General features: G+C 65.6%; 207 protein-coding genes, 3 tRNA genes and 1 pseudogene (2 of these 211 running past the window's edge). 110 read left to right on the top strand and 101 right to left on the bottom strand.

All coding sequences use genetic code 11. From position 1 onward, the window contains the following. On the top strand, positions 1-390 hold the 3' end of the coding sequence (gene dinG / locus C1924_RS19220; RefSeq protein WP_108766743.1) for an ATP-dependent DNA helicase DinG. 1,713 nt of this gene lie to the left of the window's left edge; 390 of the gene's 2,103 nt are visible here — the last part of the coding sequence; its start codon lies off the left edge, out of view; it ends in the stop codon at positions 388-390. Positions 391-447: 57 nt separating this feature from the next. Here the strand turns inward: dinG and C1924_RS19215 are convergent, their stop codons facing one another. Continuing rightward, positions 448-1,059 (bottom strand): hypothetical protein, encoded by a 612-nt coding sequence (locus C1924_RS19215; protein WP_108766742.1) that lies wholly within the window; start codon positions 1,057-1,059, stop codon positions 448-450. 145 nt (positions 1,060-1,204) lie between these two features. Then, entirely contained in the window at positions 1,205-3,043 is a 1,839-nt protein-coding gene (gene ilvD / locus C1924_RS19210) for a dihydroxy-acid dehydratase (RefSeq protein ID WP_108766741.1), read from the bottom strand. A 452-nt stretch (positions 3,044-3,495) separates the two neighbouring features. Between ilvD and C1924_RS19200 the strand changes: the two genes are divergently transcribed. The 3 genes from C1924_RS19200 to C1924_RS19190 are packed head-to-tail and all read left to right on the top strand — an operon-like array spanning position 3,496 to position 5,907. Continuing rightward, positions 3,496-4,065, top strand: coding sequence for a DUF1190 domain-containing protein (locus C1924_RS19200; protein WP_108766739.1), 570 nt, complete (start codon positions 3,496-3,498; stop codon positions 4,063-4,065). Between the two features lie 7 nt (positions 4,066-4,072). After that, on the top strand, positions 4,073-5,251 hold the full coding sequence (locus C1924_RS19195) for a glutathionylspermidine synthase family protein (RefSeq protein WP_108766738.1): 1,179 nt from the start codon (positions 4,073-4,075) through the stop codon (positions 5,249-5,251). Continuing rightward, positions 5,251-5,907 carry a hypothetical protein gene (locus C1924_RS19190; protein WP_108766737.1) on the top strand — a complete coding sequence of 219 codons (657 nt, stop codon included), beginning with the start codon at positions 5,251-5,253 and terminating at the stop codon, positions 5,905-5,907. The genes C1924_RS19195 and C1924_RS19190 overlap by 1 nt, the downstream gene beginning before the upstream one ends. Before the next feature lie 219 nt (positions 5,908-6,126). Here the strand turns inward: C1924_RS19190 and C1924_RS19185 are convergent, their stop codons facing one another. The 9 genes from C1924_RS19185 to C1924_RS19140 form a co-directional block, all read right to left on the bottom strand. Then, entirely contained in the window at positions 6,127-7,425 is a 1,299-nt protein-coding gene (locus tag C1924_RS19185; protein WP_108766736.1) for a DUF58 domain-containing protein, read from the bottom strand. Continuing rightward, the gene (locus C1924_RS19180; protein ID WP_108766735.1) at positions 7,422-8,408 is read right to left on the bottom strand and encodes a MoxR family ATPase; all 987 of its coding nucleotides are present in this window, start codon (positions 8,406-8,408) and stop codon (positions 7,422-7,424) included. Before C1924_RS19180 ends, C1924_RS19185 begins: the two co-directional genes overlap by 4 nt. After that, entirely contained in the window at positions 8,405-9,598 is a 1,194-nt protein-coding gene (locus C1924_RS19175) for a DUF4350 domain-containing protein (protein WP_108766734.1), read from the bottom strand. The genes C1924_RS19180 and C1924_RS19175 overlap by 4 nt, the downstream gene beginning before the upstream one ends. Beyond that, on the bottom strand, positions 9,595-11,178 hold the full coding sequence (locus C1924_RS19170; protein WP_108767127.1) for a DUF4129 domain-containing protein: 1,584 nt from the start codon (positions 11,176-11,178) through the stop codon (positions 9,595-9,597). Before C1924_RS19170 ends, C1924_RS19175 begins: the two co-directional genes overlap by 4 nt. After that, a complete protein-coding gene (locus C1924_RS19165) occupies positions 11,168-12,160 on the bottom strand; it encodes a stage II sporulation protein M (protein ID WP_108766733.1) in 993 nt (330 codons plus the stop codon). The genes C1924_RS19170 and C1924_RS19165 overlap by 11 nt, the downstream gene beginning before the upstream one ends. Then, positions 12,157-12,846 carry an RDD family protein gene (locus tag C1924_RS19160; RefSeq protein ID WP_108766732.1) on the bottom strand — a complete coding sequence of 230 codons (690 nt, stop codon included), beginning with the start codon at positions 12,844-12,846 and terminating at the stop codon, positions 12,157-12,159. The genes C1924_RS19165 and C1924_RS19160 overlap by 4 nt, the downstream gene beginning before the upstream one ends. 123 nt (positions 12,847-12,969) lie before the next feature. Further along, positions 12,970-13,500, bottom strand: coding sequence for a gamma carbonic anhydrase family protein (locus C1924_RS19155; protein WP_108766731.1), 531 nt, complete (start codon positions 13,498-13,500; stop codon positions 12,970-12,972). Positions 13,501-13,659: 159 nt separating this feature from the next. Beyond that, entirely contained in the window at positions 13,660-15,549 is a 1,890-nt protein-coding gene (mnmG, locus tag C1924_RS19150; RefSeq protein WP_108766730.1) for a tRNA uridine-5-carboxymethylaminomethyl(34) synthesis enzyme MnmG, read from the bottom strand. 638 nt (positions 15,550-16,187) lie between these two features. Beyond that, a complete protein-coding gene (locus C1924_RS19140) occupies positions 16,188-16,697 on the bottom strand; it encodes a hypothetical protein (protein WP_108766729.1) in 510 nt (169 codons plus the stop codon). A 158-nt stretch (positions 16,698-16,855) separates the two neighbouring features. Between C1924_RS19140 and C1924_RS19135 the strand changes: the two genes are divergently transcribed. Then, the gene (locus tag C1924_RS19135) at positions 16,856-17,818 is read left to right on the top strand and encodes a pyridoxal-phosphate dependent enzyme (protein WP_108766728.1); all 963 of its coding nucleotides are present in this window, start codon (positions 16,856-16,858) and stop codon (positions 17,816-17,818) included. Continuing rightward, positions 17,803-18,447 carry a YdcF family protein gene (locus C1924_RS19130; protein WP_174209001.1) on the top strand — a complete coding sequence of 215 codons (645 nt, stop codon included), beginning with the start codon at positions 17,803-17,805 and terminating at the stop codon, positions 18,445-18,447. Before C1924_RS19135 ends, C1924_RS19130 begins: the two co-directional genes overlap by 16 nt. A 91-nt stretch (positions 18,448-18,538) precedes the next feature. Here C1924_RS19130 and bioC read toward each other — a convergent pair whose 3' ends face one another. From bioC to bioB, 5 genes are all read right to left on the bottom strand, one after another. Beyond that, positions 18,539-19,423: a malonyl-ACP O-methyltransferase BioC gene (bioC, locus tag C1924_RS19125; RefSeq protein ID WP_108766726.1), complete on the bottom strand. Its 885-nt coding sequence runs from the start codon at positions 19,421-19,423 to the stop codon at positions 18,539-18,541. Positions 19,424-19,435: 12 nt separating this feature from the next. After that, positions 19,436-20,215: an SDR family oxidoreductase gene (locus C1924_RS19120; protein ID WP_108766725.1), complete on the bottom strand. Its 780-nt coding sequence runs from the start codon at positions 20,213-20,215 to the stop codon at positions 19,436-19,438. 29 nt (positions 20,216-20,244) lie between these two features. After that, a complete protein-coding gene (gene bioH / locus C1924_RS19115) occupies positions 20,245-21,024 on the bottom strand; it encodes a pimeloyl-ACP methyl ester esterase BioH (RefSeq protein ID WP_108766724.1) in 780 nt (259 codons plus the stop codon). Positions 21,025-21,043: 19 nt separating this feature from the next. Then, entirely contained in the window at positions 21,044-22,267 is a 1,224-nt protein-coding gene (bioF, locus tag C1924_RS19110) for an 8-amino-7-oxononanoate synthase (protein WP_108766723.1), read from the bottom strand. A gap of 67 nt (positions 22,268-22,334) precedes the next feature. After that, complete coding sequence (gene bioB, locus C1924_RS19105; RefSeq protein ID WP_108766722.1) at positions 22,335-23,378, bottom strand: biotin synthase BioB; 1,044 nt, start codon at positions 23,376-23,378, stop codon at positions 22,335-22,337. Positions 23,379-23,519: 141 nt separating this feature from the next. On the opposite strand from bioB, the gene C1924_RS19100 reads away from it, so the two are divergent. Beyond that, complete coding sequence (locus C1924_RS19100) at positions 23,520-24,065, top strand: CbrC family protein (RefSeq protein WP_108766721.1); 546 nt, start codon at positions 23,520-23,522, stop codon at positions 24,063-24,065. Positions 24,066-24,144: 79 nt separating this feature from the next. Here the strand turns inward: C1924_RS19100 and C1924_RS19095 are convergent, their stop codons facing one another. Next, entirely contained in the window at positions 24,145-24,894 is a 750-nt protein-coding gene (locus C1924_RS19095) for a glucose 1-dehydrogenase (RefSeq protein WP_108766720.1), read from the bottom strand. A gap of 127 nt (positions 24,895-25,021) precedes the next feature. On the opposite strand from C1924_RS19095, the gene C1924_RS19090 reads away from it, so the two are divergent. Beyond that, positions 25,022-25,933, top strand: coding sequence for a LysR family transcriptional regulator (locus tag C1924_RS19090; protein WP_108767125.1), 912 nt, complete (start codon positions 25,022-25,024; stop codon positions 25,931-25,933). On the opposite strand, the gene C1924_RS19085 is transcribed toward C1924_RS19090, so the two are convergent. Together C1924_RS19085 and C1924_RS20400 are read right to left on the bottom strand one after the other, a co-directional pair. Beyond that, positions 25,930-26,514, bottom strand: coding sequence for a DNA-3-methyladenine glycosylase (locus tag C1924_RS19085; RefSeq protein WP_254051180.1), 585 nt, complete (start codon positions 26,512-26,514; stop codon positions 25,930-25,932). The two genes, C1924_RS19090 and C1924_RS19085, sit on opposite strands and share 4 nt — an antisense overlap. Before the next feature lie 61 nt (positions 26,515-26,575). After that, positions 26,576-26,734, bottom strand: coding sequence for a hypothetical protein (locus C1924_RS20400; protein ID WP_159094847.1), 159 nt, complete (start codon positions 26,732-26,734; stop codon positions 26,576-26,578). Positions 26,735-26,893: 159 nt separating this feature from the next. On the opposite strand from C1924_RS20400, the gene C1924_RS19080 reads away from it, so the two are divergent. Next, a complete protein-coding gene (locus C1924_RS19080; RefSeq protein WP_108766718.1) occupies positions 26,894-27,592 on the top strand; it encodes a ComF family protein in 699 nt (232 codons plus the stop codon). A 344-nt stretch (positions 27,593-27,936) separates the two neighbouring features. Continuing rightward, positions 27,937-28,497: a DUF308 domain-containing protein gene (locus tag C1924_RS19075; protein WP_108767124.1), complete on the top strand. Its 561-nt coding sequence runs from the start codon at positions 27,937-27,939 to the stop codon at positions 28,495-28,497. Between the two features lie 247 nt (positions 28,498-28,744). Here C1924_RS19075 and C1924_RS19070 read toward each other — a convergent pair whose 3' ends face one another. From C1924_RS19070 to C1924_RS19045, 6 genes are all read right to left on the bottom strand, one after another. Continuing rightward, on the bottom strand, positions 28,745-30,523 hold the full coding sequence (locus C1924_RS19070) for an MFS transporter (protein ID WP_108766717.1): 1,779 nt from the start codon (positions 30,521-30,523) through the stop codon (positions 28,745-28,747). A 143-nt stretch (positions 30,524-30,666) separates the two neighbouring features. Continuing rightward, a complete protein-coding gene (gene nagA, locus C1924_RS19065) occupies positions 30,667-31,794 on the bottom strand; it encodes an N-acetylglucosamine-6-phosphate deacetylase (protein ID WP_108766716.1) in 1,128 nt (375 codons plus the stop codon). Beyond that, positions 31,791-32,567 carry a DeoR family transcriptional regulator gene (locus C1924_RS19060; RefSeq protein ID WP_108767123.1) on the bottom strand — a complete coding sequence of 259 codons (777 nt, stop codon included), beginning with the start codon at positions 32,565-32,567 and terminating at the stop codon, positions 31,791-31,793. The genes nagA and C1924_RS19060 overlap by 4 nt, the downstream gene beginning before the upstream one ends. 34 nt (positions 32,568-32,601) lie before the next feature. After that, positions 32,602-33,936 carry a D-tagatose-bisphosphate aldolase, class II, non-catalytic subunit gene (locus C1924_RS19055; RefSeq protein WP_108766715.1) on the bottom strand — a complete coding sequence of 445 codons (1,335 nt, stop codon included), beginning with the start codon at positions 33,934-33,936 and terminating at the stop codon, positions 32,602-32,604. A 17-nt stretch (positions 33,937-33,953) separates the two neighbouring features. Next, positions 33,954-34,892 (bottom strand): ROK family protein, encoded by a 939-nt coding sequence (locus C1924_RS19050; RefSeq protein ID WP_108766714.1) that lies wholly within the window; start codon positions 34,890-34,892, stop codon positions 33,954-33,956. Further along, a complete protein-coding gene (locus tag C1924_RS19045; protein WP_108766713.1) occupies positions 34,885-36,051 on the bottom strand; it encodes an SIS domain-containing protein in 1,167 nt (388 codons plus the stop codon). The genes C1924_RS19050 and C1924_RS19045 overlap by 8 nt, the downstream gene beginning before the upstream one ends. Positions 36,052-36,374: 323 nt before the next feature. Here C1924_RS19045 and C1924_RS19040 point away from each other — a divergent pair, with 323 nt between their 5' ends. The 4 genes from C1924_RS19040 to C1924_RS19025 all read left to right on the top strand — a co-directional run bounded on the left by C1924_RS19040 (position 36,375) and on the right by C1924_RS19025 (position 45,433). Then, positions 36,375-39,734, top strand: a complete 3,360-nt coding sequence (locus tag C1924_RS19040) for a TIM-barrel domain-containing protein (protein ID WP_108766712.1) — start codon at positions 36,375-36,377, stop codon at positions 39,732-39,734. 131 nt (positions 39,735-39,865) lie between these two features. Next, a complete protein-coding gene (locus C1924_RS19035) occupies positions 39,866-42,841 on the top strand; it encodes a TonB-dependent receptor (RefSeq protein WP_108766711.1) in 2,976 nt (991 codons plus the stop codon). A 65-nt stretch (positions 42,842-42,906) separates the two neighbouring features. Further along, positions 42,907-44,262, top strand: a complete 1,356-nt coding sequence (locus C1924_RS19030) for a Gfo/Idh/MocA family oxidoreductase (RefSeq protein WP_108766710.1) — start codon at positions 42,907-42,909, stop codon at positions 44,260-44,262. A 475-nt stretch (positions 44,263-44,737) separates the two neighbouring features. After that, positions 44,738-45,433 carry a DKNYY domain-containing protein gene (locus C1924_RS19025; RefSeq protein ID WP_108766709.1) on the top strand — a complete coding sequence of 232 codons (696 nt, stop codon included), beginning with the start codon at positions 44,738-44,740 and terminating at the stop codon, positions 45,431-45,433. Positions 45,434-45,551: 118 nt separating this feature from the next. Here C1924_RS19025 and C1924_RS19020 read toward each other — a convergent pair. From C1924_RS19020 to C1924_RS18975, 11 genes are all read right to left on the bottom strand, one after another. Next, a tRNA-Arg gene (locus tag C1924_RS19020) sits at positions 45,552-45,628 on the bottom strand. Between the two features lie 254 nt (positions 45,629-45,882). Continuing rightward, positions 45,883-46,773: an alginate lyase family protein gene (locus C1924_RS19015; RefSeq protein WP_159094846.1), complete on the bottom strand. Its 891-nt coding sequence runs from the start codon at positions 46,771-46,773 to the stop codon at positions 45,883-45,885. Between the two features lie 295 nt (positions 46,774-47,068). Further along, on the bottom strand, positions 47,069-47,494 hold the full coding sequence (locus C1924_RS19010; protein WP_254051179.1) for a glycosyltransferase: 426 nt from the start codon (positions 47,492-47,494) through the stop codon (positions 47,069-47,071). 50 nt (positions 47,495-47,544) lie between these two features. After that, positions 47,545-47,907 carry a hypothetical protein gene (locus C1924_RS19005; protein WP_159094845.1) on the bottom strand — a complete coding sequence of 121 codons (363 nt, stop codon included), beginning with the start codon at positions 47,905-47,907 and terminating at the stop codon, positions 47,545-47,547. Positions 47,908-47,993: 86 nt separating this feature from the next. Further along, a complete protein-coding gene (locus tag C1924_RS19000) occupies positions 47,994-49,052 on the bottom strand; it encodes an acyltransferase (RefSeq protein ID WP_108766705.1) in 1,059 nt (352 codons plus the stop codon). Positions 49,053-49,056: 4 nt separating this feature from the next. After that, the gene (locus C1924_RS18995) at positions 49,057-50,010 is read right to left on the bottom strand and encodes a glycosyltransferase family 2 protein (RefSeq protein WP_108766704.1); all 954 of its coding nucleotides are present in this window, start codon (positions 50,008-50,010) and stop codon (positions 49,057-49,059) included. Next, positions 50,010-51,233, bottom strand: coding sequence for an O-antigen ligase family protein (locus C1924_RS18990; protein WP_108766703.1), 1,224 nt, complete (start codon positions 51,231-51,233; stop codon positions 50,010-50,012). The genes C1924_RS18995 and C1924_RS18990 overlap by 1 nt, the downstream gene beginning before the upstream one ends. After that, positions 51,230-52,276 carry a polysaccharide pyruvyl transferase family protein gene (locus C1924_RS18985; protein ID WP_159094844.1) on the bottom strand — a complete coding sequence of 349 codons (1,047 nt, stop codon included), beginning with the start codon at positions 52,274-52,276 and terminating at the stop codon, positions 51,230-51,232. The genes C1924_RS18990 and C1924_RS18985 overlap by 4 nt, the downstream gene beginning before the upstream one ends. 53 nt (positions 52,277-52,329) lie before the next feature. Further along, the gene (locus tag C1924_RS18980; protein ID WP_108766701.1) at positions 52,330-53,649 is read right to left on the bottom strand and encodes an oligosaccharide flippase family protein; all 1,320 of its coding nucleotides are present in this window, start codon (positions 53,647-53,649) and stop codon (positions 52,330-52,332) included. Then, positions 53,649-54,968 (bottom strand): hypothetical protein, encoded by a 1,320-nt coding sequence (locus tag C1924_RS20395; protein WP_159094843.1) that lies wholly within the window; start codon positions 54,966-54,968, stop codon positions 53,649-53,651. The genes C1924_RS18980 and C1924_RS20395 overlap by 1 nt, the downstream gene beginning before the upstream one ends. A 64-nt stretch (positions 54,969-55,032) precedes the next feature. After that, positions 55,033-56,202: a nucleotide sugar dehydrogenase gene (locus tag C1924_RS18975; RefSeq protein ID WP_108766700.1), complete on the bottom strand. Its 1,170-nt coding sequence runs from the start codon at positions 56,200-56,202 to the stop codon at positions 55,033-55,035. Positions 56,203-56,852: 650 nt separating this feature from the next. Here C1924_RS18975 and C1924_RS18970 point away from each other — a divergent pair. The 3 genes from C1924_RS18970 (at position 56,853) to C1924_RS18960 (ending at position 61,672) form a co-directional block, all read left to right on the top strand. Next, the gene (locus C1924_RS18970) at positions 56,853-59,078 is read left to right on the top strand and encodes a polysaccharide biosynthesis tyrosine autokinase (protein WP_108767122.1); all 2,226 of its coding nucleotides are present in this window, start codon (positions 56,853-56,855) and stop codon (positions 59,076-59,078) included. Between the two features lie 107 nt (positions 59,079-59,185). Continuing rightward, positions 59,186-60,079 carry a 4-hydroxybenzoate octaprenyltransferase gene (gene ubiA, locus C1924_RS18965; protein WP_108766699.1) on the top strand — a complete coding sequence of 298 codons (894 nt, stop codon included), beginning with the start codon at positions 59,186-59,188 and terminating at the stop codon, positions 60,077-60,079. A gap of 168 nt (positions 60,080-60,247) precedes the next feature. Continuing rightward, the gene (locus C1924_RS18960) at positions 60,248-61,672 is read left to right on the top strand and encodes a TIGR00366 family protein (RefSeq protein ID WP_174208974.1); all 1,425 of its coding nucleotides are present in this window, start codon (positions 60,248-60,250) and stop codon (positions 61,670-61,672) included. Between the two features lie 111 nt (positions 61,673-61,783). Here the strand turns inward: C1924_RS18960 and C1924_RS18955 are convergent, their stop codons facing one another. Next, positions 61,784-63,448 (bottom strand): AMP-binding protein, encoded by a 1,665-nt coding sequence (locus tag C1924_RS18955; protein WP_108766697.1) that lies wholly within the window; start codon positions 63,446-63,448, stop codon positions 61,784-61,786. A 307-nt stretch (positions 63,449-63,755) separates the two neighbouring features. Between C1924_RS18955 and C1924_RS20440 the strand changes: the two genes are divergently transcribed. Beyond that, positions 63,756-63,923, top strand: coding sequence for a hypothetical protein (locus C1924_RS20440; RefSeq protein ID WP_174208973.1), 168 nt, complete (start codon positions 63,756-63,758; stop codon positions 63,921-63,923). Positions 63,924-63,981: 58 nt separating this feature from the next. Here C1924_RS20440 and C1924_RS18950 read toward each other — a convergent pair whose 3' ends face one another. Then, complete coding sequence (locus C1924_RS18950; protein ID WP_108766696.1) at positions 63,982-64,605, bottom strand: YiiX/YebB-like N1pC/P60 family cysteine hydrolase; 624 nt, start codon at positions 64,603-64,605, stop codon at positions 63,982-63,984. Between the two features lie 153 nt (positions 64,606-64,758). Between C1924_RS18950 and C1924_RS18945 the strand changes: the two genes are divergently transcribed. From C1924_RS18945 to C1924_RS18930, 4 genes are all read left to right on the top strand, one after another. Next, positions 64,759-66,594 (top strand): M3 family metallopeptidase, encoded by a 1,836-nt coding sequence (locus C1924_RS18945; RefSeq protein WP_108766695.1) that lies wholly within the window; start codon positions 64,759-64,761, stop codon positions 66,592-66,594. Positions 66,595-66,808: 214 nt separating this feature from the next. Then, positions 66,809-68,185, top strand: coding sequence for a TPM domain-containing protein (locus C1924_RS18940; protein WP_108767121.1), 1,377 nt, complete (start codon positions 66,809-66,811; stop codon positions 68,183-68,185). 55 nt (positions 68,186-68,240) lie between these two features. Next, positions 68,241-68,879 carry a TetR/AcrR family transcriptional regulator gene (locus C1924_RS18935; protein WP_108766694.1) on the top strand — a complete coding sequence of 213 codons (639 nt, stop codon included), beginning with the start codon at positions 68,241-68,243 and terminating at the stop codon, positions 68,877-68,879. Between the two features lie 36 nt (positions 68,880-68,915). After that, complete coding sequence (locus C1924_RS18930) at positions 68,916-69,905, top strand: MDR family oxidoreductase (protein WP_108766693.1); 990 nt, start codon at positions 68,916-68,918, stop codon at positions 69,903-69,905. Between the two features lie 28 nt (positions 69,906-69,933). Here C1924_RS18930 and C1924_RS18925 read toward each other — a convergent pair whose 3' ends face one another. Further along, positions 69,934-70,602 carry a VOC family protein gene (locus C1924_RS18925; RefSeq protein WP_108766692.1) on the bottom strand — a complete coding sequence of 223 codons (669 nt, stop codon included), beginning with the start codon at positions 70,600-70,602 and terminating at the stop codon, positions 69,934-69,936. A gap of 199 nt (positions 70,603-70,801) precedes the next feature. On the opposite strand from C1924_RS18925, the pseudogene C1924_RS18920 reads away from it, so the two are divergent. The 5 genes and pseudogenes from C1924_RS18920 (at position 70,802) to C1924_RS18900 (ending at position 76,966) form a co-directional block, all read left to right on the top strand. Continuing rightward, a pseudogene (locus C1924_RS18920) lies at positions 70,802-73,207 on the top strand (TonB-dependent receptor). Beyond that, positions 73,207-74,508, top strand: a complete 1,302-nt coding sequence (locus C1924_RS18915) for an aminotransferase class V-fold PLP-dependent enzyme (protein ID WP_108766691.1) — start codon at positions 73,207-73,209, stop codon at positions 74,506-74,508. The pseudogene C1924_RS18920 and the gene C1924_RS18915 overlap by 1 nt, the downstream one beginning before the upstream one ends. 181 nt (positions 74,509-74,689) lie before the next feature. Continuing rightward, entirely contained in the window at positions 74,690-75,049 is a 360-nt protein-coding gene (locus C1924_RS18910) for a hypothetical protein (RefSeq protein ID WP_108766690.1), read from the top strand. Between the two features lie 173 nt (positions 75,050-75,222). Further along, complete coding sequence (locus C1924_RS18905; protein ID WP_108766689.1) at positions 75,223-75,663, top strand: DUF2231 domain-containing protein; 441 nt, start codon at positions 75,223-75,225, stop codon at positions 75,661-75,663. Continuing rightward, positions 75,656-76,966, top strand: a complete 1,311-nt coding sequence (locus C1924_RS18900; protein ID WP_108766688.1) for a sorbosone dehydrogenase family protein — start codon at positions 75,656-75,658, stop codon at positions 76,964-76,966. Before C1924_RS18905 ends, C1924_RS18900 begins: the two co-directional genes overlap by 8 nt. A gap of 281 nt (positions 76,967-77,247) precedes the next feature. On the opposite strand, the gene C1924_RS18895 is transcribed toward C1924_RS18900, so the two are convergent. Then, the gene (locus tag C1924_RS18895) at positions 77,248-77,898 is read right to left on the bottom strand and encodes an exopolysaccharide biosynthesis protein (RefSeq protein WP_108766687.1); all 651 of its coding nucleotides are present in this window, start codon (positions 77,896-77,898) and stop codon (positions 77,248-77,250) included. A gap of 167 nt (positions 77,899-78,065) precedes the next feature. On the opposite strand from C1924_RS18895, the gene yidA reads away from it, so the two are divergent. Then, positions 78,066-78,899: a sugar-phosphatase gene (gene yidA, locus C1924_RS18890; protein ID WP_108766686.1), complete on the top strand. Its 834-nt coding sequence runs from the start codon at positions 78,066-78,068 to the stop codon at positions 78,897-78,899. 191 nt (positions 78,900-79,090) lie between these two features. Beyond that, positions 79,091-79,399 (top strand): hypothetical protein, encoded by a 309-nt coding sequence (locus tag C1924_RS18885; RefSeq protein ID WP_254051178.1) that lies wholly within the window; start codon positions 79,091-79,093, stop codon positions 79,397-79,399. Positions 79,400-79,417: 18 nt separating this feature from the next. Here the strand turns inward: C1924_RS18885 and C1924_RS18880 are convergent, their stop codons facing one another. The 3 genes from C1924_RS18880 to arsH form a co-directional block, all read right to left on the bottom strand. Beyond that, positions 79,418-79,885 carry a cold-shock protein gene (locus tag C1924_RS18880; RefSeq protein WP_159094842.1) on the bottom strand — a complete coding sequence of 156 codons (468 nt, stop codon included), beginning with the start codon at positions 79,883-79,885 and terminating at the stop codon, positions 79,418-79,420. A 165-nt stretch (positions 79,886-80,050) separates the two neighbouring features. Next, a complete protein-coding gene (locus C1924_RS18875) occupies positions 80,051-80,407 on the bottom strand; it encodes a hypothetical protein (RefSeq protein WP_108766683.1) in 357 nt (118 codons plus the stop codon). Between the two features lie 493 nt (positions 80,408-80,900). Beyond that, the gene (gene arsH / locus C1924_RS18870; RefSeq protein ID WP_108766682.1) at positions 80,901-81,629 is read right to left on the bottom strand and encodes an arsenical resistance protein ArsH; all 729 of its coding nucleotides are present in this window, start codon (positions 81,627-81,629) and stop codon (positions 80,901-80,903) included. Positions 81,630-81,646: 17 nt separating this feature from the next. Between arsH and C1924_RS18865 the strand changes: the two genes are divergently transcribed. From C1924_RS18865 to C1924_RS18840, 6 genes are all read left to right on the top strand, one after another. Then, entirely contained in the window at positions 81,647-81,976 is a 330-nt protein-coding gene (locus C1924_RS18865) for a winged helix-turn-helix domain-containing protein (protein WP_108766681.1), read from the top strand. A 38-nt stretch (positions 81,977-82,014) separates the two neighbouring features. Beyond that, on the top strand, positions 82,015-82,518 hold the full coding sequence (locus tag C1924_RS18860; protein ID WP_108766680.1) for an arsenate reductase ArsC: 504 nt from the start codon (positions 82,015-82,017) through the stop codon (positions 82,516-82,518). A gap of 14 nt (positions 82,519-82,532) precedes the next feature. Further along, on the top strand, positions 82,533-83,564 hold the full coding sequence (gene arsB, locus C1924_RS18855) for an ACR3 family arsenite efflux transporter (protein WP_108766679.1): 1,032 nt from the start codon (positions 82,533-82,535) through the stop codon (positions 83,562-83,564). A 625-nt stretch (positions 83,565-84,189) separates the two neighbouring features. Then, positions 84,190-84,543, top strand: a complete 354-nt coding sequence (locus tag C1924_RS18850; protein WP_108766678.1) for a hypothetical protein — start codon at positions 84,190-84,192, stop codon at positions 84,541-84,543. A gap of 632 nt (positions 84,544-85,175) precedes the next feature. Further along, on the top strand, positions 85,176-85,745 hold the full coding sequence (locus tag C1924_RS18845) for a TetR family transcriptional regulator (protein ID WP_108766677.1): 570 nt from the start codon (positions 85,176-85,178) through the stop codon (positions 85,743-85,745). A gap of 63 nt (positions 85,746-85,808) precedes the next feature. Further along, positions 85,809-86,285: a nuclear transport factor 2 family protein gene (locus C1924_RS18840; protein WP_108766676.1), complete on the top strand. Its 477-nt coding sequence runs from the start codon at positions 85,809-85,811 to the stop codon at positions 86,283-86,285. A gap of 318 nt (positions 86,286-86,603) precedes the next feature. On the opposite strand, the gene C1924_RS18835 is transcribed toward C1924_RS18840, so the two are convergent. The 3 genes from C1924_RS18835 to C1924_RS18825 form a co-directional block, all read right to left on the bottom strand. After that, entirely contained in the window at positions 86,604-86,936 is a 333-nt protein-coding gene (locus C1924_RS18835; RefSeq protein ID WP_108766675.1) for a carboxymuconolactone decarboxylase family protein, read from the bottom strand. Between the two features lie 85 nt (positions 86,937-87,021). Beyond that, complete coding sequence (locus C1924_RS18830; protein WP_108766674.1) at positions 87,022-87,783, bottom strand: SDR family NAD(P)-dependent oxidoreductase; 762 nt, start codon at positions 87,781-87,783, stop codon at positions 87,022-87,024. Between the two features lie 38 nt (positions 87,784-87,821). Next, on the bottom strand, positions 87,822-88,628 hold the full coding sequence (locus tag C1924_RS18825) for an SDR family oxidoreductase (RefSeq protein ID WP_108766673.1): 807 nt from the start codon (positions 88,626-88,628) through the stop codon (positions 87,822-87,824). A gap of 49 nt (positions 88,629-88,677) precedes the next feature. Between C1924_RS18825 and C1924_RS18820 the strand changes: the two genes are divergently transcribed. Continuing rightward, complete coding sequence (locus C1924_RS18820) at positions 88,678-89,685, top strand: GlxA family transcriptional regulator (protein WP_254051176.1); 1,008 nt, start codon at positions 88,678-88,680, stop codon at positions 89,683-89,685. Positions 89,686-90,099: 414 nt separating this feature from the next. On the opposite strand, the gene C1924_RS18815 is transcribed toward C1924_RS18820, so the two are convergent. The 3 genes from C1924_RS18815 to C1924_RS18800 form a co-directional block, all read right to left on the bottom strand. Beyond that, entirely contained in the window at positions 90,100-90,327 is a 228-nt protein-coding gene (locus C1924_RS18815) for an alpha-hydroxy-acid oxidizing protein (protein ID WP_108766671.1), read from the bottom strand. Positions 90,328-90,482: 155 nt separating this feature from the next. Further along, positions 90,483-90,896 (bottom strand): ester cyclase, encoded by a 414-nt coding sequence (locus C1924_RS18810; RefSeq protein ID WP_108766670.1) that lies wholly within the window; start codon positions 90,894-90,896, stop codon positions 90,483-90,485. A gap of 686 nt (positions 90,897-91,582) precedes the next feature. Continuing rightward, positions 91,583-92,515: a LysR family transcriptional regulator gene (locus C1924_RS18800; RefSeq protein ID WP_108766668.1), complete on the bottom strand. Its 933-nt coding sequence runs from the start codon at positions 92,513-92,515 to the stop codon at positions 91,583-91,585. Positions 92,516-92,618: 103 nt separating this feature from the next. Between C1924_RS18800 and C1924_RS18795 the strand changes: the two genes are divergently transcribed. From C1924_RS18795 to C1924_RS18750, 10 genes are all read left to right on the top strand, one after another. After that, complete coding sequence (locus C1924_RS18795) at positions 92,619-93,371, top strand: SDR family oxidoreductase (protein ID WP_108766667.1); 753 nt, start codon at positions 92,619-92,621, stop codon at positions 93,369-93,371. A 20-nt stretch (positions 93,372-93,391) separates the two neighbouring features. Then, a complete protein-coding gene (locus tag C1924_RS18790; RefSeq protein WP_108766666.1) occupies positions 93,392-94,144 on the top strand; it encodes a pirin family protein in 753 nt (250 codons plus the stop codon). A gap of 153 nt (positions 94,145-94,297) precedes the next feature. Continuing rightward, positions 94,298-95,290, top strand: a complete 993-nt coding sequence (locus C1924_RS18785; protein WP_108766665.1) for a VOC family protein — start codon at positions 94,298-94,300, stop codon at positions 95,288-95,290. Positions 95,291-95,310: 20 nt separating this feature from the next. Then, entirely contained in the window at positions 95,311-95,661 is a 351-nt protein-coding gene (locus C1924_RS18780) for an antibiotic biosynthesis monooxygenase (RefSeq protein WP_108766664.1), read from the top strand. Positions 95,662-95,903: 242 nt separating this feature from the next. Next, on the top strand, positions 95,904-97,118 hold the full coding sequence (locus C1924_RS18775) for an MFS transporter (protein ID WP_108766663.1): 1,215 nt from the start codon (positions 95,904-95,906) through the stop codon (positions 97,116-97,118). A 10-nt stretch (positions 97,119-97,128) separates the two neighbouring features. Next, a complete protein-coding gene (locus tag C1924_RS18770; RefSeq protein WP_108767120.1) occupies positions 97,129-98,112 on the top strand; it encodes an alpha/beta hydrolase in 984 nt (327 codons plus the stop codon). A gap of 11 nt (positions 98,113-98,123) precedes the next feature. Further along, positions 98,124-99,422 (top strand): alpha/beta fold hydrolase, encoded by a 1,299-nt coding sequence (locus tag C1924_RS18765; RefSeq protein ID WP_108766662.1) that lies wholly within the window; start codon positions 98,124-98,126, stop codon positions 99,420-99,422. A 75-nt stretch (positions 99,423-99,497) separates the two neighbouring features. Continuing rightward, a complete protein-coding gene (locus tag C1924_RS18760; protein WP_108766661.1) occupies positions 99,498-99,854 on the top strand; it encodes an antibiotic biosynthesis monooxygenase family protein in 357 nt (118 codons plus the stop codon). A gap of 266 nt (positions 99,855-100,120) precedes the next feature. After that, positions 100,121-103,075, top strand: a complete 2,955-nt coding sequence (locus C1924_RS18755; RefSeq protein ID WP_159094840.1) for a sensor histidine kinase — start codon at positions 100,121-100,123, stop codon at positions 103,073-103,075. Positions 103,076-103,162: 87 nt separating this feature from the next. Then, positions 103,163-103,786, top strand: coding sequence for a response regulator transcription factor (locus C1924_RS18750; protein ID WP_108766659.1), 624 nt, complete (start codon positions 103,163-103,165; stop codon positions 103,784-103,786). Between the two features lie 688 nt (positions 103,787-104,474). Here the strand turns inward: C1924_RS18750 and C1924_RS18745 are convergent. From C1924_RS18745 to C1924_RS18735, 3 genes are all read right to left on the bottom strand, one after another. Beyond that, the gene (locus tag C1924_RS18745; RefSeq protein ID WP_108766658.1) at positions 104,475-104,873 is read right to left on the bottom strand and encodes a hypothetical protein; all 399 of its coding nucleotides are present in this window, start codon (positions 104,871-104,873) and stop codon (positions 104,475-104,477) included. Positions 104,874-104,958: 85 nt separating this feature from the next. Beyond that, on the bottom strand, positions 104,959-105,609 hold the full coding sequence (locus tag C1924_RS18740; RefSeq protein WP_108766657.1) for a response regulator transcription factor: 651 nt from the start codon (positions 105,607-105,609) through the stop codon (positions 104,959-104,961). A 1-nt stretch (position 105,610) separates the two neighbouring features. Continuing rightward, entirely contained in the window at positions 105,611-108,640 is a 3,030-nt protein-coding gene (locus C1924_RS18735; protein WP_108766656.1) for a sensor histidine kinase, read from the bottom strand. Positions 108,641-108,875: 235 nt separating this feature from the next. Between C1924_RS18735 and C1924_RS18730 the strand changes: the two genes are divergently transcribed. From C1924_RS18730 to C1924_RS18680, 11 genes are all read left to right on the top strand, one after another. Further along, positions 108,876-109,199: a hypothetical protein gene (locus C1924_RS18730; protein WP_343125670.1), complete on the top strand. Its 324-nt coding sequence runs from the start codon at positions 108,876-108,878 to the stop codon at positions 109,197-109,199. Between the two features lie 96 nt (positions 109,200-109,295). Then, positions 109,296-109,667: an AraC family transcriptional regulator gene (locus tag C1924_RS18725; RefSeq protein WP_108766654.1), complete on the top strand. Its 372-nt coding sequence runs from the start codon at positions 109,296-109,298 to the stop codon at positions 109,665-109,667. A gap of 20 nt (positions 109,668-109,687) precedes the next feature. Further along, positions 109,688-110,344, top strand: coding sequence for a hydrolase (locus tag C1924_RS18720; RefSeq protein ID WP_108766653.1), 657 nt, complete (start codon positions 109,688-109,690; stop codon positions 110,342-110,344). After that, the gene (locus tag C1924_RS18715) at positions 110,344-110,787 is read left to right on the top strand and encodes a DoxX family protein (RefSeq protein WP_108766652.1); all 444 of its coding nucleotides are present in this window, start codon (positions 110,344-110,346) and stop codon (positions 110,785-110,787) included. Before C1924_RS18720 ends, C1924_RS18715 begins: the two co-directional genes overlap by 1 nt. A gap of 119 nt (positions 110,788-110,906) precedes the next feature. Continuing rightward, entirely contained in the window at positions 110,907-112,754 is a 1,848-nt protein-coding gene (locus C1924_RS18710) for an amidohydrolase (RefSeq protein ID WP_174209000.1), read from the top strand. Continuing rightward, entirely contained in the window at positions 112,733-114,016 is a 1,284-nt protein-coding gene (locus tag C1924_RS18705) for an alginate export family protein (protein ID WP_108766650.1), read from the top strand. The genes C1924_RS18710 and C1924_RS18705 overlap by 22 nt, the downstream gene beginning before the upstream one ends. Continuing rightward, a complete protein-coding gene (locus C1924_RS18700) occupies positions 114,010-115,656 on the top strand; it encodes an MFS transporter (RefSeq protein WP_108766649.1) in 1,647 nt (548 codons plus the stop codon). Before C1924_RS18705 ends, C1924_RS18700 begins: the two co-directional genes overlap by 7 nt. 71 nt (positions 115,657-115,727) lie before the next feature. After that, complete coding sequence (locus C1924_RS18695) at positions 115,728-116,489, top strand: malate:quinone oxidoreductase (RefSeq protein WP_108766648.1); 762 nt, start codon at positions 115,728-115,730, stop codon at positions 116,487-116,489. Positions 116,490-116,638: 149 nt separating this feature from the next. Continuing rightward, the gene (locus C1924_RS18690; protein ID WP_108766647.1) at positions 116,639-117,145 is read left to right on the top strand and encodes a peroxiredoxin; all 507 of its coding nucleotides are present in this window, start codon (positions 116,639-116,641) and stop codon (positions 117,143-117,145) included. After that, complete coding sequence (locus tag C1924_RS18685; RefSeq protein WP_108766646.1) at positions 117,142-117,660, top strand: DsbA family protein; 519 nt, start codon at positions 117,142-117,144, stop codon at positions 117,658-117,660. The genes C1924_RS18690 and C1924_RS18685 overlap by 4 nt, the downstream gene beginning before the upstream one ends. Positions 117,661-117,728: 68 nt before the next feature. Beyond that, positions 117,729-118,889: a hypothetical protein gene (locus C1924_RS18680; protein ID WP_254051174.1), complete on the top strand. Its 1,161-nt coding sequence runs from the start codon at positions 117,729-117,731 to the stop codon at positions 118,887-118,889. Positions 118,890-119,315: 426 nt separating this feature from the next. On the opposite strand, the gene C1924_RS20640 is transcribed toward C1924_RS18680, so the two are convergent. Next, positions 119,316-119,714, bottom strand: a complete 399-nt coding sequence (locus C1924_RS20640; RefSeq protein ID WP_254051173.1) for a hypothetical protein — start codon at positions 119,712-119,714, stop codon at positions 119,316-119,318. A gap of 15 nt (positions 119,715-119,729) precedes the next feature. Continuing rightward, entirely contained in the window at positions 119,730-121,235 is a 1,506-nt protein-coding gene (locus C1924_RS18670; RefSeq protein WP_108766644.1) for a YifB family Mg chelatase-like AAA ATPase, read from the bottom strand. Between the two features lie 365 nt (positions 121,236-121,600). Between C1924_RS18670 and C1924_RS18665 the strand changes: the two genes are divergently transcribed. Both C1924_RS18665 and C1924_RS18660 read left to right on the top strand, forming a co-directional pair. Beyond that, positions 121,601-122,377 carry a type II CAAX endopeptidase family protein gene (locus tag C1924_RS18665; RefSeq protein ID WP_159094839.1) on the top strand — a complete coding sequence of 259 codons (777 nt, stop codon included), beginning with the start codon at positions 121,601-121,603 and terminating at the stop codon, positions 122,375-122,377. 175 nt (positions 122,378-122,552) lie between these two features. Continuing rightward, positions 122,553-123,107 carry a hypothetical protein gene (locus C1924_RS18660; protein ID WP_159094838.1) on the top strand — a complete coding sequence of 185 codons (555 nt, stop codon included), beginning with the start codon at positions 122,553-122,555 and terminating at the stop codon, positions 123,105-123,107. 84 nt (positions 123,108-123,191) lie between these two features. Here the strand turns inward: C1924_RS18660 and C1924_RS18655 are convergent, their stop codons facing one another. Further along, positions 123,192-123,446: an accessory factor UbiK family protein gene (locus C1924_RS18655; RefSeq protein WP_108766641.1), complete on the bottom strand. Its 255-nt coding sequence runs from the start codon at positions 123,444-123,446 to the stop codon at positions 123,192-123,194. Between the two features lie 134 nt (positions 123,447-123,580). Here C1924_RS18655 and C1924_RS18650 point away from each other — a divergent pair, with 134 nt between their 5' ends. Next, entirely contained in the window at positions 123,581-123,919 is a 339-nt protein-coding gene (locus C1924_RS18650) for a P-II family nitrogen regulator (protein WP_108766640.1), read from the top strand. A gap of 569 nt (positions 123,920-124,488) precedes the next feature. Here C1924_RS18650 and C1924_RS18645 read toward each other — a convergent pair. After that, positions 124,489-125,148, bottom strand: a complete 660-nt coding sequence (locus tag C1924_RS18645; RefSeq protein WP_108766639.1) for an RIO1 family regulatory kinase/ATPase — start codon at positions 125,146-125,148, stop codon at positions 124,489-124,491. A 442-nt stretch (positions 125,149-125,590) separates the two neighbouring features. Here C1924_RS18645 and C1924_RS18640 point away from each other — a divergent pair, with 442 nt between their 5' ends. Then, the gene (locus C1924_RS18640; protein ID WP_174208738.1) at positions 125,591-126,496 is read left to right on the top strand and encodes an aspartyl/asparaginyl beta-hydroxylase domain-containing protein; all 906 of its coding nucleotides are present in this window, start codon (positions 125,591-125,593) and stop codon (positions 126,494-126,496) included. Positions 126,497-126,622: 126 nt separating this feature from the next. On the opposite strand, the gene speE is transcribed toward C1924_RS18640, so the two are convergent. Then, on the bottom strand, positions 126,623-127,474 hold the full coding sequence (gene speE, locus C1924_RS18635; protein WP_108766638.1) for a polyamine aminopropyltransferase: 852 nt from the start codon (positions 127,472-127,474) through the stop codon (positions 126,623-126,625). A 191-nt stretch (positions 127,475-127,665) separates the two neighbouring features. On the opposite strand from speE, the gene speA reads away from it, so the two are divergent. Beyond that, positions 127,666-129,555: an arginine decarboxylase gene (gene speA / locus C1924_RS18630; protein WP_108766637.1), complete on the top strand. Its 1,890-nt coding sequence runs from the start codon at positions 127,666-127,668 to the stop codon at positions 129,553-129,555. Between the two features lie 57 nt (positions 129,556-129,612). Continuing rightward, complete coding sequence (locus tag C1924_RS18625; RefSeq protein WP_108766636.1) at positions 129,613-129,933, top strand: DUF6122 family protein; 321 nt, start codon at positions 129,613-129,615, stop codon at positions 129,931-129,933. A 241-nt stretch (positions 129,934-130,174) separates the two neighbouring features. Here C1924_RS18625 and C1924_RS18620 read toward each other — a convergent pair whose 3' ends face one another. The 3 genes from C1924_RS18620 to C1924_RS18610 are packed head-to-tail and all read right to left on the bottom strand — an operon-like array spanning position 130,175 to position 132,452. Further along, positions 130,175-131,500, bottom strand: coding sequence for a sensor histidine kinase (locus C1924_RS18620; RefSeq protein ID WP_108766635.1), 1,326 nt, complete (start codon positions 131,498-131,500; stop codon positions 130,175-130,177). Further along, entirely contained in the window at positions 131,497-132,156 is a 660-nt protein-coding gene (locus C1924_RS18615) for a response regulator transcription factor (protein WP_108766634.1), read from the bottom strand. The genes C1924_RS18620 and C1924_RS18615 overlap by 4 nt, the downstream gene beginning before the upstream one ends. Further along, on the bottom strand, positions 132,156-132,452 hold the full coding sequence (locus C1924_RS18610; RefSeq protein WP_254051172.1) for a PepSY domain-containing protein: 297 nt from the start codon (positions 132,450-132,452) through the stop codon (positions 132,156-132,158). Before C1924_RS18610 ends, C1924_RS18615 begins: the two co-directional genes overlap by 1 nt. A gap of 144 nt (positions 132,453-132,596) precedes the next feature. On the opposite strand from C1924_RS18610, the gene C1924_RS18605 reads away from it, so the two are divergent. Then, positions 132,597-133,031 carry a PepSY domain-containing protein gene (locus C1924_RS18605; protein WP_108767119.1) on the top strand — a complete coding sequence of 145 codons (435 nt, stop codon included), beginning with the start codon at positions 132,597-132,599 and terminating at the stop codon, positions 133,029-133,031. Positions 133,032-133,145: 114 nt separating this feature from the next. On the opposite strand, the gene C1924_RS18600 is transcribed toward C1924_RS18605, so the two are convergent. The 3 genes from C1924_RS18600 to C1924_RS18590 form a co-directional block, all read right to left on the bottom strand. Continuing rightward, positions 133,146-133,634, bottom strand: a complete 489-nt coding sequence (locus C1924_RS18600) for a hypothetical protein (RefSeq protein ID WP_108766632.1) — start codon at positions 133,632-133,634, stop codon at positions 133,146-133,148. Between the two features lie 137 nt (positions 133,635-133,771). Continuing rightward, entirely contained in the window at positions 133,772-134,983 is a 1,212-nt protein-coding gene (locus tag C1924_RS18595) for an FAD-dependent oxidoreductase (protein ID WP_108766631.1), read from the bottom strand. A gap of 15 nt (positions 134,984-134,998) precedes the next feature. Beyond that, positions 134,999-135,493 carry a lipocalin family protein gene (locus C1924_RS18590; protein WP_108766630.1) on the bottom strand — a complete coding sequence of 165 codons (495 nt, stop codon included), beginning with the start codon at positions 135,491-135,493 and terminating at the stop codon, positions 134,999-135,001. 194 nt (positions 135,494-135,687) lie between these two features. Between C1924_RS18590 and C1924_RS18585 the strand changes: the two genes are divergently transcribed. Further along, positions 135,688-135,936, top strand: coding sequence for a hypothetical protein (locus tag C1924_RS18585; RefSeq protein WP_108766629.1), 249 nt, complete (start codon positions 135,688-135,690; stop codon positions 135,934-135,936). 206 nt (positions 135,937-136,142) lie between these two features. Continuing rightward, positions 136,143-138,572, top strand: coding sequence for a DUF3772 domain-containing protein (locus C1924_RS18580; RefSeq protein ID WP_174208972.1), 2,430 nt, complete (start codon positions 136,143-136,145; stop codon positions 138,570-138,572). Between the two features lie 576 nt (positions 138,573-139,148). Here C1924_RS18580 and C1924_RS18575 read toward each other — a convergent pair. After that, positions 139,149-141,254, bottom strand: coding sequence for a phosphoglycerol transferase I (locus C1924_RS18575; RefSeq protein WP_108766627.1), 2,106 nt, complete (start codon positions 141,252-141,254; stop codon positions 139,149-139,151). A 232-nt stretch (positions 141,255-141,486) separates the two neighbouring features. Continuing rightward, positions 141,487-143,130, bottom strand: a complete 1,644-nt coding sequence (locus tag C1924_RS18570) for an AarF/UbiB family protein (RefSeq protein ID WP_254051292.1) — start codon at positions 143,128-143,130, stop codon at positions 141,487-141,489. Between the two features lie 251 nt (positions 143,131-143,381). On the opposite strand from C1924_RS18570, the gene C1924_RS18565 reads away from it, so the two are divergent. Next, positions 143,382-144,308 (top strand): DUF808 domain-containing protein, encoded by a 927-nt coding sequence (locus C1924_RS18565; protein WP_108766625.1) that lies wholly within the window; start codon positions 143,382-143,384, stop codon positions 144,306-144,308. A 74-nt stretch (positions 144,309-144,382) separates the two neighbouring features. Here the strand turns inward: C1924_RS18565 and C1924_RS18560 are convergent, their stop codons facing one another. Beyond that, positions 144,383-145,921 carry a GGDEF domain-containing protein gene (locus C1924_RS18560; RefSeq protein WP_108766624.1) on the bottom strand — a complete coding sequence of 513 codons (1,539 nt, stop codon included), beginning with the start codon at positions 145,919-145,921 and terminating at the stop codon, positions 144,383-144,385. Positions 145,922-146,027: 106 nt separating this feature from the next. Between C1924_RS18560 and C1924_RS18555 the strand changes: the two genes are divergently transcribed. Then, on the top strand, positions 146,028-146,663 hold the full coding sequence (locus C1924_RS18555) for an NAD-dependent dehydratase (protein ID WP_108766623.1): 636 nt from the start codon (positions 146,028-146,030) through the stop codon (positions 146,661-146,663). A 157-nt stretch (positions 146,664-146,820) separates the two neighbouring features. Here C1924_RS18555 and C1924_RS18550 read toward each other — a convergent pair whose 3' ends face one another. From C1924_RS18550 to pdhA, 4 genes are read right to left on the bottom strand one after another with little or no spacing between them, the layout of a single operon-like run. After that, positions 146,821-148,209, bottom strand: a complete 1,389-nt coding sequence (locus tag C1924_RS18550; protein WP_108766622.1) for a dihydrolipoamide acetyltransferase family protein — start codon at positions 148,207-148,209, stop codon at positions 146,821-146,823. Beyond that, the gene (locus C1924_RS18545; protein ID WP_108766621.1) at positions 148,206-148,559 is read right to left on the bottom strand and encodes an SH3 domain-containing protein; all 354 of its coding nucleotides are present in this window, start codon (positions 148,557-148,559) and stop codon (positions 148,206-148,208) included. Before C1924_RS18545 ends, C1924_RS18550 begins: the two co-directional genes overlap by 4 nt. 1 nt (position 148,560) lies before the next feature. Continuing rightward, positions 148,561-149,628: an alpha-ketoacid dehydrogenase subunit beta gene (locus tag C1924_RS18540; protein WP_079223931.1), complete on the bottom strand. Its 1,068-nt coding sequence runs from the start codon at positions 149,626-149,628 to the stop codon at positions 148,561-148,563. After that, positions 149,621-150,703, bottom strand: a complete 1,083-nt coding sequence (gene pdhA / locus C1924_RS18535) for a pyruvate dehydrogenase (acetyl-transferring) E1 component subunit alpha (protein WP_108766620.1) — start codon at positions 150,701-150,703, stop codon at positions 149,621-149,623. Before pdhA ends, C1924_RS18540 begins: the two co-directional genes overlap by 8 nt. 324 nt (positions 150,704-151,027) lie before the next feature. On the opposite strand from pdhA, the gene C1924_RS18530 reads away from it, so the two are divergent. The 3 genes from C1924_RS18530 to C1924_RS18520 all read left to right on the top strand — a co-directional run bounded on the left by C1924_RS18530 (position 151,028) and on the right by C1924_RS18520 (position 154,211). Then, on the top strand, positions 151,028-151,903 hold the full coding sequence (locus tag C1924_RS18530) for a tryptophan 2,3-dioxygenase family protein (protein ID WP_108766619.1): 876 nt from the start codon (positions 151,028-151,030) through the stop codon (positions 151,901-151,903). 180 nt (positions 151,904-152,083) lie between these two features. Then, entirely contained in the window at positions 152,084-153,583 is a 1,500-nt protein-coding gene (locus tag C1924_RS18525; protein ID WP_108766618.1) for an oligopeptide:H+ symporter, read from the top strand. 16 nt (positions 153,584-153,599) lie between these two features. After that, positions 153,600-154,211 (top strand): thioredoxin family protein, encoded by a 612-nt coding sequence (locus C1924_RS18520; RefSeq protein WP_108766617.1) that lies wholly within the window; start codon positions 153,600-153,602, stop codon positions 154,209-154,211. Between the two features lie 94 nt (positions 154,212-154,305). On the opposite strand, the gene C1924_RS18515 is transcribed toward C1924_RS18520, so the two are convergent. Next, on the bottom strand, positions 154,306-155,268 hold the full coding sequence (locus C1924_RS18515; protein WP_108766616.1) for an IS110 family transposase: 963 nt from the start codon (positions 155,266-155,268) through the stop codon (positions 154,306-154,308). 335 nt (positions 155,269-155,603) lie between these two features. On the opposite strand from C1924_RS18515, the gene C1924_RS18510 reads away from it, so the two are divergent. Further along, positions 155,604-156,734 (top strand): hypothetical protein, encoded by a 1,131-nt coding sequence (locus C1924_RS18510; RefSeq protein WP_108766615.1) that lies wholly within the window; start codon positions 155,604-155,606, stop codon positions 156,732-156,734. Positions 156,735-157,349: 615 nt separating this feature from the next. Here the strand turns inward: C1924_RS18510 and C1924_RS18505 are convergent. Both C1924_RS18505 and C1924_RS18500 read right to left on the bottom strand, forming a co-directional pair. Beyond that, entirely contained in the window at positions 157,350-157,586 is a 237-nt protein-coding gene (locus C1924_RS18505; RefSeq protein WP_108766614.1) for a hypothetical protein, read from the bottom strand. 548 nt (positions 157,587-158,134) lie between these two features. Continuing rightward, a complete protein-coding gene (locus tag C1924_RS18500; RefSeq protein ID WP_108766613.1) occupies positions 158,135-158,629 on the bottom strand; it encodes a MarR family transcriptional regulator in 495 nt (164 codons plus the stop codon). Between the two features lie 129 nt (positions 158,630-158,758). Here C1924_RS18500 and hppD point away from each other — a divergent pair, with 129 nt between their 5' ends. Next, positions 158,759-159,871, top strand: a complete 1,113-nt coding sequence (gene hppD, locus C1924_RS18495) for a 4-hydroxyphenylpyruvate dioxygenase (RefSeq protein ID WP_174208704.1) — start codon at positions 158,759-158,761, stop codon at positions 159,869-159,871. A gap of 101 nt (positions 159,872-159,972) precedes the next feature. Further along, positions 159,973-161,277 carry a homogentisate 1,2-dioxygenase gene (gene hmgA / locus C1924_RS18490; RefSeq protein WP_108766612.1) on the top strand — a complete coding sequence of 435 codons (1,305 nt, stop codon included), beginning with the start codon at positions 159,973-159,975 and terminating at the stop codon, positions 161,275-161,277. A 152-nt stretch (positions 161,278-161,429) separates the two neighbouring features. Here the strand turns inward: hmgA and C1924_RS18485 are convergent, their stop codons facing one another. Continuing rightward, a complete protein-coding gene (locus C1924_RS18485) occupies positions 161,430-161,945 on the bottom strand; it encodes a hypothetical protein (protein WP_108766611.1) in 516 nt (171 codons plus the stop codon). 123 nt (positions 161,946-162,068) lie between these two features. Between C1924_RS18485 and C1924_RS18480 the strand changes: the two genes are divergently transcribed. Both C1924_RS18480 and C1924_RS18475 read left to right on the top strand, forming a co-directional pair. Further along, on the top strand, positions 162,069-162,707 hold the full coding sequence (locus C1924_RS18480) for a hypothetical protein (protein ID WP_108766610.1): 639 nt from the start codon (positions 162,069-162,071) through the stop codon (positions 162,705-162,707). Positions 162,708-162,780: 73 nt separating this feature from the next. Further along, positions 162,781-163,734 carry a sodium:calcium antiporter gene (locus C1924_RS18475; RefSeq protein WP_108766609.1) on the top strand — a complete coding sequence of 318 codons (954 nt, stop codon included), beginning with the start codon at positions 162,781-162,783 and terminating at the stop codon, positions 163,732-163,734. Positions 163,735-163,825: 91 nt separating this feature from the next. On the opposite strand, the gene C1924_RS18470 is transcribed toward C1924_RS18475, so the two are convergent. The 8 genes from C1924_RS18470 to C1924_RS18435 form a co-directional block, all read right to left on the bottom strand. Beyond that, entirely contained in the window at positions 163,826-164,194 is a 369-nt protein-coding gene (locus C1924_RS18470) for a Na+/H+ antiporter subunit G (RefSeq protein WP_108766608.1), read from the bottom strand. Then, entirely contained in the window at positions 164,191-164,475 is a 285-nt protein-coding gene (locus C1924_RS18465) for a K+/H+ antiporter subunit F (protein ID WP_006399171.1), read from the bottom strand. The genes C1924_RS18470 and C1924_RS18465 overlap by 4 nt, the downstream gene beginning before the upstream one ends. Continuing rightward, positions 164,472-164,978, bottom strand: coding sequence for a Na+/H+ antiporter subunit E (locus C1924_RS18460; RefSeq protein WP_108766607.1), 507 nt, complete (start codon positions 164,976-164,978; stop codon positions 164,472-164,474). The genes C1924_RS18465 and C1924_RS18460 overlap by 4 nt, the downstream gene beginning before the upstream one ends. Then, positions 164,975-166,510, bottom strand: a complete 1,536-nt coding sequence (locus C1924_RS18455) for a monovalent cation/H+ antiporter subunit D (RefSeq protein WP_108766606.1) — start codon at positions 166,508-166,510, stop codon at positions 164,975-164,977. The genes C1924_RS18460 and C1924_RS18455 overlap by 4 nt, the downstream gene beginning before the upstream one ends. Further along, entirely contained in the window at positions 166,507-166,884 is a 378-nt protein-coding gene (locus C1924_RS18450; RefSeq protein WP_108766605.1) for a Na+/H+ antiporter subunit C, read from the bottom strand. The genes C1924_RS18455 and C1924_RS18450 overlap by 4 nt, the downstream gene beginning before the upstream one ends. Further along, the gene (locus tag C1924_RS18445; RefSeq protein ID WP_108766604.1) at positions 166,884-169,712 is read right to left on the bottom strand and encodes a monovalent cation/H+ antiporter subunit A; all 2,829 of its coding nucleotides are present in this window, start codon (positions 169,710-169,712) and stop codon (positions 166,884-166,886) included. Before C1924_RS18445 ends, C1924_RS18450 begins: the two co-directional genes overlap by 1 nt. Positions 169,713-170,065: 353 nt before the next feature. Then, positions 170,066-170,551: an Mpo1-like protein gene (locus C1924_RS18440; RefSeq protein ID WP_079225412.1), complete on the bottom strand. Its 486-nt coding sequence runs from the start codon at positions 170,549-170,551 to the stop codon at positions 170,066-170,068. A 391-nt stretch (positions 170,552-170,942) separates the two neighbouring features. Next, positions 170,943-171,869, bottom strand: coding sequence for a phosphoribosylaminoimidazolesuccinocarboxamide synthase (locus C1924_RS18435; protein WP_029379835.1), 927 nt, complete (start codon positions 171,867-171,869; stop codon positions 170,943-170,945). 144 nt (positions 171,870-172,013) lie between these two features. Between C1924_RS18435 and C1924_RS18430 the strand changes: the two genes are divergently transcribed. The 10 genes from C1924_RS18430 (at position 172,014) to C1924_RS18385 (ending at position 180,620) form a co-directional block, all read left to right on the top strand. Further along, positions 172,014-172,343, top strand: coding sequence for a DnaJ domain-containing protein (locus C1924_RS18430; RefSeq protein WP_006399039.1), 330 nt, complete (start codon positions 172,014-172,016; stop codon positions 172,341-172,343). A 30-nt stretch (positions 172,344-172,373) separates the two neighbouring features. Continuing rightward, positions 172,374-173,048, top strand: coding sequence for a ribulose-phosphate 3-epimerase (gene rpe, locus C1924_RS18425; RefSeq protein ID WP_108766603.1), 675 nt, complete (start codon positions 172,374-172,376; stop codon positions 173,046-173,048). A 61-nt stretch (positions 173,049-173,109) separates the two neighbouring features. Further along, positions 173,110-173,592, top strand: a complete 483-nt coding sequence (locus tag C1924_RS18420; RefSeq protein WP_108766602.1) for a GNAT family N-acetyltransferase — start codon at positions 173,110-173,112, stop codon at positions 173,590-173,592. Positions 173,593-173,856: 264 nt separating this feature from the next. Further along, positions 173,857-174,792, top strand: coding sequence for a lipid kinase YegS (gene yegS / locus C1924_RS18415; RefSeq protein WP_108766601.1), 936 nt, complete (start codon positions 173,857-173,859; stop codon positions 174,790-174,792). Positions 174,793-175,083: 291 nt separating this feature from the next. Further along, positions 175,084-176,559 carry an anthranilate synthase component I gene (gene trpE / locus C1924_RS18410; RefSeq protein ID WP_108766600.1) on the top strand — a complete coding sequence of 492 codons (1,476 nt, stop codon included), beginning with the start codon at positions 175,084-175,086 and terminating at the stop codon, positions 176,557-176,559. Between the two features lie 67 nt (positions 176,560-176,626). After that, positions 176,627-177,400 (top strand): SIMPL domain-containing protein, encoded by a 774-nt coding sequence (locus C1924_RS18405; RefSeq protein ID WP_108766599.1) that lies wholly within the window; start codon positions 176,627-176,629, stop codon positions 177,398-177,400. A gap of 2 nt (positions 177,401-177,402) precedes the next feature. Next, positions 177,403-177,990 (top strand): aminodeoxychorismate/anthranilate synthase component II, encoded by a 588-nt coding sequence (locus tag C1924_RS18400; RefSeq protein ID WP_108766598.1) that lies wholly within the window; start codon positions 177,403-177,405, stop codon positions 177,988-177,990. A gap of 16 nt (positions 177,991-178,006) precedes the next feature. Beyond that, positions 178,007-179,038 carry an anthranilate phosphoribosyltransferase gene (gene trpD / locus C1924_RS18395; RefSeq protein ID WP_108766597.1) on the top strand — a complete coding sequence of 344 codons (1,032 nt, stop codon included), beginning with the start codon at positions 178,007-178,009 and terminating at the stop codon, positions 179,036-179,038. A gap of 74 nt (positions 179,039-179,112) precedes the next feature. Then, positions 179,113-179,907: an indole-3-glycerol phosphate synthase TrpC gene (gene trpC, locus C1924_RS18390; RefSeq protein WP_108766596.1), complete on the top strand. Its 795-nt coding sequence runs from the start codon at positions 179,113-179,115 to the stop codon at positions 179,905-179,907. Next, positions 179,904-180,620 carry a haloacid dehalogenase-like hydrolase gene (locus C1924_RS18385; protein WP_108766595.1) on the top strand — a complete coding sequence of 239 codons (717 nt, stop codon included), beginning with the start codon at positions 179,904-179,906 and terminating at the stop codon, positions 180,618-180,620. Before trpC ends, C1924_RS18385 begins: the two co-directional genes overlap by 4 nt. 116 nt (positions 180,621-180,736) lie before the next feature. Here C1924_RS18385 and C1924_RS18380 read toward each other — a convergent pair whose 3' ends face one another. Continuing rightward, complete coding sequence (locus C1924_RS18380; protein WP_108766594.1) at positions 180,737-181,498, bottom strand: sulfite exporter TauE/SafE family protein; 762 nt, start codon at positions 181,496-181,498, stop codon at positions 180,737-180,739. A 94-nt stretch (positions 181,499-181,592) separates the two neighbouring features. Continuing rightward, positions 181,593-182,282, bottom strand: a complete 690-nt coding sequence (crp, locus tag C1924_RS18375; RefSeq protein WP_108767118.1) for a cAMP-activated global transcriptional regulator CRP — start codon at positions 182,280-182,282, stop codon at positions 181,593-181,595. 149 nt (positions 182,283-182,431) lie between these two features. Here crp and speD point away from each other — a divergent pair, with 149 nt between their 5' ends. Both speD and sugE read left to right on the top strand, forming a co-directional pair. After that, on the top strand, positions 182,432-183,226 hold the full coding sequence (gene speD, locus C1924_RS18370; protein WP_006473908.1) for an adenosylmethionine decarboxylase: 795 nt from the start codon (positions 182,432-182,434) through the stop codon (positions 183,224-183,226). Between the two features lie 165 nt (positions 183,227-183,391). Then, on the top strand, positions 183,392-183,712 hold the full coding sequence (sugE, locus tag C1924_RS18365) for a quaternary ammonium compound efflux SMR transporter SugE (protein WP_108766593.1): 321 nt from the start codon (positions 183,392-183,394) through the stop codon (positions 183,710-183,712). A gap of 160 nt (positions 183,713-183,872) precedes the next feature. Here sugE and coq7 read toward each other — a convergent pair whose 3' ends face one another. Continuing rightward, positions 183,873-184,517, bottom strand: coding sequence for a 2-polyprenyl-3-methyl-6-methoxy-1,4-benzoquinone monooxygenase (gene coq7 / locus C1924_RS18360; RefSeq protein WP_108766592.1), 645 nt, complete (start codon positions 184,515-184,517; stop codon positions 183,873-183,875). A gap of 195 nt (positions 184,518-184,712) precedes the next feature. On the opposite strand from coq7, the gene rplM reads away from it, so the two are divergent. Then, entirely contained in the window at positions 184,713-185,141 is a 429-nt protein-coding gene (gene rplM, locus C1924_RS18355) for a 50S ribosomal protein L13 (RefSeq protein WP_005414692.1), read from the top strand. A gap of 2 nt (positions 185,142-185,143) precedes the next feature. After that, on the top strand, positions 185,144-185,536 hold the full coding sequence (gene rpsI / locus C1924_RS18350; protein ID WP_005411311.1) for a 30S ribosomal protein S9: 393 nt from the start codon (positions 185,144-185,146) through the stop codon (positions 185,534-185,536). A 284-nt stretch (positions 185,537-185,820) separates the two neighbouring features. On the opposite strand, the gene C1924_RS18345 is transcribed toward rpsI, so the two are convergent. Then, a tRNA-Gln gene (locus C1924_RS18345) sits at positions 185,821-185,894 on the bottom strand. 58 nt (positions 185,895-185,952) lie between these two features. Further along, positions 185,953-186,029: transfer RNA gene (locus C1924_RS18340), tRNA-Met, on the bottom strand. Positions 186,030-186,150: 121 nt separating this feature from the next. Between C1924_RS18340 and C1924_RS18335 the strand changes: the two genes are divergently transcribed. From C1924_RS18335 to bfr, 3 genes are all read left to right on the top strand, one after another. Beyond that, positions 186,151-186,771 (top strand): RNA pyrophosphohydrolase, encoded by a 621-nt coding sequence (locus C1924_RS18335; RefSeq protein ID WP_108766591.1) that lies wholly within the window; start codon positions 186,151-186,153, stop codon positions 186,769-186,771. A 108-nt stretch (positions 186,772-186,879) separates the two neighbouring features. Further along, complete coding sequence (locus tag C1924_RS18330; RefSeq protein WP_108766590.1) at positions 186,880-187,086, top strand: (2Fe-2S)-binding protein; 207 nt, start codon at positions 186,880-186,882, stop codon at positions 187,084-187,086. A 125-nt stretch (positions 187,087-187,211) separates the two neighbouring features. After that, positions 187,212-187,682 carry a bacterioferritin gene (bfr, locus tag C1924_RS18325; RefSeq protein WP_079223868.1) on the top strand — a complete coding sequence of 157 codons (471 nt, stop codon included), beginning with the start codon at positions 187,212-187,214 and terminating at the stop codon, positions 187,680-187,682. A gap of 74 nt (positions 187,683-187,756) precedes the next feature. Here bfr and C1924_RS18320 read toward each other — a convergent pair whose 3' ends face one another. The 3 genes from C1924_RS18320 to C1924_RS18310 are packed head-to-tail and all read right to left on the bottom strand — an operon-like array spanning position 187,757 to position 192,483. Beyond that, entirely contained in the window at positions 187,757-189,949 is a 2,193-nt protein-coding gene (locus C1924_RS18320; protein ID WP_108766589.1) for an ATP-binding protein, read from the bottom strand. Next, positions 189,950-191,821 (bottom strand): EAL domain-containing protein, encoded by a 1,872-nt coding sequence (locus C1924_RS18315; RefSeq protein WP_108766588.1) that lies wholly within the window; start codon positions 191,819-191,821, stop codon positions 189,950-189,952. 44 nt (positions 191,822-191,865) lie between these two features. Beyond that, positions 191,866-192,483 (bottom strand): DUF4126 domain-containing protein, encoded by a 618-nt coding sequence (locus C1924_RS18310; RefSeq protein ID WP_108766587.1) that lies wholly within the window; start codon positions 192,481-192,483, stop codon positions 191,866-191,868. Positions 192,484-192,662: 179 nt separating this feature from the next. On the opposite strand from C1924_RS18310, the gene C1924_RS18305 reads away from it, so the two are divergent. The 5 genes from C1924_RS18305 to ampE all read left to right on the top strand — a co-directional run bounded on the left by C1924_RS18305 (position 192,663) and on the right by ampE (position 196,347). Next, positions 192,663-193,406, top strand: coding sequence for a DUF6776 family protein (locus tag C1924_RS18305; RefSeq protein WP_108766586.1), 744 nt, complete (start codon positions 192,663-192,665; stop codon positions 193,404-193,406). 4 nt (positions 193,407-193,410) lie between these two features. Next, positions 193,411-193,878 (top strand): polymer-forming cytoskeletal protein, encoded by a 468-nt coding sequence (locus tag C1924_RS18300; protein ID WP_108766585.1) that lies wholly within the window; start codon positions 193,411-193,413, stop codon positions 193,876-193,878. 31 nt (positions 193,879-193,909) lie between these two features. After that, on the top strand, positions 193,910-194,302 hold the full coding sequence (gene erpA, locus C1924_RS18295; RefSeq protein WP_108766584.1) for an iron-sulfur cluster insertion protein ErpA: 393 nt from the start codon (positions 193,910-193,912) through the stop codon (positions 194,300-194,302). 107 nt (positions 194,303-194,409) lie between these two features. Continuing rightward, positions 194,410-195,315: an NAD(+) diphosphatase gene (gene nudC / locus C1924_RS18290; protein ID WP_108766583.1), complete on the top strand. Its 906-nt coding sequence runs from the start codon at positions 194,410-194,412 to the stop codon at positions 195,313-195,315. A 144-nt stretch (positions 195,316-195,459) separates the two neighbouring features. Further along, positions 195,460-196,347: a regulatory signaling modulator protein AmpE gene (gene ampE / locus C1924_RS18285; protein ID WP_108766582.1), complete on the top strand. Its 888-nt coding sequence runs from the start codon at positions 195,460-195,462 to the stop codon at positions 196,345-196,347. A 179-nt stretch (positions 196,348-196,526) separates the two neighbouring features. On the opposite strand, the gene C1924_RS18280 is transcribed toward ampE, so the two are convergent. The 10 genes from C1924_RS18280 to C1924_RS18235 form a co-directional block, all read right to left on the bottom strand. Continuing rightward, positions 196,527-196,967 (bottom strand): hypothetical protein, encoded by a 441-nt coding sequence (locus C1924_RS18280; protein ID WP_216821563.1) that lies wholly within the window; start codon positions 196,965-196,967, stop codon positions 196,527-196,529. 50 nt (positions 196,968-197,017) lie between these two features. After that, positions 197,018-197,443, bottom strand: coding sequence for a DUF2752 domain-containing protein (locus C1924_RS18275; RefSeq protein WP_108766580.1), 426 nt, complete (start codon positions 197,441-197,443; stop codon positions 197,018-197,020). A 43-nt stretch (positions 197,444-197,486) separates the two neighbouring features. Beyond that, the gene (locus C1924_RS18270) at positions 197,487-197,765 is read right to left on the bottom strand and encodes a CD225/dispanin family protein (RefSeq protein WP_108766579.1); all 279 of its coding nucleotides are present in this window, start codon (positions 197,763-197,765) and stop codon (positions 197,487-197,489) included. Between the two features lie 33 nt (positions 197,766-197,798). Beyond that, positions 197,799-198,086, bottom strand: a complete 288-nt coding sequence (locus tag C1924_RS18265; protein ID WP_108766578.1) for a CD225/dispanin family protein — start codon at positions 198,084-198,086, stop codon at positions 197,799-197,801. Between the two features lie 175 nt (positions 198,087-198,261). Then, positions 198,262-200,148, bottom strand: coding sequence for an MFS transporter (locus C1924_RS18260; RefSeq protein WP_108766577.1), 1,887 nt, complete (start codon positions 200,146-200,148; stop codon positions 198,262-198,264). Positions 200,149-200,369: 221 nt separating this feature from the next. Next, positions 200,370-202,550 (bottom strand): YccS family putative transporter, encoded by a 2,181-nt coding sequence (gene yccS / locus C1924_RS18255; protein WP_108766576.1) that lies wholly within the window; start codon positions 202,548-202,550, stop codon positions 200,370-200,372. Positions 202,551-202,689: 139 nt separating this feature from the next. Then, positions 202,690-204,747, bottom strand: a complete 2,058-nt coding sequence (locus C1924_RS18250) for a TonB-dependent receptor (protein WP_108766575.1) — start codon at positions 204,745-204,747, stop codon at positions 202,690-202,692. A 292-nt stretch (positions 204,748-205,039) separates the two neighbouring features. Beyond that, positions 205,040-208,162 carry an efflux RND transporter permease subunit gene (locus C1924_RS18245; RefSeq protein WP_108766574.1) on the bottom strand — a complete coding sequence of 1,041 codons (3,123 nt, stop codon included), beginning with the start codon at positions 208,160-208,162 and terminating at the stop codon, positions 205,040-205,042. Positions 208,163-208,193: 31 nt separating this feature from the next. Further along, positions 208,194-211,427, bottom strand: coding sequence for an efflux RND transporter permease subunit (locus C1924_RS18240; RefSeq protein ID WP_108766573.1), 3,234 nt, complete (start codon positions 211,425-211,427; stop codon positions 208,194-208,196). Positions 211,428-211,501: 74 nt separating this feature from the next. Beyond that, a complete protein-coding gene (locus C1924_RS18235) occupies positions 211,502-212,743 on the bottom strand; it encodes an efflux RND transporter periplasmic adaptor subunit (RefSeq protein WP_108766572.1) in 1,242 nt (413 codons plus the stop codon). Positions 212,744-212,930: 187 nt separating this feature from the next. On the opposite strand from C1924_RS18235, the gene C1924_RS18230 reads away from it, so the two are divergent. The 12 genes from C1924_RS18230 (at position 212,931) to C1924_RS18170 (ending at position 225,677) form a co-directional block, all read left to right on the top strand. Then, positions 212,931-214,250: a M20 family metallopeptidase gene (locus C1924_RS18230; protein ID WP_108766571.1), complete on the top strand. Its 1,320-nt coding sequence runs from the start codon at positions 212,931-212,933 to the stop codon at positions 214,248-214,250. A 527-nt stretch (positions 214,251-214,777) separates the two neighbouring features. Then, a complete protein-coding gene (gene queF, locus C1924_RS18220) occupies positions 214,778-215,596 on the top strand; it encodes an NADPH-dependent 7-cyano-7-deazaguanine reductase QueF (RefSeq protein ID WP_108766570.1) in 819 nt (272 codons plus the stop codon). Positions 215,597-215,888: 292 nt separating this feature from the next. After that, positions 215,889-216,179, top strand: coding sequence for a LysM peptidoglycan-binding domain-containing protein (locus C1924_RS18215; protein WP_108766569.1), 291 nt, complete (start codon positions 215,889-215,891; stop codon positions 216,177-216,179). A 60-nt stretch (positions 216,180-216,239) separates the two neighbouring features. Further along, on the top strand, positions 216,240-216,749 hold the full coding sequence (locus C1924_RS18210; protein ID WP_108766568.1) for a hypothetical protein: 510 nt from the start codon (positions 216,240-216,242) through the stop codon (positions 216,747-216,749). A gap of 317 nt (positions 216,750-217,066) precedes the next feature. Beyond that, positions 217,067-219,289: an NADP-dependent isocitrate dehydrogenase gene (locus tag C1924_RS18205; RefSeq protein ID WP_108766567.1), complete on the top strand. Its 2,223-nt coding sequence runs from the start codon at positions 217,067-217,069 to the stop codon at positions 219,287-219,289. A 314-nt stretch (positions 219,290-219,603) separates the two neighbouring features. Beyond that, positions 219,604-220,548, top strand: a complete 945-nt coding sequence (locus C1924_RS18200) for a hypothetical protein (RefSeq protein WP_108766566.1) — start codon at positions 219,604-219,606, stop codon at positions 220,546-220,548. Beyond that, complete coding sequence (locus C1924_RS18195) at positions 220,541-221,089, top strand: ATP/GTP-binding protein (RefSeq protein ID WP_108766565.1); 549 nt, start codon at positions 220,541-220,543, stop codon at positions 221,087-221,089. The genes C1924_RS18200 and C1924_RS18195 overlap by 8 nt, the downstream gene beginning before the upstream one ends. After that, the gene (locus C1924_RS18190; protein ID WP_108766564.1) at positions 221,082-221,498 is read left to right on the top strand and encodes a roadblock/LC7 domain-containing protein; all 417 of its coding nucleotides are present in this window, start codon (positions 221,082-221,084) and stop codon (positions 221,496-221,498) included. The genes C1924_RS18195 and C1924_RS18190 overlap by 8 nt, the downstream gene beginning before the upstream one ends. Positions 221,499-221,552: 54 nt before the next feature. Next, entirely contained in the window at positions 221,553-221,912 is a 360-nt protein-coding gene (locus C1924_RS18185) for a hypothetical protein (protein ID WP_108766563.1), read from the top strand. A 146-nt stretch (positions 221,913-222,058) separates the two neighbouring features. After that, positions 222,059-223,789 (top strand): bifunctional isocitrate dehydrogenase kinase/phosphatase, encoded by a 1,731-nt coding sequence (gene aceK, locus C1924_RS18180; RefSeq protein ID WP_108766562.1) that lies wholly within the window; start codon positions 222,059-222,061, stop codon positions 223,787-223,789. 66 nt (positions 223,790-223,855) lie between these two features. After that, positions 223,856-224,743 carry an energy transducer TonB gene (locus tag C1924_RS18175; protein ID WP_108766561.1) on the top strand — a complete coding sequence of 296 codons (888 nt, stop codon included), beginning with the start codon at positions 223,856-223,858 and terminating at the stop codon, positions 224,741-224,743. A 61-nt stretch (positions 224,744-224,804) separates the two neighbouring features. Continuing rightward, positions 224,805-225,677: a TonB-dependent receptor gene (locus C1924_RS18170; RefSeq protein WP_108766560.1), complete on the top strand. Its 873-nt coding sequence runs from the start codon at positions 224,805-224,807 to the stop codon at positions 225,675-225,677. Positions 225,678-225,723: 46 nt separating this feature from the next. Here C1924_RS18170 and C1924_RS18165 read toward each other — a convergent pair whose 3' ends face one another. After that, on the bottom strand, positions 225,724-226,193 hold the 3' end of the coding sequence (locus C1924_RS18165; protein ID WP_108766559.1) for a sensor domain-containing diguanylate cyclase. Its footprint extends 1,105 nt past the window's final position; only the last 470 of its 1,575 coding nucleotides appear in the window; the start codon falls outside the window, past its right edge — the gene reads right to left on this strand; its stop codon occupies positions 225,724-225,726.

Genomic DNA, 226,193 nt, shown 5'->3' with positions numbered 1-226,193 from the left:
ATGTCCAAGACCCGGCTGATCGACGAACACCTGCGCCGCGTCGCCGCCGGCGAGGGTTCGGTGCTGTTCGGCCTGAACTCCTTCGGCGAAGGCCTGGACCTGCCCGGCGAAGCCTGTACCACCGTGGTCATCACCCAGGTACCGTTCGCGGTACCGACCGACCCGCAGACCGCGACCTTGAGCGAATGGGTGGAGGCGCGCGGCATGAACGCCTTCAACCTGATCGCCATCCCGCACGCGCTGCGCACGCTCACCCAGTTCGCCGGCCGCCTGATCCGCACGTCCACCGACACCGGCCGCGTGGTCATCCTCGATTCGCGGCTGCTGACCCGCCGCTACGGCAAGCGCATCATCGACGCGCTGCCGCCGTTCAAGCGCGTGATCGGCTGAGGCGGGGTCGGATCCCTTCCGCAGGAAGGGCTCTGACCCCAGCACGCACTCGGTCACTCAACCGCCTTGCGGCTTCCGGCATGCGGTATCACCCAGCGCGCCGTGGTAATCGCGGTCGAAGCAGCGCAGGAAGCCATCGAGCACATCCAGGTTCGGTGGCCAGGCCACATCCACCTTCTGCCCGCCTGCCGTCGTAAAGTGGTAGCGCCCATCCTTCAACGCCCCCGCGAATTCCTCCGGTGTGGGAATCGCGACCAGCGCCGCGCGGGCCTTCTCCAGTGCCGCACGATCGTGCTGCAGGAAGGCAACCGTGCCGTCCACGTAGGCATTCCAGTAACCGGGATCCTTGTCCTTCGGCTTGTAGGTGCGCTGCATCAGAGCAATCGCCTGGGCCGTCTGCCCGAGCTCGGCGCGCAGCTGCCCCTCATGCCAGATGATGGTGGTGTTGCCCGCCGCCTTGGGCAATGCAGCGTAGGCGGCGAGCAGATCAGCGGCTTCGCGCTGGCAACCGCGCTCGGCCAGCGGGCGCCAGCCGCCCTCCAGATCCTGGTCGAACGCATCCGGTTCCATCGCCAGCATCGCATCGCGGTCGTAGCTGCAGTCCGGCGCCTTCGACGGTTCGGGTGCGGCGCCCAACGCAGCGGCCAGGGCAAGCGAAAGCAACGTCATCACAACCTCCGTGTCGGTGTTTCGTCCTACCTTACCGCTGATGGCTGGAACGGGGTCAGAGCCCTTTCTGCGAAAGGGATCCGACCCCTTGCCGCGATCCGGGGTCAGATCCCTTCCGCAGGAAGGGCTCTGACCCCAGCATCCTTCAATCGCTCAGCAGGGCGGTGTTGCGCACCGCGCCCTTGTCGGCGCTGGTGGCCAGCAGGGCGTAGGCCTTCAGTGCGCTGGTTACCTTGCGCGGGCGCGCTTCACGCGGCTTCCAGCCACGCGCGTCGGCGTCGGCGCGGCGCTGGGCCAGGGTGGCGTCGTCCAGCAGCAGGTCGATGCGGCGGGCGGGGATGTCGATGCGGATGCGGTCGCCGTCTTCCACCAGGCCGATCGTGCCGCCGCTGGCGGCTTCCGGCGAGACGTGGCCGATCGACAGGCCCGAGGTGCCGCCGGAGAAACGACCGTCGGTCAGCAGCGCGCACTGCTTGCCCAGCCCCTTCGATTTCAGGTAGCTGGTGGGGTAGAGCATTTCCTGCATGCCGGGGCCGCCCTTCGGGCCTTCGTAGCGGATGACCACCACGTCGCCAGGCTTCACTTCATCGGCCAGGATGCCGGCCACGGCCGCGTCCTGGCTTTCGAACACGCGCGCGCTGCCCTCGAACACGTGGATGGACTCGTCCACGCCGGCGGTCTTCACCACGCAGCCATCAACGGCCAGGTTGCCGCGCAGCACGGCCAGGCCGCCTTCGGCGGAGTAGGCGTGCTCGACGCTGCGGATGCAGCCTTCGGCGCGGTCCACGTCCAGCGTGGGCCAGCGCGTGGCCTGGCTGAAAGCCACCTGGGTGGGAATGCCGGCCGGACCTGCACGGAAGAAGTCGTGCACGCTGGGTTCGTCGCTGACCGCCACGTCCCAGCGTTCGATGGCATCGGCCAGGGTGCGGCTGTGCACGGTGGGCACGGAGGTATCCAGCAGGCCGCCACGCGCCAGTTCGCCGAGGATGCCGTACACGCCGCCGGCGCGGTGCACGTCTTCCATGTGGTACTTGGGCGTGTTCGGCGCCACCTTGCACAGCTGCGGCACGCGCCGCGACAGCGCATCGATGTGGGTCAGGTCGAAGTCCACTTCGGCTTCCTGCGCCGCGGCCAGCAGGTGCAGGATGGTGTTGGTGGAGCCGCCCATGGCGATGTCCAGGGTCATCGCGTTGGCGAACGCGGCCTGGGTGGCGATGCCACGCGGCAGCGCGCTTGCTTCCTCGCCGCCATACCAGCGATGGCACAGTTCGACGATCAGGCGGCCGGCGCGCAGGAACAGCTGCTCGCGGTCGGCATGGGTGGCCAGGGTCGAGCCGTTGCCGGGCAGCGACAGGCCCAGCGCTTCGGTCAGGCAGTTCATCGAATTGGCGGTGAACATGCCCGAGCAGGAACCGCAGGTGGGGCACGCGCTGCGCTCGAACTCGGCGACCTTCTCGTCGCTGGCGCTTTCGTCAGCGGCGATGACCATGGCATCGACCAGGTCCAGCTTGTGTTCGGACAGCTTGGTCTTGCCCGCTTCCATCGGGCCACCAGAGACGAACACCACCGGGATGTTGAGGCGCAGTGCGGCCATCAGCATGCCGGGGGTGATCTTGTCGCAGTTGGAAATGCACACCAGTGCGTCGGCGCAGTGCGCGTTGACCATGTACTCGACCGAGTCGGCGATGATCTCGCGGCTGGGCAGCGAGTACAGCATGCCGTCGTGACCCATGGCGATGCCGTCGTCGACGGCGATCGTGTTGAACTCCTTGGCGACGCCGCCGACCTTTTCGATCTCGCGCGCGACCAGCTGGCCGAGGTCCTTCAGGTGCACGTGGCCGGGCACGAACTGGGTGAAGGAGTTGGCGATGGCGATGATCGGCTTGTGGAAGTCGCCGTCCTTCATGCCGGTGGCGCGCCACAGGGCGCGGGCGCCGGCCATGTTGCGGCCAGCGGTGGAGGTGCGGGAGCGGTATTCAGGCATGGCTGGCGGAACGGGCGGGCCGTACAACGTGGGGGTCGCCCGATCATGGACAATTTTTTCGGTTGCTGCTGCAACCACCGAAGGTGGTGCGGCAGGGCTGCGCCCTGCACCCGCAGAGGCCAAGGCCAAGGCAACGTCAACGGCAAAAGCGGGCATTCCGTGGGATGGCGGGGCACTGTGGGTGTGCGGGGACGCCTTAAACCCGTCCATGGGGGGCTTGGTCGCCGCATCCATGCGGCTCACACCCCGCACACCCACAGTGCCCCGCCTTCGACAGTTGGCCGCGATCTGACGGGGTCGGATCCCGTTGCTGCGCAACGGGCTCTGACCCCGGGTTCGCGATCAGGCCGGTGAAAATGAAATTCCGTTCATCTTTCCCACTTTGCCGATTCCGGTTGTTGGCGTGGATTTGGCATCATTGGGGAATTGATCCGACTCCGAGGCATGACGCCATGAAGCGTTCCCGCACCACCGCGCTGCTGTTGATGAGCGCTGCACCCCTGCTGTTCACCGCCTGCCAGAAGGACGAACAGGTGCAGGTGCAGGAAGGCCTGTACACCTCGGTGGAGGCCTGCACCGAGGCGACGGGCGATCCTTCCTCGTGCCGCAATGCGTTTGCCGAGGCCCAGCAGAAGGCCGCCGATGCGGCGCCGAAGTACGCCAGCAAGGAAGCCTGCGAGCAGGACTACAAGCCCGAGCAGTGCGTGCAGCAGCACACCTCGGCCGGTACCTCGTTCATCGGCCCGATGATGATGGGCTTCTTCATGTCGCAGATGCTGAGCAACCGCGGCGGTCTGGCCCCGCAGGCACCGGCGTCGGCCCCGGCTTACCAGGACAAGAACGCCGGCTGGGCGCGCCCGGCCCCGGGCGGCACCGGTGGCATGAACACCGCCAGCGGCATCGGTGCGGGCAAGGCCGGCCTGGCCCCGGTCAGCAGCGAACCGAACCGCGCCGTCACCGCCAGCCGCAGCGGCTTTGGCAGCACCAGCGCCCGCCGCAGCGGCGGCAGCTTCGGCGGCTGATCGACCCATGCAGCGAATCCGCATTGCCGAGCGCGCCCAGTGGCGGGCGCGCGCGGAGGAAGCCGGTTTCCGCTTCCACACCATCGATGGCCAGCCGTACTGGGATGAAAGCGCGTACTACGCCTTCACCCTGCGCCAGATCGAGGTGGACATCGAGGACCCCAGCGCCGAACTGCACCAGATGGCGCTGGATCTGGTGGGGGACGTCATCGCCAGCGAGCGCCTGATGGACCAGCTGGCGATTCCTGCCCATTACCGCGACTGGATCGCCGAGAGCTGGCGCCAGCGGCAGCCTCATCTGTATGGGCGCCTGGACCTGGCCTACGACGGCACCGGCCCGGCCAAGCTGTACGAACTGAACTACGACACGCCGACCTCGCTGTTCGAGGCCAGCTTCTTCCAGTGGCAGTGGCTGGAGGACCAGCGCAACGCCGGCCGCCTGCCGCAGCACGCCGACCAGTTCAACGGCATGCACGAGGCCCTGGTCGAGCGCTTCGGCGAGCTCGCCGCGCGCCTGCCGCCGCCGCTGTACTTCAGCGCCGTGGGCAGTTCGGACGAGGACCGTGGCACGGTCGACTACCTGCGTGACTGCGCGGCCCAGGCCGGCCTGCAGGGCGAGGCCATCGCCATCGAGGATATCGGCCTGTCCGAGGACGGTCGCTTCACCGCGCTGGACGACACAGTGATCGGCACGCTGTTCAAGCTGTACCCGCTGGAAGACCTGATGGCCGAGGAATTCGGTCGCGCGCTGCCCGGTTCGGGCATCCAGCTGCTGGAGCCGGCGTGGAAGGCGGTGCTGAGCAACAAGGGCATCCTGCCGCTGCTGTGGCAGCGCAACGTGGGCCACCCGAACCTGCTGGAAGCCCACTTCGATGACGGCAGCGCGCTGGCCTCGGGCTGGGTACGCAAGCCGCTGTTCTCGCGCGAAGGGGCCAACATCGAGATGCATCTGGCCGATGGCAGCACCCAGCGCAGCGATGGCCCCTACGAAGGCCCGGCCATCATCCAGCGTGCGCACCCGCTGACCCGCTTCGAGGGTGGCTACCCGTTGATCGGCAGCTGGGTGATCGGTGACCACGCCTGTGGCATCGGCATCCGCGAGGACGACAGCGCGATCACCCGCGACAGTGCGCGATTCGTGCCGCACGCGATCGTGGACGAGGCGCCGACGCGGATCTACGTCTGATGGCGGTGCGGCGGCCCTTGGGCCGGCGCGGGCGAACGACGCCGGTGTCGGGGCGGCACTTCGACGATGGCCGCACGCTGCACGCCTTCGCCGGGCGCGTGGCGGTGCGCTGCCATCGCTGTGATACGCCAGGCTGGGTGGTTGCCAGCTGGCAGCCTCACCGCTGGACGGCGCGCTTCCGTTGCACCGGCTGCAGCGTGGCGCTGGACAGCGGTGCCTGGGTGGGCGCGGTACGCATCGATGGCCGCCGACCGTGCGGTTACTGCGGTCACCAGTGGGTGTGCGTGCACCAGCATCGGCCGTCGGCCTCCACGGCCGTGCCCGAGGTGCTGCCGGCCAAGTGCGCGCAATGCGGGCGCACCAGCGAGGTGAAGGTCAGCGTCTGCCCGTTGCGCGATGCCGAGCCGGCAGATCCGCATTTCGGCCTGCCGTTGCGATTGGTCGAGCCCACCCGTGCGGGCCTGCTGTGGGCCTACAACGCCGAGCACCTGCAGGTGCTGCATGACTACGCGACGTCGGCACTGCGTGAGCATGGTGGCGTGCACAACGCCTCGATGTTCTCGCGCCTGCCGCAGTGGATGAAGCTGGCCCGCAACCGGGTGCTGCTGCAGCGTGCGGTGGAGCGGTTGCAGCGGCGATTGCTGGCGGCCGCGTAACGGTTTCGGTAGATGCCAACCTTGGTTGGCACCTACCAGAGCGTTCGCAGTGGCGGTTGCTGCAGGGGTAGTGCCGGCCGCTGGCCGGCAGCTGTTTGCCATTTCGGTAGATGCCAACCTTGGTTGGCGCCGTGGGTTTCGTGCCAACCAAGGTTGGCACCTACCAGAGCGTTCGCAGGCGGCTGCAACGATCCGCCGGACACTGCCCGGCGCTACCGATCAGAGCAGCCCTTCGCGCTTCACCGCCAGATACCGTTCCACCAGCGCCGCAGGCAGGGCATCGGCGGTGACGTCCAGCACCATCACTTTTTCGCTGCGCAGGGCTTCGTGGGCCTTCGCGCGCTGCTGCAGGTAGAGTGCAGCGGCACCGGCCTGGGCGGCGTCTTCCAGCGTGTTTACTTCGCCTTCCAGGGCGGTATCCAGTTCGCGTTCGCGCAGGCTGGCCACGCACACCAGATGGCGGCGCTGCAGCAGGCGCACTGCGGCCAGCAGGTCTTCGATGTCTTCGTCGCGCACATTGCTGACCAGCATCACCAGTGCACGCCGGCGCTGGCGCAGCGACACTTCGGTGGCGGCGGCCAGGTAATCGGTGGCCACGGCCTGCGGCTGCAGGTCGTAGCTTGCACGCAGCAGGTGTTCCACCGTGCCCATGCCACGCTGCGGCGCCACCCAGCGGCGCTCGCCGCCCACCGCGAACAGGCCGGCGGCATCGCCCTGGCGCAGTGCCAGGTAGGCCACCACCAGCGATGCATTCAAGGCATGGTCGAAGTGCGAAAGGCCGCCCTCGCTGGCCAGCATGCGCCGGCCGTTGTCGAGCATCAGCAGCAGCTGCTGGTTCTTCTCGTCCTGGTATTCGCGCGAGATCAGCTTGCGCGCGCGTGCGGTTGCCTTCCAGTCAAGCTGGCGCAGGCTGTCGCCGATGCGGTACTCGCGCATCTGGTGGAAGTCGGTACCCTCGCCACGGCGGCGCTTCACGTGGGCACCCACCAACCGCGAGGCCTGGTCGGCACTGAACAGGGCGAAGCGGGTGAGCGGGACGAAGTTGGGATACACCCGCACCTCCAGCGCGGGTGGCAGCAGGCGCTGCTGCCACCACAACCGCCACGGCGAGCGGATGCGTACATCCACGCCGTCGAACTGGAAGCGCCCGCGTTGCTGCGGCAGCACCTGGTAATGCAGGGTGCTGGCGTGGCCGGCGCGCAGCTGCAGGCGCTGCGGCAGCGCTTCCAGCGGCCAGCCGCCGGGCACGCGGTCGAATACCTGCACCTGCATCGGCTGTTCGGCCAGCAGGCGCAGGCCGATCTCGCGGCGCACGCCCAGTGCCAAGGCCTCCGGTACCTGGCGCTGCACCTGCGGCGATGCACGTCGCCACTGCCGCCACAGATCCACCAGCGCCAGCGCGGCGACCACGGCACCGGCCACGGCCCAGCTGCCGCGCGGCAGCAGCCCGCCCAGCACCACGCCGCCCAGCGCGGCCCAGGCCGCCAGCAGCACCAGCAGCAGCGGCGCAGGCCTCATCGGCGCGGTGCTTCCACCTTGGCCAGCAGCGCACCCAGCACGTCGTCCGGGCCCTGGCCTTCGATCTGCAGTTCCGGCGCCAGTGCGATGCGGTGGCGCAATGCCGGCCGTGCAATGTCACGCACATCGTCGGGGGTGACGAAATCGCGGCCGGCCAGTACCGCCTGCGCACGCGCAGCACGCACCAGCGCGATGCTGCCACGCGGGCCGGCACCGACGGCGATGCCCGGCCAGGAACGGGTGGCCGCCACGATGCGCACGGCGTAGTCGATCACTTCGTCATCCACGGTGATGGCCGCGGTGGCCTGCTGCAGCGCCAGCAGTTCGCCGGCACCGAGCACGCGCGGCACCTGGCTGAGGTCGAAATCGCTGGCGGCGCGACCCAGGGTGATGGCCGCGACCATGCGCTTCTCGTCGTCCAGCTGCGGGTAGTCGATGAGGACCTTCAGCAGGAAGCGGTCCAGCTGCGCCTCCGGCAGCGGGTAGGTGCCTTCCTGTTCCAGCGGGTTCTGCGTGGCCAGCGCCATGAACGGCGGCGCCAGGGTGAAGGCTTTGCCTTCGATGGTCACCTGGCCTTCCTGCATCACTTCCAGCAGCGCCGACTGGGTCTTGGCCGGGGCGCGGTTGATCTCATCGGCCAGCAGCAGGTTGGTGAACACCGGGCCGCGACGGATCTTGAAGCTCTCGCTCTTGGGGTCGTACACGGCGTGGCCGCTGACGTCGCTGGGCATCAGGTCGGGGGTGAACTGCACGCGCCCGTAGTCCAGTTCCATCGCCTGCGCCAGGGCGCGCACCAGCAGGGTCTTGCCCAGCCCGGGTACGCCTTCGATGAGCACGTGGCCGCCTGCCAGCAGGGCCACCAGGATCTGGTCGAGCACGTCGGCCTGGCCGATGAAGGCACGGCCGACGGCATCGCGGATGGCATCGACGCGTTCGATCAGGCGGGCGGCAGCGGCCGCCGGAAGCTCAGGGGCATCGGTCATAGCAGGGATCTCATCTGGAGCAGCAAGCGGATGCGCTCGCGCAGGGCGGAGGAATCGTGCGGCGAAGGAACGGTCAGGGCGGTGGCCACGCGGCTGGCGGGCCACTGCAGCACATCGGCGATGGCCTGGTCACGGGCAGCGCCGTCCAGCGCGGCCGCCACCGGAGCGCGCAGGCGCAGGCGATGCAGGAACAGCGCCTGCACGGCGTTGTACAGCTGCGCGCCATGGCCGAAGCGAAGCAGCAGTTCGCCACTGGCGCGCACGTGTTCCAGCAGCGAGCGGCGCTCGACGACCGGCGAGGGCAGCACGCTGCCCAGGCGCTGCGCACGCGCCCACAGCCAGCCCAGCAGGGCCAGCAGCAGCGGTATCCACACCGGCCAGCCCTGCAGCACGATGCGCGCCAGCAGTGTGGGCGGGCGACTGCCATAGACCAGCCAGACGGTGCCGCGCCCGTAGTTGGGGTCCAGCAGGTAGCGGGTCAGGTCGCGGTGGGAAAGATCATGCAGGCCATCGCGCTGCGGTGCGTCCTTCGTGGCTGTCGCGCGTTTGCGCGGCGGCGTGGTGGGGCCAGCACCGCGCATGAACTCCATGTCCGCCAGCACATCGATGCGGCCCTGGCCGTGGCGCAGGCGGGCGAACGCCAGGCCCTCCTCATTGCCCCAACGGCGCTCGGCCTTGGAATTGGCGGTGAAACCGAGGCTGAAGCGGCGGCCGTTGCAGAACTCCACGTGGTGGGGATCGTCCACCACGTGGAAGGGCTGGCAGTGCTGGCCATGGAACAGGCTTTCCACGCCGATGCGGTCCAGCAGAGGCCCTTGGGTGGTGCTGGCCTTGTCCTCGCCCGGCGGCTGCGTGCGCAGCAGCAGATGGCCGCCACGCCCCACCCAGTCCAGCAGCGCCTGCGCGGTGCCGGGCGGCATTTCCCGGGTGTCCTGCAGCAGCACCACGGTATCGGTGTCGCCCAGCGCCATCTTCGCCAGCTGCAGGCGCTGCAGGGACTGCACCTCGATGCCGTCGGCGCGCAGCGCCTGCCCCAGCACGTACAGCGGGTTGTAGGCCGCTTCGCCCCGTGGCGGCAGCACGATGGTTTCGGTCACCTTCTCGTGCGTGCGCAGGAACAGTACGGCCAGCGGCACGCCCAGCAGCACCAGCAGGCCCAGCAGCAGCGACCAGAAAACGCGTGGGCTCATGCCTTCCACCCGAACTGCTGGCGCAGCGTGGCGGCCAGTCCATCGAACTCATCGCGCGTGGGCAGGCGGCCGCCGTACGCGGCGTACTGCCACGTGCGCACGATGCGGGCGAACAGATCGCGGTCCGCAGCCTGCGGCAGGCGTCGCGAGGCACGCAGGCACTGTGCTTCGGTCGCGCCGGGGGGCAGGGCGTTGCCGGTGCGTTCGACCAGGGTGCGCACGCTGGCGCGGTACAGCAGGGCCAAGGCCTGGCGCGGGCGCCCCTGGTCCCACAGCAGGCCGGCCTGGGTGGCCACATCCGGCGGCAGCACCACCGGCATGTCCACGGCTTCTTCCTGCACGCGCGGGGCGTCCTTCGTCTTGCGCCGGCCCGTGCCACGCAGCCAGGGCCACCAGAGCCGGGCGGTCAGCAGCAGCACCAGCACCACCCCGCCCAGCAGCGCCCACAGGCCCCATTCGGCCACGCGTGCCAGCAGCTTCAGCTTGCCATTGCGCTCGCCACGGTTCTGGCCGGCCTTGTCGTCCTTGCTGTTGTCTTTCTCGGCCTTCTTTTCTGCCGCGCCATCGTCGATCGGCTTCCATTCGGTCACCTGGCGCAGCGGGCGCTGCAGCGGATCCTCGTAGGCCCGGTTCACCGCCTGGCGGAAGCCGCTGGTGTCGACCGGCTTCCCGCCGAAGACGCCCGCGGCGGTATTGCCGGGGTCATTGGCGGCCGTCAGTTCCGCTTCAACCCCACGCTCCGCATCGGCGTCCGCGTCCTGCGCGTGGGCCGGTGCCAGTGGCAGGGCCAGGCACAGCAGCAGGGCCAGCGTGGATGCCGCCGGCAGCAGCCGCTCGCGCAGCCGGCGCAGGGCAATTTCCACGTCCCACGCTTCCATCTGCGTGCGCCGGTTGAGGTACAGGCCGAAGCCGGCGCCCACATAGAACGGGCCGATCAGCGCGGCGGCCAGCCAGCTCAGCAGGTTCAGCACCAGGTCCGCCCACGGCGGGGTTTCAACGCTCACCATGGCCCAGGCCGCGCGCCACGAATCGGGCAGCAGTTCCAGCGGTATGAACAGGAACACCGCAGCGATCGCGCCCAGCACCAGCACCAGCTCGAAGCCCAGGCAGATCAGCGTCAGGATGATGGCCGGTCCGGCCGCGCCTGCCGCCACGGCGCGCCGCCGCGGGCCACGCTGTGCCGGCGCGTTGCCTTCCAGCAGGTTCACCGGCAGGCACAGGCTGCGCAGCAGGCTGAAGCGGCGCCAGCCCAGGTAGCCCCAGAAACCGGTGCCACCCCAGTGCCGTTGCGCGGCCAGGGCCGCCCGCGCGCCCACCTGCTCGCCGAAGATGCCACGCGAGAGCACGTACAGCGGCGCGCGCTCGAACAGCGGGTTGCACCACCACATCGCCAGCGACGCCCAGGCGAAGCCATCCAGCCACCAGGCCAGCGCGTTGAACAGCACGAACAGCGGTGCGCTGGCCAGCAGCCAGCTGCCCCATACCGCACGCGCGTGGCGGCGGGCCAGGGCGGTGCCCAGTTCCATGGCTTCCCAGCTGCTGCGTGCGCGCAGTGCCACGTCCAGGTGGTCAATGCGCACGTTCACCCCCACGGCCACCGCGCCACAGCCACAGCAGCACGCCGGCCCACAGCACACCGGCCACGCTGTACTTGGCCCACGCCGGGATCTGCGCGATCGACGACCAGAACGCTTCCACGAAGGCGGCCAGCAGCAGCATGAAGGCCACGCCCAGGCACAGCCGGGCGCCGATGCGGCCACCTTCCACCAGCGCGTCGATGCGGCGGCGTCGACCGGGCGCCAGCAGTTTCATGCCCAGCTGCAGACCGGCACCGCCGGCGATGACGATGGCGGTCAGCTCGAAGGCGGCATGGCCGACGACGAAGCGCCAGAACGGATCGCCATGGCCGATCTGCTGCAGGTGGCCCGCAACGGCGCCGAGGATGACGCCGTTGAACAACAGCACCAGCAGCGTGCCCAGCCCGGCCAGCAGGCCGCTGGCGAACGTGCGCAGGGCGATGCTGATGTTGTTCATGATGTAGTAGCCGAACATCATCCAGTCGGTGCCGCTGTCACGCCCGAGGCGGTCGGCCGCCGGGTCGTACATGCGTTCCATCTCGGCGATCTGGCTGTTGTCCATCAGCAGGTGGACGCTGTCCGGGTACAGCTGCACCACGGCGAAGCAGGCCAATGCCGGCACCGCGAACATCGCCAGTGCCACCCACATGCTGCGCGCCTGGCTGCGTACCAGCATCGGGAAATCGGCGACCAGGAATTCCAGCGCCCGCCGCCAGCGCACGGGCGGGGTGCGGTACAGGACACTGTGACCCTGCTGCATCAGCTGCTGCAGGCGCTGCACCAGCTGCGGGCTGTAGCCGCGTTCGCGGGCGAGTGCCAACTGCTGGCACAGGCGGCGGTAGCGCTGGGGGAAGGCAACATCGCCGGGATCACCGGCTTCCGGACGGCGCCGCCTGCGGCGCGACGCGCCTGCGCGGTGCTGCAGCCACTGCTCCAGTGCCTGCCATTCCTGCTGGTGCCGGGCGACGAACTGTTCCTGCTTCATCGGCGTCCCAGCAGCCAATTGGCCATCGCATACAGGCGCAGCACGCCCACCTGGCCGGCGGCACCGGTCAGCGGTTCGGCAATGCCGGCCAGTTCCTGTTGGCGGCCCGGCGACAGCCGCGGCGCGCGTTCGGCGAAGGCCATCACCGCCGCCTGTTCCTGCGGGCGCAGCGGCTGCGGGGGTACCAGCACGCTGTCGATGGTGGTCGGCGGCTGCAGGTAGTGCATGGGCTCGTGCACCACCACGGTGCCGGCCACGAGGTCGCCCAGGCGGCGCCCGTAGGGATCGAACAGGCTGCTGAGCAGGCCCAGCGCGTAGCCGAACGGCAGCATGTCCACGGTGCGCAGCAGGTTGCGGGTGATCGACGCCATCCAGCCCACCGGTGCGCCATCGCGCGACAGCACGCGCAGGCCCAGCACACGCTTGCCCAGGGTGCGGCCCCACAGCGCTTCGCAGACGATGGGGTAGGCCCACATCAGCAGGAACATCAGCGCCATGTAGATGCCGCGGCCGAGTTCATCCAGCAGCGCCAGCGGAATGGACAGCAGCACCAGCGCGCCGAAGCGGATGCCCAGGTCGACCAGCCAGGCCAGCGCACGCGGCATCGGCCCGGCGGTGGGCAGCTGCAGTGGCACGCCTTCCGGCGTTACCACCTCGCGGTAGGTATCGAGCATGGGCGCTGCCATCAGTGCGACGGCTGCGGATGTGGGCGCTGGAGTCCTCTCCGGCGTGCTGCCACAGGCATGGGGATCTCGACGGTTCCTGGTCGGGCCCCGACTTTAGCAGAGCACGGTGGCCGGCGACGCGGCTCAGCCCCGGTATTCGTCCTTCAGCCGCACGTAGTGGTCGGCCGAGTAGTGCAGGGACTCGATCTCCTTGTCGCTGAGCGTGCGTGCCGGACGCGCCGGGTTGCCGACCCACAGTTCGCCTTCGCCCACCACCTTGCCCGGCCCGACCACCGCGCCGGCACCGACGAACGCATGGCGCTCGACGCGTGCACCATCGAGGATGCACGCACCCATGCCGATCAGGCTGTAATCGCCGATGGTGCAGGCGTGGATGATGCAGCCATGGCCGACGGTCACGCCTTCGCCGATGAGGGTCGGGTAGCCGGCCTTGTTGTACGGGCTGTGGTGGCTGACGTGGATGATGGTGCCGTCCTGCACGTTGGTGCGGGCGCCGATGCGGACGAAATTGACGTCGCCGCGGATGACCGTGCCCGGCCAGATGGAGACATCGTCGGCCAGTGCCACGTCACCGATGAGCGTGCAGGCCGGGTCGATGTACACGCGCTCGCCGAGGACGGGCATCTTGTCGCGGAAGGGGCGCAGAGGGTTCATCGCTGTCTCCAGGGTGGGGCAATCGCGACGATGATACGCGCTCCGCCGATGGCGGCTCTGCGGGCACCTGATGCGGTGTGTCGACCAAGGTCGACACCTGCCAAGGCGGCGATTGCGGTAGATCCACGCCATGCGTGGATGGCATCTGCGCGATGCGCGTTATGCCACGCGGCCGCGACGGGCACGCTCCAGGTGCACCAGCAGCAGCGAGATCGCCGCCGGGGTCATGCCGGGAATCCGCTGTGCCTGGCCGATGGTCTGCGGGCGCACGCGTTCCAGCTTCTGCAGCACTTCGGCCGACAACCCACGCACCGTGGCGTAGTCGAAGCCCTCGGCAATCGGCGTGGCTTCGTGGCGCTGCTGGCGTTCGATCTCATCGCGCTGGCGGTCCAGGTAGCCGGCGTACTTCACACCGATCTCCACCTGCTCGGCCACCTTGGCATCGGCCACGGCCGGGCCCAGCGACGGCACCTGCATCAGCTGCGCGTAATCCAGTTCCGGGCGCTTGATGAGGTCCAGCACGTTGGTTTCGCGGCTGACCGCCACGCCCAGCGTGTCCTGCACTTCGCGACCCAGCGCATTGGCCGGGGTCGCCCACAGTGCACCCAGGCGTGCGCGCTCGGCAGCCACGGCGGCCTGCTTGGTCTCGAACGCGCGCCAGCGGCGGTCATCCACCAAGCCCATTTCGCGACCGGCCGGGGTGAGGCGCTGGTCGGCGTTGTCCTCGCGCAGCTGCAGGCGGTACTCGGCGCGGCTGGTGAACATGCGGTACGGCTCGTTGGTGCCGTGGGTGATCAGGTCATCCACCAGCACGCCCAGGTAGGCCTCGTCGCGGCGCGGGCACCAGCCGTCCAGCCCACGCACCTGGCGTGCAGCGTTGAGGCCGGCCAGCAGGCCCTGTGCCGCCGCTTCTTCGTAGCCGGTGGTGCCGTTGATCTGACCGGCGAAGAACAGTCCGTTGACCAGCTTGGTTTCCAGTGAGGCCTTCAGCCCGCGCGGATCGAAGAAGTCGTATTCGATGGCGTAGCCAGGACGGGTGATGTGCGCGTTCTGGAAGCCGACGATGCTGCGCACCATCTCCAGCTGTACGTCGAACGGCAGCGAGGTGGAGATGCCGTTGGGGTAGATCTCGACGATGCCCAGGCCTTCGGGCTCGACGAAGATCTGGTGGCTGGCCTTCTCGGCAAAGCGCACCACCTTGTCTTCGATGGACGGGCAGTAGCGCGGGCCGATGCCTTCGATCTGGCCGCTGTACAGCGGCGAGCGGTGCAGCGCATCGCGGATGATCTGGTGGGTCTGTTCGGTGGTGTGGGTGATCCAGCAGCTGACCTGCTGCGGATGCTCGTCCACCGAACCGAGGAAGGACATGACCGGGCGCGGGCTGTCGCCGGGCTGCTCGTCCATCACGCTGTAATCCAGCGAGCGGCCATCGATGCGCGGCGGGGTGCCGGTCTTCAGGCGGTCGACCTGGAACGGACGCTCGCGCAGGCGCGCGGCCAGCGTGGTGGCCGGCGGGTCGCCCATGCGGCCGGCGGCGTACTGGGTCGGGCCGACGTGGATCTTGCCGGCCAGGAAGGTGCCGGCGGTCAGTACCACGGCGGCGGCATCGAAGCGCAGGCCGGTCTGGGTGATGACCCCACGCACGTCGTCGCCCTCGATGACAAGATCATCGACGGCGGCCTGGAACACGGTCAGGTTGGCCTGGCCTTCGACGATGGCGCGGATCGCCATGCGGTAGAGGTTGCGGTCGGCCTGGCAGCGGGTGGCGCGCACGGCCGGGCCCTTGGAGGCGTTCAGCGTGCGCCACTGGATACCGGCGCGGTCGGCCGCATGTGCCATGGCGCCGCCGAGGGCGTCGATTTCCTTGACCATATGGCCCTTGCCGATGCCGCCGATGGCCGGGTTGCAGCTCATCGCGCCCACCGTTTCGATGTTGTGGGTCAACAGCAGGGTGCGCACGCCGGTACGGGCCGCGGCCAGCGCGGCCTCGGTGCCGGCGTGGCCACCGCCGATGACGATGACGTCGTAACGATGGAAGGACTGGGTCATGGGGGCAGGTCAGCAGGGGGACGGGCGCGGCCGGGGGCGGCGCCGGGGTGGCGATTTTAGCGCCATTCGGGGGAGGGCGACGGGCCCGGATCGGGCGCGGGATGAAATCCGCCCTAAAGTTGGCAGGATATTTGCAGATAACCCAATAGCACCCATCGTGGCTGGCGCCGTAGGCGCCGTTACCGGAATTGGAACAGGGGCCGGTACAGGCGCACGGTGGGGAAGCGGGGGGCCGGCAGTCGGGGGACTGTCCGGCCCTGTTTTTTTGGCGCTGCCTGTAGCGCCCATCCACGCATGGCGTGGATCTACTGAAGCCAGGGCCGCCGGCAATCCCAGTAGATCCACGCCATGCGTGGATGCCCTTGCGGGACCATCAAAAACAAACGGCCCCGCATTGCGGGGCCGTCTGCTTTCAGAGGTGCCGACATCCGACAGGGCCGGAACAGGGGGGATCCAGATGTTCCTGTCGGATATCGACGTAGAGCGGTTTGTGACGAGCTCTTAACGTTTTCGTCACTTTGTGACGTGGGCCGTCACCACCCGCGTAGAGTGCGGCCTGAACCGCGTGAAATGCAAGATGGTTCAGGCCTCAACTGTGCGCTGCGTCGCACGATCCGTGTTTCGCAACGGGGAACCATTCATCGTTCCATGTTCCGCCACGGCGAGCCGTTCGACCGCGGTGCGCGCGGCGCGGGTGCCGGACGGGCCTGCGGCGGTGCCGACGGTCGCGCCTGGGGCGCAGACGGCCGGGCTTGTGGCGCAGACGGTCGGGACTGCGGCGGGCGACGCATCGAGTCCATGTTCCGCCACGGCGAGCCGCCATTGTTCTGGCGCGGTGGCGGCGGCGGACGGTTCTCGCCCCCATTGCCCGGACGCGGCGGCGGCGGGCGATGGTTGTGCGGCGGACGGTAGACCGGGCGCGAGTAATACGGGTTGCCGTAGTAGCCATAGCCGTAGCCACCGTAGCCGCCATACCCACCGTAGTAGGGGTAGCCATAGGTGGACGGGTAGCCATACGGATAGCGGTACTCCGTGGTCGGGGCACCGTGGTAGTAACTGCCACCACCGCCGCCACCCACATAGTCGTAGGTGGAACAGCCGGTAAGGGCCAGCAACAGGCCACCGGCAAGCAACAGGCGCGTTTTCATGTGGGTCCCCCCAAGGACGGGTGTAGGGCCAGCTTCAGGCGTGGGCTTTGAATCGCCCCTTAATCGTGCCGGCCCAGGATGAATGGCGGTGAAGGCCTGCATGCTGGCATGGCACAGGGCGTGGCCGCCAGCGTCCGGGCTTACGTTAATCTTGCGTCATGAGCGATTCACTGTTGCCCCGCGCCGAAGATGTCCTGGCCGCCGCCGCGCGGATCGCACCGCATGCCCATGTCACGCCGGTCCTGCGCTCGCACACGCTGGATGCACTGGCCGGGGCGCACCTTTCCTTCAAGGCCGAGCATCTGCAGCGGGGCGGTGCGTTCAAGTTCCGCGGTGCCTGCAATGCGGTGTGGTCGCTGGATGCCCAGGCTGCTGCGGCCGGTGTGGTCACCCATTCGTCCGGCAACCATGGCGCGGCGCTGGCCCTGGCGGCGCGTACGCGCGGCATTCCCTGCCACGTGGTGGTGCCCGAAGGCGCGGTGGCCGCCAAGCTGGCCAACATCGCCCGTCATGGCGCCACGCTGTGGCGCTGCCCGCCCACCATCGCCGACCGTGAGGCCACCTGTGCCCGGGTGCAGGCCGATACCGGCGCGACCCTGGTGCATCCCTATGCCGACCCGGCGGTGATGGCCGGGCAGGGCACTGCAGCGCTCGAACTGCTGCACGCCAACGGCCCGTTTGATGTGCTGGTGGTGCCGGTGGGCGGCGGTGGCCTAGCCAGCGGCACGGCCCTCGCCCTGCAGCACGCCAGCCCGCGGACCCGCCTGGTGCTGGCCGAGCCGGCCGGCGCCGACGACACCGCGCGCTCGCTGGCCGCTGGCCAGCGGCTGACCGATCTCACTCCCGACACGATCTGCGATGGCCTGCGCACCGTCATCGGCGCGCCGAATTTCCAACTGCTGCAGGCGGCCGGCGCCGAGGTGATCGTGGTTGACGATGACGCCACCCGTGCGGCGATGCGCCTGCTGTGGGAGGTGCTGAAGCAGGTGGTGGAACCGTCCTCGGCCACCGTGCTGGCGGCGGTACTGGCCCACCCCGGCCGGTTTGCCGGCCAGCGCGTGGGCCTGGTGCTGTCCGGCGGCAACGTCGATCTGCCGGCGCTGCGCTGGGAGGCGGCGTGAGCCGCGGCCGTCATCGCGCGCACACCGGCCCGCTGGGCTGGCTGTGGCGTCTTTTCGTGCTGGTGCTGGTGTGGCTGCTGGGCGTGACCGCCTGGATCGTCTGGGTGGGCGAGCGCGACCAGGCCGCCAAGGCCGATGCGATCATCGTGCTGGGCGCGGCGGCCTACGACGCCAAGCCTTCACCAGTGTTTGAAGAGCGCATCCGCCATGGCCTGGACCTGTACCAGGCCGGCTATGCGCCCTTGCTGATCTTCACCGGTGGCTACGGCGGTGCGGGCGCGCGTTTTTCCGAATCGCAGGTAGCGCGGCGCTATGCGCTGAAGCATGGGGTGCCCGATGACGCGATCCTGATCGAGACCGCCTCGCGCAACACCGTGCAGAATCTGGTGGAAGCCAAACGGCTGATGGAGCAGCGCAAGCTGCATACGGTCATCATCGTCAGCGACCCGTTGCACATGGCCCGCGCGCTGCGCCTGAGCCAGGCGCTGGGCATCGATGCGCTGGCCTCGTCCACACCCAGCACGCGCTTCCGCAGCTTCCATACCAGCTGGCGTTTCCTGGTGCAGGAAATCTATTTCTTCCACCGCGACCTGGTGCGTCCGCCGCTGAGTTCGCCGGCCAACACCTGAGCGCTTGTCATCGGTAGCGCCGGCCGCTGGCCGGCAGCAGATCGCCATGGAATTCTGAGGTTGCCGGCCAGCGGCCGGCACTACCGGAGGGTCACGTCTGCTTGCGGCGGATCGGGATGGCCGACACCGGCACCGAGGCGATGTCGTGGCCGCCTTCGCGGATCGGTGCGCCCGGGTCGGGTGCCCAGGCATGGGCATAGATCACTTCCCAGCTGCTGGGCAGCTTGCCGTCGGCACGACGCATCGGCTCATACGCGGCGGCGGCGGCGGCAAAACGGCCGCGTCCGGTCAGCGTATGGCGGCGATCCACGCGTGCGTTGGTCGCGCCCATCGCACGCAGCTCGCGCATCAGCGCGGGCAGATCGTCGTAGGTCAGGGTGAACAGGTCACGGTCCAGCACGGGATCGCGGAAGCCGGCCATCATCAGCGCATCGCCGAACTGGGCGATCTGCGCGAAGCGACTGACATGCGGGCGGTCATCGGCCGCCGCGAACGCTTCGTTCAACTCGATCAGGGTTTCCGGGCCGAAGGTGGAACACAACAACAGGCCACCGGGCTTGAGCACGCGGCGGAAACCGGCGAACACCGCCGGCAGGTCGTCCAGCCACTGCAGGCACAGGTTGCTGAAGATCACATCGACGCTGTTGTCAGCCAGCGGCAGCGCGGCGGCGTCACCGCACAGGCGCTGGAACGGCTTCCACCAGCCAGCCTGGCGCTTGGCCTGGTCCAGCATCGGCAGCGCGACGTCCATCGCGATCACCTGCGCCTTCGGCCAGCGCTTCTTCATCAACGCGCTGGCGTGGCCGGTGCCGGCACCGATGTCCAGCACCACCTCGGGCCTGCGCGCTTCCAGGTAGTCCAGCGATTCGATCAGCCGCGACTGCACCTCGCGCTGCAGGGCCGCGGCGGCGTCATAGCTGTTGGCGGCGCGGGCGAACGCGCGGCGGACATGGCGGGCATCGAAGTGGGACGGCATTGCGTAAGTCTCTTAGAACGTACCGGGGTAGGCGCCGCCGTCGATCAGCAGGTTCTGCCCGGTGAGGTAACCGGCCTGTGCGCTGCACAGGAAGGCGCAGGTGGCGCCGAATTCGTCCGGCGTGCCGAAGCGGCCGGCGGGAATCTGCTGGCGGCGGCGGTCGGCCACGGCCTGCACATCGCCGTCCTGGCCCGCAGCGTGGGCGAAGTTGGCGCGCAGGCGGTCGGTGTCGAACTGGCCGGGCAGCAGGTTGTTGATCGTGACGTTGTGGCCGACCGTGCGCCGTGCCAGGCCGGCGACGAAGCCGGTGAGGCCGCTGCGTGCGCCGTTGGACAGCGCCAGCGTATCGATCGGTGCCTTCACCGACGACGAGGTGATGTTGACGATACGGCCGAAACCACGCGCGATCATCGCGTCCACCGTGGCACGGATCAGCGCGATGGGCGCCAGCATGTTGGCATCCAGCGCGGCGATCCAGTCGTCGCGCTCGAAGGTGCGGAAGTCACCCGGCGGCGGGCCACCGGCATTGGTCACCAGGATGTCGACCTGCGGGCAGGCGGCCAATGCCTGCGTACGGCCGGCCTCGGTGGTGACATCGGCGGCTACGGTACGCACCTCGGCGGCGCCGGGCAGGGCGCGCAGTGCCTCCGCGGCGGCCTGCAGCGCAGCGTCCCCACGGGCCACGATCACCACGTTCACCCCTTCCTGCACCAGTGCGCGCGCGCAGCCCAGGCCCAGGCCCTTGCTTGCGCCGCAGACCAGTGCCCAGCGGCCGGAAATACCCAGATCCATGCGTCAACCCTGCCGAATGCGGAAAGTGCTCATTGTCCGCCATCGGCCGGTGACAGGCCGGCAACGAAGTGTTGCAGGGCGGCGGCCACCTCATCAGCGTGGCCGAGGAAGGGGGCATGCCCGCCATGGGCGATGGTCAGCGCCTGCGCGCCCGGGGCCAGTGCGGCGGCCGCCCGCATCGCGGCGGGCGACACCAGGCGGTCGCGCTGGCCGGCAATCCACAGGCTGGGTCTGCCAAGCGTGGGCAGGGCGCCGCGCAGGTCGGTGCCTTCCAGCAGGCGCAGGCCTTCCAGCAGGGCACGTTCGCTGGGCGCACCGCGCTCGACCAGGCGCTGGCGCAGGGTGCGCAGCTCCTCGCGGGCATGCGCCGAACCCATCACGTCCAGCGCCAGGAAGCGCTCCAACGTGCCGCCGAAGTCGCTGGCCAGGTCGCGCCCGAACTGCTCGAACACCGACGGTTCCACCGCGTGCGGCCAGTCGTCGCCCCGCACGAAGCGCGGCGTGGCGGCGATCATCGCCAGCCCGCGCACCTTTGGCACGGTAGCCGCCGCGTGCAGCGCGAACAGGCCACCCAGCGACCAGCCGCACCACACCGCCGGCGGCGTGGCTGCGGCAATGGCGTTGACCACATGCGGCAGGCGCAGCGGCGTGCTGTCGTCGCGGCTGTGGCCATGGCCGGGCAGGTCGACCCGATGCAGGGTGAAACGATCCGCCAGGCGCTGCACCAGCGGGGCGAACACGCCGCCCTGCAGGGCCCAGCCGTGGATCAGAACCAGGTCCGGCCCGGTGCCGGTGACATCGATATGCATGGGGTACGACGCGCGCGGGTCAGGCCAGCGCGGGCAGCGCGGGTGGCAGCACGTCGTGCGGCGCCGTGGCGGTGCGGTCGCGTGCCTTGGCGATGGCTTCGACCAGTTCACGCACCTGCTCGGGCGTATGCAGTGCCGACAGGGTAACGCGCAGGCGCGCCTTGCCTTCGGGCACGGTGGGCGGCCGGATGGCGCCGACCAGCCAGCCGGCCTGCTCCAGCGCCTGCGACATCGCCACGGCGGTGTGGTCATCGCCACACAGCAGCGGCTGGATTGGGGTTTCCGAGGCCATCAGGTCCAGGCCATGGCGGCGCGCTTCGCCGCGGAACAGGGCGATCAGTTCGGCCAACTTGGCCCGGCGCCAGTGGTCGCGGCGGGCCAGCCGCACCGCTTCCAGGGCGGAGGCGGCCAGTGCCGGTGGCAGGGCCGTGGTGTAGATGTAGGGTCGCGCGGTTTCGGCCAGGTGCTCGACCAGATCCTCGCGGCCCAGCACCAGTGCGCCGGAACTGCCCAACGCCTTGCCCAAGGTGACCAGCTGCAGCGGCACGTCGTCCACGCCCAGGCCGGCAGTGGCGACGGCACCACGGCCATCGCCAAGCACACCGACACCATGGGCATCGTCCACGTAGAACAGCGCCTGCTGCAGGCGCGCCACCAAAGACAATGCGCGCAGCGGCGCAACATCGCCGTCCATGCTGAAGACACCATCGGTGGCCAGCATCGCCGCGCCATCGGGCGCATGCTTGAGCTGGCGCATCGCACCTTCCGGATCCAGGTGCGGGTAACGGCGCAGGCGGGCACCGGCCAGCCGGGTGGCGTCGAGCAGGCTGGCGTGGTTGAGCTTGTCCTGCACGCAGACGTCGTTCTCTTCGCTCAGCAGCGCCTGCTGCACCGCCAGGTTGGCGGCAAAGCCGCTGCCGAACAGCAGGGCGCGCGGGTAGCCAAGCCACTCGGCCACTTCGCGTTCCAGCGCGTCGTGCAGCGCATGGTGCCCGCAGACCAGATGCGAGGCGCCAGCGCCGGCGCCCTCGCGCGCGGCGGCATCCTGCAGCGCGTTGACCACGCTGAACTGCTGGGCCAGGCCCAGATAGTCATTGCTGCAGAACCCGGTCAGCCAGCGCCCGTCCACTTCCAGACGCACACCATCACGGCGGGTGACCGTGCGCCGCGGGCGGCGACGGCCTTGTGCATCGCGCAACGCGCGCTGGGCTTGGAGGCGGGCAGTCAGGTCGGGGCGGGCCATGGTGGCTACAGGCGACGACGGGGCGGCTAGGGTAGCGCGTTGCCGCCGCGCCCGCTCGGCCCCCCGCTCAGGCCGCGTGGGCGCAGCCGCAACCGGAGACATGGGTGCTGATATCGGCATGCACGGTGGCGCCGTGGTCGTGGCCTTCGGCGTCCACCCGCACTGCCATCGGCTGCAGGCCCAGGCGCGCGAACAGGGCCAGGTCGCGTTCGCTTTCCGGGTTGCCGGTAGTCAGCAGCTTTTCACCGTAGAAGATCGAGTTGGCGCCGGCCAGGAAGCACAGCGCCTGCAGCTCATCACTCATGGCTTCGCGACCGGCTGACAGGCGCACCATCGAACGCGGCATGGCGATGCGTGCTACCGCGATCATGCGCACGAACTCGAACGGGTCCAGCTCCGCGCTGCCATGCAGGGGCGTACCGGCCACCTGCACCAGCTTGTTGATCGGTACCGAATCGGGGTGCGCCGGCAACGTCGCCAGCGCCAGCAGCAGGCCGATACGCTGCGCGCGTGTTTCACCCATGCCGACAATGCCACCGCAGCAGGTCTTCAGCCCGGCATCGCGCACATGGCCCAGCGTGTCCAGGCGGTCCTGGTACTGGCGGGTGTGGATGATCGAATCGTAGTAGTCCGGTGCGGTGTCCAGGTTGTGGTTGTAGTAGTCCAGCCCGGCATCCTTCAACGCGCGGGCCTGCTCGCCACTGAGCATGCCCAGGGTGGCGCAGGTTTCCAGGCCCAAGGCCTTCACCCCGGCGATCATCGCGGCCACCTTGGGAATGTCGCGGTCCTTCGGCGAACGCCACGCCGCGCCCATGCAGAAGCGCGATGCGCCAGCGGCCTTGGCCTGGCGCGCCTTGGCCAGCACCGCCTCGGTATCCATCAGCTTCTGCGCGTTCACCCCCGTGTTGTAGCGCTGCGCCTGCGGGCAGTACGCGCAGTCCTCCGGGCAGCCGCCGGTCTTCACCGACAGCAGGGTGGAGACCTGTACCTGGGTTGGATCGAAGTGCACGCGATGCACGCTGGCGGCGCGGAACAGCAGCTCCGGCAAGGGCAGGTCGAACAGCGCCTGCAGTTCATCGTGCTGCCAGTCGTGGCGGATGGCGGACGCCATGGCGGGACCCTGGGGAGTTGGAGCGAGGGCGGCAGTGTGGGAGTCCAGCCAATCGCTGTCAACCTTAATGATTGAGTTGAGGTTTACAGTGGTCCAAGGCTGCGCAACGCTAGACTCGGGGTCCGCAACAAAGGAACTGCCATGGATCTGCCCCGCTTCACCTACCACCCGGACCCCATCGCCACCGGCAGCGTGATCGCTGCTGATACGGCCTGCGTGTGCTGCGCGGAGGCGCGCGGCTACGTCTATACGGGGCCGGTCTATGCCGAAGAGGAGTACGAGCAGGAGATCTGCCCCTGGTGCATCGCCGATGGCTCTGCACATGAGCGACTCGGTGCCACCTTCAGCGATGAGGAAGGCGTGGGTGGGGGCGGCGAGTGGGATGAGGTCGACGAAGACATCATCGACGAGATCGCGCAGCGCACCCCCGGCTTCAGCGGCTGGCAGCAGGAACAGTGGTGGACGCACTGCGGTGATGCCGCGCAGTTCATCGGCCGCGCCGGTCGCGCTGAACTGGAAGCCCACGGCGAGCAGGCCGTAGTGGCCATCCAGGACAGCACCGGGCTGGAGGATGGACCGCAGTGGCAGCACTTCCTGGCCGCATTGGACAAGGACGGATCACCGACGGCTTATCTGTTCCGCTGCAGGCACTGCGGTGCAGTGGGCGGTTACCAGGACTGCGACTGACCAAGGTGGGTACACCTGCCGGGCTGCCCGGCAGGTGCTTCGATTGAGAACTTCGCGGCTTATGTCCGCACGGCTGGCATCACACCTGGGCCATGCCGCCGTCGACGAAGAACTCGATGCCGTTGACGAAGCTGGCCGCATCCGAGGCCAGGAAGGCCACCGCGTTGGCTATTTCCTGCGGTTCGCCGAGGCGGGCCAGCGGCACCTGCGCGGCGAGGTGATCGAACAGGCCCTGGCGCGCTTCATCAGGGACCAGATCGCCCAGGCCCGGCGTGCGGATCGGGCCGGGGCTGACCACGTTCACCCGGATGCGGCGCTCCTTCAGGTCCAGCGCCCACGAGCGCGCGAAGTTGCGCACGGCGGCCTTGCTGGCGCTGTATACGCTGAAGTTGGCCGTGCCCTGGATCGAGACCGTCGAGCCGGTGAGGATGACCGAGGCGCCATCAACCAGCAGCGGCAGCGCCTTCTGCACGGTGAACAGCACGCCGCGCACATTGGTGGCGAAGATGCGGTCGAAGTGTTCTTCGGTGATGGCACCCAGCGGCAGCATGTCACCGCCGCCGGCATTGGCGAACAGGATGTCCAGGCGGCCGGCCTGGCGGGCGATCTGCGCGTAGACCGCGTCCAGGTCGCTGGGCTGCGCGGCATCGGCGCGGATGCCGGTGGCCTGCGCGCCGATGGCGGCGACGGCAGCGTCCAGTTCCGGCTGGCGACGGCCGGTGATGAAGACCTTGGCGCCGAGGTTGGCCAGGTGCTGCGCGGTGGCCAGGCCGATGCCGGTGGTGCCGCCGGTGACGAGGGCGATCTTGCCGTTGAAATCAGTGCTCATGGTGTTCTCCTGTAAGGGCTGCCGGGGACGGGGTGGCAGCGGGTGGGAGAAATGATGGGCGGCGGCGCGTTGGCGATAAATAATGCGCAATGACAATGACTGTGCATACATGTGCATAATCAACAGCATGAACCAGCTCCACGCCATCCGTGCTTTCGCCCGTGTCGTCGAGGCGGGCAGCTTCACCCGTGCCGCCGATTCGCTGGACATGCCGACCACCTCGCTGAGCAAGCTGGTGCGCGAGCTGGAAGCTCACCTGGGCGTGCGGCTGCTGCAGCGGACCACGCGGCGCGTGGCGGTCACCGCCGAAGGCCAGGCCTACTACGAAAAAGCCGGTCGCCTGCTGCGCGACCTGGAAGACGTCGATGCCTCCTTCAGCGCCGCACGCGGGACGCCGCGCGGCCTGCTTCGCGTGGATATCGGCGGCTCCACCGCGCGCGATGTGCTTATTCCCGTGCTGCCCGACTTCATGGCCCGCTACCCGGACATACGCATCGAACTGGGCGTGTCCGACCGCACGGTGAACCTGATCAGCGAGAACGTGGACTGCGTGATCCGCGGCGGCGCGCTGGATGATTCCTCGCTGGTGGCACGCCACCTGGGCAATGCGCATCTGATCACCTGTGCCAGCCCGCGTTACCTGAAGGCGCATGGTGTGCCGGCCTATCCCGAAGAGCTGCGCAACGGCCATCGACTGGTCAGCTATCTGTTGCCGTCGAACGGCCGCGCCGTACCGTTCCGCTTTCGCGGCGAAGACGGCGCGTTCGAGATCAAGGCCGAGCACCGCATCGGCATCAATGAAAGCAACGCACATCTGGCGGCGGCCATCGCCGGCATGGGCCTGGTGCAGACTTTCAGCTACGCCGCAGGTGCTGCGCTGCGCAGCAAGGCGCTGGTGGAGGTCCTGCAACCGTGGCGGCCGGCGCCGTACCCGTTCCATGTGGTGTACCCGAACAACCGCCATGTGACGCCGCGGCTGCGGGTGTTCATTGACTGGCTGGGCGAGGTGCTGCCGCCGTTGCTGGCGGGTGCGGCCTAGCGTCTGCGCGGCCCCACCGACACATGCGGATGGTCCGGCACATGCCATCGCCATGGGAAATCGATTGCGCGGCTGATGCCGATGCGTGGCCCGACCACGGGTGATTCCGGCGGCAGCGTGCCATCACAGACGATGACGATGCCACGGTCAGCGGCCACCAGATCGGCTCCATCCAGATCGCGGGTGATGCCGAACGCCTGGGACAGCTTGCCGGGGCCGCTGGCCAGATCGCGTTCGCGCCTGGCGGCAGGCCGTGCCGCCTGCATGGCGCCCACCCCGGCGACTGGTTCGGCCGCCCGCAGCAGCACGCCCACCCCTTCGCCAACCTCGCCACAGACCGCGTTGCTGCCCCAGTGCATGCCGTAGGTGAAATACACATACAGGTGGCCGGCTTCGCCGAACATGGTGGCATTGCGGGCGGTCTGCCCCCGGTAGGAATGCGCGGCGGGGTCCTCGCTGCCTGCGTACGCCTCCACTTCCACGATGCGCGCGGCGCGACCGTCATCGCGCACGATCAGCTTGTTCAGCAGCGCGGGTGCGACCGCCGTGGGGTGGCGGCGATAGAAGTCGCGAGGCAGCACGTTCCAGTGATCCGGCAGCCAGGCCGGTACGACGGGTGCGCGAGGGGCGGATGCTGGCACGTCAGGGTTTGTCCTGCTCCTGCTGCATCCGGTCCGCCTCTTTCTGCAGGCCGGGGTCGTGGGTTTCGCCGTACTTCATGTACAGAACGAGGCTGGGCACGGCCATGGCGAGTGCCCCGATCACCAGGACAAGGATGATGATTCTGGTCCGCTTGTTCATACGCGATCCGCAACTCCGGCATGTGGCGGGCACAGCGTAGGCGGGCCGATGTGCATTCCCTGTGTCTTTACCACGGTCTGCGCTGGACAGCCTGCACCTACCCGCCGACGCGCTGAAGCCTGATGCCATCCGGCGAACGCAGCGCACACAGTTGCGGGCATGCCGATACAGGGAATCCGGAACGCACTGGCTCGCACCGCTTCAGCGGCCCTGCAGGTGCTGCTGCCGCTGCGCTGTCTGGTCTGCGATGACCCCGGCCACGATGGCCTGGATCTGTGTGCCGCCTGCCTGGCGGATCTTCCCTGGTCCGGGCGTGCATGCCTGCGCTGTGCACTGCCATTGCCGGACAGCGCGCTGCCGGTCTGTGGCACCTGCCGCGAGGAACCACCACCGCAGGCCGCCACCCATGCCAGCCTGTTGTACCTGCCGCCGGTTGACCAGTTGCTGGTGCGCTACAAGTTCCACCAGGACCTGGCGGCCGGACGGCTGCTGGCGCAGTTGATGCAGCGGCAGCCGCCGCCATGGGCCTGCCCGCTGCTGGTACCGGTGCCGTTGCATCCGCGCCGGCTGCGGCAACGCGGCTACGACCAGGCCGGTGAACTGTGCCGTCTGCTGCGGCAGCCGGTGTGGCGCGGCCTGTACCGCCGCCGGCACACCGCACCGCAGTCGGAGCGCAGCGCTGAACAACGCCGCGACAACCTGTTCGATGCCTTCGATGTGCGTGGTGCGGTACCGCCGCGACTGACCGTGGTGGACGACGTGATGACCACCGGCAGCACGGTGATGGAAGTGGCGGAGACGCTGCGCTTGGTGGGGGCAAGCGAAGTGCGCGTGTGGGTGTGCGCGCGGGTGCCGTGAGCGTGCCGCAGACGGCGTGGCGATGGATGCCGGTAGAGCCGACTGGGTAGAGTCGACGGTTGGTCGACCACCGTCCGCAGGACGGGGTTTTTCGCCATCCGAAGGGAGAGCAGTCGACTAACAGTCGACTCTACCGACAGTCGACTCTACCGACAGTCGACTCTACCGACAGTCGACTCTACCGACAGTCGACTCTACCGACAGTCGACTCTACCCAGTCGAGTTATCCGGCCGATTCACCCCGTTGGCGCGTGATGCCGAGAGGTCTGCGCGCAGGTGTCGTGATGGAGTCGTCATCGGCGCTGGCGCTAGGATGGGGTGTGAACCTGATCGAAGGAGTGGTCATGCTGTCTCCCGAATCGCCCCGCTCACCGCTGTTGTCCGCCATTGGCCGCAGCTGGCCGATCCTGTTGCTGTACGGCGTTGCCGCGCTGGGCTTCGGCATCACCGCAATCGGCTGGCCGATGGCCGCAGCCACTGCGCTGGCCTGGGTGCTGGGCCTGCTGGCCATTGCCGAGGGGGTCATCAGCCTGCTGGCGCTCATCAGCGGTGGCAGTGGTGCGCCCCGTGGCTGGTTGCTGCTGTACGCGGTGGCCTCGCTGGGCTTTGGCGCGGTGGCGGTGATCAACCCGCTGGCCACCGCCAGTGTGCTGGTGCTGTTGCTGGCGGCTTGGCTGCTGGTGGCGGGTATCTATCGCATCGTGTTCGCTCTGCGCGTGCGCCGGCATATCCGCGGCGAATGGGTGCTGATACTCAGCGGTGTGCTGGCCATCGTGCTGGGCCTGCTGTTTGCGGCCAACCCGCTGGCGGGCGTGGCAGTGACCACGCTGTGGATGGGTATCGGCAGCCTGGTGTACGGGGTGCTGCAGATCGTAGTGGCGCTCAAGTTGAGGAAGCTGGTGTGAGGGGCGCGGTTTCGTTGTTGCTGGCTGCGGCGCTGGGCTTGACCGCATGCATGCCGGGCGCAACCGTTGATGCGCCGCCGGGCAGGCAGCATGCACCGCGTCGGAAAATCACATCACCGGCGAATGACCGCGTCGACCGGTAGAGTCGACTGTCAGTCGACTGCCTTTTGCCCAGCCGCCAGCGACGCCGCGCTTCGCGCCAGTCGACTGACCGTAGTCGACTAACAGTCGACTCTACCGGTCGGCTCTACCGGGCGAAGCGCGCTTCGATCTCTTCCAGCGATTTGCCCTTGGTTTCCGGCAGCCACAGCGCGGCCACCAGGAAGAACACGAAGGTGCAGCCGGCCCAGAAAAGGAACATGCTGGCATAGCCGTAGTGCCCCACCGTGGGCAGGAACAGGGCGGCGATGGTGGTGGACACGAACTGGTTGATGAGCAGGGCGATGCTCATGCCATTGGAGCGGATGCGGTTGGGCATCAGTTCCGACAGCGCCAGCCACACGCACACGCCGGGGCCGACTGCGAAGAAGGCCACGAATACGAGGATGCAAGCGGCGACGGCCCAGCCGTGCGCGGGTGGCGGCACCGGGCCGATGCGTGCCTGTTCAATGCGCAGCGGGGCCTGCGCGGCGCTGGCCGGGTCGGCGAAGGGGTTCAGGTGCAGGTGGCGGAAGAAGGCGCCGATCACGCTGTCCGGCTGCACGGTGCCGGCACGCTCGATGCGCAGTTCGCGATCGCCGGGGTTGTCGCTGCGCAACGCGCGCACGTTGGTGAAATCGCCGTAGGCGTAGGACACGGTCAGTTGCAGCGGCCGCCCTTCGCGGTCGATGCCCGCACCCAACTGCTGCCACTGCGTGTCATCCAGCACGAGCTGCAGGCCATCACCACTGACCGCAGCCTGCAGCTGCGGCTGCACATCGGCACGGCCGCGCTCGGCCTGGAAAAACAGGGTGGCGGCGGCCAGCAGCGCCACGCAGATGCCACCACTGCCCAGCATCAGCAGGAACTTGCGGCCCTTGCGGTCGACCAGCAGCAGGGCGGCTACGGTCATCAGCGCATTGAGCAGCTTGATGGCCACATCGGCGCCGTTGGCCACCGAGCCCGACAGGCCGGCCTGGTTGAGAATGTTCACCGCATAGGCCAGCACGGAGTTGATGCCGGTGGCCTGGGTGCAGGCCAGCACCACGCAGGCCAGCAGGAAGGGCTTCACGTAGCGTCGGCTGAGCAGGGGCTCACGCTTGCCGTCGGCGCTGTGGGTATCCGGTGCCTGGATCTGGGCCAGCGTGGCCTCCACCTGGTCGGCGGCCAGCACGCGCTGCAGGCTGCGCCGCGCGTCGTCCAGCCGCCCACGCCGTACCAGCCAGCGTGGGGATTCAGACAGCCAGAACAGGCCCACGCAGAACACGATGCCCGGCGTCAGGCAGCTCCAGAAGATGGTGCGCCAGGCATGGTCCTTGGCCACAAACAGTGCCTGCGCCTGCTGTGCGTCGGGCAGGTGTCGGGTCGCTTCGGTGGCCGCATCCACCGCATGGGCCTGGTACAGGCCGATCAGCGCCGCCAACACCAGGCCAATGGTCAGCAGCAACTGGAACATGGCCGCGCCACGGCCGCGCCGTTCCGGGCTGAGCACTTCTGCCAGATACAGCGGCACCACCACGCCGATCAGGCCGCCGCTGATGCCCTGCAGCAGGCGGCCGAGCAGCAGCGGCGTGTAGCCCGAGGCCAGCGCCATGATCGGGATGGAGGCGGTGAACAGCACGCCGGCCAGCAGCATGGCGCCGCGGCGGCCGATCAGATCAGCCACCAAACCGGCGAACAGCGAGGACAGCACGCTGCCCAGCAGTACTGCGGCCACCACGAAGCCGAGCTGCTGGCTGGTGAGGTGCCACGCCTGGCTGGCGGTGGCTTCCAGATAGGGCAGGGCGCCGGCGATGATGCCGATGTCGATGCCGTACAGCAGGCCGCCCAGGCCCCCAATGAACAGCAGATAGCGTACGGGCCAGCGCGGAGCGGTGCGTGCAGTCATCGACAGGTTTCCTGTGCGGCGTATTGGTGCGGATCGCTTTGGTAGAGTCGAGCTTGCTCGACTGGCTTCGATCCGTAGAGTCGAGCTTGCTCGACTGACCAGGCAGAGCAGTCGAGCAAGCTCGACTCTACAAAAGCAGGGCGTCAGGCGTTTCCGGCGTTCAGATCAACCACACGCCCACCCACCACTACCTGCTGCAGGCGCAGGCTGGCGTCGAGTACCACCAGGTCGGCGCAGGCGTCGGGCGCGATGCGGCCGCGATCGTCCAGGCCCAGGTAGTCGGCGGGGTATGTGGAAACACGCTGCGAGGCATCGGCCAGGTCCAGGCCCACCTGCACCAGGTTGCGCAGTGCCTGGTCCATGGTCAGTGCGCTGCCGGCCAGCGAACCGGTGGCCAGGCGCACGCAGCCGCCGCACTTGTGTACGCGCTGCTCGCCCAGTGCGTATTCGCCATCGGGCATGCCGGTGGCGGCGGTAGCATCGGTCACCGCGTACAGACGCGGAATCGCGCGCGCGGCCAAGCGGATCACACCGGGATGGATGTGCTGCAGGTCGGGAATGATTTCCGCGTACTGCGCATGCGCCAGCGCGGCGGCGGCAATACCCGGGCGGTAGTGGTCCACGCCGGTCATGCCATTGAACAGATGGGTAAAGCCGGAGGCACCGGCCTGCAGCGCGGCCACGCCTTCTTCGTAGGTGCCGGCGCTGTGGCCCAGCTGCACCCGGATGCCCATCGCCGACAACGCAGGAATCAGCGCCGTGTGCTCGCCGATCTCCGGCGCCAGCGTCATCACCCGGATCGGCGCCAGCGCGTGCAGTTGCTGCACCAGCGCCAGCGTCGCCTCGATGGTGCGGTTGGGCTGCGCGCCCAGCCGCTGTGGGCTGATGAAAGGGCCTTCAAGATGCACGCCGGCAATACGCGCGGCCTCGGTATCGGGGCTGGCCATCGCGGCGGCCACGCCCTGCAGCGCGTGTTCGATCTCGTCCAGGCCGGCGGTCATGGTGGTCGCCAGCAGGGTCGTGGTACCGAACCGCAGATGGGTGCGGGCGATGGTGCGGGCCACGTCGCCCCCCTGCATCAGATCCACACCGGCGGCGCCATGCACGTGCAGATCGATGAAGCCGGGCAGGATCACCGGCAGCTGCAGATCATCAGCACCGCTGTGGTCATCCACCTGCAGCTGGCGGATGTGCGAATCGAAATGGACCTGGCCACGGCGCCAGCCCAGCGGGGTGAGGATGCGGCCGTGCAGGCGGCGGAGATCGGTCATGGCGGTGTCTCGGCGATGATCACCTCGATGCCCAGCCGCTGCAGGCCCTCGCGGGTCGCATCGTCAATGCCGGCGTCGGTGATGATGGCGTGGATCTGGTCGAGGCGGGCGATGCGGTGCAGGCTGACGCGGCCGAACTTGGAGGCGTCGGTGAGCACCACGATGCGGCGCGCGCGTTCGACCATGCGGTGGTTGAGGCGGGCTTCGGCTTCGTCGTGGGTGGTCAGGCCGAACTGCAGATCCAGGCCATCCACGCCCAGGAACAGGGTGTCGAAGCTGTAGGAGTTGAGGCTGGCCTCGGCCTGGCTGCCCTGCAGCGAAAGCGATTGCTGGCGCAGCAGGCCGCCGGTCAGCAGCACGTTGATGCCGGGTGCGTTGGCCAGTTCCCAGGCGATGTTCAGGCCGTTGGTCATCACCGTCACGTCGCGGTGGCCGCGCAGGTGGCGGGCCAGGGTCATGGTGGTCGAGCCGGAGTCGATGATGATGTTGTCGCCGGCCTGTACCAGCCGCGCGGCGGCCGTACCGATGGATTCCTTCAGGGGCAGGTTCAGCGCGTCCTTCTCGTGGATGTCCTGTTCCTGCGGCGGCGTGCGCACCAGGGTGGCGCCGCCGTGGGTACGGGTGGCCAGGCCCTGCGACTCGAAGTGGGTCAGGTCGGCACGGATGGTGACCGCCGACACGCCGTAGCGCTCGACCAGATCGGCCACCTGCACCGCGCCCTGCTCGATCAGCAGTTGCAGGATCTGTTGCCGGCGGGAGCGGGTGTTGCGCATGGCCATCTCTCGGTTTCGTCAGGAAAGATAGAGATTAGCCGTTCGCAAGAACGGAGGCAGCCGGGCTTGCGTTCTGCTTGCGGTCGCCGGCCTGGTTGGCGCTGCAGGCGCGGGCGTATTCGCCCAGGCACTGGCCGATGCGATGCTGCACCAGCGCGGCGGGGGTATTGGCCAGGTGGCCCTCACGCACGGCACGGTACTGCTCGGGCAGATACTGGCTGAGCAGCACCAGCGGCGGTGCGTGCCGTTCCAGGTTGGCGAACAGGGTCTGCACCGCCTGCAGCAATGCCGGCTCGCCCCAGTAGTAACGGCAGCGGTCGCTGAAGGAGAAACTGCGCAGCAGGCGAAGTTCGGCCGCATCGCCCTGGTAATACGGCTGCCAGTACTTCGGCTGCGCCTGCATCACCTCGTCCAGCACCTGCGGCAGGCGCGAGCACTGCGCGGCCGGCAGCAGTGCCGCTTCAATGGCGGCCAGCGCGAACAGCGCCTCGCGGTAGGCAAAGGTCGCCGCCGGGCCCACCTTGAGAATGGCGAAGTGGTCGCGTACCAGGGCATGCAGGCCGCTTTCGCGCTGGTAGTCGGTGGAATGCGCTTCAAACACGATGCGCGGCTGCGCTTCGAGGAAGTCAGCCAGTGCGCTGGCAGCGGCAGGGTCGTACTCGTGCACGCTGCTGTGGTCGAAGTCCACACCCGGCTGCACCACCATCGCGATGACGCGCTGCCAGGCATCGCGCAGCTGCGGCGTATCGAAGGCGTGCTGGTGGATGGCCAGGGTCTGTGCGGCAGCGGCGGGCGTGGTGACCTGCAGGCCACCGGCCAGCGAGGCCTCGCCGCCGGGCACGGGTACTTCGGTGCCGATCACATAGACCGGTGGCGGCAGGCGGTGTTCGGCGGCGGTGCGCTCGGCAATGTCGGCCAGTTCGGCCGAGCGCGCGGCGACGATGGCATCCGGCAGCGGCACCGGATCATCGGCGCAGGACATGCTGCAGTCCAGGTGGATCTTGTGGAAACCTGCTGCCACGTAGGCCTCGATCAGCACACGCGCGTGCGTCATCGCCTCGGCAGCGGGGCGCTTCTGCCAGGCGTTGGGGCCAAGGTGGTCGCCGCCCAGGATCAGCCGCTCACGCGGAAAGCCTTCTTCATCCGCCAGCGTGCCGACGTAGTCGCGATACTGCGGCGGGGTCATGCCGGTGTAGCCGCCGAACTGGTCCACCTGGTTGGAGGTGGCCTCGACCAGCAGCACGGTGCCGTGCGCCAGCGCCACGTGCATGGCCGCGCGCAGCACCTGTTCGTTGCTGCAGCAGACGCTGTACAGGCCGACGTTGGCACCGGCGCGGTGGGAGGCAAGCAGGGTCTGCAGCGGGGACATGGTCAGGCTCCGGTCGATCAGGAAAACGAGGGTTGGCAGGCCAGCAGGGCGGCACCGCGTGCGCCACCGGCATCGCCGAAACGCGGCGGCACGATGGGCGGTACCTGTGCGCCGTGGAACAGATGCGCGGCCACGGCGGCAGGAAGCTGCTGGTACAGCGGCCCATGCTGCGAAAGGCCGCCCCCCAGCACGATCACGTGCGGGTCCAGCGCCAGCACCAGCGCGGCCAGGCTGTGGCCCAGCAGGTCGCGGTGGATGTCCAGCGCCTGGCGGGCACGCACATCGCCGGCCTCGGCCAGGGCGATCACGGCGCTGGCATCGCGCGCGCTGCCGCCGAGATGGCGTTCGATCATCGCCACGCCGCTGCCGGACACGTAGCGCTCCACGCAGCCCTGCAGGCCGCAGCCGCAGTCCAGCAGGGGCAGGCCATGGCGCTGCAGCAGGTGGCCGGGCACGCTCCAGTGGCCCCATTCGCCGGCCAGGCCGTTGAAGCCGGTCAGCAGGCGGCCCTGCAGGCAGAAGCCACCGCCAGCACCGGTGCCAAGGATGGCGCCGAACATGCTCGGGTAGCCATCAGCGGCGCCCCCGTGCGCTTCGGACAGCGCAAAGCACTGCAGGTCATTGCCGAAATGCAGCGGCCGCTGCAGGCGTGCCTGCAGATCCTGCGCCACGCACTGGCCGGTCAGCGCCGGCACATTCGCGCTGAGCTGGCGGCCGCTGCGCCGGTCGCGCACGCCGGGCAGGGCGATGCCGATGGCGGCGTCACTGCGCCCCAGCGCGGCATCGGCCTCGTCCACCAGCGCCACCACGGCCTGCAGGAAGCCGGCGTAGTCGCCCTGTGGCGTGGCCACGCGGCGGCGCCAGGTCACCTGCATCGCCGCATCACACGCCACCAGCTCGATCTTGGTGCCGCCGATGTCGATGCCGTAGCAGGCGTGGGCGATCAGCTCAGCCATGATGGATGGTGACGCCCTGGACGACGCGGTTGACGGTGCCGTCCGGGAACGGATTGTCCGGGGTCAGGCCGAGAGCGGCCGAACGCTGCAGCGCGAACAACTGCGCGAAGCCCAGCCATACCGGTGCCAGCCAGGGATCATCAAGCGCCGGTTCAATCAACGGCACGCTGAGGGTGTAGTCATCGTCTGCGCCGATGTCCGCATGCGGACCGATCGCCAGCACCTGCCCGGCCACGCCGTCGCGGCGCAGTTCTTCCAGCAGATCCTGTTCGTAGCGGCGTGCCAAGGGCTGCACGCTGCGCAGCACGACCACCAGGGTGTCGCCATCCAGGGTCGACTTGGGGCCGTGGCGGAAACCGAGCGGTGTGTTGGCCAGGGCCAGCACGCGCCCGGCGGTCAGTTCCAGTACCTTCAGCGCGCATTCGCGGGCCAGTGCTTCCAGCGGCCCGCTGGCCAGGTAGATCACCCGGTTGAACGGGCGCTGCGCCAGCGCTGCCACGGGCGCGTCCCACTGTGCCAGGCCTTCGCGGCCCAGCGCGGCGATCTGCTTCAGGCGCGCGATGCGGGTTTCCCACGGCGCGCGGTCGAACACCGTCAGTGCGGCCAGCAGCATGCAGGTCAGGCTGCTGGTCATCGCAAATGCGCGATCACAGCTGGCCGAGGGCATAAGCAGGGTGCAGGTATCGCTGCGGCCGGCACCACGGCGGGCCAGTTCGCCATCGGCGTTGCAGGTGATGTCGAGGAAGCGCGCATCGGCCACGTCACTGCGCACGCGGTCCACGGCGGCCACGCTTTCCGGGCTGGAACCGCTGCGGCCGAACGACACCAGCAGGGTGGGGCGGTCGCGCTGCAGGTACAGCGCCGGGTGGGTCAGCAGACTGGTGGTATGCACCACGCGCACGTCGGCCGGCCACTGCGCGTTGATCGCATCGGCCACCATTTCGGCGATGAAGCCGGAGCTGCCGGCGCCGGTGAAAAGCACGCGCTGGTTGGGGTCGTTGAGGCTGTCGCCGAGGAAGGCGCGCACGCGGTCGCGGGCACGCGACAGATCCTGCGCAAGGACTCCCCACAGCGCCGGCTGCTGGGCGATTTCGGTAGCGGTATCGGCTCCGCCCCGGCGCTGCCAGGCGGACACATCGGAAAGCAGGGTGACGTCCATTCGGAGGTTCCAGTTGGGCCAGCGCACCTTCTTCGTTTTCTTTCGGAATGTCAAACATCGAAAGCAAAAAGAAAGAAAAGGCGGTGATGTCATGCACGCCGGAGGGTGCCGGTTGCGAATCGAAAGTAGTGGCGGAATGCGGTATCGCAGCATGCTGAACAGGCGATCTGGCGGGGTGACACAAAGTACTGCGACGCACAAACTTTCGTTTGCGGAAAAATATCTTCCTTTTTACTTTCAATTTATTGACATCTTTCGAATCACTGCCCTAGAGTCGGCCGCAACTGCTTTCGGAATGCCCGATGAACGGGTTGGGAGTTCGTGTGGAGAACCGCATTCGTCGTTCGCCGCTGTTGCTGGCCCTGCTGCCGGCCCTGCTGCTGGCAACGACATCGGCCCAGGCCGAACCGGTCGGCAACCTGCGTTCGGTCAGCGCCCGTGACAGTGGTGACGGCGTGCAGGGCTGGGACCTGCAGACCGACAGCGGTGCACGCATCCGCATTGAACTGCCGGCGGCCGACATCCTCCGCGTGCAGGCCGGCCGCAAGGGCACGCTGAGCGGGCCGGGCGACAAGGCTGCGCCGATCGTGCTGGCGCAGCCAAAGGCGAACGTGCAGGCCACGCTGGAAGAGGACGCGCAGGAGATCCGCGTGCGCACCGCGGCGCTGGTGCTGCACGTGCAGCGGCAGCCGCTGCTTCTGAGCCTGGAACGGCTGGACAACGGCCAGCCCATCGCCCTGTGGCAGGAACGGCAGCCGCTGGACCTGGATGCCGCGCAGAGTGTGCAGGTGCTGTCCTCGCAGGCCGACGAAGGCTATTACGGCGGCGGCCAGCAGAACGGTCGCTACCAGTTCAAGGGCCGCGAACTGGACGTGTCCTATTCCGGTGGCTGGGAAGAAGGCGATCGCCCGAGCCCGGCGCCGATGCTGCTCAGCAGCCGAGGCTGGGGCATGCTGCGCAACACCTGGAGCGATGGCAGCTACGACCTGCGCCAGCCCGACCAGGCCACCCTGCTGCACCGCGAAGACCGCTTCGACGCCTACTACTTCGTCGGTGCCGATCTGCCGAAGCTGATCGAGCGCTACACCCAGCTGACCGGCCGCCCGAACATGATCGCGCGCTGGGCGCTCTCCTACGGCGATGCCGACTGCTACAACGACGCCGACAACAGCAAAAAGCCCGGCACCGTGCCCGAAGGCTGGAGCGACGGCCCCTCCGGCACCACGCCCGATGTGATCGACAGCGTGGCCAGGCAGTACCGCGACCATGACATGCCGGGCGGCTGGATCCTGCCCAACGATGGCTATGGCTGCGGCTACCAGAAGCTGCCGGAGACCGTGCAGGGACTGGCGAAGTACGGCTTCCGTACCGGCCTGTGGACCGAGAACGGCGTGGACAAGATCGCCTGGGAAGTGGGCAAGGCCGGCAGCCGCGTGCAGAAACTGGACGTCGCCTGGACCGGCAAGGGCTACCAGTTCGCGATGGATGCCAACCGCCAGGCGTTCAACGGCATCCTCGACAATTCCGATTCACGCCCGTTCCTGTGGACGGTGATGGGCTGGGCCGGCATCCAGCGCTACGCGGTGGCGTGGACCGGCGACCAGAGCAGCAGCTGGGATTACATCCGCTGGCACGTGCCGACCCTGGTCGGCTCGGGCCTGTCCGGCATGGCCTACGCCAGCGGCGATGTGGATGCGATCTTCGGCGGCAGCGCCGAGACCTTCACCCGGGACCTGCAGTGGAAAGCGTTCACCCCGGTGCTGATGGGCATGAGCGGCTGGTCGTCGAACGCGCGCAAGCACCCATGGTGGTACGACGAGCCGTACCGCAGCATCAACCGCGATTACCTGAAGCTGAAAATGCGCCTGACCCCGTACATGTACGGGCTGGTGCACGAGGCCGCGCAGACCGGCGCACCGCCGGTGCGTGGGCTGATGTGGGACAACCCGCGCGATCCGCATGCGCAGGATGAGACCTACAAATACCAGTTCCTGCTCGGCCGCGATCTGCTGGTGGCGCCGGTGTACCGCAGCCAGGCTGCCAGCCGCGGCTGGCGCCGTGACATCCATCTGCCGGCCGGCGGCTGGATCGACTACTGGGATGGCCGCCGCGTGCAGGCCGGCGCGGATGGCCTGCAGCTTGATCGCCAGGTGGACCTGGCCACGCTGCCGGTGTTCGTGCGTGCCGGCGCCATCCTGCCGATGTATCCCACGATGCTGTTCGATGGTGAAAAGCCCCTCGATGAAGTGACCTTCGATCTCTACCCGCAGGGTGATGCGCAGTACACGCTGTACGAAGACGATGGCACCACCCGCCGCTACCAGAAGGGCGAGTCGAGTACGCAGGTCGTGCGCGTGCAGGCCCCGGCACAGGGCAGTGGCCCGGTGCAGGTGCAGATCGACCCGGTGCAGGGCAGCTACAGCGGCCAGTTGGCACAGCGCCGCTACGGCCTGCGCGTGCTGAGCCGGCAGGCGCCGCGTGCGGTGCAGGCCGGCGGCCGCGCGCTGCCGGCGCTGGCCGATGCCGCCGCATTCAACAGCGCCAGCGAAGGCTGGTACTACGACGCCGGCGAACGCCGCGGCACGCTGCATGTGCGCACCGCCACCCAGGACATCCGCCAGCCGTTGCAGCTGCAGCTCGACTTCGCCGTGGCTGCTGCAGCCGCCGACGATGTGTTCCCGGCGGCACCAGTGCTGGGCCGGGAACTGCCGGCCGACAGTCTGCTGGTGGTCAACCGCCCGGCGGAGGAACCCGGCCACGCCCTGGAAAACGCGTTCGATGACGACCCCAACACCTGGTTCCGCAGCGTGCGCAACCAGGCCGTGCGCACGGGCGCGCATGAGTGGGTGGTCGGCTTTGGTGAGCGGAAGATGATCGACGGCATCGAGATCGCACCGCGCAACGACAAGAACTGGAAGCACGGCCAGGTACGCGATTACGAGGTGTACCTGGGCGACAGCAATGGCGAGTGGGGCGAGCCCATCGCCCGTGGCCGCCTGCAGCTGAAGGAGGGCGTGCAGCGCATCGACTTCCCGGCCCATGCCGGCCGCCTGCTGCGCTTCCGCGTGCTCAGCGTGCAGAACCCGGAAGGCGATGGGGCCAGCAGCACCGATCCGATGGTCACGGCAGCCCAAGGCAGCGCCCGCGCGTTCGATGCACTGCAGCCGCGCGATGTCGGTCCCATCGCGCTGGCCACCTTCCACATCCTCGAACACCAGGAACCGGAGCGACCGGCCCGGCAGCGCTATCTCTCCGAGCTGCCGGTGCCGGCCGCGCTGGCCAGCCAGGTACGCGCTGACCAGTCCTTCCGTGGCGGCGCCGGCCTGCGCATGAACGGCCTGCAGTTCCGCCGCGGCCTGGGCGTGGGTGCCAACAGCCGCATCGACCTGCGCCTGCAGGGTGGCTGGAAACTGCTGCGCGCCGATCTCGGCATCGACGATGCCTGCCGCGCTGCCGGTGGCCTGCAGTTCCAGGTCTGGGGCGACGGCCACCTGCTGTACGACAGCGGCCTGGTGAAGGCGCCCGGCGTGGTCAAACCGGAACTGGACATCCGTGGTCTTTCCACCCTGAGCCTGCGCACGCTGGGTGCGCAGGGCAGCCAACCCGCCCAGGTCTGCGCCAACTGGGCCAACGCCGTGCTGATCGGCCAGGAGGGCGACTCCGCCAGCATCGTCGCCCCATGACCCCTACGTAACACCGCTCCTCCCCCGCCCATTCCGACTACGGCTTCCGAGCCGTGGCCCGGGAGCGTTTTGCCCGCCAATCGCTTTCGCGCCGCCCACCCGCCGCGCACCCCTGCCAGGAGAGAACCCCGATGTTGCCCGCACGCCACCCCCGTCCGCCCTGTCGTTCCTTCGCCCCGCTGTCGCTGGCCATCGCCGGCGTGCTGCTGTCGATCGCCCTGCCTGCTGCCGCCCAGGACAGCAAGGACAACGCCACCGACCTGGCCCGCATCGAGGTCACCGGTTCCAACATCCGCCGCACCGACGTTGAAACCGCATCGCCGGTGCAGGTGATCAGCAAGCAGGACATCCAGAACATGGGTGCGCGCACGCTGCTGCAGGTGCTGGACAACCTGCCGGCCGCACGGCCCGCGCAGCAGGATTCGCGCTCGCTGTTCACTGGTTCGGACGGCGCCTCGCAGGCCAATCTGCGTGGCCTGGGTGCGCAGGGCACGCTGGTGCTGTTGAACGGTCGCCGCCTGTCGTACTACGGCGCACCGGCGGGCTTCCAGACCCAGTTCGTCAACATCGATGCGATCCCGGCCGCAGCCATCGAGCGCATGGAAGTGCTGACCGATGGTGCCTCGGCGGTGTACGGCACCGATGCGGTGGCCGGCGTCATCAATGTGATCACCAAGCGCAATTTCCAGGGCGCGGAGATCAACTTCACCAACGACACATCCTCGCGCATCGACTCCTACGGCGAGCGCCAGGCCAGCATCACCGCTGGCTTCGGTGACCTGACCGAGAACCGCTTCAACGTCTATGGCGCGGTGAACATGTACCGCCGCGACGCGATTCCGCTCAGCGATTTCTACGACAAGCGCCCCGACCAGTACTACGTCAACAACCCCAATTACCTCAGCGGCCTGCGCCTGGGCGTGGGCAGCAAGCCGGGCCAGTTCAATCCGGGCACCTACTTCGCCTTCGATCCGGTCACCGGCCGCCGCGTGCAGGAAGCCGCACCGGGCTGCCAGAACGTACTGCAGGGCCAGGCCGCCGGCCCCAGCTGCGTCTGGGAAACGTGGATGAACAACGAGATCGATGCCGGCGCCAAGTCCGAGCGCAACACCGCCTACCTCAACGGCACCTTCCTGGTGGGCGACAACACCGAGATCTTTGCCGAGGCCACGTACACCGACATCGACCTGCGCGCCAACGGCGGCACGCCGCGCACCTACGGCACCACCACCGGCAATCCCAGCAGCTGGTTCTCGCGCGATACCGGCACCTCGGTCAACCAGTTCCTGTACCCGTACCTGGGCCCGAACAACGAATACAACCACGCCAGCCCCGAACTGAAGGCGATGATGGGCGGCGTGGTCGGCCTGCAGTACCTGCTGCAGGATGCCGGCGCCAACTACTTCGGCCAGCGCAACACCGACCAGAGCTACCGCGTGCTGACTGGTGCGCGTGGCAACGTCGGCGACTGGAACTGGGAAACCGCCTTTGCCACGGCCGGCACGCACTCCACCACCTACCAGACCATCAACGTCAACCTGAAGGGCTTCGAGAAGGCGTTTGGCCCGTACTCGGTGGATCCGGGCACCGGCCGCGTCATCATCTCCGACCACCCCGCCTATGAATTCGGCGAGATCAGCGAGGCCAACGCCGCGCTGATCCGCGAGGCCTTCCCGACCTTCGACATCCAGTCCTGGACGCGCCTGCACACCCTGGACGGCAAGATCGAAGGCCCGCTGTTCCAGCTGCCTGCCGGTGAGATGCGCGCCGCGTTCGGCTTCAACGCCAGCCGCGAAACCTTCTACACCCCGGGCAACCCGGATGCCGCCGCCGGCCTGATCACCCAGCAGGGTGGTTCGTGGTTCGACGGTGCACGCAACACCTATGCGTTGTTCTCCGAAACGGTGGCGCCGATCACCGACAAGCTGGAACTGGACGCGGCGCTGCGCGTGGACAAGTACCCGAACTTCAGCGCCAACGTCGCGCCGAAGATCGGCTTCAAGTACCAGGCGTTCAAGCAGCTGATGCTGCGCGGTACCTATTCCACCGGCTTCCGCGCGCCCAGCCTGGCCGAGTCGGGCAGCGGCGGTGTGTTCGCCCAGCTGGGTGGCTACCGCGATGAAGTGCGCTGCGCCGAGACCAACGCCATTGCCGATCTGCTGCGTCAGTCGCAGCGTGCGGGCGATGTGGACCTGGGCAAGAGCCTGGCCAATGCCGATTGCAGCCGCACCGTGGCCCGCATGACCCAGCCCAACCAGGACCTGAAGCCGGAGAAGGCCAAGATCGCCACCCTGGGCTTCGTCTACGAGCCGGCCAGCTGGCTGTCGGTGTCGGCCGACTACTGGTTCATCTACCGCAACAACGAAATCGTCGCCCCGGATTTCAGCCGCGACACCGACATCATCTCATCCACCCGTTCGCCGATCACCGATGCCGACCGCGCCAACCTCGCCCAGCTGGCAGCCATGTGCGCCGACCCGGCCAGCGGCGTGAGCTGCCCGTCGGTGCTGCCCGGTTACAGCGTGGGCAACGTGGCCAGCGTGGTGGGCCAGTACAAGAACCGCGGCAAGACCCTGGTGGACGGCTTCGACGTGGATGCACGCGGCCGCTTCTCGCTGGGCGAGTGGGGCGGGCTGAACGTCGGCCTGGCCGCCACCATCGCCAACCGCAACCGCTACTACATGGATGACGAGAGCGGCTGGTACTACGGCGATGTGGTGGGCTACTACAACAACCCGCGCCTGCGCGCCACGCTCAACGCCGACTGGACCTACAGGCAGGTGACCACCAGCATGTTCGTCAACTACGTGGGCGGCACCAAGTGGGCCCGCGACCGCGTGGACGAAGTGGACAACAACAAGGAGACGTGCACCGCCGGCTACCTGGCGCTGGAAGCCAGCAAGTGCGATGGCGCACCCTCGTGGTGGACCGCCAATCTGAGCGTCACCTGGCGCCCTGATGACGCCTGGAACCTCAGCTTCACGGTCAAGAACCTGTTCGATCGCCTGCCGTTCTACGATCCGAACAGCTTCCTGGGCGATTCCAGCGACTACGCCACCATCTTCGGCCGCGGCTACAGTGTGACCGTCGGCTACCGGTTCAAGTAATTCCGTTCGTGTGACCCGGGTGCGCCGGTCGTGGCCGGCGCACCTTCAAGAGGAGAGTGTTTGCCATGAAGCGTAGGGAATTCATCGCGGCCAGTGCCGCCGTCGCCGCCAGCAGCCTGTTGCCGCAGACCCCCGCCTGGGCGGCCGGCCGCAAGGTGCGCCTGGCCCTGATCGGCACCGGCATGCGTGGCCTGGTGCTGCTGAAGGAGCTGGTGCGGCGCGACGATGTGGAGGTGGTCGCGCTGTGTGACATCGAGCCGATCATGCTGGGCCGCGCCGTGGACATGGTGGCCAAGGCCGGCAAGGCCGCGCCGAAGACCTACGGCCAGGACCGCGACACCAACGCCTGGAAGCGCCTGCTGGAACAGAAAGGCATCGACGGCGTGATCATCGCCACGCCCTGGGAATACCACGCGCCGATGGCGATTGCAGCCATGCAGGCCGGCGTGGCCGTGGGCTGCGAAGTGGTGGCCGGCATCACCCTGCAGGACCACTGGGATGTGCTGAAGACCCAGCTCAACACCGGCACGCCGTACATGCTGCTGGAGAACGTCTGCTACCGCCGCGACGTGATGGCCGCGCTGCAGATGGTGCGGCAGGGCTTGTTCGGCGAACTGGTGCATCTGCAGGCCGGCTACCAGCACGACCTGCGCGGGGTGAAGTTCAACTCCGGCGACCCCAACCAGCCCTACGACAGCGGCGTGGAGTTCGGCCCCAAGGGCTGGAGCGAAGCGCGCTGGCGCACCGAGCACTCGGTGCAGCGCAATGGCGAGCTGTACCCCAGCCACGGCATCGGCCCGTGCGCGATGTACACCGGCATCAACCGCGGCAATCGCTTCACCCACATCAATGCGTTCGCCACCAAGGCGCGCGGCCTGCACGACTACACCGTGGCCAAGAGCGGCGGCACCACCCACCCCAGCACGAAGGTGAAGTTCAAGCTGGGTGACATCGTTACCACCACCCTGGCCTGCGAAAACGGCGAGACCATCCTCCTGCAGCACGACACCTCGCTGCCGCGCCCTTACTCGATGGGCTTCCGCGTGCAGGGCACCAAGGGCCTGTGGATGGACGTGAACCATTCGATCCACATCGAAGGCCGCAGCCCGCCGCACCAGTGGGAGGAGTTCAAGACCTACCAGGACCAGTACGAGCACCCGCTGTGGAAGCAGAACGCCGACACCGCCGCCAGCGCCGGCCACGGCGGCATGGACTGGTTCGTCATCCACGCCTTCGTGGAAGCCCTGAAAGCCAAGGCGCCGATGCCGATCGACATCTACGACGCGGTGACCTGGAGCGCGATCACCCCGTTGAGCGAGCAGTCGATTGCCAACGGCTTCCAGACGTTGGAATTCCCGGATTTCACCGCCGGGGCATGGAAGCAGCGCAAGCCGATCTTCGCGTTCGACGGCAAATATTGATCTGTGCCCCCACGGCAACGCCGGGCCCTGCCCGGCGTGCCATCCGCGCGCTTGCCCGACTGCCGCTTGCGACCCAACCGGCCCTCATCGCGCACACCGTAGAGTCGAGCTTGCTCGACTGCTCTGGCCTTTGTAGAGCCGAGCCCTGCTCGGCTGCCCCTGCGACCCACCTCGCCGTAGAGTCGAGCTCGCTCGACTGCTCTGGCCTTTGTAGAGCCGAGCCATGCTCGGCTGCCCCCTGCGACCCAACCCGCCGTCAGCGCGCCCGTCGTAGAGTCGAGCTCGCTCGACTACTCTGGCTTTTGTAGAGCCGAGCCATGCTCGGCTGCCGCCTGCCACCCAGCCCGCCGTCATCGCGCATTCCGTAGATTCGAGCTTGCTCGACTGCTCTGCAGCAAAGGCGGATCCAAGCCCGGCCGCCTCCGCCACCCGCACTACACTACGGTCCAACCCAAGAAAGCCAGAGTCTCAACCCATGTCATGGCAGAGAATCCTCGACCTGCCGGACCACCGCTTCATCGGTCCAAACGGCATCGAGTACTGGGCTGTACGCGACAGCCAAGTCTTCCACCAAGGCCGCCTGCTACGCAAAGCAGACGCAGCGAGCTTCGAGTTCCTCCCGGCGCACTGCTTCATCGGCCGGGATACACAAGCGGTCTACCACGCATGGACCCGTCTGCCTGCCATCGACCGCGACAGTTTCCACCAATGTGGCGCGTACTGGATGGACAGCCAGAGTGTCTATTTCGAGTACGAGACCTCCCTGAAGGCGCTACCCGAGGCGGACTGCACGACGTTCCGCGATCTCGGCGGCGGCTATGGGGCTGATGGGCGCGGCGGCTGGTACTGCGGCCGGCGGATGAAGCACTGCCTGCGGGGTGACCTGCTGCAGGGCGTGCCACAGGACCCGCTGTACGCCGTTGATGACAGCAACGTCTACTGCGATGGGAAGCCGCTGCCCGGGGTGGACCCTGCGCGCTGGCAGCTGCTGGATCGGCACTTCTCGGGTGATGGCAGCCGGGTCTACTACCTGGAACGGAAGCTGCCGCGGGTGGATGCAGCATCGTGGCGCAGGCTGGAGGGGAGCTGGTCGCGGGACGCGACGCAGCTGTTCCACATGCATCTGGTTGAGAGGGATGCTGGGGTGCGGGGGCGGTATGGGTTTGAGTGAGCGGTGCTGTACCGCCAGCGGAAGCGCTGGGCGGTGGAGCTCTTGGAGCCTGGTGTTGCTAGGGGGGACGTCCTGCTGGGAGACGAGGTCTGCAAGGGCAGACGGGAGCAAGGGAAGATGGCGCGCCCGGAGGGATTCGAACCCCCGACCAATGGCTTCGGAAGCCACTACTCTATCCGGCTGAGCTACGGGCGCGTTGTGGAGCGGTTGCAGCACCATGAACTTCCGTGGCGCTGCAGCGCAGCGCGATGGCGCGATGCGGATGAGGGAGTCTACCTTATAGAAGAAAAAATTTCGATGTCTCTCGCACAGAGCAGCAGATCGCAATCGGTTGCATGGCTGGTCAGCCTTGCGCCAAAACCAGCCGAGTGCCCGATACCGACGCTGCGGTAGCCTGATCCCTTCAAGATGCCATTTCTGAAGCGAAAATATACAAGGCCTTAGCGCTGCTACTGAGCATTCTTCCCAGTTACGAGGCCGCGAACGTAGTTCATGTTCCAACCGAGAAAGAAAGATTTGGCATCAGCAGAGGAAGAGCTGGCCAGTACTCCACATTTCTGAGGTTCGGCCTCCGTGATCAACGAGACGTAAGGAGCGGCACCTTTTACATTCTGAGCAGGAATTCCTGCAAACGTAGTGCCTCTTGCACCAGTCTGGGTGTCGGAGCAGAAGCGACTAGACAGCTTGCTGACAAACGCCTCTGCAGAGGAGTCATTCTGGTTCCACAGCCTGGTCTGAACGAGAAGTGCCGCGATAGAGAATGCAGAGTAGTGAAATGCCATGGCCCCTCTACCTACCTCTGCACTCAACTGTCCAGAATAATTTACATTTTTCTCAGACTGAAGCAAAACCCACTTTGAGAACTGGAGAGGATCATCCGATTTCAAGTAGCGAGCGGAAGATGCAGCGGCAACACCGGCCCAATAGCAGTGGTTGTTATTGCAACCACTTTCCCTGAAGAAGGACGTGATTTCGTGTGTCCGAGTGGCAAGCCATGTGCGGAACTTGGAATCCTGAAGTTTAGGCGCGGAATGAGAATCAGCCTGCAACCCAAGGAGTGACAGGTTTATGGCCGAGATCATCCAACTCTTGTAAAGAATATTGTACTCACCCGAGCCTTCAAGATAGTTGCTTTCCGCTAACGCGTTGAGATGCGTCGTGAGGCAATCTGCAATCTCTTTGCTCGGGCCCTTGTGATAGAGCATTGAGAGATTAACGATCTTTTTTGCCGGATAACTAACCTCCTCACGCACTCCTAACTGGGCTGCTACGGCCTCCGGATCCAAGGTCGATGATGTTGGATCAATTCGCTTTGCCAAGTAGCGGGTCTTGATGCCCATGTCTCCGGCGGACACCTCAATCTTAGGGCAGGAAAATTTGTTGGCGGGTGTGGCTGCGTGAACGGCGGGAGCCATAAGAGTTAGAAGAAGCGTCAAACTCTGCATTCGCATGAGCGTTGCCATTCTGATCTGAGTTGAAAACTAGATGGTTATCTTAGCCAATCCCTTGTTGGCAAGATGTCTACAGATGCACGTTGGCATCGTGATCGCAGGACGAATAGTGCCGAAGTTGCCTGTAGGCAGCTAGAGCGGACTTCTCTGGAAATCCACTCAGGCCGCGAAAATCTCAAACGAGTCAGGTTGACACAAAGCTCCTGACCGCGTTCAAGAGCTTTTCCTTCTCTGGCGACGCCTCTGCGCTCGCCGACCGAGAGCCGTGTCGAAGTGAATCGACCTGAGCCATCAACTCAGGCAAATCTGTGGCAACGGCCACTCCTGGATACTTGCCAAATCGCTCCGCCGTATCTATCTGATGATCATTGCGATGTTCGCCCAGGGTGGCACGGCGGGGAACGATCAAGAGCGGCGTACCAAGTTCTAGGGCAGTAATAATGTTGCCCATGCCTGCGTGGGAAATGAAAACCTCGCAGGTGGCGATCAACTTAACGAACTCTTGCTGGTCTAGGGACTTGTGAACTTTCATTGTGGAGGAAATGAAATCGTGCTCACCGGCCTGAACAATTACTTCCGTATCTGGATGCTGATCCGCCCAAGCTTGCATCATATCCACGAGGCGAGGGAATGGAAGCTGGCTTCCACATGACATGAATATCATAGCAAGCGGCCCTCGTAGCCGACCCCGGTCACTGCTGCGACATTTTCCCACTGGGTTAAAGTCTTGTGCGCAATGACCTTGGCGATCCGTCCTGAAACTGAAAGTCTCTCGGTGTTAGCGATACTGTCAATCCACAGTGTGCGCTTGCCAACCATGCGAGCGCAGGCGAGAGCGAGCAATCCGGGCGCCGCCCCAGTGGATATCACATGTGTTGCATCGCTGCTGAGAACGCAATGAACTATAGCGGGTACACCAAGAATCATCTTCAAAGGTGTGTCTCGATTAAAGTCCGGAATCTTGTAAAAGCGACGATGGGTGATGCCAGAAACTGCGGTTTCATCCACCGTAGCGATATCCACTTCATAATCAAATAGGCAACAAAGAAGCTTTGACGCTTGCACCCAGTGCCCGCCTGAAGATGTGACAAAAAGAACTGAAGTAGCTCTCACGAGTTCACCTGTGATGCCTTTAAAAACATTGCCGGTTTGAGTCGCCGTGTCAAAGGTCTTTCGACGATTAGATATGCAGCGCACCCGGCGATTACGGACGACGCGAATACGATCAAATACAAGCCAACGCTGTCATGCATATGCAGGCCGATCTTTCTCAATACAATCGCCGCGACTGATATTACGGCAGAATGGACTAGGTAAATCGAATAGGAGGCATCGCCCAGGAACTGCAGCGGATAAGGAATGGACCAGTTTTGGGTTTTTTCCAGTCCCGCTATGCCGAGAATCAATAGGCCGAAAGCGGGAGCCAGCAGAAAATGCAGATAGCCATACTCACGATGGAATTCGTGGATGTCGAGGTTGTAGGTCAGGAAGTAATAGAGCAGTAGGCAGGCAGCAGCCGCACCTGCGATCATCGCACCGAAGTTCGATATGCGCTTGTAGAGGATAAATACTGCCATGCCAACAAAGAAGTATACGTTCCAAGGGGACAGAAGACGAGAATCTACCGCTTCGGTGCCCGATGCTAGTCCAACGCAGATGGAAGCGAACCAAATGCCCAAAAGAGTGAATCCAAGGCGCCTCGAAACTATGAGTAGCGAGAAAGCAATGTAGAACTGAACTTCGTAGAACAACGTCCAAGCTACCTTAAGCGGAGGAACAACCTTATCCGGAGATATTTGAAGTAGCGTATAAGATGACAGCAAATCCAAGGGCTTTGTTGAGAAGTCACTATCTCCCAAGCCCATAAGTGCGGCAATTACATAAAGGGTTGTAAATATCCAGTAAGCCGGATAAATGCGGAGCGCGCGCTTTGAAATGTAATTCTTCAGCCGGTCTACCTGCCCAATGTCCTTCTCATGAGCCATGAGTATGATGAATCCACTCAGGACAAAGAAGAAATTGACGCCCATGAAGCCATGACGGGCCAACTGCTCCATTACGACGCTGCTTCCGGGCGAAACCTGCCGTGCGATTATGTAGACATGATAGAAGGCGACCGCGATTGCGGCAATGCCACGCATCGCTTGAATGGTGCGAATCGAGTTCATGCTGTTATTTGCCTGCAATTTTTACAGTTGCTGTGGCTATTCGCTGATACAAACTTTGAGGAAGAACAATCTGCAAGAAAATGATCGCAGCTATCTTAGGTCGATACGCGCGCCGCAGAAGAGATCTTCCGTAAAGTTGGAGCGCTAGCGGGATCCTCGTGTAAGAAGCCACCCGCGCGCACTGCCATCCTCTATACGCGAAGTAGCTCCGTGGGGATATTTCGCCGTTCGACTTCATATTTTCGATCCACTCAAGCAAGGGGACATAGTTCTTCTGCTTGGATACCCGGCCCGGAATATAGCGGTCATCCATTATGACGAGAGGCTGCTCCAAGTAGGTAATGATAGCGCCGGCGTTGGCGCATCTGATTGCAAAATCAGTGTCCTGTGAGGAAGGTAGGTTCTCATCGAACCTCACGCGCTTTGCGAGCGGCGCAGCCAAGAAAATGGTGGATGTTTGAATCCATCCTGCGTCAGCCATCAAGTACTCATCAATGCGTTCCCCAGCGCGCGGTCCCCTTGGGGGCTTGATCCAGGTCCTGTTAATACCCCTGTCGACTCTTAGCTGAGTGAAGCACATGAAGTTGTTACGGCGGTCTTTGCTTGCGAAAGCGAGCTGAATGCTCAATTTCTCTCGCAGCCAGATGTCGTCTGAATCCAGAAGGGCTATGTACTCGCCACGGGCGGCATCAATCCCCAAATTGCGCGCCGAGCTTGCTCCTCCGTTCTCCTTGCGCAGAACGCGAAAGCGCGAGTCGTATGCGCGAGAAACAAAGCAAACAAGGTCTTCCACGTCGGACGAACCATCATCGACAATGAGACACTCAAAATCTCTCTCTGTCTGATCCCTGACGGAATCCAGTGTGGCGGCGATCGACTTGGCGCGGTTATAGACGGGAATGACCACCGAAATAAGTGGCGGTCGCGAGAACTCGGAGCTTCCAGTATGTTCCATCATCAACCCTTATCTTCCCTAAAGCTGCGTTTCGTAGTGTTGTATTCTTGGAATGTCAGAATGAGTATGATCGCCATCATTGGCGACAGCTTTCCGCCAAAGATAAGGCTTGTCATCCCGGTCATCGTGCAGAAAAGCGCAACGTAGAAAGTTGGGCTGAGTCCGTCAAAACCTTGTTTAGTTCTTCTTAGCACGAAAATTTGCGAAAGAAGGTAAATTGAGACAAGAATGGCGCCAACTATCCCGACTTCAAAGTACGACATCACCCAAGTGTTATGCGCGTGCGGCGGACGATAGTTACCGGTCCAGATATAGTCGTAGATCGGAGAAATGAAGCTGGAATATCCATGGCCGAGTAATGGTCGTGACTCAGCCTCTGCAATCGTTCGTGCCCAAATTAACGTTCGCCCAGAGAGCGACGCGTCGCTCTCTCCTCTGCTGAAAGTATCCTCCAGATATCCAACAGAAATGGCCACAATCGAGGTAAGGATCACGAGACTGAAGATGGAAAAAATTCGTATCTTTCCCCGGGTATAGCTAACCATGATTAACGCCGCGCAAAGCGCTGCGTATACAAGTAGCGTCCGAGTCTGGGTTGCGAGGAGAGTCGCAGCAGAGAACAAGAATACCAGCGTAAGCATCAGTCTACGCTCCTGCGTTCCGCGCGACATTTCACGAGCCAGCCCGGCGAACGACAGCAGCATTGACGAGCCGGCAAGATAGCCCAGCTCGAATTCATGTGACATGATCCCACGCAGTCGCCAGAAGCCTTTCTCCTGAAGCGCATATCCGGGTGCAACCACCAACGATACCCAGCTGAGGGCCATTACGGCTAGGCAAATTCGTACAAATATAACTCTTGTCTGGACTGGGTCATATCTGGCCCCGCCGATTGATATCAGCAGGCAGGCAAAGAGCAAGGACGCATTGGATATAGACGCAGACTTGTCAGTTGACCACAGTGCTGATGCAAAACAGAAAGAGGCGTATACAAAGAACGAAGTCGCGAGTGTAGTCGAGACGCGCGACTTCATCTTTGCAATGTTAAATACGGCATAGGGAAAAAGGAGCAGGTAGCCGATAATTGTAAGCGGATAATTTACGCGGCTGTCGCCGATGCGGAACAGCGAAAGCTGTATGCATAGAGAGGCAAGCATAAATACCGTCACATACCAGGTGGTGCTGGAGCTGCTGGTTGCTCGGAGGACTGGGTGATCGTACTTCAATGGAAAATTTCCCGCGTCACATCCTTGACTTTGTTTTTCATCATCAAGGCGCTCTTCTGGAAAGCCTGAGCGTACTCTAGGCCCGGCCGCGGAAGGGGCGTGCCGTTCCAGGAGTCCAATTCAATGCTAATGCAGTCGCCTACATCGAGAAAAATTCCGGATATTTTCCGGTCCACTTGGGCGCTGATAACTGGGCAAGGAGCCGCCCCGTTAGAAGCCGCCAGAAGCAATGCATGAAGGCGATTCGAGTAGATTAGAGAGCAGGTTGAGTAGACCTTGCTTGCTGCGTTAAGGCTATCGGTCACATCCTCAAAATCACATTTAAAACCGAGTGACATAAGGAGCTCTTGGAGTTCCAGCATTCCTGGGGTATCACGTGCTACCTGGCTGACCAGCACAATCTGCGTGTCGACAGCGAAGGATGCATTGATCATTTCCCCAATTTTCTCGATAAGCGGTCGCCCGCCCCGGTCTGTGCGGAAAGAGAACGCAACCCTGCTGCCGCTCGACTTTTTGCTCGTATCAGGAAACATTACGAAAGCCAAGTCGGGCGCTACGCCTGAGTGCTTTATACCACGCTCACGACAGTACTCGTCTGTCTGGCTGTCACGGACGAAGTGGTAGCTGAGAGCACGCGCGCGGCCGCGCAGCAACTTTTGGTGGCGAACGCCGAGTTTGTCATATGAAACGCCCATCTGAACTGTCACTATTCCAAGTAAAGCCATCAATTGGAGAGCTAGATTGTAAACTGTTCCAGACAGATAGGATCCTTTGGATTTCTCGCCGTTGATTCCACCTGGGATCAATGAGTAATACGAGCGAAGGCCATGCATTCGCCTAAGTGCGAGGGCGAGAAAAATCTCTGCTTTGCCAGAATCAAGCTCTGAGTATGGCGCTTTGGTCGACTCTCGAATTTGTTTGGAAAAATGCGCGGGAATTCCTTTGGCACTGAGGACAACGTTCATGTGCTCGGACATGAGGGCCACGGCCTGTCCAACGATCAGAGCATCCCCAACATTGTCGAATTGGGTCTTGGCGTGCATGTAGCCGACCTTTGGAGCGTGCAGCATAGCCAGTGATCTGATTCGAGAAATTATCACTGGTCACTCCTGTTTTTGCTCGGAAGGAATTTTTTTCTCAGGCGGTCAATTGGCAGGTCATCCCACTTTGGGAAAATGAAATCACTTGCAGTAATTCCAAAGCGAATCTTATAGGTCCTGAGGAACATCGCTGAGATAATAATATTCACAAGAACGGTAGACGATGCCGCCCCAAGCAGTCCCCATGCCCAGGTCATGCCAAAGGTCGCAATGACGTTCAACGCAAGTCCAATCGACAGAATTTTCAGGACGGTGGTTGGAGAGGTCGCCACGGACAGACTTGGGAACAGCATGGTCCAGATGGCTCCGAACAATGTACCCACTACCAGTATCGAGAATAGTAATGAGTGGCCAGCGAAAGACTTTCCGAGAATCATGGGTACCAGAACCCAGGAGAGGGCTACCATCGCAATCGAAATTGCGAGAAACACAGCGACTGAAACCCTGACGGACCTTGCAGTGTTGGCAGCTGCCTCCTCTTTGGATGTTGCTCTTACATTGTGGGAAAGCAATACGACGGATATGGCTAGCCCCACCTCCGTCACCACCTCAGTAAGCCGTTGCAGGCCAAAAAAGATTCCGCCTTCAGTTAGCGTTGATTCGTAGCTAACGGTATAGAAGGCGAGCTTCTTCGATGCTTGCATAAGCACCACAGCGACCATGAATGGGATGCCTGCTCGAACTAGACTTACAATAATCGAAAGGCTTGCGGATGCTTTCGGCTCTAAATACTTCGGTGCCTGCTTGACCGCAAGATAGAGCGAGCCAAACGCCTGTGAGATCGCCAGTGCCCATATTGCTGTCGACAGTGAGAATTGATTTGTCACCAGCATTAAAAGTGTAAGTGCAACTAGAATGATTCTCGATGCAAGCTCGGTTCTATTAAATGTTTTGATGTCCCCTTGGCCGAGCGATGCGCCCTGCAGCATCCGCTGATGCAGCATAAATGCAAGCAATAGTGCGGCCGGAATAGTCGCAGTTGCGGAACTTGTGTTTTCGGGTCCGAATCTAAGGTAGGCAATAGTTAACGGAAGGCAGAGTAGGGCAATGGGCAGCAGGAGTAGGTAAGCGCTTCGTGTGTAATCTGAGCTTGAGGCCGGCTCTTTGCCAATCTGAACCGCAATGGAGTTTCTGACGCCCAAGTCAAGAATCGTGGAAATGATCAGCGTTGTAGTAAAGATATAGCCATAGACGCCCATGTCAGCCAGGCTGAGTTTATTTGCGACGATTGCAAATACCACCAGGTTGGCTGCCTTTCCACCAAATCTTGCAAGAATGGTAAGCAGGAAGTCGCTAGCTTTGCTTGATTTGCTCATCAGACTATTTTCGAGAGGTCGGCAATCATTACTTGGCGAAACCCGTCAACAATTCCGTTAAACGCGATTCGTTGGTAGTTCATGTCCCATGCTGGATGTGGGTCGATACGACGAGGGCCGTCCAAGTTTTTCGTGAATATCTTGCAGATGCTGCGCTCTGTTCCTTTTGCTGCGTCGATCAGGCGGAGTGGGACATTTCCCTGGTTGTCCCTGAATCCTTCTGATATATATGAATCTGTCAGAACGTACTTTCCGCTCGAGTGCAGCGTAGGGTGGCCGCTTCCCTTAGCCTCTCCGCCGACTAGACCAATTGAGCCGTCATCAGGTGATATGTTGACAAACCGCATCTTTCCGTCGATTTTGAGGTTCATCAGAATTCCGCTGCCGTCCGCACTCCAGTTGGGATGATGGCCTCCCTTCGTCCATGCGGAATCCGTAACAACCAGTCGCGCATTTCTGCCATCAAGATCGGTCGTCACTAACTGCAATGCGTGCCCGACTCTGCCGGGGATCTCCTTTACGAAAATAACAAGAAGAAGCTTGGTTCCTGTTGGATCAACCTTCACGTTGAAAAGGAAATACTTTCCCCTGCTTAGCTTTTCCTGGTCGCTAAGTTGTGCGACGATGTCGCGCATTGACGCAACAAGCTCGCACCCGCCTGTTTCGAGGTCGGTTCTCCACAGGCCATTCGACGAACTGCATCGCTCGGGCTGTTTGTACTTATCAAACGGATGTTCGGGAATTCCATATCCCGGTATTAGCGCATTGATAAGTCGAAGGTCGGCGGAGTAGGAATATCTGCGCTTGGGGTCGGTTCCGTATACCGGACCATTTAGGCTAGTCCGGTGGCCGCTATCGAGGTCGATTCGGACCGCCTTCGCGGTGCCGGCAATGGCGTCATTGCAGAAGAGTATGCGATCACTTGAACCCCACTGAACATTTGCTCCAAGCTGTGCTCCCCAGCCGCCGGTCTCATGCACGGTCTTGGTCTCGCCAGTGCGGAGGTCAATGACGCATACCAATGCTTTATCACCCGGAACAGGAATTCTGTTTATGAATGGTACTCGGGTAACAGCGACGAGGTTGCCGGACGGAGAAAACGGACAGACATCGAAAAATGTCGTCATGTAGTGTCCGTTCGGCGGCGTAACCGTCGTGACCTGGACTCCATCAATCGTGGAGCCGTAGTTGCGAATTGGAGAGGTCTCCAGCTTGCCGACGGGATCAGATTCCCAAGGGCTGCGCTGCCATTTCTGTGTCCATACGCCAAGGGCAGCTCGCGCGGTGTCAGGAATTGACTTGGCGAGGCGCTTGATCATTCGCAAATTCTGTTTGACTAACATCGGCCTTCAGTGCCTCATACGTCTCGCTTGGTGTGCTATTTCAGCTATCAATGCCGAAAAGATCACGCGTATATACCTTTTCCGAGACATCGCACAGCTCTTCCGACAGCCTATTGGCGATGATTACATCGGAGCGTTCCTTGAACTCGGCGAGATCGCTCACAACTTCAGACGAGTAGAATTGCGTCTCGCTCAGGGCCGGCTCATGGATGATTACGCGAATGCCTTTGGCTTTGATTCGCTTCATGACGCCCTGGATGGCAGAAGCTCTAAAGTTGTCCGAACCAGCCTTCATGACGAGTCGATAGATGCCAACCACACTCGGGTTACGGCGAATGATCTCATCGGCGATGAAATCTTTACGCGTGCGATTCGCTTCCACAATTGCATGAATCAGGTTCTGGGGTACGTCGCGATAGTTCGCCAGAAGCTGCTTAGTGTCCTTGGGCAGGCAGTAGCCGCCATAGCCGAACGAGGGGTTGTTGTAGTGACCCCCAATCCGTGGATCCAAGCTCACTCCTTCAATGATCTGGCGCGTATCCAGGTCGTGAGTGGCCGCATATGTATCAAGCTCGTTGAAATACGCGACTCTCATTGCGAGGTAGGTGTTGGCAAACAGCTTGATTGCCTCGGCCTCGGTCGAGTCGGTAAAGAGCAAGGGTACATCCTTTCGGATTGCTCCTTCCTGCAGCAGCTGAGCGAATTGAGCTGCCCTTTCTGATCGTTCGCCGACTATGATTCGACTTGGATGCAGATTGTCGTACAGCGCCTTGCCTTCACGCAGAAATTCTGGCGAGAAGATGACATTGGGGCTGCCGAGCCGCTGGCGCAGCTCGTTGGTGCAGCCCACAGGAATGGTGGATTTAATTATGATTACGGCGTCAGGATTGACCGAAAGGACGTCGCTGATCACTGACTCAACTGAACTCGTGTCGAAGTAGTTGGTCACCGGGTTATAGTCAGTCGGTGTCGCCACGATTACGAAGGAAGCGTCTTTATATGCTTCCTTGAAGTCGAGGGTCGCCCTGAGGTCCAGTTTTTTGTCCGCAAAAAACTCCTCAATTTCCGCGTCTTCGATCGGAGAGGTTCTAGAATTGATTTTGGCAACCCTTTCCGGGTTGATGTCCAAGGCCACCACTTGGTGCTGCTGGGCCAAAAGTACTGCATTGGAGAGGCCGACATAGCCTGTGCCGGCTACGGCAATCTTCATGATCAAAATCCTTTTGTTACATCTGAGCTGTAAAACAGTTGGGGAATAAGCGTTGCAGCATTCGGTGAACCACTTCCCCATTGTGGTCAATGCTGCACGCCTCGATTGTCGGGCATCAAGCGCGGCCTACGCACCGTCCACCGATCTCAGGTGAGATTTCTTTAATGCTACTACATGCCAAGGGGTGGTAGGCACGGCTATTGCATGCACTTGGAACCGAAAATGATGAATGGCCGCGGGTCGCTCTGATGGCCGCGCCGCTGGGGCACTCCAGCAAGGAGGCGACCGGAATGGATGCGTTGACACCTGCGTTGGGCGTGGCGGCTGTCCCGACGGGCGAGACGTTGGATGGAGTGAAGATGACTACCGGTAAAAGTGTGATGTATGTCTCAATAGAAGAGGGCGGTCGCACGCCCGGCGCGATTGTTCAATTTGGGCACTTGGCCTGCGGGATGGGCAGACTTTGGGTTACACTGCAAGGCTTGATTCTCAGGCTCCGGCCCTGTCCGCCGGCGAGCGAACGCTCTCAACCCTCCGTTTGGGGTCATCAGGCGCACTCCAATGCTGCTCCTGGGATTTCTGGATTCCAGCTATTGTGGAAGGCTTGGCGCGCCGGGGCGCTGACTGATCCCCTAATTTAGATGGACGCAATGACTAGACATACGGAATCCCGAGCAGTCAAGGAAGATGAAATTGACCTGCGCGAACTCTTTGGCGTCTTGATTGATCGCAAATGGTGGATTGTTGGGACCACGGCAGTGTTCTGCGCCGTTGGCGTCGCCTATGCGCTACTTGCTGCCCCCGTGTATCAAGCTCAGGCGATGGTGCAGGTTGAGTCGAAGGTGCCCAGCATTCCAGGGCTGTCGGACCTTTCGTCCTCGCTTGGCGGTAGCAGTACCGCTGCAACGACGGAGGTTGCATTGCTGACGTCCAGAGCTGTGATTGGTACGGCTGTGGACCAGCTCAACCTTGAGACCCAGATCGACGCGAAGCGGATGCCACTGGTCGGCAATTTCTTTGCCCGGCGGTTCAGACCGGAGGTGCCAGAGGGTGTGGCTCCGCCCAGGTTCGGCCTTTCCAAGTATGGCTGGGGAGGCGAGCGCCTTCGCGTTGGTCGTCTGAATGTGCCGCCTGCGATGATTGGAGAGGAACTCACCCTCAAAACCAATGATGATGGCAAGGGCTACGTTCTCTTCGATGCCGATGGTAACGAATTGGTTCACGGCATCGCTGGAGTTTCTGCTCAAGGCAAAGGGGTTGTAATCGAGGTTGAAGAGCTTCGTGCCAATGCGGGCACGGAGTTCGCGGTTTCTAAGTTGAGGCGTCTTGACCTCCTGACTGAACTCCAGGAGAGCATCGCCGCGACTGAGTCGGGCAAGGACTCAGGCATCCTGCAGCTGACATACGAAGACACTGACCCCCTTCGCGCGGAGGCGGTGGTTCAACGTGTGGCTGACGCGTACGTGAGGCAGAACGTGGATCGCGGATCCGCCGAGGCTGCCGCGCAGTTGCATTTTGTGAAGGAGCAGCTTCCTACCGTGCGCAAGCAGGTGGAAGAGGCTCAGTCTGCGATGACAGCCTATCAGTCGAAGGCTAATTCGGTTGACATCACCATGCAGACCAAGGGTCTGTTGGAGCAGGAAGTTGCTGTTGAAGCCAGCATCCAGCAGCTGAGGCTGAAGCAGGCAGAGATGGATCGCAGCTTTACCCGCGAGCATCCCGCATATCGTGCGCTCCTCAAGCAGATGGGCGATTTGGAAGGGCGGAAGGCAGGTTTCAGGAAGGAAGTTAGTGGACTGCCGGATACTCAGCAGGAGCTACTGCGGCTGACTCGCGATTTGCAAGTCAGTAACGAACTTTATACCGCTCTACTTAACCAGGCCCAGCAGTTGGATGTGGCCCGCGCTGGTACTGTGGGCAATGTGCGCATCGTCGATAACGCGGTCGTTGACATTGCGCATCCGGTCAAGCCCCGCAAGGCCCTGATCGTAATCATCGCCACGCTACTCGGCGGTTTCCTCTCGGTCGCCTTCGTCTTCCTGCAGCGCATGCTCAACCCGGGCATCGAAGACCCGGCGGACATCGAGGCCCTGGGCCTGCCGGTCTACGCCGCGATCCCGCTCAGCGTGTCGAACACGCTGCCCAAGCTGCGCAAGGGCAAGCACGGTACACGTGTGATTGCAGACGGGCGCCAGCACCTGCTGGCGGTGACCGCCCCGGCCGATCCGACCGTGGAAGCGCTGCGCAGCCTGCGTACCAGCCTGCACTTCGCCATGCTGGAAGCGAAGAACAACATCCTGACCATCTCGGGCCCGCGCCCGGGCGTGGGCAAGACCTTCGTGTCCACCAACCTGGCCGCGGTCATCGCGCAGGCCGGCCAGCGCGTGCTGGTCATCGACGCCGACATGCGCAAGGGCACCCTGCACAAGATCCTGGGTGTGTCGCACCAGAAGGGCCTGTCTGACGTGCTGGGCGGCAAGCTGACGGTCGACGACGTGATCCATCCGGTACCCGGTCTGGACAACATGCACTACATGGTGCGTGGTGACATTCCGCCGAACCCGGCCGAACTGCTGATGCACCCGCGCTTCGCGCAGCTGCTGCAGGACATGTCCGGCAAGTACGACCTGGTGATCGTCGATACGCCGCCGATCCTGGCCGTGACCGATCCGGCGCTGGTTGCCACCCACGCGGGCTCGAGCCTGCTGGTCACCCGTTTCGGCGTGAACCAGGCCAAGGAAATCGAACTGACGCTGCAGCGCTTCGAGCAGAACGGCGTGCAGATCAAGGGTGCGATCTTCAACGCGGTCGAGAAGCGTGCCACCGGCTATTACAGCTACGGCTACTACGAGTACAAGTCCGACGAAAAGGCCTGATCTTTTCGCTGGGCAGGACACCGGGGCCCGGTGCGCGAAGGCGCATCGGGCCCTGTCTTTTGCAGCCCAGCGCGGCCCTCCCGCCAGCGCAGGAGTATCCTATCGCCATGGCTGACACCCCCCTTTCCGCGCCACACCCGGCGCCGACGCCGCGCTGGCGTCACTACTGGTCCCTGATGCGCGCCGATCGCCCGATCGGCACCCTGCTGCTGCTCTGGCCCACCTGGTGGGCGCTGTGGCTGGCGTCCGGCGGCCTGCCCCCACTGTGGACGCTGTTCGTGTTCACCGCGGGTGTGTGGCTCACCCGATCCGCCGGCTGCGTCATCAACGATTACGCCGACCGCTGGCTGGACCCGCACGTGGAGCGCACCAAGTCGCGCCCGCTGGCCACCGGTGCGATCAGCGGCCGCGCGGCGCTGGTGCTGTTCGCCGTGCTGATGCTGGTGGCGTTCGGCCTGGTGCTTACGCTGAACGGGCTGACCATCGGCCTGAGCTTCATCGGCGTGTTCCTGGCGGCCAGCTATCCCTACCTGAAGCGCTACACCCATCTGCCGCAGGTCTACCTGGGCCTGTCTTTCGGCTGGGGCATTCCGATGGCCTTCGCGGCGGTGCAGGGCGAGGTGCCCATGCTGGGCTGGCTGCTGTACGCGGGCAACATCCTGTGGTCCACCGCCTATGACACCTGGTACGCCATGGTCGACCGCGAGGACGATCTGAAGATGGGTTCGCACTCCACCGCCATCCTCTTTGGCGAGCTGGATCTGGTCATCCAGGGCGTGCTGTACGCGCTGTTCCTGGCCACGATGGCCCTGGTCGGCGTGCGCGGCGGGCTGGGGGGCTGTTACCTGGCCGGCGTGGCGGTCGCCACGGTGCTGGTGGTGTACGAGTTCTGGATCTGCCGCCACCGCGAGCGCGGCCCATGCTTCAAGGCCTTCCTGCACAACAACTGGGTGGGCGCGGCCCTGTTCGCCGGCATCGCCGTGGATCTGGCGCTGCGCTGATCGCCCGGGGTCGGATCCCTTTCCCATCGGGAAAGGGCTCTGACCCCATCCCGGATTGCCGGCCAGCGGCCGGCACTACCGTCAGGCGCGCCACCTACGACCAATAGGTGGCTGACAGCCTGCACCCCACCGCCCAGAATCGGTCCATCGAACCTGGGAGGGTAGGCGATGGCCTCGACGGCAGCAGTTCAGGACGGCTGGATGGCGCGCGCAGCGCTGCGCTCGGCCGCGTGGGCGGAAAAGTGGTTCCCGGACGCGTACGTGTTTGCGGTGCTGGGCGTGGTCATCGTCGCGGTGGCGGCCATGGGCTTCGGCTCGACCCCGCAGGCCACGGCCAGCGCCTTCGGCGATGGCTTCTGGAGCCTGATCCCCTTCACCATGCAGATGGCCTTCGTGGTCATCGGCGGCTATGCGCTGGCTACGGCGCCGGTAGTGGCGCGCTTCATCGATTTCCTCGCGCGGGTACCCCGCACCGGCCGTGGCGCGGTGGTGTATGTCGGCCTGGTCAGCATGCTGGCCTCGCTGCTCAGCTGGGGCTTCTCGCTGGTGTTCGGTGGCCTGCTGGTGCGCGCGCTCGCCCGCCGCACCGAACTGCGCATGGATTATCGCGCTGCCGGTGCATCTGCTTACCTGGGCCTGGGTGCGGTGTGGGCGATGGGCCTGAGCTCGTCGGCTGCACAGCTGCAGGCCAACCCGGCCAGCATGCCGCCCGGTCTGGTGGAAATCACCGGCGTGCTGCCCTTCACCGAAACCATCTTCCTGTGGCAGTCGATCGCGCTGACGGCCGCGCTGATCCTGGTCTCGCTGCTGGTGGCCTGGCTGACCGCACCGGCCGCAGGCAGTGCGCGCACCGCTGAGGATTTCCCCGGCGCCGCACAGGCTGAGCCCGAGCCGCTGCAGCGGCGCACGCGGCCGGGTGAGTGGCTGGAATACAGCCCGCTGCTGACCGTGCTGCTCTCGCTGCTGGCCTTCGGCTGGCTGTTCAACGAATTCGCCAACAAGCCGGTGGTCACCGCCATCGCCAACCTCAACACCTACAACTTCCTGTTCATTTCGCTGGGCCTGCTGCTGCACTGGCGCCCGCGCAGCTTCCTCAACGCGGTGGCCAAGGCGGTGCCCAGCACCACGGGCGTGCTCATCCAGTTCCCGCTGTACGGCGGCATCGCGATGATCCTCACCCATGCGGCCGGCGGTGACGGGCAGACGTTGGCGCATCGCCTGTCCAGCCTGTTCGTGCACGTGGCAAGCACCGATACCTTCGCCCTGGTGATGGGCGTCTATTCGGCGGTGCTGGGTTTCTTCGTGCCGTCCGGTGGTGGCAAGTGGATCATTGAAGCGCCGTACGTGATGCAGGCCGCCAATGAACTGAAGGCGCATCTGGGCTGGGCGGTGCAGGTCTACAACGCGGCAGAGGCGCTGCCGAACCTCATCAATCCGTTCTGGATGCTGCCGCTGCTGGGCGTGCTGGGTCTGAAGGCCCGCGACATCGTCGGCTTCACCTTCATCCAGCTGCTGGTGCATATCCCGCTGGTGCTGGGCCTGCTGTGGCTGCTGGGCATGACCCTGGCCTATGTGCCGCCGGTGATGCCGTAGGCAGATCCGGGGCTCATGTGGGGTCAGAGCCTCTCCGCCGGAGAGGATCCGACCCTGGGGTCAGATCCCTTCCGTGGGAAGGGCTCTGACCCCAGAGATCACCACGCAACGTCAGCCGGCCGCCGCCTGCTTCTCGATCTCGGCCTGGCGCAGCAGGAACCGCTGCACTTTGCCGCTGGGCGTCTTCGGCACCTGCACCACGAACTCCACCTGGCGCGGGTAGGCATGCGCGGACAGGCGATGGCGCACGTGCTGCTGCAGTTCGTGCGCCAGCGCGTCGCTGCCCTCGAACCCATCACGCAGGATCACGAACGCTTTGACGATCTCGGTCCGCTCCGGATCGGGCACGCCGATCACCGCGGCTTCGGCCACGGACGGATGTTCCATCAGCGCGCTCTCCACATCGAACGGCCCGATGCGGTAGCCGGATGAGGTGATGAGATCGTCGGAGCGGCCGATGAAACTGATCGAGCCATCGTCCTCGCACTCCACCGAATCGCCCGTGCGGTAGTAGCCATCGGCAATGGCCGGGGTTTCGGCCTGGTAGTAGCCGGTGAACCACATGATGGGCGACTGCCGCAGGTCCACCGCCAGGATGCCCGGCGTGCGCGGTGGCAGCTCGTTGCCCTGTTCGTCCAGCACCGCCACGCGGTAGCCCGGCATCGCAAAGCCCGACGAGCCGGGGCGTACGTGGTGGGCGAGGGCATGGTGATTGTTCACCACCATCCCGGTTTCGGTCTGCCCGTAGTGGTCCAGCACGGTGGTCTGCAGGTGTTCGGCAAACCAGCGGGCGATCTCCGGGTTCAGCGGTTCACCGGCGCTGCTGACCACGCGCAGCTGGCCCTTGATGCCGGCACTGGCCTGCGGCCCGGCGGCGATGATCTGCCGGTACGCGGTGGGGGAGCCGGCCAGGTTGGTCACCCCCAGCTGGCCGATGATGGTGTTCAGGCCGTGCACGCTGAAGCCGGCCTCGCTGAAGGTGGTGGCCTGGCCCAGCATGAGCGGGCCGATCACTGCGTAGTACAGCCCGTAGGCCCAGCCAGGGTCGGCGATGTTCCAGAACACGTCGTCCGCACGCAGGTCCACGGCCAGTTCCATGTAGCTGGCAAAGGCCATCATCGCGCGCAGCGGCACGGGCACTCCCTTGGGGCTGCCGGTGGTGCCGGAGGTCGACAGCAGTGCCATCAGTGCATCGCCGGGCAGCAGCACGGGCTCAAGCGTGGGTGCCGCTGCTGCGGTGCCGGCGCGCCAGTCGATGTCACCCGCGCGCAGTGTCTGGCCCGGTGCCAGCACGGTTGCGACCTGTGGGCAGGCATCGAGTTCGTCCAGCTTGCTGCGATGCGCACCGTCGGTCACCAGCAGCCGGGTGTGGCCGGTTTGCAGGCGGCTTTCGATGGCTTTGGGGCCGAACGCAGTGAACAGGGGCTGGTAGACCCCGCCGATCCGCCAGGTGCCGAGGATGGTGGCCAGCAGATCCGGCGTGCGCGGCAGCAGCCCGGCCACCACATCGCCCGGGCCGACGCCGGCCGCACGCAGCACCTGCGCGGCGCGTGCGGCGGCATCGCGCAGGTCATCGAAGGTGTACAGGTGCAGCGCACCGTGTGCGTCGATCCAGCGCAGGGCCAGCCGATCACTTCCGCAGTAGCGGTCGCAGCACTCCACGCAGGCGTTGAGGCCCTCGTCCAGGCGGCCCTGGAAGCGGGCCTGCCACTGCGCGATATCGAAGCGGTCGCGGGCTTCATCGTAGGAAGGGCGTACTGCGGTCTGCGGGGCCATGCGCGTCTCCGGCGGGTATCCACCTGACCATAGCGGGGCGGCGCGCGGGTGGAAAGGGAGACCTTGGGCGTAGGCTGTCATGCGCGTGTCACGCCCCTGCGGGCCCCTGAATACGGCTGGTGCCGGCGCGGCATGAGCACATGCACACGCCGCATGAACCCTTCAGGGGCTTGTGCCACAAGGCGCGCGGGGGTGTCGGCGGTGCGCCTGCACGCCAGCCTAGCTGCGTTGCAACGCGTGGTTAACCTTCGGCTGCAGACGATGCCCCCGTCCACCGCATTCCGCGCGTGGCTTCGGAGACACGGACATGGCACAGCAGAACCAGCAGAACCAGAAGGGTCAGCAGAACCAGCAAGGTCAGCAGAACCAGCAGGATCAGCAGCAGGGTCGCGGTCGTGACCAGCAGCAGCAACAGCAGCAGGACCAGCAGCAGAAGCGCAACCAGCAGCAGGGCAGCCACGACGAAGAAGAATGATCCTGGCCCCGGCCGGATCTGCACACAGAAGCCCCGCCTTGTGCGGGGCTTCGCTTTGTTACAGCGTACCGACGCGTTCCAGCACCGCGCTGGCGGCCATGTCGTTGGGGTTGGTACCCGGCAGGCCCTGCGGCACGTCCATGCCCATGCCGCGGTACAGGTCCACCCAGTGCTGCGAGATCTGCCCGGTCTTCGGGTTGCGGAAGTTCATCGGCTGCAGCGCGAACACATGGTGGGCACGGAACGCGCGCTCGATGAAGTCCGAGCAGTAGTAGCTGTCCTCGTTCAACACATAGGTCGTGTTGTAGGGCTTGCCCAGCAGGGTGCGGGCGGTGGCCACCGCATCGGTGATCGCCCCGGCCGGTGGACTGCGCAGCCGGTACACCACGATCTGCCGTTGCTTGGCACGCGCGTCGTGCTGGAAGTCGGCCAGCGTCTGCTGCCGTGATCCCTTCTCATCCGCGTGCAGTACCTGCCAACCCTGGTTACCGGCCGCCACCAGGGCCACATGGTCGAAGCTGGTCGCCCCCTGCGTGGCGGTGGCATCGTCGATGGCCGCACTCAGGCCGCTGTGCCCGGCGGTCACGAACAACAGATCACCCTCGCGGACCTGGACGCCCGCAGCCAGCGCGGGCGCAAGAGGAGTGAGCAACAGGCCGAGGATCAGCAGGAAGGTACGCATGTCAGCCTCGGGCCGGGCAGGGAACGGATTAGTCTACCCGCGCCCGAACCCGTAGAGTCGAGCCTGCTCGACTGCGGAGTCGTTGTAGAGTCGAGCTTGCTCGACTGCCGTAGGGCCATTCGAGCAAGCTCGACTCTACACAAGGAAGTTGCCATGAACACCCGCAGGACGCGTTCGATCACCGCCGCCATCATGCTGCTGCTCACTGCCAGCACCGCCAGCGCACAGACGCTGCATGCCGATGATCGCGCGTACTTCTCCGATGCGGCAGCCGAGCAGGCCGCGCGCGCGACGCTGGCCGCGTCCATCGCCTCCCTGCGCGACTCGGGCCCGACGGACCCGGCCACCCGCGTGGCACAGGCCGAGCGGCTGCTTGGACAGTGCCAGCGCCATCGCGCGTACCTGCACCTGCAGGCTGCACGCGATGCACGTGACGCCCGCCCTGTGCAGGCGCAACGGGACGCTGCGGACCTCTGCGATGTGGCGGCCAGCATCGCGCGCAAGGCGCTGGTCGACGCACCTACCGATGCGGGCTGGATGGCCCCCTACGCGTGGCTGCGCGCGCGCGCGCTGGGCAGCACCGGCATCTCCACTCCGCCGCGTGCCGCAGGCCTGGATGACGCCGTGGACGAGGTGGCCAGCCCGGCCATGGATGCGTTCGCACGCCTGCAGCGGCAGCTGCTGCGGCATGCCAGCTATCCGGCGTTCCCCAGCAACGGCACGCTGCTGGACAGCCGCAAGGACAGCGTCGCGTTGTCGCGTCACCCGGACCGCGCGCTGCGCGAAGCAGGCTGGAAGGGCTACTGGCAGGGTGTGTCATCGCAGCGCGACGCCATGGCGAGCACCTTGCTGGCGCTGGTCCAGGTCAATGATCGCGCCTCGCAGCTGCAGGGCCACGGCTCTGCGCCGGAGCACAGTTACACGCGCATGGGGCTGGATGCCGAGGCAGTACACGCCACCCTGGCGGCCGTGCGGCGACATGCACCGCAACGTCGCGCCTACCAGCAGGCGCTGCTGCAGCATGCCGAACGGATGGGCCACGCCGACGCGCAGATCTGGGATCTCAGCCTGCCCGACGCGGGTTTCGTTCCGCCCGTCCTGACCTGGGAACAGGTGCGCGACACCGCCACCGACGCGATGCAGGGCCTGGGGCCCGCCTACACCGGGGAAGTGCACGCGCTGCTTGATCCGGCGCAGCGGCGCATGGACATGGCCGGGACGCTGGGCCCACGTACCGGTGATGCCTTCCCGGTTGCCGCGCCCGGCGTGCCGTCCCTGCTGTTCGTCGGCGAGCGCCGTGGCACGCTGGAAAGCGACGTGGAGGTTGTGCACGAAGCCGGGCATGCGGTGCATGCGCAATGGATGGAGCGGGCGAATGTCTCCCCGTTCTATCGCAACGGCACCTCGTGGTTGAACGAGGCGTACGCGATCTTCAACGAGCTGAAGTTCCGCGACCAGCTGTACCAGCAGGCGCAGGACCCCCGTGCGAAGGCGTATTACCTGAAATCCCTGCTGGATGACATCGTGCTGCAGGTGTTCATCGCTTCGGAAGAAGCTCAACTGGAAGAGTCGATCTACCAGGGCGTGGCTGCCGGTACGCTGGGCACGGCCGATGACCTCGACGCGCTGACCCTGGACGTGCTGTCCGGCTACGGCATGATGGCCCAGCGCTACCCGGCACTCGGCGCCACCTGGGAAACCAAGCGGTTGATGTACGAAGACCCGTTGTACCTGGCCAACTACCTGTTCGCCGGGCTGGTGGCCGTGCAGCTGTACGTGCAGGAACAGCTGGATCCGCAGGGGTTCCGCCAGCGTTACCTGGCCGTCCTGTCCGAAGGCTTTGACCGCGCGCCGCAGGAACAGGTGGCGCAGCTGCTGGGGCATGCGCCGGACTGGTCGGCGCTGGTCGATGCCGACCTGCAGGTGTTCGACGTACAGGTGGCGCGCCTGCATGCGCTGCATGCGCAGATCGAAGGCGGCGCCCTGTAGAGTCGAGCTTGCTCGACTGCCGTAGAGCCAGTCGAGCAAGCTCGACTCTACAAAAGCGCGCAGCCCCACAAGCACGTAGCCGCATAAGCGCGCAGCCCCACAAGCACGCAGCCCAAAAAGAACGCAGCCCCAAAAGCACGCAGCCCCAAAAGCACGCAGCCACACAACCACGCAGCCACAAGCACCGGCGGAAGCAACGACCATGGAGAAGGTGATGGCCCACCCGCAACGTCTTTACCGCCCCCTGCTGCTCCACCTCTGGTGCGCGCTGCTGCTGTTCGCGCTGCCGTTGCTGGCCATCGCCCAGACCCCGGTGCCCACGCTCGATTCCCCGGTTGTCGACCCCACCGGGGTGCTGTCGGCCAGCACCACCGAACACCTGCAGCAGCAATCACGCGCGCTGTTCGCACGCAGCGGTGGCGCGCAGCTGCAGGTGCTGGTGGTGGCCAGTACCGGCGACGAGAGCATCGAAGACTACGCGCAACGCGTGTATGACCAGTGGCAACTGGGGCGCAAGGGCGTGGACGATGGCGTGCTGCTGCTGGTGGCGGTGCAGGACCGCCGCGTGCGCATCCAGCCGGGCTATGGCCTGGAAGGCGCAATTCCCGATGCGTATGCCAAGCGCATCATCGAAGAGACGATACTGCCGCGCTTCCGCGCCGGGGATTTCGACCAGGGCGTGATGGACGGCAGCGCACAGCTGGTCAAGCTCATCGACGGCGAGCCCTTGCCACCGCCCCCCAGCAACAACCCATTGGACCTGGCGTGGAGCAACTTTGATTCGGTGATGTCCAGCACGGCGCTGCTGGCCTTCTTCATGGGCCTGTGGCGATCCCCGCGGATGATGGACCCGCCCCCGCTGCGGCGGCCGGGTGGGCCGCGAAAGAAACGCAGGAAAGCAGCCGCCCCGGCAGCGGAGGCCTCAACAGGCACGGCAGTCCCGGCGCGCCGCTGGTGGCGTGCGCCGTTGGAATGGCTGGGGGCGATCCTCGCCGGCACGCTGCTGGCGGCGGTGATGCTGCCGCGTGCGGTGATCGGCGTGGGCATGCTGCTGACGTTCGTCGTACCCGTTGCGTGGGGCTGCGGGCGCAGCTGGCGGCGCAGCCGGGGCACCCGCCGCACGCTGTGGACGATGCTGGCCATCAGCGTGGTGCTGGCCGTGACCCTGCAGCTCACGCGGGGCGTATTCCCCGGCCTGGTCATCCACGTGGCTGCCTATGTGGCGCTGGCGGTGCTTGCCTTCCTCGTCGCCTTGCCCTGCATCGTCGCGCGTGCCTGCTGGCAGCGCAGTCGCGTCGAATTCGCAGTGCGCCTGCTCGTGTACCTCATCGTTGCGGGGTTCGCCGCGTTGTGGATTGCCGACAAATCCAGCGATGCCGATGCCGGCATGGCGATGTGGGCGCTGGGCGGGGTTGCGGCTTACGTGGGGTGGATCCTGATGATGGCCCAGGGGGGCGGCGGCGGCGGTGGCGGCGGCAGCAGTTCAGGGGGCAGCTCGCGCTCCTCTTCGTCGTCCAGTTCCTCGTCTTCATCCAGCTGGTCGGGCGGCGGGGGCCGCAGTGGCGGCGGGGGTGCCTCGGGCAGCTGGTAAGGGCCGTGAGGGCGGGCGGTTGTAATTTACGAAACAATCGGTCTAATATCGCCGCATGGAGCCGAACCCGCCCGTTGCTGCGCCCCGACGCGGCCGCCCGCCGCGCAGCGAACGCGCGCTGCAGGACACCCGTGAGCTGCTGCTGCGCGCGGGTATCGAGCTGCTGACCAGCCAGGGCTACGGCGCCACCGGCATTGATGCGGTACTGGCCCGCGTGCAGCTGCCGAAGGGCTCCTTCTACCACTACTTCCAGAGCAAACAGGCCTATGGTCTGGCGGTGCTGGCGGCCTATGACGCCTACTTCCTGCGCAAGCTCGACCGCCATCTGCAGGACACCGCGCTGCCCGCGCTGCAGCGCCTGCAGTCGTTCATCGACGATGCGCAGCAGGGCATGCAGCGCTTCCAGTTCGAGCGCGGCTGCCTGGTCGGCAATCTCGGCCAGGAAGTAACCGCGCTGCCGCCCGAATACCGGCAGCAGCTGGATGCCGTGCTGCTGGGCTGGCAGCACCGTGTGGCCGCCTGCCTGCGCCATGCGCAGGCCGAGGGCACGCTGGCCGCGCGCGCCGACACCGATGCGCTGGCCGCCTTCTTCTGGATCGGCTGGGAGGGCGCGGTACTGCGTGCCCGCCTGGCCCACAACGTGGCACCGATGCAGGTGTTCGCACGTGGTTTCTTCGACGCCCTGCCGCGCTGAGCGTCCCCGTTCCGTCGTCCTGCACAGGAGTACCGCATGTTCAACGCCATCCACATCGACAAGGACGAGGCGGGTTACCGCGCCACCCTTGCGTCTCTCGATGATGCCGCGCTGCCACCCGGCGATGTCACCATCGACGTGGCCTACAGCACGCTGAACTACAAGGATGGCCTGGCCATCACCGGGCAGGGCGGTGGCGTGGTGCGCCGCTTCCCGATGGTGCCCGGCATCGATCTGGCCGGCACCGTGGTGCACAGCGAAAACGCCGATTACCGCGTGGGCGATGCGGTGCTGCTCAATGGCTGGGGCGTGGGCGAGAAGCACTGGGGCGGTCTGGCCCAGCGCGCCCGCGTGCAGGGGGAGTGGCTGGTGCCGCTGCCCGAGGGCATCAGCGCACGCCAGGCCATGGCTATCGGCACCGCCGGCTATACCGCCATGCTCTGCGTGATGGCGCTGGAACGGCATGGCCTGCGCCCGGAGCAGGGCGAGGTGCTGGTGACCGGTGCGAACGGCGGCGTCGGCAGCTTCGCCATCACGTTGCTGTCGCGCCTGGGGTATCGGGTGGCCGCATCCACCGGCCGCCCGCAGGAAGCGGCGTACCTCACCGCGCTGGGTGCCAGCGGGATCATCGACCGCGCCACGCTCTCGCAGCCGGGCAAGCCACTGCAGGCCGAGCGCTGGGCCGCGGCCATCGATTCGGTGGGCAGCCACACGTTGGCCAATGTCTGCGCCAGCCTGCGCGCCGATGGTGCCGTGGCGGCCTGCGGGCTGGCGCAGGGCATGGATTTCCCCAGCACCGTTGCGCCCTTCATCCTGCGCGGTGTCAGCCTGCTGGGCATCAACAGCGTCACCCGCCCGCGACATGAGCGCATCGAAGCGTGGGCACGTCTGGCGCGTGATCTCGATCTGGCTACGCTGGATGACATCACCCAGGAAATCGGCTTGGGGGATGCGGTCAGCGCCGCCAGCGCGTTGCTGGAAGGCAAAGTACGCGGCCGCCTGGTGGTGGACGTGAATCGCGCGTAGCCCGTGCCCATCCGCGCAGGGCGTGGATCTATGCGACCACCCGCCAGCCCCGCGCGGCATCGGCCAGCTCGCCACTGCCCTGTACATCGCCCACGCGCAGCAGCAGACCCTGCGCGTTGGGCAGATCCTTCTGTCCGGGGAACCAGCGGCGGTCGGCGGCCACCACGATCAACAGCCCTTCGTCATCGCCCATCGGCGCGAACTGCGGCGAGGGCGGGCTGAGCGGTTGCAGCCCGAAGCGCGCGCTTGCGTCGGCGCGCACCGCATCCACATCCGCGCTGGGCAGGCCCACTTCACTCAGGCAGGTCAGTTCACTCCCGTGGAATGCGCCACTGCGCGTGCCGGCCGGCAGGCGCTTCCGCCCGATCAGTTCCAGGATCAGCCCGTCTGGACCGGTGAAGTACACCGACTGTGATTGCCAGTTGCTTTCCAGCGCGAAGTAATCGATGCCCTCGGGATTGCGCTGCAGCGGCACACGTTCGCGCAGCCATGCGATGGCGTCGGCAAAGCGGTTGTCCGGCACGTTGAAGGCCAGGTGCACGCCGCCCAGCGGCTGTCCGTTCGCCGGTTGCAGTTCGATCGTGCTCCAGCCGATGTGCACGTGGTGGCCGACCACGCGCAGCTGCAGCACGTCGTGGAACCAGGCCGCCACCGTATCCGCGTCGGACACCGGAAGGGTGAGGTGAAGCAGGCGCATGATGCGGTCTCCTTGCGTGCGCGATGTTTCGATTCTAGTACGTGCGCAATTCGCGTGCGGCCCATTCACGCATGGCGTGGATCTACTGGCCATCTCTGCGCGACTTGCTCCTGTCGCGTTCACGTCATGCCGGTTTCACACAGTGTGCCGAGACTGCGCGGCTTGTCCTGGCCTTGTCGTGCATTCCTGGAGTCCTGCCGTGCATCGTTCCATGCTGTCGCGTTCCATCCTCCTCGCCCTTTCCATGGTCAGCGCAGGAGGCGCGATCGCAGCAGATGCCAGTACGGCAGACACCACCGGCAGCGGTACCCATGCCGCGCCTACGCAGCTGGATGCCATGCTGGTCACCGGCACCCGCGCGTCCAACCGCACCCAGTTTGAAACACTGGCGCCGGTGGATGTGTTCACCAAGCAGGACATCCAGTCCGTCGATTCCACCGATCTGAAGGACGTACTGGCGCAGCTGGTGCCGTCGTTCGTGGTGCAGCGCCTGCCGATGGCCGACGGGCAGGTGTTCGTACGCCCGGCCACGCTGCGCGGCCTGTCGCCGGACCAGACCCTGGTGCTGGTCAACGGCCGCCGGTTCCACCGCAGCGCGTTGCTGGGCAACCGGGGCGCACAGGCGGCCGACCTTGCGCAGATTCCGACCAGCGCCATCAAGCGCATTGAAGTGCTGCGCGATGGTGCATCGGCGCAGTACGGCTCGGACGCCATTGCCGGCGTCATCAACATCATTCTGGAAGACAGCCCCGGCACCGAGATTACCGCAGGCTATTCGCAGTACGCGCAGGGCGATGGTGCCTCGCGCGATTTCAGTGCCCGCACCGGCTGGGCGCTGGGTGACTACGGCAGCCTGGCGCTGTTTGCCGAATCGTCGAATTCCGATGCCACCTCGCGGACGCGCCAGCGCCCCGATGCCATTGCCTTCCAGGCCGCGCACCCCGAACTGGACGTTCCCAACCCCGTGCAGCGCTGGGGCCAGCCGGAACTGGAAAGCCGCCGCGTGGGCTTCAACCTGAAAGCCAATGCCAGCGACACGCTGGAGATCTATGCGTTCGGCCTGTACAGCCACAGCGATGGCGTCAGCGATTTCAACTGGCGCAATCCGGACACCACCACCGGTGCCTATCGCACCACGTCCATCTTCCCCGGCTGGGACCTGCGTTCCATCTACCCGGTGGGCTTCAGCCCGCAGTACGGCAACGTGCAGAACGACCTGCAGCTGGTGGGTGGCCTGCGCGGCGAAATCACCCCGAAGCTGCGCTGGGATGCCAGCGTGTCGTATGGCCGCAATGCCATCGACTACAGCCTGGACAACTCGATCAATGCCTCGCTTGGCCCGGACAGCCCGACGTCCTTCGACCTCGGCCGCCTGACCCAGACCGAGAAGAACGCCAACGTTGATTTCAACTACGAATGGGACGTGGCCGCGCTGGCCAAGCCGGTGAACGTCGCCTTCGGTGCCGAGTTCCGCCAGGAAACCTATGAGGTGCGCGCAGGCGACCCGGCGTCGTACGCGGTGGGGCCGGGTGCAGCGGCAGGCCTGGAAGCCAATGCCAATGGCGCACCGGGCTTCTCGGCCAGCCAGGCAGGCACGTGGGACCAGCGCAGCCATGCCGCCTACATCGATATGGAAGTACCGCTGGGCGAGCGCTGGAGCATCGGTGCGGCTGGCCGCTACGAAGACTTCTCCAGCTTCGGCAGCACGGTCGATGGCAAGCTGTCCGCACGTTTTGCGATCACGCCGGATGTCGCCCTGCGTGGCACGCTGTCCACTGGCTTCCGCGCGCCTACCCCGGCGCAGTTGAACACCACCAGCACCACCCAGGGCCTGGACACCCGCACCCTGCAGATCTTCACCAGCGGCCGCCTGTCGCCGAATGATCCGCTGGCGCAGCTGCTCGGCGCCAAGCCGCTTACCCCGGAAGAATCGCGCACCGCCTCGCTGGGCCTGACCTGGCGCACCGATGTGGGCCTGTCCGGTTCGGTGGATGTGTACCGCATCCAGCTCAGCGACCGCTTCAGCCAGTCGGCCAGCTTCGCCATCCCGGCCGGCACGCCCAATCCGCTGGGCTACACCTCGGTCAACTACTTCACCAACGATTTCGACACCACCACCACGGGCGTGGACGTGGTGGGCAACTACCTGCGCGATCTGGGCGCCGGCCGCATGACGCTGACCCTGGCCTACAACTTCAACCGCACCCGCGTGGACAACGGCAGCACGTCGGTGGCCACCAACGAAACCCAGCGCGTGCTGTTCGAGGACCGCCTGCCCGAGCACAAGGGCAGCTTCACCGGCAGCTGGGATGTGGGCGCGTGGTCGCTGATGGCGCGCGTGCGCTACTACGGTGCCTGAACCGATTCCACCGGCAATGCAACCGGCGATATCTACCAGCGCTTCGGTGACATGACCTTCCTGGACCTGGCCGTGGGCTACCGCATCAACGCGCAGCACAGCCTGCGCGTGGGCGTGGACAACGTGTTCGACCGTTACCCGGACGAGGCGACCTTCCAGGCCAGCCGTGGCCTGATCTACTCGCGCAACGCGCCTTACGACACCGACGGTGCCAACGTGTACGCGCAGTACCGGCTGACCTTCTGATGGACAGCCGCCGCCGTACCCTGCTGCGCGCCGGCACCCTGCTGCCGGCCGCCGCCGCATTGTCTTCACTGCCTGCCATGGCAGCGGCGCGCTACCCTGCGCCCATGCAGATTCCCGCAACGACCGTGGCGCCGGACGTGCTGGCCCGCGATGAAGGCTACTGGGCCGCCGTGGCCAGCCACTTCGACATCACCGACGAAGTGAACCATCTGGAAAACGGCTACTGGGGTGCGATGGGGCGCGAAACGCTGGCCAGCTACCAGCGCCATACCGCCGAGGTGAACCGTGGCAACGCCTGGTATGGGCGGCACACGTTCCCCGCGCAGTTCATGGCCGTGCACCGCCAGGTGGCGGACATGCTGGGCGTGGGTGCCGATGAGATCGCGCTGACCCGTGGCGCCACCGAGGCGATGCTGGCGCTGATTGGTGGCTACAACCGCCTTTCGCCCGGCGACCAGGTGCTGTACGCCGACGTGGACTACGACAGCATGATCGGCGCCATGCGCTGGCTGCAGCAGCGTCGTGGCGTGCAGGTGGAACGCATCGCGCTGCCGGCCGTGCCCGACGCCGCGCAGATCCTGCAGGCCTATGACGCCGCGTTCGCGCGCCTGCCCAGGTTGAAGCTGGTGCTGCTGACCCAGGTCAGCCACCGCCATGGCCTGGTGCTGCCGGTGGCTGAAATCGCCGAGCGTGCGCGGGCACGAGGCATTGATGTCATCGTCGATGCGGCCCATGGTTTCGGCCAGATTGCCTATGCCGTGCCGGACCTGAAGGCCGATTTCGTGGGCATCAACCTGCACAAATGGATCGGTGCACCGGTGGGCGTCGGCGCGATGTACGTGCGCAAGGGCCGCGTGGCCGATCTCGACCCGTACATGGGCGAGGCCGACGATGGCCGCGTGGGCAGCCGGGTGCATACCGGTACGGTCAACTTCGCCGCGTACCTGGCGCTGCCTGAAGCCATCGCACTGCACCAGCGCATCGGCGCGGCCAACAAGCAGGCACGCCTGCGCTACCTGCGCGAGCGCTGGACCGTGCCTGCGCGGCAGATGGCGCACCTGGAAGTGCTGTCCTCGCCGGACCCTGCATTGGCCAGCGCGCTGGCCAGCTTCCGCCTGCGCGGGCGTACCAGTGTGGCCGACAACATGGCGCTGCAGAAGCGGCTGCTGGATGAGCACCGCGTGTTCACCACTCACCGCGATGGCCTGGAATCGGGCGCCTGCGTGCGGGTCACGCCATCGGTGTTCACCCGGCCACAGCAGATGGATGCGCTGGTGGACGCGCTGGCCGCGGTGGCCTGAGGTGCTCTGGTGAGGGGTCAGAGCCCTTTGCGTCGCAAAGGGATCTGACCCCGACCGCGACCATCTGCGAGGGGTCAGATCCCTTTGCGCCGCAAAGGGCTCTGACCCCGGCCGCCGCCATCTGCCATGCATGCCATCATGCCTGGACCGCGTACCGCGGATTACCACGCCAGGAAGACAGATGGTCAGGAAGGACCTGCACAACGAAACCGCAGTGGATGATGCGTTCCGTCCCACCCTCACCTGGATGGCCGACGAGATCGCCGCAGGCCGCGCGCCGCGGGCATCGAACGTGCGCCTGCGCACGGCCGACACGTGGGACGTCATCGTCGATATCGTCGAGGATTACGGCGAAACCCTCGTGTCTCTGCCTGAGGCTGCCTGGGCAACGTCGGTCAGCCACTGGATGGGCGGGCATTGGCACGTACTGGTTGATCTGTACACCGCCGCAGAAGGGCAAAGCGATCTGGTGATGGATGTCTCCATTGCGGAAACCGAAGCCGGTTTCGAGTACATCCTGCACCTGGTCTACGTTCCCTGAGTCGTGGCGCCGCCCGGCCATCCGGGGTCAGAGCCCTTTGCGTCGCAAAGGGATCTGACCCCGGATGGCACATCCATCCAAGCATCGCGCCGCGACGGCGGCCACCATCGCGCTGTCTCCCGGCTGGCTGTGGTACTACGGCCGTGGATACTTCCCCCCTTCGGAGCACGACCATGGTCAACCCCGTCGCCCAGGCCCATCGCGGCCCGGGTACCACGCTCTACAGTCTGTTGAATCCCCTGCCGTTCGGCTTCTTCGCCGCTGCCCTCATCTTCGATGTGCTCTACCTCAACACCGCCGAGGTGATGTGGGGCAAGTCCGCGGCGTGGCTGATCACCTTCGGCCTGCTCATCGCCATCATTCCGCGGCTGATCAACCTGTTCGCGGTCTGGCGCCGCAACGGCACCGCCACCGGCCTGGACCGCGTGGATTTCCTGCTGAACCTGGTCGCCATCGTGCTGGCCATCTGGAATGCCTTCGTGCACAGCCGCGATGCCTTCGCGGTGGCCGTGCCGGGCACCATCCTTTCCGCACTGACCGTGGCCCTCATCGCGATCGGTTACATCCTGTTGTCGCTGCAGCTGCCGGTGCTGCACGGAGGTCGTCATGGCTGATCGCATCCTGCCCACCCTGGGCGTTCTTTCGCTGGCAGTGATGCTGGCCGCCTGCGCCGGCAAGGCCGAATACCACCCGGCCGACCAGTCCGGCCCGCAGCCGCCGCTGCCCAAGCCGGCCAACTTCCTCCTGCCGCCCATGCAGGTGCCCAAGGGTGTGGGCTGGGCCGAGGGCCAATCGCCCACCGTGGCCGAGGGCCTGAAGATCGAACGCATCGCTGCCAACCTGCAGCACCCGCGCCGCCTGCTTACCCTGCCCAATGGCGATGTGCTGGTGGTGGAGGGCAACGGCCCCGGCGAAGAACCGGTGACCACGCCCAAGCAGTGGATTGCCGGCAAGGTGAAGGCGCGCTCGGGCAAGGCCGGCAAGGGTGGCAACCGGGTCACGCTGCTGCGGCGCACGCCGGGCACCGATGCGTGGACCCAGCACGTCTACATCGAAGGGCTGCATTCCCCGTTCGGCATCCAGCTCATTGGTGACACGCTGTACGTGGCCAACACCGGCAACATCATGCAGTACCACTATGTGCCCGGCGAAACCCGCATGTCCGACAAGGGCCGCGAGTTCACCGATCTGCCCAGCACCATCAACCACCACTGGACCAAGGAACTGCTGGCCAGCCGCGATGGCAGCAAGCTGTACGTGGGCGTGGGTTCCAACAGCAACATCACCGAAAACGGCCTGGCCGTCGAGTACCGCCGCGCGGTGGTGCTGGAAGTGGACGTGGCCACCCGTGGCAGCCGCATCTACGCATCGGGTATCCGCAACCCCACCGGACTGGACTGGGAGCCGAGCACCGGCAAGCTGTGGGCCGTGGCCAACGAGCGCGATGAGATCGGCGCGGACCTGGTGCCGGACTACCTGACGTCGGTGCAGGAAGACGGCTTCTACGGCTGGCCCTACAGCTATTACGGCCAGCACGTGGATGAGCGCGTGCAGCCGCAGCGGCCGGACCTGGTGGCCAAGGCCATCGTGCCCGACTACGCCATCGGTTCGCACGTCGCGCCGCTGGGCCTGCTGTTCTACACCGGGCAGTCGTTGCCGGCGAAGTACCACGGCGGCGCCTTCATCGGCGAACACGGCAGCTGGGATCGTTCACCGCTGAGTGGTTACGAAGTGGTGTACGTGCCGTTCAAGGATGGCAAGCCGACCGGCCGCCCGCAGGCGGTGGTGAGCGGCTTTACGTCCAAGGATGAAAAGACCCTGATGGGCGCCCCGGTGGGCATGGCGATGGATGCCGACGGCGCACTGCTGGTGGCCGACGACGTGGGTGATGTGGTGTGGCGGGTTTCGGCCAAGTAGCCGTGGGAATGATGCCCCGGTCAGGTGTCGCCTGATCGGGGACGTCGCGCGGATCGCCGTTTGACCAACCGCGCGCGAAATGATGCTGGGTTTTTTCGCATGTGCATGCGAAGGGCGTCGATGGCACCGGGGCGCCGGGTAGAGTCGACTGTTAGTCGACTGTCGCGCGCAGCGCGGGGTTTTTTCGCATTTTCATGCGAAGGGCAGTCGGTCGAAGGCCAGTCGACTAACAGTCGACTCTACCGCCATCCCGCCGTCCCACCACCCCGGCCTCCGCGGGTTCAGCGTGTACGCAGCCCGCTGAACAGCGATTCGGCGGCAAACCCAACGCCGCCCAGCAGCACGCCGAAGTACACCATCGTGGCCACCACGAACGCGTAACCCGCTGCTACCGCTGCGCCATCGCGCTGGATGAACCCGATCGCGAACGACATCAGCGCCAGTGCGGGCAGGGTGTTGCTGAAGGGAATCGGCCCGGCCGGGGCCATCAGCAACAACGTGGCCACCACCAGCGCCAGGTTGTTCAGCCGCATCATCTTCTTTGAACGCACCATCACCGCCAGCCGCATCGGCTTCGACAGCCGCTCCATGCGGTGCACCCACTTCAGGGCGCGGCCCAGGTTGGCCTTCAGCTTGTCTGTGGCCACTTCGCGTTCGGCCAGCCGGCGTGGCACCCACAGCGGGCGGTTGCGTACCCGGCTCAGGCCGATCAGCAGGATCGACGCCCCGAACACCGTGCTCAGCCCGGGAATCGAGACCGGAATCAGGAAAATCGCCGACAGCAGGATCACGATCAGCATCAGCCCCTCATCGCCCAGCGCCTGCAGCAGCGTGCCCACGCGGATCTGCTCGCCGGGCAGGCCGTGAATCAGGTCGTCAATCTGCTCGGCCAGCGGCGCGGTATCGGTAGCCTCGGGGGCGTGGTAGGTCATGCGTCTGGATCTCCAGGGTAGGGCGGTCATGGGGCCGTCCTGCGGTGGGGGGCGCACAGGCTTGCTGAGTATCCCTGCAGCCACGCCCGGCGGGATGAACCGCGCATGAGGCGAGCCCCTGTGCGACTGGCCTAAAATGGTGGGCCCACATGCAAGGTAGAACGTTGATGGACATGGGCCGCAGGCAATCGACCATCGCACTGGTCGCCATCGATATGGATGGCACCCTGCTGGACCCCGCCCACACGCTCACCGCGCGGGCCAAGGCGGCCATCGCCCAGGCACGCGCGCTGGGTGTGCACATCGTGCTGACCAGCGGCCGCCCCGTGTCCGGCCTGGCGCCGTTCCTGGGCGAACTGGGCATCAACGGCAATGACGATTACTGCATCGCCTGCAACGGCGGTCTGGTGCGGCGCCTGGGCACGGGCGAGAACGTGGCCGAGTTCCCGCTCAGCTTCGAGGATTTCCGTTACTGCGAACAGGTAGCGCGCGATATCGGGGTGCACTTCCAGGCCCTCGATGGCCAGCGTCTGTATACGCCCAACCAGGACATCAGCCGCTACACCGTCATCGACTCGCACCTCTCGCACGTGCCGCTCTCGTACCGCCGCGTGGAGGACATGGATCCCTCGATGTCCTTCATCAAACTGATGATGATTGACGAACCCGACGTGCTGGACGCTGCCATCGGCCGCCTGCCGGCCGAACTGACCGAGCGCTTCGCCGTGCTGAAGAGCGCACCGTTCTTCCTGGAAGTGTTCGACCACCGCGCCGGCAAGGGCCCCAGCCTGCAGAAGCTGGCCGAGCACCTGGGCATCGACCGCGCCAACGTCATGGCCATTGGTGACCAGGAAAACGACCTGACCATGCTGCAGTTCGCCGGCACCAGCGTGGCGATGGGCAATGCCATCGATGCAGTGAAGGCCGTAGCGCGCTTTGAAACCGCCACCAATGCCGAGGACGGCGTGGCCAAGGCCATTGAGCGGTACGTGCTGCAGTAAACCGATCAATGGTGGGTCTGCAACTGGGGTCAGATCCCTTTGCCCAGCAAAGGGCTCTGACCCCTTCGCCATCGATTTTCCGGCACCAACGCAAGGTTCCCACAATGTTGCTGGGGCATGCTGTCCCCATGGCCCAGCCCGATCCCGTCCATTTGCCCACCCGTCCGCACGCCCACGGACGGCCGCGTCCGGTGCCCTACGCGGCACCCACGGTCGATCTGCAGGCCGAACATCAGTTCTGGCAGGCCTACGAACGCCTCGTGCGGCCGCTGCCCGGTGGCGGCCTGCGGTTGGCCTGGCTGGTGCTGCAGAACGTCTACCGTGCCCGCCAGCGCTTCCCCGATGACACACACGACGCCGCACTCGCGCGCATCCTGTTCGGCAGCAACATGACCGCCGAACGCGCCGCCGAACTGCAGGAGCTCTACAGCCTGGTCAGCCGCCGCCTGGCCGCACTGGCCAACCGGGGTCAGATCCCTTTCCGCAGGAAAGGGCTCTGACCCCACGCCCGACCCGCGTCACTGGCTCGAGTCGCCCCCGAACACACAACGCTCCGGGCCCGGTACCCGCTCGGTGATGCGCCGCAGTTGCGCCTCCAACCACGAGGGCTCATCCCGCTTTGCTGCCAAGCGCTCCTGGCTTGGGTCCAGCACCAGCAAGCGCTGGAAGCTGTCCATCAAGCGCACGATATCCGGCGCCCGCCTGAGCGCACTCGACGGCCGGTGCAGCACCACTTCGCCCGGTGCGTTTTCCACCGCCAGCACCATCACGCCTTTGCAGCGGATCTCGAACGAATCCGTTCCATCAAGGCGGGCATGGAATGCCAGCCCCTGATTGACCTGGGTCTGCGCATAGGCCATCGCGTCCATGCGCAGCATCCGGTAATCCAGCACCGGCAGCTTCCGGTAGGCCGTTACTTCGTCGCCCTCTGGCGCGGGCCAGTGCATCCACACCGCGCCGGCCACCGTGCCGCAGACCAGTGCCACGGCGAAATACCATCGCTTCATAGAACCTCCTCCTGCCCGAACGGCCGCCGGGGGTCAGAGCCCTTCGCTGTGCGAAGGGATCTGACCCCAGCCCAGCCACCGGGGTCGGGTCCCTCCGCACAGCGGAGGGCTCTGACCCCCAGCACACACACACCACACGCAGCCTCAACCCTGCGGCCGCACGCGTTCCTGGATGAAGGCGGTAAGCGACAGCGATGCCATCGCCAAGCCTTCCAGCACGCGGTCGCCCACGTACTGGTCGGCATCGCTGTTCTGGTGCGCGCGAATGGCGGCCAGCAGGAGTTCCTGCACCGCGCGCTGTCCCGCCAACGCGCAATCGGCATCGCACAAAGCCATCTGCCGGCTGCGCAGGTGCTGGCGCTCGGGCCAGGGTTGGCCATCGGCTGCGGCACCCGCGCCGATGCTGCGCAGGAGGGCGACGAAACTGGTGGGATCGAGCGCGCTCTCAGGCGAGGGCTTTTCCTGGATGTGGCGCGGGGAAGGGGAGTATTGCTTGGTCATGGCAGGCTCCGTTCAAGCAGGCAGAAGCCGCCACCGATAAAGGTGGCGGACGGTGCGTGTCTCGAAAACCGGGCTGTTGGGATATACCGGCGGGTGCAAGACCCCCACGCACCGCCCGCCATAGCTGGCAGACGGAGTGCCAACCGGCACCACACGAGGTGGTGCCGGTTGGCGAGCGCAAACAACATCCCAACAGCTCGGGTTTTCGAGTCCCGGCCACCCGTTGTCGGTGGCGGTATCAGAGTTGACCGATGCTGTTGGGAATGCCAAGCGGTGAGGGGCAATGCCGCCACAACCCGAGCTATTTTCGTAATTTTCTCATACGGGGTTGTGGACTCAAACAACGCGTAGACAAGGCTTTCCGCGTTTTTGAGACGAATGCGTCAAATCGGCGATGGCAATGTAGTGGCGTGGCAGATGCGACAGGTGATCGCGGCCCTTTCCTGTGCAGCGACAGCGGGCGCGCATCGATCAACAATGCAGCCGCCTCGCATCAGACAGCGGTAGCCCCTGCCGCGCGCGCCAACGCAGCCGCAATCGCGTCACCCTTTCGCTCGCTGTAACGGTCCACCAGGTAGTCCGACCGCCCCCGCGTCAGCAGGGTGAACTTAACCAGCTCCTCCGCCACATCCACCACGCGGTCGTAATAGGGCGAGGGTTTCATGCGGCCGTCCTCGTCGAATTCCTGCCAGGCCTTGGCCACCGACGATTGGTTGGGGATGGTCAGCATGCGCATCCAGCGGCCGAGCACCCGAAGGGTGTTGACCGTGTTGAACGACTGGGAGCCACCACTTGCCTGCATCACCGCCAACGTGCGGCCCTGCGTGGGGCGCACGCTGCCGTCTTCCAATGGCAACCAGTCGATCTGGTTCTTGAACACGCCAGTGACCGTGCCATGCCGTTCCGGGCTGACCCAGATCTGCCCTTCCGACCACTGTGACCACGCGCGCAGCCGCTGCACTTCCGGGTGGCTCTTGTCCACGCTGTCCAGCATGGGTAACTGGTGCGGATCGAATACGCGGGTCTCGCAGCCCAGATGGCGCAGCAGCCGCTCGGCCTCCAATGCCAGCTTGCGGCTGAACGATTGAGGTCTTAGCGATCCGTAAAGAATCAGGATTCTGGGCGGCCCCAGGCCTCCGGCTGCAAGCAGGCTGTGGTCGGGCTGGGGCAGCGACCCGGCCATCAGGTTGGGCAGGTCTGTACTTGTGGTCGGCTCATTCATTCGACTATTCTGGAAATATGGAAACATCGAATGCAATCACTGCCCTGACCGCCCTGGGGCATGCCACCCGCCTGGCCGCCTTCCGTCTGCTGGTGGAAGCCGGCCCGGCGGGGCGCATGGCCGGCGATATTGCCGCGGCCCTGCAGGTGCCTCCGGCCACGCTCAGCTTCCACCTGAAAGAGCTGGTGCAGGCCGGTCTGGTGGAGAGTGAGAGCCAAGGCCGGCATGTCTGCTACCGCGCCAATTTCGCTGCCATGACCGGCTTGATCGAATACCTCACGCACAACTGCTGCGCAGGCTCGCCGGACACCACGTGCGCCCCCGTTGTGCCTGCGTGCAAGTGCTGACGCCACCCACGCCCCTTACTCCACGCGACGGCCGCACCATGACACGCAATATCCTGTTCCTGTGCACGGGCAACAGCGCCCGCAGCGTTCTTGCCGAAGCCACGTTGCGCGCGTGGGGCGGCGAGCGCTTTACCGCCTACAGCGCGGGCAGCCAACCTATCGGCCAGATCAACCCGTTCGCCCTGGCGCAGCTGCAGGTCGAAGGGATGTCTACGGACGGACTGCGCAGCAAATCCTGGGATGAATTCGTGGATGCGGCACCGATGGATCTGGTGATTACCGTGTGCGATTCCGCCGCCGCTGATTCCTGTCCCGTGGTGTTTGGAGACTTCATCCGCAGCCATTGGGGCCTGCCGGATCCTGCTGCGGTTGAGGGCAGCGACGCTGACAAGGCCGCGGCCTTCGCACAGGCGCATGCCATCGTGAAAGCGCGCTTGACTGCGCTGCTTGCTCTGCCCGAATCGCTGTGGGCGGATCGCGCAGCGCTGCAGCAGGCGCTGGACCGCATTGGGCACTTGCAGCCGGTTGCCAGCGGCCAGTGAACGCGCCCTCACCCATGGGCCTGTTCGAGCGCCACCTTACCCTGTGGGTTGCGCTGTGCATCGCGGCGGGAACGCTGCTGGGGCACTTTCTGCCCGGTACATTTGCCGCGCTGGCCTCTGCAGAGATTGCCAAGGTCAACCTGCCGGTGGCGGTACTGATCTGGTTGATGATCATCCCGATGTTGCTGAAGGTGGACTACGGCGCCATGCGCCAGTTGCAGCAGCACTGGAAAGGGATCGGGGTTACGTTGTTCATCAACTGGGCGGTCAAGCCGTTCTCGATGGCACTCCTCGGGTGGATTTTCCTGCGCCACGTTTTCGCGGATTGGCTGCCCCCCGGGCAGACCGACAGCTATATTGCCGGGCTGATCCTGCTGGCTGCCGCGCCGTGCACCGCAATGGTGTTCGTGTGGAGCAACCTGTGCCGTGGCGATGCGAATTTCACCTTGAGCCAGGTCGCGCTGAATGACGCGATCATGGTGGTGGCCTACGCCCCCATGGTCGCCTTGCTGCTGGGCATTTCAGCCATCACGGTGCCGTGGGACACGCTGCTGTTGTCCGTAGGCCTGTACATCGTGGCGCCGGTAGTGGTGGCCGCGCTGCTGCGGCAGTGGCTGCTTACCCGCAGTGGCGGCATGGGCCTGGATCGCGCGCTGCGCAGGCTGGGCCCGGTATCGCTGTCGGCGCTGCTGCTGACGCTGGTGCTGCTGTTTGGCTTTCAAGGGCAGCAGATCATCAGGCAGCCGCTGGTGATTGCGTTGATCGCAGTGCCTATCCTGGTCCAGGTCTACTTCACCTCGGGCCTGGCGTACCTGCTCAACCGCCGCTTTGGCGTGGCGCACTGCGTGGCCGGGCCTTCTGCGCTGATCGGGGCGAGCAATTTCTTCGAGCTGGCGGTGGCGACCGCCGTCGGGCTCTTCGGTGTGCATTCGGGTGCCGCATTGGCGACCGTCGTGGGCGTACTTATCGAGGTGCCGGTAATGCTGTCCGTGGTTCGCATCGTGAACCGTACCCAGGGCTGGTATGAGCGGCGCGGCGAACGCTGAAAGCGCAAGGCACGTGAAGGCGCGGTGTCGGTACGGCCAGTGGGAAAGCCCTGCTGCGGGGCGATGAAGTTGATACGTATACTCGCACCCACGTGTCCTTCCATCAGGCAGCTACCCGGCGATGAACATGCTTGGCGTCATCATGCTGACTGCGTTCGTTGGCAGTGGACTGACGAGGGCTGGTGTTGCCACACCAGAGCCCATCTTGATGCCTGATGTGCCGGTACCCGCCGATGACTGCTTTGGGCGTACATATATCTGCCAGGCCAGGCTTTCTTTCACTCTTGGAACGGATGGGCGGGCTTCCGACATCAACGTGCTGCAGTCATCGCGCAGCTACCCATGCGATCGCGCGCTTGTTCACAGCGTTCGTAGCCGGGTCTACTGAGAGCAGGCAACGGAGGTCCGCATGGAGGAGCAGACTTTCGGGTATCAATGCACCAATGGCCGCCCGGCCAGCAGCTCGTTCAAGGCGACGCCAGTTCGCGGTAAGTGATCTTTGCGCGTCATGTCTTGTCGGCCAGCTGCCTGGGTCGATACGCTGAGCCTCAACAGATCATTCAAGCCGACGCCGGTAGGCGGTACGGCATGCTTCCAGAGACGGAACTCATAGGGTGCAGATTCAATGACTGAACTCACATTCCGGATGTTTGTACTGCTGACCATCCTTGTCACGGTTGGTGGCATCGTGGCTGATGAGCGTGGGGCAAGGACGCTTCCGAGGCTGCTGCGCGAAGAACGACTCAGGATCAAGGAGCGTGCTGTTGCGGCCAGCATGTCTCGCCCGGTGCTTGGGGCGCTGCGTATCGGGCTGGTTGTTGGGTACCTGGCCGCGCTGGTGGCCGTTGCCTTCTTTGTGCCGTTCAGCCCTTGGATTTACATTTTCTTTACCTTGGGTTGGAGCGCGTTGACCGCGTTGATGCGCCGCATGTCATTTCGCGTGCTTCATCGCTGTTCTACGAGGCATCCTTGCTGCTGAATGGTGTTGTGATTGCGCTTTGTTTCTTTTCGCCGCTCTCAGGAAGATTCAATCTGACGATGATTGGGTGAGAAAAAAACTGGATTCAAGCTGATGCTGTTTGCGAGCGACCGCACTTGGCCGGAAGCAGACATCAGCACTGCGTAAGCGTTAGTCCGGTGCTACTCTCCGCTTTCGACCCACAGCAGACATTCTCCTCCGATGCCTCGAGCTGTCATAACTGTCCTGCTAGGTGGGGATGACGACGCCGGATCCCAGGCTAAGTTCGATGCCGACTGGGAGCTTGTCGAGCAATGGTTGGACCGCTGGAGAGACAACATGGCTACCTGCCCCGAATACTTTGAGGGGTGCGGTTGTTGCTTCGTATCCTGGGACGTGGATGCACCGCAGTGTGCGCTAGAGGAGCTTCCTTCTTATCTCTTGACCGGCACGTGGTAGCCGACAGCCAACGTCCACTTCTGGCCGAAAGCGGACATCCGCCATGGCGCGATCCTGCACGACACTCAACATGAAGTGGTCTCCGGTGCGGTCCCGCAGCCCTGCCACTCACCTGTCCTCCAGCTAGACATCGTGAGCCCGGCCCCGTGCACATCTTGGTTGACAGAGGAGAACGATCGTTCTACCTTTGCCCCATGGAAAACCAGACGACTGACACCAAGCAAAAGATCCTCGCGACGGCCGAGACGCTGATCTACCAGAACGGGATACATGCCACCGGCATGGACCTTCTAGTAAAGACCTCGGGTGTGGCGCGGAAAAGCATCTATCGCCACTTCGAGAATAAAGACGAGGTTGCTGCTGCGGCGCTGAACGCACGCGACGTGCGTTGGCTGGCCTGGTTCCGGAAGGAATGTGACAACGCCGATGGCCCCGAGGCGCGCATCCTGCGCATGTTCACCGTGCTCACGGGTTGGTTCGAGTCCGAGGGGTACCGCGGCTGTGCGTTCATTAACACGGCCGGCGAGGTCGGGGATCCTGAGGATCCTATTCGCAGGATCGCCAGTTATCACAAGCAGAAGCTGCTCGATTACACGCTTGAACTTACCGGGCAGCTGGGGATCGAGCAGCCGGACGCACTGGCGCGCCAGCTGCTGATTCTGATGGAAGGTGCCATCACCGTGTCGCGCGTGATGGGTGATTACCAAGCAGCAGACAACGCAAGGGATGTCGCACAGTTGTTGCTGAAACAGGCCCGCCGCTAGCGGGCGCACGCTCCACCGCAATCTGAAACCAACGATGTATCCACTTTGATTGGAGGCTTTGCCATGTCCAACGCTCAAACTCGCCCGCCGCTTCCCCCCTTCACCCGCGAATCGGCCATCGAAAAAGTACGACTTGCCGAAGATGGTTGGAACTCTCGCGATGCAGACAAGGTATCTCTTGCCTACTCGCTCGACACCCAGTGGCGGAACCGCGCCGAGTTCACGCAAGGCCGTGAAGAGGCCCGGCAGTTCCTGGCCCGCAAGTGGAAGAAAGAGCTTGAGTACCGCTTGATCAAGGAGCTGTGGGCCTTTACCGAAAATCGTATCGCTGTGCGCTACGCCTATGAATGGCGTGACGATTCAGGAAACTGGTACCGCTCGTATGGAAACGAGAACTGGGAGTTTTCTGCCGATGGCTTGATGGAGCGGCGCTTCTCGTGCATCAACGACATGCCGATCAAGGAAAGCGACCGCAAGTTCCATTGGCCGTTGGGGCGTCGCCCGGATGATCACCCGGGGCTGTCTGACCTGGGCATGTAATCGCGCCCAATGCAGAGCGGAGCGGCACCGGGATGAGGCCTCTCATTCGGGTGCTTGCTCCGCGGGGCGCTCGCTCACCACGTTCCCATCGACGAAGCTGCCGAACTGGGACGAATGCCGGAAGCAGCCTAGGGCGGATGTCGCTGTCCGCTTCTGGCCGATAGCGGACATCGACTGCGAGCATCGCAACACGTCTTTGCGTCGAAGATCGTGATTAGCGCACTGCCAGTAGGTGTGTTGGCACCCCACAGCGGCAATCGCTGGGCATCGCTCGAGCACTGCACAAAGCTCTAATGCGCGATGCCCTCGCGAAAAAGGCTATTCGCCATAAGCCTCAAGGGCTCGCATCGAATAGACATACGCAGCACCTGCATTGACCTGGATCGCAGTAGCGAGTGCCTGCGCCAGCTCTTCTTCGGTCGCCCCGGCCTTGCGCGCTGCCTCGGTATGCGTGCCAATGCACCCATCGCAACGCAGGCTGATCGCCACCGCAACGGCAATCAGTTCGCGTGTCTTGGGGTCCAGCGCTTGATCACGCGCCGCCGCTGCGCCCAACGATTGGTAGGCCTCAAGCATCTTGGGATGGCGCTTGCCCAGGGAACCGAACGCCTTTTTGACCGCAGGCACATACTCAGACCAGTTGAAAAGCATGGGATATTTCCTCAGAGAAGTGGAACGAATGGCGAAAGTCACTGGCACCAGCGCCATGTGGCGCTGGTGCTGGTAGGCACATTGATCAGGCCACCGGAATCGGGCTCTGCACCATCGCGAGATTGAATTGATGCACCAGCGCATGCTCCTCCATTCCGGGATTGGCACGCACCGCTGCGATGCGATCCACCACGACTTCGGTAGTAGCGGTTGACAGCTTCTCCAGCGTCTCGGCGATGAAGTCGTCCAATGGCATTGCGCGCGGATCACTGCTCTTGTAGATCAAGTCGGTATCCACCCACGGCGGTGCAATCTCCAGCACCTTTACGGAGCTGTCTCGCAGGGCGAACCGCTGAGACATCGAGTAGGAGTGAATCGCCGCCTTGGTGGCCGAATACAGTGCCGTCGCGGCGAGCGGAACGAAGGCCAGGACCGAGGAGTTGTTGATGATCCAACTTTGCGGCTTCTGCTTCAGGTGCTCTACAAACGCCGCGCTGACCCTGACCGGACCCAACAGGTTCGTTGCAACTAGATGCGCAGCTTGGGCATCGTCCAACGCACCGCCGGCGTCATCGAACGGCATGATGCCGGCATTGTTCACCACGACGTTGAGATCGGGATAGCGCGCAATCAGATCTTTGGCGACCGCCTTGATCTGGTCCGGATCGGCGACATCGAGTTCGACCGCATCAATGCCGGGATACTCTGCCCTGATCTGCTCCAGCAGCGCTTTTCGACGGCCTGCCACGATGATCTGGTTGCCACGTGCATGCAGCGCCTTGGCCAGCGCCAGGCCGATGCCGGAGGTGCCGCCGGTGATGAAAATGGTGTTACCTGTGAGTTTCATGGAAGTTTGTCCTAGGGGTGCGAACGGGGGAGGAGAATTCAGTGCGCGGCGCGATAGCGCGGAGCCACGGTGTTGCTGGAAAGGTGGGCCGCCATGGCCTGGCGCGCCGCCTCGAATGCCTCCCATTCCTCGCCGGATTGCAGCGACGGGAGAGTGATCAGCTCGCCTTGATCCAGCCCACGCAGCGCTGCGTCGACCATGTCACTGGCGGGCATTACGATCTCACTGGGAAGGTTCTCAACTGGCAGCCCACCGATCGCCCAGAAGTCGGTAGCTGTCGCGCCTGGAAGCACCGCCTGGACACGCACGCCGGTACCGGCAAGTTCCTTGTGAAGCGACTGGCTGAACGCGGTGACGAAGGCCTTGCTTCCGCCATAGACGCCGTTGAGGATCTCCGGGGCAACGCTGGCGATCGAGGAAATGTTGATGATGGTGCCGTGCTCGCGGGCCACCATCTGCGGAACTGCGGCGTAGGTCAGCCTCATGAGCGCGGTGACGTTGAGCTCCACCATGGCGGTCATGCGCTCGACATCACTCTGCAGCAGGGGGGTGTGGGTGCCGATGCCCGCGTTGTTGACCAGTACTGTGATATCGGCATCCTGCTGCAAGCGGCGCTCGACCGCGGCCAGCTGATCACGCTGGCCCAGGTCGGCCGCGATCACCTCCACGGCTCGCTGCGTCTGGCTGCTGATCCCCTGAGCCAGGGCATTGAGTCTCTGGCGGTCGCGGGCGACGAGAATCAGGTCATGGCCGCGACGGGCCAGGCGCTCGGCATAGATCGCGCCGATGCCAGAAGATGCGCCGGTAACCAGTGCAACGCCAGCGGATGAGGGATGTGCGGACATGGTGCTTTCTCCATTGAGGCGGCCATGGCCGCGGGGGGGTGGAGAAAGCATGCGCCTAGTGGACCATGGCGCAAATGACGCATATAGTCATGTTTTAGGACATGTGGCAGCCATCATGCATCGGGTGGGATACGTACTGGGCGACGGGTTCCAGGTGATGGCGCTCGGCTCGCAGGCGGTGTTCGAGTTCGCGAACCTCGTGCACGGTGAAACCTTTTACGCCGTGGAGAACTGGTCTCTGCAAGGCGGGGAGATCAACGCTTCGCTGGGCATGCGGGTGGTCACGCGCGAACTGACCGGACGCAGCCGTGCCGATACCTGGATGTTCGCTGGAGTAATTGACCCACTTACGGACCCGGTCTCTCGACCATTGCTCGATTTCGTCCGTCGCGTGGCTCCCAAGGCGCGGCGCGTGGCAGGAATCTGCACAGGCGGGTTCATCCTGGCCGAAGCCGGCGTGCTTACACAGCGACGGGCCACCACACACTGGGCCTATGCCGAGCACATGCAGCAGCGCCACCCCGACATCCAGGTGGAGGCCGACCGGATCTTTATCCTTGACGGTCAGTACTGGACGTCCGCTGGCATGACTGCCGCGCTGGACATGGCGCTGGGCATGGTGGAGAAGGACCTTGGGCCTGAGGTGGCGCGCTCGGTCGCGCACCGATTAGTGATGCACCACCGGCGCGCGGGCGGACAGACCCAGCACTCGGAACTGTTGGACCTGGCACCGCGCAGTGATCGTATTCAACAGGCGCTGGACTACGCCAAGCGGCACTTGGCCGAGCCACTCGGCGTGGAGCAGCTGGCCGAGCGGGTAAACCTGAGCTCGCGCCAGTTCAGCCGGATCTTCACGGCAGAAACCGGGCAATCGCCAGCGAAAGCCATTGAAGCGCTACGACTTGAGTCTGCGCGGGTCATGGTCGAACAGGGGCGGCTTCCATTGGAGGTGATTGCGCGTGAGACTGGGTTCCGCGACCGACGGCATCTTCGTGAGGCATACCAGCGAGGGTTCGGTGTCGCCCCTCAGGCTATGCGGCGGCAGTCGCGCACGTGACTGGCAATCTGATCGAATGCGCCGTCGGTGTTTCGCCTTGCAAGGAGAGCAGGCGGGTACGAGCCCTCAGGCTTATATTTGCGCCGTCCGCTTCTGGCCGAGAGCGGTCACTCAGGGGCGGGTTGCGATTGTCTACATGAACCTGGGCGATTCACAGTACGTATTCCTTCAGAAGTTCCGCGAGCGGATTTCAGGCTGCAGCCAGAAACCCGGTGGTCAGGCCATGGATCCGCGCGTAGCTTCTTCCTTTCGGTGTTGCCGATTGAGTTTAGGCGGGGCTTCGGATCTTCCGCTACCAGACCAGAATTTGTCGGGAGACTCAGCACTCCAGACGAACGGCAGGAGCCAACACGTCCACACTGACCTGACTACTGCACTGTCAGACGTGCGGAACAGTGGCGACGGCGAGTCGGCTCATCGCAGTACCATCTTCAATGAGTCCTTGCGCTGGCCCAGCAAGCTGCGATCAACGCCTTGTCCAATGGCGATCACCACGCCCGCGCCATCCATCCCCGGCACCTGGCCGGCCTCGACACGAGCGACGCCGGCCTGGCCCACTGCGGCCAGGCCATAGCCGAATGCCCTGCCGATCAGCACGCCAACCGCACCGAGTGCAAGCGCCCAGGTGCCGGCGGCGACCACGTTCGCGCGGCTTCACTTCATCCCGGCGCGGCCAGCATTCCTGAACGCAAACCCGGACCTGGAGATCGACGTGCTGCTTGACGACCGCCCCGATCGATCTGATCGGCGAGGGCATTGATGTATTGCTGTGCACGGGGCGCCTTGCCCATATGAGATCAGAGGACGCCAATCTGTTTGAGCAGGACGGTCGCGGCGGTGTAGCAGTGGAAGGAGGCAACCTTCCCGTCCACCAGATGGAAGACATCGCAGCACGGTGTCTGCATGATCTTCCCCGTAGCCGGAATGGTGCCGCTGGGGAGTACAAGTGGGCCCTTGTGCGTACCATTGAGGGAAAGCTCTACCACCACCACGTCACCAGCGACATAAACTCTGTAAAGCTCGCGATGCATATCGGGAAACGCAGTGGCATAGATCGCTACCGTGTCTCCTATTTCGCTTCCAAAGTACTTCTTGTCGGCTGAAACGTCGTAGAAGTATCCGTTCTCGGTGAACATCCCGACGAAGCCTTGGATGTCCTGCTTTTCTGCGACCTCATACAGCTCGCGAATGATCTCTTCGTTGCTCTTCATACTGCCTCCGCGTCAATAGAACTTGAAGGCTAAGCGGAGTGCGGCGCGGATTCTGGTACACAAATGCTCAAGTGGCCCGACATCACAGCGCCGGCAGGAGAGTGAGACAGGGTGGGTTCCATTCCTGAGAGGAACGTGCCACGTCGTGCAATAAGCATTCGCCAGGCACAAGCGGTATCCTTCAAAAGAGTGGGGTGGGCGGCCTACGAATGCAGGTTTCTGCGCTGTGTGACCAGTGGGAGCATGTGTGACGTCTCTCCCCCCGGATGACCGTCATGCCCCAGTTCATGTCGCGGGCCTCGCATTGCTGCGTCAGCCCACAGGACCTTATTCCTCATCCTTCGGTTCCGCTAGCCGCGCAGCTCCTGTGGCCAATGAGTGTGCGAAGAGCGGTCGACTGCATCGAGCGACACATCTATGAGCCGCTCTCCATCCACAGGATCTCTGAGGCCGCTTGCCTCAGCCGCTTCCATATGACTCGGCTGTTCTGCGCGACCACAGGCAACACGCCTATGAACTATCTCAGGTTGCGAAGAATCCAGCAGGCCAAGGTCATGTTGCGCGGGGGCGACAGAAAGATCAGCGAGATCGCCAGCGACCTCTGCTTCTTCGATCAAAGTCACTTTGTTCGCATCTTCAGGCAGGTGGTCGGCATCACGCCAAGGAGCTTCGCGGTCGCAGAAACCTCAGGCATGGGAGCCCGGCCCTTTCCAACGCCAACTGGGTTCTCTGAGCCGTTGAGCCAGGAATTCGCCAAGCACATCCACTTTGACCGGGCGTGAACGCAAGGTTGGGGTTACGAAATAGAGGCCGCCCTTGGGTTGTGACCAGCCAGCGAAGAGGACCGACAGCAAGCCCTTCTCGAGGTACTCGGTTGCGATGAACTCTGGCAGCTCACCCACTGCTTTCCCTGCCAGAAGCAAGGGGATGGCCGCTTCGATATTGGTTACGCGCAGGTTTCCGCGCGGCTTGATCAGCTCCTCGTGTCCCTTGCGGTCAAAGACCTTCCAGGTGTCGTTCTGCGAGCGATACGCGTAGCCGATGCAGTCGTGCCGGTTGAGATCGCTGGGTTTCTTTGGCTCTCCGTGAGTGAGCAGATAGTCAGGAGCGGCGACGACGAAGCGGGAGACATCACAGATCTTTCGCGCGACCAGCGACGAGTCGGGGAGCGCCGCAATGCGTAGTGCTGCATCGAAGCCATCTCCTATCAAGTCAACCGAGGCATCCGATAGATGAAGATCAACGGTGATGTCTGGGTAGCGAGCGAAGAACTCGGGAAGCAGGGGCGCCACCCATTTGATGCCAAAGGACATGGGGACGGCGAGCCGGACGAGGCCGCGCGGCGCAGCTGCCTGGTCACGTGCTGCGGCTTCAAGCGCCTGCGCATCACGCAACAAGGCCGTGGCTTGTTCCAACAGCGTCTGTCCGAACTCCGTCAGTGCCAGCTGGCGCGATGTCCGATTGAAGAGTCGGCCGCCCAATCGTTGTTCGAGCCTCGCTACTGCACGAGAAACCGTTGCGACTGACAGGTCAAAGTCGCGCGCGGCACCAGCAAACGACCGTTCTTCAGCGACCTTGGCAAACAACGCCAGTCCTTCTAGATCAGGAAGTTGAGACATTTTCAAATTTGCAATGATGGTTTGTGATTAATGCTATTTAGAAACACTCGTGATGTCGATAGCGTATGTCCCATCGTCACCAATCACTCCTTAGGAGGCAGCAATGAACAAGAAGCTTGAGGGTAAGATCGCCGTCGTCACTGGTGGCACCTCTGGTATCGGCCTGGCAACCGCAAAGCGCTTCGCAGCCGAGGGTGCCCATGTATTCATCACCGGCCGCCGCAGGAAGGAGCTCGATGAAGCCGTGGCGGCTGTAGGCAACGCGACGGGCGTACAGGTCGATTCGTCCAAGCTCGATCAGCTTGATGAGCTCTTTGAAGTGATCCAGCGCACCAAGGGCAGGATCGACGTGCTGTTCGCCAATGCGGGCGGCGGTTCGATGTTGCCGCTCGGTCAGATCACGGAAGAGCAGTATGAAGACACGTTCGGTCGCAACGTAAAGGGCGTCATCTTCACGGTTCAGAAGGCGCTGCCGCTACTGAGCGATGGCGCTTCGGTGATCCTGACCGGCTCCACTGCAGGCATCAGCGGAACCCCGGCCTTCAGCGTCTACTCGGCAACCAAGGCTGCGGTTCGCGCCCTGGTTCGCAGCTGGGTGCTCGACGTCAAGGATCGCGGCATTCGCTTCAACGTTGTGAGTCCTGGTGCCACCAAAACCCCTGGTCTGGTGGAACTGGCAGGGCCAGATGCAGCACAGCAGCAGGGTCTGCTCGAGTATATGGCGTCCACTGTGCCGATGGGCCGGGTTGGCGATGCCGATGAGATTGCCAAGGCCGTTGTGTTCCTGGCTTCGGACGATGCGAGCTTCGTCAACGGCGCCGAGCTCTTTGTCGATGGCGGCCAGGCGCAGGTCTAAGGACTGACGGGAGCGATGCGATGATCACATTACGTCCAAACGCCACGCTCGGCTCGAATGATCGCGAGTGGCTGAAGGCAAGGCTGCACATCGCCATTGCTGGGTTGGGCAATCCTGCCCATCCTCCAATTGGCGAACTGATTGCCTGGAACGACGATGAAGTCGCACCGCTGTCTGGGTTCCCGTTTCACCCGCATCAGGATGTCGAGATCGTGACCTATGTCTGCGATGGTGCGATCACCCACAAGGACAGCCTTGGAAATCAGGGCACGATCAAAGCCGGAGACCTTCAAGTCATGAGCGCCGGTTCCGGGATTCGGCATTCGGAGTGGAATGCCGAGGATCGGTCCACCAGAATGTTTCAGATCTGGCTCACGCCAAGACATGCTGGCGGCGTACCTCGTTGGCAGACCAAGACCGTTGGAATGGTCGGTGGCCGCCGGCAGTTCGACGTACTGGCATCAGGGTTTGAAGAGCAGGATGGTGGTCCCCTCTGGATCGGCGCGGATGCCCGAATTCTTGGCGGACGCCTTGCAGCGCAGGGCAGTGCGGTCCACATCCTCGACGCTGGGAAGGTTGTCTATCTGGTCCCCGTCCGAGGCCAGGTCAGTGTAAACGGAATACTGGTCAATGCCGGGGACGGCGCCCTCATAGAAGGGGAGCCGGCAGTCCACGTCCAAGCCTTGAGCGCCACCGAAGTGGTCATGGTTGAAGTTGCAGACCCCGAGGCAGGCCGCAAGGAAGCCTCCATGCAGCCCGTGCTTGGCGTCTAGTGATCGCAAGATTGTCCTATCGGCGTGGTCAAGGCCAATCCACATTGGACGAGGCGAGCCACGATTCAGAGCTGCCTTGCGCGCGCGCCGTGTAAGGCACAAGCGAAGCTGCTTTCGTGCCCTTGGTTCCCCGCAAACACACGAGGAAGATCTATGAGAAACATCATCGCCACAGCCTGTGCCTTGCTTTGGGCGCTGCCTGCGATGGCAAGCGCAGAAGCATCGCACGCCCAGTCGTCCACCCCCGTCATCAATGTTGTCGGTGTGGATCATGTGGGGATCAATGTCCCCGACATGGAACAGGCGGTTACGTTCTTTCAGAACACTTTCGGGTTTGAGCCGGTTACGGAGATCAAAGATCCCCCTGTTGATGCGGGCTTCAAGAAGCTGTTCGATGTCCACGCCTCTTCGAGCGTGAAGTCGATCAAGATGCTGCGGGCCGGTGATGGTGCGAACATCGAGCTGTTCAAGTTCGATGCGCCGGACGCCGACCATGCCCAGCCGCATTACGACGATGCCGCCGCTGCGCATATCGGCTTTTACGTTGATGACATCAATCAGGCGGTCGGCCAGCTTCGCAAGGCGGGAGTGACGGTTCTGACCGATCCCATCGTGGTCAATGCTGGTGAGACCGCTGGCGACTCATGGGTCTACTTCCTGACGCCGTGGGGCGCCAAGCTTGAGCTGGTCAGCTACCCGAGCGGCCAGGCGGGTGAGCGAGCAGCCGGAGTGCATCTGTGGCGGGCCCAGTCGGTACTGTCCCCGACCTCGGGCAAGTCACTCGACCCACAGGCTGTCAGGACGCTCGTCCAGGGTTATGTGGGCATGCTTAACGATACAGATGCCGCAAGCAGGAAGAAGTTCCTGGATGCGCACTACACCGACAACACCATCTTCAATGATCCGGAAGGGCTGGCGGTTGGTCGCGATGAGCTCAATGAGCTGCTTGGAAAGTTGCAGGCCAGGAACCGCGGCTGGACTTTCAAGGTGATCGGCGAGCCGCAGATCCAGCACGGAAACTTCCGCATCCAGTGGAAATACGGGCCAGCGTCAGACCCGGAGAAGATTCTGGGCGAAGACATTGTCGCCACCCAGGGCGGACGCATTGCGACCACGCTTGTGTTTCTCAACAAAGTACCCCAGTAACGCACCTCAAGGATCCTGTCATGGCAAGCAAATCAAGTTGCGCGCTGTATCTCCGCTATCACGTCAAAAGTGGCCAGGAAGATCACCTCCTCGGGTTGATCGAGGCCATCCTGGCGCGCTGCGCTGAAGAGGAAGACTTCATCACGGGCGTTCTTCATCGTACTGAAGACAGGCCGGGCGAGTTCACGCTGTATGAGCTTTGGCGTGGAACCAAGGAGCACTTCCTGGCGACCCAGGGCACTCGCGACTATCGACGTGCATACATCGAAGCATCGAAGCCGCTGGTCGATAGCGTCGATGTGACCTGGGATATCCCGATGCGTGTGTGGGGAGGGCTGGTAGCCCTTGACCTGGTGGCAGACCCGGATTGAGTCAGGGCGTCGCGCTCACTGTGGCCTCCATCGTTTGGACTGATCGAAGGCGGGAGGGCGCTCGACGTTATGGGTTTCCCGCTTTCGACAGCACGTGGTGAGCGCGCTTGGTCCGGTTTTCTCCAATGCCGCAATTCCTTCCTGTTTCCCGCCGCGTCGCCGTCTTTACAGTCGATCTCCATAGCGCAGAAACGCTGCTCACTTGAGAGCAGGAGGCGCATCTCGAACCAAGGGCATTGGGCATGACCCAGATCAACACGCAAGCGAGTGATGCAACTGCAAGAGCTCGGGATAACTGGCTTGCGGTGACGATGATTGCCTTGGGCACACTGAGCTTGGTAACCCTTGAGTTTTTGCCGATTGGCCTACTGACTCAGATTGCTGGCGATTTTGGCGCATCGCTCGGTGCGGCAGGGTGGACGGTCACGCTGCCGGGACTGGTTGCCGCAGTCGTCAGTCCTGTGTTTGCTGTCTCCGTAGGACATGTATCAAGACGAACGCTCATTCCGGCCATGACGGTCCTGATGTGCCTTTCAGCGCTAGGGATGGCGCTGGCGGACTCGCTGTCTTTGGCGTTGGTGTCGCGGCTGTTGCTTGGGGTGGCGGTGGGGGGAGTCTGGACATTCGCGGCATCGACTGCGGTAAGTGTGGTGCGCGGAGAGCGTGCCGGTGTCGCGATCGCCATCGTCGCGGGGGGCATTTCGATTGGGACGGTGCTCGGCGTGCCAATAGGAACCTTGATTGGCCAGGCACTGGGTTGGCGGTCCGCTTTCGTTGCTTCAGCCTGTGCATCTGCTGCTGTCGCGGCACTGCAGTGGTGGTCCATCCCCAGTCGCACGCTTACTGGCGCTGTAGGTTGGAACAATCTTGCGGCGTTGTTCCGGATGCCCGGGGCGCGTCAGGCGCTAGCGGTCGCTGGGCTGCTCGCCTGCACGCATTTCATGGCTTACACCTTCATGGCGCCTATGCTGCAAGGCGCCGCACACCTATCCGACAAAGCGTTCTCCGCCACGTTTGCGGCTTATGGCGTTGCTGGAATGGTCGGGGTGGCAATTGCGGGAAGGCGGGCAACGCAATCGCCACGAAAATTTGCCCTGCTTGCAGCGCTGATTGTGGGCACAAGTCTCCTGTGCATTGCACTGTTCGCCACGAACGCCTGGTTGGTGATGGCGCTTGTATCCCTTTGGGGCTTGGCGTTCGGAGCAATTCCGGTATCGCTTCAGATCTGGCTTCAGCGCGCAGCGCCCGATCAGTTCGAGGCGGGATCTTCGGTGATGGTGTCCATCTTCCAGGTCTTTCTTGCAACTGGCTCAGCGCTCGGTGGAGTGCTGACCAACTACGGTGGCGTTCGGCTGGCGTTCTTTGCTGCTGCGGGTTTGACGATCGTGCTTGTCACCATGTTCAAGTTTTCACAAAGCTCGTCCTGGCCGCTGAGCAGGCGCGAGCAATCCCTCTAGGAGAAGCATGATGAAGCGTGTGAAGCTGCCACTTTGCTGGGTGGGCATGGCCCTGTGTGCCTCACTGTGGGCGAGCGGGGCATTTGCGGCCGAAGATCGGCATTACACCAATGCCGATCTTCTGAAGGAGCTCCCCGGGTTTGAGGACCGCTCCGCAAAAGTCGATGGGATCCAGTTGCACTATGTGGAAGGGGGCAAGGGCGATCTTGTTGTCCTGTTGCCCGGTTGGCCTGAGACGTGGTGGGAATGGCACAAGATGATGCCCGAGCTGGCAGAACGCCACCGTGTAGTGTCTGTGGATCTGCGCGGCATGGGGGAGTCGAGCCGGCCGGAGGGCGGGTATGACAAGAAGACGATGGCCAAAGATATTGCGGGCCTGGTCCGGCATCTTGGCTACAAGAAGGCAAGTGTCATCGGGCACGACATTGGGTCGATGGTGGCCTTCGCGTTCGCGGCCAACTATCCGGAGTTGACTGACAAGGTTGTCATGATGGATGTGGCGCACCCCGATGCCAGCTTGGCCAAATGGCCGCTACTGCCGCCGGCGGGCACCTTTGGTGACCGCATCGATGATGATCATCCTTACCCGTGGTGGTTCGCCTTTCATCAGGTCAAGGGATTGCCAGAGAAGTTGCTGGAGGGACGCATCAATATCGAGCAGGAGTGGTTCTTCCACTACTTGGTGAAGAACGATGCGGCTATCGATAGCAGAGATCGCGCCGTATATGCCGATGCCTATATGACTGCTGACGCCATCAGGGCGGGAGATGCGTGGTATCAGGCATTTCCGCAGGACATCCTGGATGGAGAGTCGTATGCGCCAGTTGCCGCCCCAATCCTTGCCTTGGGCGGGCCTGGCTACGGCTGGCTCAAAGACACGCTGGGCCGTCATGCGACCAACGCCGAAGTCGTGAAGGTCGAAGGAAGTGGCCACTTCATCCCTGAAGAAAAGCCTGCTGAAGCGCTCGCCAGAATCGCGGCCTTCTTGTACTGATAGGAACGATCATGAACTTTGCCAATGATGTATCACGTCGCGACTTCCTGAAGCTTGGAGCTGGCACTGCTGCTCTGGCGCTTCCCGCTGCTTCCATCGGCGCAAGTGCGCACGGTCTGTTCGAGCGAGGCGGCGCCCGGTCCTCCTCTGATCTACCGCCCACGACGGAGGCAATTACTCCGTTCCTGGTCAATGTGCCTGAGCAGGAGATTCGGGAACTGCGGAACCGACTGAAGCAAACGCGTTGGCCGGATGCTGGAACCGTGTCTGATTGGAGCCAAGGTGTTCCGATGGAAAAGGCGAGGCGTCTGGTCATGCATTGGGCGAACGAGCATGACTGGCGAAAGTTCGAGCGCAGGATCAACGCGTTCCCACAATTCAGGACCCGCATCGACGGGTTGGGCATCCATTTCATCCACGCAAAGTCCAAGCACGCCAATGCGCTGCCAATCATCCTCACTCACGGGTGGCCTGGCTCCGTCGTTGAATTTCTGGAGGTGATTGAGCGCCTGACGAACCCTACCGCGTTTGGGGGCACGGCAGAGGAGGCATTCGATGTCGTGGTGCCCTCTCAGCCTGGCTTCGGCTTCTCTGACAAGCCAACTGAACAGGGCTGGGATGTGATGCGCACCGCCAAGGCCTGGGCGACCCTCATGCAGCGGCTGGGCTACACGAAGTGGGTTGCCCAGGGAGGGGACTGGGGCTCTGGTGTTACGCATGCGTTGGGCCACTTGAAGCCGCAGGGTCTTGTGGCTGCGCACGTCAACTGGCCACTGGTATTCCCCGACAAGCTCCCTGACAACCCGACGCCCGAAGAAAAGCGGGCAATCGAAGCTGCCGGAAAGTTTGCGCGCGAAGAGTCCGGCTATTTCCTGGAACAAGCAACAAAGCCGCAGACGATCGGCTACAGCTTGGCCGACTCGCCGGTTGGTCAGGCTTGCTGGATCTATGAAAAATTCCAGGCCTGGACCGACAATCATGGCAATCCCGAGGATGCGTTGCCCATCGACGCGATGCTCGACAACATCTCGCTTTACTGGTTCACCAATACATCGGCTTCAAGCGCACGCATCTACTGGCAGAACTCGCGCAATGGGCCCACTGGGTTCACTGCAGGACGCATCGATCTGCCCATGGGAGCGACGATATTCCCCAAAGAAATCTATCGGGCGCCTAAAGCATGGGCCGAGGCGGCCTGGCCAAATCTGTTCTATTGGAACGAAGTCGAACACGGTGGGCACTTCGCCGCTTTTGAGCAGCCGCAGATTTTCTCCGAGGAGATGCGCAAGGCGTTCAAGGTATGGCGCTAGCCCGGGAGATTGAACGCAGGGACGCGCGTGGTGCGAGTTGAATCATATTTTTCCTTTAGAGACGGAGTGCAGCGAATGAGTGACCATGACAAGACCAGGCCCACCCGAGTGGTTGTGAGCGCCTATTATCGAGTTGCGCCAGAGGATCGTCTGACTTTCATTGAGGCGGTAAAGCCGGATATGGAAGCTGCCAAGAAGATTCCCGGCTGCATCTTCTACGCCTTTGCTGCGGATATTACCGATGAGAACGCATTCCATCTGGTCGAAGGATACGAGAGCCTGGAGGCTTACGAAGCTCATGAGAATGGGGAAGCCTTTCTCAAAGCGCTCGCGACCGTTGTCAAGAATGTCCAGATCCTGCATCGAGAGGGCGTTCGCTACGACGTAGCTGCCATGCATATCGATGATCCTCGTGGCAGGGTCATGGACTAGGGCGGTGTCAGCATAGGGCCCAGGACGCCGGTCCAGGACGAGCAGGCAAACGGCGGCGCGAAGACGTTGGGGGCGAACAGTTCAAGGCGTGGTCTCCCCCTTCAGATGGCGCCTCCATCCCGTCGATTACTATACTGGCGCGATAGAGGGGACCGCTGAAGCGGACCTGCGGGACGCCTGTCGACATTGGAGCAAAGCGGGGATTCATGCGGCTTACTTTGGGCTTTCAGCAGGCAAAGTCATTCAAGCCGTTATGGCTTGACAGGGTGCTTTTGTTCCTTGCGCTTCTGCTCAGCCTCCCGGCGTTTGCACAGACCCAGTACACCACCACACAGTGGAGCGCGCGCGAAGGAGCGCCCACGGATGTGCGTGCGCTTGCCCAGACCCCTGATGGGTTTCTCTGGCTGGGCACCAGCACGGGTCTCTATCGCTTCGACGGTCTTCAGTTCACGCGTATCGAGCCGCCCCTTTTTCCCAAGCTGCCCAATTCGATCAGGGCGTTGGTCGTTGACGCAAAGGGGGCGCTCTGGATTGGTGCAGGTCATTCGGTCACCCTCTTCAAGGACGGCCGTATCGGGAAAACGGTCAACCTGCCCGAAGGTACCGGGGACGTCTTGTGCTTGAGTATCGGCCATGACGGGAGAGTACGCATCCTGACCAATTCGACCCTGCTCGCACTGGAGCCAGATGGCCCGAAGGTCGAGCTGAGAAATCAGGGTGTGTTCAATGGAGCTTTGTTCTTCGATGCGCTCTTTGCCCGTGATGGCAGCTTGTGGTTGGCGACCAACGAAGGGGTGTTCCGCCAGCAGGCGCCAAGGCTTCCATTTGAGCTCGTTGCGAAGGGCGCTGGATACGGCAAGCTGGCTGAGGATGCATCCGGGGCTATCTGGTTTCACGATGTCTATTTCGGTCTGAGGCAGTTCCAGGCCAGCCAGGAAGCTTTGCATTGGGACACCTACAAGGGGGGGACGATCCTCGCTACGCCTGACGGAAGAGTGTTCTTCAATAGCGCGCGTGGGGTCTTTTCCGCGCAGGTCCCGCATCCGATGTCATCGGAAGGTCGTCCCCTGCTTGGGGAAACCGCGGTGAAAGACACTGAATCGTTCGCGTCTCTTTGTATGCTGATCGACAGCGAGGGCAACATCTGGGCCGGAAGCTATGGAGGCATAGCCCGGTTCCGGCCCAATCGCGTAAGCGCATCTGCCTATCCAGGGAACACGGGCGGGATCGCTGCTCGAACCGGTGGCGGCATCTACATGATTGGATATGGTCGGGGCTTGTTCTCTGTTGGGCCGAAGAATCAGCATCTCGAACAAGCCGGCTCTCGGCTGACCTACATCTATCGTGATCGAAGCGGGATCACGTGGATTGGTGGCTGGGACCGGGAGGAGCTCCTACGCGTAGAGAATGACGTGGTGACCAAGTTGCCCCTGCCGCCGATGAGGAGCGGGACGTTCATCGAGGCAATCGGTGTTGATGGTGGTGGTGCACCTTGGTTTGCGTCTCAACACGTTGGCGTATTCAAATGGGACGGACGCCAGTGGATTGATCGGGGAGGCTTTAACCAGTTGCCCAATATGGTGACCGCGTTTGCAACCGATGAGCGGGGCGATCTCTGGCTTGGAAGCCCTGATGATCAACTTTTCCGCATTCACGGCAGCCACCTTGAGAAGTTCACATCTCACGATGGGCTCAGCATCGGTACGATCAAGAACATCGCTGTGGGGCAAGGGAAAGTGGTGTTGGCAGGAGGCGACGGGATCGCCATCAGGACGCCTGGGGGTTTTCGCTCGCTTCTCCCGCGAGAAGGCCAGTTTGTCGGCGTGAGCGGACTGGTCATGACCGCGGGCGGAGAATTGTGGGTCAGTCAGATAGATGGCTTGGTGCGCGTGTCTGCTGATGAGTTGGAACACGCGGTCATAGACCCGGACTATCGAGTGCGCAGTGAGAGTTTCGACTATCGCGATGGGTTGGACGGAGGCGCCTCTCAGACTCCTCCGCTGCCCTCTGTGGCCCAGGCAGACGATGGGCGGATCTGGGTGGCCACAAACAGTCTTGCCAGCATTGATCCAGCGGCGATCAGCCGCAACAAACGCGCACCACAGGTTCAGATTCAGACGCTGAAAGCTGGCGGGGAAGTCCGCTCGGCGCGGCCTCGTATCACGCTTCCGACAGGAGAGCGTGAGGTGGTCTTTTCATTCACGGCTCCGGTGCTGACAGACGCTGTGAAAGCAAGGTTTCGCTATCGACTCGTGGGATTTCAGGATGCTTGGCGAGAGACTGGGCTCAATCGGGAAGCGAGCTATACCAATCTGTCTCCGGGACAGTATGACTTCGAGGTGATGGCGGCGAACAACGATGGCGTGTGGAGCACATCTGTAGATCGCGTTCATCTCGTAGTCCCTGCCTACTTCTACGAGACACTGTGGTTCCGACTGGTAGTGGCCTTGTCCTTGGTGCTGGTTATCTACTATTTGCTTCGCCTCCATACCGCGCGCACTTCCCAGCGCGTCCGTGATCGTCTTCAGGCTCAAGCGCTGGAGCGCGAACAGATCGCGCGCGATCTGCATGACACATTGCTTCAGGGCGTTCAAGGATTGATCCTGCAGCTGCAGGTGATCATGGACAATCTGCCGGATTCAACCAGAGGCCAGTCTTCGATTTCCGCCGCGCTCTACCAGGCAGAAGAGCTCATGAAAGAAGGGCGAGCGAGGGTTGGCGAGTTGCGTCCGGGGCAGGATGACACCGATCTGGCCGGCTATCTCAACTCGGTTGCAGAAGCATTCCGGGATGGCACGGGTCCTGTGCTTGAAATCCTGCAGGGTGACGAGACGCTTCAGTTGACGCCGATGGTGAATGCGGAGGTACGGCGCATCATCAGCGAGGCGCTGATCAATGCGTTGCGCCACGCAAATTCCACGCGAATTGAACTCAGCTTCCGAAGAACGGGTAGGGACTTCTGTGTGGAAGTTCGCGATGATGGGCATGGCATAGAGCCGGAAATCCTGCAGGCTGGCGGTCGGCCTGGCCACTGGGGATTAGCGGGAATGCGTGAGCGTGCGCAGCGTCTGGGGGGCACCCTCCACATCGCGAGTCGCCTGGAGCTGGGCACGCGCATTGAGCTTCATATTCCAGCTGGCGTGGCCTTCGGAAAGAGGCGGAAGGCCCCGGGTCGTTGGCGAAGCGCCCTGGCAAGGCGCTTCGGCGCCAAAAGGGGCTGATGCGCGCGTTGATGGGTCTAGAAGGGGGGAATGGCTGCGTGTAATCTGAACAGGTCCCCCGACCCTTGTTGATCTGGCTTAATCCGCATGGATGAGAACATTCGCGTCCTGATCATTGATGATCATCCTTTGATGCGGGATGGCATCCGTACGCTGCTGTCACAAGAACAGGGCATGGTCGTCGTAGGTGAGGCGGGGGATGGGATTGAGGGGCTGGAGGCGCTCAAGCGTTTCCACCCCAATGTGGTGTTGGTCGATTTCCAGATGCCGGTCATGAATGGCGCGGAGTTCTGTCGGGCGGCCAGAGAATTGGATCCTGCTGTCGCCTTGATCATGCTGACGACCTATCGCGGGGATGTTCAGGTCATGCAGGCCTTCTCTTCGGGTGTGCGGGGTTACATCCTCAAAGACATGTTGAAGGCGGACCTGGTCAGCACGATCAAGACAGTCCATCAAGGAAAGCGCGTCGTTGCGCCCGACCTGGCGTTGGAGCTGGCCACGCATATCCACGATCAGCGACTCTCCAAACGCGAAATCGAGATTCTTCGCATGGTTGCGGATGGAAATTCAAACAAGGAGATTGCTCGCCACTGTGGGCTGACCGAGACAACGGTGAAATCCCATATGAAGAGCATCATGTCCAAGCTTGGGGCCAAGGACAGAACACATGCAGTCACTATTGCGGTGAAGCGAGGAATTTTTCTTCTTTGAATGAATCTGTCTGTTTTCAGCATGTGGCTGAGTCAGGCTGGATAAGAGTCAGGGAGATTTGTCGGCGATAGGGAAAGGCCGCTTCCGGCCGGGCGCAGATCAGACGAAGCTTTGGCTGGAAAATCAGGTTCTGCTCCCGCATTGCGTTCTCTGCTCCCATTCATCAAGGTCCGGGGGAATTGGGCGTACATGGCGTTTGGGGCGATGCGCTGGGTCTGGATGCGATTGCGGATCTTCGTTCGACTCCAGTCGGTTTGTCCGGAATCGGACACGGCATTCTGGAGTGTCCGCAGCTGAAGTCTTTGCTACATATCGAATCTGTAGTTGGCTTCCTGCTGGCACGATATATGGGCCATGACATGGCATGGACATCGTTGAATCACGCCAGCTTCCACGTTGGTGCCACCACACGCTGCACTGGATACTTCTTGCGGCCCCTCTCGACCCACACACACTTGGACAAAGGGCCACAAGGTGCCTGTCTGCCGTGGCGGGTCGAACTCAATCGAATACATCCAGGCCGCGTGCCATCAGTGCAACTTCGGGAAGAACGCGGGCACTCTCAAGGGCCAAGTGCTCGCCCCCTGACTGTTAGGCTTGAGACTCTTCTCGAAATGCTTGGTGTGGATACGGCCGTGAAAGAGCGTGCGTGGGTACTCAACGGCCGTTTGAGTTGATGCCGAGCAGCTCAACCCTCCCAAAGATGCCCAGACCGGAACGCATACAAAAACAACACAACATCCATCGGCAGGCACAACGCAGTATTCAGCAGGTACCCATACAGCCCCATCCGCCGGCCATGCTCCTTCTGCATCTGCGCTACATAACGCGGGCTCCATAGCAGACTGACCACCACCACCACGAATGCCGTCAACCACAGATAGCGTGGGCCGATGCCGTGCTGGGCAACCCACCCGAAGCACGCAACGAACATGGCGCTGCTGCAGAGCGCGGCAATCAGGCCCAACAGCGGTCGTTTCATTCCCTGGGCGCGGATGTCCTGCGGCAGCTCCCGCAGGCGGTGGAACAGCCCGTACAGATAGATGGCAAAGAACAGCGTTGCGTACACCGCCAGCGCAGCTTTCATCGAGCTCCTTCTCAACCGTTGCAGCGTCACTTCCCGTGTGCCGCAGCGTAGCACCCCACCCGCGCGCCGATGCAGCAGCGCAACCTCAACGCGGTTTGCCATCCTCATCATCGAGATGGATGATGCCGCGCTGCAGCGACAAGGTGACCGCATGTGTTCTGTCACGCGCGCCAAGCTTGGCCATGGCGTTCTTCATGTGTGCCTTCACGGTCTGCTCGGAAATGCCCAGCTGATCGCCGATGCGCTTGTTGGAATAGCCCGATGCAACCAGCATCAGTATCTCGATCTCGCGGGGCGACACCGCATCGAGGGTGACATGCGCGGCGATGTTGGTGGCAACTTCCACCGGCAACGGCACGCGCTTGCCGGAATGCACCAGGCGGATGGTCGAGAGCAGTTCGTGGCGCAGCATGTCCTTCAACAGATAGGCGCTGGCGCCCGCCTGCAGGGCTCTGACCGCCTTGGCGTCGCCGCTGTAAGTGGTCAGCACGATGATGCGGGCTTCGGGCGCGGTGGCGCGGATGCGGGCAATGGCCTCGATGCCATCCATGCGCGGCATCTGCAGGTCCATCAGCACAACATCCGGGCGGTGTTCCAGGTAGGCGCTGACCGCCTGCGCGCCATCGCCGGCCTCGGCCACCAGTTCCATGTCGGGGCTGCTCTGCAGCAGGGCCAGCAGGCCCTCGCGCAGCAGGGGATGGTCGTCGGCCACCAGGATGCGGATGGGGGTATTCATATCAACGTCTCCGCCGTGCCCGCAGGCGCCACCACGGCGTGGGCCTCTGGGTCTGCTGCAACTGATGGGTGGGAATGGACAGCGCGACTTCGGTGCCCAGGCCGGGGCGCGACCAGATCTCCAGCTGTGCGCCAAGGCGCAGGGCACGTTCGCGCATGCCCTGCAGGCCCCAATGCCCTTCCCGCACCCGGTCCGGTTCCATGCCTTGGCCATCGTCGCGCACATGCAGGCGGAACGTTGCGCCGTAGGCAATCTCGACCTCGATGGCGGACGCGCCCGAGTGCTCGACGGCGTTGCGGATGGCCTCGCGCCCGATCAGGTAGATCTCTTCCAGTGCGTCGGTGCGGATGCGGGTGGGCTCACCTTCCACGGTAACGCGCAGGCGACGGTCTTCCGGCTGCTCGTCCTCGCGGAAGACATCCGAGAAGGCCGCGACAAGATCCGTGCGGCGGTCGGCTTCCTGCCGCAGCGCGATGACGCGGTTGCGGCCCTCGCGCAGGCTGTCTTCTGCCGCCTGCATGGCCGACTCCAGACGTTCCTGCGCGCCGGGCGGCAGGGCGGGCATTACGCTGATCGCGTGCAGGCGCAGCAGAAGCCCTTGGCTGCCCTGCAGCAGCGTGTCGTGCAGGTCGCGCGCAATGCGCTCGCGTTCGTGCAGGCGTTCTTCGTACCGCGCTTTCACCAGCGCGGTGATGTTCCTGGCGCGCATGCGGGCCGCAGCGGCAATCAGCAGGATGATGGCAATGACCACCAGGCTGCGGAACCAGAAGGTCTGCGTGAGCAGCGGCTGGATGGTGAAACTGGCGCGGGTGGGGGCGGCGCCCCAGACGCCATCCTCGCTGGCGGCGATGACCTCGAAGGTGTACGTGCCCGGCGTGAGATTGGTGTAGTAGGCGGTGGTGGCGCTGCCTGCATCGCGCCAGCCCGCATCGACGCGGGAGAGTCTGTAGCGGTAGCGGTTCCGCTCCGGCCTGGCCAGCGACTGGGCGATGAAATCAATCTGCAGCTGGGTGATGCCGGCAGGCAGCGTGGTGCCATCGGTGAGCGGCACCTGCGTGTCGTCGTAGTGAATGTTGCCGATGCTGGTAACCGGTGCAAACCGGCTGCGGTTGGGCTTCAGGGTATCCAGCCACGCCAGGCCCTGGTTGGTGCCCAGCCAGAGCAGGCCATCGCTGGCCAGTTGTGCGGTGGGAAGCGGGCCACTCTGCAGGGCAACACCCGGCATGCCGTCGACATCATCGAACAGGCGCGGCGAGACGACGATGCCTTGGCTGGCGCTTTCGACGGAGGTAGACAGATCGAGCCGAACCAGCCCGCGTCCACCATTGAGCCAGAGCTGACGCGACTGATCGACCGCGATGCCGGTAATGCCTTCCAAGGCACCGGCAATGTCCGTGCTGACGTTGCCGAACGGCCCGCCACCTTGGCGGATGGCCAGGCCCTTCTCACCGGCTACGATGAGCAGATCGGCCTCTGCCAGGATCGCGGTGATCGGGCCGATGTGCAGCCCATCCGTCGGGCCCAGTGTCTGCAGGTGCTGGCCGTTGTAGAGCGCCAGTGCGCCATCGGTAAAGCCTGCAATCTGCCCGCCCTTTCCATCTGGCGCCAGTGCGCTGCAACCGTTGCGCTGCAGATCCACAGGGCTGCGCCACGCACCGTGGTGGTAGTGGTTCAGCAAAGTGCCCTGTACGCAGGCCCACGCTTCGTCGGCATTGGGAAAGTACAGGGCTTGTGGCGCCTGGCCCTTGTCCACACCGGGAAACGCGATGCGCTGCAGTTCCTGCCCGCGGCGCAGTGCAAGATTGGTCCATTCAAACTGCCACAGCGGCGTGCGGTCGGCCAGGGCAGCGGCCTGCAGCCCGGCACGTGGCAAGCCGAGCGTCTTCCGCTGCAGTGCATAGGGGATGGTGTCCTCTCCGAAGCCGAACACCTCGCCTGCGGCATTGCGGCTGATGACCCGGTAGGGATCGGTCGGACCCTCGGTGAGCGTGCGCACGCTCTGCGCCCGGAACCGGCTGAGGCCGAGGTTGGTGCCGATCCAGATGTTGCCCTCGCGATCCTCGAACACCGGCACTGCGGCGGGGGAGGTGAGGCCCTGGGCGACGTTGAAGGTTTCCACCGATACCGCGTTCTTGCCGGCGAACATCACCCGCGCCACACCGCCGTTGCCGTCGAGGCGGCGCATGGGGGCCCACAGGGCGCCATCGGCAGTGAAATGCAGGCGGCTGGCAAAGATGGTGGGCAGGCGACGTGCCTCGCGCTCGGCCTCGGGAAGCATGCCGTGGGCATCGGCGATCGGCATCGCGCCACGTCCACGGTCGGCCAGCCATATCTCGCCGGAAGGGCTTTCGGCCAGCGTGGACATCTGCGCAACACCAATGCCGGTGGCAATGAATTTCGCGCCGCCCTTGGGGATGTACCAGACCTGCTGGCCAACCAATGCCCAGAACGTGCCGCGGGAATCGTTGAACAGCCAATGGCCGCGTCGCTCGGGTACGCCCATCGAGGCCGGCAGTTTCTCCCAGCGGCCATTGCGGAAACGGCGCAGCCCTTGTTCCACGGCGGCCCACAGCACGCCCTGGTTGTCGTAGGCAAAGCTGGATACGGGGCCCGGCGGAACGCCTTCGCCACGCTGGTAGGTTGTCAGCGTTCTGCCCTGTTGCAGATGGGCGATGCCAGCATGGTAGTAGCCGATCCACAGGCTGCCGGGGCGATCGGCCAGCAGCTTGATCATGTTCAGCGAAGGCGCATCGGTGCCTGCCGCTGTTTCCTGGCGCTCGAAGCGCTGGCCATCAAAGGTGTACAGCCCGGAACCTGTCGCCAGCCAGAGCCTGCCGGCCTCGTCCTGCTGGATATCCCAGATGTCGCCGGGCGCGCCCTGGCCCGTGCGCCATGCGGTATGGCTGTAACCGGTGAAGCCCACATGGACCGGTGGGCTCTGCTGGGCGTGGCACAGGCTGGAAACGGCCAGCAGCGCACCCAGGCAGAGCCCCTGGAGCAAGCGGCTGGTGAACGCGGGGCAGAAATTCATGCGGGGATACTGCTGGTGGGGGCCAAACCCCACGAGGCGTGCAGCGGCCGGTCAGCAGGGTGTGCGGCGAGCTTAGCACCCTGCCAGATCGGGCGGGCATAACGAATTGGCAGTACGCCGGCAGGGCAGGGGCACGGGCCGTTTACTACCCGATCGGGGTAGGTGGGAAGTGATTGCATCGGCTACTAATGATGTCCGTAGCTCAGGGGGAGCCATCTTGCAGAGGCTGTACGTCATGTTCCCTGACAGGGCGCCGGGTTTCGGTCTGCTCTGGATGCGGCTGTGCCTGGCCGCGACGCTCTGCTGGTCGATCGGCAGCGATCCCTGGCACACCGGCGCATCGCTGGTCGCCTCCGTTCTGGTGGCGGCAGGCTGGCTGACCTTGCCCGCAGTGCTGCTGGCCACGGCCATCATGCTGTGGACCGGGCCGCTGACCGCACTGGCCGTGCTGCCGCTGGGCCTGCTGCTGCTGGGCCCCGGGGCGTATTCGCTGGATGCGTGCTCGTTCGGGCGTCGTGTGGTCGATCTGGTAGGTGCCAGCCGCAACCCCAGAGAGTAGTAACCCTAAAGAGTAGGTCGTTCACTCAACCAACAGGGCTACGTGTGAAGGCAGGGCGGCGGCAAGCTGTGCTGCCTTCCAAGGACCGTGCTGTCGATGGCCCACCCCTTGCCGCCCGATGACGTGCGCTTCCTGAAGCCTTCCAGCCGCAGTGCGGCATTGGACCGGGCCGTGCGCTACATCGCGTGCAACCTGGACAAGCCGGTGCGGATAGAGGACGTGGCCGCTGCCGCGTGCGTGAGCCGCTTCCATTTGGCGCGCCTGTTCCAGGCAGGCCTTGGCACCACCCCCACGCATTACATCCGCCGCGTGCGCATCGAGTTGGCCAGCCAGGAACTCCGCCAGCGCCGCCAGCCGATGGCACAGATCGCCGCGCAGTTCGGCTTCTTCGACCAGAGCCATTTCGTGCGGTGTTTCCGCCGGGAAATGGGCTGCACCCCCACGCGCTACACCGCACGAAGCACCTGATAACCCCAAAGGACATTGAAATGACCCACGCTACCGCTACCCCCGCCAAGGGCCTGCTGTCCCCGACCGACCATGCCCTGGTGCTGATCGACTTCCAGTCGCAGATGGCGTTTGCCACCCACACCATCGACATCTCCGCGCTGCGCAACAACGTCTCGCTGATCAGCAAGGGCGCCAAGGGCTTCAACGTGCCGGTGGTGCTGACCACCGTGGCCGAGGCTTCGTTCTCCGGCCCGATGTTTCCGGAACTGCCGCAGATCTTCCCCGGCCAGACCGTGTTCGACCGCACCTCGATGAACACCTGGGAAGACCAGCCGGTGATCGATGAGATCAACCGCATCGGCAAGCGTCGCCTGGTGCTGGCAGGCCTGTGGACCAGCGTGTGCATCGTCGGCCCGACCCTGTCGGCGCTGGAACAGGGCTTCGAGGTCTATGTGATCACCGATGCCTGCGGCGACGTGAGCGACGAAGCACACGAGCGTGCGATCACCCGCATGGTGCAGGCCGGTGCGCGCCCGATCACCAGCGTGCAGTACCTGCTGGAACTGCAGCGCGACTGGGCACGTGGCGAGACCTACGGCCTGACCACCGGCATCGCCCGTGACCATGCCGGCGGCTACGGCATCGGCATCCAGTACGCCAAGACCATGTTCGGCGCGCAGGAAGGCGGCCACTGATGAAGACGGCCGCAGAAGTGAACATTCGACATGATGCTGCAGTGCTCCTTCTGCGGCTTAGTGCGGGCGGCTTCCTGCTGCCGCACGGCCTGGGCAAGCTGTTTGGCTGGTTTGGCGGCCCGGGCCTGGGCGGCTTCGTGCAGGAGCTGGCGCAGTTCGGCCTGCCGGCCACCCCGGCCGTCGCCCTGGTGCTGGCCGTGGTGCAGAGCCTGTTCGGCCTGACCGTGCTGCTGGGCGCTTGGACCCGTATTTCGGCCGTCATTGCGGCGGGTTTCATCGCCACCACGGTGTGGATTGCCGTGCCGCACGGTTGGTTCTGGATGGGCACGGGCGTGGAATACCCGCTGATGTGGCTGGCCGCGCTGCTGTCGATCGCGCTGCTGGGCGGCGGCCGCTTTTCCGTTGATGGCCTGCGGGCCGCGAACCTGGAGGCGAAGGCATGAGTGACGAACCGATTCTTCCGTCGCGCCGCAACGTCATCGTTGGCGCGGGTGCTGCCCTGGCCATGGGCTTCGTCGGCCGCAGCGTTGCCAAGGTGCTTTCGCCCGAGCAGAGCAAGCGGATGAGCACGCTGGTGATCCGCAACGCGCGCATCACCACCCTCGACCCGGCCATGCCGCACGCAGAAGCGCTGGCCGTGCAGGATGGCCGGATCGTGGCCGTTGGCACCAATGAAGAGGTCATGCGCGGCTGGGCTGCCGAGGCGACCATTCTTGATGGCCAGGGGCGCCGGCTCATTCCCGGGCTCAATGACAGCCACACCCACCTGATCCGGGGTGGCCTGAACTACAACCTGGAACTGCGCTGGGACGGCCTGCGTTCGCTGGCCGATGCGATGGCCATGCTGAAGGCCCAGGTCGACCGTACCCCGGCACCGCAGTGGGTGCGCGTGGTGGGTGGCTTCACTGCAACGCAGTTCCAGGAAAAGCGCCTGCCGACCCTGCAGGAACTGAACGACATCGCGCCGGATACGCCGGTGTTCCTGCTGCATCTGTACGACCGTGCGCTGCTCAACCGCGCGGCCCTGCGTGCGGCGGGCTACACCAAGGACACGAAGGACCCGCCGGGTGGGCAGATCGTCCGCGATTCGCTGGGCAACCCGACCGGCCTGCTGCTGGCCAAGCCCAACGCGCTGATCCTGTACGCGACGCTGGCCAAGGGCCCGCGCCTGCCGATCGAATACCAGGCCAATTCCACCCGCCACTTCATGCGCGAGTTGAACCGCCTGGGCATCACTTCGGTGATCGATGCCGGTGGTGGTTTCCAGAATTATCCCGAGGATTACCAGGTCATCGAACAGCTGCATCGCGATGACCAGCTGACGGTGCGTATTGCCTACAACCTGTTCACCCAGAAGCAGGGCCAGGAAATGGCCGACTTCGAGCGCTGGACGGACATGCTGACGCCGCGCCAGGGTGATGACCTGCTGCGCCACAACGGTGCGGGCGAAATGCTGGTGTTTTCCGCGGCGGATTTCGAGCTGTTCAATGAGCCGCGCCCGGAACTGCCGCCGGAGCTGGAACCGGAACTGCATGACGTGGTGAAGCTGCTGGTGCAGAAGCGCTGGCCGTTCCGCATCCATGCCACCTACGATGAAAGCATCACGCGCATTCTGGATGTGTACGAGCAGGTCAACCGCGAGGTGCCGTTCGATGGGCTGCGCTGGTTCATCGACCATGCCGAGACCATCACCCCGCGCAACATCGAGCGCATCCGCGCGCTGGGCGGAGGCATTGCCGTGCAGCACCGCATGGCGTACCAGGGCGAGGCGTTCGTCGAGCGCTACGGCGTGCAGGCAGCGCGGCATACGCCGCCGGTCAAGCGCATGCTGTCCGAAGGCGTGCCGGTGGGCGCCGGCACCGATGCAACCCGCGTGGCCAGCTACAACCCATGGGTGGCGCTGTCGTGGCTGGTGACCGGGCGTACCGTCGGTGGCCTGGCCCTGTACGGCGAAGAGAACCTGCTGGAGCGTGAGCAGGCGCTGCGCCTGTGGACCCAGGGCAGTGCATGGTTCTCGGGTGATGAAGCCACCAAGGGCACGCTGAAGGTTGGCCAGCTGGCGGACTTCAGCATCCTGTCTTCGGACTTCTTCCGCGTTGACGACCACCAGATTGCCGATATCACCAGCCTGCTGACGGTGGTGGGCGGCAAGATCGTGCATTCGGATGGCGATTTCGAGGGGCTGGCCGCGCCGCTGCCGCCGGCGATGCCGGACTGGTCGCCGGTCAACAAGTTCGGTGGTTACCACGTGGGCGGCACTGCCACGGGTCTGGCCATGGCCCACCACCACCATCATGGCGCGCCCTGCGGTGCCCATGGCGCGCACGGACATGCCGCACTGCATGCCGCGCCGACCAACGAACTGACCTCGTTCTGGGGTGCAATGGGATGCTCATGCTTCGCGTTCTGACCCTGGCCCTGCTCGCAGCCCCGTCACTGGCGATGGCCTGTGACGGCGGCGCCTGCACCGGCATTGGCGATGGCCAGCTGCAGCTGGACGCGTCGTTGCGCCTGCGTGGCATGTACTACGACCCGACCCGGTTCGGCATCGGCGAGAGCGAAGATGGCTATGGGCTGCTGCGCGCCCTGGCATCGGCGCGGTACCGCCAGGACAACTGGCTGGCGATGGTGCAGCTGGGTGCACATGCCGAAGAGGGCAAGGCCGGTGGCCCGGGCAAGACCGATCGCGGCGCCCTGGATATCCAGCAGGCCTACTGGCGCTGGGAAAACAACGGCGTGCACGTGCAGCTGGGCCGGCAGGAAGCCGGCTACGGCAGCTCGCGCCTGCTGTCGGTGCGTGACGGGCCGAACATCCGCCTGGCGTTCGATGGTGCACGCGTTGGCTGGACCGGCCGCCTCGGCAAGCTGGACCTGATGGCTCTGCGCGCGGTCGAGAACCGCCCGGGCGCCTTTGATGACCGTGGCGAGCATGGCGCGCACCTGTGGGGTGCGTATGCCACCACCGCCGCCGGCCATGGGCCGGGCCAGTGGGATCTGTACCTGCTGGACTACCGCAGGGAAGCCGGCCGCTTTGCCGCGGGCAGTGGCATCGAGCGGCGGCAGACCGTGGGAACGCGCTGGTTCGGCCGCCACGGCGGTCTGGACTGGAATACCGAACTGGTGGCCCAGGGCGGTGAACTGCGTACGGCGGGCGCCGACCTGGACATCCGTGCCTGGACGGTGGCGACGGACACGGGCTGGCAGTGGCAGGATGTACCGCTGAAGCCGCGGCTGGGTGCCAAGGCGGACATCGCCAGTGGCGATGGCAACCTGCACGATGGTCGCTTGGGCACGTTCAATGCGTTGTACCCGAAGTCGGCCTACTTCAGTGAAGCCAGCCTGTTGGCACCGGCCAACCTGATGGACATCCAGCCGACGCTGACCCTGCATGTGCATGAGAAGGTGACCACGGAACTGGGCGTGCAGATGGCCTGGAAGCACCGCCGCGCCGATGCGGTCTACACCACGCCGTCGCCGCTGGTGGCGCTGCCGGGTACGGCAGGCGGTCCCCGTCGCATTGGCAATCAATACAAATCCGAAACGCGCTGGCAGCCCAGCGAACATTGGCAATGGCAGCTGCAGGTGGCCTGGTTGGATGCGGGCCCTGCCATCAGGCAGGCCGGTGGCCAGGACACGCTGTTCGCATCAATCGTTGGAGCATGGCAATGGTGAACGCAAGCGCGTCACAACCCCCCGCACAGGCCGCTGGTGCCTGGTCCCCATTGAAGATCGGCATGTTCCGGTCGCTGTGGCTGGCCATCCTGGCCAGCAACATCGGCACCTGGGTGAATGATGTGGCCGCGGCCTGGGTGATGGCCGAGCGCACCGGTTCGCCGCTGATGGTGGCGCTGGTGCAGTCCGCCACCACCGTGCCGATCGTGCTGCTGGCACTGGCCGCTGGCACGCTGGCCGACATTGTCGACCGCCGCAAGTACCTGCTGTACACCCAGGGCTGGATGCTGCTGGTGGCACTGGTCATGGCCGTGCTGACCCACCTGCAGATGCTGACGCCGGAACTGCTGGTGCTGCTGACCTTCTGCATGGGCTGTGGTGCAGCCATGGCGATGCCGGCACAGGCCGCCATCGTTTCGGAACTGGTGCCGCAGCCGATGCTGGCGTCTGCCGTGGCGCTCAACTCGATCGGCATCAACATCGCCCGCTCGATCGGCCCGGCCATCGGCGGCGTCATCGTGTCCCAGCTGGGCGCCATGTATGCCTTCGCCTTCAACGCCATCACCTTCGCGGCCATGCTGGTGGTGGTGTGGGCCTGGAAGCGCGACGCAACGGCCTCGAGCCTGCCGCCGGAAGGCTTCGGGGCCGGGCTGAAGGCAGGCATCCGCTACGCCACGAAGGCCGGCAAGCTGCAGGCGGTGCTGATCAAGTCGGTCGGCTTCTTCTTCTTTGCCGCTGCCGCAAACGCGCTGCTGCCGGTGGTGGTCCGCGGGCAGATGCACGGCGGGGCAGGGCAGTACGGCATGCTGCTGGGCTGCATCGGCATTGGTGCGGTGGGCGGGGCGCTGCTGCTGCCAAAGCTGCGTGCCAGGCTTGACCGCGACCTGCTGGTGCTGCTGGCCACGCTCGCGCTGGCGGGAAGCCTGGTGGGCCTGGCACTGCTGCGCAGCTGGTACCTGCTGCCGCCGGTGATGATGATCAACGGCTTCGCCTGGATCACCGTGCTGTCCTCGCTGCAGATCGCGGCCCAGACCTCGGTACCGGCCTGGGTGCGTGCACGCGCCCTGGCGCTGTACATCATGATCTTCTCGCTGGGCATGGCCGCTGGTGGCCTGAGCTGGGGTGCGTTGGCACAGCGGACCTCGCCGGAACTGGCGCTGCTGGTGGCCGCCATCGGTGCGGTCGTCGGTGGCCTGCTGGTGTGGCGTGTCCGCATCGCCGGCACCGAGGAACTGAACCTGCGTCCGGCGGGGCACTGGCCTGCGCCGGAGCTGTCGGTGGCGGTGGCGCATGATCGTGGCCCGGTGCTGGTGACGGTGGAGTACCGCATTGACGATGCGGATCGTGCGGCGTTCCACACGCACATGCACCAGCTCGGCATCATCCGGCGGCGTGATGGCGCCGTGGTGTGGGGTGTTGTAGAAGATGTGGCCAGCCCCGGCATCCATCTGGAGTACTTCGTCACTGCGTCCTGGCTGGAGCATCTGCGCCAGCACGAGCGCATCACGGCCGATGACAAGCAGATCCAGGAGGCACTGAGGGCGCTGCATCGCGGCGAGCGCTCGCCCGTGGTTCGGCACTTCGTGGGGGGCGACGACGCACCTGTAACCCCACCCGCACACCACCATCAGGACATCTGACAGCGCCGCTGTCCGCACTGATGAGCAGCAACGCAGGGCGCCCCATGGGCGCCCTGCGCACATAAGCATTTCTGGAACCGTCCGATGCAGCACCTGGCACCGATGAAAACCGCGGCACTGCTGTACGTGGTGGACGAGGCATCTGGCTGCGGTGTGATGTGGACGGCCTGGCCAGCCAGCACCACGCCAAGGTCTATGGAAAGGCGGCAAGCGGATCGCCACCGATGTCCGTGCCCCATCTGGACACGCGCATCATCGATGGGCGGCGTTCGTTGCTGTTCGGGCCCTATGCCGGGTTCTCCACGCGCTTCCTGAAACACGGCTCGTTGGGCGATCTCTTCGAGTCGATCAGGGCGGGCAACCTCATTCCGTTGCTGGACGTGGCCAAGGACAACATCGCGCTGGAAGAGTATCTGCTGGCCGAAGTGTTCCAGACCCATCGTGCGCAGTTTGAAGCGCTGGAGGCCTTCTTCCCCCAGGCGCAGTCAAAGGACTGGAAGGTACAAGTGGCCGGGCAGCGCGTGCAGATCATCAAGCCCAACAGTGGAGACTACGGAGGCAGCCTCAAGTTCGGCACCGAACTGGTGGTGTGCGAGGACCGTTCCCTGGCCGCGCTGCTGGGCGCATCACCCGGCGCGTCGACGGCTGCCTCCGTGGCCCTGGATATGGTGAAGACCTGCTTCGCGGACCGCCTGACGGAGTCGCGGTGGCTGCCGAAGCTTCGCCAGGTGTTCCCCACCTATGGAATCGACCTCGCGGTGGATGAGGCGGCGTGTCTGGCCAGTCGCGCGCGCACGGCCGCGGTGCTTGGCATCGTCGACATCAACCGCTGAGCGCGCGTGGTCTATCTCTGCCGGTGACACCTACCAACGTATGAGCCGGGGAGACCATGGCGCGATACCGGCGCAGTGCGTCGCTGCGTAGTCTGGGCCTGTCGACCCATCGTGCTTATCGCCTCGGCGCTGTCTTTCAGGAGATCGCAATGTCTACTTCAGGTTCGCCCCTGCCACCGGGTACCCCAGCGCCGGATTTCGAGCTTCCGGCCACGCCGGACCAACGCCTGCGCCTGACGGAACTGCGCGGCCGGCCGGTGGTTCTTGTGTTCTATCCCGCCGATTGGAGCCCGGTCTGCGGCGACCAGCTGGCGCTGTACAGCCAGCTGCAGTCCGAATTCCAGCGGCATGGCGCACAGCTGGTGGGCATTTCGGTGGATGGGGTGTGGTGCCATTCCGCCTTTGCCGCCGAGCGGCACCTGCACTTTCCGCTGTTGGCCGATTTTGAACCGAAGGGTGAGGTCGCCCGCCGTTATGGCGCCTACCGCGAGCAGGACGGTGTGTGCGAGCGCGCCCTGTTCGTGATCGATGCCAAGGGTGTGGTGCGCTGGAGCTTCATTTCTCCCCTGGGAATCAACCCTGGCGCCGACGGCATCCTCGATGCGCTTGAAGCGCTTTCAGCCCCGGCGGCTACCGCCACAGGAGTTTCGTCATGAAAGGTCTTTCCATTCCCGTGAGCGACGCCGACCACAGCGACGGCCCGCAGGACGCCCCCATCACCCTGGTGGAGTACGGCGACTACCAGTGCCCCTACTGTGGCGAGGCATACCCCGTGCTGAAAGCGGTGCAGAAGGCCATGGGAAACCGCATGCGCCTTGTGTTCCGCAACTTCCCCATTACGGAAATCCATCCGCATGCACTGGCGGCCGCGCGTTTCGCCGAAGCCGCAGCCGAGGTGGGTTTGTTCTGGCAGGCGCACGACCTGCTGTACCAGCGCCAGAACGCTCTGAGCGACGAAGATCTGTGCGCTTATGCCCGCGAACTTGGGCTGGATTCCGCATTGCTGGATGCCGCCAGCAACGGCGCGTTCGACGCGCGGATCGAGCGTGATTTCATGGGCGGCGTACGCAGTGGCGTGAACGGTACCCCGTGCCTGTTCATCAATGGTGTCCGCTACGACGGCCCGTGCGACACCGACACCCTGGTTGATGCGATGACCGCGCTGCTCTGAACCGTTCTGCCGGTGCGCCTGCACCCCTGCCTCCCCCGCCGCAGGCGCACCGGCCCCCTCACTGGGCAGTGATCACCCCGACGCTAGAATCAAGTGCTTTCACTGTTGCAGCAGGGGCACGAGACATCGTCGTGAGAGCACTTTCCTACATCATCTCCGCCGCGCTGGTGGGTTTCACCCAGCAGGCAGGCGCAGCAGAACGCGGGCAGGACGGAACCCCGTACTTCGAGCCCGGTGGTGCAGTGCGGTTCAACTATGGCTGGCTGGATTATGGGCCGACCAGCCGCCTGCAGCTGGAGCTGCTGCGCGTGGATCTGGACGCAGGCACGGGCCCCTTCACCTTTTCGGCACAGTACCGCTGGTACGACGGCTTCGATGCCATTCACCACGTGTATGCCGGTTGGAAGTTCTCCGAAAGCACCGAGCTGAAAGCCGGTATCCAGCAGGTCCCCTTCGGTCTGCTGCCGACGGTTTCCCAGAGCTTCTGGTTTGGTTCCGGCTATTACCTCGGCATTGAAGACGACTACGATCCCGGCATTGTGCTGAGCCACCGCAGTGGCGACACCACCTGGCATTTCGGTTGGTTTTCAGGCGATGAGTACGGTTCGGGGGCACGCTACGACCGCTATTCCTTCGATGTGGCGCAGACGGCGGAGCTTCCTTACCGCGAACGGCAGCGCCTGCACGCCCGCGTGGAGCGATCCCGTGACTGGGCTGGCGGCGAGCTTCTGCTGGGCGCGTCAGCGTTTGCGGGGCATGTGCAGAACACCCGTACCCATCGCCAATACGGCCATCAGGGCGCTGCGGTGCATGCGCAGTGGAAGCGCGACGGATGGACCACGCAGCTGCAATGGGCCCGCTACCGGTACGACGTGCCCGGCCAGCGCATCGCGCTCGCAGCCTTCCAGGCACCGTTCGAGGTTGCGGCGCAGGCGGATGTCCCCAGTGCCAATGTCGCCTACTCGTTCGGGCCGCGTGGCTGGCTGGATGAGGTGAGCTGCTACAACAACCTCAGCATGACGCGCCCGGTGGGGCACCGTGCAGGGCTGCGTGATTCGTGGCAGAACGTCACCGGCTGCAGCCTGCAGAAAGGCATCATGCTTACCTACGTTGACTGGATCGCCGGTCGCAACATGTGGTTTGCTGGCGGCGATGGCATCGGCATCGACGAAGGCGGCCCGGCGCGGTGGCATTCCCGGTTGAACCTGAATATCGGGTTCTACTTCTGATGTGGAGCCGGGCAGGATGGCGTCGGTAGACGTGTCAGGCTGCAGCGTCAGGGTTTAGCGTGTTGCGGATGGGAAAGTACGATCCCTTTGTCCGGGTAAACGCATGGGAACCGGTTGTTCTCGCGGCACCAGATCGAGGCGGGGGGGAAAGCCACCCGATCAGTTGCAGGATCTCAGCATGGTCCTGGTACAGGTTCCTGCTGAGGATAGGTTCGTGATGCGCGATCCGGTTGCGCAGCACGCGTATGCGAGTGAGTGGCCCGGAGAAGCTCTTCCTCTTCAGTCCTTTCGGTGCGGATGGGGCGGCAATTCGGTGCAGGATCCGTTGCCAAAGCGCCTCGTAGTCCTTGTTGAACATCGTCGTCCAGAAACTGAAGGTGAGCCCGGCAACCACGCCGCCCGCCGTCACGACCTTTCCCGCTTTTATCAGCTCATCATGGCCTTGGTTATCTGCTGGATCTGGTGAGGTACACGTAGCACTCGCGTGTGATCGTAGAGCCACGTGTCGCCTTTGGCTTGGGTCAGTGCGTTGTGAATGCGATTGCGCAGCACGACCTCCAGGGTCTGCAGCGGCGTGTAGAGGCTTTCGGAAAGGCGTGTGTTGTGGCCGTACAGCGCGATGGCTCTGTCGCGGTCGCCCGCGGCCCACGCCATGTAGCGTCCAAAGCGTTCCAGAGACAGCGCGTCCTCAAGATCTGCGTGTTGCATTGCTTTCCAGTCACCTTCGCGTGGTCGATTGCAAAGCGCCCGCTTGCGAGGTAACGTGCGCCCGTACACCCCGTTACCGTCTCTGCCTTCATTGGGCACGCGGCCGGGGTTTTTCATGTCTGAGCTGTCGCGTCATCCTTCTGGCTTTCCCCTGTCCAACTGCCGATAGCCAATCGCTTCTGCCAGGTGTGGCGTGGTGATCGCCTCGCACCCTTCCAGGTCGGCAATCGTCCGTGCCACCCGCAGAATGCGGTGCATCGCGCGCGCGGAAAGCTGCAGCCGCTCGATCGCCTGTTCCAACAGATCCTGATCGTCCTCGCTCAGCCGTGTGCACGCCCGCAGTGCGGCCGGGGCCAGATGGGCATTCAATCCGCCGCGCGCCCGCTGTCGTGCATGCGCGGCTTCCACCCGTGCCCGCACAACCTCGCTCGATTCCCCCAAGGGCGTGCTTTCGCGCAGTGCTACCGCATCCATTCTGGCGACGCTGATATGCAGGTCGATGCGGTCCAGCAGCGGCCCTGACACGCGTGCGCGATAGCGGGTGATGCGTTCATCCGAGCACAGGCAGCGGTTGCTGCGGTCGCCCGCCCAGCCGCATGGGCAGGGATTCATCGCGGCCACCAACTGGAACCGCGCCGGGTACTGCACGCTGCGCGCCGCACGCGCGATGCGGATATGCCCCGATTCCAGCGGCTCGCGCAGCGTCTCCAACGCGCTGCGGCTCCACTCCGGCAGTTCGTCCAGGAAGAGCACGCCGTGGTGCGCCAGCGAAATCTCGCCGGGGCAGGGCGGGTTGCCGCCACCGACCAAGGCCGCAGCGCTTGCACTGTGGTGCGGTGCCCTGAATGGGCGCTGCCGCCAGCGCTTAGGCTCCAGTCCTTCGCCGCTGACCGATGCAATGGCGGCCAGCTGCAGTGCTTCGGATTCGTCCATGCCCGGCAGCAGGCTGGGCAGGCGCGAAGCCAGCAGGGTCTTGCCGCAGCCGGGGCTGCCGATCAGCAGAAGATGGTGGCCTCCGGCCGCGGCCACTTCCAACGCGCGCCGCGCATGCGCCTGCCCACGCACATCGGCCAGATCGGGCAGGGGCTGCGGCGTGGTATCCACCCGCTCCACCTTCGGCAGCAGGCGCGGGTTGGTCAGCCCGGCACAGCATTCCAGCAGGGTGCGGGCCACGCGCACGTCGGCGTGTTGCGCCAGTGCAGCCTCGGCGGCGTTGCCGGGCGGCACGATCAGGATGCGGCCGGCCTCGGCGGCGGCAATGGCTGCGGGCAGCGCTCCGCTCACCGGCCGCAGCTCACCGGTCAGGCCCAGCTCGCCCAGGAACTCGTAGGGCAGCAGCGATTGTGGTTCCAGCTGCCTGCTGGCGGCGAGGATGGCCAGCGCAATGGCGAGGTCGTAGCGGCCGCCCTCCTTGGGCAGGTCGGCGGGGGCGAGGTTCAAGGTGATGCGCCGCTGCGGGAAATCGAAACGCGCGCAGAGCAGGGCGGCACGCACGCGCTCGCGCGCTTCGCGCACGCTGGCTTCGGCCAGGCCGACGATCTGGGTGACCGGAAGGCCACCGGACAGATGCACTTCCACCCGCACCAGCGGGGCATCGACCCCGGCGCGGGCACGGCTGTAGACCAGCGCCAGGCTCATAGGAGGTTTCCTGCGGAGAGGTGCTTGATGGTGCTGCAGGGGCGTGGCTGATCGCCATCAGGGTTTGCATGGGTTGCGGCTAGGGATAGCGCCTGCGCGTGCCCAGCGCCATGGCTGCCGGAAACGTATCCATGCCGTTATGCTTCAGGCAAATGTAGTGCTCAGGTTCTGCCGATCTCCTTTTTCTTTGGAACTTATTGGCCTATGAAGACCCGTGCTTCCCTGCTTGTTGTGCTCGCGCTGCCGGCCTCGGCTGCGTCTTCCCACAGCGTCGTTGCACTGCCCCGAACTGGGTTCTGATTGCAGTGCTCGCGAGATACGTGAGTAACGGCCTGACGTATCGGGGCGTCCGTCGCTTTGCGGCCATGTATGTGCTGTCCGCCGTGGCCGTCCTGTTTACAGCCATCGCGATATCCCTGTCTTCCATCGCATCCGGTCCATACAGGATGGACATCACTTTTGACGTTGTGGTGCCTGCGCGCGAATCCGGGGGCGTTGAAGGCCTGCCTCGTACGGATTTCGACATCAAGGACGTTGATCGAAGAATTCGCTGCAGTGATGCAACGTCGAACTTCTCTGATGGGTCCGATTACATCAGGTGTCAGTACATCGCTGATGAGATCAACTATGCGAAGTCGTTTTTGAGGGAGAATGGAATAGTCGCCGGAGCGAAACTCTACGATATCTCCATCAGGCCCGCCGGCGGCAACGTCGCCTACCATGCCTCCATGGGGCTCATCGTGTTTCTGCTGGTAGTAGCCTTGACGCGGTTTCTGGGCTGTACGCCCCGTCTGGATGCATCAGCAGTCTGTGCGCTGAAGTGGCGTTTGCCTGTGCTGGTGGCGATGCCAGGGCTGGTGACTTATGCGACCGGTATTGCAATGTATCTGGTCCTCGTCAGGATGCAGGTAGATCTGCCGAGCATTCAGCCTGGTCACGGGGATTGCACGTGGAGCATGTTGATAGCGGCCTTGATAGTCGCGCCCGTGGTTGAAGAGTTGTTGTACAGAGGGGTCATATTCGAGCTGCTCAGACGAGGCTCGAATGCTGTAGTGGCGACACTGGCGGGAACGGGTTTGTTCGTATGGCCCATTATTCGGCGGAATTCTGGGATTCCGGGGCGATCAGAATTGCATCCTTGATAGCCCTATCTGTCTGCCTGTACGTATTGAGGGCAAGGTATGGTTCGATATTCATCTGCATCATCGCCCATGCTGTGTTCAATGCCTTTGTGACGTTTGCCCGGCTTCTTGCTTCCTGAGGCGTGTAGTACTCAGGTTCTGTCGCCCTCCTTCGCCTTTGAAACCGATAAGCCCCATGAAAAACCCTGCTCCCCTGCTTGTTGTGCTTACGCTGCTCACCTCGGCGGCTTCTTCCTACGCTGCAACCCCTGCCGTGGACTATGTATTCAAGGCGTTCCGCGACGGCGACTTTGTTCCGCATGTCTATGATGAGGGCAAGGTGATCCAGCGTTACGGGGCCGGCGACAAGACCATTGCGCTGGGGCAGATCCAGCATCGCTACACGGACCCGACCACGGGGCTGGAAGTGGCGGTGATCGCCAATGCTGATGGCGCAGCGAAGGACCGCACGGTTGATGTGATCCGCGTGTCCTCGATCACCACCGGCCAGCCACCGTCGGGCAGGACCGAGAGCCTGCGTGGCCTGACGCTGAAGGGAATTGCCATCGGCGACCCGGCCGCCAGGGCCCTGGCCGAAGCGCGAAAAGAGGGCGAGGCCGAAACGGAGCAGGTGACGCTGGGTTCTGTCGCGGTCGAGCGCGTATGCAGGTACGCCGAAGACCTGTTGAACCTCTGCTACTACACCAAGGGCGGGAAGGTGGTGGGGATGGAAGTGGGCGTGAGCGACTGAAGGTGGAGAGAGCAACTGCTTCGCTGGGAACTGACAACGCCCGCAGATGCGGGCCTCGTTGTTTGCTGCCGGAAGCGTGCGCGCTTACTCCGCGTTGGGGCGGCCCTGTTCCAGCTCACGCACCACCGCTTCGAGCGCATCCAGCTTCTCGCGGGTCTTCAGCAGCACGGCGCGCTGTACTTCAAACTCTTCGCGGGTGACCAGGTCCAGCTTGGCCAGCCCGGCCTGCAGCGCGGTCTTGAAGGTGGCCTGCAGTTCCTCGCGCGATTCGCGCAGGCCCGGGGGGACCAGGTCGCTGAGGCGGCGGGCGAGATCATCAAGGTAATTCAGGTCGATCATGGGGGGACTCCGTGGCCTGGCAGGCCGTACACGTACAAGGATACTGCCGGCCCGCGCGGACGCACAGGCGGCAGCGGTTTCGCGCCGGGTGCGTTCAGGCGCTATCCTCCACGCCGGAATACAGGAGATCGACGATGAAGATGGTCATGGCGGTGATCAAGCCGTTCAAGCTCGACGACGTGCGCGAAGCGCTGGCCGAGCGTGGGGTTACCGGTATTACGGTGACCGAGGTGAAAGGCTTTGGCCGGCAGAAGGGCCATACCGAGCTGTACCGTGGCGCCGAGTACGTGGTCGACTTCCTGCCGAAGGTGAAGCTGGAAGTGGCGGTGACTGACGACCAGGTGGAGCTGGTGGTCGAGGCGATCGTGAAGGCCGCAGGGACCGGCAAGATCGGTGACGGCAAGGTGTTCGTGTACGACCTGGGCGGCGTGGTGCGAATTCGTACCGGCGAGCTGGACGCGGACGCGCTGTAAGCGCGCCGCGGACATGCGTGGGAACACGACGGGGTAGAGTCGACTGTCAGTCGACTATCGCGCGCAGCGCGGGCATTTCGGGCGCGGATGGGAACGGCAGTCGACCAACGGTCGACTCTACCCACCCCCGAGGGCGGGGCGTCGGAATCCGACGGGGTAGAGTCGACTGTCAGTCGACTATCGCGCGCAGCGCGGGTATTTCGGGCTGCGGATGGGAACGGCAGTCGACCAACGGTCGACTCTACTCACCCCCGAGGGCGGGGCGTCGGAATCCGACGGGGTAGAGTCGACTGTCAGTCGACCATCGCGCGCAGCGCGGGTATTTCGGGCTGCGGATCGGAACGGCTGTGGACCAACGGTCGACTCTACCCACCGCCGGTGGCGGCACGTCGGAATCCGACGGGGTAGAGTCGACTGTCAGTCGACCATCGCGCGCAGCGCGGGTATTTCGGGCTGCGGATGGGAACGGCAGTCGACCAACGGTCGACTCTACCGCGCAGCGCGGGCATTTCGGTTGCGGATGGGAACGACAGTCGACCAACGGTCGACTCTACCTTCCCCCACAGCGTTTACCGTTGCTTGGCCCACTTGTAGAACCGCTTCCAGCCCTGGCGTACGGCCGAGACCCAGCCCGGGTCGGCTACCAGTGCGGCCTGCGCGGCGCTCGGTGCCTGGCCGGTTACGCGCTGGCGGATCTTCAGCAGGTTCTTCATGTCGCTGCGGCGCAGCTGCCGGCTGAGCGGGTTGCGGCGCAACCAGCGCGGGGCGCGCCAGGCGGAGGTGAAATCCAGCAGGACCGGCACGCCGCCGCTCACCACCACGTTCGTGCCGTGCAGATCGTTGTGGGTGATGCCGGCCGCATGCAGGCGGTTGAGTGCGTGCTGCAGCTGGTCGAAGACCTCATTGCCCACGGCCTGCGCGGTGCTGAGGGTCTGGCCGGGAATGAATTCCATGCCCAGGGCGAGGCCGCCGAGGGTGCCCAGCAGGGCCGGTGCGTGCTTCCAGCCGCCCAGGCGCTGCAGGATGCGTGCTTCGCGACGCACCATCAGGCGAGCGATCAGCGAAACCGGGGTGCCCCGGTAGCGGGAATAGTCCTTCACCACTGCCGGACGGCCGTCCAGACAGGTGCGGTAGACATCGGGGGCGAGGAAGCGATCGCCGCGCTTGAGCAGCAGCGGTGCCACGGCGTCATTGCCGCAGGACGGGGAGGGGGAAACAGAGGAAGTCATGGCGGGGTCTCGGACGACCCGGTGGGTGGCGCTGAAGCGTCAAGCGAACCGGTACGACGGGGGAGGAGTAGCTAAACTTTCGTTAAGTCAATTTTAGTACCGGCAAGTTTGCTAATCCACGTTTTGTCGGAGAAATGTCGGGGCCGTGGCTGGAACACTTCGTACTGCTTTTTCGGACAATTCTGTCTCAGTTATGGGGATCTGCAGTAAAATCAATCGCTTGGATCTTCGTGATTGGGGCCGGCCGTGCATTCCGTGCCTGCCACGCACGGGCAGCTTGACCCCGGCGCATCGGCTGCCGACCATAAGCTGTTGACCCGCGACATCGGCGGCCGCCCCCACCGGCACGTCCCCGTCCCCTGCCGCGTCCCCCACCTGGTGCAGGCCGCGCGGCCGCATCGTTCGTTTCCCTGTCCGGCGCCCGCTGGAGGAAAGTGTTTTGATCATCAAGATTGTCCTGGCAGCGTTGTTCGTGGCCTGTGTGCTGTACATCCATTACCGCGGCAAGGTCCGCGCGCGCTGGTCGCGCCAGTTGCTGGACCATTCCAGCTTCATGGCCCCGATCAACGTGATCATGTACCTGTTCTCGAAGGTGCCGACCACGCCGTTCCTGGATCCGGGCAAGGAGCTGCCGCAGCTGGAACCGCTGCGCCAGAACTGGCAGGTGATCCGCGATGAGGCGCTGGCCCTGCGCGATGCGCAGAAGATCGCCGCGTCGAGCAGCTACAACGATGCCGGCTTCAATTCGTTCTTCCGCCGTGGCTGGAAGCGCTTCTACCTGAAGTGGTACGGCCCGTCGCACCCGTCGGCCAAGGCGATGTGCCCGAAGACGGTGGCGCTGATCGAGTCGATTCCCGACGTGCGTGCGGCGATGTTCGCGCAGCTGCCGCCGGGCAGCGAACTGCGCCCGCACCGCGATCCGTTCGCCGGTTCGCTGCGCCTGCACCTGGGCCTGAGCACGCCCAACGACGATGGCTGCTACATCGTGGTGGACGGGGTGAAGAAGAGCTGGCGCGATGGCGAGTGGATGATGTTCGACGAGACCTACATCCACCATGCGCACAACGAAACCGACCAGGACCGCGTGATCCTGTTCTGCGATATCGCCCGTCCGCTGCGTTTCGGCCTGCCGGGCCTGTTCAACCGTGCGGTGGCGTCCACGCTGCTGGCCGGCGGCGCCTCGCCGAACCTGCCGGGTGACCCGACCGGTGGCGTCAACAAGGCGTTCGGCGGCGTGTACAAGGTGCGCCTGAAGGCCAAGGCGCTGCGCGAGCGCAGCGTGGTGGCCTACCAGGTCATCAAGTGGGGCCTGGTGGTGGCGGTGATCGCCGGAATCTGGGCGATCTGATCGCGTTTTGTAGAGTCGAGCCATGCTCGACTGTCTGTCTGGCAGAAGCAGTCGAGCATGGCTCGACTCTACAGAAAGCAAAAACCCGCGCTGTCGCCAGCGCGGGTTTTTTTTACTGGGTACGCCTTACTTCAACGCCGCCTGCACGAAGGGCGGGGTCACCAGTACGCCGGTGTGCAGCGCGGCGGTGTAGTACAGGGTGTTGAAGGTCTTGGCGGCCGAATCGGCCTGGCGGAAGTCGAAGCCGCTCTCGCCCTTGCGGGCCATGGTCACGCTCCACCAGCCGGTGGGGTAGCACGGCTGCGGGAACGGCAGGGTCTTGAACGAACCGAAGCCGGCCTTGCCCATCTCGGCGCGCATTTCGTTGATCAGTTCCAGCTGCATCAGCGGCGATTCGGACTGCTGCACCAGGATGCCGTCGTCCTTCAGGGCCTTGAAGCAGCTCTCGTAGAACGCCTTGTTGAACAGGCCTTCGCCGGGGCCGACCGGGTCGGTCGAATCGACGATCACCACGTCCACGCTGCCGGCCGGGCAGTTGGCCATGTAGGCCACGCCGTCGTCGAACAGCAGTTCGGCGCGGGCGTCATCGTTGGAATCGCACAGCTCCGGGAAGTGCTTGCGCGCCATCACGGTGACCTGTTCGTCGATATCGCACTGGGTCACGCTCTCCACGCCCTTGTGCTTGAGCACTTCGCGCAGGGTGCCGCAGTCGCCGCCACCGATGATGACCACGCGCTTGGGGGCGGCGTGGGTGAACAGCACCGGGTGGCTGATCATCTCGTGGTAGAAGAAGTTGTCCTTGCTGGTCAGCATGATGGCCCCGTCGATGGTCATCAGGTTGCCCCAGTCGGTGGTCTGGAAGATCTCGATCTTCTGGAACGGCGACTGCACCTCGTCCAGCTTGCCGGTGATGCGGTAGCCGATGGCCGAGCCAGTGCGCTCGAAGTGTTCGATGTACCAGTTGCTGCTGTCAGTCATGGAAGTACGGTCCTGTTCGGAGGGTTGAAGCCGGGCTGGCGGGCGGGGCCGCGTGGCACAGATGCCACATCCGGACGGATCGGCCCGTTCAGGTTCAGACCTGCCACGGGCGCGGGCGCGCATGATAACGAACCTGTGGGCATATAGGCGTTATCATGCCCCCCCTTTTATTGCCAACAAGGCCGACTGCAATGACCGATTGGTCCCTCGACCAAGCCCGCAAGACCTACTCGATCCCGCATTGGGCGGATGGTTACTTCGATGTGGATCAGGCCGGGCACATGGTGGTGAGACCGACCGGGGCAGACGGCCCGGTGGTATCGCTGCCCAAGGTGGTGGACGCCGCGCGTGAAGGCGGCGCCAAGCTGCCGCTGCTGGTGCGCTTCCCGGACATCCTGGGCCAGCGCCTGGGCAAGCTGCAGGCGGCCTTCGCCCAGGCCCAGCAGGACTGGGACTACACCGGCGGCTACACCGCCGTGTACCCGATCAAGGTGAACCAGCACCGCGGCGTGGCCGGCACCCTGGCCAGCCACCACGGTGAAGGCTTCGGCCTGGAAGCGGGCAGCAAGCCCGAACTGATGGCCGTGCTGGCGCTGTCGCGCCCGGGTGGCCTGATCGTCTGCAACGGTTACAAGGACCGCGAGTACATCCGCCTGGCCCTGATCGGCCGCAAGCTGGGCCTGCAGACCTTCATCGTCATTGAAAAGCCCTCCGAGCTGAAGCTGGTGCTGGAAGAATCCAAGGCACTGGACGTGAAGCCGGGCCTGGGCGTGCGCATGCGCCTGGCCTCGCTGGGCGCCGGCAAGTGGCAGAACAGCGGTGGCGACAAGGCCAAGTTCGGCCTGTCCCCGCGCCAGCTGCTGGACCTGTGGAAGTCGCTGCGTGATACCGAGTACGCCGACTGCCTGAGCCTGCTGCACTTCCACATGGGTTCGCAGATCTCCAACGTGCGCGACATCGCCAACGGCATGCGCGAAGCCACCCGCTATTTCGTCGAGCTGTCGCAGCTGGGCGCGAAGATCACCCACGTGGACGTGGGTGGCGGCCTGGGCGTGGACTACGAAGGCACCCGTTCGCGCAGTTTCTGCTCGATCAATTACGGGCTGAATGCCTACGCCAGCAACATCGTGCAGCCGTTGGCCAATGCGTGCGAGGAACATGGCCTGACCCCGCCGCGCATCGTCACCGAGTGCGGCCGCGCGATGACCGCGCACCACGCGGTGCTGATTGCCAACGTGTCTGAAGTGGAACAGGCGCAGGAAGGCCGCGTGCCGGACGCGCACGACGATGAGCCGGCCTCGATCCGCCATCTGCGCGAAATCCACGAGGAACTGGACACCCGCCCGGCGGTGGAACTGTTCCAGGAAGCGCAGCACTTCCATGCCGAAGGCCTGGCCAGCTACGCACTGGGCCAGATCGACCTGCCGCAGCGTGCGCGCATCGACGATCTGTTCTACGCCATCGCCCACGGCGTGCGTGCGCGCCTGAGCTACGACGAGAAGAGCCACCGCCCGGCGCTGGACGAACTGAACGAGCGCCTGGTCGACAAGTACTTCGTCAACTTCAGCGTGTTTGAATCGATTCCCGATGCGTGGGCGATCGACCAGGTGTTCCCGATCGTGCCGATCGAGCGCCTGAACGAGACCCCGGACCGCCGCGGCATCATCGCCGACATGACCTGCGATTCGGACGGCATGGTGAAGACCTATGTCGAGAACGAGAGTCTGGACACGTCGCTGCCGCTGCACGCGATCAAGCATGGCGAAAGCTACCGCATCGGTTTCTTCATGGTGGGCGCGTACCAGGAAATCCTGGGCGACATCCACAACCTGTTCGGTGATACCGACGCGGTGGAAGTGGTGGCCGATGCCGATAGCTACGCGATCACCCAGCAGCGCCGTGGTGACACCACCGATGTGATGCTGGATTACGTGGGCTACAAGCTGGATGACCTGCGTGCGGCCTATGCCCAGCGCGTGGCAGCGGCCGAGCTGTCGCCGGAACGTGCGCAGGAGCTGTCGCAGGCGCTGGAAGCCGGCCTGACCGGCTACACCTACCTGTCCGACGAACCGTTGGTCTGATGCTGGCGGGAACGCCGGGCCTGGCCCGGCGCGCCCTGCCTTGATGAGGCCCGCCTGATGAGCGCGCGCGCGGTTTTCCATCTGTTCCTGCATGCGGCCGTGCCAGCGCTGCTGGCATGGCTGTTCTGGCGCAAGCGTTTCGCCTCGGCCTGGCTGTTGCTGCTGCTGGGGTGGATCATCGACCTGGACCATCTGCTGGCCGACCCGATCTACGCGCCGAACCGCTGCAGCATTGGATTCCACCCGTTGCACACCGCGCCCGCCATTGCGGTGTATGCCGGCCTGTTCGTGCCGAAGAAAACCCGGCTGTTCGGTATCGGCTTGATGATCCATATCGCGCTGGATGCCATCGACTGCTGGTGGATGCACCACCGCTGAGCGCGGTAGCGTCGACCGTTGGTCGACTGCCGATGCCCACGCGTTGCCCGGTAGCGTCGACCGTGGGTCGACTGCCGATGCCCACGCGTTGCCCGGTAGTGTCGACCGTGGGTCGACAGCCGTTGCCCGCGCGTTGCCCAGTAGAGTCGACCGTTGGTCGACTGCTGTTGCCCGTGCTGAGCGCGGTAGTCGACCAACGGTCGACTCTACCGGCCGTTACGGTGCCGCCAGCCGCAGTCGACTACGGCGCCGCCAGTGGCAGTTCCAGCCTCGCGCGCAATCCCGGGTTCTCGTTGGACAGGCGCAGCGAGCCGCCATGGCTGGCCGCGATCTCCGCGGCGATCGCCAGGCCCAAGCCGCTGCCTTCCACCCGTTCGTCCAGGCGCACGCCGCGCTGCAGGACGCTGTCCAACTTGGTGTTGTCCAGCCCGGGGCCGTCGTCGCGGATCTCGATGTGCAGGCGGCCGTTCTGGGCCAGGGCACGCAGGCGGACCTCGCTCCGGGCCCACTTGCCGGCGTTGTCCAGCAGATTGCCCAGCATTTCTTCCAGGTCGGTGACGGCGCCGGCAAAGGCGATGCCGCGCGGCACATCCATCTGGAAGCGGATGCGGCGGCTGCCATGCACGCGGGTCATCAGCCGGCACAGGGCTTCGGCGGCCGGGGCCACTTCGCTGCTTTGCCGGTGGTCCACGGCCAGGCCGGCGGCCAGGTAACGGTCGATGCTGGCGCGCATGCGCGCGCCCTGTTCGTGCAGGGTGCGGCGCCAGTCGCGGCCTTCGCCCTGTGCTTCGGTGGCCAGCACGCTCAGCGGGGTCTTCAAGGCATGGGCGAGGTCTTCGGCACTGCTGCGCGCGCGCGCGACCATGCGCTGGTGGTGGTCCAGCAGGGCGTCCAGCTCATCGGCCAGGGGCGCGATTTCCTGGTCCAGCTGGCGGCGGTCAATGCGCTCGGCATCGCCGTGGCGGATGCGTTCAAGCTGCTTGCCCAACCCGCGCAGCGGGCGCAGGGCGAAGTGCACCTGGCTGGCCAGCACCGCCAGCCAGGCGGCAACCAGGATGCCCAGGGCCAACGCGGTGCGGTTGCGGAATGCGGCCACATCGGCGTCCAGCGCCTGGCGGTCGTGGGCGACCACGGCCACATAGGCCTGGGTGGCGCGCGGCAGCCGCACCTGCTGCACGTGGGCACGCAGCGATTGCTGCATCGGCCCGGGCAGGTTGCGCTCGGCCGGTCCAGCCGCGGGGGCCGCCAGGGTCTGGTCCCACAGCGATCGCGACTGCAGCAGCACCTTGCCGTGGCTGTCGGCGATCTGCCAGTACGCGCCGGAAAACACCCGCTGGAAGCGCGCATCGTTCGGCGCCTGCCGCAGACGCAGCTGTCCGTCCGGATCGATCTCGGCCTGCGCCAGCAGGGTCAGCATGTTCTGCTGCAGCTCGTTGTCCAGGCGGTCACGCGCGCTGCGCTTGAACAGTTCGCCCAGCAGAAGGCTGGCCAGCACCGAGACCAGCACCAGGCCGATGCCGGCCACCAGCAGCAGCCGCCGCCGCAGCGAGGGTTGCCGCCTGCTCATGCTTCCGCCAGCCGCCAACCCTGGCCACGCACGGTGTGGATGAGATCGACGCCCAGCTTGCGGCGTACCCGTCCGAGCAGCACGTCCAGCGCATTTGAATCCGGGTCGTAGCCACCCTCGAAGATCTGCTCGCCCAGGCGGTCGCGGCTGATCACGCTGCCGGCATGGTGGATGAGATAGCTCAACACACGGAACTCCTGCGGGCTCAGCGCCAGTGCCTGCCCATCCAGTTCAAACCGTCCTGCGTTGACGTCCAGCTGCAGCGGACCGCAATGCAGGCGTGGGCTGGCATGGCCATGGCTGCGGCGGATCAGGGCGCGCAGGCGCAGCACCAGTTCGTCGGCCTGGAACGGTTTGGTCAGGTAGTCGTCGGCGCCGGCATCAAAGCCGGCCAGTTTGTCGTGCCAGCGGCCGCGCGCGGTCAACACCAGCACCGGGAAATGGCGGCCATTGCCGCGCCAGCGCTCGATCACGCTGAGGCCATCCAGCCCGGGCAGGCCAAGGTCGACGATGGCGGCCTGCAGATCCTCGATCTGGCCGATCTCCTCGGCCTGGCGACCGTCGGCCACGGTCTGCACGACATAGCCGGCCTGTTCCAGCAGCGGCTGCAGGCGCTGGGCCAGCGCCGCATCGTCTTCGGCCAGCAGGATGCGCATCAGTCGTCCAGTTCCGTCTTCAGCAGTTTTCCATTACGCGCATCATAGTCCAGCTCCACCACCACGCCGTCGGCGCGCAGGATTTCCACCTCGTATACACCGTCATCCAGCTCCACTTCCAGCAGCTGGCCGGGGTGACGCTTGAGTGCATCGCGCACCACGCCTTCCAGCGCGACGTAGCGGCCCTGCTGCACGGCCCGCCGCGCGACGTCCTGTGCCGGATCCTGCGCAGGGCGGGCATCGGTCGTGGGGCTGGCCAGGGCCAGCAGCAGGGGCAGGGCGAATGCGCGCGTCAAGGTCGATTGCGACATGTCGGGGAGGATGGCGCGAGTGTGCCTTCGCTGGCTAACCATTGGCTAACAGTGCCGGCTAAGGGGCTGTTAACCGTGGCGGGCATCGTGGCGGTGCCGGAATCGTCCGGCATCGAACAGGAGACCCCCATGTTGAAGTCGCTCACCCTCGCCACCGTCGTGGCCCTGGCATTCGTCCCGGCCGTGCAGGCGGCGCCGCTGGGCATGGCCCAGGTCGAACAGACCCTGCGCAAGGCCGGTTACACCCAGATCCACGAGATCGAGCGCGACGATGGCCTGTGGGAGGCCGATGTCACGCGTGCGGATGGTCGTTTCAGCGAGGTCTATGTCGACCCGAAGACCGGAGAGATCTTCGACGAGCACGATGGCCGCGCGCTGCTGGGCACCGAGCAGGTGCTGGCCAAGGCCCAGGCCCAGGGCCTGCGTGAGATCCATTCGCTGGAACGTGATGGCGCCACCTGGTCACTGGAAGCGCGCAATGCCCGCAACCAGCGTGTGGAGGTGCGCCTGAGCGGCCATGACGGCCGGATCCTGCACAGCGAGCGCGACGGCTGGCTGGATTGAGATGTGCAGCCGAGCGCAGGCTCGGCTCTACAAGGCAGGTGGTAGTGCCGGCCGCTGGCCGGCAACCCAGGATCGTTTCCAGCCCCGCAGGCAGCCAGCGCTGCCCGCAGCGTGTTACCAGCCGTACGGCGGCGGGTAGTCCCAGTACCCCGGGCCACCGCCGCCATAGAAACCACCGCCATACGGGCCGAAGCCCGGGCCCTTGCCCTCGCTGACATGGATGTTGAGGTTGACCCCGCGGGTCTTGCCCTCATCGGTGGTGTAGTTCTTGCTGAGGTTCAGCGTGGCGGCGTTGTAGTGGGAGTTGCCGTAGTTCTTGGAATAGCCGATGCCGGTGGTGAAGCTGCCGGACACCTTCAGCTTGTCGTCGGTCACTTCGGCGATCCGGGCGTCGTCGTGCACGCGCGGGCCGCTCTTGTCGCCGTAGTAGGTCCCGGGCGGGTCCTGCTGCACGGAGGGATCGTTGAGATAGCGCATCGGTGCCTGGGGCACGGACAGGTCCAGCCCGGCGGACTGCGGGGCCGTGGCACCCGCAGCAGACTGGGCAAGGACGGTCCCGGGCAGGCTGGCCAGGCAGAGCAGCAGGGTCAGGGGACGGATCATCACGATGCTCCAACGGGCAGGGGCCGCGCCATGCGCGGCGGTACAGGCCGACGCTAACAGGCGTTGCTTGAATGATGCCTGTCGCCGCCCCGTGGCGTCGAGCATGCCGGCAAGATTCCGTAGAGTCGAGTTCGACGTTACGCCACCCGGCTGAACCCGAACAGGTCCTGCAGCGGTTGCCGGCGCCGCTCGATGCGCGCGCGCAGCAGCCTCGCGCCGATCATCGAATAGGTGATGCCGTTGCCGCCGTAGGCCATGGCCAGGTGCACGCGCGGCCCCCACTGCGGGTGCGGGCCGAAGAACGGCAGGCCGTCGGCGGTCTCGGCGAAGGTGCCGGCCCAGGAAAACGCAGGGGTGGGGGTCAGTTGCGGGAACCAGTGCTGCAGCTGCTTCATCAGCTGCTTTGCCTTGCCCTCTACCCGCCGGTCGCGGCGTGCCGGGATGTCGATGGCATCGTCCAGCCCGCCCACCAGCAGCCGCCCTTCGCCGGTGGCGCGCAGGTACAGGTAGGGGCGCGCGCTTTCCCACACCATCGTGCGCTGCAGGGGGCCCAGCACCCCGGCGTCGATCGGGTCGGTGATGAAGGCGTAGCTGCTGCGGTTGCGTGCCACCCGCTGGTCGATCCAGTGCTGGGTGGCATACCCCATCGCCAGCACGACATGGCGGGCGCGGAGGGTCGCGCTGGCTTCGGTGCGGGCGGTGACGCCGCGTGGCGTGGCCTCCAGGCTGTGCAGCACGGTGCGGTCATGCACGTGGCCGCCGCGGCGGCGTACCCGCTTGAGCAGGCCATAGGTGAGGCAGTACGGATCGACCCGCGCGGCCTGGCGCGTCAGCAGCGCACCGCCGGCATCCACGCCGAAGCGCTGCTGCAGGTCGTCCGGCTGCAGCCAGCGGGCGTCCAGCCCGGCCTGGCGGCGTGCGGCACCCTCGGCCATCAGCACCGGCACGTCGCGGTGGCGGCTGGCCAGGTAGAGGCTGTCCATGCGCTGGAAATCGACGTTCTTCAGGCCGCGCGCCACTTCGCCCAGGGCCGGGATGGCCTCGGCGCAGGCGCGGTAGGCCAGTTCCGCAGCATCAGTGCCGTACTGGCGGGCCAGGTCCAGCAGGTGGGTGTCGATCTCGTACTGCAGCAGGGCCGTGCTGGCAGCGGTGCTGCCCCAGCCGATATCGCGCTGTTCGATGAGCGCGACCTCATGGCCGTGGCCGGACAGCTCATCGGCGATCAGCGCGCCGGTGACACCGCCGCCCACCACCAGGACATCGCAACGCAGGTCCTGCTGCAGCGGCGGGAAGGCCTGGATCAGCCCATTGCTCACGGCCCACCACGGGTAACCGCTCTTGAGGTCCATGGGGCTACCTATTGATCAGGCAGTGGGGCGGCCGGTGTGGGGAGTCTGGATCAGTTCGGACAGATCGAAGCCCTGCAGGCGGGCCGCTGCCAGATAATGTTCCTGCACGGTGGTGTCGAGCTTCGGCTCCCGCGCCAGCAGCCAGAGGTACTTGCGGTCAGGACTGCCCACCAGCGCCACGCTGTAATCGGGGGCCACCTGGATCACCCAGTAGTCGCCCTTGGCGAAGGGCAGCCAGCGCAGGCCCTTGGGCAGGAAGCTGACTTCCAAGCGAGCCACGTCGTTATCCACGGCGCATGCCTCGCCGGTGGCGTCCTCGACCTCGCCGTCCATGCGGCAGCGGTTGGTGACGCCCAGGTTGCCGTTTTCCAGCAGTTCGTAGTGCGCCGACACGTCGGTGCAGCCTTCCGGCTCGTGGCGCATGGGCAGGCGGGCGATCTCGTACCAGGTGCCCAGGTAGCGGGGCAGCTTGAGGTCGGCGACGGTTTTCAGCGGCGGGTGGTCGGTCATGGACAGGCGGTTTGGTACGCGTTGGTGATGGACCTCCACCATGCCGTCGGGCTCGCCATGGGCAGGTGAAGCCGGGGCGAGGCCCACGTCCAGAACATTGCGTCGCCCGCGCGGCGCGCCAGCGAACGGCGGTGCAGCGCTATCCTTGCGCCAGCGCCGTGTTTTTTCCCGATACAACCGAAGTGGAGGTGCCGATGTACCAGGTGATCCTGTTGAAGAGCGAATCCGCCTTTGCCCGCGAGCAGTGGCCGCAGGTGGACGATGTGGTGGATTACGAGGGCGTCAGCTTCAGCCTGCGTGCCGGCCCTCGGCAGCCGCTGCCGACCGACCACGACTGGTACCCCATCGCCGTGTACGCGCCCGATGAGATCAGCGAAGAAGAGTTCCAGGATTGGTACGCGCTGCAGCAGCCGCAGGTGGAAGAGCTGCGGTTGAAGTACTGATGCACGGGTAGAGTCGACCGTTGGTCGACTGCTCCTGGCGGAAAACCCCGCGCTTTGGTTAGTCGACCAACGGTCGACTCTACCCCTGCGGTGCGAGGCTTGATCGACCAACGGTCGACCCTAACCCTGCGTTGCGGGACTCTACGCGGGCGTGACCCACCGTGCCGTATAGTCGCGCGCAGGCGCGGTGGTCCGCGCGAACCGGTGTGGCTGGCTTGCTTTCCTTCTTCCGAACGATCCTGAGGCGTGGCCCTTCGCTGTCGCTGCTGTTGTGGGCTGCATTGCTGCTGGCGGCACCGGTGCTGGCCCAGGATGACGACCCGACACCGAAGCAGCAGCTGGCGAAGATCGAGTCCAGCCTGAAGGATGTGGCGCGCAAGCGCGAAGATGCCGAGGCCACCGAGACGCTGGCGATGTTGTCCGAGGCGGCCTCGCAGGCGCGGCGCGACGCCGAGGCACTGGACAAGAGCCTGCAGCCGCAGCTGGACCAGGTGAATGAACAGCTGACCCAGCTGGGACCGGCGCCGGACGGCACCACCGAACTGCCGGAACTGGCGACACAGCGCCGCAACCTGACCCGCCAGCGCGACGCGCTGGCAGCGTCCATTGCCCAGGCCAAGGCCAGTGCGGTGCGCGCCAGCCAGTTGGCCACCGATATCGACAAGCAGCGCACCGCGCAGCGCACCGAGGAACTGGGCCAGAAGGTCGATTCGCCGCTGTCGCCCTCGCTGTGGCGCAAGGTGGCTGACCAGTTGCCGGTGGACATCGCGCGGGTTACCCCGCTGGGCGCGCAGGGGCGTGACGCCCTGGCGACCGCCCTGCGCAACGAGGGCTGGGGCACGCCGCTGCTGGGCCTGCTGGCGGCGCTGGTGATGATGTTCCCGCTGCGCCTGTGGCTGCGCGCGCTGGGCCGGCGCTTCGCCGCCTCCGAGCGCGCGCCCGACGGCCGCCTGCGCAGATCCGGCCTGGCCATGTGGCTGCTGCTGGTCGGCACCCTGCTGCCCGGCTATGCGGTGGCGGTATTCATCGCTTCGCTCAATGCCATCGGCGGCATCGCGCCGCGCCTGCAGACCGTGGCCGAAGGCGTGCAGCATGCCACTTTTGCGGCGGCCTTCATTGCCGCGCTCAGTGCCTGCCTGCTGGTGCCGAAGCGGCCCTCGTGGCGCCTGCTGAACCTGGATGACACGGCCGCGCTGAAGCTGCGCAAGTACGCCTGGGGGGCGGCCGCGCTGGCCTGGCTGAGCACGGTGCTGGTGGCGATCGACCGGGCCACGCGCACCAGCGATGTGACCACGGTGGCGCTGGACGGCGTGATCGCGCTGACCTATCTGGGCCTGATCATGGCGATGCTGGTGACGCTGGCGCGCCTGCACCGCCGGCAGACCGCCGAGGCTGAAGCCAAGCTGGAAGCACAGGCCGATGGGGTAGGGACCGTAGTGCCGGTGCGGCGCAGCAGCTGGCTGGTGCTGGCCCGCGTGGCGGGCAACATCGCCGTTACCGCTGCGATCATTGCCACCCTGCTGGGCTACGTGAACTTCGCCAAGTTCGTGAACCAGCAGCTGATCGGCGGCACCATCGTGGTGCTGGCCGCGATGCTGCTGTTCAAGTTCGTCGATGACCTCTGCACCTGGCTGCTCAACGCCGACAGCAAGGTGGGCCAGACGATCCTGCTGAGTACCGGCCTGAGCGTGTCGCGGCTGGAGCAGGCGGGCGTGCTGCTGTCGGCGGTACTGCGCACGTTTGTTGTGCTGATCGCACTGCTGGCACTGGCCGCTCCCTTCGGCAACATCGGGTCGGTTGTCGAGCGCGTGGGTTCGCTGGCCAGCGGCATCGTCATCGGCAATATCACCCTGAAGCCGACGCGTATTGCCATCGCGTTGCTGGTGGTGATGGTTGGCCTGGCCGTGGTGCAGTTGCTGCAGCGTTGGTTGACCGACACCTATCTGCCCAAAACCGAACTGGATCTGGGCGCGCGCAATTCGATCAGCATGATCACGCGCTACGTTGGCATCATCCTGGTGGGCCTGTGGGCCCTGACCGCGATGGGCCTGGACATGAAGAACCTGGCGCTGCTGGCCAGCGCGCTGTCGGTGGGCATTGGTTTCGGCCTGCAGGCGATCATCCAGAACTTCGTGTCGGGGCTGATCCTGCTGGCCGAGCGGCCGGTGAAGATCGGCGACTGGGTGAAGCTGGGCGACCAGGAAGGCGACATCCGCCGCATCAACGTGCGTTCGACCGAGATCCAGGTGGGCGACAAGTCGACGCTGATCGTTCCGAACTCGGAGCTGATCACCAAGACGATCCGCAACATGACGATGGGCAACAACCAGGGCCGCATCCAGATCCAGTTCGCGGTGCCGACCAGCACCGATGTGGCGGGGCTGCGGCAGGCGCTGCTGGATGCCTATGGCGCGCACCAGGCGGTGCTGAAGCAGCCGGCGCCGTCGGTCTACATCGACAGCATTGCCGGTGGCCAGATCACGTTCAACAGCTTTGCCTATGTGGCCAGCCCGAGGCAGGTGTACGGCACGCGCAGTGATCTGTATTTCAGCCTGCTGCAGATCCTGGCGGAGCGGGATATCCCGCTGTCGACCCCGACCGACATCCACCTGGTACGCGACACCCCGGCGGAATAGGTGGGGTTTTTGCAGGGCTTGCAGCCCTGCACCTGCTGACGTCAACGTCAACGTCAAAAGCGGGTTTCCGGTGGGTAGGCGGGGCGGTGTCGGATTGCGGGGACGCCGCAAGTACGTCCGTGTAGGCTTGGCAGCGGCATCCATGCCGCCGACACCCCGCAATCCGACACCGCCCCACCTCTGACAGCTTCCTGCGATCTGTCGGAGCAGCGCTCTGCTCTGGTGGGTGCCGACCGTTGGTCGGCACGGATGAATTCATTCGATATCTGACGGATTTCATCCACGCATGGCGTGGATCTACTCGGATCCCATTTGAATATCGATATCTGACAGATGTGCCGACCAACGGTCGGCACCCACCAACAGCCACCGGCCAACTGTCGAAGGCGGGGCACTGTGGGTTTGCGGGGTGTGAGCCGCATGGATGCGGCGACCAAGCCTACATGGACGTATTTACGGCGTCCCCGCAAACCCACAGTGCCCCGCCATCCCACGGAATGCCCGCTGTTGCTGTTGCCGGCCAGCGGCCGGCACTACCGCGGGTGCAGGGCTGCAAGCCCTGCAAAAGAACACGCCTTACCCTCGCGGTCGCACGCGCGACGGCACCAGTGCGAACGTATCCACCGCCAGCTTCTCGGCATGGTTCAACCATGCGCGGATTTCCAGGTCATCCACTTCGTGGTCCAACCCGAACGAGACGTTGATCCTGCCATCCGCATCCGGCTGCACCCACTGCTGGGCCAGTACCACCTTGCGTTGCGACGACACCGCCTCGATCCAGAAGCCCCGGTCCGGACGCTGGCTCGCCACCAGTTCCAGCATGTACTGGCCGGCACGGGTGCGGCGGCCCTTCTGGGTGATCATGTGCGCCTGGCGCACGCTCGGGCGAGGGCCCTGGAAGGATTCCAGCGGTGCATCCACGGCGATGCCGCCGCGCAGATCGTCATCGCGGAACAGCTTGATGCCGTTGTCGCGGTTCACCAGCAGGGCACACCAGTCGCCGTCGGCCGAGCCGTCCTCGAAGGCCGTGCAGCGGTCCACGTAGGCCAGGGTGTTGTCCGGGTCGGCATCGTCAAACTGGCGCGAGGTGTTTTCCAGATACACCGATTTCAGGCTCCAGTCCTTGCCGTATTCCAGCAGTACCGGCGGCTGCACGTGCTGCAGGCCCACCACCACCTGGTCATCGCTGTCGATCTTCAGTTCGCGGGTCGGCTCGCCCAGCCACAGCGAACGGGCAAAGGCCAGGTACTGCGGGTAGTCGCGGCCGCCTTCGCGCTGGCTTGCCATGCTGGCACTCGGCGCGCGCTGCGTGTCGATGAGCGAACGGCCGAAGCCCATCGTCTTCAGGTTCGGATCCAGCAGGCTGAGCAGGGTCGCACCCGAATCCAGGGTGGTGCCCGCGTCGGTGTCCAGCTGCTGCGGGGTAATGCCTTCGCCGAGGAACAGCAGCAGGTTCTCGCGCTTCTGCCGGGTGAGGATGTGGGTCAGATCGTTGGGCATCGCCAGATGGTCCGAGGCGATGACGATCAGCGTTTCCTTGCCATACGGGCTGGCCTGGATGCGCTGCACCAGCTGCGAGATCAACCGGTCGCTGCACTTGAGCGCGTTGAGCATGTTGATGTTGCCGTACTGGCTCTGATAGCGCTGGCCCTTGCACGCCACCGGCAGGTGACCGGCCGGGTGATGGGTATCCATCGTGAGCGTGGTCAGCATGAACGGTTCGCCCTTGCGCGAGAGCTGCTCGAAGCGCTGGTAGGCGGTATCCAGCAGCACGTCGTCATGCACGCCCCACGGCGAGTAGTGGATGCGGCCGATCTTCTTCTGCTGCTTGAACCAGTCCAGGTCATGCACTTCATCAAAGCCGTGGCTGACCAGGAACTGCCCCTTGCCGGCGAAGCGGCCGCTGGCGCCACCCAGGTAATGATTGGTGTAGCCCTGCTGCTTCAGGTAATCGCCCAGGCACACGGCCTTCGGCAGGAAGCTGCCCATGCGGTCCATGCTGTTCTCATCGCCCTGCGAGGTGGTCAGCGGCACGCCGCACATCGAGGACACCAGGCCGGCAATGGTCCAGCCGCTGCCCTCGGCCGAGGCCAGCCCGCGCACGTCCAGCGACTGGCTGGCCAGGCGGTTGATGTTCGGCATCAGGCCGGGGAATACGTTCTCGTCCAGATAGGTGCGTTCCAGGCTTTCACCGTAGATCCAGACGATGTTGCGCGGGCGCTGCAGCGGCTGCGTCGGCACCTGGTATTCCGGGGCGATGCGCGCGAAATCAACCGGGCGCAGCTGCTGGTACAGGCGCTGGCCATCGCGCGCCAGCGGGCTGACCATGATCGTGGCGAACCACACCACCGCAAACCCGGCAAACCATGCACCGCCACGGCCCGGGCGGCGCCAGCGCTTCACCCGCGTGGTGAACAGCGGCAGCAGCGATACCAGGATCAGGGCGATGTAGCCGGCGATATAGCCCTTGAAGTCGGCGATGCCGGCGCCTTCCATGTCGGCGCCCAGATGGTAGAGCGTGGCTGCATTCAGACCATCGCCGGACAGCTTGTCGATCAACCACCACGTGCTGAGGGAGAGCAGCAGCAGCGAGAACGCGCTCGCCTTCCACCACACCCACTTATCGGAGGCGACGAACAGCCAGGCCAACAGCAACAGCGACAGCAGCAGGATCCAGAGCATAAGCGGCTTCGGCAGTGACGGGAGGTGGTGATGGACGTCGTACCGACGCGTGTCCATCCAACCGGCGCTGTCGCAAGCACACATGCATGACAGGCCGATGACCCGATAGTGCATGCACGAACCTGACTGAAATGTTTGTTCGTTACATGAGGTGAAATCGCGCCCTGCAGGTAAAAACAGCGTGAATGCCGCTACGCGATTTCATTAAGAAACGGCGCGATTTCCCGTTTCTTCAACGATGCCCGCGTTCCTCACGCGCACGTGCACGTCGATCAAACAGCAATGCGCTGGTGACGATGCCGAGGCCGAGTACCACGCCGATCAGCATCAGGAACAGTGCAATGGCGGGGTAACCGAACACGTGCCAGCCGGTGTCCAGCTTCATCATCAGCGAGGCCGCCATGATCAGCGCCGCACTGATGATGCCGGCCGCCACGCGGTTGGCGATCTTCTGCAGGTTCTCCATCAACCGCGATTCTTCCAGCCCCGTCACTTTCATCTGCAGGCGGTTCTCGGCCAGCAGCGCCATGATGTCGGTCAGCTTGCGCGGCCCATCGCGCAGCAGCTGCTGCAGCTCCATCGCTTCGCTGGCCAGGTTGGCCGCCGACAGCGATTTCTTCAGGCGCGCGCGCATCACGTGCTGCAGCTGGCGTTCGACGATGCGACGCGTATCCAGTTCCGGCGCCAGCAGGCGGCACACGGTTTCCAGGTTCAGCAGGGCCTTGCCGACCAGGCTCAGTTCCGGCGGCGTGCGCAGGCCCGACGCGGTGGCGATGCGCACCATGTCCAGCACCACGCGGCCTTCGGAGAAGCTGCCGCTGGCGGCATAGCGGGCAATCAGCTGGCCGGTCTCGCGCAGGTAGCGTTCCTCGTCGAAGGCTTCCAGCCGCGTGCTGATGCTGATGAGGTCGTCGGCCACTTCCTCGCCACGGCCGTCGACAGCGGCGAACAGGATCTTCAACAGGCGCTCGCGCAGACGCGGCGGCATGTGCGCGACCATGCCCAGGTCGAAGATCGCCAGGCGACCTTCGGGCGTGACGCGCAGATTGCCGGGGTGCGGGTCGGCGTGGATCTCGCCGTGCACGAAGATCTGGTCCAGGTAGCCGCGGATCAGTGCCGCGGCCAGCGGATCCATCGCCTGCTCGGTACGGCGCACATCGGGAATGGCATCCACGCGCACGCCGGTGGCCAGTTCCATGGTCAGCACGCGCTGGCTGCAGTAATCCCACAGCGGCTGCGGTACCCACAGGCGTCGGAACGGCTTGAGGTGGCGACCGAACCGGGCGAGGTTCTCGGCCTCGGCGTGGTAGTCCAGTTCCTGCATCAGCGTTTTGGCGAACTCGTTGAGCCAGTCTCGCAGCCGCACGCGTCGGCCGACCTGGGTGAGGTGGTCGGCCGCCAGCGCGAAGCTGCGCAGTGCTTCCAGGTCTGAACGCAGCTGCGCGGCCACTTCGGGTTTCTGCACCTTCACTGCCACCAGCCGCCCGTCGTGCAGCACCGCGCGGTGCACCTGGGCGATCGAGGCGCAGCCCAGCGGTTCCGGATCGAATGAGGCAAACAGCTTGTTCACCCCGGCACCCAGTTCCTGTTCGACGATGGCGTGGATGCGCTCGACCGGAATGGGCGCCACGCTTTCCTGCATGCGCTCCAGCGCGGTGGCAAATTCCACCGGCACCATGTCCGGGCGCGTGGACAGCATCTGCCCCAGCTTGACGAAGGTCGGCCCCAGCGCTTCCAGGTCGCTGACGAACTGTTCCGGGTTGCCGTCGGCGGGCACATCGGTATGGCTGCCTGCCGCGTCCAGGTTCATGCCGGAAAACACGCCCGAATGGCGGTAGCGCATCAGCAGGCGCAGGATCTGGCTGCGCCGGTTCATGCCTTTGACCAGCGGGGGATTGGCCGTGGCGGTGGACGGATTGCTCAAGCGGAACTCCCATGCAGGCAAGACAGGGGGTAGTGCCGGCCGCTGGCCGGCAGCGCCAAGGCGGGGCGACGTGGCTGCCGGCCAGCGGCCGGCACTACCGCGGCTCTGCAGTGTGGCCGGGGTCCGGTGGGCGTGCGGTGAACCCGCTTCCGCAGCAGGCACTGGATCGGTCAGAATCCGTCCATCCCCTCATTGGATCCATCATGGCCGGTGCCAGTCTGTTCGCCCTGCTCGACGATATCGCTACGCTGCTCGACGACGTCTCGATCCTCACCAAAGTCGCGGCGAAGAAAACCGCTGGGGTGCTCGGCGACGACCTGGCACTGAACGCGCAGCAGGTGACCGGCGTCAATGCCAACCGCGAACTGCCGGTGGTGTGGGCGGTGGCCAAGGGCTCGCTGGTGAACAAGGTGATCCTGGTGCCGGCGGCACTGGCCATCAGTGCGCTGGAGGCCTGGCTGCACAGCCGTGGCTGGAACGTGCCGCTGATCGTGCCGCTGATGATGATCGGCGGCGCCTTCCTGTGCTTTGAAGGCGTGGAAAAGCTGGCGCACCGCTTCCTGCATTCGGCCGACGAGGACGCCGAACACCAGGCCGAGCGGCGCAAGGCGCTGGCCGATGCGCAGGTGGACATGGTGGCGTGGGAGAAGGACAAGGTGAAGGGCGCCGTCCGCACCGACTTCATCCTGTCAGCCGAGATCATCGTGCTGACCCTGGGCGTGGTGGCGACGGTGGCCTTCACCCAGCAGCTGCTGACCCTGTCGGTGGTGGCACTGGCGATGACAGTGTTCGTCTACGGCCTGGTGGCCGGCATCGTGAAGCTGGATGACGTGGGCCTGTACCTGTCGCGCAAGGGCGGGGCCGTGGCCGCCTTCGGCCGTGGCCTGGTGGTGTCCGCGCCGTGGCTGATGAAGTTCCTGTCGGTGGCCGGCACCATCGCCATGTTCCTGGTCGGCGGCGGCATCCTGGTGCACAACGTGCCGGTGCTGCACCACGCTGTGCAGGGCCTGGGTGGCGAAGGGCAATGGGGCTGGCTGATCGGTGCAGCGGCGAACATGGTGGTCGGCATCGTTGCCGGCGCCATCGTCCTGGCCGCCGTGACCGGCTTCCAGAAGCTGCGCGGCAAATAAGCGACCGCGCGCCGCGAAGGGCGTGCCGACCAACGGTCGGCACCCACCAGAGCCGGTTCCGGTGTGATGCGGGATTACCCCGCCTGCACGCGGTTCTTGCCCTGGCGCTTGGCCACATACAGCGCCTCGTCGGCGCGCCGCAGCAGGGCGTCGGCATCATCGCCGGGCTGCCACTGCGCCAGCCCGGCGCTGAAATGCACCGGCACGCGCTGGTCCTGCACGGTCAGTACGCGGTGGGCCAGCGAGCGCTGCAGACGCTGCACCGTGGCCATGCTGTCGGCGCCGGGGGTTTCCGGCAGCACCAGCACGAACTCGTCGCCGCCCAGGCGGGCTACGCCATCGGTGGCGCGCAGCAGCAGGCGGCAGATCGACACCAGGTGCTGCAGAAGCGCGTCGCCACCGGCATGGCCATGGGTGTCGTTTGTCTGGTGGAAATCATCCAGGTCGATCACCGCCAGGCCCAGTGGCGTGCTGTTGCGCGCCGCCCGTGCCATTTCCCGCTGCAGCATCTCGTCCAGGCCGCGTCGGTTGAGCGCCTGGGTCAACGGATCGATGCGGGCCAGATCACCGGCCTCGCGCAGTTCCTGTTCCAGTTCGGTGATGCGCCGTTCGGCCCGTTCCACTTCCTGCCGCGCGCTGGCCAGGTGGTCGCGCGCCTGCGCGGCCTGCTGCTGCACCTTGCCGGTGTCGTGCATCACTTCCTGCAGCAGGTGGTTGAGATCGGCGATGCTGCGCGCTTCGCGCAGCTGCAGCGCATAGCTGCCGATGCGGTCGTGGTATTCGCCAGTGCTGGCAGCCATGCCGTCCATGCGTTCGATGAACTCACCCATCAGGCCGCGCATCGCCGCCTTGGAATCGTCGATGCCCTGGCGCAGCAGGCCCTGCTTGTAGATCACCTCGCGCAGTTCGGCACGCGTGCGCTCGACCGATTCCGCTTCCAGCGGACCGGCCAGCAGCTGGCGTACCGCAGCGATCTGGCCCTGCAGCCAGCTGCGGTCATCGAGCAGCTCACTCACGTTTTCCAGCAGCAGCGCGAACAGTTCCAGCAGCAGCGCCTGCTGCTCCTGCCAGCTTTCCGCGCGCACGCCCACCTGGTGGCCCAGCTCGCGCACGCCCTGTTCGATGGGTTCAAGCGGTGCGCCCGGCTGCCATTTCCGCAGCTGCGCGGCCAACGCCTGGGCCTGGTCGCGCAGGTCGGGGTCGTGCTGCAGCAGCGATACCACTGCGCCGCCCAGCAGCAGCCGCAGTTGTTCAGACAGGCGCAGGCTGTCGGGCTGGCCGTCGGGGGAGTGCTGCTCGATGGTGCGGATGTATTTGTCGATCAGCTGCCGCATGGCCCGGCCGTAACGCGGCCAGTCCGCGCTGGCCTGGGCCGACTGCAGGCGGTCACCCATGTCGCCCAGCTCGCCGGGCAGGGTGGCCATGCCATTGGCAAAGGCGGCCAGCAGCGGCTCGGGTGCATCGGCGACGGCGAACAACTGCTGCAGGGCCACCGCCGAGCCGCCCTGCAGGACCACCCGGTCGCCACGGCCGTCGTCGGACACCGCGCGAACGCGCGCCGGCGGTCCCAGGGCGGTGCCGGGGGCAGGGCGGTGATCGGGCTGGTCCGTCATGGTTGAAAATCCTGGGGCTGGCAGGGGCTGGTGAGAGCATATCGGCGCGGCCGCCGACGGCTTGAACGGCTACGATGGGCCACAGGATGCCGCAGGGGAGGTGGGTATGCGCGTGATGTTGCTGGGGGCGACCGGCCTGGTGGGCGGGCTGGCCCTGCCGATGCTGCTGGATGACCCGCTATGCCGCGCAGTGGTGGCCCCGACCCGTCGCCCGCTGGGCCTGAGCCACCCGAAACTGCATGCCCCGGTGCTGCAGTTCGATGCCCTGCCCGAGGCGCCGCACTGGGCGGAGGTGGATGCGGTGATCTGCGCCCTGGGCAGCACGATGGCCCAGGCCGGCAGCCGCGAGGCGTTCCACCGCATCGACCATGACTACCCGCTGGCGTTCGCCCACCTGGCCCGGAGCCAGGGGGCCCGCATCTTCGTGTTGAATTCGGCTGCCGGCGCCGATGCGGGCTCGGCGTTCTTCTACAACCGGGTGAAGGGAGAGCTTGAGCGCGACCTGCACGCGCTGGGCTTTGCCTCGCTGACTCTGGTGCGGCCCGGCCTGATCGGGGGGCAGCGGCAGCAGGTACGCCGTGGCGAGCGGTTCGCGCTGAAGGTACTGGGCGCACTGGGGCCGGTACTGCCGCGGGGCTGGCGCATCAACCCGGCCGAGCGCATTGCCAGGGCGCTGGTGGATGCGGCGCTGGCGCCGCCACCGGGCGAACACGTGGTGGCATCGCGCGATCTGGTGGGCTGACACGCAGCGGCGAGCGTGCTCGACGGCCTTTGCCTTCCGCGAACGGCAGTCGAGCAAGCTCGACTTTGCCCATGCAAACGCCAAGGCCGCCGATCATCCGGCGTTTTCTGTTCCCTATGGGGTGCCAACCAGCGGTTGGCCCCCACCTATCAAGGGATCAGCTGGCCAGTGCCAGATCATCCATCATGGCGCGCAGGAAGCGGGCCGCTTCGCCGCCGGTGGCAGCGCGGTGGTCGAAGGTCACCGACAGCGGGATGACCTTGTGCGCTTCCACGCCGCCCATCACCGGGGTCATCTGGTGGCGGGCCCGGCCGGCACCGATGATCGCCACGCACGGCGGCACCACGACCGGGGTCGCGTAGCGGCCGGCGAACATGCCGAAGTTGGACAGCGAGATGGTGTAGCCGCTCAGTTCCGAAGCCGCGATGGAGCGCGCTTCCACCTGCTCGCGCAGGCGGTTGACGCCTTCGCGGATGCCTCGGGCATCCAGCATGTCGGCATTGCGCAGCGCCGGCACGAACAGGCCGTCGTCGGTGTCCACGGCAATGCCGATGTCCACCTGTGCGTGCAGGGTGCGGGTCAGCGCTTCACCATCGAACCAGGCATTCATCGCCGGCACCTTCTGGGCAGCGACCACGATCGCGCGCACCAGGCGGGCAGTGACGTCATTGCCCGGCAGCCAGGCGTGGATGTCGGCGTCGTCGTTCAGCGTGGTCGGCACGACCTTGCTGTGCGCATCGGCCATCACCCGCGCCATGTTGCGGCGCACGCCCTTCAGCGGTTCCGGCTGGCCCTTGGCGACCACGCCCGGCGGCTGGGTACGCATCGGCTTGCCGGCGGCGGACAGCGGGGTGCGGGCTTCGCTCTGCACCGGGGCCGACACCTGGGCCGGGGCCGGCGCGGCATAGGCAGCAGCAGCCACCGGGACCGGCGCGGCGCCCAGCTTGGCGCTGCCATCGGCCGCCGCCTGCTTGACGTCGGCCATGGTCACCGCGCCATCGGCGCCGGTGGCGCGCACGCGGGCCAGATCCACGCCCAGCTTGCGCGCGGTGGCACGCACGGCGGGCACGGCCTTGACGCCACCGACGGCCAGCGCCTGTTCGGTGTGCACGGCATTGGAGCTCTGCATGGCGCCGACCACGGTGCCGGCGTCATCGCGCTCGGCCTTTTCTTCGGCAGCCACCGGAGCAGCGGCCGCTGCAGCCGTGGGGATCGGCGGCGGGGTCGGTGCGGCAGGGGCGGCCGGCGCATGGCCGTGGCTGTGGCCGGTGTCCTGGCCATCGGCGCGCTGCGGCAGGTTCGGGTCGATCTCGAAGCTGGCCAGCACCGCGCCGGTCGGGATGATGTCGCCGGCCGCGCCGGACAGCTTCAGCACCTTGCCCGATACCGGGGACGGCACTTCCACCACGGCCTTGGCGGTCTCCATCGACACCAGCGGCGCGTCCAGCTTGATCACGTCGCCTTCCTTGACGAACCACTCGACGATGGTCGCGTCCGGCAGGCCTTCACCCAGGTCGGGCAGGTTGAAATTCTTGGTCTGGCTCATGTGCAGTTCTCTTCCAGCAGTTCCAGTTCGCGGGCCGGCAGCCAGCCCGTCGCGCCGTTTGCGCGCTCGGACCACCACCACCCACCATGTTCGTGATGCAGCTTCACCATCTCGCCGTTTTCCACATCCAGCTCGCGGGCGTCGTAGTCGCGCAGGGCTTCGGCGCGACCCTCATCCAGCAGCTGCAGCCAGGCGATGGGCGCCCATCCAGCGCGCCCATCGGTGGTGCGTACCCAGGCAAACGCCGGCCATTCCTCGTCACGAACACCTACTTCGACGATCTGGCCGGTGCGGAACCGGAGCGGATTGGAATACTGGCTGCGGTAAGCCCCAAGAAGGCGGGCCCGCATGTCAGCCTGCCGCCACCGCGCGCTTGGCCGCGGTCACGATCCGGTCCACGCTGGGCAGGTACTTCATTTCCAGGCGGAACAGCGGAATGTGGGTGTCGTAGCCGGTAACGCGCTCGACCGGGGCCAGCAGGTCGTACAGGGATTCTTCGGCCAGGCGCGCGGCGATCTCGGCACCAAAGCCCGCGGTCTTCGGGGCTTCCTGCACGACCACGCAGCGGCCGGTCTTGGCCACCGATTCGGCGATGGTGGCAAAGTCCAGCGGACGCAGCGTGGCCACGTCGATGACTTCGGCACTGATGCCTTCGCCGGCCAGCTTGTCGGCCGCTTCCAGCGCTTCCTTCACCTGTGCGCCCCAGGCCACCAGGGTCACGTCGGTGCCATCGCGCAGCACGAAGCACACATCCAGCGGCAGCGCTTCGCCGTCGTTGACGACCACTTCCTTGTACTGGCGGTAGATGCGCTTGGGTTCCATGTAGATCACCGGGTCGGGATCACGCATGGCGGCCAGCAGCAGGCCGTAGGCGCGCTGCGGGCTGGACGGCAGCACCACGCGCAGGCCCGGCACGTTGGTGAAGATCGATTCGTTGGCTTCGCTGTGGTGTTCCGGCGCGCGGATGCCACCGCCCCACGGCACGCGCAGCACCATCGGGCAGTGCAGGCGGCCACGGGTACGGGTACGCAGGCGCGCGGCGTGGCAGATGATGTGGTCGACCATCGGGTAGACGAAGCCGTCGAACTGGGCTTCGGCCACCGGCTTCATGCCCTGCGCGGCCAGGCCGACGGTCAGGCCGGCGATGGTGGTTTCATCCAGCGGGGTGTCGAGGATGCGCTGCGAACCGAAGCGCTGCTGCAGGCCGGCGGTGGCGCGGAACACGCCGCCGTTCACGCCCACGTCCTCGCCCAGCACCAGCACCGACGGGTCGTGTTCCAGCTCCCAGGCCAGGGCCTGGGTGATGGCTTCGATCAGGGTGATGGGGGTAGCGGTCATTGCAATATCTCCACCGGCGACAGCGGCGCTGTCGGCGGCATTGGCCTGGGAAGCGGATGCGCCCGTCTTGATGTCATCCATGGCGCTGCTCCAGGGCAATGGCGGCCGCGCGCTGGGCCAGCAGGTCCGCCGGCGGATCGGCATACAGATAGTCGAACATGGCCTCGACCGGCTGCACCGGGGTGTTGAGGTACTGGTTCACTTCCTCGTCCACCCTGGCCGCGCACTGCTCGACCCAGGTCTTTTCTTCTTCTTCGCTCCACACGCCGTTGGCGATGAGGTACTTGCGCAGGCGCAGCATCGGCTCACGGGTCCAGGCGTCCTTCACCTCGGCGTCGTCGCGGTAACGGCGCGCGTCGTCGGCGGTGGTGTGGTCGGACAGGCGGTAGGTCATCAGTTCCAGCACGGTGCCGCCTTCGCCGGCCAGGCCGCGTTCGCGTGCCTGTTCCATCGCGGCCAGCACGGCGATCAGGTCGTTGCCGTCCACCTGCAGGCAGTGCAGGCCACCGGCCAGGCCCTTCTGGGCCAGGGTTTCAGCGCCGGTCTGGGCCGAGCGCGGCACCGAGATGGCCCAGCCGTTGTTGACGATGCACAGGATCAGCGGGAGCTTGTAGGCACCGGCCGAATTGAGCGCGGCGTAGAAGTCGGTCTTGGAACTGCCGCCATCGCCACACACCGCCACCGCGATCTGCGGTTCGTTGTTGAGCTTGAACTTCAGCGCAGCGCCGGCAGCGTGCAGGCACTGGGTGGAGATGGGCACGCAGAACGGGAAGTCCTTCACCGCGTTGCCGGTGTAGTCGTTGCCGCGCTCGTCGCCGCCCCAGTACATCAGCACGTCGTACGGGCGAACGCCGCGCATGAACATGGCACCGTATTCGCGGTAGCTGGGGGCGAACACATCGCCGGCCTTCATCGCCGCGCCGATGCCCACGTGGGCGGCCTCGTGGCCCAGGCAGGCGGCGTAGGTGCCGAGCTTGCCGGTGCGCTGCAGGGCGATGGATTTGCTGTCGAACGTGCGCACGTACAGCATCTGCTTGAACAGCGGCACCAGGACAGCCGGATCCTTCAGGGAAGCGGGCAGGTCGTCACGGACGAGCGTGCCGTCCGCGTCCAGGTACTGCAGGTATTCGATCTTGAACTCGGCGGCTACCGTCATTGCGTACTGCACCTTCGACAGAGAAGTTACAAATGATATGAATCGCCATGTTAAGGAAGGCGTACGAAATAGCCTTCCTGCGGCGCAACACGGGGATTCCCCTTTGTACCCCTGGCGACGGCTCGGGGGCCAATAACAACAACGTATTCAGTCGTTGCTGCAAAGCATCAGAATACGCCTTTGGCTGACTGCCGGCGCAACGGCGCAAACGGTTCCACGCGCAACAGCGGTTCCACAGTCCCTCCGCACGCCCCGGTACGGTGGCCCGGCTGCCCGCACGGCAGGCAACGCGCTACCCTTGCCGCCCCTGTTCTGGTCCCGCCCATGTCCGTCGACAACAACCAACGCGATCTCGAAGCCGGCATCCACACCGACCTGCACGGACGCCTGACCTACGGCGGCTACCTGCGGCTGGACCAGCTGCTGAGCGCGCAGCAGCCGCTGTCCAACCCGCCGCACCACGACGAGATGCTGTTCATCATCCAGCACCAGACCTCGGAGCTGTGGCTGAAGCTGCTGGGCCACGAGCTGCGTGCGGCCATCGGCTTCCTGCAGCGCGATGAAGTCTGGCAGTGCCGCAAGGTGCTGGCCCGCAGCAAGCAGGTGCTGCGCCAGCTGACCGAACAGTGGTCGGTGCTGGAAACGCTGACCCCGTCCGAGTACATGGGCTTCCGCGATGTGCTGGGCCCGTCGTCAGGCTTCCAGTCGCTGCAGTACCGCTACATCGAGTTCCTGCTGGGCAACAAGAACGCGCAGATGCTGCAGGTGTTCGAGCATGACGTGGAGGGCCAGGCACAGCTGCGCAGCGTGCTGGAAGCGCCGAGCCTGTACGAGGAGTTCCTGAAGTACCTGGCCCGCTTCGGCCATGCCATCCCCGACCTGTACACCGACCGCGACTGGACCCAGCCGCACGTGGCCGACGACAGCCTGCAGCCGGTGTTCGCGCGCATCTACCAGGACACCGACCGCTACTGGCGTGAGTACTCGCTGTGCGAGGACCTGGTGGATCTGGAAACCGCCTTCCAGCTGTGGCGCTTCCGTCACATGCGCACCGTGATGCGGGTGATCGGCTTCAAGCGTGGTACCGGCGGCTCATCCGGAGTGGGCTTCCTGCGACAGGCACTGGAGCTGACCTTCTTCCCCGAACTGTTCCAGGTGCGCACCAGCCTGCAGGCGGCGCCGCCGGCCGACCCGGTCTGAGCCCCATTCAGCAAGGCCCTCGACCCACCGCTGGATCGTTTCAGATGCAAGTTCAGCGAGCAGGCCGGGACCTGCCTCAAACGGCGTGTATTTGACGTGAACGCCACAAGTCGGTGATCCTCGCGCGTTGCTCCAGCGCACATCGGATGTGCCGTCCATCCACCGAACCAGGAAACCCGCATGAGCCTAAACGCCACTGCGAACACCCCAGAGCCGGCGCTGCCGGACTTCAATACCACGCTGGGCCACCCGCGCCCGCTGTGGATGCTGTTCATGACCGAGTTCTGGGAGCGCTTTGCGTTCTACGGCATCCGCTGGGCCTTGGTGCTGTACATCGTCGCCCAGTTCTACAACGGCAGCGCATCCGGTGAAGGCGATGCCAGCCGCATCTATGGCGCCTACCTGGCCCTGGTGTACGCCGCAGCGATCTTCGGTGGCTACGTGGCTGACCGGGTGCTGGGCTACCAGCGTTCGATCCTGACCGGCGCGGTCATCATGGCGGCCGGCCTGTTCATGATCTCGCTGCCGCAGGAGCACATCTTCAAGCTCGGCCTGGCCACGATCATCGTCGGCAACGGCCTGTTCAAGCCGAACATCTCCACCATGGTCGGCAAGCTGTACGGCCTGAAGGATGAGCGCCGCGATTCGGGCTTCACCATCTTCTACATGGGCATCAACATCGGCGCGATGATCGCCCCGGTGCTGACCGAATGGCTGGCGCGCAAGGTGTTCGGTACCGACGCGATGCCGTCCTACAAGGTGGTGTTCATCGCCTCGGGCGTGGGCATGCTGATCTCGCTGGTGTGGTTCTACATCGGACGCGCCGGCCTGAAGGGCATCGGTGCACCGCCGGCCGGTGCCGAAGGCTTCGGTCGCATCGTGATGGTGCTGGTGGGTGCCGTGGTCGCCATTCCGGTGGCCTACTTCCTGCTGGCCACCGGCGCTGCGGCGCTGGCCTGGATCCTGGGCGCGATGTTCACCGCCTTGGCGATCCTGCTGCTGGTGGAAGGCATCCGCGAGGGCAAGGTGCAGCGCGACCGCGTGATCGCCATGCTGATCATCTTCGCTTTCAACGTCATGTTCTGGATGTTCTTCGAGCAGGCCGGCAGCTCCTTCACCTTCCTGGCCGAGAACATCGTCAACCGCCAGTTCGGTGACTGGACCTTCCCGACCGCGTGGTTCCAGTCCGTCAACTCGGTGGCCATCATCACCCTGGCGCCGATCATCGCCTGGATCTGGGTGGCCATGGGCAGCGCCAATCCGTCCATTCCGCGCAAGTTCGGCCTCGGCCTGCTGTTCAACGGCGCCGCATTCGCGCTGCTGATGTTCGCTCTGTCGCAGATGGTGGTGGACGGCAAGATCCCGTTCTGGACCCTGTTCATGGTCTACGTCATCCAGTCGGTGGGCGAGCTGTGCCTGTCGCCGATCGGTCTGTCGATGGTGACCAAGCTGGCCCCGGTGCGCCTGGTCGGCTTCGGCATGGGTGGCTGGTTCCTGTCCACCGGCATCGGCAACAACCTGTCGGGCATCTTCGCCGGCGCGGTGTCTGGTGAAGGCGGCATGACGATCGAATCGGCGCTGAAGGGGTATACCTTCGGCTTCTGGGCCCTGATCGGCTCCGGCGTGGTGCTGTTCCTGATCGCCCCGCTGATCAACAAGCTGATGCACGGCGTCAAGTAAACAGAGGGTAGTGGGCATGCGTACAACGTTCGGCAGTGCAGTGATGGCAGTGGTGTGTGCGGCGCTGATCAGCGCCTGTTCCCAGCAACCGCCACCGGCACCGGCCGAACCGACGCAGCCGCTCGACACCCGGCCCACCGAGCCACCGGCCGCTGATCCCAGCGCGCCGGTGGCCTCGGGCAACACCCCGGCAGCCGCGGATATCGCCGCCATTGCCGGGCTCAATGCCAGCTTCGACCCGGCGCGCGACCCGGCCGCCGATCTGGAAACGGCCAAGGTCGAAGCCCAGCGTGGCAACAAGCACATCATCCTGGACGTGGGTGGCGAATGGTGCCCGTGGTGCCACCTGCTGGACCAGTTCGTGGAAGGCGATGGCGAAATCCGCCGCTTCCGCGATGCGAACTACGTCTGGATGAAGGTTAACTACAGCGAAGAGAACGAGAACGCGGCGTTCCTTTCGCAGTACCCGCAGGTGAAGGGCTACCCGCACCTGTTCGTGCTCGATTCGGATGGCACCCTGCTGCAGTCGCAGTTCACCGGCGAGCTGGAAAAGGCCAAGAGCGAAGGCAAGGGCTACAACCGCAGGAAGTTCATGGCGTTCCTGGAAAAGTGGGCGCCGCAGCGCTGACCCCGGTTCTGTAGAGTCGAGCCCATGCTGTTCTGCTGTTCTGCTGTTCTGCTGTTCTGCCGTGCCCCGTAGAGTCGAGATCCTATGTTCGCAGTCAAGCCTGCTGGAAGCGGGCTTGGCCCACCTTCAACAGGGCTGGATCGAAATCCTTGCCGCTCTTGAATACACCCCACGCAATCCTGGCCAGCTTTCTGGCCAGAATGTTGAATACGGCTGTGCTTGGGTGTCCGCGCCCTGATAGATCGTCGTAAAGCGGCTGCCCGCCGCGGCAACGCTTGAGACCCATAGCCGCCATGTACAGCATCTGGCGCAGTACGGGCGCGCCTTGTTTGGACAGCCGACGCCGCCCGGTTCTGCCGCCGGATTCGTTGGGCCGAGGGTCCAGGCCGGTGCAGGCGATCCATGCGTTGGCGTTGGCCAGCGGCCAGCGCGTCATGTAGTAGACCAGATGCGCCGCCACGGCCGGACCGATCCCCGGAATGGTCAGCAGACGCTTGTAGAGCGCTCCGTGCTCTCCATCTCGGCACAACTGCTGCAGTTGGCTTTCCAGTTCCGACAGCGTGCTGGCCATTGCCTGAAGGATATCTGCCAGTTCGCCTGGGGCGCTCTTGGTGACCTCGAAGGACTGTTCCAAACGCGCCCGGGTCTCCACCAGCGTCTGTCGCTTGCGCAGCAGGTCGTGCATCTGCTGCTGCTCGTCGCTGCGTGGCACGTATTCACGCAAGCGGTCGCTTTCTTTCTTCACGTACCGGGCGATCACCTGGGCATCCATCGCATCGGTCTTGCCGCGCGCGCCGGTCGCCTTGCCGTAGTTCTTGATCCAGCGAGGATTGATCACATAGACCACGTGACCGGCTTGAATAGCCATACGCGCCACCAACTCATAGTGCTTGCCGGTCGCTTCCATGCCAATCCGGCATCGCGGCGGGAGCGTCTTGAGCCATCTGGCGATGCCAGCCTTGGTGTTCGGGATTCTGTCACCCGCCTTGCAGTCGGCCACCGCTGGCACGAGCTCCTTGGAGTCCACATCCAGACCAATCACAAGAGAATCGGACATTTGCACTGCTCCCAGCTATCTTTAAGGGGCTGGGGTGGTACCGCACCGACGTTAGCTTGCCTACATCGACGATCCCCTTTTGGGGGCCGTACGATCCTTTATCGACGTTCGTGTGCGGGATGGGGATCGCTCGACTCGTCTGTCGGCTCGATTCCGCAGATGCTTGCTTGACGGTCCCTCCACCCTGGCTCCTACATACCTCGTAGGAGCCGGCGGGAACATACAAGCTTGCTCGACTGCCCAGGTCGCTCGACCGCTTCAGAAACCCACCCCACGGCCGCTAACGGCAAGGACGTCAGTCGACAGGATCGTCGGCTGCCCCTACCGGAGCGCCCATGCACAGCGACCACGCCCAACGCCTGCCCGACGCGGCCAGCAGCGACGCTGCCCCTGAGGGCGTGAGCCTGCCGCCGCAGGACGCCCTGCTGGACGATGCAGGCACCGGCGAGGATCGCCTGGAGCTGACCCCGCCGCGCCATCGCCTGCCGCAGATCGCCCTGCCCGACAACGTCGTGCTGAAAGGCGCGGTGCAGACGCTGGTGGAACAGAAGGCCCGCCTGGACCGCCTGGCCGCCGAGGGCCAGCTGGGCGGCCTGCTGCCGCCGGAGTGGCAGAGCAGTGGCCTGCGCGCGATCGACCTGCCCAGCTTCGTGCAGGGGGTGCTGCCGTTCCTGCATACCGGCGAGCGCGGCGAAACCGCACCGGCACGCTTGCCGGTACGCCACGTGCTGGGTGACGACAGCCGCTGGGGCGTGGAGGACGTGGCCGAACCGAAATCGCTGGCCTGGTACCTGGCCGCGGATGATCGCGCCACTGCCGGCAGCAAGGACTTGGCCGAAGCCTGGCTGGTCGGCGCACTCGGCCTGGCCTGGATGCAGGCGGGGCGCAGCCGTCCTGGTTTCCTGCGTGCGATGGACCAGGACAGCCTGGCGGCACGCGTGACCATGCTGGGCTACCCGCCGCCGGGCGAGCTGGCACTGTACAACGTGACCGCGCACGGCCAGGCCCAGGTCTGGTGCGTGTATGGCCGGCGCAAGGTGCGCCCGCTGGTGGCGCCGTGGCTGAGCGTGCCGCTGTTGACCGCCTATGGCGTGGCCGCGCCGGCCGCCTGGCCCGCAGGCTTCCCGCCGGTCGATGCCGTGGCCGAAGCCATCGCCACCGTCCGCCCGGGCAGGCTGGTGCCGGAAGTGGATCTGGGCAAGGTGGTGGCGAAGATCGCCGAAGACGCGGCCGCCGAAACCTGGCAGCCGGTCAGCCTGCTGCAGCTCAACACCTGGTCGCCGCGCTGGACCTTCTTCCTCGGCACCTTTGTCGGCCTGCCGTCCCTGCTGCTGGTGGCGGCCGCGCTGGCGCTGCCGGGTGCGGTGGAAGCGGCCACGGTAGCCGCCTCGCTGGGCTTTGCCGGTGGCGCGATCGCTGCTTTGGCGGTGCCGTGGATCCATGCGCGGCGCAAGCACCTGAGCTGAGCCGGGGTCGGATCCCTTTCCGCAGGAAAGGGCTCTGACCCCATCGGGTCGGCGCCATCCACGCATGGCGTGGATCTACCGCGGAGAATCGGCGGCGGCCCCCTTTCCGCAGGAAAAGGCTCTGACCCCCATCGGGTCAGCGCCATCCACGCATGGCGTGGATCTACCGCCGAGAATCGGGGTCGGATCCCTTTCCACAGGAAAGGGCTCTGACCCCCATCGGGTCAGCGCCATCCACCCATGGCGTGGATCTACCGCGGAGAATCGGGGTCAGCGCCATCCACGCATGGCGTGGATCTACCGCGGAGAATCGGGGTCAGCGCCATCCACGCATGGCGTGGATCTACTGCGGAGAATCGGAGTCGGATCCCTTTCCGCAGGAAAGGGCTCTGACCCCCATCGGGTCAGCGCCATCCACGCATGGCGTGGATCTACTGCGGAGAATCAGGGTCAGCGCCATCCACGCATGGCGTGGATCTACTGCGGAGAATCAGGGTCAGCGCCATCCACGCATGGCGTGGATCTACTGCGGAGAATCAGGGTCAGCGCCATCCACGCATGGCGTGGATCTACCGCGGAGAATCGGGGTCAGCGCCGTCCACGCACGGCGTGGATCTACTCGCGCACCACGCGTAGCGCTGTGGCGTAGGCCTTTGCGAAGCTGGTGAAATCGCGCAGCCGGTTCAGCGACAGCAGGAACCCGGGCGGGCAGGGCTTCAGGCGATGGTGTTCAAACCAGTCATCGGCGATGGATTCCACCGTCGCCAGCGCCTCATCGATGCGCTGCAGGTCGGCCTCATGGTCGACGGTGGCGGCGGGCGGGACAATCTTGCGGCGGGCGGATCGGGACATGGCGGGATTCCTTGGATTCGTGGTTGAAAAGGCGAGATCGCATCGATTGGGCCTGGGGCGTATCCCCCGCATCGCTCACCAGAGGGCGACGACTGTGCGACGCAATCAAGCTCTGATCAACGGGCTTTCAACCCCGGCAGCGGTGCTCCGCTGCGCGCCCAGCCTCGCTCCGGTTGGGGTGTTCGTCCAATAGGCAAAACCACTCGATTGAAGCCGTTGGATAGGCCTGATCTGTCCAAGACGATGCTACCGGGCCAATCCCGAAACATCAGGTGGCAACGCCGACAGCCAGTGACGTGCGAGGCCCGAGTCCCGTTCGTCGGCGGACACCCAATTGCACGCGATCAGCGTCATCGCCAACGTCCCGACGCGCCCTTGAAGGGCTACCGACGACACGCAGGCCGTGGCAGGCGACGTCATCCACGCATGGCGTGGATCTACCGGAACGGCACCCACCGACAGCGCACGGAAGCCGGCTGTTGCTGTCGAAGTTGCCGGGCAGCGGCCGGCACTACCAGGGGCCGGAGCAGGGCCCCGGACACTTCCCCTCAGACCCCTTCGCCCATCCGCTCCAGGCCATCTCCGGCCAAGCGCAGGATCAGCGTCTCCAGCAGCTGTTCCTCTTCCTCGCTCAGCACCGACATCAGCTTGCGGGTGATTTCGATCACCAGTGGCGCGATGGTCTCGTACACCTCGAAACCCGCCGCCGACAGCGCCAGCACCGAGCGCCGACGATCGTCGCCATGCGTCTCACGCTTGATGAACCCCCGTTCCAGCAGGCGTGCCACCGCCCGGCTGACGGCCACCTTGTCCATCGCCGTGCGGTCGGAAACCTCGCTGGCCGACGACCCCGGGTACAGCGCCAGGATGGTGATGACGCGCCATTCGGGAATGGCCAGGCCGTAGCGGTCGCCATACAGTTTGGCGATATTGCCGCTCACGCGGTTGGACAGCACGCTCAGCCGATACGGCAGGAACTGTTCCAGGTCGAGCAGGACGTGCGAGGCGCGCACGCGGGTGGAGGCGGGGTCGGCTGGGCTCATGCTGCGGTGCACCTTGCTGGTGGTTTCAAGTGTAACTATAAGTGGTCTATCCGGACCCTGCATTCTCGCCGGGTCCACCCTAGCCCGCACCTGGTTTGTACCGATGCGGTACCGATTCGGAGCCACGCCATGAATACCGCAGTCCCGACCGCCTCGCACCCGAACCCCGGCATGCAGGTCACCACCTTCGAGAACCCGATGGGCATCGACGGCTTCGAGTTCGTCGAATTTGCCGCCCCGGCCGGCCGTGGCCAGGAGCTGCACGAGTACTTCCGCAAGATGGGCTTCAGCGCGGTGCTCAAGCACAAGCAGCGTCCGATTACCGTCTATCGCCAGGGCGACGTCAACTTCCTCGTCAACGAAGACCCCGATTCCTTCGCCGCCGACTTCGCCGAAAAGCATGGTCCGTGCGCCTGCGGCTTCGCCATCCGCTTCAAGAAGCCGGGCCAGGAGGTCTACCAGACCGCCCTGGGCAACGGCGCAGAGGCCATCGCTTTCAAGCCGGACAGCAAGGCCGTCAATGCCCCGGTCATCAAGGGCATCGGCGATTGCATGCTGTACCTGGTCGACCGCTACGGCAGCGCCGGCAGCGTCTTCGATGGCGACTACGAGGTGATCGACGGCGCCGACCTGCGTCCGTTCGGCTTCGGCCTGACCTTCATCGACCACCTGACCCACAACCTGTACTTCGGCAACATGCAGCAGTGGTCGGACTACTACGAGCGCCTGTTCAACTTCCGCGAGATCCGCTACTTCGACATCAAGGGCCTGAAGACCGGCCTGGTGTCCAAGGCGATGACCGCGCCGGACGGCATCGTGCGCATTCCGCTGAATGAATCGTCCGACCCGAAGAGCCAGATCAACGAGTACCTGGACGCGTACAAGGGCGAGGGCATCCAGCACATCGCCTGCTTCACCGACAACATCTACGAGACCGTCGAAGCCATGCGCGCGCAGGGCGTGGATTTCCTCGACACGCCGGAGACCTACTTCGATGTGATCGATCAGCGCGTGCCGAACCACGGTGAGGACGTCGCGCGCCTGGCGAAGAACAAGATCCTGATCGACGCCGACCCGGAAACCCACCAGCGCAAGCTGCTGCAGATCTTTACCCAGAACTGCATCGGCCCGATCTTCTTCGAGATCATCCAGCGCAAGGGCAACGAGGGCTTCGGCGAAGGCAACTTCACCGCGCTGTTTGAAAGCATCGAGCGCGACCAGATCCGCCGCGGCGTGCTGTAACGTTCATCGGTAGCGCCGGGCCACGCCCGGCGTCTGCTCACCTGTAGAGCCGAGCCATGCTCGGCTGCTTTCCGTTCCGGCATCGCGCTCCAGGAGCCACCATGTCCACCGCCATCACCGCCCGCGGCTACCAGTCCGGCTTCGGTAACGAGTTCGCCACCGAAGCCGTCGCCGGCGCGTTGCCGGTCGGGCAGAACTCGCCGCAGAAGGTGGCCCACGGCCTGTATGCCGAGCAGCTGTCCGGCACCGCGTTCACCGCGCCGCGCGGCAGCAACCGCCGCAGCTGGCTGTACCGCATCCGCCCGGCCGTGACGCACGGTGAATTCACCCCGTTCGCGCAGTCGCAGCTGAACTGTGATTTCGGCGCGCAGCCGGCGTCGCCCAACCAGCTGCGGTGGAGTCCACTGCCGCTGCCGGAACTGCCGACCGATTTCGTCGAAGGCCTGTACACGATGGGCGGCAATGGCTCGCCCGATGCTCATGCCGGCGTGGGCATCCATCTGTACGCGGCCAACCGGGACATGGTCGGCCGCTACTTCTACAACGCCGATGGCGAGCTGCTGATCGTGCCGCAGCTGGGTGCGCTGCGCCTGCTGACCGAACTGGGCGTGGTCGAGATCGAGCCGCAGCAGATCGCGGTGATACCGCGCGGTGTACGCTTCCGCGTCGAATTGCCTGATGGCCCCAGCCGCGGCTACATCTGCGAGAACTACGGCGCGCTGCTGAAGCTGCCGGACCTGGGGCCGATCGGCGCCAACGGCCTGGCCAATCCGCGTGATTTCGAGACCCCGCACGCCGCGTTCGAGGACGTGGACGGTGATTTCGAGCTGATCGCCAAGTTCGAGGGCCGCCTGTGGCGTGCGCCCATCGACCATTCACCGCTGGACGTGGTGGCGTGGCATGGCAACTACGCGCCGTACCGCTACGACCTGCGCCGCTTCAACACCATCGGCTCGATCAGCTACGACCATCCGGACCCCTCCATCTTCCTGGTGCTGCATTCGCCCAGCGACACCGCGGGCACCAGCAACATGGATTTCGCCATCTTCCCGCCGCGTTGGCTGGTGGCGCAGAACACGTTCCGCCCGCCGTGGTTCCACCGCAACATCGCCAGCGAGTTCATGGGCCTGGTGCACGGTGCCTACGACGCCAAGGCCGAAGGTTTCGTGCCGGGGGGCGCGTCGCTGCACAACTGCATGAGCGGGCACGGCCCGGATGCACCGACGTTCGACAAGGCGTCCAGCGCGGACCTGTCCAAGGCCGATGTCATCAAGGACACGATGGCCTTCATGTTCGAGACCCGCGCGGTGATCCGCCCCAGCGCACAGGCGTTGGCGGCCGGCCATCGCCAGGGTGGTTACCAGCAGTGCTGGAACGGCCTGCGCAACAATTTCCGTTCGCCGTAGGGGCCAGCCGCGCAGGCGCCGTCGCCGCGACGGCGTGGCAATGTTCGTTCGGCGTAGAGGCCGCGCAGGCGGGGTAGAGTCGACCGCTGGTCGACTGCCGCGCGCAGCGCGGGATCTTCAGGCTGGAGCAGTCGACCAACGGTCGACGCTACCTACGTCGTGGCCGCGAAGGCGTCGCAATGCTCGGCCGGCAGCGCTTCCATCAGGCGCTGCCGCACGCGCTGGCAGTATCCATCGGATGTCATGCCGGGCAGCACCCGCAGGGCCGCCTGCAGCACCTTCAGCACATCGTCTTCGGCACGCGCCTGCTGCAGGTCGCGGAACAGCGCTGCGGCCATCGGGTTCCGCTGCATTTCCAGAATGCCCAGCACGTAGATGCGCGCAGCAACCAGCGAGCGGCGGCGCTCCACCGGTGCGGCCGGTGCAGGTGCGGGCTCGGGGGCCGCAGCAGCCGGTGGTGCCGTTGTCGCTTCCTGCACGGTCTGCAGGTAACCGCCCTGGATCAGCTGGATCACCATGGCGGGCGCTTCCTGGCCCATCAATCCTGTCAGGTCGGCAATGCTGCGCTGGCCATCGCACAGGATCAGCAGCCGGCGCTGGCGCATGTCCAGCGGCGCGCGGTGGGCCTGCAGCGCGGTTCGGGCGAGGTCGGTCTTGCGCGGTTGCATGGGAGGGACGGCCAAGTCGGTGCACGCCGAGCCTGAACGCGGGGCATGAAACGGCGATGACAATGCAGCCCCTGCACGCGCGCTGCGCTAGCGTGCAGGCCTTCCATGCCAAGGATCCGCGCCATGAAACACCTTCCGATTGCCGGCTTGCTGCTGCTGTCGCTGGCCGCCTGTTCGCGCAGCCCCGACACCCCGGAGGCTGCCGCAGCCCCGGCCAAGGACACGGCGACCGCCACCGCCCCGGCCGATGCCGACCTCGCCACGACCTCCCCGGCCGATCCGCGCAGGGACAGCCCGGCGCGGCTGGATGGCTTCGGCGGCGCCACGCTGGGCGCACCCATCGCCGAGGTGCGCAGCGGCTTCGGTACGCCGCTGCAGGGGCTGGGCACCGACGCGGCCGGCAAGCCGCTGCCCGCCGATGACAGCAACGATGGCTGCTACTTCCTGCGCCCCCAGGATGCCGAGGACCCGCGCCTGATGATCGAGGGCCGCAAGCTGGTGCGCTATGACGTGCGCAGCACCGGCATCGTCGCCCCGGGCGGCGGCAAGGTCGGCATGACCCTGGGCGAACTGCAGCTGCTGTACCCCGAGCGCGCCGACGTCGGCCCGGACAAATACGATGAGAAGGCCCAGCACCTGCGCGTGCGCCCGGCCCAGGAAGGCGCGGCCATCATCGATTTCGCGCTGGGCGGCGACGGCAAGGTCGGCAGCTGGCGGGTCGGCCAGACGCCGCAGGTGGATTACGTGGAAGGCTGCGGCTGACCACGGTGGGCGTGGCCCCCCGCCGAGGGCGGGCCACGCGTAGAATCGCGCCACGACCGCTGGGGAGTGCTCGATGATCGCCATTTCAATTGCCTGGTTCCTGCTTGGCCTGCTGCTGCTGGCGCTGGGCGGGGATTCCATCGTCAAGGCCGTGTCCGGCCTGGCCCAGCGTTTCGGCACCAGCGCCTTCACGGCCGGCCTGCTGCTGTTGGGCGTTGCCACCTCGTTGCCGGAACTGGCGGTCAATGGACGCGCGCTGTGGGTCGGCCAGCCAGAGCTGGCCCTGGGCAACGCCATCGGCAGCAGTATCGCCAACCTCGGGCTTACCCTGGCCGTGGCCGCCATTGCGGCGCCGCTGCTGCTGCGCGCGCGCCTGCAGGGCGTCCTGTGGTGGGCGCTGCTGGCGGCCGGCCTGCTGCTGATCCTGTTCGGCCTGGACGGTGGCCTGCAGCGCTGGGAAGCCGGCGTGCTGGTGGTGGCCTTCGTGCTGGTGCAGGCCGTACTGCTGCGCCGTGGGCGTCTTGAAGCGCCGGACGTGCAGGCGGTCATCGCCGAGTCGGCCGTGAGCCGCACCAGCCTGCCCTTGAACGTGCTGCGTGTGCTGATCGCCGCACTGACCCTGTACTGGGGCGCGCGACTGGTGGTGGGTGCTGCGGCGGATTTTGGTGCGGCGCTGGGCTGGACCCCGTTGCTGGTGGGCCTGCTGCCGGTGGCCATCGGCACCGCGCTGCCGGAAGTAGCGGCGGCCCTTGCAGCCGCGCGGCGCGGCCAGGGCGACATGGTGCTGGGCCACGTGCTGGGATCCAGCGTGGTGAACCTGCTGCTGGTGATCGGTGTGATGGGGCTGCTGCAGCCGCTGGCTTTGCCGGCTTCGTTCGTGCGCCTGGAGCTGCCGGCGCTGCTGGCCTTCGCCCTGGTGCTGTACCCGATGCTGCGGGGCGATCTGCGGATCAGCCGCGTCGAGGGTGCGATCCTGCTGGGTGCCTTCGTGGCGTGGCTGGGGCTGGAGATCGCGCTGGTGATGTAGATCCACGCCATGCGTGGATGTCGGGCCATGCCGACCAACGGTCGGCACCCACCATCAATGAATTGTGCCGACCAACGGTCGGCACCTGCCGTCAACGCGCGGGGGGTTCCGGCGGCGGCAGCTGCTCTTCCTTGGCGCGTTCGTTGCCGGGCAGGCTGGGCCGGGTTTCCATCAGCAGCGACAGTGCCGCCTTTGCCATCATGTGTGCGCTGATCGGCGCGGTGATGAACAGGAACACGGTGATCAGCAGCTCGCGCGGCTGCGGATCCTGGCCCAGGAAGATGTGGTAGCAGACCGAACAGGCCAGCACGCAGCCTACGCCCAGGGTGCTGGCCTTGGTCGGTGCGTGCAGGCGCTTGAAGAAGGTCGACAGCTTCACCAGCCCCAGTGCGCCGACCAGGATGAAGAAGCAGCCGAACAGCAGCAGGACCGACAGGGCGATCTGGATGAAGGTGATCATTCGACGATGTCCCGGCGCAGCACGAACTTGCTCAGCACCACGGTGCTGCCGAAGCCGAGCATGGCAATGACCAGCGCCGCCTCGAAGTAGATCGCCGAGTTCAGGTACATGCCGAACAGCATCAGTTCGGCGATGGCGGTCACCGACAAGGTGTCCAGCGCCAGGATGCGGTCGGGCACGGTCGGGCCGCGCAGCAGGCGCCAGGTGGCCAGCAGCATGGCCAGGCCGACCACGTGCATGCACACCACCAGGGTGGTCTGGATGATCTGGAATCCAGTCATGGGAAGATCTCCATCAACGGGGCTTCGTAACGTCGCTTGATCGTGTCGATCAGGTCCTGCGGGTCGTCCAGGTGCAGCACGTGCACCAGCAGGTATTTGCGGTCATCGCTCAGTGCGGCCGACACGGTGCCCGGGGTCAGGGTGATCATGCTGGTCAGCGCGGCGATGCCGTGGATGTTGGCGATGTCCAGCGGCAGCCAGATGAAGCCGGGGTGGATGTTGCGCTCCGGGCCGAGCACCTGGATGGCCACGCGGATGTTGGACATGAGGATGTCCCACAGGGTGACGAACAGCAGCTTCGGCACCGGCCGCAGCGTACCGATGCGGGCGAATTCGCGGTCCAGGCGGGCGGCGAACAGCGGTACCACCACGCCCAGCACCATGCCCAGCACGATCTGGCCAAGGGTGAAGCTGTCGGACATGAGCAGCCAGAACGCCACCACCATCATGCTCAGGGCGGGCGAGGGGAACACGCGGCGGCTGAGGGAACGCTTGGCGGTCATGGCTGGCGGATCTCCGGCGGGGTCGCGCGCAACTGCTGCACGTAGTCACCCGGCTGCAGCAGCTGGGCGGCGATGGCATCGGTGTGGCGCATCAGCGGTGCCGCGCCCAGGGTCATGCCGATGCCATAGGCCAGCAGCAGGCAGGCGGCGTACAACTCGATGCGGCGCAGCCGTGCCTTGCGCGGCGGCGGTGCATCGGGGTCGGGCAGCGGCACGCGCCAGAACAGGCGGATGCCACCGCGGGTCAGGCCCATGATGACCAGCAGGCTGCTGACCAGTACGGCCGTCCACACCGCGCCGGTGTACTGCGCGGGCATGCCGGCCAGCAATGCGGCCTTGGCCAGGAAGCCGGACAGCGGCGGCAGGCCGGCCACCGAGACCGCACCGATCAGGAACAGCACGGCCGGCGTTTCCTTGCCTGGCATCGGTGCCACCACTTCCTTGCGATCGCTGGCGCCGCCGCGACGGCGGCGGATCAGGTCGGCGACGAGGAACAGGGCGGCCGCCACGAACGTGCTGTGCGGCAGGTAATACAGGCCGGCCGACAGCACTTTCGGCGTGCCCACCGCGAACGCGATGAACAGCGTGGCCGCCGAGACGATGACCAGATAGGAGATCAGTACGCGCAGGCGGGCGGCGGCCAGTGCACCCAGGCCACCCAGCACCAGGGTGGCCACGCCGGCCCACAGCAGCCAGTCGCGGCCGTAGCCGGCCAGCGCGCCCGCGTCCTCGCCGAACCACAGCATCTGCACGCGCAGCACGGCGTACAGGCCGACCTTGGTCATGATGGCGAACAGCGCCGCCACCGCAGCGGGCGCACGTGCGTAGGATTCGGGCAGCCACAGGTACAGCGGCATCAGCGCGGCCTTGGCGCAGAACACCAGCAGCAAAAGCCCCATGGTCGCCTTCACCAGGGTCAGCTGCGCCGGCGGCACCTCGGCGATGCGCTGCGACAGCTCGGCCATGTTCAGTGAACCCAGCGAGGCGTACAGCAGGCCCAGCGCGATCAGGAACAGGGTCGAGGCGGTGACGTTGAACACCACGTAGTGCAGGCCGATGCGCATGCGCAGGCCACGGCCGCCGCTGAGCAGCAGGCCGTAGGAGGCGATCAGCATCACCTCGAAGAACACGAACAGGTTGAAGATGTCGCCGGTAAGGAACGCGCCGTTCAGGCCGACCAGCTGGAACTGGAACAGCGCGTGGAAGTGCGGCGCGCGCCGGTCCCAGCCCGAACAGGCGTGCATCAGGCAGGGGATGGCCAGCAGCAGGGTGGTCAGCAGCATCCACGCCGACAGGCGGTCGGCCACCAGCGCGATGCCCAGCCGCGAGGGCCAGTCACCCAGCAGGTAGACGTTGATGTCGCCGCCAGCGGTCTGCGCGAACAGCAGGCCCACCGCCATCGCCAGCGCCGCCATCGCGGTCCAGGCCACGCTGCGCTGCACCTTGGGGCCATAGCGGCGGTGCTCGACGAACAGGGAGAGTGCGGCGCCGAGCAGCGGAATCAGGATCGGCAGGATCACCAGATGGTTCATGCGTGGTCCTCGTCCCGACGCGGCGGGGCGTCCTCATCCGGTTCGTGCGCATCGACGTGGTCGCTGTGGTTGTCACTGCGGCTGCGCATGGCCAGCACGATGCTCACTGCGGTCATCGCGAAGGCGATGACGATGGCAGTCAGCACCAGTGCCTGCGGCAGCGGATCGGTGTAGTTGCCCAGGTGGCTGTCCACGCCATCCTTCAGCACCGGCGCCTTGCCCAGCACCACGCGGCCACCGGCGAAGATCAGCAGGTTGGTGGCATAGGACAGGAAGGTCATGCCGAGGATCACATCGAAGCTGCGCGCGCGCAGCAGCAGGTAGATGCCGATGGCGGTCAGCACGCCGATCGCGGTGGCCAGGGCCAGTTCCATCAGTGCATCTCCCCGGTGCGGGCCGAACGGCGTTGCAGGTCGATCTCGCCGCGGCGCGCGGTGCGCGTGCGCGATGGCTTGACCGTACCCATCATCGACAGCATCAGCATGGCGCCGCCGAACACCACCAGGTACACGCCGATATCAAAACCAATCGCGCTGGCCAGCGGCACCTCGCCGATCAGCGGCAGATGCAGGTCCAGATGGCCACTGGTCAGGAACGGTACGCCGAACAGCATCGAGGCGCTGCCGCTGAGCAGGGCGATCAGCAGGCCCACGCCGATGCAGCGGATGTAATCGAAGCCGAAGCGCGATTCGACCGAGGCAGTGCCCTGGATCACGTACTGGATCAGCAGCGGTACGGCCAGCACCAGGCCGGCGATGAAGCCGCCGCCGGGCGCGTTGTGGCCACGCAGGAACAGGAAGATCGACACCGTCAGGGTGAGCGGGAACATGATCTGCGCCAGGTCGGCCGGCACCGGCAGCTTGATCGGTGGGCCCGGCATGATCTGTTCCGGGGCCATGCGCGTGCGCCGCAGCAGGGCATGCACCACCAGTGCGGCGATGCCGAACACGGTGATCTCGCCAAACGTATCGAAGCCGCGGAAGTCGACCAGGATCACGTTGACCACGTTCTGCCCATACGCTTCGGGCAGGGCGCGGGCGAGCATCTCGCCGGCCATGGTGTTCGGCGGCAGGGTCATCGCGCTGTAGGCCAGCGCGCCCAGGCCGGCACCGGCGATGATGGCGATGACTGCATCGCGGCGCTTGCGCCAGCGCGGCCGCTCCGGCCCGGACTGGGCAGGCAGGTAGTTCATGCCCAGCAGCATCAGCACCAGGGTCACCATCTCCACCAGCAGCTGGGTCAGGGCCAGGTCCGGCGCGGACAGGAACACGAAGGTCAGCGCCACCATCAGGCCGACGCCACCGACCAGCAGCACCGCCAGCAGGCGCTGCTTGTAGACGCGCAGGGTGGCCACGGCGCAGGCCATCATCACCAGCCACAGCGCCCAGCCCAGCAGCGGGATCGGCTGCGGCCTGGTCCAGTTGGGCGATGCCGGGTTGGCGATGTAGGGCGCGGCCGCCACGGTGATCGCCACCAGCACCAGGCCCAGCAGCATGCGCTGCAGGCTGCCGTTGGCAATGCCATTGGTCAGGCGCATGGCCAGCGCGGAAATCGTATCCAGCTGTGCGTGGAAGACGTTGCGGCCGGTGGCGGTGTTCTCCACGCCGTGCAGGTTGATCACCTTGCGCAGGCCGAAGTACAGGGCCACGCCGCCGACCACGCCGATCGCGCTCATCGCCAGCGGCAGGTTGAAGCCGTGCCAGACCGACAGGCTGTATTCGGGCATGGCGTTGCCGAGGATGGAACCGGCCGCCGCATGCAGTACCGGCGCCACGGTCAGCGCCGGGGCGATGCCCACCGCTACGCAGATCACCACCAGGATCTCCACCGGCACCTTCATCCAGCGCGGCGGCTCGTGCGGCACGCGGTCCAGATCGTGCGGGCCGGGGCCGAAGAACGTGTCGTGCACGAAGCGCAGGCTGTAGGCCACGCCGAACACGCCGGCCAGCAGCGCGGCGATCGACACCGCCGTGCGCATGGTGCCGGGCCCGCCGGCGGTGAGCGCCTCGGCGAACAGCATTTCCTTGGACAGGAAGCCGTTGAGCAGCGGGATGCCGGCCATCGCCAGCGAGGCGATGATCGCCAGCGCGCTGGTGAAGGGCATCAGCTTCCGGAGCCCGCCCAGCTTGCGCATGTCACGGGTGCCGGTCTCGTGGTCGATGATGCCGGCGGCCATGAACAGCGAGGCCTTGAAGGTGGCGTGGTTGAGGATGTGGAACACGCCGGCCACCACCGCCATCGGCGTGGACAGGCCGAACAGCAGGGTGATCAGGCCCAAGTGGGAAATGGTCGAGTAGGCCAGCAGGCCTTTCAGATCGTGCTGGAAGATCGCGTTCCAGGCGCCGATCAGCAGGGTCAGCGCGCCGATGCCGCTGACCGTGTAGAAGAACAGCTCGCTGCCGGCCAGCGCCGGGTGCAGGCGCGCCAGCAGGAACACGCCGGCCTTCACCATGGTGGCCGAGTGCAGGTAGGCCGACACCGGAGTGGGCGCGGCCATCGCGTGCGGCAGCCAGAAGTGGAACGGGAACTGCGCGCTCTTGGTGAAGATGCCGGCCAGCACCAGGAACAGGGCGTAGGGGTACAGCGCGCTGGCGCGGATCTGCTCACCGGCGGCCAGCACCACGTCCAGATCGAAGCTGCCGACGATGCGGCCGATCAGCAGCACGCCACCCAGCAGGGCCAGGCCGCCGCCACCGGTGATCACCAGCGCCATCCGCGCGCCCTCGCGGGCGTCCTTGCGGTGCGACCAGAAGCCGATCAGCAGGAACGAGCTGATGCTGGTCATTTCCCAGAACACCATCAGCAGCAGCAGGTTGCCCGACAGCACCATGCCCAGCATGGCGCCCATGAACAGCAGCAGGTAACAGTAGAAGCGGTGCGCGTTGTCCTGGCTGCTGAGGTAGTAGCGCGCATACAGCACCACCAGCGCGCCGATGCCCAGCACCATGCCGGCGAACATCCAGGCCAGGCCATCCAGGCGCAGGGCGAAATCCAGCCCGATCTGCGGCAGCCAGGGCACCAGAGTGCGTACCACCTGGCCGTCCATCACGGCCGGGGTGAGCCAGCCGAGGATGGCCAATCCGCCCAACGGCGCCAGCGCCGCCAGCCAGGCGGCTGTCGAGCGGGAACTACGGGGGAAGGCCGCAACAGCCACTGCCATCAGGAACGGCAGGGCCAGCAGCAGGGGCAGGCTGGGGAGCATGCAGGGAATCCGTGATTCACGAGCAGGTCAGTGAGTCTAACAGTCAGCCAAATGTCGCCGAAACCCATGTAACGGCCACAAACAGCATGTAACGTGCGCTATTCATCTTTTTTGCGGTGCGGCAAGCCGTTTTCCCGGCCTTGCGGCGTGTGGTCCCCGGCTTTGCCGGATCGGCTCCCTACGCCCGCGCATGGCCGCCTGCGCCCCCGTGCGACAACGGCTGGGGGCCGCATGGCGGGCGCGCAGGCAGGCGGGTGCGGCCCGCGCACTGCAGGCTGGCAGGTCGATCGTGGAGCAGGGGTGACGGGCTTGGCCCGTTCAGGAAACGACCGCAGGCGACGCCGGAGAGAAGGTCAGTAACGCCAGTCGAGCTTGCGGTAGGCCTTGGCCATCACCCAGGCCGGGCCGATCAGCAGGTAGGTCAGGTCGGTCAGGAAGCTGGGCTTGCGGCCCTCGAACTTGTGGCCGATGAACTGCGCGACCCAGGCCACCACGAACACGCCCACCGCCAGCCAGAACAGGTTGTGCAGACCGATTTCAGCCTCCAGCAGGCGGCACAGGCAGCCGAACACAAAGAACTGGATGAGCATGCCGATGCCCAGCGGGCGCGACAGTTTGTTGTAGAAGCACCAGGCGCTGAACATGGCGAAGGCCGCCCAGATGCCGTACTGGAACCAGGTGATCAACGGCGGCACGCACCACAGCAGGGCGACCACCGACCACAGGATGGCCGGCACCGCGACCACGTGGATGCGCTGGTTGATGACGTTGCGATGGTCGTCGGAATAGCTGGCGAAGTAGCGGTCGATCGGCCGCGCAAGCTGGGTGGTGGTCTGCATGCGGCCAGCATACTCCGCCCGGGCCGGGCGGTGCGGGGGGGCCGGGTGGCACCGACAGGGTCGCACCGGCGGGGTGGAACCGACCGGGTGGAACCGACCGGGACGCACCGACGGGGGGCACCGACGAGGCGCAACCGACCGGGCGGCACCGCCGGGGTAGAGTCGACCGTTGGTCGACGATCGCGCGCAGCGCGGGGTTTTCGAGGGCGGAACGAAGAACAGTCGACCAACGGTCGACTCTACCGGGTCCAGTCCGGCGGCGCGCGCGCGGGGGTAGAGTCGACCGTTGGTCGACGATCGCGCGCAGCGCGGGGTTTTCGAGGTCGGAACCGGTCCGAGGGGGGCCGGTGTCAGAACGCCCCCAGCCAGTCCGGCCGGGGGCGCTGGGGCATCAGTCGACGCTGATCCCGGCCAGGCGCTGCAGCGCCTCGGCGTACTTGGCGCGGGTGCGCTCGATGATCTCTGCCGGAATCGTCGGGCCCGGGGCGGTCTTGCCCCAGTCCAGCGTTTCCAGGTAATCACGCACGAACTGCTTGTCGTAGCTCGGCGGGCTGGTGCCCACTTCGTACTCGTCGGCCGGCCAGTAACGCGAGGAATCCGGCGTCAGCATCTCGTCCATGATGTACAGGCGGCCATCGGCATCGGTACCGAACTCGAACTTGGTGTCGGCCAGGATGATGCCGCGCTCGCGGGCATAGTCCGCAGCGAACTTGTAGATGCGCAGGGTGGCATCGCGCACGCGCTCGGCCAGGTCCGCGCCCACCTGCTTGACCATCGCATCGAAATCGATGTTCTCGTCATGGTCGCCGACGGCGGCCTTGGTGGACGGGGTGAAGATCGGCTCGGGCAGCTGCTCGGCCTGGCGCAGGCCATCGGGCAGGTCGATGCCGCTCACCTTGCCGGTACGCTGGTAGTCCTTCCAGCCGCTGCCGATCAGGTAGCCGCGGGCGATCGCTTCCACCGGCACCGGCTTCAGCTTGCGGGTGACCACGGCGCGCTTGGCGTACAGGGCCGGGTCCACGCCTTCGGGCAGCACGCTGGCCACGTCGATGCCGGTCAGATGGTTGGGCATCAGGTGCGCGGTCTTGGCGAACCAGAAATTGGACACCTGGCAGAGCATCTCGCCCTTGCCCGGGATCGGGTCGGGCAGGACCACGTCGAACGCCGACAGGCGATCGGTGGCCACCATCAGCAGGTAGTCGCCCGGCGGGGTCCCTGCCGGCAGCCGCTCACGCGGGATATCGAACACATCACGCACCTTGCCGCGATGGCGCAAGGGCAGGCCGGGGAGATCGGATTGCAACAGCGTGGTCGGCACGGGCACTCCTGGGGCTTCGTCGATACGGCTGCCCAGCGGACCCGGCGGGCCCGCAACTGGTCAGCGGGCGGCCTAGTGTAAAGCCGTCCGGGCCCGCTGTGACGTAAAATGAGCGTCCATTTCGCCGGTCGACCCTGGGGCGCCATGCGCTGGTACGGAAAACTGCTCGGATTCATCGCCGGCGCCCTGCTGTTCCGGCCCAATCCGCTGTTCGGGGCGGTCATCGGCCTGCTGATCGGCCACGCCTTTGATTCGGACTGGTTCCGCCTGAACAAGGAAAACCCGTACCGCGAGCTGGGGCTGACCTCCGAGGCCACCGACGCCGAGGTCGAACGGGCCTACCGCAAGCTCATTTCCCAGTACCACCCCGACAAGCTCGGCGGCGCGGCCCCCGAGCTGCAGCAGCAGGCCGAACAGAAGTCGCGGCGCATCAACGCCGCCTACGACCGCATCAAGACGCTGCGCAAGCGCTGACCCCTTTCCCTCGTCTCCAAGGCCCCGGCCATGTCCAACTGCCTCATCGCCCCGTCCATCCTGTCCGCCGATTTCGCCCGCCTGGGCGAGGAAGTGGACAACGTCCTGGCCGCCGGTGCGGACTGGGTCCACTTCGACGTGATGGACAACCATTACGTGCCCAACCTGACCATCGGCCCGATGGTCTGCCAGGCCCTGCGCAAGCACGGCGTGACCGCGCCGATCGACGTGCACCTGATGGTCGAGCCGGTGGACCGCATCATTCCGGACTTCGCCGAGGCCGGTGCCACCTACATCAGCTTCCACCCGGAGGCCAGCCGCCACCCGCACCGCACCATCCAGCTGATCCGCTCGCTGGGCTGCAAGCCGGGCATCGTGCTGAACCCGGCCACCCCGGTGGACATCCTGGACTGGGTGCTGGATGACCTGGACCTGGTGCTGCTGATGTCGGTCAACCCGGGCTTCGGTGGCCAGGCGTTCATTCCCTCGGCGCTGGACAAGCTGCGCGTGGTCCGCCAGAAGATCGATGCCAGCGGCAAGGACATCCGCCTGGAAATCGATGGTGGCGTGAAGGCCGACAACATCGGCGCCATTGCCGCGGCCGGCGCCGACACCTTCGTGGCCGGTTCGGCCATCTTCAACGCCAAGACCAGCTACCAGGACGTGATCGCGCAGATGCGCGCCAACGTCGCTGCGGCCCGCTGACAAAAAGGGGACGGAGGGGATTAAGCTCGATTAAGCCCCTCCGTCCCCTTTTCTCATTCTCATGGCACTGTTGAACATCCGTCCGGCCACCGTGGCCGATGCCGGCCTGATCCTGCATTTCATCCGTGAGCTGGCCATCTACGAGAAGGCCGCACATTCGGTGCAGACCGATGAGATCGGTATTGCCGAGAGCCTGTTCGGTGCCGATGCCACGGCCCGTGCCTTGATCTGCGAGGCCGACGGCGAGGCCATCGGCTATGCGGTGTACTTCTACAACTACTCCACCTGGCTGGGCCGAAAGGGCATCTACCTGGAAGACCTGTACGTCAGCCAGGAAAAGCGCGGTGTCGGCGCGGGCAAGGCGCTGCTGAAGTACATCGCGCGCCAGGCGGTGGCCGAAGGCTGCGGCCGTTTCGAGTGGTCGGTGCTGGACTGGAACACGCCGGCCATCGAGTTCTACACCGCGGCCGGCGCGAAGGCGCAGGATGAGTGGACCGTGTACCGGTTGCAGGGCCAGGCGCTGCACGATTTCGCCAACGGTTGATAAAAAAAGGCCGCGCCCATCACTGGCGCGCGGCCCTGCTGCATTCGTGGGAGGCTGATCCTGCCTCCATCCATCGTCCCTGCTATGGCCTTCCACTCTCCTGATTGGCCATGACACCTGCATGACAGGGCGGTTGCGGCACCGCGTCGGTTCCCCTGCACCATCATCCACGCATGGCGTGGAACTACTGTTTCCAAGCGTTGGCGTTCACTGGCCGCGAACGCGCGGTTGATAGCCTGTGCGCCCCCCACAGGAAGTACCTGCATGACCACCCCGCGTTGGCGCCTGATCCTCAACGGAAAATCCGCTGGCAATGACGAACTGCGCGAGGCTGTCGGCCACTGGCGCGGGCAGGGCGTGCAGCTGGAAGTGCGGGTGACCTGGGAAGAGGGCGACGCCGAGCGCTATGTTGCCGAAGCCATCGACCACGGCGTGGATGTGATCGTGGCGGCCGGCGGCGACGGCACGCTCAGTGCGGTGGCTGAAACCCTGGCCCACCGCGATGAGCCCGCCGACGCGCTGCCATCGCTGGCACTGGTGCCGATGGGCACGGCCAACGACTTCGCCACGTCGGCCGGAATTCCCACCGAGCCCCGCGATGCCTTCGCGCTGATCCGGCATGCGCCGGCACAGCCCATCGACCTGTTGCGGGTGGAGGCCGATGGCACGCCCTGGTGGTGTGCCAATCTCGCCAGCGGTGGCTTCGGCACCCAGGTGACGGTGGAAACCGATGCGGGCCTGAAGAAGATGCTGGGTGGACTGGCCTACGTCATCACCGGCATCGCCAAGCTGGGGCGCATCGAACCGATCACCGCACGCCTGTCCGGCCCGGAATTCGAGTGGGAAGGCGGCTTCATCGCCCTGGGCATCGGCAATGGCCGCCAGGCCGGCGGCGGCCAGCAGCTGTGCCCGCAGGCGCAGATCAACGACGGCCTGCTGGATGTCACCGTGGTGCCCGAACTGGAAGGCGAGGTGGCCGCCACCCTGGGCCAGATGCTGACCGGCGGCAAGGAAGCGGCACTGGAGCGCGTGGCGACCCGCGCGCAGCTGCCGTGGCTGCAGATCGACGCCCCCCAGGCATTGACCTTGAACCTGGACGGTGAACCCGTGCAGGCCCGCCGGTTCCGCATCGACTGCGTGGCCGGGCGCGTGCGGATGCATCTGCCGGCCGGTTGCGAGCTGCTGGTGGGGCAGGGGTAGAGTCGACCGGGTAGAGTCGACCGGGTAGAGTCGACTGTTAGTCGACTTACGCGCCAGGCGCGTGCATTCCCGCCGCTGATGGAAGAGCAGTCGACTGACAGTCGACTCTACCGGTCGTCGTTACCGCGGTTCAGGTTTCCAGGGTTTCCCTCCCGGCTGACCTGCGTTACAGTCCGAGGGTGTCCAGCCTGACGACCCCGCATACCCTTTCTTCCGCACGCCGTTGGTGGCGATGGTGGCCCGTTGCCGTCGTCCGCCCCCATAACGCTGTGTCCCGGAAGGAAAGTCGTCTTGAATTCGCTCGCTCAGTTTCAGCTGCAGGCCGCTGAAGGCCACACCCACATCCCCGTCGTCCGCGAAGTGCTGTCCGACCTGGACACGCCCCTTTCGGTCTACCTGAAGCTCGCCGACGGCCCCAATACCTACCTGTTTGAATCCGTCGAAGGCGGCGAGCGCTTTGGTCGTTACTCGATCATCGGCCTGCCGGCACGTCGCGTCTACGCCTTCCACGGCCACACCCTGACCGTGCGCGAGGACGGCCAGGTGGTCGAAACCCGCGAAGTGGCCGATCCGTTTGCCGAGGTCGAGGCGCTGCGCAGCGCCCATTCGGTGCCGAAGCTGGAGGGCCTGCCGGGCTTTACCGGTGGCCTCGTCGGCTGGTTCGGCTTCGAGTGCATCGGCTACATCGAACCGCGCCTGGCGCCGCCTGCCGGCCGCGATGAGCTGGGCACGCCGGACATCCTGCTGCTGGATTCCAACGAACTGGCCGTCTTCGACAACCTCAAGGGCCGCCTGTACCTGATCGTGCATGCCGACCCGCGTGTCGAGGGCGCCTTCGAGCAGGCCCAGGCACGCCTGGATGCACTGACCGCCAAGCTGCGTGCGCCGGGTGCGGGCTATCCCGCGCCGCTCAACAGCGATGTGCTGGACGAATCGGATTTCGTCTCCGGCTTCACCCGCGAAGGCTTCGTCGATGCGGTCCAGCGCAGCAAGGAATACATCCGCGCCGGCGACATCTTCCAGGTGGTGCTGAGCCAGCGCCTGAGCGTGCCGTTCAAGGCGCGCCCGGTAGATGTGTACCGCGCGCTGCGTGCGCTCAATCCTTCCCCGTACATGTACTTCCTCGATGTCGGCGACCTGCAGGTGGTCGGTTCGTCGCCGGAGATCCTGGTGCGCCTGCAGGACGGCGAAGTCACCGTGCGCCCGATCGCCGGTACCCGTCCGCGTGGTGCCACGCCGGAACTGGACCAGGCGCTGGAAGCCGAGCTGCTGGCCGACCCCAAAGAGCGCGCCGAGCACCTGATGCTGATCGACCTTGGCCGCAATGACGCCGGCCGCGTGTCCAAGGCCGGCACCGTGGAAGTGGGCGAGCAGTTCGTGATCGAACGCTACAGCCACGTCATGCACATCGTCAGCGAAGTGACCGGGCAGCTGCAGCCGGGCCTGAGCTACGCCGATGTGCTGCGCGCCACGTTCCCGGCCGGCACGGTCAGCGGCGCGCCGAAGATCCGCGCGCTGGAAGTGATCCGCGAGTTGGAACCGATCAAGCGCAACGTGTACGCCGGCAGCATCGGCTACATCGGCTGGCACGGCGATGCCGATACCGCCATCGCCATCCGCACCGCCGTCATCAAGGATGGTCGCCTGTACGTGCAGGCCGGCGCCGGCATCGTCTACGACTCGGATCCGGACAAGGAATGGGACGAGACGATGAACAAGGGCCGCGCCCTGTTCCGCGCCGTCGCCCAGGCCGCCAAGGGCCTGTAAGCCTTTCCGTGCCGCGGCCTGCGCTGCGGCACCTTCCGCTGTTCCCGTTCACGACATGGAGTACCGCATGAAGCTGCTGAGCGCATTGCTGTGGTCGTCACTGCTGGCCACGATGGCCCCGTCTGCGTGGGCGCAGGCCAATACCATCCCCTCGCAGCCGCATCTGCTGGTGAAGGGGCAGGGTACGCGCACGGTGATGCCGGATCGCTTCTCGGTCGATCTGCTGGTGAAGTCCACCGATCTCCAGGCCGATACGGCGCGCGCCCGCGTCCAGCACAACATGCAGGCCGTGCTGGCCGCATTCAAAAGCAATCATGCGGTGTCCGGCAGCGTGCGGGCCGACAACCTGGCGATCCGGCCGGAGCACCGCTATGCCGGTGGCAAACAGGAGTACGTGGGTACCCAGGTCAGCCGCCAGGTGAAGGGCAGCTTTGCCAGTCCGGCGGACCTGCAGGGCTTCCTGCGCGCCGTCAATGCGAGCGATGAGCTGCAGATCAGTGGCATGCGGCCCGGTTATGCCGACGAACGTGCCTTGCGCGCACAGTTGAAGGGCGAAGCGGCCGCGCAGACGCGCGAGTCCGCCCGCAATCTGGCCAGCGCCTACGGCACGCGCATCACCGGCCTTTACAGCATTTCCGACGTGGCGCCGAACTTCGCCTACGGCGTGCAGGCAGGCAGCTGGCCTGACGGCGATGCTTCGCTTGCGGAGGCCGGTCCGCCGCCCCCGCAGGCACCCGTGAACGGCGTCCCTGCACCACGGTCCATCGAGTCGGTTGAAGCCGGCCCCATCACCTACACCGAAAACGTGTACGCCATTTTCCTGATAAGCGACGGAACCTGACCATGTTGTGGATGATCGACAACTACGACAGCTTCACCTACAACCTCGTGCAGTACCTGCAGACGCTGGGCGCCGAGGTGAAGGTGGTGCGCAACGATGCGATGAGCGTGGACGAGATCGCCGCGCAGAAGCCCGAACGCATCGTCATTTCGCCCGGCCCGTGCACGCCCAGCGAAGCGGGCGTGTCGCTGGAACTGATCCAGCGCCTGGGCCCGACCACGCCCATCCTCGGCGTGTGCCTGGGCCACCAGGGTATCGGCCAGGTGTACGGCGGCACGGTCATCCGCGCCGGCAACATCATGCACGGCAAGACCTCGCCCATCCGCCATGAAGGCAAGGGCGTGTTCGCCGGCCTGCCGGACCGCTACCAGGCCACCCGCTACCATTCGCTGGTGGTGGACAAGCACAGCCTGCCCGACGCGCTGGAAGTGACCGCCTGGACCGAGAACGAAGACGGCTCGATCGAAGAGATCATGGGCCTGCGCCACCGCCAGTTCCCGGTGGAAGGCGTGCAGTTCCACCCCGAATCCATCCTCACCGAACATGGCCACGCCCTGCTGCGCAATTTCCTGCAGCGCCCGGCGGCCTGATCCAAGGAGCATTCCGATGAGCTTCTCCCCCCAGGAAGCCCTGCAACGCACCATCGAGCACCGCGAAATCTTCTTCGACGAAATGGTCGACCTGATGCGGCAGATCATGCGCGGCGATGTCTCGCCGATGATGACCGCCGCCATCCTCACCGGCCTGCGGGTGAAGAAGGAAACCATCGACGAGATCGCCGCGGCGGCCACGGTCATGCGCGAATTCGCGCTGGCGGTGCCGGTGGCCGATACCAGCCATCTGGTCGACATCGTTGGTACCGGTGGCGATGGCTCGCACACCTTCAACATCTCCACCTGCGCGATGTTCGTCGCCGCCGCGGCCGGTGCGCGCGTGGCCAAGCATGGCAACCGCAGCGTGTCGTCCAAGTCCGGCAGCGCCGATGCGGTGGAAGCACTGGGTGCGGCCATCGAACTGCAGCCGGCCCAGGTGGCCGCAGCCATCGAGCGGACCGGCATCGGCTTCATGTTCGCGCCCATCCACCATCCCTCGATGAAGGTCGTCGCCCCGGTCCGCCGCGAGATGGGCGTGCGCACCATATTCAACATCCTTGGCCCGCTGACCAACCCGGCCAGCGCGCCGTCGGTGCTGATGGGCGTGTTCCACCCCGATCTGGTCGGCATCCAGGCGCGCGTGCTGCGCGAGCTGGGCACCGAGCGCGCCATGGTGGTCTGGGGCCGCGACAACATGGATGAGATCTCGCTGGGCGCCGGCACCCTGGTGGGTGAACTGCGCGATGGCAAGGTGCGCGAATACGAGATCCACCCGGAAGATTTCGGCATCGCCATGTCGGCCAGCCGCAACCTGCGCGTGGACAGCCCGGAGCAGTCCATCCAGATGCTGCGCGCGGTACTGGACAACCAGCCTGGCCCGGCGCTGGACATCGTGGCCCTGAACGCCGGTGCTGCGCTGTACGTGGCGGGCGTGGCCAGCGACATCGGCGATGGCCTGGCCCGCGCCCGTGCCGCCATCGCCGATGGCAGCGCCCGCCAGCGCCTGCAGCAGTACGTTGATACCACCCGCGCGCTGGTTGCCTGAGCGCGCGGTTCAGCCTGACCCACCCGATGGCCGATAATGGCCGTCCTCACCGCCCCCGCATTGAACCGACGACGATGAGCGACATCCTGCAGACGATCCTGGCCCGCAAGGCCGAAGAAGTGGCCCAGCGCCGCGCCCAGCGCCCGCTGGAAGCGCTGCAGGCCGCCCTGGCCGGTGCGCCCCCGGTGCGTGGCTTCGTGCGCGCCCTGCAGGCGGCCGTGGCCAATGGCGACCCGGCGGTCATCGCCGAGGTGAAGAAGGCCAGCCCGTCCAAGGGCGTCATCCGCCCGGACTTCCGCCCGGCCGACATCGCCGTCAGCTACGAGTTCGGCGGCGCCAGCTGCCTGTCGGTGCTGACCGACGTGGATTTCTTCCAGGGCACCGATGCCTACCTGCAGCAGGCCCGCGAGGCCTGCACGCTGCCGGTGCTGCGCAAGGATTTCGTCATCGACGCCTACCAGGTGTACGAAGCGCGCGTGCTGGGCGCCGACTGCATCCTGCTGATCGTGGCCGCGCTGGACGACACCCAGCTGGCCACCCTGTCCGAACTGGCGCTGTCGCTGGGCATGGACGTGCTGGTGGAAGTGCACGACATCGACGAACTGGAGCGCGCGCTGCAGGTGCCGGCGCCGATGATCGGCATCAACAACCGCAACCTGCGCACCTTCGAGGTCTCGCTGCAGACCACCCTGGACATGCAGAAAGCGGTGCCGCGTGACCGTCTGCTGGTGACCGAAAGCGGCATCCTCGGCCCGCAGGACGTGGCCTTGATGCGTGATGCCGGCATCCATGCCTTCCTGGTCGGCGAGGCCTTCATGCGCGTGGAAGAGCCGGGCGAGGGTCTGCGTCAGCTATTCTTCGCGGCATGACAACGCACTATCCAACGCCGCGCCAGGATGCGCCGCTGGTGGTCTTCGACTTCGACCACACCCTCTACGACGGCGATTCGGGCACCCACCTGTTCGCCTCGCTGATCAAGCGCAACCCGCTGCGCATGCTGGCGGCGCTGCTGGTAACGCCGATCGCCGGGCCGATGGTGGCGATGCTGCCGACCCGCCGCGCCGGCATCTCGGTCTATGTGTGGATCGGCAGCTTCGGCCTGCATCGCGCCCGTGACTTCAACAAGGTCATCGACGCCTACGTGCTGCGCAACGAGGCGCAGATGCGCGCCAAGCTGCTGCCGCAGGCACTGGACGTGTTTGCCGCGCACCGGGCCAAGGGCGACCGCGTGGTGGTGGCCACCGGCGCACCGCCGGAGCTGGCCCGCGCCATCCTCGCGTTCGTGGCCCACCAGGACGTGCCGGTGATCGGCACCGAGGTCGGCCCGCGCCTGGGCGGGGTCGGCCCGACCCGGCACTGCCACAACGAAGAGAAGATGCGCATGCTGCGCGAGCGCGGCTATGGGCAGATCGACATTGCCTATTCCGACAGCACCGCCGATCTGCCGCTGCTGCTGGCGGCCAAGGCGCCGGTGGTGGTGAACCCGAAGCCGGGCAAGGTGGAGTTCTTCCGCCGCGTGCTGCCGGCCGGCACCCGCATCCTCAACTGGGGATGCGTGGACCGCGGCGGCGAAAAGCCCTGATCCGGGGTCAGATCCCCGCCGCAGGGTGATGGATCTGCCGGCCAGCGGCCGGCACTAGCCCTCTCCGTCCGGTAGTGCCGGCCGCTGGCCGGCAACCCGCCCCGGGCGAGATGGGGTCACCGCCCCAGGTAGCCGGTCAGCGCATGGCCGATCTGGAACAGGCTGATCGCCAGCACCAGCACGCCCACCGCCACCAGCACCCAACGTTCCTTCAGTCGCTTCACCAGCAGCGCCGCCACGGGGGCGGCCATCATGCCGCCGATCAGCAGGCCGGCCACGATCTGCAGGTGCTGCAGCCCCATCGACATCAGGAAAGTGGCTGAAACCGTCAGGGTCACCACGAATTCGGACGCGTTCACGGTGCCGATCGTCGTGCGCGCCTGTCCACCGCGGGCGAGCAGGGTGGAGGTGGCCACCGGCCCCCAGCCACCACCGCCACTGGCATCCAGAAAGCCGGCCACGAAGCCCAGCACGGGAACACGCTTGACCTCGCCCTTGGGCATCAGCCTGCCGGCGGCGCGGGCCAGAATGATGATGGCCAGCACCAGCAGGTACAGGTAGATAAGCGGGCGGATTACGTCACCTGGCAGTTGGGTCAGTCCATAGGCACCCACGGCGCCGCCCACCGCGCCGGGCAGGGCCAGGCGGAAAAACAGGCGCTTATCGACATTGCCGGCGACCAGATGCGACACGCCGGAGGCACCGGTAGTGAACACTTCGGCGGTGTGGATGGCCGCGCTGGCCTGTGCCGGGGGGATGCCCATGGCCAGCATCACCGACGAGGACACCAGGCCGAAGGCCATGCCCAATGCGCCATCGACCAGCTGTGCGCCGAGGCCGATGAGGATGAACCACCAGAATTCGCTGCTCAGTTCCATGCACCGAGCCTAGCGGATGGGTGTGTGCGGGGCGCGCGATGGTGTGTCGCACCCGTATCGGTCCGCCGGCCAATGCCCGGCGGACCGCGGTCTCTCAACGGGTGCCGTACAGCACCACGGTCTTGCCACGGGCATGCAGCAGGCCATCGGCCTGCAGCTTCTTCAGCACGCGGCCGGCCATTTCGCGCGAGCAGCCGACCAGGCGTGCCAGTTCCTGGCGCGAGACGCGCAGCTGGCTGCCCTGCGGGTGGCTCATCGATTCCGGCTCCTGGGCCAGATCGTGCAGGGTGCGCACGATGCGGTCGGTCACGTCCAGGAACGCCAGGCGGCTGGCCTTGCGGCTGGTATCGAGCAGGCGCTTGGAGATCTGCTGGCCCAGCGCGTACAGCAGGCGCGGGGCATCGGCCGAGAGCGGGCCCAGGAACAGCTGGTGCAGGCGCTCGTAGCTGATTTCGGCCAGTTCACAGGCGGTGCGCGTGCGCAGGATCACCTCGCGGCGGTCCGACTCCACGAACAGGCCCATCTCACCGACGAACTCGCCTGCGCCGAAATACCCCAGCACCAGCTCGCGGTCGTCATCTTCCTCGGCCATGATCGAAACCGAGCCGCTGATGACGTAATACAGGGTTCCCGCCGGGTCTCCAGGGCGGAAGACGTCGGTCCGGGTGGGGTATCGCCGCCGATGGCTGTGGGCCAGGAAGCGGTCGATTGTGGCGATGTCCAAGGCCAATGGGCTGCTAGCTAGGCGCACGGTTGACACGATAGGGGCGCTCCCTCTGCGCATGAACGGATTCACAGGTTCGATGGCGGAGCTTAACCAGCGCACCTGTTAAGGGCAAATAGTGTGCCAGAGTCGTGAGCTCTTCACGTTCCCCCCGGCGGCACTTTGCCCCATAATTCCCCCTTTCCCTTCTTACACAGGAATCGACCGCCGTGGTCAAGCCGTTGCCTCGCCTGAGGTTGCAGGGTTTCAACAACCTCACCAAGGCGCTGAGCTTCAACATCTATGACGTGTGTTACGCGCGCACCGAAGAGGAGCGTCAGCGTTACATTGAATACATCGATGAAGAGTACAACGCCGACAGGCTGACTCAAATCTTGACCGATGTCGCCGAGATCATCGGCGCGAACATCCTGAACGTGGCCCGCCAGGACTACGACCCGCAGGGTGCCTCGGTGACGATCCTGATCTCCGAAGAGCCCGTGATCGACAAGAAGCAGGCCGGCAAGGAGCTGATCTCCGATGCCGTGGTCGCGCACATGGACAAGAGCCACATCACTGTCCACACCTACCCGGAGACCCATCCGCAGGAAGGTATCGCGACGTTCCGCGCTGACATCGACGTGGCCACCTGTGGCGTCATTTCGCCGCTGAAGGCCCTGAACTACCTGATCGAAAGCCTGGAATCGGACATCGTGATCATGGACTACCGCGTCCGTGGCTTCACCCGCGATGTGAAGGGCAAGAAGCACTACATCGATCACAAGATCAACTCGATCCAGAACTTCCTGGCCAAGAACATCAAGTCGCGTTACGAGATGTTCGACGTCAACGTCTACCAGGAAAACATCTTCCACACGAAGATGCACCTGAAGGACTTCGACCTGGACCAGTACCTGTTCGAGGAAAAGGCCAAGAATCTGTCGTTCAAGGAACGCATGAAGATCGAAGCGCTGCTCAAGCGCGAGATCGAAGAGCTGTTCCACGGACGCAACCTGTCCGAGTAAGACCCGTGTGCGATGCCCTCCGGCATCGCCACCCAGGCGGGACGACCCGCCCCGTGGAACGCGCGATTTGCGCAGTTTTCAGTTCCACGGTGATGTACCGACCCACGGCCCGGTGTGAAAACACCGGGCCGTTTTGTTTTTCTTCAACTAGGTGAGGAGCGTCGCATGCCCTGGATTTATCTGCTTCTGGCCGGTCTGTTCGAGATCGGCTTTGCGCTCGGAATGAAGTACTCCGAGGGCTTCAGCAAGCCGCTGCCGACCGTCGCCACCGTGGTGTCGGCACTGATCAGCCTGTACCTGATGAGCCAGGCGATGAAGGCCATTCCCGTCGGCACGGCCTATGCGATCTGGACCGGTATCGGTGCCATGGGCGTGGCCGTGCTGGGCATCTTCCTGTTCAACGACAGTGCCTCGCCGGCGCGGCTGGCCTGTGTGGGTCTGATCGTGGCCGGCGTGATCGGCCTGAAGCTGGTGTCGCCCAATTAACGGGTAGTGCCGGCCGCTGGCCGGCAACCTCGGCAACCGATGGGGTCAGAGCCCTTTCCCATGGGAAAGGGGTCCGACCCCGCCCCCCCCCGGCCGGCAACCTCGGAATCCTGCCGGCCAGCGGCCGGCACTACCGATGGGGGCCGACCCCGTGCCGCGGTTACAGGCGGTAGGCGATGGTCTTCATGACCTTCGATGCCAGCGCCATCGCGCCCGGAATCGGGAACGGCAGTCGGCGGGCGCCGGCCTGCTCGGCATGGTCGGCGTGGCGGGCCTCGTCTTCCTTCATCACCTGGATGACCGCGCGGCTGCGCAGGTCGCCGGCCGGCAGGTCGACCAGATGCTCATCCAGGTGGGCTTCCACCTGGCGCTCGGTTTCGACCACGAAGCCCAGGTTCCAGCCATCGCCGCGCAGCCCGGCCAGGGTGCCGATGGTGTAGCTGCCGGCATACCACAGCGGGTTGAACAGGCTGGGGCGGCTGTCCAGTTCGGCCAGCCGGGTGGCGCACCAGGCCAGGTGGTCGGTCTCCTCCTGCGCGGCTTCCAGCAGGTGCTCGCGGGTAGCGGGGTCACGGGCGACCGCCGCCTGGCCGAAATACAGGCCCTGCGCGCAGACCTCGCCAACGTGGTTGATGCGCATCAGGCCGGCGGCATGGCGGCGCTGCGCCGTGTCCATGCCCGGCTCACCGGTCTCGGCAGCCGGGTAGGGGCGCGATGCCGGCGGGTTGCCGAACACCGTGTCCAGGGCGCGCTGGGCCTCGGTCAGCAGATGGTCCAGCGGGGTGGTCTGGCGGAGCACGGTCATGGCAGCACGGGTGGGGCGGGGACCTTCGATTCTCGCCCGGCCCCGGCCCCCTGCCAACCCGGTACAGGGGCTGGCTTGCACCCGGGGGGCAGGGTGAGTACAATCCCGCCTCTTACGCTTCACCTTTTCACAACGCGTGGCAGAGTTCCGGCGAGCCTTTCGCCGCAATGAGCCCGACCTAACCTAGAGTTCTTCATGAGCACTTTCACTGCCAAGAACGAGACCGTCCAGCGCGACTGGTACCTCGTCGACGCCGAGGGCAAGACCCTGGGCCGTCTCGCCACCGAGCTGGCCCGCCGTCTGCGCGGCAAGCACAAGCCGGTCTACACCCCCCACGTTGATACCGGCGACTACCTGGTCGTCATCAATGCAGAAAAGATTGCCGTCACCGGCAAGAAGCTGCAGGACAAGATGTATCACCGTTTCACCGGCTACATCGGCAACCTGAAGACCGAATCCCTGGCCCAGGCGCTGGAGCGCCACCCGGAGCGCGTGATCGAGATCGCCGTGAAGGGCATGCTGCCGAAGGGCCCGCTGGGTCGCCAGATGTACCGCAAGCTCAAGGTCTACGCCGGCACTGAGCATCCGCACGCCGCACAGCAGCCGCAGGTTCTGGATATCTAATCATGGCTATCACTCAAAACTACGGCACTGGCCGCCGCAAGTCCTCCACCGCTCGCGTGTTCCTGCGCAAGGGTTCGGGCAACATCACCGTCAACGGTCGTCCGCTGGACGAGTTCTTCGGTCGTGAGACCGCGCGCATGATCGTGCGCCAGCCGCTCGAGCTGACCAAGAACACCGAAAGCTTCGACATCCTGGTCACCGCCGCTGGCGGCGGCACCACCGGCCAGGCCGGTGCGATCCGTCTGGGCATCGCCCGTGCTCTGGTCGAGTACGACGAAACCCTGAAGTCCGAGCTGCGCAAGGCTGGCTTCATGACCCGTGACGCCCGTGAAGTCGAGCGTAAGAAGGTCGGTCTGCACAAGGCCCGCCGCGCCACCCAGTTCTCCAAGCGCTGATTTACCGCGCCTGGTGGGGCTCCCTCGGGGGCCCACTGGTTGGAAAAGCAAAAGCCCGGCTTCGGCCGGGCTTTTGTCGTTCTGCGATCATGGATTTCGAGATTGCCGGCCAGCGGCCGGCACTACCTGTCTGCTCGCATATCCGGCCCCGAAGTTCTCTCTGGAGAAGAGCCCCCTTGATGTTCAAGGGGGCGCGCCGACAGGCGCGGGGATAAGGTGGAATGCGCGACCAAATTAGAAATAAAAAAGCCAGATCTTTCGATCTGGCTTTTTTATTTCTAATTTGGCTGCCCCTGATGGATTCGAACCACCGATGCCTGAGTCAGAGTCAGGTGCCTTACCGCTTGGCTAAGGGGCAATGTTGCGAAACGCTATTTTCTCACTTTTCACACTGAAAAACAACTTGATTTTCAGTGTGGTGGCTATGGGTGGACTCGAACCACCGACCCCAGCATTATGAGTGCTGTGCTCTAACCGGCTGAGCTACATAGCCTTGGTGAGCCCGCTATTCTGCTGATGTGTATCGGGCCTGTCAACACTTTTGTGTCGAGCTTGTGGGCCGACAAGCGGCATGGGATAGTCCCGACCAGTAGATTTTCTTAGGAGTCCGCATCGTGATCGATCCGGACGGCTATCGACCGAACGTCGGCATCGTGCTGATGCGGCAGGACGGGCAGGTGTTCTGGGCACGACGTGTGCGCCGGGATGGCTGGCAGTTCCCGCAGGGTGGGATGAACACCGATGAGACTCCGGTCGAGGCCATGTATCGTGAACTGCAGGAAGAGACCGGCCTGCTGCCCGAGCACGTAGAAGTGCTGGGAGCGACACCGGGCTGGCTGCGCTACAAGCTGCCGGCCCGGGCCATCCGCCGTAACGAGCGGCAGGTCTGCATCGGCCAGAAGCAGGTCTGGTTCCTGCTGCGCCTCACCGGCGATGAATCGCATGTGCGGCTGGACCATACCGACTCGCCCGAGTTCGACAACTGGCGCTGGGTCGACTTCTGGTACCCGGTCGAGCACGTGGTGATGTTCAAGCGCGGGGTCTATGCCCGCGCCTTGCGCCACCTCGCGCCACTGGCACGCGGGGTGGCCGGGCAGGGGGTGACCGCCATGCCCAAGAGCGCGGCTGAAGCCTGGATGCCGGGCAACACCGCCGGCCATGACCGTCCGCGCAAGCGCCCCCGCAGCAAGGGCTACTGGCCCCGCAAGGCGCAGGGCGACGGGCCATCCAGCTGAGTGGATGAACGGTAGCGAGAATGGTTCAGGTCTTTGATTGACAACCATTCTCGTTTCCATTGGAATGGGCACCTGGCCGCTTCTGGCCTGTCAGCCTGGTTCCCGCCTGTGTACGTATGCATCTGCAACGGAGTCACCGACCACCAGATCCGCGAGGCCGCCAGCAATGGCGTCACCACGGTGGGCGAACTGACCATGCGTACCGGTTGCGGCGCTACCTGCGGTTCCTGCCTGGACATGGCCGGCGATCTGCTGGCCAAGGCCATGGCGACCCACGATCTGCCGTTGCCGGTGCTCGGCCTGCAGGCCGCCTGAGGCACGCCCACGCGGCAGCTGCCGCAGCAGGGCGGGCCGTACAGGCCAATGAACACGATTCGCGTTCCCTCACGCTCCGGCCAAAGCCGGTAGAGTGCGCCCGTCAACACGCACGGGAGCCAGCCATGAAAGGCGACGCCAAGGTCATCGAATTCCTCAACAAGGTCCTCTTCAACGAGCTGACCGCGATCAACCAGTACTTCCTGCACGCCAAGATGTTCAAGAACTGGGGCATCAAGGAACTGGCCGAGTACGAGTACAAGGAATCCATCCATGCGATGAAGCGCGCCGACGCGCTGTCCGACCGCATCCTGTTCCTTGAAGGCCTGCCGAACTTCCAGGCGCTGGGCAAGCTGCGCATCGGCGAGAACCCGCCGGAGATGCTGCAGTGTGACCTGTCGCTGGAGCAGGACGGCGTGGTGGTGCTGCGCAACGCCGTGGCGTACGCCGATTCGGTGGGCGACTACGTGAGCCGTTCGTTGTTCACCAGCATCCTGGATGCCGAGGAAGAGCACATCGACTGGCTGGAAACCCAGCTGGACCTGGTCGAGCGCATTGGTGAGCCGAAGTACCTGCTGAGCAAGCTGGAAGACTGATCCAGCTGGGCCGGTAGAGTCGAGCAGTCGAGCAAGCTCGACTCTACAGAGAAGCGGTCGAGCAGGGCTCGATGCTACCGCTCCTGGGCCAGGTAGCCGGTCAACGCCACGCGTGCGCGGGCGAATTCGGCGACCAGCAGCGCCACCGCCACGGCGGGGCGCTGCAGGCTGCCCGCGCGGGCTTCGTGCTCGATGCGCCGGGCCACCGATGACAGCGAAAGTGCACCCACATTGGCGCTGGATGATTTGAGGGTGTGCGACAACGCCTGCAGGCGTTCGACGTCATTGCCCTGTGCGGCCTGCTGCAGGGACTGCACCAGCGCGGGGGCATCTTCGAGGAACACGGCCACGATCTGCAGTGCGGCCGGACCGATCACGCTCTGAAGTTCTTCCAGCACGCTGCGGTCGAGCACGGGCTGTGGCGGGGTGTCTGCTTCGGGCGCTGGAGGCAGCGTCGAGCTTGCTCGATTGTTTTCGGTATGACGACAGTCGAGCAAGCTCGACTCTACCGACCCAACAGCGGGCGGCTGGCCCCAGCGCTGCAGCAGCGCATGCAGCGTTTCGCGGTTGATCGGTTTGGACAGGTAGTCGTCCATGCCCGCCTGCAGGCAGCGCTCGCGGTCGCCGGCCATGGCGTTGGCGGTCATTGCAATGATCGGCAGCCGCACCTGGCCCTGCGCGGCTTCTTCGCTGCGCCATTGGCGGGTGGCGGCATAGCCATCCAGTACCGGCATCTGGCAATCCATCAGGACGACGTCGATGCCGCCCTGGCGCAGCACCAGCAGGGCCTGCTCGCCGTCAGCGGCGTTGCGCACGTCGCACTGGAACACCCGCAGCAGCTGTTCGGCCACCATGCGGTTGACCGCGTTGTCTTCCACCAGCAGCACGCGCAGGCCCAGCGGAGACAGGGTTGCCGGTGCCTGGCCGTGCTCGGCCGTGGCCAGCAGGGCGGCCGGGCGTGCACTGGCGGCCGGCGCTGCCAGCAGGGTGTGCAGGGCGGCGTCGCTGAAGGCGAGCGGCAGGTGGTGCTGGCGAGGGTGCGCGGGGGCGGGTTCGTCCTGCAGCCACAGCACCTGCAGGGTGTCGTCAGCACCGCGTTCGGCCAGCGCCCGCTGCAGCGTGGCTTCGCCGCCACGCCGCGCGCGGCCATCCACCAGCAGCCAGGCCGGCGGCGGCTGCCCCGGGCGTGGGGCGGCGCGCAGGCGCTCCAGCAGGACATCGCGTTCGGCCAGCACCTGCACCGGCAGCCCGTGATGGGCGGCAATGCGTTCCACGCGCGCCTGCAGTGCGACATCGGCGCTGTGCAGCAGCAGCGGCGAGGGTGAACGTGCCAGTGCCGGCAGATCGCCGGGGATCTTCAGCAGCGGAATCTCGAACCAGAACGTCGCGCCCTGTCCGGGGGTGGACTGCACGCCGATATGGCCGTGCATCAGGTCGATGATGCGCTTGCAGATCGCCAGGCCCAGGCCGGTGCCACCGTACAGGCGGGTGGTGGAGGCATCGGCCTGGCTGAAGGACTGGAACAACCGCGACTGCAGGGGGCCATCGATGCCGATGCCGGTGTCGACCACCTCGAACCGCAGCTGGTGCTGGGCCGGACCTTCGCCCAGGCGCTGCACGCGCAGCTGCACATGGCCGCGTGCGGTGAATTTGATCGCATTGGCCAGCAGGTTGGTCAGCACCTGGCGCAGGCGCACCGGGTCGCCGCGCACCGGCAGGCGCACGGCCGGGTCCAGCTGCAGGCCGAGGGCCAGGCCCTTCGATTCGGCGGCGCGCTGCAGCAGCTGCACCACGCCGTCCAGCAGCTCGCGCAGGTTGAAGCTGGTGATCTCCAGCTCCAGCGCCTGCGCTTCCAGGCGTGAGTAATCGAGGATGTCATCGACGATGCGCAGCAGTTGCTGCGAGCTGACCGATGCGGTGGCCAGCATCTGCCGCTGGTCCTCGCCCAGTGGCCCGCGTGCGATCAGTTCCAGCATCGGCAGGATGCCGTTGAGCGGCGTGCGGATCTCGTGGCTCATGGTGGCCAGGAACTCGCCCTTGGCCAGTGCGGCCGCTTCGGCGGCCTGCTTGGCCTGCAGCAGCTGTTGTTCCAGCTGGCCCTGGCGTTCGGTCGTGCGCCGCAGCTGGTCGCGCTCGCTGGCCAGCACGGTCCGCTCGCGCTGCAGGGCTGCCAGTGCCTGGCCGCGTTGGCGCAGGCGCAGGCCGAGGGCCAACGCCACGCCGCCGGCCAGCACCAGTGCCACCAGCAGCGCGAGCGTCAGCGGCACTCAGAGCACCGCGTTGTGGAAGTCGAAGTTCAGATCGCTGCCCGCCGACTGCACCATGTTGCCCTGGATGTAGTCCACGCCCCCGACCCACATCGCGGCTGCCGCCTGCGGATCTTCGATCTGCTGGCCGATGATCTGCAGGCCTGCGGCATGCGCCCGCTCGATCGCCCGGCGCAGTTCTTCGCGCGTGCCCGGATTGGAATGGCTGCTGGAAAAGCGCGCGGCCATGCGCACGAAGGACAGGGGCAGCTGGGTGAGCAGGGCATCAGCTTCGCTGCCGGGCTCGAACTGGCTCAGGCAGAAGCGCACGCCGGCGCTGGCCATGCGCTGGCAGAACTGCTGCAGGGGTACGGTGTGGATGAGCGCGTCGGGCAGGCGCACGTCGATCACCAGCGCGCTGCCGGGCAGATCGCGCTGCTGCAGCGATTCCAGCAGCCAGTCGGCGAACGCGTCGCGCTGCAGCGTGCGCAGCGACTGCGAGACGAACAGGTTCAGCGGCTGGGTGGCGTGGCGGTACAGGTCGAGCAGGCCCATCGCATGTTCCAGCACCTGCTGGTCCAGATCGGCGATGCGGCCGGCGGCTTCGGCGGCCGGAATGACCTGGCCTGCGGTGAGCACGGTGCCATCGGCCTGGCGCAGGCGCAGCAGCAGCTGGTATTGCGCGGTGTCGCCGCCGGCCACGGCAACGATGGGCTGGTAGGCCAGTTCCAGCTGGCCTTCCAGCAGGGCCAGGTGTTCCTGCTCGGTCACCGCCTGGCGATGCACGTGGCCGGCGACACCGGCCGTGAGCAGGCGCGCCTGCAGGGTGGTGCGTTCGATGGCTTCCAGCGCGCTGGTGGCATCGTCGAAGCCGGGCGACAGCGGCGCGTAGCCGACCACGCCGCGCAGGTGCACCGATTCATCGTCGCGGATCACGAAGGCGCGCGCGGACAGCTGCTCGCGCAGCACGGCGGCGATGCCTTCCAGGCTTTCCTCGTCGGCACCGCGGGCCAGCAGCAGGAAGCTGTTGTCGTTCAGGCGCGCCAGCAGGTGCGGGTGGCCGGCTTCGGCCAGGCGCTGGCCCGCCTGCACCATCAGCCGCTCGAAGGCCGCATAGCCATAGCGTTCGCGAAGGCCCAGCGCACTGGAAATTTCCACGAAGAACACGCCACCCCGGTCGCGGTGTTCCAGCGCGCCACTGAGCTGCTGCAGCACGTAGTGGCGGGTGGGCAGGCCGGTTTCCGGGTTGCTGGTGGCCGGCGCACCATTGGCACCGGGCAGGGTGGCGGCCTGCGCGCGGGCGCGGCGGATGCGGTTGGCCACTGCGGCGATCAGGTGACGCGGGCGGATCGGCTTGCTCAGGTAGTCATCGGCACCGCTGTCGAGCACTTCAAACTGGCGCTCCGGGTCCGGGTCGCCGCTGAGGAAGACGATCGGCAGCAGCTGCATGCCCGGCTGCTGGCGGATCATCGCGGTCAGCCGCATGCCATCCAGGCCGGGCAGGTGCAGGTCCATCAGGATCAGGTCGGGGCGCTGGTCGCGGATGGCCTGCTGCACGCCATCGGCGTCGGACAGCACCTCGGCCTGCATGCCGGCACCGTGCAGCACACTCTGCGCGAACAGGGCCTGGGCACGGTCGTCTTCGACGATCAGGACGCGGTACGGCGAGTCGGACGCTGCGGGCGCATCGCTGCTGTTGTCGGCGTCCGTCGGTGCGGACGGCAGCGGCGGCGGTGCCGCCAGGCTGCTGCCTGCCTCGACCGGTGCGGAGGGGACGGCAGCAAGAGTGGGCGCCGCGGCGCCCGGAGCACTGGCCCAGCGCTGCCAATGATCGGCCGGAGGGGTTTCAGCGCGTCCGGGGCGTGCGCCCGCGGGGGATTCATGTGCGGACATCAAAGCTCCTGGTGTTCGCCTTCATTATGCGCCAAGCCCGACAGTCAGCCGGTGCGTGGTTGGCCTGCCGCGGCCGTACCGCCAGCACGCGCAAGCCATCGCACGCCCTTCCACAGGGTGCGCCAGACCAGCCACACCAGCAGCGCGCCGGCCAGGCTGCAGGCCAGCACCACGATCAGGGCGATCCAGGGATGGGCCAGTGCCAATGCCAGGCCGCCGACCACCACGGTGTCTTCGGCGACCGAGGCGACCCAGTTGCTGGCCGGCTCCGGCGAGGTGTTGAGCAGGGCCCGGGTGCCGGCCTTCAGGCCATGGCTGGCCAGGGCCACGCCGGCGCCGGCAAGCAGGGTGCCGGTACCCAGTTCGCCATCGGGTGAGAGCGTGGCGGCGGCAAGAAAGGCACCGGCCGGTACCCGTGCCAGGGTCTGTACGAGGTCCCAGATCGAATCCACGCCGGGAATCTTGTCGGCGAAGAATTCGGCGATGGCCAGCGCCGCCGACGTGCCCAGCACCCACCACGATTCGGTGGCCTGCAGGGCCGGTGGCAGGTCGACCCAGCCGAGCAGGCCGGCCAGGCCGACGCCGAACACGGTGAGGTACACGCGGATGCCGGCCAGCCAGGCCAGCAGGATGCCGATCACGAACAGGTGGGCTTCGGTCATGGCGGGGCTCCGGCGACGGAACTGTGCGGGGTGCCACACTATCGGCGATGACGTGGCTGAACACCACAGGCCCCCGGCGGCCGCCATCGGGGAAAGCCCCCGTTCCTGTCATACACTAGCCCGTCGTTTGCCACAGGGGCCGTGCTGGTGTCGCCATTGCGAGTCCACGGAGACTACCCATGAACAACCGCCCACCCATGCGCGTACAGGTGCGCTTGCCCGGTGCCAACCCGCCGCCGGTTGACCGCCGCCGCCTGCTGGTCATTGCCGGCATCTGGCTGCTCAGCCTGGTGCTGGCGGTGCTGGGCGGCTGCTGGCTGGGCGCGCCGCGCGATGCCCAGGGCCAGCGCCTGCAGGCCGCCGAGAAACGCGCCGATGCCGTGCAGGCGCAATTGACCGAGCTGCGCCAGAAGCAGGCGACGCTGGAAGCGTCCGATCGCATCAGCCGCGCCGCCAACACCGAGGTGCAGTCCTCGCTGGCCGAGCGCGACGAAGAGATCGCCGGCCTGCGTGCCGATGTGGCCTTCTATGAGCGCCTGGTCGGCTCGACCAGCCAGCGCAAGGGCCTGAACACCCATTCGATCGAGTTCAGCCCCGAATCGGCCGGCACCTGGCAGTACGCGGTGGTGCTGACCCAGAACCTCAACCGCGGGGCGATCAGCCAGGGGCAGATGCGCTTCACCGTGGAAGGCGTGAAGAACGGCAAGCTGGCCACGATCAGCTGGGATGAGCTGCACCAGCGCAGCAAGGTGCCGGGGCAGGATTATTCCTTCCGGTACTTCCAGCAGCTCACCGGTAGTGTGATGCTGCCGACAGACTTCACCCCGCAGCGCGTGCGGGTGACATTGGGGAGTGGTGCGGGGGGCACCACCCAGGTATTCGACTGGAAACAGGCCGGCGCAACGGCCAGCAAAGGGGAGTAGGCAGATGTTCGGAAACAGCAAATCCAGCCGCGATGGCCAGTTGGTGGTGGATGCCCTGATCGGCAACCAGGTGGTGATCCGCGGTGATGTGGAATTCAGTGGTGGCCTGTATGTGGAAGGCCGCATCCATGGCAAGGTGATCGCCCAGGAAGGTGCCAGCGGCGCGACCCTGACGGTGGCCGAGCACGGCGTCATCGAAGGCGAGATCCGCGCCCAGGTGGTGGTCATCAGCGGCCGCCTGGACGGTGACGTGCACGCCAGCGAGAAGGTCGAGCTGACCCCGAGCGCGCGGGTGAACGGCAACGTCCACTACCAGGTGGTGGAAATGAATGCCGGCGCCCAGCTGAATGGTCGGCTGATCCACGCCAGCAGTCCGGTCGCGGCCCTGCCGGCGCCGGAAGGCGAAGGCGACGCGGCAGACGGCAAGGGCGGCACCGCCGCGCGCCGCAAGCTGGCCGAGGCGATGGCTTGAAAGCCGTCCCCGGCGCCCCCATGCTGAGCCCATGAGCACGCTAGTTTCCCTGCCCGGCGCCACGCCGGCCGTCGCGCCCGACTACCAGTCGCTGGAGCGGCCGCTGAACTTCACCGAATCGGCTGCGGCCAAGGTGAAGGAACTGATCCAGGACGAGGGCAACCCCGACCTGGCCCTGCGCGTGTACATCGAGGGCGGTGGCTGTTCCGGGTTCCAGTACGGGTTCGAGTTCGACGAGAACCGCGCCGAGGACGACCTGGCGGTACAGACCAGCGGGGTCACCCTGCTGGTCGATCCGCTCAGCCTGCAGTACCTGATGGGCGCCGAGGTGGATTACACCGAAAGCCTGACCGGTGCGCAGTTCGTGATCCGCAACCCGAACGCGAAGACCACCTGCGGCTGCGGCAGCAGCTTCAGCATGTAATTGCCGGGCGCGGGGCTGATGCCCTGCGCGACGGTTGTGCGCGACGCCGACCGATTGCGCACAGCGCCGACCTTGCCACCTGCGGCAATTGTCGGCAGGCTTGTCGGATGCTCAATACTCCTTCGCCGCTTTCCGGTTTTGCCTTCGTGGCCGAGCCGCTGGAGCGCGCCGATGCCCTGCGCGATGATGCCGATGCCCTGGCACGCCTGTGGCCGGATGCGCGCATTCTTGTCCTGGACCAGGATGGCACTGCCTTCACGGGTGAGGACGACCAGCCGATCGCACTGTCCGGTGCCGATGTCGGCGGTGGCCCCGGTGCGGCCATCTTCCTTGGCCTGCGTGCGGGCCAGGCCTGGTTCTCCGTCGAAGCCGCCAACGTCAGCCAGACCGCACCGCGCAGGCTGGACCTGCGCCAGGCCGCGCTGCTGTGGAGCGTGGCCGATGCTACCGCGTTCAGCTATGCCCGCGGCATGTCCTACTGGCATTCGCGCACCCGCTTCTGCGGGGTGTGCGGCGGTGCGGTGGCGTTTGCCCGAGGTGGTTTCGTCGGCCGCTGCCCGCAATGTTCCACCGAGCACTACCCGCGGGTCGATCCGGCCGTGATCGTGGCGGTGGAAAACCAGGGTCGCCTGCTGCTGGGCCGCCAGTCGAACTGGGCGCCGCGCCGTTACTCGGTGCTGGCCGGCTTCGTCGAGCCCGGCGAGACGTTCGAGCAGACCGTGGTGCGCGAGGTGCACGAGGAGAGCAAGGTGCGGGTGACCGCCTGCCAGTACCTCGGCTCGCAGCCGTGGCCGTTCCCCGGCGCGTTGATGGTGGGCTTCCGTGCCCAGGCGCAGGACGATGTGCCCACCGTCAACGGCGAACTGGAAGATGCGCGCTGGTTCACCGCCGACGAGGTCGGGGCCGCGTTGGCCCGTGACGTCGAGGACGATGGTGAAGGCATCCGCCTGTCGCCGCCGATCTCGATCTCGCGCGGGCTCATCGAGCACTGGTACCGGCAGCAGCAGGGGTGATCGCCGCTGCCGTGCCACGGCAAGACGGTGGCAGCATTGCCGCCACCTGAACACGCGTCGGGTTAGAGTCGGGTTCACTGCTGAACGCACCGCTGCGGCAGGTAAGGTAGCGGCGCAGAACGCTTGTTCGTCGGGAGACCTGCCATGTTCACCACCCTGGTCGCCGTGTTGGTGGCGCTGGCCCTGGGCCACGTTGCCCCGGCTGCTGCCGCCTCGCTGCGCCGTTTCGACGGCTTCCGGCGCTGGCTGGGCTGGCTGGACGCGCATGGCGGACGGGCATGGCAGGGGCCGGCCGGCATCGCGCTGGCGCTCGTGCCGCCGCTGTTGCTGATGGCGCTTCTGGCCTGGTTGCTGCGTGGGGTGCTGTTCGGCCTGCCGGGCCTGTTGCTGGGCGTGGCGGTGCTGGCCTGGTGCTGGGGGCCGCGCGACCTGGACCGCGATATCGAAGCGATCATTGATGCCGATGAGGTGGCCAGCCGCCAGGCGGCGGTGCGCCACCTGCAGGCTGCCGGTGGCAGCCTGCGCGAGGACGTGCCGTCACTGGTCGAAGCGACGGTGCTCAATGCACTGCGGCGCTGGTTTGCGGTGCTGTTCTGGTTCCTGCTTCTGGGCCCGGTTGGCGCACTGGGCTATCGCCTGCTGGCACTGATGGCCGAAAGCCCGATGCGCGCGCGCGTGCCGGTGGAGCCGCTGGCGTTGGCACAGCGCGTGCTGGCCTGGATTGAATGGCCGGTGGCTCAGGTCATGGCCTTCTCGATGGCGCTGGTCGGCAACTTCGACACGGCGTGGAAGGCGTGGCGGCAGGCGCATGGCGAGCGCCTGGCCGGGGGCATCGGCTTCCTCGGCGCGGTGGCGCGGGCCAGCGTGAACGCCGAGCTGCGCGAAGAAGCGCATGACTACACCGAGGCCGGCTTGTTGCCGGTATGGCAGCGGTTGCCGGACCTGCGCGACGCGATGAGCCTGGTGTGGCGGATGCTGCTGCTGTGGCTGGCCATACTGGCGCTGCTGGTCATTGCCGGCTGGGTGACGTAGATCCACGCCATGCGTGGATGCGTAGGGCAGGAGATCCACGCCATGCGTGGATGCGTAGGGCAGTAGATCCACGCCATGCGTGGATGCGTAGGGCAGTAGATCCACGCCATGCGTGGATGGGGTCCGTGGATGGGGTCAGAGCCCTTTGCTGCGCAAAGGGATCCGACCCCTTTTCTGTGCTACGCCGCGCCGCTGTCCTCGAAATCCAGGTAATCCTCGTGCAGGCCCTGCACCAGGCGGCCGGTCGGTTCGTCGTCGGCGCCGGTTTCCATCAGCACCCAGCCCGGCATGCCGTCTTCGCGCATCGCCGGACCTTCGTCCACGGCCATCACGAAGCTGTTGCCGAGCGCCTTGCCGTAGGCACGCAGCAGCGCGTGCAGGGCCTGCGGGTTCACCGCCCCGCGCAGCGTCGCCAGCGTCTGTTCCAGTTCCGGGCGATCAAACAACGCCTCGGACATCGCGCCGTCCACATCATCGGCCAGCGCGTGCACATCGCGCAGCATCAGAAAACGCGCGAACTGCGGCAGGTCCTCGCCCAGTTCGCTGTTCACCCAGCTGTGGGGATCGCCACAGCCTGCCGCCTTCATGGCAGCGGTCAAACCAGCACGTCGATCAGTCATCGCAGCAGCATAGCCGAGCAAAGCGCCAGGCGACTGACCGTCGGCTCTACCTACACCGGGGCCAGCAGGGTGAACGGCGCCCACGGCAGGTTGCGCAGCAGCGCATACCCCGGCAGCACCCACAGCCAGAATTTCGGATTGGCCAGCAGCCGCATCAGCGGGTCGAGCACCTTGGGGCGCACGCCGGCCGTGTGCAGCAGCATCAGAAACAGAAGGGGCAGGACAATGACCATCAGCGGGTTCATTGCCATGGCGCCGGGCAGGTCGAAGTGGACCAGGGAGTACAGGCAGCGCGTGCTGCCGCAGCCGGGGCAGTAGAAGCCGGTCAGCGCGTACAGCGGGCAGCTCGGCAACGGGTTGCCGGCGACGTAAGGGTTGACGTGGCGCAGCACCACCGCAGCGCCGGCAGCCAGCCCGGACGCGGCCAGCAGCGGCGCCCAGCGGGCCAGGCGTGATTGAACGGGAGTGGCGGACATGCGGGGCCGGGATCCGGCGGTCGGCCGGATCCCGTGGACTGCATCAGTAGCTGCCGCTGCTCATGGCGCCGATGCCGCCCATGACAACAAAGAACAGCACATACAGGACGACCAGGATCAGCCACGCAATGGCCGACCACATCGCCCACTTCTTGGCCTTGTCCGCCGATTCCTGGGCACCGGCGGTGTCACCGGCGGCCAGCTTGCCGTTGACCTGTGCGGCGTAGACGATCGACACGATGCCGAGCGGCAGGCAGCAGAGGATGGTGGACAGGATGGCCCAGACCAGGTTGTTCGGAATGTACGGGGTGGTGGTGTTCATGGTGCGGATTCCTCGTTGGGTGGTGGTAGTGAATCAATGTCCGGAAAGAGCGCCCAGCACGGCGAGACCGCCGAACAGCCCGAGCCACAACAGAAACAGGACCGGCAGGGCGACAGCAGATGCCACGGCCCACCAGCCCGCCTTGCGCGATGCCGCATAGGCCCCTGGCAGATCATCAGCGGCACGCAGGCCGTCGACCTGGGAGGCATACACGATCGACACCACGCCCAGCGGCAGGCAGCAGAACAGCGTGGTCAGAATCGCCCAGACCAGATGGTTGGGGATGTAGACCGGACGGCTGAGCGGTGGTGGTTGATTCAAAGCAAGACTCCATTCCCTTGGTGGTCGGCCTGCAGCGCGCAGGGCGGACCTCCCCCCTTTGGGTGGGTAATCTACCGCAAGCGACGCCGTATGTATGCGTTTACATGCCCGCCACGCCTGGGCTGGCGCTGTACGCCAGCACGTCCGGCCAGCGCTGTGTCAGCGCCGACCAGGTTCAGGCGTGGTCGCCACGCAGGGCGCGCACCTGCGCTTCCAGCGTGGCTGCATCAGTGTTGTGGCCATCCACCGGCGCGGCGGCCACCACCTCCACCGTGGCGCGGAAGCGCCGTGGCACGCGCATGCGGCCCAGGCGGGTATCGCGCCGGCTCCACATGCTCGACCACATGCCACGCAGGGCCATCGGCACCACCGGCACCGGGCGCCGTTCCAGGATTTTTTCCACGCCGGATTTGAACGGCGCCATGCTGCCATCCTTGGTCAGCGCGCCTTCGGGGAAGATGCACACCAGTTCGCCTTCGGCCAGCGCGGCATCGATCTCGTCGAACGCGCGCTGCATCAGCGCGGGGTCTTCGCGTGCCCCGGCGATGGGAATGGCCTTGGCCGTGCGGAAGATCCAGCGCATCACCGGAATGTTGAAGATCCGGTAGTACATGACGAAACGTACCGGGCGCGGGATCGTCGCCGACAGGATGAGCGCATCCATGTAGCTGACGTGGTTGCAGACCAGCAATGCGGCGCCTTCATCGGGCACGTTGGCCTCGATGCCGTGCGGGCGCAGCCGGTACAGCGTGCGCACCATCACCCAGCTGAGGAAACGCATCAGGAATTCGGGGACGATGGTGAAGATGTAGATCGCCACGATGGCATTGGCGATGGCCAGGCCAAGGAACAACTGCGGGATGGTGACGCCCAGCTTGCTGGCGGCCAGCCCGATCAGCGCTGCGGCCACGATGAAACCGGAGTTCTGGATGTTCAGCGCGGCGAACACGCGGGACATCTCCGCCTTCGGCGTACGGCTCTGGATGAGGGCGAACAGGGGCACCACGAAGAAGCCGGTAAACAGGCCGATACCCACAAGATCGATGATGATGCGGATGCTTCCCGGCGCGTGCACGAACTGCGACAGCGACAGCCCCTGCGCCGTGGCCACGCCGGCGCGGGCGAAGTACAGGTCGAGCAGGAAAGCGGTCATGCCGAACGCACCCAGTGGCACCAGGCCGATTTCCACGGTGCGCGCCGACAGCTTTTCGCACAGCAGCGAACCGACCCCGGTGCCGACCGAGAACAGGGCCAGGGCGAAGATGTACAGCGTGGGTTCGCCGCCGAGGTTGACCACCGCGTAGCTGGGCAGCTGCGAGGTGAGGATGGTGCCGACGAACCAGAACCAGGACACGCCGAGGATGGCGTTGCGCACCGCCTTCTGCTTGCGCGCCATGCGCAGCACGGCCAGTGATTCGGGCAGCGGGTTCCAGTTGATCTTCAGATCCGGCGCGCCTGCATCGACGCGTGGGATCATGCGCGCGGCCATGTTGCCGCAGACGGCCAGGATCACCACCGCGGTCGCGGCGACGGTGGGCCCGTGGCTGCCGGCCAGAGTGAAGATGAGGCCACCGAAGATCATGCCGGTGAGGATGGACAGCGAGGTCCCCATTTCCACCAGACCGTTGCCACCGGTCAGCTCTTCAGGGCGCAGTACCGATGGCAGCACCGAATATTTCACCGGCCCGAACAGGGTGGACTGCAGGCCGGTGCAGAACAGGGCCACCAGCAGCACGCCCATGTGCTGGGTGAAGAAGCCGATGCCGGCCAGCGACATGATCACGATCTCCATGGTGGTGGTGATCACGATCAGCCGCGATTTTTCCAGCTTGTCAGCAATCTGCCCGGCCAGGGCCGAGAACAGGAAGTAGGGCAGGATGAAGATGGCCGGTGCCAGGTTGGTGTACAGCGAACGCTCGGCCTCGGACACCCCCAGGTAGAACAGCAGGCCGATGATGGCCTGCCGGTACACGTTGTCGTTGAAGGCGCCCAGCGACTGCACGATGAAGAACGGCAGGAAACGGCGCTGGCGCAGCAGAGCGAACTGGTTGTGACCGGACATGGAACCTCCTTGACCGGCGCAGCCTAGCATCCCTGCCTGTCAGGCAGGGATGCGGCGGGTGCGGACCGTTGGTCCGCACAAGGCATCGGCAGGTGCGGACCGTTGGTCCGCACAAGGCATCGGTAGGTGCGGACCGTTGGTCCGCACAAGGCATCGGCAGGTGCGGACCGTTGGTCCGAACAAGGCATCGGTAGGTGCGGACCGTTGGTCCGCACGCCCCATCAGGTCAACGTGGCCACCGCCTGGTTCGCCGCCGCGCGCACCTTCGGCAGCAGCCGCAGCACCAGCGCCATCTGTGTGCGGATCAGCTGCAGCTTCGGTGGCATCGCCTCCTCGATCTGTTCCAGTTCGGCGGCCACCGCACGGTCGGCATCGTTGTCGTCCTCGCTTACGGGCTGCTGCGCGGTGAGCGCCGCGGCCAGCTGCTGCAGCGCCTTGCGCACGCGTTCACCGGCGGCCAGGGCCAGTGGATCGCCGGCGTAGCTGTCCACCTGGTCGCGGTGCGCACCCAGTGCCGACAGATGGCCCAGCAGCGTGTTGGACAAGGCCAGGAAGTGGAAGCCGGCATCAAGGTTGCGACGCACGTGGCCAGGCTCGCGCAGCATGTTCGACAGCGCCGTGGACAGGGCGGCATCGGCGTTGTGCATGTCGCGGCGGGCGATGCGGTAAGCAAGGTCATCGCGCATGCCGCTGCGGTACTGGTCCAGTACCGATTCGAGGTAGCGCGCGGCGGTATCCAGCACGCGCGCCAGCACCCGGTGCAGCTGACGCCCCTGCCAGTCCGGCAGGATGAGGAACGCTGCGGCGGCGGCGATGGCACAGCCCAGCACCGTATCGACCATGCGCGGGACGATCAGCACGAAGCCATCGCCGATCAGGTTGAAGCAGGTCAGCGCCATCACCGTGATGGCTGCCGAGGCGACCAGGTAGCGATCGGTACGGTTGTAGAAGAACACCAGTGCCGACAGCAGGGCGATCAGCAGCTGCACATGCAGCTGCGGGAACAGCTGCAGCAGCGCCCAGGTGAACACCAGGCCGGCCAGGGTGCCCACCACGCGCTGGGCCAGGCGTTGGCGGGTGGCGCCAAAGTTGGGCCGGCACACGAACACGATGGTCAGCAGCACCCACGAGCCATGCTGTGCGTCCAACAGGCGGACGGCAAGGAAGCCGGCGATCAGCGCCAGGGCCATGCGCAGGCCGTGGCGGAACAGCACCGACCCCGGCGTGAGCTGCTGGCGGACGCGCACGCCCATTTCGCGCAGGGTGTGCGGGTTGCTGTCGCGCAGGCGGGTATCGACGTTGTCCAGGCTGGCTTCGGAACGCTCGGCGTCGAGCAGGCGGCGTTCGATGCTGCGCAGGTTGTGCACCAGCAGGTCCAAAGAACCCAACAGGCGCTGCCACTGTGGGCGCTGCTGGTCACGCAGGTAGGCCAGCGCATCGGCCAGATCGCGCCCGGCCTGCTGGTTGCTCTCGCCGTACACGAACGGGCGGCGCAGGCGGATCGCCTCACCCAGGCGCGCACAGGCCTGGCCCTGCAGGTCGAGCAGGCGCTGGCAGCGGTACAGCACGTCACTGTGGAAGAACGCATCGACCAGCGCGCCATAGGGGTAGTGCGAAGAGCTGGCGCGTTCGTGGAAGTCCTGCGCCATGTAGTACAGGCGCAGGTACAGGCCGGAATTGACGCCCGGTCGGCCGGAGCGGCCGAAGCGCGCCAGGATCGCAGCCTTCGCTTCGTTCAGGGCGCCGACCACGCGCCGGTTCTGTTCGGCCAGGTCCAGCTGGCGGCGCTGCAGGTCGGTTTCGCGCACCGGCTCGAACAGCGTGGCCTTCAGCTGCAGATAGCGGCCCAGTTCCACGTACAGGCGGGCCACGCGTTCGCGCACCGGGCGGTTGGCGAACAGCGCCGTCCACAGGATCGACAGCAGGCCGTACCAGACCGCACCCACCAGCAGGTGGCTGGCCGCATCCAGGGCGAGGGACAGATTGCCGGCGCCGCCATGCTGTTCCAGCCCGATCATGGTGTAGATGGCCAGCGTGACCGTGGCCTGGGCAATGGACGCGTAGCGCTCGCCCAGCGCGCCCAGCAGGGTCAGGCAGAACGTGGACAACGCCAGTGCGCCGATGAACACCCACGGCAGCGGGAACAGCCAGATGACCGAAGCGGCGGCGATGCAGAAGCATACAAGCGAGAGCAGCACCGCCTTGGTCCGGCCCCACCAGTTGTCGTCCGTCTCGGCGATGGCGCTGGCGATGATGCCGAGGAACACGCCGGGCAGGGCCGGCAGCGCGTCCAGGTGCCAGCACACGCCCAGCGCGGTGCTCAGGGCGATGAAGACGCGCAGGCCATAGCTGGCCTTTTCGTGGGCCCACAGGCGGGTGAAGCGGGATTCGCGGGTGGACATGCAGGCTCGGGGGGCGGGATGCCCCCCATTATTGCGGTGCGCGCGTGAAATGGGGGGGGCAATGTGCGGACCAACGGTCCGCACCCACCTTGGGTGGTCCACACCCACCCCGTGCGGTCCGCGCCCACCCCGTGCGGGGTTACATCTCCCAGCGCACGCTCACGGCGAAGGTGCGCGGCAGGCCGACGCCTGCGTTGGACCAGTACTTGCGGTTGCCCAGGTTTTCCACGCTGGCGCGCAGGATGACAGGGTGGCCCGAGGCGACCAGGTGGTAGCCCACGCCCGCGTTCACCAGGGTGTAGTCGGGCAGCTTCAAGGTGTTGTCGGCGTCGTACCAGACATCGCCGTAGTAGCGCACGGCCGCGTAGGCCTCCAGCCCGTCTACCCAGGGCAGCTGGTAATTGGCGTGCAGTACACCGCTCCAGCGCGCCGCACCGGCCGTGCGGTTGCCTTCCTGCGATGCACTGGCCGGCGACAGCTTGTCGTAGGTCGGGTCCAGCCAGGTGACGCCGCCACCGACGGTCAGTGCATCGCCCACGTGTACGTCGGCGCTGGCTTCCACGCCTTCATACAGGGTGACGCCATCCTGCACCAGGTACTTGCCGGCGTTGGTCAGCAGGTCGATGTTGGCGCCCCGTTCCAGACGGAACGCAGCCACGTTCGCGTTCCAGCGCGGTGCTTCCACCTTCGCGCCGATCTCGTACTGCTTGCTGATGGTCGGGTCCAGCACATCGCCGGCATTGATGTAGGTGTTGCCCACGCGGCTGCCGGCTTCCAGCGATTCGATGTAGCTGGCATACAGGGTCACCGCATCGCTGGGCTTGTACATCACCGCGTAGGTCGGGGTGACCGGGTAGGTGTGGTAGCTGCCCTTGGTCTCGAAGTCGTTGTAGCGCCAGCCGGCCAGCACCGACCAACCGCCGCCGAAGTCCACGGTATCGCTGGCGAACACGGCCTGCTGCACGGTTTCGTCGCCGCGGGTCATGACACGCGAGCCCACCGCGTTGTGGCGGATGGTCGAGCGCTGGTACAGGTTGGCGCGGCCGATGTTGTTCCACTCGTAGGGGCGGTCCCAGCCCAGCCCGGTCTGGTGGCTGACGCCGGCCACCAGCTGGTGCTGCAGGGGGCCCGTGCGGAAGCTGCCCTGCACCAGCGCCTGGGCCAGCTTCCACTCGCTCTTGCCGCCCAGCTCGTAGACGTTGACGTCGTAGTCGCCGTTCACATCGTCGATGTAGGCGAAGATCTTGTTGACGTCGTTCCACGAGGTGGTGACGCCGTAGCTGAGGCTGGCCTTCCAGTCGCTGTTGATCTGCCAGTTCAGCGCGGTCGACAGCAGGCTGGAACGGGTGTCGTAGTAGGTGCCCGGCACGCTGTTGTCGACGTCACCGGCGATCGGGCGCGGCAGCGTGGTCAGGCCGATGAAGTAGTACTGGGGGGATTCCTCGCTCAGGTCGCGCGACTGGAACACGCCATCGAAGGTCCAGGTGAGCGCATCGCTCAGGCGCGCATCCAGCGACAGCGCACCGACCTTGCGGTCGACGTGGCCGCCGTTGAAGGTTTCGCCCTTTTCCTGGTACGCGTTGAAGCGGTAGCCGAACATCTGCTCGTTGCCGAAGCGGCCGCCGGCATCCACGCCGCCACTGACGATGCCCTGTTCGCGCCAGCCCGCCTGGGCGCCGAAGGTGGGGGTGTCGGTCGGCTTCTTGGTGATGTAGTTGACGATGCCGCCCGGTGCGCCGAAGCCGTACAGGAAGCCGCCGGGGCCTTTCAGCAGGTCCACCTGCTCCATCACTTCCAGCGGCCATTCGGTACCCCACGAGGACACCTGCAGGCCGTTGACGCGGTAGCTGTCGTAGTTCAGATCGATGCCGCGATTGCGGATCGGCGAGCTCCAGCCACTGGCGTAGGCGCTGACCTGGGTGGTGACCGACGGATCGAACAGGAACACTTCGCCCAGCGAAACGACCTGGCGCTGCTCGATCTGCTCACGGCCCACCGCAGTGATGGCGAACGGAGTGTCGCGCAGGGCGCGGTCACCGAGGGCGCCGGCTTCGGTATGGGTGCGTTCGGCGGTGACCTTGACCGCATCCAGGTCGGTGGCGCTGCGGGTGTCGGCCGGAGCCTCGGCATGGGCGGCGCAGGCGGCCGACAGGGCGATGGCCAGCACGGCCAGGCGGGGGGAACGGGTGGACAGCATCGGTCTGGGATCCTCGGCGGACGGCCACGGGCCATCCACCCATGGTTGGGGGGAAAGGGCAGTGGCTGGGATCACGCAGGCGTGCCGGGAACCGGCAGCGGGGCGCCGCTGGGGGAAGCGGCGCAGGACCATGGCTGGATGAGAATTGTTCTCTTTTCGTTACGGCGCGTCAAACCGTGACCGTCGCATGGGGGTCAGATCCCTCGCGCAGCGAGGGTTCTGACCCCAGGACCGGATCAGGGGTCAGAGCCCTTTTGCTGGCAAAAGGGATCTGACCCCGGGCTTCGGCCCATCACGCGCGCTGTGCGCGCTTGAGCAGCTTCGCTTCGCGCTTGCGCGCGCGGCGCGCCCGCCAGCGTTCGGCCAGGCACGAGAAGATCACGTACAGCGCCGGGGTGCTCAGCAGGGTCAGGCTCTGCGAGAACAGCAGGCCGCCGATCATCGCGATGCCCAGCGGGCGACGCAGCTCGGAGCCTTCACCCAGGCCGATCGCCAGCGGCACCGCCGCCAGGATCGCCACCATCGTGGTCATCATGATCGGACGGAAGCGCACGATGCTGGCCTCGCGCGCTGCTTCGCGCGGGGCCAGGCCGTGCTCGCGCTGCGCCACCAGGGCGAAGTCGATCATCATGATCGCGTTCTTCTTGACGATGCCGATCAGCAGCACCAGCGCGATCATGGAAATGACCGACAGCTCGGTGTTGGTACCGAACAGGGCCAGCAATGCGCCCACACCCGCCGCCGGCAGGGTGGACAGGATCGTGACCGGATGGATCAGGCTTTCGTACAGCATGCCCAGCACCAGGTAGACGGTCAGGATCGCGGCCAGCACCAGGATCAGCATGTCGCTGGGATCGGAATTGAACCCGAAGCCCGCATCGTCGGCCAGGCGGATGTCCCCCGGCATGCGCATGCCCGCCACCGTCGCGTCGATGATCGCCTTGGCCTCGCCTGCGCTGACGCCCGGTGCGAGGTTGTAGCTCAGGTCCATCGTCGTGTACTGGTTTTCGTGGGTGATCTGCGACGGCGCCAGCCCCGGCGCCTGGCGGGCCACCGCGGTGATCGGCACCATCTCGCCGCTGCGCGCCTTCACGTACACCTCGTCCAGTGCAGCCGGGGTGGCGGTCTGCGACGGCAGCGCGTTCACCACCACGCTGTACTGGTTGATGTCCGAGTAGATCGTGGAGATCTGGCGCTGACCGAACGCACCGTACAGCGCACCATCGATGGCACCGACGGAAATACCCAGGCGTGCGGCCTTGGCGCGGTCGATCTCGATGTTCTGGCGCAGGCCGGCGTTGTCGACATCGGTGCCGACATCACGCAGCTTCGGGTTCTTCTTCAGTGCGGCCTGCAGCTTGGGCAGCCATTCCTGCAGCGCGGCCAGGTCGTTGCCCTGCAGCGAGATGCGGTACTGCGCGCCCTGGCTGGTGCCGCCGCCGTCGTTGCTGGGCAGATCCTGGATCGCACGCAGGCGCAGCTGCAGGTCGGGGTAGCGGTCGGCCTTGGCACTCAGGCGTGCCAGCGCATGGGCGGTGGTTTCGCGGCGGCCATCCTTGCGCGACTTCAGCTCGACGTTGAACTGCGCGCTGGAGCCCTGGCGGCCGCTGCCCAGGCGCACGCCCACGGTCTTCACCGCCGGGTCGGCCATCAGCATGTCGGTGATGCGGCGCTGGCGCGACACCATGTCCTCGAAGGACACCGTGGCGCTGGAATTGGCGCGGCCCCAGATCAGGCCGGTGTCCTGCGGCGGGAACGCGCCCTTCTTCACCGCCCCGAACAGGAAGATGGTGACGCCGATCAGGATGAGCGGGGTGAGCGACAGCAGCAGCGCGTGGCGCAGCGAGAAGTCCAGGAACACCGTGTAGATGCGCAGCATGCGGTCATGCCCGGCATCGAGCCAGCGGCCGAAGCGCGACGGGGCGGCGGTGTGGTCGTGGGCGCTGAGGAAGCGGCTGCACAGCGCCGGAGTCAGGGTGAGCGAGACGATCATCGAGACCACGATGGCCGCCACCAGGGTCACGGTGAACTCGCGGAAGAACGCGCCCATCATGCCGCTGGCGAACAGCAGCGGAATGAACACCGCCACCAGCGAGGCGGTGATCGAGACGATGGTGAAGCCGATCTCGCGCGCACCGGTGAAGGCCGCCTGCAGGCGTGGCATGCCCTCGTCGAGGTGGCGCATGATGTTCTCGATGACCACGATCGCATCGTCCACGACAAAGCCGATCGCGATCACCAGGGCCAGCAGGCTGAGGTTGTTGAGGGTGAAGCCCAGCGCGTACATCACCAGCGCGGCACCGGCCAGCGACAGCGGCACGGTGACCGCGGCGATCAGCGTGGGCGCCAGCCGGCGCAGGAACAGCGCCATGGTCAGCACCACCATCGCCAGGCTGATCAGCAGGGTGATCTGCACTTCATGCAGCGACGAGCGGATGGTTGGTGTGCGGTCGAAGTACGGCGTCATCGTGGTGCCGGGCTGCAGGTAGTCGCGCAGCGCGGGAATCTGCGCTTTCACCCGGTCCACGGTTTCGACGATGTTGGCGCCGGCACGGGTGAACACGTACATCACCACGGCCGGTTTGTGGTTGAACCACGCGGCCTGGTAGGCATCCTGCTGGCCGTCGTAGACGTTGGCGATGTCCTTCAGGCGGATCACCCGGCCATCGCCCTGGGTCTTGACCACCAGCTCGGCGAAATCGGCGGCGCGCGCCACCGAATCGTTGGCGATGATCGCCGTGGTGGTGTTGCCGTCGCTGAGGAAGCCGGTGGGCGAGGTCACGTTGGCCGCACGCACGGCATTGCGCAGATCATCGGCGGTCAGGCCGAGGGCGTTCATCAGGCGCAGGTTGACGTCCACGCGCACGGCCGGCGTCGAGGCACCGGCAATATCCACCGAGGCCACGCCGCTGATCTGGCGGATGCGCTGGGCCAGCAGCGAATCGGCGACGTTGTACAGCTCATCGGCCGACTGCGTCTGCGAGGTCAGGGCGATGGCGATGACCGGATCGTCGTTCGGATTCGCCTTCTGGTACATCGGCGACCCCAGCCCGGAGGGCAGGTCGGCCTGTGCTGAATTGATCGCGGTCTGTACATCCAGTGCGGCCGAATCGATGTTGCGGTCGGACTGGAAGATCATGAACACCAGCGAGCTGCCCTCCGAGCTCGACGAGCGCATGCGGTCGATGCCCGGCAGCTGGCCGAGGTGGCGTTCCAGCGGCGCGGTCACCGTGGAGGCCATGGTTGCCGCATCCGCGCCGGCCTGGTTGGCATGCACGAAGATCACCGGGATCTCGACATTGGGCAGCGCCGACACGCCCAGCCGCAGATAGCAGATCAGGCCGATCATGAACAGGCCGATGGCCAGCAGGGCGGTGCCGATCGGGCGGCGGATGAAGGGACCGGACAGGTTCATCGTGCGGCCCCCCGCAGCAGCGGGGCGTGGATCATGCCTGCGGCTCCTGCAGCGTGCCGTTGCGCAGGGCGCGCTGCTCGCGGCGGCGCGCCAGCCACTCGGAGAAGCGTTCCATGTACAGGTAGATCACCGGCGTGGTGTACAGCGTGACCAGCTGCGACAGCAGCAGGCCGCCGACGATGGCGATGCCCAGCGGACGACGCAGTTCCGAACCGATGCCGGTGCCCAGTGCCAGCGGCAGCGCGCCGAGCATGGCCGCGGCCGTGGTCATCATGATCGGGCGGAAGCGCAGCAGGCACGCGCGGCGGATCGCCTCGTGCGCGTTGGCACCGGCACGGCGCGCCTCGATGGCGAAGTCCACCATCATGATGCCGTTTTTCTTGACGATGCCGATGAGCAGCACGATGCCGACGATGCCGTCCACCGACAGGCTGAGCCCGCACACCATCAGCGCCAGCAGCGCGCCGACGCCGGCCGGTGGCAGGGTGGAGATGATGGTGATCGGGTGGATGTAGCTCTCGTACAGCACGCCCAGCACGATGTAGATGACCACCAGCGAGGCCAGCAGCAGCCACACCACATCGGTCTGGCTGCCGGTGAACTCGGCGGCCTTGCCGATGAACTCGGCATGCAGGTGGGCCGGCATGTCCAAGCTGTCCTTGGTCTCCTCGATGGCCTTGACCGCATCAGACAGCGAATAGCCCGGGGCGATGTTGAACGACACCGTCACCGCCGGCAGCTGCTGCTGGTGGCTGACCACCAGCGGTGCGCTGGTGACCTTGCTGTCGGCCAGCGCCGACAGCGGGATGATGTTGCCCGCGCCGACGGTGATGCCGGTGTTCTGCGCACCGATGCCGGTGGCCGTGGAGGAGTTGGACGAAGTGACCTGGCCGAAGCTGGTGGCGTTGGTACCGGTGAGGGCACCGGCACCGTTGGAGGCCACCGCCAGCTGTTCCATCAGCGCGGTGCTGGTGCGGAACTCCGGCGCCACTTCCAGCACGACGCGGTACTGGTTGAGTTCGGTGAAGATGGTGGAGATCTGGCGCTGGCCGAACGCATCGTAGAGCGTGTCATCGATGGTCTGCATCGGCACGCCCAGCACGCTGGCCTTGTCGCGGTCGATGTTCAGTTCCAGGGCACGGCCCTGATTGGACAGGTTGTTGTCCACGTCGGCCAGTTCCGGGCGCTTGCGCAGTGCCTCGGTCAGGCGCGTGGCCTGGGTGGCCACGGTCGCCGGATCCACGTCCGACAGCGAGTACTGGTACTCGGTGGCGGCCACGCGGGTGTCCAGGGTCACGTCCTGCACCGGCTTCAGGTACAGCGCCACGCCGGGGATGCCGGCCACCGCCTTCTGCAGGCGCGGCAGGATCTCATCCAGGCCGTCACGCTCGCCGCGTTCCTTCAGCACGATCGACAGCTGGCCCTGGTTGAGCGTGGGGTTCATGCTGCCGGCGCCGATGAAGGCCGACACGCCGGTCACGTCCGGGTCCTGGCGCAGGGCTTCGGCCACCTGCTTGGTACGCTGTTCCATCTGCGGGAAGGCGATGTTCTGGTCGGCCTGCACCACGCCGGTGATCAGGCCGGTGTCCTGTTCGGGCAGCAGGCCCTTGGGAATCAGCACGTACAGCAGCACGGTCAGCACCAGGGCGCCGCCGGCCACGGCCAGGGTCATGCGCTGGTGGTCCAGCACCCAGTCCAGGCTGCGCTCGTACAGGCCCACGGTGCGCGTCCACAGGTTCTGCTTGCCGGCCGCCGCTGCGCGCTCATGCGCATCCTCGCCCTCGGGCAGGGCGTCGGGCTTGAGCAGATAGGCGCACATCATCGGGGTCAGCGTCAGCGAGATCAGCATCGACAGCACGACGGCGATGCTCAGCACCCAGGCGAACTCATGGAACAGGCGGCCGGTGACGCCGGGCATCAGCAGCAGCGGCAGGAACACCGCCACCAGCGATACGGTCAGCGACAGCACGGTGAAGCCGATCTGGCGTGCACCGATCTCGGCCGCTTCCTTGCCACTCTTGCCCTGCTCGATGTAGCGGACGATGTTCTCGATCATCACGATCGCATCGTCCACAACGAAGCCGGTGGCCACCACCAGCGCCATCAGCGAGAGGTTGTCCAGCGACATGCCGGCGAAGGCCATCACCGCAAACGTGCCGGCCAGTGACAGCGGCACCGCCACCGACGGAATGATGGTGGCCCAGAACCGGCGCAGGAACACGAAGATGACCGCCACCACCAGGCCGATGGTGAGGATCAGGGTGAACTGCACTTCATGCACCGAGGCGCGGATGGTCTCGGTGCGGTCGTTGAAGACATCCAGGTGCACGTCGGCCGGCAGCACGCCCTGCAGCTGCGGCAGGATGGCGCGGATGCGTTCGACGGTCTGCACGATGTTGGCGCCCGGCTGGCGGCGCACTTCCAGCAGCACGGCCGGCTTGCCATCGGCCCATGCGGCCAGCTGGTCGTTCTCCACGCCGTCCACCACCTCGGCCACATCGGACAGCCGCACCGGGCGGCCGTTCTTGTAGCTGATGATGGTGTCGCGGTACTCGGCGGCACTGGCCAGCTGATCGTTGGTACCGATGCTGTAGGACTGGGTCTTGCCGTTCAACGAACCCTTCGGCGCGTTGACATTGGCCTGGGTGAGCGCGCTGCGCAGCTCCTCCATGGTCAGGCCCATGTTGGACAGCTGCGCCGGGTTCACCTGGATGCGCACGGCCGGGCGCACGTTGCCGGCGATCGACACCAGGCCCACGCCCTGCACCTGCGACAGGCGCTGGGCGAGGATGGAATCGGCGTAGTTGTTGACCTCGCGCAGCGGGCGCGTGTCCGAGGTCAGCTTGAGGGTGACGATGGCCGCATCGGCCGGGTTCACCCGGTTGTAGACCGGCTGGTAGGGCAGCGAGGAGGGCAGGGTGGCCTGGCGGATCGCCGCCTGCACGTCCTGTGCGGCGATGTCGATGTCCCGGTCCATCGAGAACTGCAGGATGATGGTCGACAAGCCCGCCGAGGAGTCGGAGGTCATCAGTTCCAGGCCGGAAATCTGCCCGAACTGGCGCTCCAGCGGCGTGGTCACCAGCGAGGCCATGGTGGTCGCGTTGGCACCCGGGTACTGGGTGGTGACCACCAGGCTGGGCGCATCGATTTCCGGCAGCGCCGACACCGGCAGCTTGCGGTAACCGAGGATGCCCAGCAGCAACAGACCCGCCATCAACAGCGAGGTAGCGATGGGACGGCGGATGAAGATCGTCGAAAAGCCCACGGACTGATCCTTGCTGGCGCTTCAATGGCAGCGCCGGCATCGAGGCCGGCGCGGAAGGAAAGGGTGGCCTGCGCTCAGCGCGGGCCACCACCACGACGGCCACCGCCGCCACTCTTCTGTTCTGCGGCCTTCAGTTCGGCCTCGGTCGGTGCCGCCGGGGTTTCACCCGGCTTCAGCGCGGTGACCTTGCTGCCCGGCTTCAGGCGGAACTGCCCTTCGCTGACCACACGCTCGCCGCCTTTCAGGCCCTCGGCGATCTGCACCTGGCTGTCGCCCACTTCCACGCCGCTGCGCACGGTCTGCATCTTCACCGTGTTGTCGCCCTGCACGATATAGACGTACTCGCCGTCCGGGCCACGCAGCACCGCCTGGGTGGGGATGACCACGCCGCCGCCGATCGTGCGCAGCTGCATGCGCACATTGACGAACTGGCCCGGCCACAGGCCGTTGTCGGTGTTGTCGAAGATCGCCCGCGCCTTGAACGTGCCGCTGTCGGCGCTGATCAGGTTGTCGACCACGTCCAGGGTGCCGTCACCGGACAGCACGTGCGAATCGGCGCGGTCCAGCGCCGCCACCGGCACCTTGCCGGCGGACTGCGCCTGGCGCACGTCGCCGAGCTGGCGTTCGGGCAGGTTGAACAGCACGTGGATCGGGTGGATCTGGGTCAGCGTGACCAGCGCGGTGCCGGCACTGACCACGTTGCCGGCGTCGACCGCGCGGATACCGGCGATGCCCGAGATGGGCGCGGTGATGCGGGTGTACTGCAGCTGCACCTGTGCGGCGCGCGCGCTGGCTTCGTTGGCTGCCACGGCGCTTTCGTACTGTGCCACCTGGTTTCGCTGTGTATCCAGATCGGTCTTGGCGACGAACTGGCGGTACTCCGGCGCGTTGGAGCGTTGGTAGTTGGAGCGGGCGGTGGCCAGCAGCGCCTCGTTCTGGCGCTTGGCCGCCACGGCCTGGTCGTAGCTGGCCTGGGCGCTGCGCGGGTCGATCTGTGCCAGCAGGTCCCCCTGCTTCACTTCCTGGCCCTCGCGGAAATTGATGCTCATCAGCTGGCCGCCGACCTGCGGGCTGACCGTCACCGTGTTCATCGCGGTGACCGTGCCGAGCGCACTGGCATATACCGGCACGTCCTGGTGCGTGGCCTCGACCACGGTCACCGGCACCGGGCCGGCATCGGGATCCTCACCGCCCTGGCGCGCGGCTGCGGCCTGGCCACCGGCCTTGTCCTTGCCGCCACCGAGGACGCGTACGCCCACCACCGCCAGTACCAGCACTGCAACGACCAGCAGCACGATCTTCCAAACACGTGACATTCAAGGACTCCAAGAGGGCTGGTCGGGGCGGACCCCGGGTGGCTATGCGCAAAGCATACCTGCGGCCCGCTACGTTTCCTGCATGACGTATGGGACGGGCGCTAAGACCGGTGGCCGCCGGAGAGGTTCCCGTGGCGGCGGTGTTGGCCTACATTCAGCTGCAGACCCCTTGCGTGGAGCCCACCCGATGCGCCGTTCGCTGTTGCTGTCCGCCCTTCTGCTGGCCCTGCCGGCCCTTGCCCATGCCCAGCAGGCCGAGCGCCCGGAGGTGACCGCTGCCGCGCAGCGCCTGCAGGCCCAGGTGGTGGAGTGGCGCCGGGATTTCCACCAGCACCCGGAACTGTCCAACCGCGAGGAGCGCACCTCGGCCGAAGTCGCCAAGCGCCTGCGCGCCATGGGCCTGAAGCCGAAGACCGGCATCGCCCACCACGGCGTGGTGGCGATCATCGAGGGCGGCAAACCCGGCCCGAAGATCGCGCTGCGTGCGGACATGGATGCGTTGCCGGTGACCGAACAGACCGGCCTGCCGTTTGCTTCCAAAGCCACCGCGCAGTACCGCGGCCAGACCGTGGGGGTGATGCATGCCTGCGGCCATGACGCGCACACCGCGACCCTGCTGGGCGTGGCGCAGGCGCTGGTGGCGATGAAGAAGGACCTGCCGGGCCAGGTGATGCTGATCTTCCAGCCGTCCGAAGAGGGTGCGCCGCCGCCGGAGGAGGGTGGTGCCGCGCTGATGCTGAAGGAGGGCCTGTTCGCCGATTTCAAGCCGGAGGCGGTGTTCGGCCTGCATGTGTTCTCCAGCGTGCAGGCGGGCCAGATCGCGGTGCGCGGCGGCCCGCTGATGGCGGCCTCGGATCGTTTCGGCATCAAGGTGATCGGTCGCCAGACCCATGGTTCGGCACCGTGGAATGGTGTGGACCCGATCGTGGCGACCGCCGACCTGATCGGTACCGCGCAGACCATCGTCAGCCGTCGCACCAACCTGTCCAAGCAGCCGGCGGTGCTGACCTTCGGCGCCATCAACGGCGGCATCCGCTACAACATCATTCCCGATGAAGTGGAGATGGTGGGCACCATCCGCACCTTCGACGAAGGCATGCGCCAGCAGATCTTCGCCGACCTGCGCAACGTGGCCGAGCACACCGCTGCTGCGCATGGTGCCAAGGCAGTGACCGATATCTATGAGGCCGAAGGCAACCCGGCGACGGTGAACGACCCGGCGCTGACGGCGAAGATGCTGCCCAGCCTGCAGGCGGTGGTGGGCAAGGACAATGTGTACGAGCCTCCGCTGCAGATGGGAGCGGAGGATTTCTCGCTGTACGCGAAGGAAGTGCCGGGCATCTTCTTCTTCGTCGGTTCCACCAGCGTGGGCATCGACCCGGCGACGGCGCCGGCGAATCATTCGCCGAAGTTCCTGCTGGATGAGAAGGCGCTGGATGTCGGGTTCCGGGCGTTGATGCAGGTGAGCCTGGATTACTTGAACGGTGCTGGCACTCCGGCGGGGTGAGGGTTTCCGGCAGGGCTTGCAGCCCTGCACCTGCTGCAGATCAACGTTAACGTCAAAAGCTGGCTTGCCGTGGGATGGCGGGGTGGGTCCGGTTGAGGGGGACGCCGTGAATCCGTCCCTGGAGGCTTGGTCGCGGCATCCATGCCGCTCACACCCCCTCAACCGGACCCACCCCGCCTTCGACAGACTTCCGCGATCTGTCGGAACGGCCTTCTGCTTTGGTCGGTGCCGACCGTTGGTCGGCACGGCAGGCGTCATGAACGTCTGAAGGATCGGCTTTTGATTTTGATTTTCCTGATCTTTCCCGGGGTGGCACGGGAGACTGTCCGTGGCCGGGAGGGTGGGTTGGCTGGGGGCGTGAGCCGCATGGATGCGGCGACCGAGCCTCCATGGACGGATTCACGGCGTCCCCCAGCCAAGCCACCCTCCCGGCCAACCCCGAGATACTGCTCTTGACCACCACGGAGGGGCTCCGCCGTTGGCCGACCCGGCCGAAGGCCCGCCCTCCGCGCGATACAATAAGCACCATGAACACCCCCCAGGACTCCAGCCTCGGTCGCGAGGTCAGTTACCCGTCGCAGTACGATCCCGGCCTGCTGTTTCCCATCCCCCGTATCGGCGCCCGCGCCGAGATCGGCCTCGATGACGCCGCGCTGCCGTTCGTCGGCCACGACCGCTGGCACGCCTTCGAACTGAGCTGGCTCGACCCGCGCGGCAAGCCCCAGGTGGCCGTGGCCACCGTGCAGGTACCGTGCACCTCGCCGCGATTGATCGAATCGAAGTCGTTCAAGCTGTACCTGAACTCCCTCAACAGCACCCGTGTCGACACGGCCGAAGCACTGCGCGAGCGCCTGGTGACCGACCTGTCCGCGTGCGCGGGCGCGCCGGTGCAGGTGCAGTTCGGCCTGCCGCCGCTCGCCGAGGCACCGCTGGGCGAATCCATTGATGGCCTGGACGTGGCAATCGACTGCTATGGCCCGCCGCAGGCCGATTTCCTCTCGGCAGATGCCGGCCAGCTGGTGGAAGAGACCCTGGTCTCGGCCCTGCTGAAATCCAACTGCCCGGTCACCGGCCAGCCGGACTGGGCCACGGTCAGCGTTCGGTATCGCGGCCCGAAGATCGACCGCGCCGGCCTGCTGCGCTATCTGGTCAGCTACCGCGAGCACGCCGAGTTCCACGAGCAGTGCGTGGAGCGCATTTTCAGCGAGGTATCCGCGCGCTGCCAGCCGCAATGGCTGGAAGTGGAAGCGCGCTACACCCGCCGTGGCGGCCTGGACATCAACCCCTGGCGCGCCAGCCACGGCATCGCCGGCCCCGCCGCCACCTTCCGCGAACTGCGCCAGTAACCGCCGCAGGCGGTTACGGGGTAGTGCCGGCCGCTGGCCGGCAAGCGCAGAAATTGGTGCAGGTAGTGCCGGCCGCTGGCCGGCAAGCGAAGAAATTGGCGCAGGTAGTGCCGGCCGCTGGCCGGCAAGCGCAGGGAACCCTCCCTGCGTCGCAACGCCGGCCAACGGCCGGCACCACCACCCTCACGATTGTTGGCCCGCCCCCGGGCCGGCTTCACATCTGCACCATCCCCATTTAACAACTGCCGTGTCACCGTGACACCCACGCAGTCATGCAGACGGGAGTGTGTGGATGAGTACCGAGAAGAAGGCCGATTTCTCCGGCGTCACCGCCAGTGTCGACAGTACCGCCGAGAAGGTTCCCAAGGCGGACTTCTCCGGCGTCACGGCCTCGGTGGACAGCACTGCCGAGCGCGTCGACGGCACCTATACCGTGCAGAAAGGCGATTCGCTGTCGAAGATCGCCAAGCAGCACCTCGGTGATGCCAATGCCTGGAAGAAGATCTTCGAGGCCAACCGCGATGTGCTCGACGACCCGGACAAGATTTTTCCGGGCCAGACCCTGAAGCTGCCACCGAAGTAAGCCGGCCCGCGCACGAACCGTGCACACGGCCGTCCGACAATTCCTGGGAGGAACACCCGAATGATCAAGACCAATCCGCTTCAGACCGCCATGATCGCCGCCCTGCTGGGCAGCGTTGCCCTGGTGGGTTGCAAGAAGAACGAAGAATCCGTGGACAACAACGCCGCCCCGGCCGCGACCACGCCCGCTGAGCCGGCACCGGCACCGATGACGGGCGCGCCGCCGCCGATGGCCGCCGCTGCTGCCGTCAATGTCGCCTCGGTCACCGTCGGCAAGACCGCCGCTGCTGACAAGTCGGTCGCCCCGACCGCGCTGTTCGCGCCGAAGGACGACATCATTGTTTCGGTCAAGACCGATGGTGCGGCCAGCAACGTCAGCATCGGTGCCAAATTGACCTTCCAGGATGGCCAGGTGGCCGGTGAGCAGAGCGACACGCTCAATGCCAGCGGTGCCGAAACCACCAACGTCACCTTCAAGAATGCCAATGGCTGGCCGGCCGGCAAGTACCGCGCCGAGGTCATGGTGGATGGCAAGGCGGCCGGAACGCCGCAGGAGTTCGAGGTCAAGTAAGTCCTGCCGACTCTCTCCCGGTTGGACTCACGATGGGCGCAGCCGCGAGGCTGCGCCTTTTTTCGTCCGGTGTGAGGCCGGGACGCGCTTCCACGCATGGTTGCATCCGATACCACGCCGGTGGATCACAGCGTTGCCCACGCGCAGTACCGCAGCGTATGGCGCGGCTTTGCCCCGCGCGGCTGAAAACGCGACAATGCAGGGGTTTCCCCGCCGCGCGCCCACCCTGACGGCGGCGGGGGAAGTGACACGGTTGCACGTGGCACGGCGCCTGCGCCGGCCTTTCCCTGAGAACTGCTACAGAGTCCAAGTCCCCCATGTCCAAGATCCTCTACACGCTGACCGACGAAGCACCGTTCCTGGCTACCCAGTCGCTGCTGCCGATCATCGACGCCTACACCGCCACCGCTGGCATCGTGGTGGAAACCCGTGACATCTCGCTGTCCGGCCGCATCCTGTCGCAGTTCCCGGAACTGCTGGCCGATGCGCAGAAGGTCAGCGACGACCTGGCCGAGCTGGGCCAGCTGGCGACCACCCCGGACGCCAACATCATCAAGCTGCCCAACATCTCCGCCTCCGTGCCGCAGCTGAAGGCGGCCATCAAGGAACTGCAGGACCAGGGCTACCCGCTGCCGGCTTACCCGGAAACCCCGGCCGACGATCAGCAGCGCGACTACAAGGCGCGCTATGACAAGGTCAAGGGCAGTGCGGTGAACCCGGTGCTGCGCGAAGGCAATTCCGACCGCCGCGCACCGCTGTCGGTGAAGAACTACGCGCGCAAGCACCCGCACCGCATGGGCGCCTGGGCTGCGGACTCGAAGTCGCACGTCGCGCACATGGCCGCCGGTGATTTCTACGGCAGCGAAACGTCGGCCACCGTGGCCAACGCCGGTTCGCTGAAGATCACCTTCCACGGCAAGGACGGCAGCGCCGTCGTGCTGAAGGAAAAGACCGCGGTCAAGGCCGGCGAGATCGTCGATGCCGCGGTGATGAGCCGCAAGGCACTGGCCGCCTTCATCGGCGAGCAGATCGCCGATGCCAAGGCCCAGGGCGTGCTGTTCTCGCTGCACCTGAAGGCCACCATGATGAAGGTCTCCGACCCGATCATGTTCGGCGTGGCCGTCAACGAGTTCTACAAGGACGTGCTGGCCAAGCACGCCGACGTGCTGAAGCAGGCCGGTTTCGATGCCAACAATGGTATTGGTGACCTGGCCGCGCGCCTGCCGTCGCTGCCCGAAGCCACCCGCGCCGCGATCGAAGCCGATCTGGCTGCCGAGTACGCACAGCGCCCGGGCGTGGCCATGGTCAACTCGGACAAGGGCATCACCAACCTGCACGTGCCGAGCGACGTCATCGTCGACGCTTCGATGCCGGCGATGATCCGCGACTCCGGCAAGATGTGGAATGCCGAAGGCAAGCTGCAGGACACCAAGGCCGTCATCCCCGACCGCTGCTACGCCGGCGTGTACCAGGCCGTCATCGACGACTGCAAGGCCAACGGTGCCTTCAACCCGGCCACCATGGGCTCGGTGCCCAACGTCGGCCTGATGGCGCAGAAGGCCGAAGAGTATGGCTCGCACGACAAGACCTTCCAGATCGCTGCCGATGGCGTGGTCAAGGTCACCGACGATGCCGGCACCGTGGTGTTCGAGCACGCCGTGGAAGCTGGTGACATCTGGCGCATGTGCCAGACCAAGGATGCGCCGATCCAGGACTGGGTGAAGCTGGCCGTCGAACGCGCCCGCCTGAGCAGCACCCCGGCCGTGTTCTGGCTGGATGCCGCCCGCGCCCACGATGCACAGGTCATCGCCAAGGTCGAGCTGTACCTGAAGGACCACGACACCCACGGCCTGGACATCCGCATCCTGCCGCCGGTGGAAGCGACTGCCTTCTCGCTGGACCGCATCCGCAAGGGTGAGGACACCATTTCGGTGACCGGCAACGTGCTGCGCGACTACCTGACCGACCTGTTCCCGATCATGGAGCTGGGCACCAGCGCCAAGATGCTGTCGATCGTGCCGCTGATGGCCGGTGGCGGCCTGTTCGAGACCGGCGCCGGTGGTTCGGCCCCGAAGCACGTGCAGCAGTTCGTCGAAGAGGACTACCTGCGCTGGGATTCGCTGGGTGAGTTCCTGGCCCTGGCCGCGTCGCTGGAACACCTGGGCAACCGCTACGACAACGCTGCCGCCCGTGTGCTGGCCAAGGCGCTGGACGAAGCCAACGGCCAGTTCCTGGACAACGACAAGTCGCCGTCGCGCAAGCTGGGTGGCATCGACAACCGTGGCAGCCACTTCTACATCGCGCTGTACTGGGCCCAGGCCCTGGCTGCGCAGAATGAAGATGCTGCGCTGAAGGCACGCTTCGCGCCGCTGGCCAAGGCACTGACCGAGAACGAGCAGAAGATCGTCGACGAACTGGCCGCGGTCCAGGGCAAGGCGGTGGACATCGGCGGCTACTACCGTCCGGACGTGGCCAAGGCCAGCAAGGCCATGCGCCCGAGCGAGACGCTCAACGCCGCGCTGGAGCAGCTGCGCGGCTGATCCAGCGCCCGCAGCATGTGATACATGGAAACCCGCGCTTCGGCGCGGGTTTTCTCTTTTCCGGGTCTGGCGGGGTCAGAGCCCTTCTGCGCGCAGAAGGGATCCGACCCCATCGTTTCCCGCCGGGGTCTGACCCCATCCCGCACGCCGTCAAAACGGCATGAAACTTGCCCACGATGGCCGTCGCAGAACGGGTCAATGCGTCGTCGCGGTCGCCATCGATCTGAGCAGTCGATCACGACCGACGCGCGCAGCGATGCCCTAGCCTTGTGGACGCGAGACCGCCGGGGAGGCGGTCGCCCCGGGGAACACGAATGGCACGCGTGCTGGTGGTGGGAACCGATATCCAGGGCGAACAGGCCCTGCTGCAGCGGCTGCGCGTGGCGTCGGCCCTGCCCGACGGGCAGGTGTGCCGCAGCCAGGATCTGGACGATTGCGATCTGCTGGTGGTGCGCGATACGCCGGCACTGCGCAACGCCGCGCTGCGCATGCGCGAGCAGCGGCCGCGCCTGCAGTGCTGGATCGAAGGCAGCGGCGGTCAGCTGCGCGAAGGCCATGGCCGCCAGGATGTGCTCGACGACGGGGCCATTGGCCGCGCGCTGCGTGGCATGCAGGGGCACGCCGACCCGGCGCCGGTGCGCCTGGCCGACGGTGCCCATGCCATCACCCGCCTGCTGCGCGAACGCCTGCCCCTGCGCCAGGGGCACGCGCTGCTGGGCGAGCGTGGGCAGCCGCTGCTGCTTCTGGATATGGAGCAGGACCAGGCGGTACTGCTGCAGGAGCCGGCCGCGGCATTGGTGGAGCGTCTGGCACAGGGCTTTGAACATCTGTATCTGGACGCGCTGACGGCAGCGCAGTTCCAGGTCCTGGCGGGCAACCGTGCGCGCCAGCCGCTGCGGCCGCTGCTGTGGCAATGGGCGCAGCGCAGCCGCCACTGGCAGGCCCTGGACGAGCGCCTGCGCAGTGCCGCGGTGAAGCTGCTGCGCTGGCCCGACTTCCGTGTGCTGGGCCATGACCATGATGGCTTCCGCCTGTGCTCGCTGCTGCTCAAGCGCGCGTGCACGGTGGACGAGTGCGCGATGCTGCTGGAGCTGCCGCCAGCTGCCGTACGCGATTTCATCCATGCCGCCTATCTGTGTGGTTATGCGCAGCTGCAGAGCGCAGCGCCGATCGCTGCCGAGGCGCGCGGCAACAGCGCCGAGCACGGCCTGCTGGCACGCCTCTGGCGCAGCCTGCGCGGGAGCGAGCGCAATGCGTGAACACAAGGTGGTGGTGCTTGGCGGCATGGGCAGCGGCAAGTCCACCCTGGTACGCAGCATCGCGGCCGGGGCGGTCATCGACACCGATGTCGCCAACAGTGACCGCCGTGGCGCGGACAAGGCCTCGACCACGGTCGCGCTGGATTACGCCGATATCGACCTGCCCAACGGCGAGCGCCTGCGCCTGTACGGCACCCCCGGCCAGCAGCGTTTCGACTTCCTGTGGCCGATCCTGCTGCAGGGCGCACGCGGCGCGGTGCTGCTGCTGGATGCGCGCCGCGCCGGCCTCGCTGGCGAACTCGATGCCTACCTGCAGGCGCTGCGACCGTTCGCCGGCACGCTGGCGGTGGTGGTGGCCGTGACCCACCTTGACCAGATACCTGACGCGCAGCTGGAGGACTGGGCCAACCGCGCCTGCCTGGACGACCAGCCGCTGCCGCTGCTGCCGATCGACGCGCGTGACCGCGGACAGGGGCTGCTGCTGATGGATGTGTTGATGAGCGAAATGGAAGCGCATGCACTGGTGGGCCTGCATGGCTGATGGACAGGTGGCGACCCTCCCCGATGCCGGCCAGCGCGAACGCCTGCAGCCGCTGCTGCAGGACCTGCAACGGCGGGTGGAAGGGGTGCGCACGGTGGTGCTGGCCAGTGTCGACGGCTTCGCCCTGGTCAGCGCCGGTGCCGAAGGCCGTGGCGAACGCCTGGCCGCGATGACCAGCGCGATGCTGGCGCTGGCCGCCGCGGTCGGCCGGGAACTGGCGCTGGGCGACCTGCAGACACTGATGCTGGAAGCACTGGGCGGCAAGGTGCTGATGCTGGCGATCCAGGCCGAAGGACGGCCGCCGCTGCTGCTGATGGCGGCCTGCGACCAGCGCAGCGTGATCGGCCAGGTGCTGTGGCAGAGCAGGGAATGTGGCCAGGCGATCCTGGCCGAACTCGGCGGATCGTGAGCCCGACCGCAGGGGAACGAGGGGCTCGAACCAACACCGACAAGGGGATACGACGTGGCTGGACTGACCGAATCGTTGAACGCACTGATGGGTATCGACGGCGCACAGGCCGTGGCGCTGGTTGATTACGAGAGCGGCATGCTGCTGGGGGAGGCCGGCGCGGGCATGGACATGGAAGTCGCCGCTGCAGGCAACACCGAAGTGATCCGCGCCAAGATGAAGACGGCGGCTTCGCTGAACCTCAATGACGGCATCGAGGACATCCTCATCTCGCTGGGCCGGGCGTACCACATCATGCGGCCGGTGGCGAAGAAGAAGGGCCTGTTCTTCTACATCGTGCTGGACCGCGCGAAGAGCAACCTGGCCCTGGCCCGGCGCAAGGTGCAGGACGTGGAGTCCGAGCTGGCGATCTGAGACGGTAGTGCCGGCCGCTGGCCGGCATCGGCATGGATCGACCGGCCATGCGGTGGCTGCCGGCCAGCGGCCGGCACTACCATCGCGCTCGACGGCATCGCACACGCCGGCGTATGGTGGATGCTCGTCTCCCTGCCGGGCCGTGCATGTCTCCGCCTGCCATCGCCGCTGATCTGGCACCCCGCATCGCCGCGGCCATCCGCGATGGCTTCGAGGATTACCACGCCCGTTTTGCCGGAATCACCGCACGGGCCAAGCTGCGCTTCGAGCAGCGTGACTGGGCTGCGGCGCGGCAGGATGCGGTCGAACGCATCGCACTCTACGACCTGTGCATCGCCGAGCGCATGGACGCGCTGCGGCGCCTGGCCGGCGATGCCATCGGCGCACGCGCGCTGTGGCTGCAGGTGCACGCGCACTACAGCGCGATGCTGCAGGGGCTGATCGACGCCGAACTGTACAAGACCTTCTACAACACCCTGGCGCGCCGTCTGTTCGCCACCCGGGGTGTCGACCCGGCACTGGAATTCATCGCTTTCGACATCGAACCGTCCGATGCGATAACCCACCCGGTGGCACGCCACACCTATGCGGTGTCGCCCACGCGCCCGGTGGAGGCGTTGCAGCGGGTGCTGGCCGATTACCGCTTCGATGTGCCCTATGCCCACCAGCTGCGCTGCGCGGCGGCAATCGCCATCCGCCTGCAGGATGACCTTGCCCACTGGGGCGACACCCCGGTGCGCAGCATCGAACTGCTCGACACCGTGTTCTACCGCGAGCGTCGCGCCTACCTGGTCGGCCGCGTGTTCGGCGAACATCGCTTCTCGCCCTGCGTCATCGCGCTGGTCAACGACGAGCAGGGCCTGCGTGCCGATGCGGTGCTGACCCGCCGCCGCGATGTCGCCCATCTGTTCGGGGTGTCGCGCAGCTACTTCCAGGCCGACCTGGCCACCGTCGGTGACGCCGTCGTGTTCCTGCGCAGCCTGCTGCCAGGCAAGCCGATCGATGAAATCTACACAGTGCTCGGCCGCGCCAAACAGGGAAAAACCGAACGTTACCGCACGTTCTTCCGCCACTTCGGCGAGTATCCGCACGAGCGCCTGGTGCATGCCGAGGGCACGCCGGGCATGGTCATGGCGGTGTTCACCCTGCCCAGCTATCCGCTGGTGTTCAAACTGATCCGCGATCGCTTTGCCTGGCCCAAGGCGATGTCGCGGATGCAGGTGGAAGAGAAGTACGCACTGGTCTTCAACCTGGACCGTGTCGGCCGCCTGCTCGATGCACAGCCTTATCGCCACCTGCGCTTCCCGCGCGAACGCTTCGCTCCGGCGCTGCTGGATGAGCTGCTGCAGCAGTGCGCGCAGAGCGTGCGCGTGCAGGGCGACGAGATCGAGATTGCGCTGTGCTACGTGCAGCGACGCTTTCGCCCGTTGAACCTGTATCTGCGCGAACAGGGCGCACCGGCCGTGCGTGCGGCGGTACTGGACTATGCGCAGGCGATCACCGACATGGCCCGCAACAACATTTTCCCGGGCGACATGCTGCCGAAGAATTTCGGTGTTTCGCGGCATGGCCGCGCCGTCTTCTACGACTACGACGAGCTGTGCCTGGTCAGCGACTGCGTGTTCCGCGCCTGGCCACAGCCGCGCACGCCGGAAGAGGCGCTTGCCGATGAGCCGTGGTTCCATGTCGGCCCGCGTGATGTGTTCCCCGAGCGCTTCGGCCCGTTCATGGGGCTGCCGGCGCAGGAACTGGCCGCAGTACGCGAGCACTACCGCCACCTGTTCGATCCGGCCTGGTGGCAGGGCCTGCAGGCCCGTTTCGCCAGTGGTGACTACCCTGACACGCCGCCCTATGCCGCCGATCACCGCCTGGCATGATCGGCGGGCGGTCAACATCGCCAACCCAAGTGGGGTAGGCTTGCATTCTGAGCACAAGGAGTGAGTGTGATGCGATCAACCCTGTTTCTGGCCCTGGCACTTGCCATCGGTGGCGGTGCCGCCGCCATTGCGCCCGATGCCGCGGCACAGACCGCGTCGGCCGTGCGGGCCACCGCCGAACTCAGCATGGTCCTGACCGGTACCCTGGACGTGGCCGCCGACGGTTCGGTCAGCCGCGTGGTGCTGGACCAGCGTGCGGCCCTGTCGCCGGCCATGGCCAGCTTCGTCGACGACACGATCAGTGGCTGGCGCTTCCAGCCCACGCTGCGCGACGGAGAGGCGGTTGCGATGCACGCCCCGCTGCGCGTGCGCCTGCTGGGCAAGCCCTCCAGCGATGGCAGCATGCAGGTGCGCATGACCAGCGTGGACTTCAGTGAATACAGCCCGGATGCCACCGATGGGGTCACCATCGGCAGGATGGTGCCACCGCGCTATCCCGTGGCGGCCTTCCGTGCGGGTGCCCAGGGCGACGTGTTGCTTCTGGTCAAGGTCGGGCGCGATGGCAACGTGGCCGACGTCATCGCCGAACAGGTGAACCTCGGCGTGGTGGCACCCGGCCGGACCATGGACCAGCTGCGTGATCTGTTCTCGCAGGCCAGCGTCTCTGCCGCCCGCAAATGGACCTTCACGCCACCGACCACCGGCCCGGACAAGGATCGCGCGGACTGGACCGTGCGGGTGCCGGTCTCGTTCGCCATCGGCGGCCGCTCGAAGTCATCCGCAGAGGCGTATGGCGTCTGGAAGGCCTTCATTCCAGGACCGCGCCAGTCGGCGCCGTGGCACCAGCGCGATGCTGCCCAGCAGGGCAGTGACCTGCTGCCCGCCGGCGGTGTCTACATGGTCGACAGCGCCAATCGTGGCCTGCGTCTGCTGACGCCTCTGGCCAAAGACTGATTCCCGACCGGCGGCAAGCCGCGTCAGATGCTGGACAATTCAATACAACGGAGTGTGTGCAATGCGATCTTCCCTTTTCCTGGCCCTGGCCTTGGCCCTCGGCAGTGGTGCTACCTGCATCGGCAGCGCCGACGCACAGACCGTGCGCGAGGTGCGCAAGCAGATGGAGGCCAGCATGACGCTCAGCGGCGTCATCAACATCGGCCGTGAGGGCCAGGTCGAGGACTTCCAGCTGGATGGTCGTGACAAGGTGGCCGCCGACGTCGCGTCGATGGTCGACGGCACGGTCAGGAGCTGGCGCTTCGAGCCGGTGCGGGTCGACGGCAAGGCCGTGCCGGCCCGCACCGAAGTCCGCCTGCGCCTGCTGGCCGACAGCCTGACCGGCACCACCATGCAGATCCGCGTGGCGGATGCGAACTTTGGCCCGGTCAGCGATGAGAACAGGCTCTCCAGCGATGACGTCAGGGGATTGAAGATGCGCGCGCCGGCCTACCCGGAACGCGCCGCAGCCATCCGTGGGCAGGGCGAGGTATTGCTGCTGGTCAAGGTCGGGCGCGATGGCAAGGTGGCCGACGTGATCGCCGAGCGCACCAACCTGACGGTGGTGGCTCCGGAACGGCAGATGCAGATGTTGCGTGATGTGCTGGCCAAGGCCAGTGTGAGCACGGCCCGCAGCTGGACGTTCAATCCGCCGACCACCGGAGCGAACAAGGACGATGCTTTCTGGACCGTGCGGGTGCCGGTGCGCTACGACTTCTCCAAGCGGGAAGAGCGTTACGGCCGCTGGTCGGCCTACATCCCGGGCCCGCGCCAGCAGGCGCCGTGGAGGACAGGCGAAGACGCCAATGCCACCGGTACCGACCTGCTGCCCGAAGGCGGCGTCTACATGGTCGGCCGCAACGACGGCCCGCGCCTGCTGACCCCGCTGGGCTGACCGGTACCGCAACGGCGCCGGGTATCCCGGCGCCGGCCTGCACGGCTCAATCCGCGTGCGGGTAGACCACCACGCGGTTGCGGCCTTGTTCCTTGGCCAGATACAGCGCCTTGTCGGCCAGGCGCAGCGCCTGCTCGACGTCGGCATGGAAGGTCGGGAAGTGGGCCACGCCCAGCGACACGGTGATGGTGCCGATCGGCGCGAACGGCTCGCTGGCGATGGCCTGGCGCAGCCGTTCGGCGGTCTGCTCGGCCGCGGCCACGGTGACGCCCGGCAGCAGCACCAGGAATTCCTCGCCACCGGCGCGGCACAGCACATCGGTTTCGCGCGAATGGCGGCGCATCTGTTCGGCGATATGTACGATGGCGGCATCGCCGACGTCATGGCCGTGGCCATCGTTGATCGATTTGAAGCGATCGATGTCCAGCGCCACGATCGCAAATGGCAGGCCCTGCGCCTGCAGTATTTCCAGCGCATGCTGCAGGCCGCGGCGGTTCAGCAGCCCGGTCATCGGGT

Origin of the sequence: Stenotrophomonas sp. ESTM1D_MKCIP4_1, from assembly GCF_003086895.1 — a bacterium.
Taxonomy (GTDB): Bacteria; Pseudomonadota; Gammaproteobacteria; order Xanthomonadales; family Xanthomonadaceae; genus Stenotrophomonas.
The sequence above is the reverse complement of the archived record's forward strand: the minus strand, read 5'-3'. Positions and strand labels throughout refer to the sequence as shown.

What these genes read in the sequence shown, in the direction of transcription:
- C1924_RS19215 (WP_108766742.1), bottom strand. Translation starts at nt 1,059, where the DNA reads ATGACGTTGCTTTCGCTTGCCCTGGCCGCTGCGTTGGGCGCCGCACCC.
- ilvD (WP_108766741.1), bottom strand. Translation starts at nt 3,043, where the DNA reads ATGCCTGAATACCGCTCCCGCACCTCCACCGCTGGCCGCAACATGGCC.
- C1924_RS19200 (WP_108766739.1), top strand. Translation starts at nt 3,496, where the DNA reads ATGAAGCGTTCCCGCACCACCGCGCTGCTGTTGATGAGCGCTGCACCC.
- C1924_RS19195 (WP_108766738.1), top strand. Translation starts at nt 4,073, where the DNA reads ATGCAGCGAATCCGCATTGCCGAGCGCGCCCAGTGGCGGGCGCGCGCG.
- C1924_RS19190 (WP_108766737.1), top strand. Translation starts at nt 5,251, where the DNA reads ATGGCGGTGCGGCGGCCCTTGGGCCGGCGCGGGCGAACGACGCCGGTG.
- C1924_RS19185 (WP_108766736.1), bottom strand. Translation starts at nt 7,425, where the DNA reads ATGAGGCCTGCGCCGCTGCTGCTGGTGCTGCTGGCGGCCTGGGCCGCG.
- C1924_RS19180 (WP_108766735.1), bottom strand. Translation starts at nt 8,408, where the DNA reads ATGACCGATGCCCCTGAGCTTCCGGCGGCCGCTGCCGCCCGCCTGATC.
- C1924_RS19175 (WP_108766734.1), bottom strand. Translation starts at nt 9,598, where the DNA reads ATGAGCCCACGCGTTTTCTGGTCGCTGCTGCTGGGCCTGCTGGTGCTG.
- C1924_RS19165 (WP_108766733.1), bottom strand. Translation starts at nt 12,160, where the DNA reads ATGAAGCAGGAACAGTTCGTCGCCCGGCACCAGCAGGAATGGCAGGCA.
- C1924_RS19160 (WP_108766732.1), bottom strand. Translation starts at nt 12,846, where the DNA reads ATGGCAGCGCCCATGCTCGATACCTACCGCGAGGTGGTAACGCCGGAA.
- C1924_RS19155 (WP_108766731.1), bottom strand. Translation starts at nt 13,500, where the DNA reads ATGAACCCTCTGCGCCCCTTCCGCGACAAGATGCCCGTCCTCGGCGAG.
- mnmG (WP_108766730.1), bottom strand. Translation starts at nt 15,549, where the DNA reads ATGACCCAGTCCTTCCATCGTTACGACGTCATCGTCATCGGCGGTGGC.
- C1924_RS19140 (WP_108766729.1), bottom strand. Translation starts at nt 16,697, where the DNA reads ATGAAAACGCGCCTGTTGCTTGCCGGTGGCCTGTTGCTGGCCCTTACC.
- C1924_RS19135 (WP_108766728.1), top strand. Translation starts at nt 16,856, where the DNA reads ATGAGCGATTCACTGTTGCCCCGCGCCGAAGATGTCCTGGCCGCCGCC.
- bioC (WP_108766726.1), bottom strand. Translation starts at nt 19,423, where the DNA reads ATGCCGTCCCACTTCGATGCCCGCCATGTCCGCCGCGCGTTCGCCCGC.
- C1924_RS19120 (WP_108766725.1), bottom strand. Translation starts at nt 20,215, where the DNA reads ATGGATCTGGGTATTTCCGGCCGCTGGGCACTGGTCTGCGGCGCAAGC.
- bioH (WP_108766724.1), bottom strand. Translation starts at nt 21,024, where the DNA reads ATGCATATCGATGTCACCGGCACCGGGCCGGACCTGGTTCTGATCCAC.
- bioF (WP_108766723.1), bottom strand. Translation starts at nt 22,267, where the DNA reads ATGGCCCGCCCCGACCTGACTGCCCGCCTCCAAGCCCAGCGCGCGTTG.
- bioB (WP_108766722.1), bottom strand. Translation starts at nt 23,378, where the DNA reads ATGGCGTCCGCCATCCGCCACGACTGGCAGCACGATGAACTGCAGGCG.
- C1924_RS19100 (WP_108766721.1), top strand. Translation starts at nt 23,520, where the DNA reads ATGGATCTGCCCCGCTTCACCTACCACCCGGACCCCATCGCCACCGGC.
- C1924_RS19095 (WP_108766720.1), bottom strand. Translation starts at nt 24,894, where the DNA reads ATGAGCACTGATTTCAACGGCAAGATCGCCCTCGTCACCGGCGGCACC.
- C1924_RS19090 (WP_108767125.1), top strand. Translation starts at nt 25,022, where the DNA reads ATGAACCAGCTCCACGCCATCCGTGCTTTCGCCCGTGTCGTCGAGGCG.
- C1924_RS20400 (WP_159094847.1), bottom strand. Translation starts at nt 26,734, where the DNA reads ATGAACAAGCGGACCAGAATCATCATCCTTGTCCTGGTGATCGGGGCA.
- C1924_RS19080 (WP_108766718.1), top strand. Translation starts at nt 26,894, where the DNA reads ATGCCGATACAGGGAATCCGGAACGCACTGGCTCGCACCGCTTCAGCG.
- C1924_RS19075 (WP_108767124.1), top strand. Translation starts at nt 27,937, where the DNA reads ATGCTGTCTCCCGAATCGCCCCGCTCACCGCTGTTGTCCGCCATTGGC.
- C1924_RS19070 (WP_108766717.1), bottom strand. Translation starts at nt 30,523, where the DNA reads ATGACTGCACGCACCGCTCCGCGCTGGCCCGTACGCTATCTGCTGTTC.
- nagA (WP_108766716.1), bottom strand. Translation starts at nt 31,794, where the DNA reads ATGACCGATCTCCGCCGCCTGCACGGCCGCATCCTCACCCCGCTGGGC.
- C1924_RS19060 (WP_108767123.1), bottom strand. Translation starts at nt 32,567, where the DNA reads ATGCGCAACACCCGCTCCCGCCGGCAACAGATCCTGCAACTGCTGATC.
- C1924_RS19055 (WP_108766715.1), bottom strand. Translation starts at nt 33,936, where the DNA reads ATGTCCCCGCTGCAGACCCTGCTTGCCTCCCACCGCGCCGGTGCCAAC.
- C1924_RS19050 (WP_108766714.1), bottom strand. Translation starts at nt 34,892, where the DNA reads ATGGCTGAGCTGATCGCCCACGCCTGCTACGGCATCGACATCGGCGGC.
- C1924_RS19045 (WP_108766713.1), bottom strand. Translation starts at nt 36,051, where the DNA reads ATGGACGTCACCCTGCTTTCCGATGTGTCCGCCTGGCAGCGCCGGGGC.
- C1924_RS19035 (WP_108766711.1), top strand. Translation starts at nt 39,866, where the DNA reads ATGTTGCCCGCACGCCACCCCCGTCCGCCCTGTCGTTCCTTCGCCCCG.
- C1924_RS19030 (WP_108766710.1), top strand. Translation starts at nt 42,907, where the DNA reads ATGAAGCGTAGGGAATTCATCGCGGCCAGTGCCGCCGTCGCCGCCAGC.
- C1924_RS19025 (WP_108766709.1), top strand. Translation starts at nt 44,738, where the DNA reads ATGTCATGGCAGAGAATCCTCGACCTGCCGGACCACCGCTTCATCGGT.
- C1924_RS19015 (WP_159094846.1), bottom strand. Translation starts at nt 46,773, where the DNA reads ATGGGCATCAAGACCCGCTACTTGGCAAAGCGAATTGATCCAACATCA.
- C1924_RS19010 (WP_254051179.1), bottom strand. Translation starts at nt 47,494, where the DNA reads ATGCAAGCTTGGGCGGATCAGCATCCAGATACGGAAGTAATTGTTCAG.
- C1924_RS19000 (WP_108766705.1), bottom strand. Translation starts at nt 49,052, where the DNA reads ATGAACTCGATTCGCACCATTCAAGCGATGCGTGGCATTGCCGCAATC.
- C1924_RS18995 (WP_108766704.1), bottom strand. Translation starts at nt 50,010, where the DNA reads ATGATGGAACATACTGGAAGCTCCGAGTTCTCGCGACCGCCACTTATT.
- C1924_RS18985 (WP_159094844.1), bottom strand. Translation starts at nt 52,276, where the DNA reads ATGCACGCCAAGACCCAATTCGACAATGTTGGGGATGCTCTGATCGTT.
- C1924_RS18980 (WP_108766701.1), bottom strand. Translation starts at nt 53,649, where the DNA reads ATGAGCAAATCAAGCAAAGCTAGCGACTTCCTGCTTACCATTCTTGCA.
- C1924_RS20395 (WP_159094843.1), bottom strand. Translation starts at nt 54,968, where the DNA reads ATGATCAAGCGCCTCGCCAAGTCAATTCCTGACACCGCGCGAGCTGCC.
- C1924_RS18975 (WP_108766700.1), bottom strand. Translation starts at nt 56,202, where the DNA reads ATGAAGATTGCCGTAGCCGGCACAGGCTATGTCGGCCTCTCCAATGCA.
- C1924_RS18970 (WP_108767122.1), top strand. Translation starts at nt 56,853, where the DNA reads ATGACTAGACATACGGAATCCCGAGCAGTCAAGGAAGATGAAATTGAC.
- ubiA (WP_108766699.1), top strand. Translation starts at nt 59,186, where the DNA reads ATGGCTGACACCCCCCTTTCCGCGCCACACCCGGCGCCGACGCCGCGC.
- C1924_RS18960 (WP_174208974.1), top strand. Translation starts at nt 60,248, where the DNA reads ATGGCCTCGACGGCAGCAGTTCAGGACGGCTGGATGGCGCGCGCAGCG.
- C1924_RS18955 (WP_108766697.1), bottom strand. Translation starts at nt 63,448, where the DNA reads ATGGCCCCGCAGACCGCAGTACGCCCTTCCTACGATGAAGCCCGCGAC.
- C1924_RS20440 (WP_174208973.1), top strand. Translation starts at nt 63,756, where the DNA reads ATGGCACAGCAGAACCAGCAGAACCAGAAGGGTCAGCAGAACCAGCAA.
- C1924_RS18950 (WP_108766696.1), bottom strand. Translation starts at nt 64,605, where the DNA reads ATGCGTACCTTCCTGCTGATCCTCGGCCTGTTGCTCACTCCTCTTGCG.
- C1924_RS18945 (WP_108766695.1), top strand. Translation starts at nt 64,759, where the DNA reads ATGAACACCCGCAGGACGCGTTCGATCACCGCCGCCATCATGCTGCTG.
- C1924_RS18940 (WP_108767121.1), top strand. Translation starts at nt 66,809, where the DNA reads ATGGCCCACCCGCAACGTCTTTACCGCCCCCTGCTGCTCCACCTCTGG.
- C1924_RS18935 (WP_108766694.1), top strand. Translation starts at nt 68,241, where the DNA reads ATGGAGCCGAACCCGCCCGTTGCTGCGCCCCGACGCGGCCGCCCGCCG.
- C1924_RS18930 (WP_108766693.1), top strand. Translation starts at nt 68,916, where the DNA reads ATGTTCAACGCCATCCACATCGACAAGGACGAGGCGGGTTACCGCGCC.
- C1924_RS18925 (WP_108766692.1), bottom strand. Translation starts at nt 70,602, where the DNA reads ATGCGCCTGCTTCACCTCACCCTTCCGGTGTCCGACGCGGATACGGTG.
- C1924_RS18915 (WP_108766691.1), top strand. Translation starts at nt 73,207, where the DNA reads ATGGACAGCCGCCGCCGTACCCTGCTGCGCGCCGGCACCCTGCTGCCG.
- C1924_RS18910 (WP_108766690.1), top strand. Translation starts at nt 74,690, where the DNA reads ATGGTCAGGAAGGACCTGCACAACGAAACCGCAGTGGATGATGCGTTC.
- C1924_RS18905 (WP_108766689.1), top strand. Translation starts at nt 75,223, where the DNA reads ATGGTCAACCCCGTCGCCCAGGCCCATCGCGGCCCGGGTACCACGCTC.
- C1924_RS18900 (WP_108766688.1), top strand. Translation starts at nt 75,656, where the DNA reads ATGGCTGATCGCATCCTGCCCACCCTGGGCGTTCTTTCGCTGGCAGTG.
- C1924_RS18895 (WP_108766687.1), bottom strand. Translation starts at nt 77,898, where the DNA reads ATGACCTACCACGCCCCCGAGGCTACCGATACCGCGCCGCTGGCCGAG.
- yidA (WP_108766686.1), top strand. Translation starts at nt 78,066, where the DNA reads ATGGACATGGGCCGCAGGCAATCGACCATCGCACTGGTCGCCATCGAT.
- C1924_RS18875 (WP_108766683.1), bottom strand. Translation starts at nt 80,407, where the DNA reads ATGACCAAGCAATACTCCCCTTCCCCGCGCCACATCCAGGAAAAGCCC.
- arsH (WP_108766682.1), bottom strand. Translation starts at nt 81,629, where the DNA reads ATGAATGAGCCGACCACAAGTACAGACCTGCCCAACCTGATGGCCGGG.
- C1924_RS18865 (WP_108766681.1), top strand. Translation starts at nt 81,647, where the DNA reads ATGGAAACATCGAATGCAATCACTGCCCTGACCGCCCTGGGGCATGCC.
- C1924_RS18860 (WP_108766680.1), top strand. Translation starts at nt 82,015, where the DNA reads ATGACACGCAATATCCTGTTCCTGTGCACGGGCAACAGCGCCCGCAGC.
- arsB (WP_108766679.1), top strand. Translation starts at nt 82,533, where the DNA reads ATGGGCCTGTTCGAGCGCCACCTTACCCTGTGGGTTGCGCTGTGCATC.
- C1924_RS18850 (WP_108766678.1), top strand. Translation starts at nt 84,190, where the DNA reads ATGACTGAACTCACATTCCGGATGTTTGTACTGCTGACCATCCTTGTC.
- C1924_RS18845 (WP_108766677.1), top strand. Translation starts at nt 85,176, where the DNA reads ATGGAAAACCAGACGACTGACACCAAGCAAAAGATCCTCGCGACGGCC.
- C1924_RS18840 (WP_108766676.1), top strand. Translation starts at nt 85,809, where the DNA reads ATGTCCAACGCTCAAACTCGCCCGCCGCTTCCCCCCTTCACCCGCGAA.
- C1924_RS18835 (WP_108766675.1), bottom strand. Translation starts at nt 86,936, where the DNA reads ATGCTTTTCAACTGGTCTGAGTATGTGCCTGCGGTCAAAAAGGCGTTC.
- C1924_RS18830 (WP_108766674.1), bottom strand. Translation starts at nt 87,783, where the DNA reads ATGAAACTCACAGGTAACACCATTTTCATCACCGGCGGCACCTCCGGC.
- C1924_RS18825 (WP_108766673.1), bottom strand. Translation starts at nt 88,628, where the DNA reads ATGTCCGCACATCCCTCATCCGCTGGCGTTGCACTGGTTACCGGCGCA.
- C1924_RS18820 (WP_254051176.1), top strand. Translation starts at nt 88,678, where the DNA reads ATGCGCCTAGTGGACCATGGCGCAAATGACGCATATAGTCATGTTTTA.
- C1924_RS18810 (WP_108766670.1), bottom strand. Translation starts at nt 90,896, where the DNA reads ATGAAGAGCAACGAAGAGATCATTCGCGAGCTGTATGAGGTCGCAGAA.
- C1924_RS18800 (WP_108766668.1), bottom strand. Translation starts at nt 92,515, where the DNA reads ATGTCTCAACTTCCTGATCTAGAAGGACTGGCGTTGTTTGCCAAGGTC.
- C1924_RS18795 (WP_108766667.1), top strand. Translation starts at nt 92,619, where the DNA reads ATGAACAAGAAGCTTGAGGGTAAGATCGCCGTCGTCACTGGTGGCACC.
- C1924_RS18790 (WP_108766666.1), top strand. Translation starts at nt 93,392, where the DNA reads ATGATCACATTACGTCCAAACGCCACGCTCGGCTCGAATGATCGCGAG.
- C1924_RS18785 (WP_108766665.1), top strand. Translation starts at nt 94,298, where the DNA reads ATGAGAAACATCATCGCCACAGCCTGTGCCTTGCTTTGGGCGCTGCCT.
- C1924_RS18780 (WP_108766664.1), top strand. Translation starts at nt 95,311, where the DNA reads ATGGCAAGCAAATCAAGTTGCGCGCTGTATCTCCGCTATCACGTCAAA.
- C1924_RS18775 (WP_108766663.1), top strand. Translation starts at nt 95,904, where the DNA reads ATGACCCAGATCAACACGCAAGCGAGTGATGCAACTGCAAGAGCTCGG.
- C1924_RS18770 (WP_108767120.1), top strand. Translation starts at nt 97,129, where the DNA reads ATGAAGCGTGTGAAGCTGCCACTTTGCTGGGTGGGCATGGCCCTGTGT.
- C1924_RS18765 (WP_108766662.1), top strand. Translation starts at nt 98,124, where the DNA reads ATGAACTTTGCCAATGATGTATCACGTCGCGACTTCCTGAAGCTTGGA.
- C1924_RS18760 (WP_108766661.1), top strand. Translation starts at nt 99,498, where the DNA reads ATGAGTGACCATGACAAGACCAGGCCCACCCGAGTGGTTGTGAGCGCC.
- C1924_RS18750 (WP_108766659.1), top strand. Translation starts at nt 103,163, where the DNA reads ATGGATGAGAACATTCGCGTCCTGATCATTGATGATCATCCTTTGATG.
- C1924_RS18745 (WP_108766658.1), bottom strand. Translation starts at nt 104,873, where the DNA reads ATGAAAGCTGCGCTGGCGGTGTACGCAACGCTGTTCTTTGCCATCTAT.
- C1924_RS18740 (WP_108766657.1), bottom strand. Translation starts at nt 105,609, where the DNA reads ATGAATACCCCCATCCGCATCCTGGTGGCCGACGACCATCCCCTGCTG.
- C1924_RS18735 (WP_108766656.1), bottom strand. Translation starts at nt 108,640, where the DNA reads ATGAATTTCTGCCCCGCGTTCACCAGCCGCTTGCTCCAGGGGCTCTGC.
- C1924_RS18730 (WP_343125670.1), top strand. Translation starts at nt 108,876, where the DNA reads ATGTTCCCTGACAGGGCGCCGGGTTTCGGTCTGCTCTGGATGCGGCTG.
- C1924_RS18725 (WP_108766654.1), top strand. Translation starts at nt 109,296, where the DNA reads ATGGCCCACCCCTTGCCGCCCGATGACGTGCGCTTCCTGAAGCCTTCC.
- C1924_RS18720 (WP_108766653.1), top strand. Translation starts at nt 109,688, where the DNA reads ATGACCCACGCTACCGCTACCCCCGCCAAGGGCCTGCTGTCCCCGACC.
- C1924_RS18715 (WP_108766652.1), top strand. Translation starts at nt 110,344, where the DNA reads ATGAAGACGGCCGCAGAAGTGAACATTCGACATGATGCTGCAGTGCTC.
- C1924_RS18710 (WP_174209000.1), top strand. Translation starts at nt 110,907, where the DNA reads ATGAGCACGCTGGTGATCCGCAACGCGCGCATCACCACCCTCGACCCG.
- C1924_RS18705 (WP_108766650.1), top strand. Translation starts at nt 112,733, where the DNA reads ATGCTCATGCTTCGCGTTCTGACCCTGGCCCTGCTCGCAGCCCCGTCA.
- C1924_RS18700 (WP_108766649.1), top strand. Translation starts at nt 114,010, where the DNA reads ATGGTGAACGCAAGCGCGTCACAACCCCCCGCACAGGCCGCTGGTGCC.
- C1924_RS18690 (WP_108766647.1), top strand. Translation starts at nt 116,639, where the DNA reads ATGTCTACTTCAGGTTCGCCCCTGCCACCGGGTACCCCAGCGCCGGAT.
- C1924_RS18685 (WP_108766646.1), top strand. Translation starts at nt 117,142, where the DNA reads ATGAAAGGTCTTTCCATTCCCGTGAGCGACGCCGACCACAGCGACGGC.
- C1924_RS20640 (WP_254051173.1), bottom strand. Translation starts at nt 119,714, where the DNA reads ATGAAAAACCCCGGCCGCGTGCCCAATGAAGGCAGAGACGGTAACGGG.
- C1924_RS18670 (WP_108766644.1), bottom strand. Translation starts at nt 121,235, where the DNA reads ATGAGCCTGGCGCTGGTCTACAGCCGTGCCCGCGCCGGGGTCGATGCC.
- C1924_RS18665 (WP_159094839.1), top strand. Translation starts at nt 121,601, where the DNA reads ATGTATGTGCTGTCCGCCGTGGCCGTCCTGTTTACAGCCATCGCGATA.
- C1924_RS18660 (WP_159094838.1), top strand. Translation starts at nt 122,553, where the DNA reads ATGAAAAACCCTGCTCCCCTGCTTGTTGTGCTTACGCTGCTCACCTCG.
- C1924_RS18655 (WP_108766641.1), bottom strand. Translation starts at nt 123,446, where the DNA reads ATGATCGACCTGAATTACCTTGATGATCTCGCCCGCCGCCTCAGCGAC.
- C1924_RS18650 (WP_108766640.1), top strand. Translation starts at nt 123,581, where the DNA reads ATGAAGATGGTCATGGCGGTGATCAAGCCGTTCAAGCTCGACGACGTG.
- C1924_RS18645 (WP_108766639.1), bottom strand. Translation starts at nt 125,148, where the DNA reads ATGACTTCCTCTGTTTCCCCCTCCCCGTCCTGCGGCAATGACGCCGTG.
- speE (WP_108766638.1), bottom strand. Translation starts at nt 127,474, where the DNA reads ATGACTGACAGCAGCAACTGGTACATCGAACACTTCGAGCGCACTGGC.
- speA (WP_108766637.1), top strand. Translation starts at nt 127,666, where the DNA reads ATGACCGATTGGTCCCTCGACCAAGCCCGCAAGACCTACTCGATCCCG.
- C1924_RS18625 (WP_108766636.1), top strand. Translation starts at nt 129,613, where the DNA reads ATGAGCGCGCGCGCGGTTTTCCATCTGTTCCTGCATGCGGCCGTGCCA.
- C1924_RS18620 (WP_108766635.1), bottom strand. Translation starts at nt 131,500, where the DNA reads ATGAGCAGGCGGCAACCCTCGCTGCGGCGGCGGCTGCTGCTGGTGGCC.
- C1924_RS18615 (WP_108766634.1), bottom strand. Translation starts at nt 132,156, where the DNA reads ATGCGCATCCTGCTGGCCGAAGACGATGCGGCGCTGGCCCAGCGCCTG.
- C1924_RS18605 (WP_108767119.1), top strand. Translation starts at nt 132,597, where the DNA reads ATGTTGAAGTCGCTCACCCTCGCCACCGTCGTGGCCCTGGCATTCGTC.
- C1924_RS18600 (WP_108766632.1), bottom strand. Translation starts at nt 133,634, where the DNA reads ATGATCCGTCCCCTGACCCTGCTGCTCTGCCTGGCCAGCCTGCCCGGG.
- C1924_RS18595 (WP_108766631.1), bottom strand. Translation starts at nt 134,983, where the DNA reads ATGGACCTCAAGAGCGGTTACCCGTGGTGGGCCGTGAGCAATGGGCTG.
- C1924_RS18590 (WP_108766630.1), bottom strand. Translation starts at nt 135,493, where the DNA reads ATGACCGACCACCCGCCGCTGAAAACCGTCGCCGACCTCAAGCTGCCC.
- C1924_RS18585 (WP_108766629.1), top strand. Translation starts at nt 135,688, where the DNA reads ATGTACCAGGTGATCCTGTTGAAGAGCGAATCCGCCTTTGCCCGCGAG.
- C1924_RS18575 (WP_108766627.1), bottom strand. Translation starts at nt 141,254, where the DNA reads ATGCTCTGGATCCTGCTGCTGTCGCTGTTGCTGTTGGCCTGGCTGTTC.
- C1924_RS18570 (WP_254051292.1), bottom strand. Translation starts at nt 143,130, where the DNA reads ATGAACCGGCGCAGCCAGATCCTGCGCCTGCTGATGCGCTACCGCCAT.
- C1924_RS18565 (WP_108766625.1), top strand. Translation starts at nt 143,382, where the DNA reads ATGGCCGGTGCCAGTCTGTTCGCCCTGCTCGACGATATCGCTACGCTG.
- C1924_RS18560 (WP_108766624.1), bottom strand. Translation starts at nt 145,921, where the DNA reads ATGACGGACCAGCCCGATCACCGCCCTGCCCCCGGCACCGCCCTGGGA.
- C1924_RS18555 (WP_108766623.1), top strand. Translation starts at nt 146,028, where the DNA reads ATGCGCGTGATGTTGCTGGGGGCGACCGGCCTGGTGGGCGGGCTGGCC.
- C1924_RS18550 (WP_108766622.1), bottom strand. Translation starts at nt 148,209, where the DNA reads ATGAGCCAGACCAAGAATTTCAACCTGCCCGACCTGGGTGAAGGCCTG.
- C1924_RS18545 (WP_108766621.1), bottom strand. Translation starts at nt 148,559, where the DNA reads ATGCGGGCCCGCCTTCTTGGGGCTTACCGCAGCCAGTATTCCAATCCG.
- C1924_RS18540 (WP_079223931.1), bottom strand. Translation starts at nt 149,628, where the DNA reads ATGGATGACATCAAGACGGGCGCATCCGCTTCCCAGGCCAATGCCGCC.
- pdhA (WP_108766620.1), bottom strand. Translation starts at nt 150,703, where the DNA reads ATGACGGTAGCCGCCGAGTTCAAGATCGAATACCTGCAGTACCTGGAC.
- C1924_RS18530 (WP_108766619.1), top strand. Translation starts at nt 151,028, where the DNA reads ATGTCCGTCGACAACAACCAACGCGATCTCGAAGCCGGCATCCACACC.
- C1924_RS18525 (WP_108766618.1), top strand. Translation starts at nt 152,084, where the DNA reads ATGAGCCTAAACGCCACTGCGAACACCCCAGAGCCGGCGCTGCCGGAC.
- C1924_RS18520 (WP_108766617.1), top strand. Translation starts at nt 153,600, where the DNA reads ATGCGTACAACGTTCGGCAGTGCAGTGATGGCAGTGGTGTGTGCGGCG.
- C1924_RS18515 (WP_108766616.1), bottom strand. Translation starts at nt 155,268, where the DNA reads ATGTCCGATTCTCTTGTGATTGGTCTGGATGTGGACTCCAAGGAGCTC.
- C1924_RS18510 (WP_108766615.1), top strand. Translation starts at nt 155,604, where the DNA reads ATGCACAGCGACCACGCCCAACGCCTGCCCGACGCGGCCAGCAGCGAC.
- C1924_RS18505 (WP_108766614.1), bottom strand. Translation starts at nt 157,586, where the DNA reads ATGTCCCGATCCGCCCGCCGCAAGATTGTCCCGCCCGCCGCCACCGTC.
- C1924_RS18500 (WP_108766613.1), bottom strand. Translation starts at nt 158,629, where the DNA reads ATGAGCCCAGCCGACCCCGCCTCCACCCGCGTGCGCGCCTCGCACGTC.
- hppD (WP_174208704.1), top strand. Translation starts at nt 158,759, where the DNA reads ATGAATACCGCAGTCCCGACCGCCTCGCACCCGAACCCCGGCATGCAG.
- hmgA (WP_108766612.1), top strand. Translation starts at nt 159,973, where the DNA reads ATGTCCACCGCCATCACCGCCCGCGGCTACCAGTCCGGCTTCGGTAAC.
- C1924_RS18485 (WP_108766611.1), bottom strand. Translation starts at nt 161,945, where the DNA reads ATGCAACCGCGCAAGACCGACCTCGCCCGAACCGCGCTGCAGGCCCAC.
- C1924_RS18480 (WP_108766610.1), top strand. Translation starts at nt 162,069, where the DNA reads ATGAAACACCTTCCGATTGCCGGCTTGCTGCTGCTGTCGCTGGCCGCC.
- C1924_RS18475 (WP_108766609.1), top strand. Translation starts at nt 162,781, where the DNA reads ATGATCGCCATTTCAATTGCCTGGTTCCTGCTTGGCCTGCTGCTGCTG.
- C1924_RS18470 (WP_108766608.1), bottom strand. Translation starts at nt 164,194, where the DNA reads ATGATCACCTTCATCCAGATCGCCCTGTCGGTCCTGCTGCTGTTCGGC.
- C1924_RS18465 (WP_006399171.1), bottom strand. Translation starts at nt 164,475, where the DNA reads ATGACTGGATTCCAGATCATCCAGACCACCCTGGTGGTGTGCATGCAC.
- C1924_RS18460 (WP_108766607.1), bottom strand. Translation starts at nt 164,978, where the DNA reads ATGACCGCCAAGCGTTCCCTCAGCCGCCGCGTGTTCCCCTCGCCCGCC.
- C1924_RS18455 (WP_108766606.1), bottom strand. Translation starts at nt 166,510, where the DNA reads ATGAACCATCTGGTGATCCTGCCGATCCTGATTCCGCTGCTCGGCGCC.
- C1924_RS18450 (WP_108766605.1), bottom strand. Translation starts at nt 166,884, where the DNA reads ATGGAACTGGCCCTGGCCACCGCGATCGGCGTGCTGACCGCCATCGGC.
- C1924_RS18445 (WP_108766604.1), bottom strand. Translation starts at nt 169,712, where the DNA reads ATGCTCCCCAGCCTGCCCCTGCTGCTGGCCCTGCCGTTCCTGATGGCA.
- C1924_RS18440 (WP_079225412.1), bottom strand. Translation starts at nt 170,551, where the DNA reads ATGCAGACCACCACCCAGCTTGCGCGGCCGATCGACCGCTACTTCGCC.
- C1924_RS18430 (WP_006399039.1), top strand. Translation starts at nt 172,014, where the DNA reads ATGCGCTGGTACGGAAAACTGCTCGGATTCATCGCCGGCGCCCTGCTG.
- rpe (WP_108766603.1), top strand. Translation starts at nt 172,374, where the DNA reads ATGTCCAACTGCCTCATCGCCCCGTCCATCCTGTCCGCCGATTTCGCC.
- C1924_RS18420 (WP_108766602.1), top strand. Translation starts at nt 173,110, where the DNA reads ATGGCACTGTTGAACATCCGTCCGGCCACCGTGGCCGATGCCGGCCTG.
- yegS (WP_108766601.1), top strand. Translation starts at nt 173,857, where the DNA reads ATGACCACCCCGCGTTGGCGCCTGATCCTCAACGGAAAATCCGCTGGC.
- C1924_RS18405 (WP_108766599.1), top strand. Translation starts at nt 176,627, where the DNA reads ATGAAGCTGCTGAGCGCATTGCTGTGGTCGTCACTGCTGGCCACGATG.
- C1924_RS18400 (WP_108766598.1), top strand. Translation starts at nt 177,403, where the DNA reads ATGTTGTGGATGATCGACAACTACGACAGCTTCACCTACAACCTCGTG.
- trpD (WP_108766597.1), top strand. Translation starts at nt 178,007, where the DNA reads ATGAGCTTCTCCCCCCAGGAAGCCCTGCAACGCACCATCGAGCACCGC.
- trpC (WP_108766596.1), top strand. Translation starts at nt 179,113, where the DNA reads ATGAGCGACATCCTGCAGACGATCCTGGCCCGCAAGGCCGAAGAAGTG.
- C1924_RS18385 (WP_108766595.1), top strand. Translation starts at nt 179,904, where the DNA reads ATGACAACGCACTATCCAACGCCGCGCCAGGATGCGCCGCTGGTGGTC.
- C1924_RS18380 (WP_108766594.1), bottom strand. Translation starts at nt 181,498, where the DNA reads ATGGAACTGAGCAGCGAATTCTGGTGGTTCATCCTCATCGGCCTCGGC.
- crp (WP_108767118.1), bottom strand. Translation starts at nt 182,282, where the DNA reads ATGCGCAGAGGGAGCGCCCCTATCGTGTCAACCGTGCGCCTAGCTAGC.
- sugE (WP_108766593.1), top strand. Translation starts at nt 183,392, where the DNA reads ATGCCCTGGATTTATCTGCTTCTGGCCGGTCTGTTCGAGATCGGCTTT.
- coq7 (WP_108766592.1), bottom strand. Translation starts at nt 184,517, where the DNA reads ATGACCGTGCTCCGCCAGACCACCCCGCTGGACCATCTGCTGACCGAG.
- rplM (WP_005414692.1), top strand. Translation starts at nt 184,713, where the DNA reads ATGAGCACTTTCACTGCCAAGAACGAGACCGTCCAGCGCGACTGGTAC.
- rpsI (WP_005411311.1), top strand. Translation starts at nt 185,144, where the DNA reads ATGGCTATCACTCAAAACTACGGCACTGGCCGCCGCAAGTCCTCCACC.
- bfr (WP_079223868.1), top strand. Translation starts at nt 187,212, where the DNA reads ATGAAAGGCGACGCCAAGGTCATCGAATTCCTCAACAAGGTCCTCTTC.
- C1924_RS18315 (WP_108766588.1), bottom strand. Translation starts at nt 191,821, where the DNA reads ATGTCCGCACATGAATCCCCCGCGGGCGCACGCCCCGGACGCGCTGAA.
- C1924_RS18310 (WP_108766587.1), bottom strand. Translation starts at nt 192,483, where the DNA reads ATGACCGAAGCCCACCTGTTCGTGATCGGCATCCTGCTGGCCTGGCTG.
- C1924_RS18305 (WP_108766586.1), top strand. Translation starts at nt 192,663, where the DNA reads ATGAACAACCGCCCACCCATGCGCGTACAGGTGCGCTTGCCCGGTGCC.
- C1924_RS18300 (WP_108766585.1), top strand. Translation starts at nt 193,411, where the DNA reads ATGTTCGGAAACAGCAAATCCAGCCGCGATGGCCAGTTGGTGGTGGAT.
- erpA (WP_108766584.1), top strand. Translation starts at nt 193,910, where the DNA reads ATGAGCACGCTAGTTTCCCTGCCCGGCGCCACGCCGGCCGTCGCGCCC.
- nudC (WP_108766583.1), top strand. Translation starts at nt 194,410, where the DNA reads ATGCTCAATACTCCTTCGCCGCTTTCCGGTTTTGCCTTCGTGGCCGAG.
- ampE (WP_108766582.1), top strand. Translation starts at nt 195,460, where the DNA reads ATGTTCACCACCCTGGTCGCCGTGTTGGTGGCGCTGGCCCTGGGCCAC.
- C1924_RS18280 (WP_216821563.1), bottom strand. Translation starts at nt 196,967, where the DNA reads ATGACTGATCGACGTGCTGGTTTGACCGCTGCCATGAAGGCGGCAGGC.
- C1924_RS18275 (WP_108766580.1), bottom strand. Translation starts at nt 197,443, where the DNA reads ATGTCCGCCACTCCCGTTCAATCACGCCTGGCCCGCTGGGCGCCGCTG.
- C1924_RS18270 (WP_108766579.1), bottom strand. Translation starts at nt 197,765, where the DNA reads ATGAACACCACCACCCCGTACATTCCGAACAACCTGGTCTGGGCCATC.
- C1924_RS18260 (WP_108766577.1), bottom strand. Translation starts at nt 200,148, where the DNA reads ATGTCCGGTCACAACCAGTTCGCTCTGCTGCGCCAGCGCCGTTTCCTG.
- yccS (WP_108766576.1), bottom strand. Translation starts at nt 202,550, where the DNA reads ATGTCCACCCGCGAATCCCGCTTCACCCGCCTGTGGGCCCACGAAAAG.
- C1924_RS18250 (WP_108766575.1), bottom strand. Translation starts at nt 204,747, where the DNA reads ATGCTGTCCACCCGTTCCCCCCGCCTGGCCGTGCTGGCCATCGCCCTG.
- C1924_RS18245 (WP_108766574.1), bottom strand. Translation starts at nt 208,162, where the DNA reads ATGAACCTGTCCGGTCCCTTCATCCGCCGCCCGATCGGCACCGCCCTG.
- C1924_RS18235 (WP_108766572.1), bottom strand. Translation starts at nt 212,743, where the DNA reads ATGTCACGTGTTTGGAAGATCGTGCTGCTGGTCGTTGCAGTGCTGGTA.
- C1924_RS18230 (WP_108766571.1), top strand. Translation starts at nt 212,931, where the DNA reads ATGCGCCGTTCGCTGTTGCTGTCCGCCCTTCTGCTGGCCCTGCCGGCC.
- queF (WP_108766570.1), top strand. Translation starts at nt 214,778, where the DNA reads ATGAACACCCCCCAGGACTCCAGCCTCGGTCGCGAGGTCAGTTACCCG.
- C1924_RS18215 (WP_108766569.1), top strand. Translation starts at nt 215,889, where the DNA reads ATGAGTACCGAGAAGAAGGCCGATTTCTCCGGCGTCACCGCCAGTGTC.
- C1924_RS18210 (WP_108766568.1), top strand. Translation starts at nt 216,240, where the DNA reads ATGATCAAGACCAATCCGCTTCAGACCGCCATGATCGCCGCCCTGCTG.
- C1924_RS18205 (WP_108766567.1), top strand. Translation starts at nt 217,067, where the DNA reads ATGTCCAAGATCCTCTACACGCTGACCGACGAAGCACCGTTCCTGGCT.
- C1924_RS18200 (WP_108766566.1), top strand. Translation starts at nt 219,604, where the DNA reads ATGGCACGCGTGCTGGTGGTGGGAACCGATATCCAGGGCGAACAGGCC.
- C1924_RS18195 (WP_108766565.1), top strand. Translation starts at nt 220,541, where the DNA reads ATGCGTGAACACAAGGTGGTGGTGCTTGGCGGCATGGGCAGCGGCAAG.
- C1924_RS18190 (WP_108766564.1), top strand. Translation starts at nt 221,082, where the DNA reads ATGGCTGATGGACAGGTGGCGACCCTCCCCGATGCCGGCCAGCGCGAA.
- aceK (WP_108766562.1), top strand. Translation starts at nt 222,059, where the DNA reads ATGTCTCCGCCTGCCATCGCCGCTGATCTGGCACCCCGCATCGCCGCG.
- C1924_RS18170 (WP_108766560.1), top strand. Translation starts at nt 224,805, where the DNA reads ATGCGATCTTCCCTTTTCCTGGCCCTGGCCTTGGCCCTCGGCAGTGGT.